Below are 225,386 nucleotides of genomic sequence, written 5' to 3' on the forward strand. Positions count from 1 at the left end.
CACGCAGAGATTGGCTTGAATGCGGCCATATCAATCTGAGCGGGTGACACGCCTACAGGATGGCCTTTTTTTGGCGCTTGTCCGGACGCAAACACTCAAGAAAACGCAATCAGGAGGCATAACATGAAACCGCAAATTCTGGCCCTTATCTCAACCTTCGCACTTGGCCTGCCGACATTGGCCGTCGGCCAAAGCGCCGCCGATACCAACGGCGACGGAGTACTGACGATCGATGAAGTTCAGGCCGTCGTGCCTGACGTTGATGCCGAAGGCTTTGCGCAGATGGACGCAAACGGCGACGGTGCGCTGGATCAGGATGAGATCACCATCGCTGAGCAAGCGGGCCTGCTGCCGCCGTCCAACGGCTGATCAAGCAGGAATACTGGCGGCCCGGAAGCTCCGGGCCGCTTATTTTTCAGTGCCTTACGCGGATAAGTAAATGTTGAACTTGCCGCGAATTTCCGCGTCCAGAAGCGGGGCGAATCTGGCCGGGGATGGCACGGCGAGGATTTCTTCCTTCCGCTTCACTGCCTTTTCGATCAGGTCCGGTTTGCCAAGCTCAACCCATTCCTTCGGAGATGATCGGTCACCAAAGGTAGGATAGACGTAATCTGCCTGCATACGGCCTAGCGTCGCATCGGTGCCAAGATAATGCCCAGGACCACCCATGCAGACTTCGGCCATCTGATCCAGTGCCAGCGTCTCGTCCGTGACCTCAATTCCGCGCACACAGCGCTGTGCCTGTCCGATCAGGTCATCGCTCAGGATCAGGCTCTCGTGGCAGAACCCCAGCAACGAGGCATGCATGCCTGCGGCTTCATACACCATGTTCAGGCCTGACAGCCCAGCCATGACGTTCGAACACATTTGTTCCCAACCGGCCTGCATGTCGGGCAATTTCGCGTCCGATGCACCAGCTGCGGCACCACCGGGCAGATCGTAGAACTGGTGCATTTGCGCGCAGCCAGCGGTTAACAGAGCCTGTTCACCCGAGCCGATGGACATTGCCCCAGTACGCAGGTCGAGACCAAAAGGCCAGGTGCCAAAAATCGCGGGAGCGCCGGGCTTTACGGCGTTTACATAAACCAAACCTGCCAGACATTCGGCGGTGGCTTGTGTAATCGCTCCGGCGACCGTTGAGGGCGCGGTGGCCCCGGCCATACCCGCAGACAGCAACAGAACCGGCATACCGGCCTTGATGCATTCTTCCATCACCTCGCAGCTTTCGGTGGCGAATTTCATCGGCGGTACGACGAAGCAGTTGGAGTTGGACATGAAGGGCCGCTCGCGCCACTTGTCTTCTCCGCCTGCGATCATGTGCAGCATTTCGATGGCGGGGGCGACGTGGCTGGGCTCTGTGAACGACGTACCGATATGTTTGAACGTGCCAGAAGTGGTAGCGTAGACCGTATTCAGGTCCATCTCGAGGTTGTCCGCAATGTCGCGGCACACCATGGGACGCTGAACAAAGTGAATGTTTTCAAGCTGTTCACAGATGCGAGTCGCGTCATGCAAGTCCTGCAGAGTCGAATCGCGGTATTCCTGCCCATGCACATCGACCATGCTGACCGCCGCGCCTGCGGTGCCATAATGGACGCGTGTCCCCGATAGCTCCAGATCCGACTTGCCATCCCGGCTGTGCAGAGTGATCGAGCGGTTGGCCTTGGCGATTGTGTCCTCGACCAATGCGCGCGGAAAGCGGATGCGGCCATCGTCGCCCAAGGTGCATCCCGCAGCCACGAGATAGTCGATCCCACTTTGTGGCGCATCAGCAAGGCCGATGGTTTCCAGAGCGGTCAGAGCGGCCTCGTGGATGCGTTCGATCTGTGCTTGGGTCAGAACCTTCAGGGTTCCGCCCTCCATACCAGGCCGAATCGGGCGAAGATGTTCCGGAAGAGCTGACGCACGGGCGGCACGACGCGCGGCGCGGCCACCGCTGCGGGATGAGTTTCGGGTTTGTTCGTTCATGTGTGTGTCCGGTCAAAAAAGTACGTTGTGGGTGAGTGTACCTAGACCAGTGCTGGCCGTCCTCGTGCCGCACGACCGCGATCCGCACCAATGGTGCGGCTGACCAGCCGAATCTTCCAAACTTCGTTATGCATCAACTTCCTCAGTCTGACGCGCCCATTGTTTCAATGCACTTCTGGACAATCTGTTCTGTTTGCGACTTTGGACTAATTTTATTGGGTCGTCAGTCAAAATGAACTGGGCGCAAATCCTCGTGACTAAATGTTTTTTTCCAATTGCGGTAAGAATCTGTTAATCTGCACGTAGTTATTTGGATTTGTACCTTAGGTTTAAGTAAATACTGGGGTTGGCTGATCAGCAGATCGCTGCCTCGGGGATGCGCCCAAACCGGCAACGGATGTTTGGAGGTCTGCATGAAGTCATTACTGGCCGCACTCGCCACAGCACTGATAACAGGTGCAGGGCAGGTTGTGGCAGAAGACTGGACAGGCGCGTACGCTGGTTTCAGCTTTGGTTATGCAGATGTTGATGGGTCCGGAGGGGCAGGCGGAAGCGGGGGCAGTTTTGGCCCGCTGATCGGATACGACTATGATTTTGGAAATTTCGTGCTTGGAGGTGAGTTGGAATATAACCGCCTGAATCTTGATCTGGGACAATCCGAAGGAAGCCTTGATAGTATGTCGCGATTGAAGTTGCGCGGCGGCTACGACTTTGGATCAGCCCTTGGCTATGTTGTCTTGGGAACCGCGCGGGCCAGTACGTCGGGTGACAGTGATACGGCAGCCGTTTACGGGATCGGTGTTGCCTATCCGCTTGGCGATCGGTTTGTAATCAGTGGCGAAGCGCTGCGGCAGAACTTCGATGATATACCGGAGTCTGGTCGAAGCCTCGACGCAAATGTGTTCAACTTGCGCACCACATTCCGCTTCTGAAACTCGGTGGTCGATTGTCATCCATCTGCCAATTGAGCGGCAAATTCGCATAGGGTCTGTAGCGATGTGACGAATTTCTCGTCATCGATTGTCATGGCCACGCGGATGTGACCTGCGGCGGCAGAACCAAAGCTCTCACCGGGCATCACAGCGATGGCATGCGTGTCCAGCAGCGCATTTGCGAACACATCGCCGCTAAGACCCGTAGCCCGGATATCCAGCATCAGATACATCGCGCCTTGCGCCGGTATTAAGGTGACGACCTGCTGCGCAGCCAGCACTTCAATCGCCAGAGCGCGGCGGCGGCGAAACGGCGCGGCGATCTTGTCTTCGAGAGGTTGTCCCACGCTCAGCGCATAGTTGGCCGCATCCTGTATAAAGCCGGGCACACCATAGGTTGTGTGTGTTGCCAAGTTGATCAGGTGGTCGATCACGCCCTCCGGAGCAACGATCCACCCACAACGCGAGCCAGTCATGGCATGAGATTTCGACATTGAACCCACGACCAGAGTGCGCTCAGCCATGCCGGGTAGGGCGCGAGGTGACAGGTGTTCACCCTCCCAAACCTGCGTATCGTAGACTTCATCGGAAATCAGCCATAGATCGCGGCGCTGACAAACCTCGGCGATGGCAGAAAGTGTTTCGGCGGAATAGACCACACCAGTTGGATTGTTTGGGGAGTTTATCAGCAGCGACACCGCCCCGCCTGCCGCGCCATCGATATCGGAAGCGCGAGGTTGGAACAAATCTTCGGCGCGTGTTTCTATGCGTTTGGCTTCCGCTCCAACGCCACGGATCGTGCCGGGGTAGGTGGCATAATACGGATCCAGGTAGAGCGCGATATCGCCCGGATCGCAAAGCGCGGTGTGCGCCGCAAACAACGCGGCCTGACCGCCGGGGGTTATGATGACATTGTTGCGAGTGGTCGCTACACCTGTTCGCATTTGGACACGGGCGGCCACAGTATCACGCAGCAGATCAGTGCCCGGAACCATCGCGTATCCTGTGTGCCCGCTGCGGGCCGAACTTTCCATGGCCGACAATATTGACTGATCGGTCCGAATGTCATGCTCGCCGATCGTCAACTCGGTAACGGCATGGCCTTCGGCAATCATCCGACGCGCGCGGATGAACACCTCCCAGCCGTCTGATCCACCCTCGGTCAGATGCGTAATGCGATGCGATAGTTTCAAGGGATTCTCCCGACCGGCTATGACGCCGAATGGGGCAAAGCGCAGCAATTTTGTCAATCAGCTTCGCAGCGGCAAACTCGCCTGTATCTTCTTGGTCAGCGATGCACGGACGATATCGTATGAGGTGATCAGGCGATGTTGCATCTCGTCGGCGTCGGTTTCCCACGGCAGGCGAACCCAGCTGCGGTGAAAATACGGGGCCTTGGTGCCAATCCCTGCGTCGATCAACATCTGCGCGGTCTCAATGTCGGGTGTCTTGACCGATACACCATCCCCGACCGAACCGACGCAGGCGAACATCTTGCCGCCAACTTTCCATGCGTCGTGGCCGCCACCCCAAGGGTCCGAAAGTTCGGCACCGGGCAGGTCTGCGCATACGGAATTGACGTTATCACGGGTCATGGTGGGCAGACTGCCTCTGTGGAGGTTGAAACTCAAGGCTTGGCTCAGCATCAATCCCGTGCTAGGCAAAGCGCATGAACCGGAAAACTTGCATCATTATCTGCTGCATTACCTGCTGATTTCTCAAGCGGGCCGGTTTCTTTCGTTTTCATCTCTGAGACAAGTTGCTAAGCCCGCGCCAACGCGTGACGTATATGCTGTTTCAGGAGCACGACCCGATGACGACGATCAAACTGCACAACACAAGGACACGGACGAAAGAGGATTTCGCGCCGATCGATCCCGATAATGTGCGGATGTATGTCTGTGGTCCGACGGTCTATGATCGGGCGCATCTGGGGAACGCACGGCCTGTGGTTGTGTTCGACGTGCTCTATCGTTTGTTGCGGCATGTATACGGTGCTGATCACGTGACCTATGTGCGCAATTTCACCGACGTGGATGACAAGATCAACGCCACCGCATTGTCGCGCAAGAAGGCTGGGGCTGACGGGTCTTTGGAACAGTTGGTGCAGGAACGTTCGGACGAAACCATCGGCTGGTATCTGCACGACATGGGCGCGCTGGGGGCGTTGGAACCCAACGCGATGCCGCGCGCCACAGAGTATATCGCGCAGATGATTGCGATGATCGAAGACCTGATGGCCAAGGGGCACGCTTATGCTGCCGAGGGTCACGTGTTGTTCGCGGTGGACAGCTGGAAGGAACACTATGGTGCGCTGTCGGGGCGGTCGGTTGATGACATGATCGCCGGGGCGCGGGTCGAGGTCGCGCCTTACAAGAAGAACCCGATGGATTTTGTGCTGTGGAAGCCGTCGACCGATGAGTTGCCCGGCTGGGACAGCCCATGGGGCCGGGGGCGTCCGGGGTGGCATATCGAATGCTCGGCCATGAGCTATGAATTGCTGGGCGAGAGCTTTGATATTCACGGTGGCGGCAACGATCTGATGTTCCCGCACCACGAGAACGAGATTGCTCAGAGCAAATGTGCCCACCCGCATGGCGAATTCGCGCGTGTGTGGATGCATAATGAGATGCTACAGGTCGAGGGCAAGAAAATGTCCAAATCGCTGGGCAATTTCTTCACCGTTCATGATCTGCTTGAGCAGGGTGTGCCGGGTGAAGTGATCCGGTTTGTGTTCTTGCAGACCCATTATCGCAAGCCGATGGACTGGACCGAGAAGAAGGCGCGCGAAGCCGAGGCAACGTTGCGCAAGTGGCGGGCGCTGACAGCGGGCATCGAGCCCGCCGCCACCGCGGCACCTGCGGTCATCGATGCGCTTGCAGATGATTTGAATACGGCAGGTGCCATCGCGGAACTGCATCGTTTGGCTGCAGATGGTGATGCTTCGGCTTTGCTGGCAAGTGCGCAGGTGGTTGGACTGTTGGGGGACGATATGGGCGCTTGGGCCGAGACCGCTTCGGCTAATCTGACGTCTCATGCAGAAAAGCTGGCCGCTGCGCGCGCGTTTGCGATGCAGAGCAAGGATTTCTCTGAGGTTGATCGCCTAAAGGCGGCATATATCGCCGCTGGGCTTGAGGTTCGGATGAGCAAGGATGGTGTGGAATTGGTGCCCGGCGCCGGATTCGACGCCGCCAAGCTGGAGGGGGTCGAATGACCAAGGAACGCCTTTACCTCTACGACACCACGTTGCGCGACGGGCAGCAAACTCAGGGTGTGCAGTTCTCGACAGCCGAGAAGGTGCAGATCGCGCAGGCGTTGGATTCGCTGGGGATTGATTACATCGAAGGGGGTTGGCCCGGAGCGAACCCGACCGACAGTGCGTTTTTTGAAAGCGCGCCTGAGACGTCGGCTTGTATGACGGCGTTTGGAATGACCAAACGCTCGGGCAGGTCGGCTGAGAATGATGACGTTCTGGCGGCTGTAATGAACGCGGGAACACCAGCTGTTTGTCTGGTTGGGAAATCGCACGATTACCACGTGACCCACGCACTTGGTATCACGCTGGAGGAAAACACCGAGAACGTTCGCGCCTCGGTCGCGCATATCGTGCCGCAGGGGCGGGAGGCTCTGTTTGATGCCGAGCATTTTTTTGATGGCTACAAGGACAACCCGGAATATGCGGTTGAAGTCTGCCGCGCTGCGCTCGATGCAGGGGCACGGTGGGTGGTTCTGTGTGACACCAATGGCGGAGCATTGCCGGCAGAGGTCGGGCGGATCGTATCCGAGGTGATTGCGGCCGGTCTGCCGGGGGATCGGCTGGGCATTCATACGCATAACGACACCGAGAACGCAGTGGCGTGCTCGCTGGCTGCAGTCGATGCGGGGGCGCGGCAGATTCAAGGTACGTTGAATGGGTTGGGAGAGCGCTGTGGCAATGCCAACCTGACCGCTTTGATCCCAACGCTGATGCTGAAAGAACCCTATGCCTCGTGCTATGAGATCGGAGTGATGCCCGAGGCGCTGGCGGGGCTGACGCGCATCAGCCGGATGCTGGATGATATTCTGAACCGAGTGCCCAGCAAGCAGAGCGCCTATGTGGGCGCGTCGGCTTTTGCGCATAAGGCCGGGCTGCATGCCAGCGCGATCCTCAAGGACCCGACAACCTATGAGCATATCGATCCGGCAAGTGTTGGAAATGCGCGCATCATTCCGATGTCAAACCAGGCTGGGCAATCGAACCTGCGTAAACGTCTGACCGATGCGGGATTGGCCGTAGAAGCGGGCGATCCGGCGTTGGGACGTATCCTTGAGCGGATAAAACTGCGCGAGGCCGAGGGGTATTCCTACGACACCGCGCAGGCTAGTTTTGAGTTGCTGGCGCGGGATGAGCTGGGGCAATTGCCCGAATTCTTTGAGGTCAAGCGCTATAAGGTGACCGTTGAGCGCCGGAAAAACAAATACAACAAGATGGTCAGCCTGTCCGAAGCGGTTGTTGTTGTGAAAGTGGATGGCGAGAAGAAGCTGTCGGTAAGTGAGTCGCTGGACGAAAGCGGTAGTGATCGCGGTCCGGTGAACGCGCTCGCCAAAGCTCTGGCCAAGGATTTGGGGCAGTATTCGCAGATACTGTCGGATATGCGGCTGGTCGACTTCAAGGTGCGCATCACTCAGGGCGGGACCGAGGCGGTCACGCGCGTGATCATTGACAGCGAAGACGGGCAAGGGCGGCGCTGGTCTACGGTTGGGGTGAGTGCGAACATAATTGATGCCTCGTTCGAAGCGCTGCTGGATGCGATTCAGTGGAAACTGGTGAGCGATTGCGCCCCGCAGTCAGCGGCCGCCGAATAAGGTGGAGTTCGACGACGACATCAAGGCTTGTGCTGCGCTGGTTCATCGGGCCGATCCCGATCGCTTTATGGCTGCCATGGCCGCGCCAGTTGAGGCACGGGCAGTTTTGTTCCCGATTTATGCGCTGAACGTCGAGGTGGCCCGTGCCCCGTGGGTGACGCAAGAGAGCATGATCGCCGAGATGCGGCTGCAATGGTGGCGCGATGCCTTGCAAGAGATTGCCGAAGGTCCATCTGTTCGTCGGCACGAGGTTGTCACACCTGTGTCGCGCGTGATTTCTCCGCATCTGGCAGCGCTGCTGGATGAATATGTGGCCGTAAGGCGTTGGGATATCTATCGTGATCCGTTCGAGGATGAGGCGCATTTTGACGCCTATATTGCCCATAGCGCTGGAACATTAATGGTGGTGTCGGCGCAGGCTTTGGGTTCGGCGGATGAAACTGTTCTGCGTGATTTCGGATATGCAGCGGGGATCGCGAATTGGCTGCGCGCAATTCCCGAGCTTGAGGCACGTGGGCGCATTCCTTTGCTGGACGGAACCCATGACGGGGTTCGGGCGCTGGCGCAGAAGGCTTTGGACCAATTGGCGCAAGCGCGGTCCACCCGCAACGAGATCTCGGCACAAGCACGGCCTGCGCTCTATGCGGGGTGGCAGACGGAATGGGTGTTGCGGACTGCATTGGCCAGACCGGACCGGGTGGCCGCAGGTGCGTTGGCTCAGGGTGAAATCCGACGTCGGTTTACCCTGATGAAAACGGCAGCGACCGGGCGCTGGTAACGTCAGACGGTTTGTGGGTCCGAAGGCCTCAGAACCAGCCACAGCAGCGCGCCACCTGCAAGGGTCAGCAGCGGGATCATGGCGAGGTTTACGGCCGTCCAACCCTCAACCGCTGAACCGCCCGAGCAGTTCATCAATCCGCCAGAGGCAAGCGAAGCAAAGGTCACGCCGCCAAACACCAGCAAGTCATTCAGGCCCTGCATTCGCCCGCGTTCGTGCACTTCATGCGAGTCTGCCAACATGCTGGTGGCGCCAATGAAGCCAAAGTTCCATCCGATGCCAAGCAGGATCAGGGCGACGAAAAAGTTACCTAGATCAACACCTTGCAGGGCGACAATGCCTGCGCCGCCAAGGATTGCCAAACCGAGAGCTACGATCTTTTCGACCCCAAACCGCGCGATCAGGTGGCCGGTGAAGAAGCTGGGAATGTACATCGCCAGTACGTGGCTGGTGACGATATCCGCGGCATCACCTTCGGTATATCCGCACCCGACGACGGCCAAAGGTGTAGACGTCATTACAAGGTTCATCAGCGCGTAGGAAACCATTGCGCAGATGATCGCTACTGCGATGCGTGGAGTTTTCAGCAACTCCAGCCGCGTGCGACCTTTGGGTTCATCTTCGGTCGGTTTCGGCGGAGTAGGGATGTCGAGAAAGAAGAACAGGGCTGAGCCGATTACGTTGATCGCGATCACCGCCAGATAAGTGCCCAAAAACGGGACCACATACGCCTGCGAGGTCAGCTTGACGATCTGAGGGCCGATGATCGCCGCCGCAAGCCCTCCGGCCATGACGTATGAAATCGCCTTGGGCCGAAATGCATCAGAGGCGGTGTCTGCTGCTGCAAAGCGATAAAAGCCATGTGCGCTCATGTATATGCCGGTCAGGAAGCTGCCGATCAGGAAGATCGGGAACGAGCCGAGATAAAGGCCGTAAGCCCCGATAACGCCCCCTGCGGCACCTGCGGTTGATCCCACAAGAAACCCGGCACGGCGTCCCCAGCGTTGCATGATGGCCGAAATCGGCGTGGCCGCCAGCATTGAACCCAGAACGATCAGTGAAATCGGCAGCGTCGCAAGGCAAGCGTTGCTGGCCAGCGATTGGCCTGCCAGCCCGCCGACGATGAACATCATGGGCATCTGTGCACCCAGGATTGCCTGTGCTGCCACCAAAACGGCAACGTTGCGTTTGGCCTGACTATCGTCAGGGGTGGCAGCGATCATTGTCATGGGCGAATGGTTATCTACGATTGAGACTTGGCACAAGCGGGTTGCATATGCGGCACATCCGCCTAACGTGCGGACAAGGATCACTTATCGGAGAGCGCATGTCCGTCGGACGCATCATCGAAACACCGGACTGCGTTACCGAAGGGGCCGAGTGGTTGGCTGAGGCCTGCCCCCGGATGGCTTATGCGATGGAGCAAACCGGACCCCTGCCACTCAGGCGCAAGCCTGACGGGTTCGCCCAATTGCTCAGCGCGATTGTCAGTCAGCAGGTTAGCGTGGCCTCGGCAAACGCAATCTGGAAGAGGCTGCAGGACGCAAAACTGACCGGTCCGCGCAAGATTATGTGGGCCACTGATGATGATCTGCGCGCTGTGGGTCTCAGCCGTCAGAAAATTCGCTATGCCCGCGCCTTGGCTGAGGCGCGGATCGATTACAAAGCGTTGCGTGATGCGCCAGATGACGAAGTGGTCGCAATTCTGACCGAGGTACCGGGAATCGGTGTCTGGACTGCCGAGATTTATGCGATGTTTTCGCTGGGTCGCGCCGATGTGATTGCACCGGGCGATCTGGCCTTACAGGAAGCTGCACGCATCCTCTATGAATTGCCAGAACGACCAAAAGACAAAGAGTTACGCCAGATGGCTGAAGCATGGTCGCCGTGGCGATCGGTTGCGGCGCGGGTGCTGTGGGCCTATTACCGGGTCGCAAAAGACAGAGAAGGGATCAGATGACACGGGTTTTGAACGCGCTCAGGAAAGAGCCGGTTTCAGGCGACACACGCTCGGTCGTGGTGTTTGTGCATGGTTATGGTGCAAACGGGGCCGATCTTTTGGGGCTGGCTGATCCGTTGGGCGAGCATCTCCCGGATACGTTGTTTGTAGCTCCGGACGCGCCTGAACAGATCATCGGTATGCCCAACGGTTTCCAGTGGTTCCCGATCCCGTGGATTGATGGCTCATCCGAGGAGGAAGCCCGACGGGGTATGGAAATGGCAGTTGAGGATTTCAACGCGTTCCTTGATGCGCTGATGGTGGATGAGGATGTCCTGCCAGAGCAGGTAGTGCTGTTCGGTTTCAGCCAGGGCACGATGATGAGCTTACATGTAGCCCCGCGCCGCGAGGACCCAGTGGCGGGGATCGTAGCGTTCTCGGGACGTTTGCTGGAACCTGATTTGCTGCCGGACGAAACCGTCAGTCGCATGCCAATCCTGCTGGTACATGGCGATGCTGATGACGTTGTACCGCCGCAATCGTTGCCAGAAGCAGCTGAGGCACTTCAGGCGGCCGGGTTCAAAGAGGTTTATGCCCATATAATGAAGGGCACCGGCCACGGGATTGCTCCGGATGGCTTGAGTGTTGCGCTGGCCTTCATGCGGGATAAGCTGAGCCTCTGACTTGCGGGGCGATCTAAGGAGAGCATGATGCTGATCGTGACAGGAGTGGTCGAAGTTTCAGATGCAGGGGTCGAGAAAGCCATTGCTGCCGCGCAGGAAATGGTTGCGGAAACTCTGAAAGAACCCGGATGCCTAATCTATGAATTCAGTCAAATCCTGGGTCAGGCGACCCGCTTTCGGGTCTATGAGGAATGGCAGGATCAGGCCGCGCTTGAGGCCCATTTCGCGACCCCTCATATGGCTGCTTTTCAGGCGGCACTTGGTGAGGTCGGCGTTGTCTCTAGCGAAATCTACCGTGTGATCGGGGGCGAGAAGCAGCCGCTTCGCTGATCGATCACTCCCAAAGCCTTCCTTCCGAGAATTCGACCGAGTTGCCTGCAGGGTCTCGTACATAGAGCGACCGGGCTCCGTTGGGCCAGTCGAACTCGGCATCGACAGGGATGTTCCAGTCCAACAGATGCTTGCGCATCACGGTGATTTCATCGCGGCTCAGGACAAGGCAAACATGGCTGGGGCCACGCGCCCCATGCGGTGGGACCGGCAGATCAGGGTTGCCTGGCGGTTTCTCGGTTTCGCTGGCATTGAACAGCAACAGGACGGACCCGCCGATTCGATAGAACACATGGCGGTCGGTGACGCGCTGGATTTTCTCTAGCCCCAATATCTGACCATAGAATTCCTCGGCCGCATCTAGATCGTCGACATACAGCGCTGCTTCCAGGATGGCAGACGGGGCAGGGATATCCGGTGTTACCTTCATGCCCTAAGCCTATCACATCACGCAGTTTTTGTCACCGGCGCGGGCGGCGGTCCCGCTTGCGCGACGGTGCTGCGTCAACAGCTGGCATCGGCAGGCTTTCCCACTGACCGGGGTCAAGGCCGTCCAAAGTCCAATCTCCAACACGGGCTCGGATCAGGCGCAGAGTTGGGTGCCCGACTGCGGCTGTCATCCGGCGAACCTGACGGTTGCGGCCCTCTTTAATCGTCAGTTCAACCCAACTGTCGGGCACCGTTTGGCGAACCCGGATCGGTGGGGTGCGTGGCCACAGCCATTCGGGTTCGTCAATCAGCAGCGCCTTGGCGAGGCGCGTCAAGCCATCCTTAAGTTCAACACCTTCCCGCAACGCCTTTAGTGCCGCTGTGTCGGGAATGCCTTCGACCTGAACCCAGTATGTCTTAGGCATCTTGTGCTTGGGGTCTGATATCTGCGCCTGCAATCGCCCATTGTCAGTCAGCAGCATCAAACCCTCGCTATCCCGGTCCAAGCGTCCCGCAGGATAGACACCGGGCAGGTCGATGAATTCCGACAGCGTGCTGCGGGGCGAGTCAGAATTTGCGCGGTCGGTGAACTGCGGCAACACATCGTATGGTTTGTTGAAACGGATGAACCAGGACATGCCCCGCCATAGCTTGCAGACCACATCTGCGCAACCTGTGGATAAGTGTCACTTATCTGTTACGCATTCGGCCTAACCAATACCCGAGATGTTGTGTGAACTCGGCACTTGTCAGAGATTTAACACGATATATAGTTAACTTAAGGCCGGGGCGGGTGTTCCCCGCTCTGATGTCACAAACGGGCAGTACAGAGCGAGGAGCGATTCTGTTATGGACGGAGACTTCAGGACCGAATTTGTCAGGGAAACCGGTGCGCTCAAGCATCATCCGGCATTGGTTTTGAACGCCGATTACAGACCTCTTTCCTACTACCCGTTGTCTTTATGGCCGTGGCAGGAGGCGATCAAAGCTGCCTGGCTGGACAGGGTGGATATTGTTGCGGAATATGACGAGGTTGTCCGCAGTCCCAGTACCGAGATCCGAATACCCTCGGTCGTTGTCCTGAAAGACTATGTAAAACCCAGAAAGCGCGTGGCCTTCACGCGCTTTAATTTATTTTTGCGGGACGAATTCAAATGCCAGTACTGCGGCAGCCGTGAAAACCTGACCTTTGATCATGTTGTACCGCGCGCTGCGGGCGGGGTCACAAGTTGGCAGAATGTCGTTGCAGCGTGCAGCCCGTGCAATCTGCGCAAGGGCTCAAAATCCCTGCGACAGGCCAGAATGTCACTGAATAAACCGCCGCGTCAGCCGGATGCTGAAGCTTTGCGCAATATCGGTCGGAAGTTCCCCCCGAACCATCTGCACGAAAGCTGGATCGACTTCCTCTACTGGGATGCCGAACTGGATCAGCTATAAACCCTAGCGCGCGCGCCAGGCTGCGATCCAGATCAGGACCAGACCCGTCGAAATCAATCCATTCCAGCCCGCCATGGAAATCCCGAACATCTCCCACGGGATGTCATCGCAACGCACAAGCGGGGCGGACATGATCTGATCCATTAACTCTTCTGCACTCAGGCCGCCGATATCACCAGATGTGCAGGTCGATGGGCCTTCCCACCAGCCTTGCTCGACCCCAGCATGGTAAAACCCTATTCCCGCCGTTGTGGCCGCCGCCAGAGCGCCTAGTAGGGGCAGGGGGCGGACGCCCGGGAAGGCAAAGGCTAGAGCACCAAGAATCACTGCGACACCATGGGGATACCGCTGCCAGATGCACATTTTGCACGGCGCTAGCCCACCGATGTACTGAAAGCCCCAAGCCCCAAGTAGCAACGCGGCCGAGCCGGATGCGGCAACCAGAACCAGAAGTCTTTTGCGCGTCATAAGTATTTCACCACAAGAAAGCCGCCAAACAGCAGGATTATGAATAGGGTAAACATCAAACCCAACCGTTTTTCGATGAAGTCACGGATGGGTTCCCCAAATTTCCACAGCAGCCCGGCCACAAGAAAGAAGCGCAAGGCGCGTGCCAGGATCGAGGTGGCTATGAACGTCCCAATCGGCATCCCGGTCCAGCCCGACATGATGGTAATGACCTTATATGGGAAAGGCGTCACGCCAGCCGCCAGCACGGCCCAGAAGCCGAAATCATTGAAGCGGGTATTGAATTCTTCCATTGCGTGGGCTTTGCCCATGGCTTCCAGAACAGGCTGCCCAAGGCTTTCGTAAAAGAATGCCCCAATTGCATAACCCAATATCCCACCCAGCACCGAGGCAACCAAGGCGACCGTCGCGATCAGCCAGGCCCGCGACGGACGCGCAAGGATCATGGGAATCATCAAAACATCGGGTGGGATCGGAAAAAACGAACTTTCGACAAAAGCCACAACAGCCAGCGCCCAGAGCGCATGAGGATGTTCGGCCAGACGAATGGTCCAGTCATAAAGGGATCGCAACATGAAGAATAAGTATCCTGGTAACCGCTGCGGCAAGCCAAACCATGCACCCGACTGACCGTCAACCTCCTTCGATGAAACATTCAGGGCAGTGGTTGTTTTTTGCCTCTGGACCTTCTCTCGGTAGGGCGCTAATCCAGTGTTCGTGGCCCAAGTGGCGGAATGGTAGACGCAGGGGATTCAAAATCCCCCGCCTTCACGGGCGTGAGAGTTCGAGTCTCTCCTTGGGCACCACAGCAACTCTGAATATATTGCTGAAGTTCGGCTTCAATACCCCGTCATCTCAAGATATCCGCGCCCTGTGTGGCTACCTGTAATGGTGATTGGGCCTTCCCAGTATTCGAACCGGGTTCCCATCCAGGCTTTCGGGGTTATGGCATCGACTTCAACATCGATCCCGCGATCCGGCAAGGATACCTGCCATTTGATCGGAACGTCACGATGCGCCACGCGGGCGGTTTCAAGGGGCATTAGCAGAACTGAGCCATCGGGCAGGGGGGTCGTTTGCCCATCGGCCTCAATCCACGTAGCGGCCGTGAAATCCCCTCGATCCCCGCGTAGACGGAAGGCCATCAGCTTGTCACCGTCGTCAAAGCTGAGCGAGAACCAGTCCCAGCCGCTTTGATCTTCGGCCAAGGGTTGCGAAGACCATTCGCGATCCAGCCAACCCTGGCCGGCGACTTCGACATCTTCGTTGGGCAGGTGGAGCGTGCCCTCGACCGAGTAGAAGGGTTGTGAATAGTAGTAGCTTGCCTGACCATCGGCGGATTTCACCGAATACCCCTCGGCCCCGTGAAACACCAATGGGCCTTGGGCCTTCAGAGTCAGATCATACCCAAAGACTGATCCGTTTGCTGTCAGGCTGAGGGTTTCCAAATCATCGCCGCGCATGTGCCATTCATCGATCCATGCCTCAAACGGATGGGCCGTTACGCCAGCCTGTCCGACACCGCCGCGAGAGAGTCGTTCGGCGAAATAGTGTGTTTCTGGCGTTGTGAGCGCGGCATGGCCCATCCAGATCTGCGGGCTTTGCCAGCCGTCAGCCTCGGACGGTTTCAGGGCCGATCGGAACAGGGTCCATTGTATGCCATAGTCGCGACCCTCTGCGTCTTTGAGGTTTGCCGTCAGATACCACCATTCAATCCGATAATCCGGATGGGCGCCGTGATCTTGCGGAAACTGAAAGCTGTAGTCCGGTTCAGGACGCGTAAAGCCATCCGCATTGCCGCCCAACCCGGCATAACCCTGCGCCCAACCGGTAATTGGAAGGAGGATGAACAGAATGAAGGCTTTAACGTTCATTGGCAAAAACCCTCAACAGCGCAGCAGGTGGCAGGCGGAGCAATCGTAATGCGGGTAGGGCTGCTGCGAGCACGGCGGCAACCAGAGTCAGCAGGAATAAGCTCAGCCAATCAGTTGGGAACAAATACATGGGCAAGCGCCATCCGAAGGCCTGCACGTTGATCACGGCCAGCAGCACCCATGCCAATACAAGGCCCAATGGAAGGGCAAAGCAAGCGGTCATCACCGCAAGCAGGACACTGCGCAGAAGCTCTAGCTTGGCCAGTTGCGCGCGCGTTAGACCCAGCGCCCAGACCGGTGCGACCTGAGGCAGGCGCTGGGTCCACAATGTCAGCAAACTGGTGAGTATCGCGAACCCCGCAACGCCTAGTGTCAGCACATTCAGCGCTGAGGTGACGACGAAAGTTTTTTCAAAAACAGCCATCGATTGCGCTTTCATAGCGGCCTGCTGCACAACTGCCGATGGAGGCAGGTCAAATTGGTCACGCAACGCCTGTGCCAGCTCCGAGGCCTGATCCGGTATGATGCGGATGCCGAAGCGGCGTGTATCCGTATCCGGGGCAATCTGATCTAGCATCGGCATAGCGACGATGGCCTGACCTGTCGGGTTCCCGTAATCGGAATAGACACCTGCAATCGGCAAGCTGTGCTCGGGTGTGATCGATATGGTATCTCCAGGCCATAGATCCGCGCGTCGTGCGAGTTGCTCGTTGATGAGTACGGCGCCGCGATACAGGACGTTGTCCCAGACGTCAGGACCCTTGGCGATCAGTGGCCAGTTGTTGCGATAGCTATCGTGATCAACAATCCCGTACAGAAACAACGGCCCGGTCTCGTGCGGCAATTCGGTGCTGCGAATGGGTAGGACAGCTGACGCCCTTGGGTCGAGCCAATCGATAAGGGCTGCGCCTTGTGCATTGTCGGCTGCGGTCACGTAAAGTTCGGAGGTCAACCGTTGATCGAGCCAGCCAGTAAAGGTGAGGCGGAAGCTTGAAACCATTGTGCCGACGCCGATATTCGCGGCGAGCGCCAGCAGCAAGGCCATCAGCGCAAGTGACAGACCGGGCAATTGCGCCCGCATGTCCGCGAGCACCCATTGACCAACAGGCGTGCGGGCCCGGCGCAGGCACAAGGTCAATATCCCTGACAGTGCGAGCGGCAGCAACAAGGCCGCTCCGGTCAGCATCCCGGCAAGCAAGGCAAATCCTGCGATAAGTCCGCCGATTGTGAAATATGCGATAAAGCCCACTGCTAGCAGGGCTAGGCCACATGCGCCTGTAATCTGGGCCGAGGCTTTACTGCCACGCCAAGCTTGTAAGCCCGGCCCTGCGAGGATGGGCATGCGCGAAAGTCGCCAAAGAGCGTGGCCACTGGCCGCCAACGTGCCGCCTGTTGCCATCGCAAGACCTGCGGCGACCCATTGGGGGCGTAATGACATCTGCCCGTCGATTGTTGCCCCGTAGAGGCCGCGCAACGTGGCGGCGACATCAGGCAACAAGGCTCCAGCCAGAAAATACCCCAGGATTAACCCGAACAGGCCACCGATCAGGGCCAAGAGAAGTAATTCACCCAGAACGAACCAGATCAGGCCCCGCATGGGAAGGCCCAAAGCCCTTAATGTACGGATAGTGCCACGCCTCTGCGCGAAGGCGAGGCCGACCGTTCCGTGAACGATGAACAGGCCGACGGCGAAAGACAGCAAGCCGAAAGCTGAGAGGTTCAGGTGAAAGCTGTCGGTAAGCTGCGCGGTATCCAACTGGGCCGAGGGGCTAATGCGTTGAAGTTCAGGCGCAAGTTCTGACAGAGACGGGACACCACGGGGCTGATTGGGCAAGATCACCAGACGGGAAATCTGACCGGGACGGTTCAGAAGACGCTCGGCCACTCCAATATCGGTGAGCACCAGATCAGGTGGCAGCGCGGTGCTGGAAAGCACCGGTGGGAATTTGTCGTTAGATTGAAACAGCGGGGCCAGGGCGGGTGACATCAGCAGCCGCCCCGGAGCTGTCAGCATATCAGCCGGGTCGGGGGCATCCGCGCCTTGCTCGATCTGGGTGATCGCGGGCAGGACAGGGTAGGCCACCAAATCCACCCCCATCAGACGTACGGAACGGCCCTTGATGCGCAGCGCGCCTTCTAAGACGGCCGCCACTTTCCAGCCTGCGCGCCTGAGCTCGGCGTAGCGGGAAAGAGGGATCGTGGAACCGGAGGCGCGCAATTCGTCGAATTGTCCGATGGCAAGCTGGGTGCTGGCGCGTTCATAGCTCGCGCGCGCTTCGGCATTGATGGCTTGCACGGCCGACCACAGACAAGTTGCCAGCGCGATACCCGTCAGAAGCGTCATCAATTGCAATGGGTGCATCCGCCAATGGGACACCAGCGCCAGGACCGCAGCGCGTGTCATGCGATATGCCCGCCCGTCAGGTGGGCACGTCGGTCGAGACGGCTGGCGATGTCATTCGAGTGGGTGACCAGCAGGAGCGCAGCGCCGGTATCGGCAACCAATGAAAGCATCAGGTCCAGCACCACCGCACTTGCTGTTTCGTCCAGATTGCCCGTCGGCTCATCCGCTAGCAGCAATCGTGGTCGGATCGCCATGGCGCGTCCGATGGCAACCCGCTGCTGCTGTCCGCCCGAAAGGTTCTCGGGGTAGCGGTCTTGCAGTTCTCTCAGGCCAAGGCGCTCGGTCAGGTGGACAACCCAATCCGGGTCGTTCCGACCCGCAAGTCGCGCATGGATCGAGAGGTTCTGGGCAACGGTCAGCGACGGGATCAGGTTGAACTGCTGAAAGACCAGAGACAGGGTGCCGCGACGCAATTCGGCGCGTTCCGCATCATTCAGGGCCGACATGGCGCGCCCGTCCAGAGTAATCTCTCCGCTATCAAACCCATCCAGCGCCGCCACCAGATGCAACAATGTGCTTTTGCCACTGCCACTTTCTCCGGTCAGCGCCAAGGTCTGTCCCTGTTCCAGCGTCAATGAAACATCAGTCAGGACAGGTCTCCCACCGGGATAGGATTTTCGAACGTGATTAATTGATAGCAACATGCAAACTCTCATCTGGTCCCGTCACAATGTGCAACGCGGCGCGCCAGTGTCCAGAGCCGAGATCGGTTCTATTCGCCGCAGCCTTACGCATCGCATGGGGTTGTCGGCAACGCGCGAAACCCCCATGCTTGCACAGTTTTCAGCGATCAGAACAAAGGCCGTTTACATGACATTGTCGCAACAAATCATTTGGGGCAGCTTCTATCTGGGTATTTGTTTTCTGATCGAAATCATGCTGCTGACATGGTGCGTTCTGGTCATCCGAAAACTGGTTGCGAAATGGGAGACGCGCAGCACTATCCTTGCAACCGCAGGCCCGATCAGCGTGGCGCTGGTGTTTATCGTGCTGACCCATACGGTTCAGGTCTGGATCTGGGCGATTGTCTGGGTGTGGGGTGATGTGCTGCCGGATTGGAATTCGGCCCTCTATTTCTCATTGGTGACGTTCACAACGCTGGGTTACGGCGACATCGTCTTGGGTGAAGGGCTGCGCATCTTCGGAGCGTTTGCATCGGTCACGGGCCTACTGGCCTTTGGGCTGTCAACCGCGTTCCTTGTGGCCCTCATGACGCGGGTGTTTGAAGAACGGTTCCTGAACTAGAGGATCGGTGCAAACAACCGTGCAAGCGGCGCACCAAAACGGATGTGGAACGGTTGCTGGGGCAAATTGCGGGTCAATTCGTAACTTGCTTCAAAATCGGTTTCCAGCATTGCGGCGACGGCCTCTGCTGCGCGACGGTCAAAGAACAGGGCCATCGCTTCAAAGTTCAGACGGAAAGATCGGTTGTCCAGATTGGTGGTGCCAACGGCGGCCAAGGTATCGTCTACAACAAACGCTTTTTGATGCATGAAGCCGTCGGTATAGCGAAACACACGGGCGCCACAGTCTCGGATTTCGTCGAAATAGGCAAAAGCGGCCAGCCAGGGCAGACGATGGTCGATGACATCCGGCACGAGTATTCGTACATCCACACCACGCAACGCCGCGTGCTGTAGCGCGGTCATGATGTCGATGTCGGGCACAAAATAGGGCGAGGCGATCCAAAGCCGTTCTTTCGCCTCAGAAATGGCCGCAAAGAACATCATTGCGCCGGTTTCTGTTTCGTCGCCCGGGCCCGTTGCCACCAGCAGCGCATTCATGTCCTGATCAGATTCAGTTCCAGCCCAATCGAGTTGGTCGATCAGGTCTTCGCTGCGCGCCCAGTGCCAATCCTCGGTAAAAATCAATTGCAGTTGCCGTACTACGTGGCCGGTCATTTTGATATGCGTGTCCCGCCAGCGACCGAACCGAGGGCTTTGCCCCAAGTATTCAACGCCGATGTTGTGACCACCGATAAAGCCGACATCGCCATCCACGATCACAGTTTTTCGGTGGTTGCGATAGTTCAGTTGAAACCGGAAATTGGGCCCGCGTTGTTCGCGGGGATCTGCAACATCCACACCGGCCTGGCGCAGCGTCTCAAAATAGCTGGACGGCAGGCCATAGCTACCCACCGCGTCGGTCATGAACCGAACATGTACGCCACGCTTGACCGCGGCGATTAGCCGGTCCCGCACCCTTCGCCCAAGATCATCATCCCGGACGATGTAGAACTGGATCAGAACGTAATTCTCGGCCTTATCAATGGCGTCGAGAATGGCATCAAACGTAGCTTCGCCGTCGATCAGCAGCTCGGCTCCATTCCCACGTGAGACGGGCAAATGGGCCAGCGCTTCAAACGCGCGAGGATTGACTCGCATCGTCTGAGGGTCGGGTTTCGAGAAATCGGCAAAGGTCTTGATCCCTTCGACGACGCGCTCACTTTCTTGCCGAGCGATCCGGTATCCTCTGAACCGATGGTGACCGAGGAATAGATACAGCGGCACGCCAAACATCGGGGCCGACAGTAGGAACACAACCCAGCCAACCGCTCCTTGTGGTGTGCGTGCAGTCTGCGCAGCGCGAACTGCAAAGACGACCGCTACGCAATAGAGTGAAAACAGAAAAAACGAGACGAGTAATGTCCACATCGGGGCGCAGCGATCCGGGTTGCTTAGTTTGCCCCAGTGTAGATGCGGGACCAGTCGTTGGCCATATCAACAATGACCCATCCCATATCCGGGCCTTTGTCCAACCCATCGACCAGCCGTCCAATCGGGCTTTCGCGGTCGTAGGCCCATTCACGATCCGCATCAGTGTGATGGATCAAAACGCCCAGCCGTGGCCCGTCGCCTGCGGTGGTCCATTCAAGCATGGCAAAATCCCCGTCCGAGTTTCCCCCGGCAAATATGGGGCGCTTGCCGATGGTGCGCTCGATATTGATAGGTTTGCCTTCTTTATCATCGATGAAGGCGATGCCGGGGGCCTTGTTGATTACAGGCGTACCGTCCACATTGTCGTACGTGGTCTCACCATAGGTGCCCAGAATCTGTTCGGGCGGGATGCCATAGGCCTGTTCGGCGAAGACACGCATGAAATGCAGGCCTCCGCCTGAAACGATATAAGTTTTGAAATCCTCATCCCGCAGGTAGCGCAACAGCTCGACCATCGGCTGATAGGTCATCTGGTCGTAGGGCAGATTGGTTTTGGGATGTCGTGCAGTACTAAGCCAATCGGCCACCGACGCTTGGAACATTTCAACGCTGCTGCCCGAATGCGATGCGTTGACCACTTCGATCAGAGCGTCGTGCCCGCCTTCCAGAATGGTTTTCAGATCACCCTCAGCAGCCGCTTTCAACGCTGGGGTCGATAAGATCGATGGGTCTTGTTTAGCAAGCTCTGCCAGTTGGTCCATGGCAAATATGAACTGAAAATAGACCGGTTGTTCAGCCCAGAGCGTGCCGTCATTGTCAAACACCGCAATCCGGTCGGCGGGAGTGACATAGAGTTCATTCGCCGGGTCGCTGACCGCGTCAACAAAGTCGATGATCTGCTGTTTTGATGCCGAGTCGGTCCAGCTGGGCAGGGGGTCTGCGAACGCCACAAGGGGGACGGTGGCTATAAACGCCGTGAGTTTGAGAAATCTCATGTAATAGCCTCTGATACTGGAAAAAGGGGCCGCGCTTTAAGGCGGCCCCTGTCTTGTTTTCTAGTTCGAAGTCGGTGTGGCCAATTTCTGCATCACCTGATCCAGGCTGAAGCTCGCCGCCTTCTGACGTGGTGGGAATTCTTGGAAAGTACTCAGGAAACTCGCCACATATTGCTGCGCCGGTACTAGGAAATACACCCGGTCGATCATCCAGTCGTAGTATGTGTTGGATGTCCGGTATCCACGCTCATAAGGGTCGCGGCGCAAATTCACGATGATCGGCACGCGCAGTTCCGTGAATGGTTCCATCCATGCGCGCAGGGTGGCCCATGCTTTTTGCTCCAAAAAGATTAGCTTCCAGTCGTCAAAACGCAAAGCGGACAGGTCGCCGTCATCCGTGAAATAAAAGATTTCACGGCGGGGGCTTTCAGTGGTCTCACCGGTCAGCAACGGCAAGATGTTGTAGCCATCCAGATGCACTTTGTAGTCGCGACCCATGGCAGGTGAGGAATAGCCGGCTTTCAGCTTTTCCTTGATTTCGGGGTCGCCAGCGACCGCCAGATAGGTGGGCAGCCAATCCATGTGATGCACGATTTCGTTCGAGATCGAACCCGCTTCGATCTTACCGGGCCAACGCACCATGGATGGTACGCGCCAGCCGCCTTCCCAGTTGGTGTTCTTTTCGCCCCAGAACGGTGTCGAAGCGGCATCCGGCCATGTGTTGTAATGCGGGCCGTTATCGGTGGAATAATGAACGATCGTGTTGTCGGCGATGCCGAGTTCGTCCAGCAGATCAAGCAGTTGGCCGACCTGAATGTCATGTTCGATCATGCCCGCCGTGTACTCATCGGCCGGACTACCTAGGATTTCGTTGGCTGTTTCGCGCATTTCTTCCCCGACATGGGTGCGGAAATGCATGCGTGTGCCATTCCACCATACATAGAATGGTGTGCCGTTCTGGTTGGCCTCACGAATGAACTCAACGGCAGCTTCCAGGGTTTCCTGATCCACCGTTTCCATGCGTTTGCGTGTCAGTGGACCGGTGTCTTCGATGGGGCCACCTGCGCTGGACTTGATCACACCGCGCGGACCATAGGCCTCGCGGAACGTGCGCCCGTCGGGCAGAACCGCGTCCCCGGGATAATCTTCATGCTCGGGTTCTTCTTCTGCATTGAGGTGATAGAGATTCCCAAAAAACTCATCAAATCCGTGATTTGTCGGTAGATGCTCATCCCTGTCGCCCAGGTGGTTCTTGCCAAACTGGCCGGTCACGTACCCATGATCCTTAAGCAACCCTGCAATCGTGGGGTCTTCGATCTGCATCCCTTCTTTAGCGCCAGGCAAGCCAACCTTGGACAGTCCAGTCCGGAACACCGATTGGCCCATGATGTAAGATGAGCGGCCAGCTGTACAGGATTGCTCGCCATAATAATCGGTGAAGATCATGCCTTCATCGGCGACCCTGTCGATATTGGGGGTCTGGTATCCCATAAGGCCCATTGTGTAGGCCGAAATGTTGGATTGGCCGATGTCATCGCCCCAAATGACCAGAATGTTGGGTTTTTGATCCTGCGCCCATGCGGGCAGTGCGATCAGAACGGCAATCGACGCTGCTGCGGTACGGCGCAGTCCGATACGCCAGCTTTCCAAGAACCGGGTTGTAGTTAACATGTTTTACTCCTGAACTTGTGGACAATTTGTCCCTGTGAACTATCTGAGACTTGTGTCCAGAATAGGATTAGTTGCAGTCGTTAAGCATTGGATATCCCGCGAAAATAGCCAGATTGCGGGATTCGTGTGTAAGTAATGTAGGCCAGTGAGCCTGATTGAAATTTATCATATGATGAAGTTTAAATATATAGATGGCATTAATTGAAACTGATCTAGACGCGCTGCAGGAAAGTTCCTGGTTCAAAACCAGATCTCCCGCCTTTCAGGATGCTCTGATGCGCAGCGCCGTGCGCCGAACTTACGGTGCTGACGAAGCTTTGTTTGTCCAGGGTGATCCCGCCAACGGGATCCACGCTGTATTGGATGGTAGTGTTAAGATCACCGTCCCCGCAGATGACGGTCAGGAATTTGTCATACACCAAGAGGGACGTGGCTTTTGGATCGGCGATCTCGCGTTGTTTGCGACTGCGCATCGGCTGATCAGCGTGGTAGCGACTCGTCCAACCGAGACGCTTTTCTTTCCGGCCCCGCGGTTAGAACGCTTGGTGCAGGATTCTCCTGACTTTGTTCGGGATTTCTACGCCTTAAGTCATGAAAACATGCAAAAAGCCCTACGTATCGTTGCCAATCTTGCGGTGACCGGCACCGAGAAACGGCTGGTTCTGAGGTTGCTGCATCTGGATGAGGTGACATCCGATGCAGAGGGTTGGATACCGGTTTCGCAGGAAGAGCTGGCGGCTATGATTGCAGTCTCTGCGCCAACGCTTCACCGAGCATTACACAGGCTTATCGAATTAGACTTGATCGAAGGCGGGTATGGTCGGCTGAGGTTGAAAGATCGACGCGCCCTCGTCGCTAGCTGTCAAAGTTGACGAACTTTCAAGCCGAATGTTCTGTTGACGAGTGATCATCCTCACCGAGCCTTCCATCCAAAGACATCAAGATCGCGACAGGACGCAGCGCGGGGATGTGGCTGAAGATGATCAGGATGCAGACGGTCAAAGGCACACTCAGGAACGCTCCGATCAGACCCCAGACCGTGGTCCAGAAGGTCAACGCCAAAATCACTAGGAAGGTCGACATGTTCAGCGATCGGCCTAGCATGGCCGGATCTAGAAAGTTGCCGATTAGAAACTGTAGTGTGCCGCACCCCAGAACGATCACGAGAAATGGCCCGATCGTCTCAAACTGAACCAGAGCGATCATTGCGGGAAAGATGACGGCGATGATCGAACCGATTGACGGGATGAAATTCAGGGCGAAAGTCAGCACGGCCCAGGTTTCAGCATATTCCAGACCCAGCGCTTTGAATACGGCGTAGCTAATGGTGGCGGTGATCAGACTGATAAAGGTCTTCACGCCGACATATCGCTGCAGGCTGTACGAAATCGCATCCAGAACCAAGGCCAGGTCAGCCCCCAGCCGTGGGTTGCCGGCGGCAAGCTGGATTTTCTTGCGAAAGGCCAACCGCTCGGCCATCAGAAAGGCGACATAGAGGCTGATTAGGAAGAACTGGTTAAGCAGTGATGTGGCGCTGCCCAGCAATATCCGAGCGACATAGGACATATCGATGCTGACTAGATTGTCTCGGATAAAACTTGTGACATCGTTGCCGACCAACCCGGTAATTCTATGAACAGCACCGTCAAACTGGCTTTCGTAGGTGTTGATCGAGCGTGCAAACTGCGTGGCCTGACTGCCCAGAATGTACATGATCATGAACAAACCGGCCAATACAACTGTTACTCCCGCGACATTCGCCAACCAGATTGGCACCCGCGTCACTGCAATGACCCGGTCGCTAAGGGCCAGGATCAGCACGTTGACCAGCAACGCCATGGTCAACGGCACCAGAAAGTTTGCCCCTGCATAGAGGCCAAGCACCATTAGCGTGGCCACGATCGCTACATCCCGCAATACGCTCAGTTGCGGACGCGCACGGGATGGGCTGTTTTCTGGGTCAGAGGTCATAAGATGGCCTTGGTCTTAGTGCTGCCTGGATGTGTTTTGATTGATCCTGCACAGCCTGGCGGGTTTATGCAATCCATACAGAAGGTTATACGCATGAAATCGGTGGCCTGATCCGATTGACGGTTCTGCCAAAGGAAAAGGCAGGCTAGGCTAGCGCAATGCCAACTGTTTTGATTCCCTCGTTCGGCCAATTCCTGCGTGCGCTTTGGCTTGCTGTGCGCCGATTTAATGACAAAAACGGCTTCGTCATGAGCAGCCACGTCGCCATGTCGTTGATGATGGCCCTGTTTCCATTCGTTCTGTTCACGGTTGCGCTGGCAGGGGCCTTGTCACAGGGCTATGTGACCGATGAACTGATCGAACTGATATTTGGCGCCTGGCCCAAAGACGTGGCCGATCCCATCGTTTCAGAACTGCGTGCTGTTCTGGCCGGTGCGGGCTCGGGCGTGATCACTTTGGGTGGCTTGTTGGCGATCTACTTTGCCTCGAACGGAGTCGCCGCTGTGCGAAAGGCGATGGCGCAGGCCTATCACGACACGGACAATTGGCCGTTCTGGAAGACCCGACTGCTGTGCTTTGTGCTGGTCATAATCGGCGGTGCTGCCATTCTGGCCATCGCGGCGGTCGAAGTCGTTCTGCCGGTCTATACCCGTTTGGTTTCGGAAAAGACGGCAGTGGATGTGGACAACTGGCTGTCGGTGGATCGTCTGCGATGGACCTTTACCGTGGCTGTCCCCGCAGGCACTGTTCTTTTGGCCCATCTGATCTTGCCCACTCGACGGCACAGCCTACTACAGATCTTGCCGGGCGTAATCCTGACATTGGCTTTGTGGGCTGCAGGTGGATGGGGCTTTTCAATCTACATCGCCAAGTTTGCGACCTATAGCGCGACGTATGCCGGGCTTGCAGGGGCAATGGCAGCGCTGATTTTCCTATACTTATGCTCGGCCATGCTGATCCTCGGGGCCGAATACAACGGCGCGCTGATCGATTTGCAAAACGAAGAGGGGCAATGATGTATCTCCGCGCAATCTTGGTGACCGCGATCCTTTGGGCGACCGCGCAGCAGTCGCAGGCGCAGGACTATGTTGGATCAGACGCGTGCTCGGATTGTCATAAGGAAGAAACCGAAGCCTGGGAAAGCTCATACCATGCGCTTGCCTGGACTGAGGTGGAGGACGGCCATGTTCAGGCTGATTTCGATGGAACACGATTCTCGCATGATGGAATGAGCGTGGCCTTTGCGGATCAAGATGGAGCTCTTACGGCGCAAGTCACCGAAAAAGACGGCGTTACAACGACCTATCCGGTTCATTCAGTGGTTGGTATCGCGCCGCTACAGCAATATCTTTTCGAAACCGAACCCGGCCGATTGCAGAGTTATGATGTGGTTTGGGACGTCGAAAAGGGCCATTGGTTCCACCTTTACCCGGATCAGGATCTGCCTCCGAATGATGGGCTGCACTGGACCGGTCCGTACAAAAATTGGAACGCCCGCTGTGCCGAGTGTCATGCGACCGGCTATGTGAAGAACTACGACTCTGAGGAAAGGCGCTATGACTCGACACAGGTCGAAATTGGTGTCGGGTGCGAGGCTTGCCACGGGCCGGGTTCTGCGCATTTGGAGTGGACGACCGGAAAAGTGTTGCAAGACGGTTTGAGCGAGTTCGGATTCCCTACGACATGGGGCAGGGGGCAGACAGAAGGGGAAATTCAGCAATGCGCCGGCTGTCATTCCCGGCGCGAGGCGTTGGAAGATGGTAATCCGCTTCCCGGCAAGCCGTATCACGACGCCTATAACCTGGCGTTGCTGCGACCGGGTTTGTATCACCCAGATGGCCAGATTTTGGACGAGGTCTATGTTTATGGCTCATTCCTGCAGTCGCGCATGTATGCAGAAGGGGTGGGTTGTATGAATTGCCACGATCCGCACCGGGCTGAGGTGAAAGCCGAGGGTAATGGGTTGTGTACCCAATGCCACTCCCCCGCTGGCAACCCGGATTTCCCGACCCTTCGGCTGGCCGAATATGACACGCCCGCGCATCACCAACATGCTGAAAATTCTGCGGGTGGCCAATGCAAGAACTGCCACATGATCGAGCGTGTCTATATGGGGGTAGATGGCAGGCGCGATCACAGCTTCCGCATTCCCCGCCCTGATCTGGGGCTCGGAACTGATGCCTGCACCGATTGCCATGCGGATGAAGATCAGTCTTGGGCGGCGCAGCAGATTGAACTCTGGTTCCCGGAATCATCCTATAGAGTGGCGCATTATGGCACGACATTTGCAGCAGCAGGCAGTGGTCAATTGGACGACCCTGAAACGCTGGTCGCGATCGCTCTGGATGAAGGGCAGGCAGGTATCGTTCGCGCAACCGCTCTGTATTTGTTGCAACCTTTTGCAACGCCTGATCTTGCCGAGCGTCTGGCACCGTTGCTGGCCGATCCGGACCCACTGATACGTGCCAATGGACCGTTACTGCAGCGTCAGGTTCCTGCCCAGTTGCGCGCTTCGCGGTTAGAGCCGTTGTTATCCGACCCCATGCGCAATGTACGCATCTCGGCTGCGAAAGAGTTTTTATCGATCCCAGCGCAGGCCATGACGCAAGACCAACGCGCAAGCGCGCAGCAGGGCATGGCGGATTGGCAACGTAGCATTTCCAATCGTTTGGACTTTCCTGAGACCCATTTGGTGCTGGGTGGTTGGGCGCTTACGCTCAGAAACGCGCCGGCTGCAGAACGTGCATTCCGCGAGGTTGTAACGCTCGACCCGCAGCGCGTTGAGGCTTGGCCGATGCTGGTTCAACTTGCCCACATCAATCGCGGTGTTCAGGCTGCGTTGGCGACATTGGACGAGGCCTTGTTAGTGCTTCCCGATGATCCGAACTTAATGCAACTTGCGCAGGAACTCGGGAGATAGCTGGCATGGAACTGGCAGAATTGCGCCATCTTCGCGGCGCATTCTACGGTTAGCCAACCGGTATCAGCACTCGGATTGCTACAGGTGATGTATGCCGGATCGCACCGCTACCTTCGCAAAGCCGCTGACGGCGGCTCGTAAAACAACGCTTGACCAGCGTATTGAAGAGCTGCGCGCGCGCAAGCCTGTCGATATCAATCATGGCGAAGCACTATTGCTGCAAGGCTTAGCTGCAGCGTCTCTGCGGAAACAGAGCATAGCGCCGGGAAAGATCGATCTGGATTAACGCCGCTTAACCCCGGAAGCCGGTGGCGACAACAAACTTCTCGGAACTATCAGAACGTGAGGCCGGAGGCTTCACATTGGCAACCTTGTTGAATTTCTGCTTGAGCAGTTTCTGAAGGTCCCCCTCAGCCCCGCCAGCAAGCACCTTGGCAACGAAAGTGCCGCCCTCTTCCAGCACGTCGAACGCGAAATAAGCCGCCGTTTCGCACAGGGCCATGATCCGCAGGTGGTCAGTCTGTTTGTGGCCCGAAGACGCAGCCGCCATATCAGACATGACCACGTCCGCTTTGCCACCCAGCCAGTCCTTGACCTTCTGATCGGCGTCATCTTCCATGAAATCAAGGACATGCGCGGTGGCACCGGCGACGGGCTCAACCTCTTGAAGGTCAACCCCCAGGACGGTGCCGATGCGCTTGCCGCTTTTCTCGCCGAGTGCGTTGACGCGTTTCACCGCGACTTGCAGCCAGCCACCGGGCGCACAACCCAGATCGACCACGCGCGCGCCGGGTACGAGAAACCGGAACTTGTCGTCCAACTCAAGTATCTTGAATGCCGCGCGTCCGCGATAGCCTTCGACCTGCGCGCGTTTGACATAGGGGTCGTTCAACTGCCGTTCTAACCAGCGGGTCGAGCTGAGCTTGCGCCCGCGCGCTGTCTTGACCTTCACCTTCAGGTCGCGTTGCCCGCGACCCGAGTTGCTTTTGCCAGTTGGTGTCTTCGCCATCAGAACGGTCCGTCTTCCAATACACCGTCCGCACTCATTTGCGCATAAAGCAAACCCTCGCGCAGCCCACGGTCCGCCACAGAAAGGCGATCGGTGGGCCAGCAGCGCAACAGCGCCTGCAAGATGGCCGAGCCGGACATGATCAGGGCCTGCCGATCTTCCCCGATCCGGGGATCACGGCGGCGCCCACGAGGGCCGAGTTCTAGATAGCCTCGTATCACCTTGTCAATCTGATCGCTGGTCATCCGCAATCCGTCCACCTTCGTCCGGTCATAGCGCTTGAGGCCAAGGTGTGAGGCGGCAACAGTGGTCACCGTTCCGCTGGTGCCCACAATCTGAAACCCTTCGCGGGCCTGTTCATCCTTGTAAGGCGCGAAATCGGCTAGATTTTCTTCGAAAAACCAGCTCATTAACGCAAAACGCGCGGCATCGTCTTCGACGTCGTTGAACTGATCACGCAATGTTGCCACGCCCAGCGGGACGCTGATCCAATCGACCACCTTGGCCGCAGGGAAAGGGCTTTCAGGCGTGTGGAACCCGTTATGCAATCTCATAATCGCGGCAGGCCGATCCCGACGAGGAACAGAGGAGATGTCGATCCAGACCAATTCGGTTGAGCCGCCGCCGATATCAACGACCAACAATTGCTCGGTCTTGGTCGACACCAGCGGAGCACAGGAAATCACGGCGAGACGTGCTTCTTCCTCGGGTTGGATGATGTCGAGCGTCAGGCCGGTTTCGCGTTTAACTTGCCGGATGAAATCGCGTGAATTCTTGGCGCGACGGCAGGCCTCGGTTGCGATCAAGCGCATGCGCTTGACCTTGTTACGCTTGAGTTTTTGCTGACAAATCCGCAGCGCCTGTACGGTACGTGCCATGGACGCCCGCGACAACCGCCCGGTGCGTTCCAGACCGGCACCCAACTGCACCGATTTGGAGAAGCTGTCCACCACATGAAATCCACTGCCCTTGGGCTGGGCGATCAACATGCGGCAGCTATTTGTCCCCAAATCCAGTGCCGCATATAACGCATCTGGATCGGGTCTTGCCGGCGCGGGGCTTTCGACCGCTTTCGGGAACGCGCCCGCACCTCTGGGACGCTTGGGCGCCATCTTAAACGCCCTCCGATTTTCGAGTTACCCCGACCATAGGTCGCGCAATTGGATCACGCAAGACGCTCATTAAAGTCATTAGGATTTTGATGTTCGGTTTTGGCCACCAAGGCATTAAAAGCTGCGGTATGCAGCCGTGGGCAAAAAGGTCGCTGCAAATACGCCGTATGTCGAAAATCGACCGACTTGGACCCACATTGAAGTTTAGAACCGGTCCATCTGGTTAGGAGGAATCACGGTAATGCCTGACGTCACCATCGTATATTGGCGCGATATTCCCGCCCAAGTCATCGTCGGCAAAGGCCGTCGTGGCGCTAAGCGGCAGTTGGAAGAGCGGTTTGAACAAGCCATCGACCGGGCCGCAATGAAGGTGAACGCCAAGGATAGTGATGCCTATCTGGCCGAGTGGCGCAAAGCCGAGCCTTTCGCAGTTGAGGGCGACCCGTCCGAAATTGCCGAAGCCGAGGCCGCGCGTTTGGAAACAGAGTACGATCAGGACCGTATCAAGACCCTGATCGCCAATGACGGTTGGGCATGAGCCCCAGATCTTTATGGGAGGCCGCTATGGCTTTGCTGAACTTCAAGAAACGTGATGCGGTCGAAAACGGCCCTGTGAACCCGACCGTCGAAGCCTTTTTGCAGGGCTACTCGATCGAGGTGATGCCGCGCACTGCGGAAAAGGTCGAAGATTTCCGCGCGCTGCTGCCAGAAGGCACCCGTGTCTACATCGCCCATATCGAGGGCACGCCAATCGAAGACATGGTCAAAACCGCCAAGCGCATCGCGGCCGAAGGTTACCCTGTCATGCCGCATTTCCCGGCACGGATCATCAAGGATGCCGCGACGCTGGAAAACTGGATTTCCATGTATCAGGGTGAAGCGGGTGTCGAGCAGGCGCTTCTGCTGGCCGGTGGGGTCGCCAAACCGCATGGTGATTTCGACAGCTCGATGCAGCTGCTGGAAACCGGACTGTTCGACAAGGCGGGGTTCAAGCGACTGCACGTAGCCGGTCACCCCGAAGGCAACAAGGATATCGATCCCGACGGCTCGACCAAGAATGTCGATGACGCGTTGCGCTGGAAGCAGAAATTCTCGGAAACCACCGATGCCGAAATGGCGCTGGCCACTCAGTTTGCGTTCGATGCCAAGCCGATCATCGCTTGGGCAGATAGCCTGAAAGAAGCGGGTATTGATCTGCCGATCCATATCGGTATCGCGGGCCCGGCGAAGCTGCAGACGCTGATCAAATTCGCTATCGCCTGCGGCGTTGGTCCATCGCTGAAAGTCCTGCAGAAGCGCGCCATGGACGTGTCCAAGCTGCTGTTGCCTTACGAGCCAACCGATGTGGTCACCGAACTGGCCAATCACAAGGCAGCCAACCCGAATTTCAATATCACCAAGGTACACTTCTTCCCGCTGGGCGGGATCAAGACCAACGCCAACTGGGCGATCAACAACGGCGGCGCTTCGGCAAAGCCGGTTAACTCCTAAGGAACGGACATGACCCGTACAGTCGTAGAATCAAAAACAAAAACTGCCGTTCTGGGCTTTGACGAACCGTTCTGCGTTATCGGTGAGCGGATCAACCCAACGGGCCGTAAGAAACTGGCTGCCGAATTGGAAGCAGGCGATTTCTCGACAGTCGAAAAGGATGCTCTGGCGCAGGTCGCTGCAGGCGCGACCGTTCTGGATATCAACGCAGGTGTCGTCTACAACTCGAACCCCAACCCGAACGAGACCGAGCCGCCGCTGATGACCAAGATCGTCGAGCTGGTGCAGGGGCTTGTTGATGTACCGCTTTGCATCGATTCCTCGGTTCCGGGCGCTTTGGAAGCCGGTCTTGAGGCGGCGGAAGGTCGTCCGCTGTTGAACTCGGTCACCGGTGAAGAAGAGCGTCTGGAACTGGTTCTGCCACTGGTCAAGAAATACAACGTACCCGTTGTGGCGATCTCGAACGATGACACCGGAATCTCGGAAGACCCTGATGTGCGTTTTGCCGTCGCCAAAACCATCGTTGAGCGTGCAGCCGATCACGGCATCCCGGCTCATGACATCGTGGTCGATCCGCTGGTCATGCCGATTGGTGCGATGGCAACAGCTGGCCAGCAGGTGTTTGCTCTGGTCCGTCGTCTGCGGGAAGAGCTGGGCGTGAACACCACATGCGGTGCGTCCAACATCTCGTTCGGCCTGCCGAACCGTCACGGTATCAACAACGCCTTCCTGCCGATGGCAATGGGTGCTGGAATGACTTCAGCGATCATGAACCCGGTGGCTCTGCCGGTGACGCAGAAGAAGATTGCCGAAAAGAAAGAGGCCGTCGCTGCCGCCGGTATCATTCTGCCCGAGGATATGGACGACGAAACCTTTGTACAGATGTTCGGTCTGGGTTCGACCCTTCCGCGTGCGGGCAAAGAGATGGAGGCCATCCGCGCCGCCAACCTGCTGACCAACAACGACGCACATGGCGGTGAGTGGATCAGGTTCAACAAACCACCCGCCGAGGCCGGAGCCGAAGGCGAGGGTGCACGCGGACGTCGTGGCGGTGGTCGTCGTCGCCGCGCTTAAGGTAAATAAAACAATGGATTGGGCCGGATTTTTTGATCCGGCCTTTTCGATTCGTCAGCGTTTGTTGACCCTTGAACCCCGGTAAAGAGCAGTGCTAATCAATGCCCAGCGGCGGGTATGATGTAATGGTAGCCTGTCAGCTTCCCAAGCTGAACGCGCGGGTTCGATTCCCGCTACCCGCTCCAGTCATTCTGCGCGTCGGGCCTGATAGAGGTTGATCATCGCCGGGATGAGGATCTCCGAACCAGACTGATACTGTCGGAACTCTTCTGCGACCGCTTGTTGAATAGCGTCAGTATCAGCCTCACTCCCTTCGAAATGAGCAACAACACGGCCCGCAGGACCAACACGTGTCACCAGCCTCGCCGTGCCTTCAACGCCGCCAAAACCCGTCAGGTTCACTGTGATCGCGTCGCCGGTTATTTCAGACAGCCCCGCTTGGGTCATCAGACCTTTGACATGGTCGATGTCGTGGAACGCCAGCGGCCCGGGCGCATAGCGGTCTACGCGGGGCGGTTGACCCATTCGCCGAACGGCGGCGACATGGGGTATCTTGAACCACGGGTTGACGTCCAATGGCCCCCAGGAAGCGAACGTCATTTGCCCACCGGGTTTCAGTGCCAAGGCGATGTTTCGGAATGCTGCGATCGAGTCGCTAAAAAACATGACACCAAACCGGGAGATTGCGGCATCCATTTGTCCGGGTTCAAACGCGTAGGTTTGCGCATCCGCGTGCTGAAAAGTGATAGTCTGTATCCCGTTGCTTTCAGCACGTTTGGCTGCGCGGTCCAGAAACGGCTGCGATATATCGGCCGCCAATACGTGTCCTTCGGCCCCAACCGCGCGCGCCGCTGCGATTGCACTGACGCCTGTGCCGCATCCGATATCCAGCACTTGCATACCCGCCGACAGGGCGGCCCGGTCCAGAACGAGATCAAGAACGGGCGCGAAGGCGTGGTCAAGCTGATCCTCAAAGGTCAGCCATTTGGTGCCTTGTTCCGAGTTTCCCCAGAATTCCGCCTGTTCCTCGTTCACTGATGTCATATTCGCCTCCTGTGGATGGGGCGACTATGACCGCCGGCGGCGTCGACGGCCAGATTTTTCATCATCCCCGCCGCCGGTATTGAAGGACGGAGCGGGCAGGGTGACGACCTGGGCCAATTCAGGGAACGGATCGGTTTTGTGCGGGATCGCATTGGCGGCGACGAAATGGTCTTGAAACTTGGGTTCGATTGCCGTTTCGACCTTGGTGATCTCGCGCACCACGCGTTCGATCTCGGCCCGCGATCCGATGTTACACAGCGCGATCCGGGCACCGGTTCCAGCGGCATTACCCGCGCTGGAGACCTTCTCCAGCGGTGCATCAGGGATCATACCCAGCACCATCGCGTGTTTGGTCGAAATATGCGCGCCGAAGGCACCGGCAAGTACCACGCGATCCACACGGTCAACCTCCATCTCATCCATTAGGAGACGCGCTCCGGCGTAGAGCGCGGATTTAGCCAACTGGATGGCACGGATATCACCCTGAGTTACTGTGATACGCGGACCGCCCTCGGCGCTGGCATCGTGGATCAGATAGGAGTTGGTGCGGCCTTCGGGAACGCAACGCGGTGTGCCCGTCTGCGCGGCCGAGCCGATCAGCCCGCTTTCGTCCAGAAGACCTGCAATGCGCATCTCGGCCACGGCCTCGATAATGCCTGAGCCGCAGATACCGGTGATGCCCGTGGTGGCAATGTCCTGATCAAAGCCTTCGTCATTCGACCATTTCTCGGACCCGATCACGCGGAAACGCGGTTCTTTGGTGACAGGATCGATTTCGATTCGTTCAATCGCACCGGGCGCGGCTCTCTGGCCCGAGCTGATCTGGGCACCCTCAAATGCGGGGCCGGTGGGTGACGAACAGGCCAGAACGCGGTGGGTGTTGCCCAGCAAGATTTCCGCATTGGTACCCACATCCACGATCAGTACCAGATCGTCGGACTTGCCGGGTTCCTCGGATAGGGCAACGGCAGCGCAGTCCGCACCCACATGGCCCGCAATACACGGCAGGATGTAGACCTGCGCGCGTGGATTCATCGTGGTCAGGTCCATCTCATGCGCAGGCAGGGACATGCTTTCGGACGTCGCGAGCGCAAATGGCGCCTGACCCAGTTCGACTGGGTCCAGACCCAGCAAAAGATGGTGCATGACCGGATTGCAGACGAACACCGTTTCGACGATCAAAGCGGCATCGATCCCGGCCTCATCAGCGATTGAAGTGGTCAGATCGTTGATCGCTTCGCGCACGGCCCGGGTCATTTCCTTGTCGCCACCGGGATTCATCATGGCGTAAGACACGCGGCTCATCAGGTCTTCGCCGAAACGAATTTGCGGGTTCATAAGGCCGGAAGAAGCCTTGACTTCACCTGTTTCCAGATCGGTCAGGTGCGCAGCGATGGTGGTCGAGCCGAGGTCGATAGCCAGACCGTAAAGCCCATGTTCGTGCAGGCCGGGCCAAATTTCGACGATACGGGCCACGTTGTCCTTGTGACCTTTGTAGACGGCGACCGTGACCTCCCATTTCCCTTTGCGCAGCACTGGCTGCAGCTTGGACATCAGCGACAGATCGGCGGTAATCGCATCGATCTTCCATTGTTCTCGCAAGGCGCGCTCTAACCGTTCCAGATCGCCTGTGGGCGAGTGCATGTCGGGTTCTTCCACCACCACGAAATACAGGCGTGTTGCAGGGTCCATGGTGATGGCGCGGGCGGCGGCGGCCTTGCGGACCACCTGACGGTGAACCTGGCTTTCCGGAGGCACGTCGATCACCACGTCACCCTGAACCGAGGCCTGACAGCCCAAACGGCGCCCGGGTTTCAAGCCTCGCTTGTCGTCATAACGCTGTTCAACCGCGTTCCATTCGCTCAGCGCGTCCTCCGAGACGGTCACGCCATGCTTGGGAAACTCGCCATAGCTGGGGGTGATCTGACATTTCGAACAAATACCGCGTCCACCGCAGACTGAATCAAGATCGACACCCAACTGGCGCGCTGCCGTCAGGATTGGCGTGCCAACGGGAAAGTGTCCGCGTTTGCCGGACGGGGTGAAAACGACAAGAGGATCGGTGGTCATGAATGGCCTGCCTTTGTATTCGCGCGTATGCCGGCGAACATATGGGTTTGAACGCAAAGGGAAAGGGCATTCAGCGGCACGTTTTGCATTGCTTGCGTCGTTTTCGGGCGTGGCAGAAGCCCGCAGGGGAAAACAACTTGGGTTCGGGGCTTTCCCTCTGGTGAAATCCATGCAATAGGGTCACCGTCAAACGGGCTTTTGCATGGGGTTATCAAATGCAGATTCGTGAGGCACTCACCTTCGACGACGTTCTTCTGGTTCCGGGCGCATCTTCTGTGCTGCCGGCAACCGCTGATACCACCACGCGCGTGACGCGTGAGATTACGATGAACATCCCGCTGCTAAGCTCGGCGATGGACACGGTGACCGAGGCGCGTATGGCTATCGCCATGGCGCAGGCTGGGGGCATCGGCGTGGTGCACAAAAACCTCACGGTCGAGGAACAGGCCCGCGAAGTGCGTCGGGTTAAGCGGTTCGAATCCGGTATCGTCTATAACCCGGTCACGCTGCGCGCGGATCAAACATTGGCAGATGCTCAGGCTTTGGTAGAGCGCTACAACTTCACCGGCTTCCCGGTCGTTGAAGAAAGCGGTCGTGTCGTCGGCATTGTCACCAACCGAGATATGCGCTTTGCGACCTCGGATGACACGCCGATCAAAGCGATGATGACCTCTGACAATCTGGCGATGCTGCAAGAGCCCGCCGATCTGGAAGAGGCCAAAAGCCTCATGCGTGCGCGTCGGATCGAAAAATTGCTGGTCGTCGATGGCGAGGGCAAGCTGACAGGCTTACTGACGCTGAAAGATACCGAGCAGGCCGTGCTGAACCCTACAGCCTGCAAGGACCGGTTGGGCCGTCTGCGTGTGGCTGCTGCAACCTCGGTCGGAGACGCTGGGTTCGAGCGGTCAGAGCAGTTGGTCGATTCCGGGGTCGATATCATTGTTGTGGATACCGCACATGGTCATTCGCAAGGGGTTCTGGACGCGGTGAAACGTGCCAAGACGCTGTCGAACGAGGTTCAGATCATCGCCGGTAACGTCGCCACTGCCGAAGCCACCAAAGCGCTGATCGATGAAGGTGCAGACGCGATCAAAGTGGGCATCGGGCCCGGCTCGATCTGTACCACACGGATGGTCGCGGGTGTTGGCGTCCCTCAGTTGACGGCCATCATGGATTGTGCCGCTGCGGCGGGGGAAGTTCCGGTCATTGCTGATGGTGGCATCAAATTCTCGGGCGATTTCGCCAAGGCGATTGCGGCAGGGGCATCTTGCGCCATGGTGGGTTCGATGATTGCGGGCACGGATGAAAGCCCGGGCGAGGTGATCCTCTATCAAGGCCGCTCGTTCAAATCGTATCGCGGCATGGGAAGTCTGGGTGCGATGGCGCGCGGCTCGGCGGATCGCTATTTCCAGAAGGACGCCGCGAACGACAAGCTGGTGCCCGAAGGGATCGAAGGCCAGGTGCCGTACAAAGGGTCCGCAAGCGCTGTTGTGCACCAACTGGTTGGAGGTTTGCGGGCGGCGATGGGCTATACCGGTTGTGCCACCGTCGATGAGATGCGCCAGAACTGCAACTTTGTCAAAATCACTGGCGCAGGTTTGAAGGAAAGCCATGTGCATGACGTTCAGATCACACGGGAAAGCCCCAATTATCGCGTGATGTAAGTTTGTGAGACCCTTCAGGGGGGCTCTCGAAATTGATCGTGTAGACGAACGGAAAACGCGATGACACCTGCTGCTCGGGTACAGGCCTCGATCGAGATCCTCGATGACATTCTTGCCGGTGCACCGGTCGAGAAGGCGTTGACCGGCTGGGCTCGACGCAATCGGTTCGCGGGATCTAAGGATCGCGCTGCGATCCGGGATCATGTGTTTGATGCATTGCGGTGCAAGCGATCCTTCTCGGCGCTCGGTGGGTCCGAGACGGGGCGCGGCCTGATGATCGGTGCCGCCCGATCCTTGGGCTCAGACCTAACGTCAGTATTTTCGGGCGCGCGATATGCACCTGCAGAGGTAACCGAGGCTGACCAACCCAGGTCATTTCAGAGCGACGCAGAACGTCTGGATATCCCCGAATGGTTGTGGCCCCAATTTCAGGCCGCGTTGAAGGACGAAGCTGAACTTGCCGCAGCCGCGCTACAATCGCGCGCTCCGATTCATCTGAGGGTCAACCTGCTGAAAACTGACCTGCCTACAGCCATTCAACGACTGGCTGCCGAGGAGATCACGGCGCATCCACATCGGGCCTGCGATACTGCATTGGAAGTTACCGAGGGCGCACGCAAGATATCTCAGAGCGGTCCGTATACAGATGGGCTGGTTGAGTTGCAGGATGCCGCAAGCCAGGCGGTTGTTGCCGCGCTTGATTTACAGCCAGGCATGCGTGTCCTGGACTATTGTGCGGGTGGCGGAGGCAAGTCCCTTGCTTTAGCGGCTACGGATATGGGTGTTCAGGTCTTTGCCCATGATGCCAATCCCAACCGTATGCGCGACTTGCCAGCGCGCGCGGCAAGGGCGGGCGCGGATGTTACGAACCTGACCACAGGCCAAATCACCGGTCAGGCCCCGTTCGATGTGGTTTTGACAGATGTGCCATGTTCCGGCAGCGGATCGTGGCGTCGCGCGCCGGCAGGGAAATGGGCACTAACGCCCGAGCGTTTGGAGGAACTAGCGCAGATTCAGGCCACCATTCTACGAGATGTTTCACCTCTCGTTGCGCCCAAAGGCGTGCTTGCCTATGCGACCTGCTCGATGCTGGCGATTGAAAACGACGACATTATTGATGGGTTCTTGGCCAGCAATCCCGAATGGCAGAGCGGATACCGCAAAACGTGGCTGGTTTCACACGGGACCGATGGATTTTTTACAGCACACTTGACGCGAATATAAACTTTAAAACACAACCTTAAGAAGTTTATGTCACTGATCATTAAGCAGCAATTAACCATTGCAGGCAGATATTGATCGAAAATTGTAATAATCCGGGCTGTTTATGTCTATTCAATCTGAATTTACCCCCTCTCGATCAAGTGGATGGGGCATTGATCGTGGGCGCTATGCCTCACTGGCATTGATCGCCATTTTATTGAGCGTACTTTCCTTCTTTGACGTCTTGCCGCCACGGTTAAGTGCCGGGGTCGCAGCCGTTGGCTTGTCCTTCCTGGTAGTAGTGGTCTTTGCCTTGGCGCGCGCTTGGATATTGAATCAGATCGAAGCGCAAACATACGCTGCGATGACGGGTTTTCTAGAGCAAGAAACCGATGCCTGTGTCATTTCGGATGCGACGGGCGAGGTGCTAGTTGCAAACGCTCAGGCCAATGCGCGTCTTATTCGGAACGCGGGTACGCGACTAGATGAGTCTCTGCGTACCGTATTTGCAAACCCGTCGGCGGTGCTGTTGCGTTTGCAGTCTCATGCCCTGAAACGGGGCTTTTGGGAAGAAGATGTTGTCACGCGCGGACAAACAATACCCGTGTCTGTTTCAAAGCTGGGTGAAAATCGGTTTTGCTGGCGTTTTAGAATAGATGCACCCCAGATCTGGCGCAGCGTGCAGCGGCCGGTTCTGACGGTCGGACGAAATGACGTGGTGCTGGATGCCAATGATGCGGCAATCGAACTTTTTGGTCAGATTCCCACATGCCTCAAGCCGATGGTTCAAGCTGGCGGTGCAGTTGATGGTAGCATCATACAGATTAAAACCGGGGAAACCGAAGCACCATTCACTGTCACAACGCTAAGGCACAGCGGTATTGTGCGTGAGTTGCTTTTAACGCCGCTGCAGCACGCCGAAGGACCGCAGCACACGACATCATTTGCAGATTTGCCAGTTGCGATCGTGTGCATGTCTCCCGATGGAGATGTTAGCGAAGCAAACCACCTCGCAGTTGAATTGGTCGGTGAGATCCAACCGGGGCGGACGAATATCGAAAGCATGATGCAGGGGCTCGGCTATCCGATCAGGGACTGGCTGGCGAGTGCTGCCGAACAAGGCGCAGCAACGCGGTCTGAATTCCTGCGTTTGGTGCGCAAGGACAAAGAGGTATTTGTGCAAGTTACGCTGTCACGGATTCTCAGGGATGGTCAGGTTTGTCTTATTGCGGTTCTGAACGATGCCACCGAACTGAAAACGATGGAGGCGCAGTTTGTCCAAGGCCAGAAGATGCAAGCCGTTGGGCAATTGGCTGGCGGGGTCGCACATGATTTCAATAACTTGCTGACGGCGATTTCGGGGCATTGTGATCTGTTGCTGTTGCGCCATGACCAAGATGACCCGAATTACGGCGATCTTGTACAGATCAATCAAAACGCCAACCGTGCTGCAGCGTTGGTCAGCCAGCTTCTGGCCTTTTCGCGCAAACAAACGCTCCGGCCCGAGGTGCTGGATCTGCGAGATACGATTTCAGACCTTATCCATTTGCTAAACCGTCTTGTGGGCGAGAAGGTCCGCCTGACGCTCAGTCATGATCCCGTGCTCAAATCCGTCTGCGCGGACAAGCGCCAGTTAGAGCAGGTCTTGATGAACCTGGTCGTCAATGCGCGTGATGCGATGCCTGAGGGTGGGGAGATTCGGATCGAGACCGAAGTGGTGACATTGGATCAATCGATCACGCGCGATCGGGCGACGGTACAGCCGGGAGAATATGTTACGGTCAAAGTCATCGATAGCGGCATCGGGATTCCTGCAGACAAACTGCAAAAAGTGTTTGAGCCATTTTATACGACCAAACGCACAGGCGAGGGGACGGGGCTGGGGCTATCGACTGTTTACGGGATCGTAAAACAGACTGGTGGTTTCATATTTGTCGACAGTGTGCAGGACCGGGGAACGGAATTCACCGTGCTCTTGCCTGTGAGTTCCCGGGTCCAAGAATCGGAGCCTGAGGTACCCGATACGTCAGAGGTGCAAAGTTCCCGATTGGGTGAAGGCGTGGTTTTGTTGGTCGAAGACGAAGCCCCGGTGCGCGCCTTCGCGACGCGGGCGCTTCGCTTGAAAGGCTACACTGTGCTTGAAGCTGAATCAGCCGAAGATGCGCTGCAATTGTTGGACGACCCCAATTTGCTGGTGGATGTTTTTGTTACCGATGTCGTCATGCCCGGAATGGACGGCCCGACCTGGGTGCGCGAGGCCATGAAAACACGGCCTGACGTGCGGGTGGTCTTCATGTCAGGCTATACTGAGGGGGCATTCGGCGAATCTGGTCCTCAGATCGAAAATTCCACCTTCCTGCCCAAGCCGTTTTCGTTGACCCAGCTGACCGAAGCGGTGTTTCAGCAAATGAATTGAAAACGCTATTCGGCAGCACGATACAATGCGTATTCTGCGGCGTTCAATGATTGGAACCGGAGTTCAGTTTGTTTTGAGAAGTCCATCGGGCAAGCGGGCGAGACGTTCTCACGCGGTAGATCGATTTTACATTCCAGCCGATTCTGAAGGAAATCCAGTATCTTTTGCTGGCTGTCATATTTGAAGATATGCGCAACACCTTTACCGTTACTGCGGGGTTGCAAAAAATCGGTTTGGCATCCCACATCTGCGTAGACCGGGCGGGGGGTTTGCATATAGGCGTCAAGGAATGCCTCGAAGCTTAAACCTTTTGTGGAATGCGGATGACCTGCCAATTCGGCGCGCGTTCGATATCGATACCAACTTCCCAACCAATCGACAGGTTCGCGCACAATGGCCATGACGTCCATTTCTGCATCAAACATCTTGCGAAACATGGTCTGGAAGAAACGATCATAGCGACGCATGTTCGCATGTTTCAGGTCTGTTGGTCCGGACACGACGATATCGGCCCTATCGCGTAAAGCTGATTGATACGCGGTGGAGCCGGTCTTTGGAACAGACAGAAGCGCAAGCCGCTTTTCATAGAAAACAAGCATTTATCTTTTCTCTTCAATGCCTTTCATGTCTCAGATTGTCGTAAACGACTCTTTAACACAATTGCTGAAGAGTAGTTTTCATAAGTTTTAGTTGAAATGTTCTCTTTTTGGTCCCATAAGGAACAAGAGGCGAACAAAGCAGCGATTGCCGCCCGATCAAGGGTGTGACAAAAGAGAAGGCGACAGGACAATGGCGGATCTTCTGACGATGAGCGACAAGAAAAACGCAGACAAGCAAAAGGCGCTCGACAGCGCATTGGCCCAGATCGAACGGCAGTTCGGCAAAGGCTCGATCATGAAGTTGGGCGAAGATTCCAAGCAGGATATCGATGCGAGTTCGACCGGATCGCTGGGCTTGGATATCGCTCTGGGGATCGGCGGCTTGCCGATGGGCCGGATCGTCGAGATTTATGGCCCGGAAAGCTCGGGTAAGACCACGCTGACTCTGCACTGCATCGCTGAACAGCAAAAACGCGGCGGAGTATGCGCGTTCGTCGACGCAGAACATGCACTGGACCCTCAATATGCGCGCAAGCTGGGTGTGGATCTGGATGAATTGCTGATCTCTCAGCCCGACACCGGCGAGCAGGCACTTGAGATCACCGACACCTTGGTGCGGTCGGGGGCCGTGAACATGGTCGTGGTCGACTCGGTTGCGGCGCTGACGCCGAAATCCGAGTTGGAAGGCGACATGGGTGACAGCAGCGTGGGTGTTCAGGCCCGGCTGATGAGCCAGGCGATGCGCAAGCTGACCGGCTCGATCAATCGCTCGAACTGCATGGTGATCTTCATAAACCAGATCAGGATGAAGATCGGTGTGATGTTTGGCAGCCCGGAAACCACTACCGGTGGTAATGCGTTGAAATTCTACAGCTCGGTCCGTCTGGATATTCGCCGTATCGGTGCGATCAAGGATCGGGACGAAGTTGTGGGCAACCAGACCCGCGTCAAGGTCGTCAAGAACAAGGTGGCACCGCCGTTCAAGCAGGTGGAATTCGACATCATGTATGGCGAAGGCATCAGCAAAATGGGTGAGCTTCTGGATCTGGGCGTCAAGGCCGGTGTGGTCGAAAAGTCGGGTTCGTGGTTTAGCTACGGTGATGAGCGGATCGGGCAGGGGCGTGAGAATGCCAAGCAATATCTGCGTGACAATTCCCGTGCGGCGCTCGAGATCGAAGACAAAATACGTGCCGCGCATGGGTTAGACTTTGAAATGCCACCCGAAACGGAAGAGGATGACATCCTCGAAGCTTAAAGCGTGCCTGAGGGGGAACCGAAGAAATCCCCCGGCACCCCGGTAGTGCTAAAATATCTGGAACAGGGTGGCCCCTCGGGGCCGCCTTGTTTCGTTTCGGATGGGCCAATGCTGTGGACACTCTCGGGGGGTGGGGCTAAACCTTTGCTGACCATAACGACTGCGCGCCGAGAGAGCCTTATGCCAACGCTGAACGACATTCGATCTACCTTCCTGAACTACTTTACCAAGCAGGGGCACGAAGTGGTTGCGTCCAGCCCGCTGGTTCCGCGCAATGATCCGACACTGATGTTCGTCAACTCGGGTATGGTTCAGTTCAAGAATCTGTTTACTGGCGTCGAAACCCGCGACTACAGCCGTGCTACCACTGCACAGAAATGCGTGCGTGCAGGCGGCAAACACAACGATCTGGACAATGTGGGCTATACCGCTCGCCACCATACGTTCTTTGAAATGCTGGGGAATTTCTCATTCGGGGATTACTTTAAGCATGAGGCGATACCGTTCGCTTGGGAACTGATCACCAAAGAATTTGGTATCGATAAGAACCGTCTGTTGGCCACTGTCTATCACACCGATGATGAGGCATTTGAAATCTGGAAAAAGGTTGGTGTCCCAGAAGACCGGATCATCCGCATCGCTACCAATGACAATTTCTGGCAAATGGGCCCTACAGGCCCCTGTGGCCCGTGCACCGAGATTTTCTATGACCACGGTGATCATATCTGGGGTGGGCCTCCGGGTTCGGCTGAGGAAGATGGTGATCGGTTCATCGAAATCTGGAACATCGTTTTCATGCAGAACGAACAGTTCGAAGACGGCTCGATGGTCGAACTCGACATGCAGTCGATCGACACCGGCATGGGATTGGAACGCATTGGTGCGTTGCTGCAAGGCAGCCACGACAATTATGACACCGATCTGTTCAAAACGCTGATCGAAGCCTCTGCGGATGCGACCGGTGTTGATCCTTATGGGGATCAAAACGTGCATCATCGCGTGATTGCGGACCACTTGCGTTCAACTTCGTTTCTGATCGCGGATGGTGTGATGCCGTCAAATGATGGGCGAGGGTATGTTCTGCGCCGTATCATGCGCCGCGCGATGCGCCATGCGCATCTGTTGGGGGCCAAAGATCCGGTGATGCATCGCCTGGTACCCACGCTGGTGCAATTGATGGGTGCACAATATTCAGAGCTTGGTCAGGCGCAGCCACTGATCGAAGAGACACTGCTGCTTGAGGAAACTCGGTTCAAGCAAACTTTGGATCGCGGTCTGAAGCTGTTGGATGAGGAAGTTTCGGGCTTACCTGAAGGCGATCCACTACCCGGAGACGCGGCGTTCAAACTGTATGATACCTATGGTTTCCCGCTCGATCTGACGCAGGATGCGCTGCGCGAGAAAGGTCGAACCGTCGACACCGATGGATTTGACGTGGCCATGGCCGAACAAAAAACCAAGGCTCGCGCGGCGTGGGCCGGGTCTGGCGAATCTGCCGATCAGGTGGTTTGGTTCGATGTGCTGGATGCGGCCGGTGCGACCGATTTCCTTGGCTACGATACTGAAAAGGCCGAAGGGCAGGTCGCTGCGTTGGTGGTCGATGGTGTATTGGTCGACAAGATCGAGAAGGGTGGTACCGGCTGGGTCGTAGTCAATCAGACACCGTTCTATGGCGAGGCCGGCGGCCAGGTCGGCGACACCGGTGAAATTCGCAGGCTGGATGAGCGCGACGATATCGCCCGCGTTGAAGACACCAGAAAGTTTGCTGATGGCAAAGTCTATGCTCACAAGGTCACGATTGATCATGGGGCGATCTCAAAAGGTGACGCAGTTGAGCTGGAAGTCGATCACGCGCGCCGCACGGCCATTCGTGCCAACCACTCCGCGACGCACCTTCTGCATGAAGCTCTGCGCGAGACATTGGGTGACCACGTGGCGCAGCGCGGGTCGCTCAACGCATCAGATCGTTTGCGGTTCGATTTCAGCCATTCCAAGGCTCTGACACTGGAAGAAGTGCAGAAAGTTGAGCGAGAGGTGAACGCATTCATCCGGCAAAACTCAACCGTGGAAACCAGGATTATGACACCTGATGACGCCCGTGAACTGGGTGCTCAAGCTCTGTTCGGTGAGAAATACGGGGATGAGGTGCGCGTGGTTTCGATGGGCAAAGCACCCACCGGCAAAGGCCAGGATGGCGAAACATGGTCGATTGAACTGTGTGGCGGTACCCATGTGCGCCAGACCGGTGATATCGGAACCTTCGTCGTGCTGGGCGACAGTGCCAGCAGCGCGGGCGTGCGGCGGATCGAGGCTTTGACCGGTGATGACGCATTTAAGTATCTGTCGAAACAGGATCATCGCCTTTCCTCAATTGCGCTTGAGTTGAAAGCGCAGCCTGATGACGTTGTGGCGCGTGTGAAGACTCTGTTGGACGAGCGTAAATCGCTGCAGAACGAAGTTGCGCAGTTGCGCCGCGATCTGGCGATGGCCGGAGGTGCGGGGCAGGGCAGTGGCGCTGAAGCGCGCGATGTGAACGGTGTGGCGTTCTTTGCGCAGTCGCTCACGGGTGTTTCCGGAAAGGATCTGCCTGCGTTGATTGATGAGCACAAAAGCCGTCTGGGTACGGGCGCAGTATTATTGATTGCTGATACCGGCGGCAAAGCGGCTGTCGCAGCGGGTGTCACTTCGGACCTGACAGACACGGTATCTGCGGTGGATCTGGTCCGCGCGGCGGTGACTGAACTTGGCGGCAAGGGCGGTGGTGGACGGCCTGACATGGCACAGGGTGGGGGCAAGGATGCCTCGAATGCAGAGGCTGCAATCAAGGCCGCTGAACAGGTTTTGGGAGGATAAGATGCCAGCACTTTGGATCGCACACGTCACTGTGACAGACGCCGATGCTTATGGAGAATACGCCGAGCTTGCAGGGCCGGCAATTGCGGCGCATGGGGGTGAATTCATCGCCCGCGCGGCACGTTACGTGCAGTTAGAGGGCAGAGAGCGACCACGCAATGTGGTCGCCCGCTTCCCAACCGTCGAGGCTGCGGTAGAGTGCTACAATTCTCCTGCATATCAGCAGGCATTGGATCATGCCCGTGGCGCCAGCGAACGAGAGCTGGTGGTCGTTGAAATTACCGACTGAGAATCAGGCTCAATCTACCTTCGCATGAAATTTGCAAATTCTGCCCGGCCCAGAGCCGTGCGACCTGCCATGCATTTTAGCGTGGGCGGCTCTTCACGATCGCTCTGAATTTATACACATTATTACAATGGGTTGTGCTTACTTCCGGTTGGCTTTGAACATATTTCTCTGTCCGATTGTGGCACTTCGCGCCACTTTCTTGCGCGGAAATGGTCACGAAAAGTGACGAATTTCCGCCGTTTTTTCCGCTCAATCTCGGATTTGATTGCGTGACAACCACGGTTTGCGGATATGGTCCGGTGTACAGATGGGTTCTGATCCACGCAGTTTGCAGGGACTAATAGGACTCGAGGGACAGGCATGAAATTCTTTGGTACGACCTTAGACGCCCACTTAAAGAGCGCTGCCAAGCTTGGCGGGCTGTTTGGTTTGGCTATCCTGATTAACGGTTCGCTGTTGTTTGGGACTGAAGCATCGGCGAAAGATGCCGCGTTTATCCCGAGTATCGCTGCCTCGCCACCACCTTCCGGTGCGCGTCAGCTTTGCGGTAAATATTCCTGGGCATGTGCGCAAAAAGGTATCGGTTCCTTATCCACCAGCCAAGAATTGAAACTTGTCAAAGAGATCAACCGCCGCGTTAATCGATCCACGCGAGAGGTCACGGATCAGTCGCAATACAAAACCAGTGAACTTTGGGCGCTTCCAACGTCGCGCGGTGGTGACTGCGAAGATTTTGCGCTTCTAAAGAAAAGAGATTTGATCCAGGCTGGTTTCGACCCTCGTAAACTACTGCTCGCGACAGTGTTGGATACGCGCAGAAACTCTCATGCTGTTTTGGTCTATCGGTCAAGCGACGGCGATCTGGTTCTGGATAATTTGACCAATCAGATCAAGCCTTGGAAGGCGACGCGCTATCTGTTCCTGAGGATGCAAGATCCTAAGCAGCCCGCCAGATGGCTGGGAGTTTATGGAAAAAGCTGAGTTCTTCGACCTCAACTAGAGTGGGCGGGTGCATCTGCACGCCGCCCATCCGCTATTCTCGTCAGTGGCGCTATGGTCGCGCACAACCCTGATCGAAGGAATTAATGACCGCGATCATCCTCTTTTTCGCGCTCAGCTCTGCGTTCTTGGGATTTGGCCCTGTCTTTGACCCGTTTGGCTTCGGCTATTGACAGTTTTCCCAAACGCTCTTGCGACTGCCGGGCACTTTCCCGGTACATCTTGGCGTTAGCGGCATGTTGTTGTGCGTAGGCACGTTGCTCATTAGCCCAAGCTTGGCTTTCTTTGGCCCACCCAGCAAACAGTCGCGCTTGTTCCCTTGCCTGCTTCGCACCCTTTATATCGCCAGCGTCACGTAGTTGCTTGGCTTTTTCAGAATAGTCTTTAGCCGTTTGCCGGTGCTGCTTGATTGTCTTTCTCTTATCTTTGACTCTTTCCCTGTATTCCCTTGCCTTTTCACGCTCTTCTTTCGCCTTTTTCCTGTTTTCCTTTGCCTTTTTTCTTTCTTCCTTGGCTTTTTCGTCGTCGCCGTTTGGCTTCTCAGGCGTATCGGGTGTGTCAGGCGTATCGGGTGTGTCAGGCGTATCAGGTGTGTCAGGTGAATCGGGTGTGACCGGGGTATCAGGCCTATCGCGCTCGGTTCTTTCGTCTGAGGCACCGTCACCCGTGCGCTGCGGGTTAATGCCGATGCTCGCCGTAGGCAAGTCAGTCAAAACAGCTGCAAATCTCGGGCAATCAAGAATTGTACGCTCCAGGATCGACTCGAAGTCGGCGCGCCGTTGGATGTAACGGAGCATGCCTGAAGTAACCACGTCGCAGGCACAAAGAGTGTTCGACGAAACAGACTGTTTGGCCGTGCTCACTGTGCAAGTACCAGCCGCCTGAGCGGAATTTCCGAAGATGAAGGGTAAGATTGCGGAAGCAAAAGCAATCGATAACAGTTTGGATTTGATGCGCATCGTACGCTCCTTAAGCACTCGTTAACTAAATTGCCGTATACTCAAACGGCGTCACACTTTGAACACAAAGTCCTCTTTCTATCGCCTATTTTCAAGCAAACTTTCTGTTGGATTTCTGTGATCCAGCTCACTCAAACACGATTAATCCATAAAAAACAAAAAGAAGACCTGCTGTTGCACCAGGTCTTCTTTTTCTGTGTTGTTTCTAGCCTGACGCAAAAATGTCACGAATGTGGCAATGTTTCCAAAACGTGAACAAGTTCACAGCATTGATCAGGCTGATTTTGACATCCGTTTACGCTCGTGCGGATCCAGGTAACGTTTGCGAAGCCGGATCGCATTAGGCGTCACCTCGACCAGTTCATCGTCGTCGATATAGGCGATTGCCTCTTCAAGTGAGAACTGAATATGAGGGGTCAGCCTTACTGCGTCGTCCGATCCACTGGCACGCACGTTAGTTAGCTTTTTACCTTTCAGCGGATTCACTTCCAGATCGTTGTCTCGCGAATGTTCACCGATCACCATGCCCTGGTAGACATCGGTTTGCGGTCCAACAAACATGCGGCCACGCTCTTCCAAATTCCACAGCGCATAGGCGACCGCCTGACCGTTTTCCATCGAGATCAGAACACCCGCACGTCGACCAGGAATCTGCCCTTTATGGGCTGCCCAGCCGTGGAAGACACGGTTCAAGACACCAGTTCCGCGTGTATCGGTCAGGAACTCTCCGTGATAGCCGATCAGGCCACGAGACGGCACGTGGGCGATGATCCGGGTCTTGCCCGCCCCTGCAGGGCGCATTTCAGCCAGTTCACCTTTGCGCGCACCAGTGATTTTCTCGATCACCGCGCCAGAATATTCATCATCCACATCGATCGTGACTTCTTCGATAGGTTCAAGGCGCTGGCCGTCCTCCTCGCGGAACAAAACCTGTGGGCGCGAGATGCTGAGCTCGAACCCTTCGCGACGCATGTTTTCGATCAGAACACCCATCTGCAATTCGCCGCGACCAGCAACCTCGAAGGCCTCGCCGCCGGGCGTGTCACTGATACGGATGGCTACGTTCGATTCGGCTTCTTTCATCAGGCGATCACGAATGACCCGAGACTGAACCTTTTTGCCGTCACGACCAGCCAGCGGGGAATCGTTTATGCCGAAGGTCACTGTGATGGTTGGTGGATCGATAGGCTGGGCAGGCAGGGCCTCTTCGACTTGCGGGGATACAAGGGAATCTGCCACGGTGGCTTTGCTCATACCCGCAATCGTGACAATGTCGCCTGCTTCAGCGACGTCAATGGGTTGTTGAGCTAATCCACGGAATGCAAGGATTTTCGACGCGCGGAAGCTTTCAATCTGGGTGCCATCTCGGCTGAGTGCCTTGAGGCTGTCACCCGCTTTCAGAGTTCCACTTTCCACACGACCGGTCAAAATACGACCGATGAATGGATCGCTGCCCAAAGTGGTGGCGAGCATCCTGAACGGTTCGTCCTTTTTCTCGATCTGCTTGGGGGCGGGGACGTGATCAACGATCAGATCGAACAGGGCGGTCAAGTCCTTGCGCGGACCGTCAAGCTCCATATCGGCCCAGCCGGACCGGCCCGAAGCATACATGGCCGGGAAGTCCAGCTGATCGTCATCGGCGCCCAAGTTGGCGAAAAGGTCGAAACATTCGTCCAGCGCGCGATCAGGCTCGGCATCGGGTTTGTCGACCTTGTTCAGCACGACAATCGGGCGCAGGCCCAAAGCCAGCGCCTTTGAGGTCACGAATTTGGTTTGCGGCATCGGGCCTTCGGCGGCATCGACCAGCAGTACAACGCCGTCGACCATGCTGAGAATACGTTCGACTTCCCCACCGAAATCAGCGTGGCCGGGGGTGTCGACGATGTTAACGCGGGTATCCTTCCACTCAACGCTGGTGGCTTTGGCCAGGATGGTAATGCCGCGTTCGCGTTCCAGGTCGTTGCTGTCCATGGCGCGTTCTGCCACGGCCTGGTTTTCCCGGAACGCGCCGGATTGTTTAAGCAGCTCATCCACCAGGGTCGTCTTGCCGTGGTCCACGTGAGCGATGATTGCGATATTGCGCAGGTCCATGAGAGGTCAGCCTTTGAACGGGAAGTTGCCGCGCGCATAACGCGGCGCGACAAAATATACCAGCCCTAACCGGCGGTCAGTGGCCCGCTGTGGCTGAAAACAGGTGGATGATCAGAATGCCACTCAAAATCATGCCCAAACCCAAGACTGCGGGCCAATCGAGTTTTTGGCCAAAAACCAGAAATCCAATCAGTGCGATCAGGGCAATACCGAGGCCCGACCAGATTGCATAGACAATGCCCACGGGCATGACCTTTAACGTGAGGGCCATAAGATAAAAGGCTGCCCCATAGCCAACCACGACAAGAGCCGACGGCCAAAATCGCGTAAACTGATGGCTAGCCTGCAACGCAGTCGTGCCGATGGTTTCCGCGATAACAGCCAACATTAGGATTAGGTAGGTCTTTGGCACGAGCGATGCCTCTCTGAATTATCGCGAAAGGTTGAGCATACTTGCGATTATTTGGGCAAGGGGATTCAGATGCAGATGATCAAAACCCTAACTTTACCAAAGGTCAGGTAAACCCGACTATTCGGGCTTTTGCATTCGTGCTAAACACTCGATTGTTTTTAGTGTGTTTTTAATGAGTTTGATAAGATGACGACTTTTGCAAAATCGGTCATTATCGCTTCGGTTTTGATTGTGGCGTTGGGGTGGCTTGCAGACGGGGGGTCCGTCGACATTGATGCAGCCCAGAATGTTGAGCGGTTCACAGGTTTTCCGGTTTAGGCGCCCACCGAGCGATATCCTCGAAAAGGAGCTTTCGGGCTCCTTTTCTTTTCTTCAGACGCTAAGCAATCTTTACTGCTTTTCGATCGCTTTCAGCTTGGATCGATGTTCAGACAGTCTTTTCACCACGAATTGACGCGCCTTGCGTTCCGCCAGCCTAACCCGGATTTCGGTCAAGAACGCTTCTTCCAGAGATTGCGAGGCTGCGCCGAGAACGTCTCCAACCTCCACAAAGAATCGATCCTCGCCTGTCTCGTCCATAACCTTCATCGTGTCCTCGGCCAATCTGGCGGCGAGGGTAGTGATGGTATCGGACATCAGCGCGTATTCTCTGTCAGGCGGCGTTTCACGTAATCCGTCACATCTGTCATCAGCGTGTCCATGTGGCGGTCTTGGAAGAAGTGATCGGCACCTTCCACCTCATTATGGGTGATGGTGATACCCTTTTGTTCATGCAGCTTTCCGACCAGAGACGCAGTGTCTGCAGGTGGCGCGACACGGTCCGCCAATCCGTTGATGATCAAGCCAGAAGACGGGCAGGGTGCCAGGAACGAAAAGTCGTACATGTTTGCGGGCGGCGATACACTGATGAAGCCAGTGATCTCGGGGCGGCGCATCAGAAGCTGCATTCCGATCCATGCACCGAACGAGAACCCAGCGACCCAGCAATGCTTGGAGTTGTTGTTCATCGACTGAAGGTAATCCAGCGCTGATGCTGCATCGCTCAGCTCACCTACACCCTGGTCATACTCGCCCTGGCTGCGACCAACGCCGCGAAAGTTAAAACGCAGAACCGTGAAGCCCATGTTGTAAAAGGCGTAATGCAGGTTATAGACCACCTTGTTGTTCATGGTCCCGCCAAATTGTGGATGCGGGTGAAGCACGATAGCGATCGGTGCGTCTTTTTCCTTTTGCGGGTGGTAGCGGCCTTCCAGGCGGCCTTCGGGTCCGGGAAAAATCACCTCGGGCATGTGTGCTTTGGTCCTGTTTTTTGACGCGTCGGCCCCGAGATTATCTTGACGGTAATCCTCAGGTACCTTAGAACGGTTCTAATTACATTGTGTCGCGTGAAAACGCTGTCAGTGGGAGATACGCACTGGCTCGGGCGACGTCAATGTTTTCGCGCAGTTCTTGCCTGAAGGAAACAAAATGAAGCTGTCGACCAAAGGCCGCTATGCGATGGTTGCGCTGGCGGATATCGCCCTTCAGTCCTCGGACAAACTTGTCACGTTGGGCGAGATTTCCGAACGTCAGGATATTTCACTGCCGTATTTGGAGCAGCTTTTCGTGAAACTGCGCCGAGCTGATCTGGTCAGTTCAGTACGCGGACCGGGTGGGGGCTATCGCCTGGCGCGACCAGCCTCGGAAATCCGTGTGGTCGAGATACTGGCCGCGGTTGATGAGACGGTGGATGCGATGCACAAAGGGGCAGGTGCCTCGGGCGCGTCTTCGGGCAGCCGGGCGCAGTCACTGACCAATCGGTTGTGGGAAAGCCTGAGCGCGAATGTTTACGTATTCCTGCATCAAACGCGGCTGTCGGATGTAATTCGGAATGATCTTGCACCGTGTCCCGCTGTTCCTAGCTTGTTCGCAGTCGTGGACGATTGATCTGATGACGTTTTTCTGTGTTCCGTCAAAACCCATCTTGGAAAAGATACATCTATGAAACGGGTTTATCTCGACCATAACGCAACCTCCGCTCTGAGGCCCGAGGCCCGCGATGCAATGATCGCGGCGATGGATTTGGTGGGCAATCCGTCCTCGGTCCATGCCGAAGGGCGCGCCGCAAAAGCGGTGGTCGAGAAAGCGCGGGCTCAAATCGCAACAGCGTTTGGGGCAGATGGTGCCGACATCGTGTTTACTTCTGGTGCGACGGAGGCAGCGGCTTTGGCCATGGCGGGGCGCGATCTTCAAGGTGCAGCGATTGAACATGACGCGGTAAGAGCTTGGATTAATGAGGTTCTGCCTGTCTCCCAAGGCGGTTACGTTGACGTGCCGGACGCTTCCCGATCCACGCTGCAACTGGCCAATTCGGAAACTGGAATTGTTCAAGCTTTGCCTGCCGGTCTTGCGGTCACCGACGCGACTCAGGCTTTTGGTAAGTTGCCGATAGCCTTCAACTGGCTGGGGGCTGAGATGGCGCTGATTTCAGCCCACAAACTTGGCGGGCCAAACGGGATCGGGGCGTTGGTGATGAAACGCGGCACCAATCTTGCTGCGCAAATCAAGGGCGGCGGGCAGGAGATGGGGCGTCGTTCGGGTACAGAAAATGTCACTGGAATTGCGGGGTTCGGAGCAGCAGCTGAAGCCGCGTCCCGTGATTTAGCAAATGGCGTTTGGGAAAACGTTGCAGAACTTAGAAATATTCTAGAAAACGCTCTTGAGGCTGGTACGAAAGCTACTATTTTTGTCGGGAAAGACCAAGGGCGACTCCCCAACACTCTGTGCTTCGCCACACCGGGCTGGAAGGGTGAGACCCAGGTCATGCAGATGGATTTGTCGGGATTTGCGATCAGCGCAGGCTCGGCCTGTTCCAGCGGCAAGGTTCGCGCAAGCGCCGTACTGACGGCCATGGGATTTGATGAGATGACGGCCTCCAGCGCAATCCGCGTATCGCTGGGGCCAGAAACGACGGAAGAAGATGTGCTGCGTTTCGCGGAAACGTGGCTTGAAAAAGAGAAAAAGCATCGCGCGCGGGCCGCGTGATCTGACGGAGGGTGAATTATGGCCGCTTTGGACCAGACCCAGGTGAAAGAGGGTGTCGATCAGGAAACCGTAGACGCGGTTCGCGAGGTCAGCACTTATAAATACGGCTGGGAAACTGATATCGAGATGGAGTATGCGCCAAAAGGCGTGAATCCCGATATCGTTCGTCTGATCTCGGACAAAAATGATGAACCTGAGTGGATGACCGAATGGCGTCTGGCCGCGTTCGAGCGCTGGACCCAGATGGAAGAGCCTAAATGGGCGATGGTGCACTACCCGCCGATCGACTTTCAGGACCAGTATTATTATGCCCGTCCGAAATCGATGGAAGATAAACCCAAATCTCTTGATGAGGTCGATCCCAAACTTCTGGCGACTTACGAAAAGCTGGGTATCCCTCTGAAAGAACAGATGATCCTGGCAGGTGTCGAGGGCGCTGAGAATGCACCGGCAGAAGGCCGTAAGGTTGCTGTTGATGCAGTATTTGACTCGGTTTCGGTCGGGACGACTTTTCAGGAAGAGTTGAAGAAAGCCGGCGTTATCTTCTGCTCGATTTCCGAGGCGATCAAAGAGCATCCGGAACTCGTCAAGAAATACCTGGGGACGGTCGTACCGGTCTCGGACAATTTCTATGCCACGCTCAACTCGGCTGTATTCTCGGATGGTTCATTCGTCTACGTCCCGCCGGGCGTACGCTGTCCGATGGAACTGAGCACATATTTCCGCATCAATGCTGAAAATACCGGCCAGTTTGAGCGCACGCTGATCATCGCCGACAAGGGCTCTTACGTCTCATATCTGGAAGGCTGCACCGCGCCCCAGCGCGACACCGCTCAGTTGCACGCGGCGGTTGTCGAGATCATCGTCGAAGAAGATGCCGAGGTGAAATACTCGACCGTTCAGAACTGGTTCCCCGGAGATGAGAATGGCAAGGGCGGTATCTACAACTTCGTGACCAAGCGCGCCGATTGTCGGGGTGATCGCTCCAAGGTGATGTGGACGCAGGTCGAAACCGGCTCAGCCGTAACCTGGAAATACCCGTCTTGCATCCTGCGTGGCGACGATAGCCAGGGTGAGTTCTACTCGATCGCGATCACGAACAACATGCAGCAGGCCGACACCGGCACCAAGATGGTTCATCTGGGCAAGAACACCAAGTCGCGGATCGTATCGAAAGGGATCAGTGCCGGTAAGGCGCAGAATACCTATCGTGGTCTGGTGTCGATGCATCCAAAGGCCAAGGACAGCCGCAACTATACGCAGTGCGACAGCTTGCTGATTGGCGACAAATGCGGGGCGCATACGGTTCCGTATATCGAGGTGAAGAACAACTCATCTCGGGTCGAGCACGAGGCGACTACCTCGAAGGTAGACGACGATCAGCTGTTCTATTGCCGTCAGCGTGGCATGGACGAGGAAGAAGCCGTGGCCTTGGTCGTCAACGGGTTCTGCAAGGACGTTCTGCAGGCGCTGCCGATGGAATTTGCGATGGAAGCGCAACAGCTTGTGGCAATCAGCCTTGAGGGATCAGTCGGCTGATGACACCAAAACCCCAACAGCGAATCCGAAAGGACGATGTCCTGACCGTGCTTGGCTATGCGTTGCCGGTGCTTGGCGGCCTGTTGGGGGTTGCTTACGTCAATACCAAGTACATGGACTTCATAAACCCGGTTTGGGCAGTGGGCGCAGGCGCGTTGCTTGGATGGATCATCGCCCGCGTGATCCGCAAGGTGCTGGGATAAGAACTTATCGGGGTCACAATGCGCCCCTTGCGAGATGCTAAAGGACAGAAAATGCTGGAAATCAATAACCTGCACGTCAAACTTGAGGAAGAAGACAAGCAAATTCTGAAAGGGGTCGACCTGACGGTCGAGCCTGGCAAGGTGCATGCGATCATGGGGCCCAATGGCTCGGGCAAATCAACGCTCAGCTACGTGTTGTCTGGTCGTGATGGCTATGAGGTGACCGAGGGCGGCGCGACGCTTGATGGCGAGGATCTGCTTGAGATGGAACCGGAAGAACGTGCAGCCGCAGGTGTGTTTCTGGCGTTCCAGTACCCGGTCGAGATTCCCGGTGTGGGCAACATGACCTTCCTGCGCACCGCCGTGAATGCGCAGCGCAAAGCACGTGGCGAGGAAGAGCTGTCGGCGACGGATTTTTTGAAAGAGGTTCGTGCCAAGGCCAAGGCGCTGAAAATCGACGCTGAAATGTTGAAACGTCCGGTCAATGTTGGCTTTTCGGGTGGTGAGAAAAAGCGCAACGAAATCCTGCAAATGGCGATGCTAGAGCCGAAGATGTGTATCCTGGACGAAACGGACTCGGGCCTTGACGTAGACGCGATGAAGCTGGTGGCCGAGGGTGTGAACGCCCTGCGCGATGAAGGGCGGGGTTTCCTTGTTATCACGCACTATCAGCGGCTTCTCGATCACATCAAACCTGACGTGGTTCACATCATGGCGGATGGTCGTATCGTGAAATCCGGTGGCCCCGAACTCGCGCTGGAAGTGGAAAACAACGGCTATGCCGACATCCTGGCCGAGGTGAACTGATGGCATTACCCCAAGCGAAACAAACGGCGACCGAGGAACGGCTGGCAGCGCTGACCATGCCGGATGCGGGATGCACACGCAAAGCGCGCGAAGCCGCAATTGCACGTGTACGCGCGATGGGTTTGCCCAGTCGTCGAGATGAATACTGGAAATATACCCGTCCAGACACTCTGGTCTCTGCGGAAGCTCCCAGTGCTGCTTTGTTCAAAACGGATGAACCGGCTCTGTTCCACGCGCTCGACCGACTGAAGATCGTTTTCATTGATGGCGTATTCAGCCCGGAAGAGTCTGATGATCTGTCTCTGGAGGGTGTAACGATCGATCGGCTGGAAGATATTTGTTGCAAAGATATCCATTGGGCCAAAGAGTTATACGGCGTTCTTGAAGCAAAAGGCCAAGATCCAGTGGCGCGTCCCTTGGCGGCGCTGAACACGGCCTATGCGTCAGATGGAGTTGCCATTCATGTATCCGGCAAGCCGAGCAAACCGATTAACCTGATTTATCGCCATGAATCTGAAACGTCGGATGCGATCCTGCATCACGTCGTTCGGGTTGAAAGCGGTGCCGAAGTCACGATCCTTGAAAACGGACCCGCAGCTTCGCGCTTCAACAAATGTATGGAGATCGATATCGCCGACAATGGCACACTGCATCATATCCGTGCGCAGGGCAGGGATCATCAACGCCGTGCGGCGACTCATATGTTCTCGCGGCTTGGCAAAGAATCCGTCTATAAATCCTTCACGCTGACCGTGAACGGAGTTTTAACGCGAAACGAGCAAGTCGTCGAACTGACGGGTGATGATGCGGTCGCGCACGTGGCGGGTGCGTGTGTTGGAGACGGTGATTTTCTCCATGATGACACGGTCTTTGTCACCCATGATGCGGTGAATTGCGAGAGCCGCCAAGTGTTCAAGAAGGTGCTTCGCAACGGTGCGACGGGTGTTTTTCAGGGCAAGATCTTGGTGAAGGAAGGTGCTCAGAAAACCGACGGTTACCAGATCAGCCAGTCGCTGCTTCTGGACGATGACAGTCAGTTCCTCGCAAAGCCCGAGCTCGAGATTTACGCCGATGACGTTGCGTGTTCGCATGGTTCGACCTCGGGCGCCATTGATGAAACGGCTTTGTTCTACCTGCGCTCGCGTGGAGTACCAACTGCGGAAGCAACCGACATGTTGACACTGGCCTTCCTGGCTGAAGCCGTCGATGAAATCGAGGACGAGGATCTGGCAGCTGATATCGTGTCCCGATTGCAAGATTGGCTGGCACGCCGACGCTGATGCCTGTCACAACTGATATCGTGGCCACGTATCGCGGACCGGGGCGTGTGGTGCGTCGGCTGCTTGATATGGGGCCGCGCGAAGATCGCGCATTGGCGTTTGTGATGGCGTTCTGTGTAATAGGCTTTATCGCACAATTGCCCGGCCTTGCACGGAGAGCTCATCTGGAAGGAATAGAGCTGAACATGCTGATGGGCGGGGCCCTGTTGGGCTCGGTCTTTATTCTGCCATTGTGCTTTTATCTTCTTGCTTGGCTTACCCATTTCATCGCGCGGATGATGGGGGGCGTTGGCACCAGCTATGGCGCGCGGCTAGCCTTGTTCTGGGCGCTTCTCGCGTCAGCGCCTTTGGTGTTGCTGAATGGGCTGGTGTCCGGTTTCATCGGCCCCGGGTCAGCGCAAACACTTGTGGGGCTGTTATGGGTTGCGGTTTTTCTCTGGTTCTGGTTGTCGGGCCTCAAGCAATCGCAAAAGGCTGCTAAATGAATTCCACCGCACTGCTCAACCTGGTCGTTCTGACCCTGTCCAATCCAGCCGAAGCCGCAAGACGATTGCTCGCGTTGCGGCTGGGTACGGATGTACTGTGGCTCGCCTTCTCTCTCGCGGTGATCCTGAACGCACTGGTCCAGTCTGCGTCCAGCTTCGTCCTGCCGCTTATCAGTCCGGATGTTCAGCAACTGGCTGAGCCACTATCGAGGACGCTTTTTGTTTCCGTTGCGGCAATCATGATCAGCGTCGTGACGTTCCTATTAGTGGGCCGCGTCCTGGGTGGAACGGGAACGTTCAATGACTTCATGACGCTGATTGTCTGGTTGCAAATCCTGCAAATTGCGGGGCAAGCAATCATTCTAGCGCTGGTTGCAGCGCTGCCGTTTCTATTCTTACCGGCCAGTCTGGCGATGCTGGGTCTTAGCCTTTACATCACCCTGCATTTTCTCAACGAGGCGCATCGATTTCAGTCGTTGGGAAAGTCGTTTGTGGTGATCCTGATCTCTGGTCTTGTGGCTGTCCCGTTTGTTCTTTGGCTGATCCCCGCCGGGTCTGTATAGGGAAGTCCTGTCTATGTATGACGTACAAAAAATCCGCGCTGACTTTCCGATCCTGTCACGTCAGGTCAACGGAAAGCCGCTGACTTATCTAGACAATGGGGCCTCCGCGCAGAAACCCCAGGTAGTGATCGACGCGATCACGCAGGCCTATGCGCACGAATATTCGAACGTGCATCGAGGGCTTCACTATCTGTCGAACCTTGCGACTGAGAAATACGAGGCCGTCCGTGGCACGGTTGCGCGGTTTCTGGGCGTATCAAACGAGAATGAGATTGTCCTGAATTCGGGTACGACCGAGGGAATCAATTTGGTCGCCTACGGTTGGGCAATGCCACGCCTGCAGGCGGGGGACGAGATTGTCCTCAGCGTGATGGAGCATCACGCCAACATCGTACCGTGGCACTTCCTGCGCGAACGGCAGGGCGTGGTGCTGAAATGGGTCGATGTCGATGCGACCGGTCATCTTGACCCTCAGGCGGTAATCGACGCCATTGGCCCCAAGACAAAGCTGGTTGCGGTGACCCAATGCTCGAACGTGCTGGGCACTGTGGTTGATGTCAAAGCAATCACGCAAGGCGCCCACGCCAAAGGCGTTCCGGTTCTGGTGGATGGCAGCCAGGGCGCGGTTCATATGCCCGTCAATGTCGATGACATCGGATGTGACTTCTATGCCATCACGGGTCATAAACTGTACGGCCCATCCGGTTCTGGCGCAATTTTTATCAAATCGGACCGCATGGCTGAAATGCGCCCCTTTATTGGTGGCGGTGACATGATCAAAGAGGTTTCAAAAGATCAGGTGATCTACAACGATCCGCCAATGAAGTTCGAGGCCGGAACCCCCGGCATCGTGCAGACCATCGGGTTGGGTGTGGCGCTTGACTATATGATGGACCTTGGCATGGAGAGCATCGCATCGCATGAGGCCGGCTTGCGCGACTATGCGATGCAACGGTTGAATGGATTGAACTGGCTGCAGGTTCAAGGCACCACAGCGAACAAAGCCGCGATATTCAGCTTTACTTTGGATGGGGCAGGGCATGCCCATGATGTTTCAACCATTCTGGACAAAAAGGGTGTCGCCGTGCGCGCAGGCCACCACTGCGCCGGGCCGCTGATGGATCATTTAGGGGTCACTGCTACCTGTCGTGCCAGCTTTGGGCTTTATAACACGACGGATGAGGTCGACACTCTGATCGATGCGTTGGAGCTTGCCCACGATCTGTTTGCCTGATCGTACTGCGGATTTGCAGTTGCACCCGGATTGGAACGAGGGTAGCTAACGGCCAAGGCACCTGTAGCTCAGCTGGATAGAGCGCTGCCCTCCGAAGGCAGAGGCCAGAGGTTCGAATCCTCTCAGGTGCGCCATTTCACCCTTGCTAGTCGTCATATTACGCAGAACTGACGGTGCACGAACCTGTTTTTCCAGGCAAAACAAAACCCCCGCCAGAACTATCTGATGGGGGTTGTGCAACAGCGAAAGATGAAATGCTCGATTAGCCGCGCCACGAGCGGATGACACCGCAATCCATGTGAACGAAATTTGAACGATAGTACTGTCCAACGCCACCGGCACGACAGGCCATCGCTGCCTTGCCCATTTGCGAGACCGAGCGTGATGACAGTCGCAGATCAGCAGCCTGACCCTTCATATGAAGCGAATTCTTCGCAACACCCCGCGAGCGGCGGCGCAGCATTGCGTTGGTTTGCGGCGAGCGGTAACCCGACAGCAGCATGTAGGGTTCGCTGACATCCAGAAGATTGTGGGTGGCAGCCATGATGTCGATGGTCCTCAGGTCCACGGACTTGACTTGATCGCTGCGCCAGTCGCGCATGAAGTGATTGACCTCTTTCACCGCGTCTTTGATGTATTTGCCATCAACCCAATAGACCATATCGATACGTTCACCGGTACGGCCGGAATACATGCGGATACGGCGAATATCACCTCCGCCGCGAAGGAAACCTGCTGCGTTGGAATATGTGGGGGCTGCAACAACTGCTGTTGCGGCGAATGCGCCCAATAGGGCACGCCGGGTCAGGCCCGAGGTACTGCTCTTGGTCATTTTTTGTTTCGTCCCGTACTGTTCCTGCCTGCACACGATGTTACGCGCGCCGTATTAATTTTTTCCCATCCCAGATGCGAGATTTATGGCACAGTAGGATTCAACAGCCAAGAAATCTTTGGTCGCAGTCAAATCAAGGGGGAAATTTCGGCAGTTTTTTGCGCAACTGATGCAAGTATGCTTGCTTTTGGCGCAGTTCGCGCGTCGGCGATGCAAACGCGCACCAGGGGTCAAAGAAGCGTTCTGGTGATGAATTTGTGAATAGACATCAGGCGCTCAGCAAAACATTATTTTCAGACGCCGCTTATAGGGCGTGACAAGTCATTGAAGAAACAGGGCCATCCTATGTCATTTGTTACCCGTGCTCGTTCAAGTGTTTTTATCGCCGCTTTCCTTGTGGCTTCGGCCTCAGTCGCGCAGGCGGGGACGGATGGCACAGCGTTTCAAATGGCCGTTGCGGAAAGTGTGTCCAACAGCCCGGCAATTGCTGAGTTTTATCGCACAAACGGGTTTGATCCGGTTTGGGTTGGCGATACGCCCGAACATGCTGCACGACGCAAAGCCCTTATCGAAGCGCTTTCGACGACCGATCTGCATGGATTGCCTGGGGCACGTTACGACGTCCAGACTTTGAAGACAAAGATGCAGGACGCGCGCAACACCCGTGATCTGGGCATGCTCGAGGCCGAGCTGACTCGGGTTTTTGTCAAATATGCCAGAGACTTGCATTCCGGTTCTGTAACGCCTTCGCAGATTGATCCCGGCCTAGTGCGGGCGGTGGAACGACGCAGCGCCGCAGAGCATCTTGAACTGCTCGTTTCCAGCCAGGGTGATACCTATTTCAGGGATATGATGCCTCAATCGCGCCAGTATCTTGCGCTGTTGAAACAGAAGAAGGCGCTGGAAGCGCTGATGACACAAGGTGGCTGGGGCGAGACCGTTCCTGTCTCCAAGCTTGAGCTTGGGGACACAGGGAGCAATGTCATCAGGCTGCGCAATCGACTTGTCGCGATGGGCTATTTGAAGCCTACTGCCAGCCCAAACTATGATGATGCGCTGTTTGCGGCGGTGCAATCCTTTCAGGCTGCTCATGGTCTTGAGGCGGATGGCGTAGCTGGCAAAGGCACTATTTCCGAGATCAATCGCCCAGTTTCAGACCGCTTGAAAGCTGTTTACGTTGCGCTTGAACGGGAGCGCTGGTTACCCAAAGACCGTGGTGAGCGGCATATTCTGGTGAATCTGGCCGATTTTTCTGCCAAGATCGTCGATGACGGGCAGGTCACGTTTGAGACTCGTGCCGTGATCGGCAAAAACACACATGATCGCCGCAGCCCAGAGTTCTCGGATGAGATGGAGCATATGGTGATCAACCCAAGTTGGTATGTGCCACGCTCGATCATCACGAAGGAATATCTGCCGCAATTACGGGCCAATCCAAATGCTGTCGGCCATATCCAGATCACCGACCGCCGTGGCCGTCAGGTGAATCGTGGAGCGGTTGACTTTACCCAGTTCACTGCGCGTAATTTCCCGTTTTCCATGCGTCAGCCCCCCAGCAAAAGCAACGCACTGGGGCTGGTGAAGTTCATGTTCCCTAATAAGTACAACATCTATCTGCATGATACGCCTCAGAAATCTCTGTTCGCACGCGAGGTTCGGGCATTCTCGCATGGATGCATCCGTTTGGCGCAACCGTTCGAGTTTGCCTATAAGCTGCTGGCCAAGCAGGAAGAGGATCCAAAGGCGTTTTTCCACCGCGTGCTGAACACGGGCAAAGAAACGAAGGTTGAACTGGATGAAAAAATTCCGGTGCATCTGATTTATCGCACGGCCTATATTGGCCCCAAAGGCGAGGTGCAGTATCGCCGCGACGTGTATGACCGGGATCGCAAAATCTGGGAAGCGCTGCAAAAGGCAGGGGTGGTCCTGCCGGACGTTCAAGGGTAATCACGAGGCAAATCCCGCCACGAGGACGCCCGACATGCAGTTTACTGTTCAACAAATCGCCGATTCCCTGGGGGTCGTCGCAGAAGGCCAGACTGGCCTGACCATCTTGCGGGCAGCCGAGCCAGGAGATGCCGGGCCAACCGATCTGGCCATGGCGATGTCGCCAAAATATGCTGAAGCCTTGGAGACCGGTGCAGCACGGGCCGCGGTTTTGTGGGATGGCGCGGACTGGAAAGCACTGGGGCTTGAGGCCGCCATTTTTGTGCAACGCCCCCGCATGGCGATGGCAGGGATCACCGCGATGCTGGATCGCGGGCAGGGGATTGCGCCGGGAATTCATCCATCGGCTGTCATTGATGAAACCGCCGAGATCGGGGTCGACGTATCGGTCGGCCCGCTTGCTGTTATCGGTGCGCGCGCGCGCGTCGGCGCGGGTTCGGTTATCGGCCCGCATTGCGTGATCGGGATGGATGCGTCGCTTGGTGAAAACGCGCTGCTGCGCGAAATGGTCAGCATCGGTGCGCGGGCTCAAATCGGTGATCGCTTTATCGCGCAGCCGGGTGCCCGTATCGGCGGGGACGGTTTCAGCTATGTCACGCCAGAAGTCTCGGGTGCCGAAAATGCGCGGAAAACTCTGGGTGATCAGGGGGATGCAAAGGCGCAAAGCTGGTTGCGCATCCATTCGCTGGGTGCGGTCGAGATTGGCGACGATGTCGAAGTCGGCTCGAACTGCACTGTCGACAACGGGACCATACGCAATACTGTAATCGGTAGTGGATCGAAACTGGATAATCTTGTCCACGTGGGACACAACACCCGAGTCGGGCAGGATTGTTTGTTATGTGGGCAAACCGGCGTTTCTGGTTCGGTCGAGATTGGTAATAACGTAGTACTGGGTGGTCAGACTGGTGTTGTCGACAATATTTTCATCGGGGATGGCGTCATTGCCGGTGGCGGCACCAAGATTCTGTCAAATGTTCCTGCTGGGCGCGTGATCATGGGCTACCCGGGCATTAAAATGGAAAGCCATACCGAGATATATAAAGCCCAACGTCGTCTGCCCCGATTGTCGCGCGACGTCGAGGCGTTGAAAAAGGCTGTTTTCAAACAGCCTTCAAGTGATTAAATCATCCCCAAGGCGAAAATCAGGGGATCGAGATGAGCATCAGCGACCGCGTCATAGCAATCATTGCCGAACAGGCCGTGCTTGAGCCTTCGGATGTGACGCCCGACAGTACGCTCGAAGAATTGGGCATCGATAGCCTGGGTCTTGTTGAGAGTATCTTTGCCATCGAGGAAGAGTTCGATATCACCGTGCCCTTCAACGCAAACGAGCCCACATCCGGCGATTTCGACATTTCGAATGTGACAGCGATCATTGCGGGTATCGAAAAACTCGTGTCTGAAAAGGTCTGACCGCCGGTATGAAACGCGTCGTCATTACGGGTGCTGGCACCATTAACGCGTTGGGCCATTCCGTCCCCGACACTCTGGAAGCCATGCGCGAGGGTCGTTGTGGTATCTCCGACCTTGAGTTTCGTGATGTGGATCGCCTGTCGATCAAGATCGGCGGTCAAGTCCGGGGTTTTGAGGCCGAGGGCCGTTTCAACCGCCAACAGATGACGCTGTATGATCGGTTCACGCAGTTCACGTTAACCGCCGCCAAAGAAGCGATCGATCAATCCGGTATCGTATTCTCGGGTGACACAGCCGCGCGGTCGGGGGTGGTGCTGGGAACGGCCGGTGGTGGCGTCTCCACCTGGGATGACAACTACCGCTCGGTTTACGAGGATGGTAAAAATCGCGTGCATCCTTTTGTCGTGCCCAAGCTGATGAACAACGCGGCGGCCAGCCACGTTTCGATGGAGCACAACCTCAAAGGCCCTAGCTTTACAGTATCAACAGCGTGTGCGTCTTCGAACCATGCGATGGCGCAAGCATTTCAGATGGTGCGCAGCGGGGCAGCGCCCGCAATGGTGACCGGTGGCTCGGAGTCGATGCTGTGCTTTGGGGGCGTCAAGGCATGGGAAGGGCTTCGCGTCATGTCAAAAGATGCCTGTCGGCCCTTTAGCGCAAACCGAAACGGGATGGTGCAAGGCGAAGGTGCGGGTGTTTTTGTGTTCGAAGAATACGAACACGCGCGCGCGCGCGGAGCAGATATCCTGTGCGAGGTCGTGGGCTTCGCCATGTCCTCGGACGCGGCCGACATAGTTATGCCGAGCAAACAGGGTGCAGCACGGGCCATGGCCGGGGCGCTATCGGATGCACGGCTGAATGCAAGCGATGTGGGTTACATAAATGCCCATGGGACCGGCACGGCTGCAAATGACAAAACCGAATGTGCAGCCGTTGCTGGTGTGTTTGGTCCGCACGCCGACGATCTGATGATTTCGTCAACAAAGTCCATGCACGGACACCTGATCGGCGGTACCGGCGCAGTTGAGCTTTTGGCCTGTATCATGGCCCTGCGCGACGGGGTGATCGCCCCGACCATTGGCTATGAAGAGCCCGACCCCGAATGCGCGCTGGATGTGGTGCCAAACGAGGCGCGTGAGGCGAAAGTTAATGTCGCCCTTAGCAATGCTTTCGCCTTTGGTGGGCTGAACGCCGTTCTTGCGTTGAAGCGTATATGAAGAAGCCGCCGTGTTATCATGGCGGCTTTCTTATTCGATGCTTTTGCGGGGCTTAGTTTATGGAAACGTTCAGTCCGTCAAAGCCTGCTGTGAAGCCAGACAAAGACATGTCCATATTCAGAACCTGATCTGGCAGGCGCGCAGGAACCAGCGACAGCACTGCCTTTTGGCCTGATTTCATCGCGTCGATATCACCCTGTGTCAAACCCAGTTGCGCCACGCAGCCAACTGGAATGCAGTGGTGATAATTGTAAAGCTTGCGCGGTGCCCCATCGATCGACATAGCCAATTGCGCCTGCAGCAGGGTTTCGAGCGGTACAACAACATTCGCCCAAGCAACAGCGGCACCGCCTTCGGGCAGTTTTCCGATCGAAACTTCGGCAATCGGATCACCCTGTTGGTTATTGAGGATCTGAACCATCGCGCAGGGATCGTCTTCGCCTTCGGTTTTGATGCAGGAAATATTCCATTCACCCGTTTGTTCTTTGACGTATTGCTCGCCAACACGGGGACCGGATTCACCCAGATCCAGATCGCTGCCAACTTCGGCTTCAGCACCGGCTTCAGGTTGCTGTGTGGTTTCCTGCGCAAATGCTGTTCCGCATAACAGTGCTGCGGCCGCCACATTAAAAGGGACAAGTTTCCTGATCATGAATGCCTCATCTAACTGATCCAGTTTTTTGTTTCCTCTATCACCGCAATTCAGTGGTGTCAGGGTAAATCCGAATTCCAGACCGGGAATTGATCGTTTTTTGCCGAAATGCGTGGGAAACACCGCGATCTGCAACGAAAAAGGGAGCCGGTGGAGCGGCTCCCTTCCTGAATATTTTCTCCCCGTCGGACTGGCCGACTTAGTTATGCGCAGACGTTACGAAAGGGGGACCCGTTGGTCAACTCCTAACCCTAAAAAACTATTCTTGCGTCTTTCGGTTTTTGTAGAATTTAAAAAAAGCCGTGCCCAAAGGCACGGCCAGTCGACAGGGAGGAAGTTTGCCCCCGCAGCCAAGCCACGAGAAGCAACATTTACTCTCGCAGCGAAAGGTTAACTTTGTATGCTTGCAGCAGATCGGTAGAATTCGGGACAGATTTTCAATGGACAACAAGATCTTCGTAGGCGGTGGTGGCGACGGCTATTCAGTGGCACAGGGGCTGTCGCTGAAATATGCGAACCGCCATGGCCTGATTGCTGGTGCGACCGGTACGGGCAAAACGGTTACGCTGCAAATTCTGGCTGAAGGCTTCTCACAGGCGGGGGTTCCAGTGTTTCTGGCCGATGTGAAAGGTGACTTGTCGGGGCTGGCGCTGCCTGGAAGCGAAACCCACAAATTACACCAGGCTTTTTTGGATCGGGCCGCGAAGATCGGGTTCGGCACATTCTCTTACGCCGCGTGTCCAGTCACGTTCTGGGATCTGTTTGGCGAGCAGGGGCATCCGGTCCGGACCACAGTAACCGAGATGGGCCCACTGCTGCTATCGCGATTGATGGAACTGAGTGAGGCGCAGGAAGGCATTCTGAACATCGCCTTTCGGGTCGCAGACGAAGAAGGCATGCCGCTGCTCGACCTGAAAGACCTGCAGGCATTGCTGGTCTGGATAGGCGAGAATCGCGCCCAACTATCGCTGCGCTATGGCAATGTCTCGACATCTTCGATCGGTGCTATTCAACGCCGCTTGCTGGTTCTGGAAAATCAGGGCGGTACCAATCTGTTTGGCGAGCCTGCGTTGGACCTGGCCGACCTGATGCGGACAGATGCGAACGGGCAGGGGATGGTGAACATTCTGGCCTCTGACAAGCTGATGGGCTCTCCGCGCCTATACGCGACTTTCCTGTTGTGGCTGCTTAGCGAATTGTTTGAAGAACTGCCCGAAGTGGGGGACCCTGAAAAACCGAAGCTGGTGTTCTTCTTTGACGAAGCGCACTTGCTGTTCGAGGACGCCCCCAAGGTGCTGGTGGACAAGGTCGAGCAGGTGGCGCGCCTGATCCGATCAAAGGGCGTTGGCGTTTATTTCATCTCGCAGAATCCGGCAGACATCCCGGAAGATATTTTGGGTCAGCTGGGCAACCGGGTCCAACATGCGCTGCGGGCCTTCACAGCGCGCGACCGCAAGAATCTGCGACTTGCTGCTGAGACCTATCGTGAAAACCCAGCTTTCGATACTGAGACCGCAATCCGAGAGGTGGGCGTGGGCGAGGCCGTGACGTCGATGCTGCAAAAGAAGGGTGTACCGGGCGTGGTCGAGCGCACTTTGATCCGGCCACCGGGCTCACAACTTGGTCCGATTACCAAAGCTGAGCGTCAGTCGGTGATCAAAGCTTCGCCGATGGATGCAAAATACGGCAAGCGTATCGACCGCAAATCGGCGTTTGAGATTCTGCAGGCGCGCGCGGATGCCGCTGCGAATGCGGCGGAACAGGCGGAATCCGACGAAGTTCTGGAACAGCAGACCCCGGCAGAACGCGAATACGCCTCGGCCCGAAGGTATTCGGGCAACCGCGTTGGGCGATCGTCATCTCGTCTTTCGCGCAAAAAGGATACCTTCGCCACGGCCATGAGCGAGGCCGTGATCAAAGAGCTGAAAGGAACAACTGGCCGCCGCATCGTCAGGGGCATACTGGGCGGCTTGTTCCGCAATCGCTAGAATCCGGAGTGCGGCGCGCGCCGAACCAGTCGCGCGCCCATATTGTTATCGATTAAGCCGGCGCAGGCCTTCCTGTCTGCAATAATTATCCGCCTCGGGCACCGACATTTTGGTGGCCGGAAAATCGATTGCGCGGTCCCAGGTGACGCGGTCCTGGCGGTAAAGCTGACAGGTCACAACACCTTTGGGCGTCTGGACCTTGACCGGGGTGGTCTCCAATTGTTCAGGTGAGGGAATACACGCTGATAGCGTTGCCATCAGCGGGATCCCGATTGCGAAAACTCTGAGTGGTTTAATCATTGCGACTACGGTGCTCTCATCTTGGTTAACTGTCAGATCGTTACAACTCCGCACCAAACAAACATGGTATGGGGCACAGCGCGATGTGGTGGATCACGATACACCGATTTAGAGCGTTCTGACTCGCCGCACAATAAAACGCACCGATTAACGGTGCGTTAGGGGAATTTCGCAGGAAATTTTGCTTATTTCTCGGGGATCAGCCCTCTTGGACTGAATCTGAGAACAATCAAAAGAATCAGCCCCATGGTGAACAGGCGCATATGTGCGGCGCTATCTATCAGATGCGTCTTAAGTGCGCTGCCGTCAGGCATGCCTGAGGTTATCAGGTTCATCAGCCACAGGCCCATGGGTTCAACCTGAACCCACAGGAACCAGATCAGGAACGCTCCCAGTACGGCTCCGAAATTGTTGCCCGACCCGCCGACGATCACCATGACCCAGACAAGGAAGGTAAAGCGAAGCGGGTTGTAAGTGCCCGGCGTCAGCTGCCCGTCCAAAGTGGTCATCATCGCACCGGCGATGCCGCAGATGGCTGAGCCCAGAACAAAGATCTGTAGATGGCGGCGGGTGACATCCTTGCCCATCGCCTCGGCGGCGACCTCGTTGTCGCGGATGGCGCGCATCATGCGGCCCCAAGGGCTTTTCAACGCCATCTGAGCCATCCACAGCAGCACCAGTAGCACGATCAGGAACAGCAAAGAGTAGCCCAGCTTGACGGAAAGCGTCGAGGCAGTAACCGGATCCAGCCCGAACCACTCGGCCCTTGCAAGGAAAGTTGGGTCTTGCTGCAATTCAACTTCGTAGCCAACCACCGGTGAGGGGCGTGGAATGCCGTAGACGTTCTTGACCCCACGTGCCAGCCAGTCCTCGTTTTTCATGACGGCGATGATGATCTCGGCGATACCAAGTGTGGCAATTGCCAAATAGTCCGAGCGCAGGCCCAGCGCCGTTTTTCCGATCAGCCATGCTGCGCCCGCCGCCAAAAGTCCCCCGGCAGGCCAAGCGAATAGGACAGGAAGGTTCAAACCGCCGATATTACCTGCGACAGCAGGATCAATCGCTTCGATCGCAGCTACGTTGGGATCAAAAATTGCGCGGTAAACAAAAAAACCTACGACCAGAATACCGATGATTGCAAAGGTTTGTGGGCGTCCCTTGGGCATTTTTTGGGCCACCATCACAGCTGCAACCACGGTTGCCGCGCCCATCAAAAGCGACAGGATGACGCCATATCCTCCACCAGACCAGGCGCCGGGGGTTGGGGGTGTCGAGACCAGCACAACCGCCAGCCCGCCCAGCGCTACAAAGCCCATGACACCAACGTTGAAGAGGCCAGCAAAGCCCCATTGCAGGTTGACGCCAATCGACATGATGGCCGAGATCAAGCCCATGTTCAGGATCAGGATTGCGGCGTTCCAGCTTTGGGTGAATCCGGTCAACAGGATGAGTGCGCCGACGACCACAAAAAGCAGCGTGTTTTTGACTGGCTCGCTCATATCACTTTTCCTTTGAACAAGCCGGTTGGCTTAAACAGAAGTACGATCAGCAAAATGGCAAAGCTGACAGCGAATTTGTAATCGGTGGACAGGAACTGCACCAAACCTGACGGCTCCAGATTTTCAGGTGCCAGATAGGTGAGCACTTTCTTCCACGCGTAGGTGATCGTCACCTCAGAAAACGCGATGATGAAACCGCCCGCGATAGCTCCCAGAGGGTTTCCGAGGCCACCCACGATAGCCGAGGCAAAGATCGGCAGCAAAAGCTGGAAATAGACAAATGGCTTGAAGCTTTTGTCGAGGCCGTAAAGCACGCCCGCAGTGGTCGCCAGCGCGGCAACGATGATCCATGTGATCATCACCACGCGCTCGGGGTTGATACCGGACAGCAACGCAAGATCCTCATTGTCAGAATAGGCCCGCATTGATTTGCCGGTGCGCGTTTTGTTCAGGAACCAGAACAACAGCGCCACTGCGACAACCGCGACGATCACCGTGATGCCCTGGGAGGTCTTGATTGCCAGCCCCTCACGCAGCCCAGTCATCGCCTTGAAATCTCGCGCCGAGACGATGAAACGCGCTCCGTCCGAGAACCTTTGGTCATCCGGACCGATGATGAAACGAACCAGCCCGTTCATGATGAACATCACACCCATCGAGACGATCACCAGAATGACCGGTTTGGCCTTCTGTTCCCGATAGAAGCGATAGACCAACCGGTCGGTGATCAGCACCAGAACGATACAGCCCAGAATGGCAAAGGGCAGGGCGAGCAGAGCCGTTGGCAACGGCCCGAAACTGACGCCAGCGGCTTGCAGGCCCCAAGTGACCAGCACCGCGATCATCGCGCCAAAGGCCATCGTATCGCCATGGGCAAAGTTAGAAAACCGCAGGATGCCGTAGATCAGCGTCACCCCCAAGGCGCCCAGCGCCAACTGGCTGCCATAGGCGATTGCGGGAACAAGAACGAAGTTGGAGAGCGCCACAAGGGCGTTGAGGAAGTCCATTAGTTCGTTACCTCATTTTCCAAGTTCGTAAGTCTTTTCGACCTGATTTCAGAGTGATCAAACACGAGAGTAGCTGTCACTGGCTTCATCCCCCCAAGAAACTCTTGCGAACTTCTGGATCGGCCAACAGCTCCTTGCCTGTCCCGGTATAGGCATTGCGACCCTGGACCAGTACATATCCCTTGTCCGCAATCTCCAGCGCCTGACGGGCATTCTGTTCGACCATCAGGATCGGTAACCCGGTGCGCGAGACCTCGATGATCCGGTCGAACAGCTCATCCATCACGATTGGTGAGACACCGGCGGTGGGTTCGTCCAGCATCAACACCTTGGGCTGGGTCATTAGCGCACGGCCCACGGCGACCTGTTGACGTTGACCACCTGACAGCTCTCCGGCGGCCTGATTGCGTTTGTCGCGGAGAATGGGGAAGAGGTCATAGACCTGCTCCATCGTATCCGAGAAATCGTCACGACGGATGAAGGCGCCCATCTCAAGGTTCTCTTCCACCGTCATCGACGTAAAAATGTTCGAGGTCTGCGGGACAAAGCCCATGCCGCGTACCACGCGGTCTTGCGGGCTGAGATTGGTGATATCTTCGCCATCCAGCCGCACAGACCCTTGGCGTACGTCCAGCATGCCAAACACAGCCTTCATTGCGGTGGATTTGCCCGCGCCGTTGGGGCCGACGATCACCGCGATCTCGCCCTTATCAACGGCGATGGTGCAGTCATGCAGGATGTCCGGCCCTTTGCCATAGCCACCGGTCATGGTGTCGCCAATCAGGAAAGGACCGCCCTCGACCCGTTGCGTTTCACCGCTTTTGCGATGCGCTGGTGTCATGGTGCCGACACCATGCGTATTGGTGATCGAGGCGTCCTTGTTGCCCTTGTCGTCCTGGTAGGGGTTGTCGCTCATGCGCCCGCCTCCAGCTTGTCTTTGTTCTTCAGGCCGGTGCCTAGGTAGGCTTCGATCACGTGTTCATTGGCCTTGATCTCGTCCAGAGTGCCTTCGGCCAGCACCTTTCCCTCGGCCATACAGATGACCGGGTCGCAAATCTTGCCGATGAAATCCATGTCGTGCTCGATAACGACGAAGGTATAGCCGCGTTCCTTGTTCAGGCGCAGGATCGTGTCGGCGATGGTCATCAGCAGGGTGCGGTTCACACCAGCGCCGACCTCGTCCAAAAACACGATCTTGGCATCGACCATCATGGTTCGGCCAAGTTCCAGCAGCTTCTTCTGACCGCCCGAGACCTGACCGGCCTTGTGATCGGCGAGATGTTCGATTGTCAGGAATTCCAGCACCTCATCGGCTTTCGCCCTAAGTGCACGTTCCTCATCCGCGATACGCTTACGCCCGAACCATGTGTTCCACAGCGATTCTCCGGATTGTGCGCCGGGCACCATCATCAGGTTTTCACGGCAGCTCATCGACGAAAACTCATGCGCGATCTGGAAGGTGCGCAGCAGGCCTTTATGAAACAGCTCATGCGGGGGCAGGCCAGTGATATCCTCACCGTCCATGTGTACCTTACCGCTAGTCGGTGGAAGTACGCCCGCGATCACGTTGAATAGCGTGGTTTTTCCGGCCCCGTTCGGTCCGATCAGACCGGTGATCGAGCCCTTTTGGATTTCCAGCGATGCCCCGTCCACCGCATGAAACCCGCCGAAATGCTTGTGCACGTCATCGACGACGATCATCTTTTCCCCTAGCCGCCGTTTTCGGCGTTTTTACCATCCCCGTTAACCGGAGTGCGGCCTTTTTTCATTGAAACAGCCCGGACACAAGGGCCGGGCTGCTTGTTTTTATGACTTTTAACCTTGGATCAACGGAAGTTGACGGTCTTGTTTTCGCCGTCGGTCACCTCGATCTCGCGATAGGAACCTGCGCTTTCACCAGGGCCGATCAGCTCAACGCCCGATGCGCCGACATAATCGATGTCCTGACCGGCAGCCAACAGCTCCAGACCTTTAGCCAGTTCTCCGGGGAAGATTTGCTCACCCGGAGCATTGGCGACATCCATGATTTTCGCGCCGTATTCAGCGGGGTTGGTCGAACCTGCGGCCTGCATCGCCAGCATGAACAGCGCGGCGGCGTCATAGCTTTCCGGCGAGTAGGGCGACGAACCGTCAAAGCCCGCAGCTTCAGCCATGGCAAAGTACTTCTCGGCACCTTCACCGCCCGAGCCAGCGATCTGACCGAACGAGCCGTTCAGGTCGGGACCAACGTTTGCCGGCAGCGAGTCACCGATCATGCCGCCCGGCAGACCGAACGTGTCAAACGCTCCGCTGTCCAGAGCCGACTGGATGATGCCCAAACCACCTTGGTCCAGATATCCTGCGACCACGAGAATATCGCCACCGGCCGAGGCCAGCGCGCCAACTTCGGCCGAATAGTCGGCCTTGCCGTCTTCGTGCGCGGCAACGATGGTGACTTCGCCACCCGAAGCTTCGAACGAGGATTGGATCGCGTCCGCCAGACCCTTGCCGTAGTCGTTGTTGGTGTATGTCAGAGCAATCGAGCTGATGCCACGGTCATTCAGGATGTCTGCCATTACCTGACCTTCACGCGCATCCGACGGCGCGGTGCGGAAGAACAGGCCGTTGTCTTCCATGGTCGACAGACCCGGAGACGTGGCCGACGGCGAGATCATGACCATGCCGTTCGGGATTGCGACGTTTTGCAGGATCGCGCCAGTGACGCCCGAGCAGTCGCCGCCGATGATACCGGCAACGCCATCGGCAATCATACGTTCGCCGTTCGAGGTGGCCAGACCATTGTCGATACAGCCGGTATCGGCGCGGGTTCCGGTCACGCTTGCGCCGTCCAGCAGTTTGCCGGATTCGGTGACCTCGGCCATCGCCATTTCAGCGCCCGAACCCATGGCCGGGGCCAGCGATTCAATCGGGCCTGTAAAGCCGAACAGCACGCCCAGCTTCACGTCCTCGGCCATAGCGGTACCCGCCAGCAGAGCGGTTGCTGCAGTAGCGGTAAGCAGCTTTTTCATTAGGTTACTCCCTATTTATCGTTTGAACGTCGTCGTTCTGGGCATGACCCTAGGCAAGCTGTCCGAAAAAGAAAAGTCCTAACAAAAAAGTGCTTTTGAAAGCAGCAATCCTATCTGTTTTGTTAGGTTAGGTCAGTTTGTTGCGGTGCACCACTAGGGATTGGGTCGATATGATCAGGACTTTTGCGATTCTCATTCTGTCGTGCTGGTCGATTGCAGGCTGGTCCGATGTCATCAACACAACCGGCGGGCCGGTTCAGGTTACTCAGGTGGTTAGAGGCCTTGATACACCTTGGGCGATTGGCATTCTTACGGATGGCAGCTTTGTTGTCACTGAGCGAGATGGCGAGCTTCTGTACGTTGCCGGAGGTGAGGCGAAGCGCATCAAGGGTCTGCCAAAAGTGGTCGCGAACGGGCAGGGCGGTTTGCTAGATGTCACCATCGCGCGTGACTTCAATCAGACCCGCGAGCTTTTTCTGACTTTCTCCAAATCGCAACGAGGCGGTGCAGGCACCGCTGTCGCTGTCGCTCGTTTATCGGAAAGCGGAGAACGTCTGACCAATCTGCGCGTGATATTCGAGGCCTCTCCCGGTGGCTCCGGCGGGCGCCACTTTGGTTCTCGCGTAGTTGAAGCGAATGATGGCACGTTGTTCGTCACTATCGGTGACCGAGGTGATCGCCCGGCTGCGCAGGATCGATCGAACCACATGGGTACGGTCATTCGGATCAACCGTGATGGTTCAGTTCCCGCTGATAACCCTTTTGTTGGCGATTCCAATGTAAGGCCCGAGATCTGGTCGTTTGGTCACAGAAACCCGCAGGGTGCCAATTTGGATCTGCAGGGCCGGCTTTGGGTTTCGGAACACGGGGCAAAAGGCGGGGATGAGGTTAATCTGATCAGACCCGGTGCCAATTATGGCTGGCCAGTGATTTCGTATGGCGTTCATTATTCGGGTCAGAAGATCGGTGAAGGCACGTCGAAGCAAGGAATGGAACAGCCCGAGCATTATTGGGATCCTTCCATCGCACCCTCTGGCTTGATGGTCTATTCCGGGAAACTTTGGCCGGAATGGAAGGGGAATCTATTCGTTGGCTCTTTGAAATTCGACTACATTGCACGTTTGGCGGGCGATCCACTGCGTGAGGTTGAGCAGATCGAAGGCCCCGAGACCGAACGTGTTCGCGACATCGTCGAAGCACCAGATGGGTCGATCTGGTTCATTTCCGTTGGGCAAGGCGCGGTTTACCGAATGACGCCCCTCTGACGGTATTAAACGGGGTTAGGGCGTTTGCTTCTATGCCATTCGGTCACGATGTATCTATTCCAGGCTTCAGGGTGATCGGGAGATTTGAATGTGTGATTTTGTAATCGAGCTTTGTGATACAATGCCGCCAAAGCGCGAACTGAATACGATCCTGGCACAATATTATGCGCTTATCGTGCAACGAATGCAGGATATGGGCTTTGAGATTGATCCAGCAGCCCCCGAAAGCGCATTGGCGGAGTTTTGGGCGCATACAGAGGATTACCTACCCCCGAATGGATGTCTTGTGGTGGCGCGAAACGATGCCGGAGATATCATTGGATGTGGGATGCTGAAACGATTTGATCACCAAACCGGTGAACTTAAGCGGGTTTTTGTGACCGAGGAGGCACGGGGGACCGGTGCCGGGCGTGCCTTGATCGAAGCCCGGGAACAGGCCGCGCGTGATATGGGTTTGAAACGCCTCATCGCCGATACGCTTACACCGAATGTCGAAATGCGCGACCTGTACCCCAAACTTGGTTTTGTTGAACTGGACTCACCAATCGAAACCACGACCTATCTGGATCAACCGATGTTACGGCCGCACCTGCACTACTTTGCGAAAGATTTGTAAGGTTTCCCTGCGGCTTTGGATTAAACAGACAACCGACCGCTCTGTGCACCGCGTTCGCGATAAGGCGTGGTGTTGTAATGCGCCCGGTAGCATTTGGAGAAATGCGACGGGCTGGCAAAGCCGCAAGCCAGCGCCACATTGATGACGCTCATATCGGTCTGCATCAGCAAGTTCCGCGCTTTATGCAGGCGCAGTTCCATGTAGTAGCGCTTGGGCGAGCGGCTGAGATAGCGGCGGAACAGACGTTCTAGCTGGCGTGTCGACATGCCTACGTCCTTGGCTAGAATAGAAGGCGAGATTGGCTCTTCTATGTTCTTTTCCATCATCAGGATAACCTGACTGAGCTTGGGGTGGCGCACGCCGATCCGTGTAGGTGTTGACAAACGTTGCGTGTCCTGATCCGTACGTATCGAAGAATAGATCATCTGATCAGCGACCGCGTTGGCCAGATCTTCTCCGTAATCTTCGGCAATCAGCTTGAGCATCAGGTCAATCGAGGATGTGCCGCCTGCAGTTGTCATTCGGTTGCCATCAACCAAAAACACCGACTTGGTCAGCTCTACTGTGTCGAATTCTTCGGCAAAACTGTCTGAGTTTTCCCAATGGATCGTTGCGCGCTTGCCTTCCAGCAAACCGGCTTTGGCCAGCGTATAGGCCGCGGTGCAAAGACCGCCGATTTTCAACCCTTTACGCGCTTCGCGCCGTACCCAGTTCAGAATGCGCTTGGTGGTTGCCGCTTGTACATCGACCCCCCCGCAGATCAGGACGACGTCGTCACGCTGCAATTCGGTCAGATCAGAATCAAGATTGAAAGAAGTTCCGGCTGAACAAGTCACTGTTTCACCGCCTTCGCCCGTCAAGGTCCAGGTATAAAGCTCTCGGTTGGCCATTCGATTGGCGATCCGCAGACTGTCCAAAGCCGAAGCGAATGACAAAAGGGAAAACTTGTCCAAAAGCACAAATACAAAGTTATGCGGCTTGCCTGTGCTATGATCCACAGTGACAACTTGGCGTTGCTCTTGCATGGCGAACTGTCCTTGATTCGGCGCGCACCGGGATTTCCACGGTGGCGGATATGCCAGTCACCATGCTCAAAGCTTGATTATGGCGTCAAGAGGCGCAAAAGGGATATGGCCTCTCATTCATGCTTTTTGTATAGAGGCCACCTGAAATACTTCAGCGGAGATAAAAGCTATGACTGAATGGCAAAAAACGAACTGGCGCAACAAGCCCCGGGTTCAGATGCCAGACTATACCGACGCGGCCGCGCTGGCCAAAGTCGAGGCGCAGCTTTCGCAGTATCCCCCGCTGGTTTTTGCGGGTGAAGCGCGACGGCTGAAGCAGCATCTGGGAGCCGCGGGTCGTGGCGAAGCGTTCCTGTTGCAAGGCGGGGATTGCGCTGAAAGCTTTGAGCAGTTCAGCGCGGATGCGATCCGTGACACGTTCAAGGTGATGCTGCAGATGGCAATGGTGCTAACCTACGGCGCCAAGGTTCCCGTGGTTAAAGTTGGCCGCATGGCGGGCCAGTTTGCAAAACCGCGCAGTGCGCCGACAGAGGTTGTGGACGGTGTGGAACTGCCCAGTTACCGCGGCGACATCATCAATGAGCTGGCCTTTACACCCGAGGCACGCATTCCGAATCCCGACAAGATGCTTCAGGCCTATACACAGGCGGCGGCAACGCTGAACCTGCTGCGGGCGTTCTCGACCGGTGGTTTTGCGGATATGAGCCACGTGCATTCGTGGACGCTGGGTTTTGCCGACGGGCAAGACGTTCAGAAATACTCTGAGATCGCCGACCGCATTCAGGATTCGATTGACTTCATGGGGGCTGCAGGCATCACCGCCGACACCACCCACGAATTCTCATCGGTGGAGTTTTACACCAGCCACGAGAGCCTGTTGCTTGAGTACGAAGAGGCGTTGACCCGTCTGGATTCGACCTCGGGCAATTGGTTGGCCGGTTCCGGGCACATGATCTGGATCGGCGATCGGACCCGTCAGCCCGACGGTGCGCATGTCGAGTTCTGCCGGGGTGTTCTGAACCCGATTGGTCTGAAATGTGGCCCGACAACCAGTGCCGAAGACCTCAAGGTTCTGATGTCCAAGTTGAATCCCGAAAACGAAGAGGGGCGTCTGACTCTGATCGCGCGCTTTGGTGCAGGTAAAGCGGGTGAGCATCTGCCGCGTCTGGTCAAAGCGGTAAAGGAAGAGGGCGCACAGGTTACTTGGGTCTGCGATCCGATGCATGGCAACACGATCAAATCCGCGACCGGCTACAAGACCCGGCCGTTTGATTCCGTGCTGCGCGAAGTACGCGATTTCTTTGGCGTACATCAGGCTGAAGGCACGATCCCCGGTGGTGTTCATTTCGAGATGACAGGGCTGGATGTCACCGAATGCACCGGAGGTGTGCGCGCGGTGACCGAAGAGGATCTTTCGGATCGCTATCACACAGCTTGCGACCCGCGCCTGAACGCCTCGCAGTCGCTGGAACTTGCATTCCTTGTCGCGGAAGAACTGACCAACCTACGTCGTGACCGCAGCAAGCGCGCTGCAAGCTGACTTCGAATACATCCTGAATTAGTAAGACGGCGGGCCTCATGCCCGCCGTTTTCATTTAGTCGTCACGTGATGATACCAACCTTAAGTGCGGTGCCCCTTTGAACGTGGTCTGGTCTTCAGCGAACCCCTCTGCTTGCTGTTGGACAGGCCTCGGAGGCTGTTGCAAATCAGAGATCGTGTTGACGCGGCGATCCGAGACGATGAAGCGACGCAGTGTCGACCCGATGGTTCCGTCGCTGACCATGACCCCAAGAATGCGGCTGACGTCGCCCAGATCGCTTTTAAGCGGCAGCAGGATCATGCGGGCCTGAAGGCTGGTTCGTCCCAGCTTGCCTTTCGAAAGCAAGCCCAGTTCGGCAACCGCGGGGCGGGTGAGGACTTGGTCCAGAATGGATTTGACATCATCGCGGGCGCTCGGTTCGAAAAAAGCCGTTAGAGGCATACCGCGAACTTCCATGCCCGCCAGATTGTTCAGGTGACTTCCCGCCAGCCGAAACCGGGCCAAACCCGGCGCGATGCGTTCCAGTATGAAAGTGTATTCGAGAATATTCTCCAGGCCGCGCGGATCGATCTGCGAGCGCATCGGAACGCTTTCACCTGTCAGCAAGGCGGTCCAATAGGCTTCGGCCTGACGGATGGGAGAAAGGCTTCGCCCGCTGTCAAATCGGTCCATTGCGATGATCTTTCCAAGTTCTGAGCCGGAACCAGTCCCGAAAAAGGTTTTCATTTCATGACCCTACCATCAATCACTCGCGATTTTCCTAAAATGCCATCTGATGGGCAAAGCTGCGATCCGCCAGCTTTTCTGACTGTCAGATTGACACGGGTTAATACAATTTTGGAGCAATTCTTTAACGAATGGTTAACCTCTTGGCATTGATTGGGGAATGAGCAAGGTCTTGCCCCTTGCTGGTCAATGGCATTAGGTGCGACCAGTGAATTTGACGGAAAGGGCAGGCATGATCAAATCCATGACCGGTTTCGCCTCGGGCAAGGGGGCGTTTGGTCCCCATAGCTGGACTTGGGAATTGCGCAGCGTCAATGGCAAGGGGCTGGATCTACGTCTGCGGCTTCCCGATTGGTTGACAGGGTTAGAGGCCGCGCTGAGAGGCGATCTGTCGAAGCAGGTCAACCGAGGGAACATCACGCTGTCCCTTCGGATGGGACGGGAAGAATCCGCCGCGGATGTCCGGTTGAACACCCCAGCGATGGAAGCTGCGCTGGATGCACTGGCCCAGACCGAAGCGCTTGCAGGCGCGCGGGGCGTATTGTTGGCTCCGTCCAAAGCCAGCGATCTTCTTGCCTTGAAAGGCATGTTGGAAGCCGGAGCTGACGCGGATGATCCAGCCCAGCTTGTCGAGCACCTGAAGTCTGAGTTCGGTGGCTTGCTTGCTTCATTCATTGAGATGCGCGGTTCCGAAGGTGAAGCTCTGTCAGGCATTCTTGCGGGACAACTCGACCAAGTCGCAAAGCTGACGGATCAGGCCGCTGATCTGGCCGAGCGTCGCCGCGAGGAAATGGCGCAAAACATGCGCGAAAACCTGACACGCGTTCTCGACAATACGCAAGGTGCGGACCCTGATCGCGTTGCACAAGAACTGGCCCTGATCGCGGTCAAGGCCGATATTACCGAAGAAATTGACCGGTTGAAGGCCCATGTCACTGCGGCGCGTTCCCTTTTGACGCAAGACGGCCCGGTTGGGCGTAAGCTGGATTTCCTGATGCAAGAATTCAATCGTGAGGCCAATACGCTCTGCTCGAAATCGCAGAATGCCGAACTGACGGCGGTTGGGTTGGAGCTGAAAGCGGTCATCGATCAGATGCGCGAGCAAGTGCAGAACGTGGAATAAGGACGGGAACATCACATGGCGGATCGCCGCGGTCTATTAATCATACTGTCCTCGCCTTCGGGCGCAGGTAAATCCACTCTGGCCCGCCGTTTGATGCAATGGGATGTCGGTTTGGAATTCTCGATCTCGGCCACCACCCGTGCTCCGCGCCCGGGTGAGGAGCATGGCCGGGAGTATTACTTCCTATCCGAGGACGAGTTCAAACAGCAGGTGGCGGATGGGCAGATGCTGGAACACGCGCATGTGTTCGGCAACTTCTACGGCTCTCCTGCTGGACCGGTCCGCGAGTCCATCACACAGGGGCGCGATGTGCTTTTTGATGTCGATTGGCAGGGAGAAGTGCAGATCCGCAATTCGGATCTGGGCAAGCATGCGTTGTCGATTTTCATCCTCCCGCCCTCGATCCGCGAGCTTCGGCGCAGGCTGGAAGGGCGTGGGCAGGACAGTGAGGATGTGATCGCCAAGCGCATGTTGAAAAGCTGGGATGAGATCAGCCATTGGGGCTACTACGACTATGTTCTGATCAACGATGATTTGGATACCACCGAGGAAAAGCTGAAGACCATCGTCAGCGCAGAACGCATGCGTCGCATCCAACAGCCCAGCCTGCAGAACCACATCCGCTCGTTGCAGACCGAGTTCGAGGGCTTGTCATGACCATCTATGCTTTGGGCGATGACTCGCCGCAAATTCACGAAGACACCTGGGTAGCCCCCGACGCCAACTTGATCGGCAAAGTAGTCCTGGAACAAGGCGCTTCGGTCTGGTTCGGGTGCACCATCCGGGCCGATCACGAAGAAATCCGTGTGGGCGCAGGCAGCAATGTGCAGGAAAACTGCGTGATGCACATCGATGCGGGCTATCCGCTGACCATTGGGAAGAACTGCACAATTGGTCACAAGGTCATGCTGCATGGTTGCACGATCGGAGACAATACGCTGATCGGTATGGGGGCTATCGTTCTAAACGGGGCGAAGATCGGAAAGAACTGTCTGATCGGGGCGGGGGCGCTGATCACCGAAGGCAAAGAGGTTCCCGATAATTCGTTGGTTATGGGCTCGCCGGGCAAAGTTGTGCGGCAGCTTGATGAGGCGGCGGCCCAGAAACTAACGCTGAGTGCGCTGCACTATCAGGACAACATGCGCAAGTTTCGCCAAACATTGCGTCCGGTCTAAACGCGCATGACGGATACCCTGCTTGCCGAATTGGTTTCAGCCATTCCGATGCCCGCCGTGCTGGTTGGTCGGACCGAGCGTATTGTCGCCGCAAATAGCGAGGCGCGGACGCTTTTGGGGCACGCAATCGAAGGCAGGCATTTTGCCACAATCCTGCGCCAGCCTCAGGTCATCGATGCCGTCGAACAATGCCTGCGCTCGAAGCAGCCCGGCAAAGCGCGGCATCTGTCCAATGATGGTGCTCAGGATACGACGTTTGAGGTGCAGTGCAGATTCGTCGGCGGGACCGAAGCGGTATTGGCGGTATTTCAGGATATCACGCATTTGGAACAGGCAGGTCAGATGCGGCGCGATTTTGTGGCCAATGTCAGCCATGAATTGCGCACGCCGCTAACGGCCTTGATGGGGTTTATCGAAACATTGCGAGGCCCCGCCCGCGACGACACCGCCGCCCGCGACCGCTTTCTTCAGATCATGGCGGATGAGGCCAATCGGATGAACCGGCTTGTGGGGGATTTGCTGTCGCTGAATCGAGTGGAAAGTGAAGAACGGGTCAGACCCAAAGAGCCATTGGAACTGACAGGTCTGATTCAATCGACCTTAAACACTCTGCGACCGCTGGCGGATGATGCCAGTGTTGTTGTTTCGTTGGATGCCCCAAACGAGTCGATCGAGATGGTCGGAGACAGCGATCAGCTTCGTCAGGTGATAACCAATCTCGTTGAAAACGCGATCAAATACGGGGGCAGCGGTGGCAAGGTCGGTGTGGTCGTAACCCTGTCTGAGCGGGATACGGCGATGCGCGGTCCTGCGGTACGGATCAAGATCATTGATCAAGGGCCCGGTATTGATGCCAAACACCTGCCCAGGTTGACCGAACGGTTCTATCGCGCAGACAGTCACCGCTCGCGCGAGTTGGGCGGAACCGGACTGGGGCTTGCAATCGTGAAGCATATCGTCAATCGCCATCGGGGCAGGTTGCGTGTGGAAAGTGAACCGGGGCAGGGAGCGACGTTTACGGTCATTCTACCACGCTGAGGGCGTGCCAAACGCGGGCTTTACTGGGGTGACGCTTCGTCAAGTTAAGAATTTCTGAGAAATTCGTGAGTTGTCATGAAACCGTTACATACCTGTCACAAAAGACTTACGCAGGCGTCATAGTGCTGCGCTCAGATCATCATGGGGATGATCAGTACCCATCCTTTTCAAGGAGACTGAAATGTCCTTTGTAAAACTGTCGGCTTCTGCGCTGGCTATCGCTGCCGTCTCGGCAACCACTGCTGCTGCGCGTGACAACGTTCAAGTTGCTGGCTCTTCCACCGTTTTGCCTTATGCGTCAATCGTTGCAGAACTATTCGGTGAAAATACCGACTTCCCCACACCGGTTGTTGAATCAGGCGGCTCGTCCGCCGGTCTGAAACGCTTCTGCGAAGGCGTCGGTGAAAACACGATCGACGTTGCAAACGCATCGCGTGCCATCCGTGAAAAAGAGATTAAAGCATGCGCCGAAAACGGTGTGACCGACATCATGGAAGTCCGCATCGGTTATGACGGCATCGTATTTGCAAGCCAGCAGTCGGGTCCTGCCTTCACGGCGTTTGAGCCTGCGGATATTTACAATGCCATCGGATCGAAAGTGATGAAAGATGGCGCGCTGGTCGACAACAGCTTCAACAGCTGGGCCGAGTTCAACGCTGACCTGCCGGATGTGGAAATCGCAATGTTCATCCCGGGCACCAAGCACGGCACCCGCGAAGTGTTCGAAGACAAAGTTCTGCTGGCAGGTTGTGAAGCGACGGGCGCGATGGAAGCCATGGTAGCGGGCGGCCTAAGCGAAGATGACGCCGAAGATGCATGCCTGGACGTGCGCACCGACGGCAAATCGGTCGATATCGACGGTGACTACACCGAAACTCTGGCCCGCATCGACACCAACACCAATGGTATCGGCGTGTTTGGTCTGGCGTTCTACGAGAACAACACCGACAAGCTGAAAGTGGCTACGATGGGTGGTATCGCACCGTCGACCGAGAGCATCGCGTCGGGTGAATACCCCGTCTCGCGTCCGCTGTTTTTCTACGTCAAGAAAGCGCATATCGGCGTGATCCCCGGTCTGAAAGAATACGCCCAGTTCTTCACTCATGAAGAAATTGCTGGTCCCTCGGGCCCGCTGGCCAACTACGGTCTGGTTGCCGATCCTGAACTGGCAAAAACGCAGGACGCGATTGCCAACGAAGTTACCTTGGGTTCGGGCAGCTAATCCCTCACCCCGATTGAATTGACTGGGGGCGGCGTTTTCTGTCGCCCCCAATTTTACCCTAATCCCGATCAAGACCTATGGGGGCGTCATGCCAATTCTTTGGCTCATTCTGATCGTGCTTGCGATCGCGGCAGTCGGATATGTTTTGGGGCGAATGCGCGCCTTGCAAAGTGCCGGAGGGGACAGCCGCAATCTGCATTCTCTTCCCTCGTTTTATGGCGCTAACGTCGCACTGAAAGTCATAGTTCCCGCCTTAGGTTTGTTGATCGTCTGGCTGCTGGTTCAGCCGCTCTACGTTAACTCTCAGATCTCGGATATGGTTCCCGAAACGGCTATCAAGGAAGGATCGTCGCGCAGTCTTGTTATGGCCGAGGTGCGTCGGACCGCAAATGGTCTGGACAGTGCCGTTGCGCAGGGACATCTCACCGAAACGCTCGCACAGGATGCGCGGGCGGATATTTCCGAGATGACCCAAAAGTTGAAGGACGCGGGTCAAGTCGTAACCTCGGACATCACGCAGACGGTTTTGCATGCAGCTCAAGCCTATCGGGCGATAAATTCAACCGGTTACGCGATCATGTCCGCCGCTGTGATACTGGTCGCCTTGGCCGGTGCTGCGTTCAGTTGGTTCCAGACGCATTCTGAATATCGTGCCCGCAATGTGGTTGAGCAGGGAATTCGTGTGTTGCTGCTGGCGGCTGCGTCGATTGCGATCCTGACAACGGTCGGCATCGTCCTTTCGCTGGTTTTCAATACGTGGGAGTTCTTCAAGCTTTACCCGGCATCAGAGTTCTTTTTCGGTACTACCTGGGCGCCCAGTTTCTCGGGCCGTGGCGGGGCATCAGATCTGGGTATCATCCCTTTGCTGTGGGGTACGTTCTATATCTCGTTGGTGGCGTTGTTGGTGGCCGTGCCAATCGGTCTTTTCGCTGCGATTTATCTCAGCGAGTACGCTTCTTCGCGCGTGCGCTCGATCGCTAAACCGATGCTTGAGGTGCTGGCCGGTATCCCGACCATCGTTTACGGCCTTTTTGCCCTGCTGACCGTTGGTCCGCTGTTGCTGAGCGTGTTCGGGGATGACGGATTGGGCTGGATGAAAGCCGGTACGGCCGTGATGACCGCCGGTCTGGTCATGGGCATCATGCTGATCCCATTCGTTTCATCGCTTTCCGATGACATCATCAACGCAGTGCCGCAAGCGATGCGGGATGGCTCTTACGGTTTGGGGGCCACGCAGTCAGAGACCATCCGGCAGGTCGTTTTGCCCGCAGCCTTGCCCGGGATCGTGGGAGCGATCCTGCTGGCGGCATCGCGCGCCATCGGTGAGACCATGATCGTGGTTTTGGGGGCAGGGGCCGCCGCGCGTCTGGACCTGAACCCGTTCGAGGCCATGACCACCGTCACCGCCAAGATCGTCAGCCAGCTGACAGGCGACGCCGATTTCGCCTCGCCCGAGGCCCTCGTCGCCTTCGCGCTTGGCATGACGCTGTTCATCCTCACGCTGGGGCTGAACGTTTTCGCCCTTTATATCGTGCGCAAGTATCGGGAGCAGTACGAATGACCGACGCCAGCATGCAAAACACCTCGACCTCGCTGACTGCATCCGATGCCCGGACCAAAAAACGCGCGGCTGCCGAAAAGCGTTTTCGCGCCTACGGGATCGTCGCTATCGCGACCGGACTGTTCTTTCTGATTGTGCTGTTTGCCTCAATCCTGTCGCAGGGCATCCCGGCCTTCCAGCGCACAGTTATCAGTTTAGAATTCACGCTGAGCGAAGCGCAGCGCGATGAAGCCGAAGGCACGATGTTCAAGACAAAGGCCTACTCCAATCTGTTCATTGCGGAACTGAATGGACAACTGGCCGAAAGTGGAATCACCGTGGATTTCGATCAGGATGCTATCGAGCGTCTGTTGGGCAAAATCGGGGGTACGATCCGAACCTTCTATGCCGATAATCCTAGCAAGCTGGGTGAGCCGATCATGTTCGATCTGGCGGCTTCAAGCCGTGTGGATGGCTACTTCAAGGGCCGGGTGTCTCGTGACACCCTGCAGGACAGCCGCTTCCTGCAACTCAGCGATCTGGATCTGGTGGACGCGTTGAAAGAGGCAGGGATCATCAAGCAGGCATTCAACTGGCCGTTCATCACTGGTGCGGACTCGGGCGTGGATAACCCCGGTGGCGCGGGTATTGGTGCCTCGGTCGTTGGCTCGTTCTTCATGATGCTGGTGGTGCTGTGCCTATCGCTGCCCATTGGGGTCGCCGCCTCGATCTATCTGGAAGAATTCGCGCCGCAGAACAAATTTACCGACCTGATCGAGGTGAATATCTCGAACCTGGCCGCCGTTCCGTCCATCGTCTTCGGTATCCTGGGGCTGGCAGTGTTCATTCAATTCATGCACCTGCCGCAATCGGCACCGTTGGTCGGTGGTCTAGTCCTGACCCTGATGACGTTGCCAACGATCATCATCTCAACCCGAGCCTCGTTAAAGGCGGTTCCCCCGTCTATCCGCGACGCGGCGTTGGGGGTAGGGGCCTCGAAGATGCAGGCCGTCTTCCACCACGTGCTGCCGTTGGCCGCGCCCGGTATCCTGACTGGTACCATCATTGGTCTGGCGCAGGCGCTGGGTGAAACTGCTCCGTTGCTGTTGATCGGCATGGTGGGCTTTGTCGCCCGAGGCTATCCCGATGGCTTTTTGGCGGGCTTCACCGAGCCGAACTCGGCCATGCCGGCACAGATCTACACCTGGGCCGCACGCGCCGATGTGGGTTTTTACGAGAAAGCCTGGGGTGGCATCATCATCCTTTTGATGTTCCTGCTGACCATGAATATCATCGCTATCATCCTGCGCCGCCGCTTTGAACGCCGCTGGTAGGAGGGGTTTAAAATGAACGATATGACACGAGTGGAGAGAACCGTGGACTCCAAAGACATCAAGATCAACGCCAAGCAGGTTCAGGTCTACTACGGTGAGACCCACGCCATCAAGGACGTGAGCGTCGATATCGAAGACAAGACTGTGACGGCTTTCATCGGACCCTCTGGCTGCGGTAAATCCACTTTCTTGCGCTGTCTGAACCGGATGAACGACACAATCGATATTTGCCGGGTGCAGGGTGATATCCTGCTGGACGGTGAAGACATTTACGACAAGCGCGTAGATCCGGTACAGTTGCGTGCCAAGGTCGGCATGGTTTTTCAAAAACCGAACCCGTTCCCCAAATCGATCTATGACAACGTGGCTTACGGTCCGCGTATCCACGGCCTTGCCAAGAATAAGGCAGAACTGGATGAAATCGTAGAGAAATCCCTGCGTCGTGGTGCGATCTGGGATGAGGTCAAGGACCGTCTGGATGCCCCCGGTACCGGCCTTTCTGGTGGTCAGCAACAGCGTCTTTGCATTGCGCGCGCCGTAGCCACCGAGCCTGAGGTGCTATTGATGGACGAACCCTGTTCGGCGCTCGACCCAATCGCAACCGCGCAGGTCGAGGAACTGATTGACGAACTGCGTTCACGCTATTCAGTGGTGATCGTAACCCATTCGATGCAACAGGCCGCGCGGGTCAGTCAGAAGACAGCGTTTTTCCATCTGGGGAACTTGGTTGAGTTCGGCGAAACCGGGCAGATCTTCACCAACCCCGAAGATCCCCGAACCGAAAGTTACATCACCGGCCGGATTGGCTGAGCACAGGATAACTGCAATGAGCGAACAACATATTGCATCCGCGTTCGACCGCGACCTTGAGGCCATCCAAGCACACATCATGAAGATGGGTGGACTGGTCGAAGCCGCCATTATGGGCGCGGCCCGGTCGCTGGAGACCCGCGACGAAGAACTGGCAAATGAAGTGCGTCAAGGCGACAAGGCCATCGACGCACTGGAAGAACTGATTGATGAAGAGACCGCGCGCCTGATTGCCTTGCGTGCACCGACGGCCAGCGATTTGCGGCTGGTGCTGTCCGTTCTGAAGGTTGCGACCAACCTTGAACGGATTGGAGATTACTCCAAGAACATCGCCAAGCGAACGACCGTTCTGGTGAATGCCGGCGAAATCAACGGCAGTGCCGCCGCTCTGCGCCGAATGGCGCGCGAGGTCGAGCGGATGCTGCGCGACGCGCTGGATGCCTATATCCAGCGTGATGCTGAGCTGGCGCAGGACGTGATCGAGCGGGATCTGGAAGTGGACCAGATGTATAACGGCCTGTTTCGCGAGTTCCTGACCTTCATGGCGGAGGATCCGCGCAACATCTCATCGTGTATGCACCTGCATTTCATCGCAAAAAATATCGAACGCATGGGCGATCACGTCACCGCCATTGCCGAGCAGGTCGTCTATCTCGTCACCGGCGAGAGACCCAGCGAAGCGCGCCCCAAAGCCGACAACACGTCGCAAACGATCTAGGAGATCTCAGTCATGTCCGCTGATCAACCGACGGTGCTGGTTGTTGAGGATGAGTTGGCCCAGAGAGAGGTGCTGGCCTATAATCTGGACGCCGAAGGGTTCCGGGTAATCCGTGCCGCTAATGGCGACGAAGCTTTGTTGCTGGTCGAAGAAGACCGCCCGGATATCATCGTTTTGGATTGGATGATGCCCAATCTCAGCGGTATCGAGGTCTGCCGCCGCCTGAAAACGCGGCCGGACACCCGATCAATTCCGATCATCATGCTGTCGGCGCGCTCGGAAGAGGTTGATAAAGTGCGCGGCCTTGAAACCGGTGCCGATGATTATGTGGTTAAGCCTTACTCGGTTGTCGAATTGATGGCACGTGTACGGACACAATTGCGCAGAGTCCGTCCAGCGACCGTGGGCATCCGGTTGGAGTTTGACGATATCATACTGGACTCTGAGACCCACAAGGTCAGCCGCGACAACAAGCTGTTAAAACTGGGCCCGACCGAGTTCCGGTTGCTGAGCACATTCATGGAAAAGCCCGGCCGGGTCTGGAGCCGAGAGCAGTTGCTTGACCGCGTCTGGGGCCGCGATATCTACGTCGACACGCGTACTGTTGATGTTCATATCGGTCGTCTGCGCAAAGCGTTGACCCAACATGGCGGCGAAGATCCGGTGCGAACGGTGCGCGGGGCAGGGTATGCGCTCGGCTAACGTGGCAGTGCTTCTTCGGTCTGGGCCTGAGAAGCAAGCCAGTGTCGAAACTCTCGCAATGATGCGTCATCCGATTTTTCGCGCGGCCAAACCAGATAATATGCCCCCATCGTCTCTATCGCGTCAGGGAAGGCTGCAACCAGCCTACCTGTCGCAAGGTCTAGTTCCACCAGATAGTTTGGCAACAGGGCAACACCCAGGCCGTGCAGCGCGGCTTGGTTGATGGTGTTGAACTGGTCGTGGACGGTGCCGGGCAGGGGATGCGGGTGCGTGACACCCATCTGTTGAAACCAGTCCTGCCAGGCGCGCGGTCTTGTCTGGATATGCAGCAGCGGCAGTTTTAGCAGATCGCGGGGTGACGTCGGAGTGCCTTTGGGTAAAAGCTCGGGCGCGCAGACGGGCAAAACCCGCTCGACACTTAATAACAAGCGATCAGTTCCGGGCCAATCAGGTTCCCCAAAATGTAAAGCCGCATCAAAAGGTTCCGAAGCAAAACTAAACGGTCGCAACCGCGTGGTCATGTTGATTGTGATATCCGGATGGCGGCGGGCGAAATCCGGCAGACGCGGTACCAGCCAGCGCATTCCGAATGTCGGCAGAATCGCCAGATTCAATGTCCCACCGACAGGGGAAATGTGCAGTTTCAGCGCCGCCTGCGCGATCTGAGACAAGGCTGGCCGAATTTCTTGTACATAGTCCTGTCCAGCCTTTGTCAGTGACAATCGCTTGCGATCACGGCTGACCAATTCTGCGTCCAAATGCGCTTCAAGCGTCTGCAGTTGCCGACTGACCGCGCTCTGCGTCAGTGCCATTTCATCCGCGACTGCCGAGGCTGATCCAAGGCGATCCAAAGCCTCAAGCGCGCGCAGCGCGGATATAGGCGGCAGGATAGGGCGCTTGGTGTCCATCTATGCGTTTTGATCATGAAACAATGCAAATGTCTCGCTGTTTTTTGAATATTTCTCAGATTATAGTTGCGCAAATCTATTCAAGTCGGAGAAGCAAAATGAACGCTCCAGATACAAAGCCTGTCCTGCGCGCAAAAGATGCGCCTGACCTTGGACGTTTCAACTGGGACGACCCGTTTCGCTTGTCGGACCAGTTGGAAGAGGATGAACGCCTGATTGCCGACAGCGCGCGCGCTTACGCCCAGGAGAAATTGCAGCCGCGTGTCACCAAGGCTTTTGCAAACGAAGAAACCGATCCCGAGATCTTTCGTGAAATGGGTGAAATGGGGCTGTTGGGCACGACAATCCCCGAAGAATATGGTGGGATCGGTGCGAGCTACGTATCTTATGGACTGGTGGCGCGGGAAGTTGAACGGGTGGATTCCGGCTATCGCTCGATGATGTCGGTGCAAAGCTCGTTGGTGATGTACCCGATTTTCGCCTATGGCAGCGAAGAACAGCGTCGCAAATATCTGCCGAAACTGGCAAGTGGCGAATGGATTGGGTGTTTTGGCCTGACAGAGCCGGATGCGGGTTCGGACCCGGCGGCGATGAAGACCCGCGCCGAAAAGATTGATGGCGGGTATCGTCTGACCGGCAGCAAGATGTGGATTTCAAACGCACCGATCGCAGATGTCTATGTGGTCTGGGCCAAGTCAGATGCGCATGACGGCAAGATTCGTGGGTTCGTGCTGGATAAAGGCACCAAGGGCCTGAGTGCACCGAAGATCGAGAACAAGCTGAGCCTGCGTACTTCGATCACAGGTGAAATTGTCATGGATGGCGTTGAGGTGGACGAGGGCGCTTTGCTTCCACATGTTCAGGGTCTCAAGGGACCGTTCGGCTGCCTGAACCGCGCACGCTATGGTATCAGCTGGGGTGCGATGGGGGCCGCGGAATGCTGCTGGCACGCAGCGCGTCAATACGGCTTGGATCGTAAACAGTTCAATCGACCACTTGCGCAGACCCAGTTGTTTCAACGCAAACTGGCAGAGATGCAGACCGAAATCTCTTTGGGACTGCAAGCAAGCTTGCGCGTCGGCCGTCTGATGGATCAGGCTGAAGCTGCGCCCGAGATGATCTCGATCATTAAACGTAACAATTGCGGCAAGGCATTGGACATTGCGCGGATGTCGCGTGACATGCACGGCGGCAACGGTATCTCACTTGAGTTCCAGGTGGTGCGTCACATGATCAATCTTGAGACAGTCAACACCTACGAGGGCACACACGACGTTCATGCATTGATCCTGGGGCGGGCGCAAACCGGACTACAGGCATTTTACTGAGGCTGTATCAGTTACTCGCATAATCGGTATTATGTAAAATAAGTAGCAAGCGAGCCACGACTATAGAACACACATTGGTCGTGGCATGCCAATATGTTACGCTGTGTCTGAGAAGTAAGACACGAGCTATGCAATGGTTCTGATTGGGAAGACCGTCGTCATCACTGGCGCTGCAAATGGCATAGGTAAAGGTCTTGCCAAGCGGTTCTCAGAAGAAGGTGCGCATGTAGTCTGCGCCGATATCGACCTTGCCGGCGCGCAGGCCGTGGCGGCGGAAATTGGCGGTGATGCACTCAGCTGTGATGTGTCCAAGGAAAGTGATATTCGAAATCTGATTGAGACTGTCGAGGATACGATCGCTCCGATTGATTTATTCTGTGCCAATGCGGGAATACTCACCCTAGGTGGATTTGAAGTGCCGGATGCTGAATGGGACCGCATCTGGCAGATCAACGTTATGTCCCATGTCTGGACCGCGCGGCACCTGATCCCAAGGATGGTTGCGCGTGGTGGTGGTTATTTGATGATCACTGCTTCAGCGGCTGGATTGCTCAATCAACCCGGCGCAGCCCCTTATGGCGTAACCAAACATGCGGCTGTGGGTTTTGCTGAATGGATCGCGATGACCTATGGCGATAAAGGTCTCAGGGTTTCGGTTCTGTGTCCGCAGGCCGTTCGGTCCGATATGATACGTGGACATGAGGATTCGGTCGCCGCGATTGACGGAATAATTGAACCTGATGAGGTCGCCCAAGCCTGTGTCGAGGCGCTGGCGGATGAACGTTTCTTGATTCTTCCGCATCCACAAGTGCTTGACTATATGCGTTTAAAAACAGAAGACTACGACCGATGGTTAGGTGGAATGATGAAGCTTAATCAAAGGTTTGCTGGCAGTTCTTAGCGCGGTTTCCGTCTTCTGAGCAGGCCTTCTTGCGCGACGGATGCAACTAATTCGCCATTCTGCGAGAAGATCGAACCCCGATTGAAGCTGCGCCCCTGCCCTGTCCACGGCGATTCCATCGAATACAGATGCCAGTTTTGAAACTGCACGGGCGCATGAAACCAGATTGCATGGTCCAGACTGGCCCCATCAATTTCACCAGTGAACCAGCTCAGCCCATGGGGCCGCATTCCGGAACTGAGCAAGCTCATATCCGAGGCATAGGCCAATAGAAGATGTTGTGTGACGGTGTCCGCGTGGTTCGCAGCGCCCATGCGAAACCAGACGTGATTCTTGTCATCTGCCTTTGCGGGTGCAAACAGGTCCAGCGGATCGATTTCGCGCACTTCGATCGGGCGCTCGCGCAGCAATTCAGCTTTCAGCTTTTCGGGAACGCGATCCAGGTATTTTTCGCGCAATTCGTCACGCGATGGATGGTGCTCGGGCGCTTGAACGTCCGGAATCGAATGCTGATGTTCCCATCCGTCATCCTGCTTGTGAAACGAGGCCGACATGTTCAAAATTTGCTTGCCATGCTGGATCGCAACCACGCGGCGGGTTGTAAAAGAACCTCCATCTCGCGCGCGATCCACTTGATATATAACCGGAATTGACGGATCTCCGGGCCTTATGAAATAGGCGTGCAAGGAATGGCATAAACGATCCTCGACCGTCCTGTACGCTGCCGCAAGCGCTTGCGCGATCACCTGCCCGCCAAAGATACGCGTTGGTGTCTCGCCACCAGAACCGGTTCCGCGAAACAAATCGACCTCAAGCGGTTCGATATTCAGCAGATCAAGCAATATGCGTTCGGCTTCGGTCATTCAGGGCTCTCCGGCGTCTTGGCCTTTTCCGGTATCACTCAAACACCGATCATTCAACGAGGGCCGCTTGAACAAGCGCCTTTAACTCGGCTCGGGATGGATAAGAGCTGGATGGCGAGAGCTGTGTAAAAAACACTGTTGAAAGCGCGTTGACCGGATCGATCCAGAAATAGGTGGAGGCCATCCCGCCCCAGCCATAGTCGCCAACCGAGCTTGGGGCTCGGGTGCGCGCCGGGTTCAGTACCACCGCGCCTCCGATGCCAAAGCCTGTGCCTTCCATGGGTTGCTCTGCAAAGCTTTGTGGACCCATGGATGCAATATCGTCCGGTAAATGGTTGCGAAACATGAATTCTACAGTCTTCGGCCCGAGCAATCGCGCGCCATTTGCGGTTCCTTTGTTTCGCAACATCTCGGCGAACTTGCTGTAATCGTCGATGGTACTGATCAATCCGCCACCGCCAGAAAAGGTCGTTGCCGCCTCAAACGGGGACTCTCCGGCCCGATCCACCAACCGCAATGTTTCGCCACCCGATTTTGCGGCATTCAGCGCCATGGCATCGCCTTCGAGCGGGGTGTAGAGCGAGGCAAATCGGTCCCCTGCCCCATCAGGCACTGAAAACGCGGTTTCACTCATCCCAAGTGGTCGAAAGATGTGTTCTGTCAGAAACACGTCCAGCGGTTTGTCTGATACAACTTCTATCACGCGGCCAATCACGTCGATCCCGACCGAGTACTCCCAGCGACTGCCTGGCTGAAAAGCCAGCGGCAACCCTGCCAGCACTTTAACCCGATCCGCTAGCGGGCCTTGTTTCGGGGAAAAGATCAGATCGAGCTCATCCATGGCCATTGGCAAAAGGCCGGGATTGAACGGGTAGCTCAGCCCGCTGGTGTGCGTCAGCAATTGATGCAAGCTGGGTGTTGGCGCGTCCTCGGTCTGGTTCAACTGCGTTGCGCCCGGGACCAAGGCTTGCATCGTTGCAAACTCTGGCAGGAAATCGGAAACCGGGGCATCTAGATGAAACAACCCTTGTTCCACCAACATCATCAAAGCAACGGACGTCACAGGCTTAGTCATCGAATAGATCCGAACCAGGCTATCGCGCTGGAACGCGAGGTCGGTTTCAATGCAGCGGCGGCCACATGCGTGAAAGAATGCCTCTTGCCCGTTCTGGTGGATCAGAAGGGCGCTGCCTGCGTATTTCTTCTGCTCAACATATCTGTGCATCCATTGGCGGATGTGGGTCTGCGCGGTCGGATCAAATCCCATGAGGCAACTCCATCTTGATCAGGCCGATCTTGCCTTCGTAAGACCCTAGGCAACAGCGAATTCTGCCGATTTTTGCTGGATTTGTTGAAGGGCGTCGAGAATACTGCCTACGTTTTTTGCAGCGCAGATAATCCATGTTGGGCGAAGACCGGCACATAGGCACCGAAAGCCTTAGCGCGTGCCGGGTCTGATGCGTTTCCATCCAAGGCCCGCTTGTACACACCTTGCAGAATGCCGGCCATCCGAAAGAAGTTGAAAGCAAGGTAGAAGCCAAAATTCTCAATCCCCGTTAGGCCGCGGCGCGCGCAATACTCGGCGATGAAGTCCTGATCTGACGGTAGCCCAAGGCTTAACCGATCTACGCCAGCCAATCCCCGACCCTCCTTGCCCGGAGGCAGCTGCCATTGCATGATGACGGCCGCCAGGTCGGCATATGGGTGACCGATGGTCGATAGCTCCCAATCCAGCACTCCGATGCAGGCGGTGCCATGCGTCTCGAACATCAGATTGTCGATTCGGTAATCCCCATGAACCAGTGTTCTTTGATTATCATCCTCGGGGATCTGGCGCTCAAGCCCGGCGATCAGCTGATCCATCTCGGCGATTTTTTCGGTCTCAGAGGCGCGATATTGTTTGGTCCAGCGAGCAATTTGCCGCTCGAAATAGTTGCCTGGAGGTCCGAAATCCGAAAGACCCACCGCATCGATATCGACCATGTGCAGTTCGGCCAGTACGCGGTTCATCTCTTTCAGCACACCCGTGCGCGTCGCATTGTTTTCGCCTTTCATGACAGGGTCGACAAATGTGCGCCCTTTCAGATGCTCCATCACGTAAAAGGCAGAGCCTATGACGCTGTCATCTTCACAAAGCAGATGTACTTGCGGGACGGGCACTTTGCTACCAGCCAGCGCCGCTTGTACGCGAAATTCCCTATCCACTGCATGTGCGGATTTCAGCAATATGCCCGGCGGCTTGCGTCTCAGAACATAGGATTTGGCCGGCGTACGCAGCAGATAGGTTGGGTTCGACTGACCCACGGTGAATTTTGTAGCTTCAAGAGGGCCATGATAACCAACAAGATGCGTATCTAGATAAGCGTCGACGGACTTGATATCCAAAGTGTTTTCAGTGTGTGTCATATATTCAGCCTGCGTATGAACCCACGGCTAAAGGGCATCGGCAAAGATATTGCCACCGGTCTGCACATTTATCCCGCCGGAGACAGGGATGACCGCGCCAGTGACATAGCTGCCTCCGCGACCGCATAGAAACAACATGCAACCAGCGATATCCTCGGCCTGGCCAACCCGGCCCAGTGGAACACCTTTGCCGACGCGCGCGCGCTTGGTTTCGTCTTCGGTGGCAAAGGCCGTCATGCGCGATACGAATGGTCCCGGGGCCAGCGCATTCACCGTGACTCTGTATGGTGCCAATTCTTTAGCCATGATTTTGGACAGGTGAATAACCGCCGCTTTGGACGCGGAATAGCTGTAGGCCCCGTCACCCATCGGAACTTCACCCATGACCGAACCTACATTGATGACCCGCGCAGGATCCTCGTCGGTTGCGGATTTCATCAGAAGTGGCAGCAATTTTTGGGTCAGATCAAATACGCCTGCGACATTAACCGACATGACTTTGTCCCAAGCGAAATGAGGGAACTGCCCCATCGGCGCGCCCCAAGACACACCTGCATTATTCATCAGTATATCAATCGCTTGAGTGCGGTTTTTGACTTCATCCACCAGCGCATCTACACCCGCCTCACTGCTGATGTCGCCAGCAAACCCTTCGGCCGAACCTGGCGCGTCCAGAGCGTTCAACTCTGTTGCAACCTCCTCGCATGCCTCGCCTTTGCGAGAAGCGATCAGCACATGCGCCCCGGCACGTACCAACGCCTCGGCCGCCATTAGGCCGATACCGGTGGCACCCCCAGTTACCAGTGCCGTCTTTCCACTGAGCGAAAACAAAGTCTCGGGCGTCATGTGCACTCCATTCAGGCGATCTGGGATTCTGGCGTGAGGTCTTCTTGACAATACCTGCTGACAATCCAACGATTTCAAAACAGGTGAAGCAAGAGGCAATTGAAAAACATGCAGGCATTACTCAGCGTCACACCAGGCGGCCCCGAGAGTTTGGAACTGACCACCCTGCCCGATCCAACCCCTGAGTCAGATGAAATTGTAATGCGTATCCGCGCCGCCGGGGTGAACTTCCCTGATACGCTGATGATCCGGGACCTCTATCAGATAAAACCACCCCGCCCCTTTGCACCAGGTGGTGAAATCGCCGGAGAAGTTGTCTCGGTCGGAGAAGGCGTCACAGACTTCGCGCCTGGTGATCGGGTTCTGGCGCTGACAGGGCACGGAGGGTTCGCTACGCACCTGAAGCTCAAACCAGCGACTGCCGTCAAGATACCCGACGTGATGCCGTTTGAAGATGCGGCTAGCTTTGTCTTCACCTTCGGCACTTCATACCACGCCCTCAAGGACCGTGCGCTACTTAAGCCCGGCGAAATAGTACTTGTTCTGGGGGCCGCCGGTGGCGTTGGGTCTGCGGCGATCGAGCTAGCCAAAGCGATGGGGGCACATGTGATCGCGGCGGTCTCGTCTGAAGACAAAGCATTGTTTTGCAGAGATATTGGTGCAGACCAGACGCTGATCTATCCACGCGATTTGGACCGCGAAGCGCAAAAGGCCCTGTCCGCCGAGATAAAGGCACTGGCCCGGGGCGAAGGTGTGGATGTGGTCTACGACGCGGTCGGCGGAGACTACGCTGAGCCCGCCTTGCGAAGTATGGCGTGGGGCGGGCGTTATCTGGTTGTTGGCTTCCCTGCCGGCATCCCCAGCATTCCGCTGAACCTGGCTTTGCTCAAGGGCTGTCAGATCGTCGGGGTGTTCTGGGGCGCGTCCGTACTTCGCGACCCGAAGGGGCACGCACAAAACCTGGCCGAGTTGTTCCGCCTATATGGATCGGGAAAGATTTCACCCCGTATCAGTGCACGATTTCCGCTAACCCAGGCGGCAGAGGCCTTTGGCATGCTCGAACGGCGCGAGGCTCTCGGTAAAGTTGTGGTCACGATGGAAGATAATTGAATAGAGGATGGGATTGAGCCGATCCAGCAACCTGCATGCGTCAATGAAGCTCTACCCATAAGAGCGAAGGTCGCTGGACGACCTTTAAATTCATGTTTATGAAAAAAGGAAGATGGGGACAGTTTGAATATGCACAATATCCTGGTTCTGAATGGTCCGAACCTGAATTTGCTTGGTACACGGCAACCCGAGGTCTACGGCGCAACGACGTTGCAGATGATCGAGGACCTGTGCGTTGCGCATGGTGAAACGCTGGGTCAAAACATAACCCATCTCCAATCCAATCACGAAGGCGCGCTGATTGATGCGATCCACGCGGCACGCGGCGTTCAGGATGGCATAGTACTGAATGCAGGCGCATTCACGCATACATCGATTGCGCTGATGGATGCGATATCTTCGGCCGAAGTACCCGTGGTCGAAGTTCATTTATCTAACATTCACGCGCGCGAGGTGTTTCGTCACAAATCGCATATCGCACCAGTCGCGATTGGACAGATCTGTGGTTTTGGCGCGCAAAGCTATGTTCTTGCACTGAACGCGATTGCCGCGCATCTGGCTGAGAGGGACACAGGATGACCCTCAAAGAGTATCTGAATTTTCTGAGCTACACGAAAACTCTGGAAGAGCTTTGGGATGCACATTGCCGCCAGATGGAAAAGTATGGCTTCGACCGGTTGTTGTATGGGTATACGCAATACCGAACGGCGACTTCGCTCGGCGATCCAGAAGATTTTGTAATCCTGACCAATCACTGCTCGGATTACTTGGAAGGGTTCCTTCAATCCGGTCTGTATTTTCATGCCCCGATGCTGAAATGGGCCCTGAACAACGAAGGCGCTGCAAGTTGGAGCATGATACAGGACATGATGTCCAGCGGGGTCATGTCGAACGAAGAGCTTCGGGTTTTTGAGTTCAATAAGTCGCGTGATATTACAGTAGGTTATACGGTCAGCTTCAACTCGGTATCGATGCGTTCCAAAGGGGCGATTTCGCTTGCGGCACGTAATCACAGCCAGGAGGAGATGGACGAGGTCTGGAACGAGCACGGCGACGATATCCTTCTGATGAACAATGTTGCCCATCTCAAAATCCTGACATTGCCATATCATGCCCCGAACCGCGCGCTGACCAAACGCCAGCGCGAAGCTTTGCAATGGGTCGGCGACGGAAAGACCACGCAGGACATCGCGCTATTGATGGGTTTGACTTCGGCAACGGTGGAAAAACACCTGAGACTCGCGCGTGAGGCGCTTTCGGTTGAGACCACGGCGCAGGCCGTTCTGAAGGCCGCGTTGCAAAATCAGATGTTTGTCATGGAAGCATGACCCTATTTTGATGCTAATTAGCATCAAATTGACCTAGGGTAAGGAATACATGACTTTCCGAATCTCCCGATAAAATTGCAAATTGATATTGTTCCGTGAGTGGTGGCTTTAGCCAGGGAACGTTTTGATCGGATCTTTGTAATACCAAAGCTCTCTGATCGCTCTGACACCGAGGCGTCTATTCGTCCACGTCTCTTTGTCGGGATTATTGAGGGGCCCTTCCATCCCCATCATGCAGGGCCCCTCAATTCACCACCTTACACAAGCATCGGCTTTCAGGCATTTGGCACGAAAAAACCCGGCTGCGCTATGCAACCGGGTTCGGTATTTGTTGCAGCCTCAAACCGAGGCTGCAATAGATCTTAGCCCTGGGCTGCCTTTGCAACCTCGGCTGCGAAGTCTTCTTTTTCGACCACGATGCCTTCGCCTACTTCCATGCGGACAAAGCCGGTGATGGTGGCACCCGCTTCTTTGGCGGCCGCTTCGACAGTCAGGTCAGGATTCACAACGAAGTCCTGGTTCAGCAGGGTCGCTTCGGCGACGAATTTCTTCATACGACCGACGATCATCTTTTCGATAACCTGCTCCGGCTTGCCGGATTCGCGGGCGATGTCCATCTGGACCTGCTTTTCTTTTTCGACAACTTCCGGGTCCATGTCCGCCTCGGACAGGGCTGCCGGGTTCACAGCTGCAATGTGCATTGCAACCTGCTTGCCGAAGGCTTCATCGCCGCCGGACAGGGCAACCAGAACACCAATTTTGCCCATGCCGGTTGTCGCTGCGTTGTGGACATAAGACACAACAGTGTCGCCCGACAGTTTGGACATGCGGCGCACCGACATGTTTTCACCAATGGTGGCGATCTTGTCGGTCAGCGTGTCTGCAACAGACTTTCCGCCCAGGTCAGCAGCCAGCAGTGCGTCAACGTCATCAACACCTTCGGCTGCGTAGGTGATCTTGCCGACCATCTCCTGGAATTCGCTGTTTTTCGCAACGAAGTCGGTTTCCGAGTTCACTTCGACAGCAACACCGTTGCCGCCGTTGACGTGAACAGCAACCAGACCTTCGGCTGCGGTACGGCCCGATTTCTTGGCCGCTTTGGCCAGGCCTTTGGTGCGCAGCCAGTCAACGGCCTCGTCCATGTTCCCGCCGGTTTCGGTCAGCGCTTTTTTTGCGTCCATCATGCCTGCGCCGGTCGAGTCGCGCAGTTCTTTTACCATTGCTGCTGTGATTGCCATCTTTTGGCTCTCCTCAATTCAAACGGAATTGGGGCAGGTCTACCCTGCCCCATATGTCATTTACGTGACGGGCAGCTTACGCTTCGGCTTTGACTTCCGGAGCGGCTTCTTCCGCGGGCGCTTCTTCAGCAACCACTTCTTCAACCGGCGCTTCTTCGAACGCACCCAGGTCAACACCTGCAGCACCCATCTGAGCGGTCATGCCGTCCAGAGCGGCACGTGCGGCCAGATCGCAGTACAGAGCGATTGCGCGCGCTGCGTCGTCGTTGCCGGGGATGATGTAGTCAACGCCGTCGGGCGAGCAGTTGGTGTCGACAACAGCCACAACCGGGATACCCAGCTTGTTGGCTTCAGCGATGGCCAGTGCTTCTTTCTTGACGTCGATGACGAACAGCAGATCAGGAACGCCGCCCATCTCGCGGATACCGCCCAGCGATGCCTGCAGTTTGCCCTGGTCACGTTCCATGCCCAGACGCTCTTTCTTGGTCAGGCCTTCTGCGCCCGATTCCATCGCTTCGTCGATCTGGTTCAGACGGTTGATCGACTGGGAAACGGTTTTCCAGTTGGTCAGCGTGCCACCCAGCCAGCGGTGGTTCATGTAGTACTGAGCCGACTTTTCAGCGGCATCTGCGATCGGCTGAGCAGCCTGGCGCTTGGTACCAACGAACAGAACGCGGCCACCTTTTGCGACAGTGTCACGAACAGCCTGCAGAGCCTGATCCAGCATCGGAACGGTCTGAGTCAGGTCCATGATGTGGATGCCATTGCGCGAGCCGTAGATGAACGGGCCCATGCGGGGATTCCAACGCTGTGTCTGGTGACCAAAGTGAACGCCAGCTTCCAGCAGCTGACGCATGGTGAACTCGGGAAGAGCCATGCTTTACTTTCCTTTTCCGGTTTACGCCTCGGCGGGGGTGAAAGAAGCGGATGCTCCAACCGGCGGGCCAGTTAAGGATGTCTCCCTCAAAAAGCCCAAACCCCGCCTGCGGGTTTGAATGGCGCGCGTATACGGCAGGTTTAGCATCAGCGCAAGGGCCAAATGCCCCTATTTTTCAAGCCGCGCCAGTGAATGCGCATGACGTACCGCGTCTTCGCAATGGGCTGCCAGAGCTTTGCGGTTTTCAAAGTCGCTAACCTTGGCTGGCGCGTGGTAGATCAATTCCACGGTGCCTTGTCGACGTGCCCCCAAAGTCTTAAGCAAATGCGGTCCGAAATCCATGTCGCCCCACCAGCCATAAAACCTATCGGGCTGACCTTGGGGAGCGTGAAAGATGACCGAAACCGGTTGAACATACATGAATTCCCGCAGCTCTTCAGTGAAGAACGCGGCAAAGAGTGTTGTTTTAAAGGGTAAAACTCGCTGTCCGTCGGTCGAGGTGCCTTCTGGAAAGAACAACAGCTTGTGCCCGGCTTTCAGACGTTCCTCGAAAATCCGGGTCTGCTCGCGGGCTTTCTTGCGATCACGTTCGATAAAGACCGTACCCGTCGCGCGTGCCAGCCAGCCGATGCCGGGCCATTTTGCAACTTCGGCTTTCGATACGAAATACACGCGCTTAAGGGCATTCAGCGCAAAGATATCCAGCCACGACGTATGGTTTGCAACCACAGCGCCGCGTTCTTGCATGAGCGCGCCAGAGGTGCGAAATCTGATCCCGAGAATTCGAAATGCATTGCGACAAACGAACTGAGAAATGAACGGTGTCACCGGCCGTTGAACGCCATAAAGCGGTCGTTCGATGAGACGTATGGCCAATAAGACGAACAGCCCCCCAAAAACCAGAAGGGCCAGCGGCAGACCGCGAAGTATCACCAGGACCCAACCTAAGAAACCAAGCTCAATTGGATCAGGAGCGTCTTCACTTTGCCACGATGGGTCGCTCACAGGGTTATGCTCCACCATAAATACGCCGCTGACGCTCATTCATGCGGGCTGTGTCAAGGATCAGACACACATCGGTTGTGTTGAAGGCATGATCGATAAATGCCCCCTCGCCCACGAATCCACCGAGGCGAAGGTAGGCCTTGATGAGAGACGGCACTTGAACCATCGCCGCGCGCCGATCCAGCGCGTCGGGTGCCAAAAGGTCCATTGATTGAAATACATCTGGCTGGGCCCGAACCCGCAAATCCAGCGGGGCAAGGTGGTTGTGATGCAGCATCGACAGCGGCTGCGCCAATTTGCTCACGTCGGTTCCGTGGAAACTCGCGACCCCGAACAAGACCTCAATATCACGCTCGGTGACGTATGCAGCTAGACCATTCCACAGATGATACATCGCCGTGCCACCACGATAATCCGGATGCACGCACGAGCGTCCAAGCTCCAACAGCTTGCGCCCGCTTTGTTTCAGGACGGTGAGATCGTATTCATCCTCGGAGTAGAATTGCCCCAGTTCGGCAGCTCGCTCACCAGGTAGCAGTCGATAGACGCCGATCACCTCTCCAGATGAATCGTCGATGGCGAGCATATGATCGAAGTATGGATCGAACCGATCCTTCTCGAGCCCCGCCTCATGGTCCACCATCTCGCCGCCACCGCCCAATTCCTGAACAAACACGTCATAGCGCAGACGTTGGGCCGCCCGCAGTTCAACCTCGGTATTGGCCAATTTGACAGTGAATGAGGGGCCTTCGTCGGGCATCAAGAAAATTCCATCGATCGCTGTTGCGCGCTGATAACGCGATTGCTCGGCCAAAGGCAACAAGCCCGCGTTTTGCCCGAGTTGTTAACCTTTCCTAAACCAGTTTCACGGATCAAAGACCGGCATCAGGGCTATGCGTGTCCCGTCGATCACCACTTTCCCCTGCTCGCGAAAGTTAACGGTGATCTTGCCTCCGATATTGGACTGCACTTGTCCAACGCCCCAATCGGGGAAATCGGGGTGGCGGACATACATGCCCGGTGCAAGAATGGCATTCAGATCTGTCATATCGGGCCTCCGGGTCCAAGGCAGATGCAGCAGGAGGTACGCATGGGCGCGTCAGACGTCAACCTGGCCGAATTGATCGGCTCTCGGATCTGTCATGATCTGATCAGCCCCATTGGGGCAATTACCAACGGGCTTGAGCTGTTGGAGATGGTTGGCGCAGTCCAGGGCCCTGAAATGGAGCTGATTTCGGGCAGCGTTGGCAGTGCAGGCGCCCGCATCCGGTTTTTCCGCGTTGCCTTTGGATCAGCAAGCGATCAGCCATTGGGTCGCACCGAAGTGGTCGAGCTTCTTAAAGATGTGGAAAAGGCCGGGCGTCTGCGGATCAGTTGGAACCTGACCGAACCTGTCCCGCGCAATCAGGTTAAACTCGCGTTTCTGGCTGTGATGTGCTGTGAAAATGCGATGCCCTTCGGCGGCGAAGTGGAAATCGAAACTCAGGGCGACGCATGGACGGTGACTGGCGTTGCTGACAAGCTGAACCTCAATACGGGACTATGGAAAGGGATTGGCTCGGGGCGATTTACCGAAAAACTAAGCCCGGCGCAGGTTCAATTTGCCCTGCTGCCGGACACAGCCTCGACGATGGGTCGCAGGATCACGGCAGAAACGACCGCAACCCAGGTGACACTGCGGTTTTAGTGCCGCGTGGTCCCGTTTCCGCGCACCAGATACTTAAAACTGGTCAACTGAGCGGCACCGACGGGACCGCGCGCGTGCATCTTGCCGGTGGCGATACCAATCTCAGCACCCATGCCAAACTCACCGCCATCCGCGAATTGCGTCGAGGCATTATGCATCAGGATAGCGCTGTCGAGCCGTTCGAAGAAGTGCTCGGCGGCCGCGGAATCCTCGGTCATGATACTATCGGTGTGGCTTGAGCCAAACTGCCGGATATGCGCAATCGCGGCGTCGATATCTGCTACGGGCCGTGCAGCGATGATACTATCTAGGTACTCTTTGCCCCAGTCATCATCCGACGCAGGAATGGTGTTTTCATTGGCCAAAATGCCTTCGGCATGCACTTCAACACCCGCAGCTTGAAGAGCAGCGATTAGATCACGGCCCAGTGTTTCTGCAACGTCTTGATGGATCAGCAAGCATTCTGCCGCGCCACAGATACCGGTGCGCCGGGTTTTGGCGTTCAACACAACATCCAGCGTCTTCTGTGGATCGGCGGCTTTATCAACATAAATATGAACGATGCCTTCGAGATGCGCAAAGACGGGCACGCGCGCCTCGCGTTGCACAAGACCCACCAATCCTTTGCCACCTCGGGGAACGATGACGTCGACATAATCAGTCATGGTCAAAAGCTCTTGCACCGCAGCCCGGTCGCGAGTCGGCACCAGTTGAATGGCGTCTTCGGGCAAGCTAGCAGCTGCTAGCCCCTCAACCAGACAGGCATGGATCGCGGTTGACGAATGAAAGCTCTCAGACCCGCCGCGCAAGATCACGGCGTTCCCGGATTTCAGGCACAATGCACCCGCATCCGCCGTCACGTTGGGGCGGCTTTCATAAATCACGCCGATTACACCCAAAGGCGTGCGCACACGCTGAATGTTGAGGCCCGAGGCCATGTCCCATTCGGCCAACACCTCACCCACAGGATCAGTCTGATCGGCAACGGTGCGCAGCCCGTCAACCATGCCCTGAACGCGTGCTTCATCCAGCATCAGGCGGTCCATCATCGCGGGGCTCAAACCCTTTTCTCGCCCGAACTCCAAATCCTTCTTGTTCGCTTCGATAATGCCGGCACGTTTGTGCCAAACGGCGTCTGCGGCTGCGATCAGCGCGGCGTGCTTGCGTTCGGCGGTGGCAAAGGCAAGCTCTTGCGAGGCTGCTTTGGCGCGCGCACCAAGGTCGGCCATCATTGCGGGAATGTTGTCGAAATCCTTCATCTCATGCGCCTTTCGGTCTCAGTTTATCAAATCACGCCCTTACAGCGCCAGATCGTCCCGGTGGATCAGGGCCGCGCGGCCTGGATAGCCTAGCGTCGCCTCGATTTCAGACGATTTACGTCCTTTGATCGCATCCGCCTCTTGCGCGGTATAGCGACTTAGCCCCTGTGCCAGCCTCCGCGCCTGCGCATCCAGAACAGCGACGGGATCGCCGCGACCGAAATCACCCGTGACCTCGACAATGCCAGCGGGCAACAGGCTTTTGCCATTGGAAAGCGCCCTTGCCGCGCCGTCATCGATCACGATCTCTCCGCGCGGTTTCATCGCCGAAATCCAGCGTTTCCGGGCTGCATGCGGATCGAGTGTGGCCGTGAACCAAGTGCAGCTCGCGCCATTTTCAAGCGTTTTCAGCGGGTTCAGGGGTGATCCTTCAGTTATCGCCATATCGCAGCCAGCTGCGGTTGCCATCTTGGCAGCCAACAGCTTGGTCTTCATGCCGCCCTTTGACAGCCCCGATCCTGCGTCACCTGCCATGGCCTCGATCTCGGGCGTGATCTGTTTGATTACGTCATACCGGGTGGCTGTCGCGTCCTCGTTGGGATTGCCCGAATAGAACCCGTCGACATCTGAAAGCAGGATCAACTGATCCGCGCCGATGGTCACGGCGATTTGCGCTGCCAGCCGGTCATTGTCGCCATACCGGATCTCATCCGTGGCGACTGTATCGTTTTCGTTGACAATCGGAACAACACCCAGGCTCAGCAGCGTTTCCAGCGTTGCACGGGAATTCAGATAACGCCGCCGATCTGCGCTGTCTTCCAACGTGACCAGCACCTGAGCGGTTTTGATCTCATGCGGCGTCAACGCTTCTTCATACGCACGGGCCAGCCGGATTTGTCCAACCGCCGCAGCGGCCTGTGACTGTTCCAGCGGCAGATTCTGCATCGGCAGGCCAAGTACACCTCGACCCAACGCGATTGACCCGGACGAGACCAGAACAACATCCGTCCCCTGCCCTTTCAGCCAAGCCACGTCCTGCGCCAGCGATTTCAGCCAATCCGACCTGAGCAATCCCGTATCCCGGTCGACCAACAAGGCCGATCCGATCTTGACCACCAGGCGGCGGGCATGGGTCAGGGTTGCCAAGGCGTGGCCTCCTCGGCGGGTTTCTGGCGCAGGCGGTTTTCATCGATCTGAGCCCGCAAGGACCGCAGCACCTCGGTCACGCCCAAATGCGCAACGCCTGACATGGTCATGACCGGGCCGCGAACGGCTTCTTCCAGTTCGGCCTTGATCAGTTCGCGTTCCTCATCGTCCAGAGCGTCGATCTTGTTCAATACGGTGATACGCGGTTTATCCGCCAGCTCTCCGCCATAGGCCTCAAGCTCGGTGATGATTGTGCGATAGTCTTCGACCACAGTTTCCGAGGTGCCGTCGACCAGATGCAACAGTACCGCGCAGCGTTCCACGTGGCCAAGAAACCGGTCACCGATTCCACGCCCCTCATGCGCGCCTTCGATCAGACCTGGAATGTCGGCAACGACGAACTCCACGTTATCGACACCGACAACGCCCAGATTGGGGTGCAGCGTAGTAAAGGGATAGTCGGCGATTTTGGGCCGTGCATTGGATGTGGCAGCCAAGAAAGTTGATTTCCCGGCGTTGGGCATGCCCAAAAGACCCACATCCGCAATCAGCTTCAGCCGCAGCCAGATGGTGCGGTCGATCCCCGCCTGCCCCGGATTGGCGCGGCGCGGGGCCTGATTGGTCGCGGATTTGAAATGCAGGTTGCCAAAGCCGCCGTTGCCGCCTTTTGCTAGCAAAAACCTCTGGCCAACCTCGGTCAGGTCACAAATCACGGTCTCTTCGTCTTCGTCCAGAATCTCGGTTCCGACGGGAACGCGCAGGATGATGTCGTCACCATCCTTACCCGTACGCTGCTGACCGCGACCGGGTTGGCCGTTCTTGGCGAAGAAATGCTGTTGATAGCGAAAGTCGATCAGGGTGTTCAGCCCGTCCACAACCTCGGCCCAAACAGACCCACCCTTACCGCCGTCCCCACCATCGGGTCCGCCGTATTCGATGTACTTTTCACGTCTAAAGCTGACGCAGCCGCCACCTCCGGCCCCGGACCGGATGTAGACCTTTGCAAGATCGAGAAATTTCATAGCTGTCCCCTACTGCAAAGGCCCCATCGGCCACAAGTCAGAGTTTCTTTGTATAGGTCCAGGTGGGCACATTCGCATCGCGCGCCACCGAATAGGTTTCCGCATCGCCAAGATACTGGAACCCGCAATGGGTCAGAACCCGTGCTGAGGCCGGGTTGTCCTGGAACACGCTCGCGAACATGGTCGCGTTTTCCAGCGGATTGGCGTTGACCAGCGTTTCAACGGCCAGCGATGCAATGCCGGTGTTCCAATACACCGGGGCGACCCAATAGCCGACCTCGGACTGGTTGCGATCCAGCCGGGTCAATGAAATCAGTCCGATCAACTCCGGGCCACCATCCTTTGTGGCATCCATTGCCCAGACATCCTCGTCCCGGTCTTCGGCCATCGCGCGCATCACAAACGCCTCAATCGAGCCAGGTGGCAATGGATGCGGGATCGATGTCGTCATGCGCGCCACACGCTCATCGCCTGCGTAATGCTCAATGAGACCCAAATCCGACCGACGCAGAGGGCGAAGGTCGAACCGCTCGGTTTCAATGACCGGCTGATTTATTATTGCCTCAATTTTCATGAGTGCGTTCCTCCTCCGAACAACACAAAAAGTACGGACGCAACTGTCAAACTGGCTAACGTCCACATCAGATATTTTTCCGCAGGCCGACCTTCAACCGCATGGGCGATCCGATCTCCAGCAAATGTCCAGATCGGGTGCAATACGATCTGGCAGATTAACAAACAGAGAGCGATCGTGAGGGTCGCCTCAAAACTGGGTGTTCCTGTTGCCACAAACCCGGTGAAACCTGAGATAATCATTGCCCAAGCCTTAGGGTTAAGCGGATGCACTATTAACCCCGCCAGAAAACCGGGCACTTGCTTATCCGATTGACCTCGGGAAAGCCGCAGATTGGCAATTTTCCACGCGAGCCAGCAAATATATGCAGCAGAAGCATATTTGAGTGCCTCGAACACCAACGGCGCCTGCTCGGCAACTTGCATCAGGCCAAAACCAACCGGCCAGATGATCAGCTGTTTGCCCAGAATGACCCCGCCCACAAAGGGTAGAGCCGACCGAAAGCCATAACGCGCACCTGTTCCCAGCAGGACCATATTGGCCGGTCCCGGCGTGCCGACCTGCGAAGCGGCAAAAATCAGGAAACTGGTGGTTGCGACTGTCATCGGTTCTGGTGATCACGACTGCGTTAAAACGAAAAAGGGACCGGCACTTTGTGCCGGTCCCCCATGAATTTTTCTTAAACCTTCTGGGTTTCGGCTTACTCTGCGGCCTCCGCCACTGGCAGGACCGAAATAAAGGTGCGGTTTTTAAGTCCCTTATGGAACTTCACGGCGCCATCGACAGTTGCAAAGATGGTATGGTCTTTGCCCATGCCTACGCCTTCGCCCGGCCAGAACTTGGTGCCGCGCTGACGTACGATGATGTTGCCTGCGATGGCGGCCTGGCCACCATACAGTTTCACGCCAAGGCGGCGACCCGCTGAGTCGCGACCGTTACGGGAGGAACCGCCAGCTTTCTTATGTGCCATTCTCTCTCTCCTTAGCCCTGAGCCAGCTCTTTGGCTTGCTCAACCCATTCGGGTTTCACTTTGATGGTGTCGATAGCAGCAATCTGCTCGTCCGACAAGGCGGCCAGAGCGGCAAAGCTTTCGATACCGGCTTCAACCAGCTTTTTGGCAGCGGCAGGGCCGACACCATTAAGAGCTGTCAGATCGTCAGCGGCAGCAGCTGCGGCGGGTGCCTCTGCTTTGGCTTCAGCTTTCTTGGCAGGCTTTTTCGCTACCGGAGCAGCTTCGCCAGCCGGTGCCGAACCGGTTGCAGCTTTGATGCCCGACTTGTCAGCGCCCGACGACAGGATGTCGGTGATTTTGACCAGAGTCAGTTTCTGACGGTGACCAACGGTACGCTTCGAGCTGTGCTTACGACGGCGCTTGACGAACTTGATGACCTTGTCACCTTTGATCTGTTCGATCACTTCGGCCTGTACGCCTGCCCCTTCAACGAAAGGTGCACCAACAACCGGTGCGTCGCCGCCCAGCATCAGAACATCGTTGAATTGAACTTTTTCACCTGCGTCGGCAGCCAGCTTTTCAACACGGAGCACATCGCCCGCCTGAACCTTGTACTGCTTGCCGCCAGTCTTGAGGACCGCAAACATGCGTCTTTCCTTTGTCTAACCGCGTTCTGTGGTCCCCGATTGGGTGTTACTGGCTTTCGCCACCTCGAACAGCGCGCCCTTTTCGGGCTGTGTGAATGACCTTTGGCACATGCCATCAGGTCAAAGAATAACGATACCCGGCGCGGAAAGCCGGCCGGGATGCGCGCTTATCGAAGCATTCATGAAGAAAGTCAACCAAAAATCTGCGGCTCAGAGATCCGACGCTTTCATGGCTTGCGCGACGGTTTGACCAAGCTGGTAAGAGATGCCGTTTAGCATTTCATCAAAACCCATGAACAAAGCGGAATTCAAGGCCCGACCCGCATCGGTGCGGGAAAAGGCGATGTTCTCTCGCATCTGAGACTCGTTCAACGGCTGATAGGCCAATAAAAGGAACGAGTACATCCATTCAGTTGTCTCTGCCCTGGTGTTCTCATGCTGAGATAGCAGTTCCTGCAACACGGATGCATCGTCGAACAGGGCACTTTGCCCAGAGGCAAGTCCTTGGTAAAAACTATAATCGGCGCTGATGGTGCCTTGCACATTTTTCTCGATCAGGTCGTTGACCTGCACATATTCATCTACAAGACGAAAAAACATGCCCTCGCGATCAGCCTGTTCGTAAGCGCTGCGTGCCATCTCTTCGATCGCGTCATCTGCAATGGCCCGGCGCGCCGAGTTTTCCAGAGAAACGATGCTTTGCCCCAGTTCGCTTTCAAAAAAGATCGAAGCTTGTTCTAGCTGCACATCGGACATCATCTCGCCAACCGACAGCGAAAGTTGATGGTGCATCGTGCTCGGATCGTACAAATCCTCAACTTGCGCCAAAAAATAGGCTCCTCCTGAGCTGCCCAGCATCGACTCGTTGATTGCATGCCCTTGCGCCACGCCTTCTTCACTAAGAATTTTCATAAAATCCAAAATATGCATCGCCTGCATCAGTCTTTCAGCACGCTCGCTTGCGGCCAGAGGCAGCGCCCAGATCGTCAAACAGAGTGCCGTAGCTAAAACTCGCATCAGATATCCTGCGCCGGGCGCAATTCGGCCATGCGGGCGGCTAATACTTCAAACCGCATCGCCATGATTTCATATTGGATCGCATTCAACAGCTCATAGACCTCCTGCATCAGAGGCTGTTCCAGAGCGTCAACATAAGCGTCGACATCCTCATCCGAGAAATCCTGGTAGGTGTAAGCCGCCCCTGCCAAAGCTGATAGTTGCAGAGATCGACGCAACTCACCTTCATTGCGTTGGATCATCGCGCGCAGTTCATCTCCGCTCAGTTGCATGTCGATAATGCCAGACGCGCTTGCCGCTAGCAAAAACCGCACCTGGATCTCTTGCAGCGCGCGCAGCGAGGTTCCGCTGGCGTCCACCGCACGGTTCATGCGCTTCAGGCTTTCAACACGAGATGAACCTTCTTTTATCAACTTCGAGACGATTTCCTGCCCGGCAAGCTGTTTGGCATCATCATCGTCATCCATATGAGCGGCGTTTTCAGCAACGACCAGTCTTTGCCCCAACTCCGAGGCGTAAAACGAGACCGCGTGGACCAGCGCCTCTTCGCTAAGCGTCTGTTCAAGGATCGAGACGGCCGTTTCGTGCATCAAAGCGGTATCAAACACCTCTTCGGTCAGACGCGCCCAATCCGATCCGAAGCCGTCAGGGTCGATACCCAGCATCTGCGGGGCCGAAGCAGAGGCCTGCGCTATGCTTTCCAAGGCAACGTCAAACCCTGTCGTTGTCAGAAACGCCTCAATCTGATCCTGACTGGCGGCCTGAGATGGCGAGGCCATGACACCAAGCGAGAAAATTGGAAGGATGAGGCTGATTGCGAACTGGCGTATAAAGTAAGTCATACATATCAGCCTAGGTGTTTTCTTACCTCTGGCAATGGAAAATCCCACTATCGTCAAAATCCGGAACTTTCTGCTTGCACCCCTGCCCGTTCACCACTAAATCCCCCCCTCACAGACCCCCGCGGAGAGGTGCCGGAGTGGTCGAACGGGGCGGTCTCGAAAACCGTTGTGGGTGCAAGCCCACCCAGGGTTCGAATCCCTGTCTCTCCGCCATAAATCAATTCATCCTTCAAGGCTGTTTCTTTGCTTGTGTTGCGATTCCTGCAATGGATGGCATGATGTTGCCACTGCCTGCAGTGTCAATCAGCGCAGTGTGGCTCAAACCCGCAATATGCTGCAAAATCACGTGTTTTCCCCTTTGCTTTAACGTACCTTAACCCCATCTGAGCGACACATCATTTGAAGGAGACATCCAATGTCGCGTCTTTTACTTATCGTAGCCATCGCCGTTATCGGCGGAGGCGCTTACTATTTCGCCACAAAACCTGAACCAACCCCTGCCGAGCAGTTGCAATCGGCGGCTGAAGATGCCTCAGAGGCGGTTGGTGAAGCAGCCTCGGCAATACAAGAGGGCGCTGCTGATGCCGTTGAGGCGGCGACTGAACAAGCATCCGAGGCTGCGTCCTCGATTGCTGATCAGGCCTCGGAAGCTGCATCTTCGGTATCGGAACAGGCCAGCGACGCTGCTACATCTTTGACCGAGCAGGCCAATGATGCAGCCTCAGCAGCTGGAGATCAGGTCGCAGCGCTTGCCGGTCAGGGACAGGAACTGTTCAACTCGTGGGTTCAGGACGGCATGCTGACCGCGCAGAATTTCGACTATGACGCAATCGTCACGTCAGTTCAGGAAAGCGCCTTGTCTCAGGACATCAAAACACAGGTTATGAAGATCCTCGACGAGATCAAAGCGTCGCCTGAGCTGGTTGTCGCGAAGATACAGGATCTGCGCAATCTGATGACGCAGCAGTGATCAATTCCAGAACCAGCCCCAAGAGGGCTGGTTCACCCGGTCGGGATGCGACTTAATTTGCGTCACTTTACGGCATTACCCAATTGACATAGCTCACCGTGTTTGATTGCTTTCTTGAGATTGCTTTGAAAAAATAAAACCTTTTGTCAGTGTGTTACATTGTGACGATGAAGGCCTCGTGCTGAACTCGCATCAAAGAAGGATCGAACGATGACCACCCTGCCCGACACCATGTTTGCCGTTGTTCAGACGCAGGACGGATATTCCGGCACAGCCACGGGACCGACGCTGGAGAATGCCTCGGACTGGTTAGCGGAGGCTGAACTGCCTGTACCTGTCCCAAAGGCGGGACAAGTGTTGATCAAAGTGCGCACTGCCTCGGTGAATCCTTCAGATATCCATTTTATCAAAGGAGAATATGGTCAGCCGCGGGTCAAAGGCGCCGCAGCAGGGTTCGAGGGGTGCGGAGATGTTGTTGCCACCGGTACCGGGGCTGACGCCCTGCTGGATCAGCGCGTGGCCTTTGTGGCAGCAGGCTCTGGTGCCTGGGCCGAGTATGTTGTGACGCAGGCCCAGATGTGTATCCCCTTGCGCCCCGAAATCTCGGATGAGGACGGGGCGGCGCAGATCGTAAACCCGCTAACCGCAATGGCGATGGTGGATATCGCACGGGCTGAGGGCGAGGCTTTTGTGGTCTCTGCCGCCACCAGCCAGCTTGGTAAGTTGATGTGCAGCCTTGGACGGGATCTTGGGTTGAAACCGATCGCTCTGGTGCGGCGCGCCGAAACGGTCGAGATGTTAAAAGGCCTGGGTGCGGCAGAGGTGGTCGTGACCAGCGATACGGATGCGCCGACGCGGTTTGCCACGATCAGTGCAGATCTGAAACCTCGTGTTTTTCTCGACGCGGTTGCCGACCAACTGTCAGAGCAGGTGTTCTGCGCGATGCCCAATGGCGCGCGGTGGGTTTGCTATGGGAAACTCAGTACGGAAATGCCGAAGTTGACTCAGATGGGCCAGTTGATCTTCATGAGCAAACGGATCGAGGGCTTCTGGCTGACCCGCTGGATGATGGACACACCCCCGGCTGATCAAATGCGAGTTGTCAGCGAAGTGCAGGCGCGATTTGCAGATGGGCGCTGGCGCACAGATGTTTCCGCACGGCTTTCGCTACGAGAAGTGCTGCCAAATCTGGCGGATGCTCTGAAAAAGAGTGACGGGAAGGTGATAATCACTCCATAGTAGAACAAAGCGCCGGACTTAACCGGCTTAGGGAGGGTGAGATTGGATAACGCACAGCTGCTGATTAGCGGGCTGGCGAATGGTTGTGTCTACGGCCTGATCGCCCTTGGCTTTGTACTGATTTACAAAGCCACCGAGGCAGTGAATTTTGCGCAGGGCGATTTCATGATGCTGGGTGCGTTTGTCACCATTGGCCTTACGAATACGGAATATATGGGGCTGCCCTTCTGGCTGGCGCTACCGATTTCACTGGGGATTATGGGCGCACTTGGGTATCTGATCGATCGGCTGATCATCCGCCGCGTCTTTGGCGAAAGTCAGACTGCCGTGGTGATCCTAACCATCGCCTTGGGCTTTGTGATCAGGTTTGCAGCTGGTCTGATCTGGGGGCACGAGCCGCAAACGCTGCAGAACCCATTGGCTGGTAGGGAAATCCGGTTCGGTGGTCTTGTGCTGGGGATGGAGGACGTGGCCGTGATTGTTGTCACCGTCCTACTGACCTGGGGTCTTTATGTGTTCTTCAGCAAGACCAAGCTGGGGCTTGCCATGCAAGGTGCGTCTCAAAACCAGTTGGCGGCATATTACATGGGGATCCCGGTCAAGCGGGTTCAGGGCTTAATCTGGGCATTGGCCGGAGTTGTCGCTGGGATTGCCGGAATTTTGTTCGCGGCCAAAGGCTCGGTCGATCCCACAACTGGGCTTCTGGGGATCAAGGCATTTGCAGCAGCTGTGATCGGCGGGTTTGGCAGCCTGCCCGGCGCATTGGCCGGCGGGCTAATCGTCGGCGTAATCGAGCCCTTTGCCAGCCGCTATATTGCAGCCGGGTACAGTCAGATCGCGCCTTATGCGCTGTTGCTGGCAGTTCTGATCTTTCGACCGCATGGGCTGTTCAGCCAGGTGCGGGTCAAGAAGGTCTGATCGCATGCGGATTGTTTTCAAAACAAACTATATGCAGGACATTCGCCCGTGGAAGGATGGCTATCAGCTTAGCCTCTATCTGATCCTGTTGGCGGTCGTAGCCGCTGCGCCGTGGTGGTTGGATGACTTTTATCTTGGTGAACTGACCAATGTTCTGATCTGGGCCATCGCGGGTTTGGGCTTGATGATCCTAACCGGCCATACCGGGCAGGCCAGCCTTGGCCATGCCGCCTTTCTGGCCGTTGGGTGCTATGCCAATGTCATCCTGATTGAGGCTGGGGTGCCCTTTCTGCTGGCGTTCCCGTTGGCGGGCCTGTTGACCGGCATCGTCGGAGCAACCGTCGCTATTCCTGCCCTGCGCCTGCATGGCATCTATCTTGCGATCTTCACCCTGGCTCTGTCTGTGCTCATGGACGACATCATCGTTCTGGCCGAACCCGTCACCGGTGGTGTCGCGGGTAAATATCTGGGTGGTGTCGAAATCTTCGGTTATCTGGTCGATCGTTGGGCCACCCCGGCCCCGTTCTTCTGGCTGGTGCTGGCGGTCGCCGTCGTCGTGACACTGGGCTATATCAACCTATTGCGCGCGCCCTTAGGCCGTAGCTTCATCGCCGTACGAGACTCTGAGGTCTCAGCGCAGGCGATGGGTGTGGATATCGCGCGCACCAAGACGATCTCTTTCGCCCTCTCCTGCGCGGTCACCGGACTGGCAGGCGCATTGATGGGTATGTTCTCTGGGGCGTTCAATAACGAGACCTTCAGTGTCGTAATTTCCATCCAATTGCTGATGATGATCGTTATCGGAGGTCTGGGTTCGATCCATGGCGCGTTTTTGGGCGCAATCGTGATCGGTTTCCTGCCGCAGTTTCTGTCGATTTCAAAGGAATACGCAGCAGCCCTGTTTGGCGGCAATACGGTCGCCATTCCGGGGCTCGAATTCGGCATCTTTGGCATGATCCTGATCGCCTTCATCCTGTTCGAACCGATGGGTTTGTATGGTCGATGGCTAAAAATCCGGACGTGGTTCGAACTGTTCCCCTTCTACCGCAAGGACATGTTCAAACGACAAAAGTCCTATCTCAAGACGGAGCGTCTGAGATGAGCTTGCTGGAGTTTGAAAACGTTACCCTGAAATTCGGCGGTCTGACTGCTGTGGATGATCTGTCCTTCAACGTGCAAGAAGGTGAGGTGTTCGCCATCGTCGGTCCCAACGGCGCCGGCAAATCAACGGTCTTCAACCTGATTTCGCGCTTCTATGATCCTTATGCAGGGGCGATCCACTTTGACGGGCATGATCTGCTGCGTATCAAGCCCTCGGGTGTCGCGGCCTATGGCGTCGCGCGGACATTCCAGAACATTGAACTGTTCGAACATGCGACCGTTTTGCAGAACCTTCTGGTCGGGCGCCACCGGCACCGCAAAACCAATCTGATCTCGGAAATTCTGTTCTCGCCCTCAGCTCGCAGGCAGGAGATCGAGAACCGAGAAAAGGTTGAAGAGATCATCGACTTCCTCGACCTCCAGGCCTTTCGTGACAAGATGATCTCGGGCCTCCCCTATGGCGTGCGTAAGGTGGTCGAAGTCGCCCGAGCGTTGGCCACCGATCCAAAACTCCTGCTGTTGGATGAACCCGCCTCGGGCCTATCGGTGGAAGAGACCACAGATATGCGTTGGTGGATCGATGACATCCGGCGTCAGATGGGCATTACCGTGCTTATGGTAGAGCACGATATGGGTCTGGTCTCGGGCGTGTCCGACCGGGTTCTTGCCATGGCCGACGGAGCGAAGCTTGCCCTTGGAACCCCAGCCGATGTTCAATCTCATCCTGCTGTGGTAGAGGCCTATTTGGGCAAAGCTTCATGAACCAACCGATCCTTAGCATTCGCAATGTTGAAAGCTTTTATGGCCCGATCATGGCCATTCGTGGCGTGTCATTGGACGTGCATCGAGGGCAGGTCGTTTCAATCCTGGGCGCAAATGGCGCGGGCAAGACAACGCTGATGAAAACAATCTCAGGCGTGATGGATCCCGAAAAAGGTTCAATCACATTTGACGGTCAGCAAATACAGGGATCGGAACCTCACAAGGTCGTGCAAAAAGGCATCGTCCATGTGCCCGAGGGACGCGAGGTCTTTCCACTTTTGACCGTCGACGAGAATCTGAATCTTGGGGCTTATACCCTTTCGGACAAGGGTCAGATCGATCATGACCGCGATCTGGTGTTTTCCTACTTTCCTGTGTTGAAAGACCGCCGCAATCAAGAGGCTGGCACTCTGTCCGGCGGGCAACAGCAGATGCTGGCGATTGGGCGCGGCCTGATGGCTAACCCGCGTATCATGCTGTTGGATGAGCCTTCGCTGGGCCTATCGCCGCTGCTGGTGCAAGAGATTTTTGGCATTCTCAAACGCCTGAATGACGAACAGAGCATGACAATGATGCTGGTCGAGCAGAACGCTAATGCAGCACTGGAACTCGCCCATCATGGCTATGTAATGGAGATCGGACGGATCGTTATGGATGGTGCGGCTGAAACCTTGCTGCAATCCGAGGACATTCAGAACTTCTATCTGGGCGTTCAGGAAGAAGGCGCGCGAGAAAACCGTCGCTGGAAACGCAAAAAGACGTGGAGGTGAGCTGGATGGACGCAAGCCCCCTGCCCCCTCAGACCAGTATCAACGGTGTGCAGTTCAACGCTACGCCCGGTCAGAGACCCCTGCGAGTCGATGGCTGTGTCACGATATGCGAGCTATTCCAGAAACGCTGTGCCGAACTGGGACAGCGTACGGCGCATCGCGAGAAGGACTTCGGCATCTGGAAATCCTACTCATGGGCCGACTACTGGCAACACGCCAAATGGATCGGGCTGGCCCTGCGCAAGCTGGGTCTGCAACGTGGCGAGGTTGTCTCGATCCTGTCCGAAGACCGCAAGGAATGGGCGTGGTTCGACATGGGCATCCAGTGTGTCGGAGGGATTGCTTCGGGCGTCTACACCACAGATTCGGCCAGCCAGTTAAAATACCTGATCAATGACAGTGGCAGCCGGTTTCTGATCGTTGAAGATGAAGAGCAGTTGGACAAGTTCCTCGAAGTCGAGGCGGATCTGTCCGATCTGCTCAAGGTCATTATCCTTGAGGATGAAGGCCTGCACGACCTGGATCATCCGCGTTGCATGATGATCGAGGACTTGTATGCTCTGGGGCAACAGGCTGAGGTCGATGAACCCGGCGCATTCGAAGCAGAAATCGCTGAAACCACGTCACAAGACACCGCCCTGCTCATATATACATCAGGTACCACCGGTAATCCCAAAGGCGCCATGCTAAGCCATGAGAACATCATGGCCGCGATAGAGGCAGGGGCGCATTCCCTGCCCTCCCAATCAACCGACGAACAGCTATGCTTTCTGCCGCTCTGTCATATCCTCGAACGCGACGTGTCGATCTACTACCCGCTTGCGATGAAGACTACTGTGAATTTCGCTGAAAGCCCCGAGACAGTGTTCTCCAACCTGCAAGAGGTCTCTCCCTCCACCTTCACTGCCGTCCCGCGCGTGTGGGAGAAGATCTACTCGCAGGTCATGTTCATGGCGAAGGAAGCAACGCCCACAGGGCGCTTCGCCTTTGCACAGGCGCTTAAGTCTGGAATGGCGCGCGCTGAATTTATCCTTGCGGGCAAACCTGTTCCAGTACCGATCGCTATGCAGTTCTGGCTTTGGGATCGGCTTGTTCTGCGTAACCTGCGCCGGATGCTGGGCTTAGATCGTCTCCGCCGAGGCGGCTCTGGTGCAGCGCCGATCTCTCCCGATTTGCTCAGGTGGTATTGGGCAATTGGCGTGCCCATTGTCGAGGGCTTCGGTATGACTGAAACCGCCGGCATAGCAGCGCTGAACACGCTTGAGGCCAACAAGATCGGCACCATTGGGAAACCCGTTCCTGGCAACGACCTGCGCATCTCGGAAGACGGAGAAATTCAGGTCAAAGGCCTCAACGTCTTTCAGGGCTACTGGCGCAACAATGCCAAAACAGCCGAAAGCTTCACCTGCGACGGCTGGCTGCGCACCGGGGATATGGGGCATATCGACGAGGAAGGTTTTGTCACCATCACAGGGCGCCTCAAGGACATCATCATCACTGCGGGCGGTAAGAACGTCACGCCCGCAGAGATCGAGAGCGGGTTGAAGTTCAGCCAGTATATCTCGGACGCGGTGATCATCGGGGATCGGCGCAAGTACCTGACGGCACTAATCATGATCGATCAGGAAAACGTTGAGAAATTCGCACAAGAGCGCAAGATCCCCTTCTCGAACTTTTCTTCCCTTTGTGCTGCGTCCGAAGTGACGGAGCTGATCGGCGAGGAAATCGCAGCGGTCAATAAGGACTTTGCGCGGGTCGAACAGATCAAGGATTTCCGGCTGATCGACGTGTTGCTCACTGCCGAAGATGAGGAGCTGACGGCGACGATGAAACTCAAACGTGGTCTGGTGGAAAAGAAACACGCACATCTCATTGAAGATATGTACAATTAGTTAAGGGGCGACCCAACAGGGAGGAGAAGTATGAAACACTTATTTAAGGGCCTTGCGGCAGCGACGGCATTGACTGCATCCGCCACGATCAGCTGGGCGCAAACACAAGGCGTGACAGATGACGAGATCGTCATTGGCTCAGTCAACGACCTCAGTGGCATCTTCGCTGCCGTGGGCGTTCCGGCCACCAAAGGCGCAAATGTGGTCTTTGATCGCGTCAACGCCGAGGGTGGCGTGCATGGCCGCAAGATCCGCTTTGTCGTCGAGGATAACGGCTATCAGATGCCACGCGCGATGCAGGGCTATAACAAGCTGCTGAACCGCGACAAGGTTTTCGCGATGTTGCAGTCGCTGGGTACGCCGATGAATGTTGCTGGGTTCAAGCTGCTGGACCCGAAAGGTATTCCTAATGTCGCCCCCTTGACCGCCGCGCGGCAAATGCTGCAAGAGCCGATGAAGAACAAGTTCACCTCATTCTCGACCTATTACGATCAAGCTCGGATCGGGGTGAAGTATCTGAACGGTGAGTTCGGATCGCAAACCGTTTGCACCATGTATCTGCCCACCGATTTCGGTGAGGAAATTCTGGAAGGCAGCAAAGCGGGAGCCGAAGAGGCTGGCATCACTTTCGGCGCTGAGACCACCCATAAACCGGACGAGACGGATTTCGTGGGGTCCTTGAGCAAGCTTAAAGAAGAAGGTTGTGACATCGTCACGATGGCGCTCGGCGTGCGTCAGGCAATCACTGTTGTTGGAACGGCCAAGAAAATGGGCCTGACCGACATGAAGTTCCTCGGCACCTCTGCCAGCTTCCTAACCGTGGTGGCGCAGGTGCCCGGTGGTGTGACCGACGGTTTCTATGCGGCGGCCTCGTGGCTGGATCTCTGGGCGCGCGCCGAAGAGCCAGCCCCGGCAGCATTTATTGCTGAATACAAAGAGGCTACGGGCGAAGACCCGGTCGGATTTTCAATGCTGGGCTATTCAGCGGCCGAGATGATGGTCAAAGCGCTTGAAGCTGCAGGTCCTGATCTGACGCATGATAGCTTTATCGCCGCGATGGAATCTCTGGATTACATGGATGAGTTGGTCGGCAACCAGATCACATATGGGCCCGATGACCATCAGGGTGCTGACTCTGTATTTGTCAGCGTCGTCGAAAATGGTGCGTGGAAACTGGTTTACGAAGAATAAACCGACCAAAGAAAAAGGGCTCGCAGTTGCGAGCCCTTGCCAATTCGGTATCCGTAGCGATTAACGCTTCGAGAACTGGAACGAACGACGCGCTTTACGCTTACCGTATTTCTTACGTTCCACAACGCGGCTGTCGCGGGTCAGGAAGCCAGCGGCTTTCAGAGCGCCACGCAGCGACGGATCGTACAGTTGCAGCGCTTTCGAGATACCGTGCTTGACCGCACCGGCCTGACCGGTCAGGCCACCGCCTTTGACGGTTGCAACAACGTCGAACTCACCTTCCACACCAGCAACCTGGAACGGCTGGCGCAGGATCAGCTGCAGAACGGGACGCGCAAAATACTTGTCCTGATCCTTGCCGTTTACGGTGACTTTGCCGGAACCCGGCTTGATCCAAACGCGGGCGACAGCGTCTTTACGCTTGCCGGTGGCGTAGGAACGACCCAGCTCGTCACGTACGGGTTCACGTACGATGACTTCTTCGGCCACGGTTTCAACGCCTGCGACGGCGCTCAGCTCTTCGAGAGTATTGATCTGATCAGCCATCGGTCATTAGCTCCGGGTGTTTTTCTTGTTCATGGACTTTACGTCCAGAACTTCGGGCGCTTGCGCCTCATGAGGATGCTCGGCACCAGCATAAACGCGCAGGTTGGTCATCTGCTGACGCGCCAGACGGTTGCCCGGCAGCATGCGCTTGACCGCTTGGGTCACAACGCGCTCGGGGTGTGCACCCTCAAGGATCTGCTGCTTGGTGCGCGACTTGATGCCGCCCGGGTGGCCAGTGTGCCAGTAGAAGTTCTCTTCGCGCTTCTTGCCGGTCATCTGGATTTTGTCAGCGTTGATCACGATGACATTGTCGCCCATGTCCATGTTGGGTGTGAACGACGCTTTGTGCTTGCCACGCAGGCGCATGGCGACGATCGAGGCAAGACGGCCCAGAACAACGCCCTCGGCGTCGATCAGGATCCATTTCTTGTCGATGTCTGCAGGTGTTGCAGAAAAGGTTTTCATGGCAGGATAGTCCTGTTTGATGTGAAAGACCGCCCCTTGGCGGAGCGGCCCGAATTCGATGGAGGGGGTTTAGACCTACTAGTTATGCAGGTCAATACAGGCAAAGTATAATATATCTATCAATAACAATAACTTATAAAATAGGTATTATTTTACCCCAAAATTTCTTCGGCATATCCAATTTTGCGTAGCTTAGTTAAGCTAGACTCAACCAAGATCATCCAATGTCGGAGGTGGCTATGCAAGAATTGGAACAGGTTATCGCTGCCTATGGTGCGGCATGGCAGTCGACCGATCCCGAAAGGCGACTGAGCCTTCTTGAGCAGTGTTTTGCACAAACTGGTCGTTACGTCGATCCAACTGCAGAAGTTTCCGGCAGAGATCAACTCAATGCCCATATCGGAGCGGTTCTGAGTGATACAAAGGGCCGAGTTGAGCTGACCAGTGAGCCGAATTCACACCATGATGTGGTCCACTTCACCTGGCATATGATTGCTTCCGATGGGTCCATTATGGTTACCGGGCATGATTTCATTCGTCTCGATGCCGATGGCAAGATTGCACATTTGGCGGGCTTTTTTGGCGACCCTGCCCCAGTGCAATAGCGGCTAGACGCTTATTTGTTCGGGTGGGTTATCGAGCAGCGCGCGCAGACGCAGCATGGCATCTTCGAACTTCTCGAGCGAGACATGCCCATTCACCGCTATACGAACGGCATTTGGCGCGCGACCATCCCGCAGTGCGAATTCATCGGCCGATCGCAGCTGAATACCTTCCCGCTCGGCCGCCCGGCTGAACGCAGCAGACCGCCAACCGGAAGGCAAATGAAGCCAGACGAAGGGAATCTCCGAATCCCAGTTTAGATCGAAGCCACCCAGGGCGTTTACCGCCACACGTACATATTCGCCCATCTTGGTACGGACGTTTTTTGCAAGTTGCCTCGCCTCTGGATGTCCCAACAGCAACCGCGTCAACTCAGCCAAAGGCTGGGCGAGCCCGAAATACCCGTATTCTGCAGAACGCCGCAGATCGACGCTCTGCTCTTTCGGTGCGATGGCGAAACCTACCCGTAATGCTGGTGTTAGAGTTTTCGAAATTGACGAAACATGCCAGCCCCGTTCGGGTGCCAAAGCACGATAGCTGGGCGCGCGGGCCTCGCCCATGCGATAGCAATCGTCTTCGATGATCTGTAATTCATGCTTTCGCGCAATCTCGACAACTTCTTTGCGCCGCTCCAAAGGTGAATGCCCGCCCGTTGGGTTCTGCACTTCGGGTGAGACGCAGATCGCCTGCGCCTTCGTTTGCCTGAGGATGTGGTCCAGCGCATCGGGGCTTATGCCCCATTTGTCCATTTTTACCCCGACAACCTCGGCGCGCATCAACTCACCTGCCCGTCTGAACCCGGCATAAGACAAGTCCTCAACCAACACGATGGGTTTTGGATCTTTCAGAACGGTCTGGAACACAACGCAAATGCCACTTTGCCCACCATGTGTCAGTACAATGTCATCTGCATTAATTGAGCCCAGAGGAAGATCTGACAACCAGTCGGCCACAACCTGGCGCACGGGTAGGTAGGCATCTCGGGTCGGATAGTTCATAAACATCCGCGGATCGCCTTTTGCAACCTTTTCAAGGCATTCGCGGATTAATGTCACCTGCCCCACATCCGGCAAGCGTGGGCTGAACAGGCTGACATTGGATTCATATTTGTCGTCCCTCAGATGTAGCTGCCGCGACCAGACATCATCCAGAATGGGCGATCTCGGCGGGGCTACAAATGTACCACGCCCGACCTCGGCTTGTAGCAAACCTTCATCGGTCAGGATCGTATAGGCGCGCGCGACAGTGCCTGGTGTAATCTTTAATCGATACGCTAACTCACGCACCGGAGGCAGTTTCTTTCCAACCTCCAGCGTTTTGTTTTCTATCGCTTTTCGGATCGTGTCAGCGACCAGAGTATATTTTGGACCTTTGGATTTCGGTAGCGCCTCTGGCCAAATTGTATCCATTACAATTCTTCCTTTGATTTCGACACAATGCTGAATGTATCAAAGCAGTGTACCGAACATTTTTACTTTGTGTCAATACAATTTGAAAGGATACCCAAGATGACACGCGCAATGCACAACCCCGCCCTCTTGCTGCTGAACGACAGCCCTCGGCTGCCGCTGATCGCCGCGCTGGCCGTGCGGTTTGCGGCGTCGGTCACACAATGGGAACAACGCCGCCGCAGCCGGGTAAACTTAGGTAAGCTGGATGACAGGCTGCTCCGCGATGTCGGGCTGACCCGCCATCGGGCAGATGCAGAAGTCAGCCGCTATTTCTGGATGAAATAGACTATCCCCAGTCCCATCTAAGGGACCTCTTCCTGGCCGGGGTTTATCCCCGGCCTTTTTTTACCCAAAGGCAGCAGCGGCTGAGCCTTCTGGAGGAAGCGAATAGGTCATGCTGGCCCGCGCGACGGGCTTGTCAGAGCCTTCCGAGTAAATCAGCACATCCCCAACAGCCAGCGTTCTACCTAATTTCAACAACTTACACTCAGCAAGCAGGTCTGCCCCGCCTTCGGGCTTGCGCAAGAAATCCAGAGAACTGTTGGTCGTGACAGCCAGAGATTGCCGACCTTTCCGTGCTAAAACCATTGCATATACACTGACATCGGCCAGCCCGAACATGGACGGACCAGATACTGTGCCTCCGGGGCGCAGGTGACGGTCTTCGACCCTCAGGCGCATGGTGATGTTGGCTTCTGTCAGATCCTCGACGACAAAGTCGTTATGAACCTGTGGAAACACCTGCGCCAGGTATTCCGTCAATTCTTGTTTATTCAGTGCTAATGACATGCTTCCCCTCGTCGCTCTGCCCGCCTAGAGTTGGCCTGAACGCCAGCGGGAGGGCAAGATGGCAATTCTGGAACGTCACGACACAGGTGCGATTGCACGGCTTCGAATGAACGCGCCTGAGCGGTTGAACGCCCTCAGCGATGAAATGCTGGCGGCCCTGCAGGCAGAGTTCGATGCGTTGCGCGAAGACAAGTCGATTCGTGTTGTTGTTCTTTCCGGTGCGGGGAAAGCGTTTTGCGCGGGGCACGATCTGAAACAGATGACCCAGGGGCGGCAGGCACCCGATGGTGGGCTTTCCTATTTTCAGGATCTGTTCGACCGATGTGCTAAGATGATGATGTCCATTCAGTCCCTGCCCCAACCCGTGATCGCCCAAGCGCACGGGATCGCCACTGCCGCAGGGTGTCAGCTTGTAGCAACCTGTGACCTGGCAATCGCAGCCGAGGGCACACGGTTCGGCGTAAATGGTGTCAATATCGGCTTGTTCTGCTCCACTCCGATGGTGGCTCTCAGCCGGAATATACCGCGGAAACAGGCGTTTGAAATGCTCACGACCGGTGATTTTATCACCGCCGAACGCGCGGCTGAGCTGGGTCTGATCAATCGAGCGGTTCCCGAGAACTTGTTGGAAGATGAAACCAATGCGTTGGCCGAGAAGTTGGCAGGCAAGCTCAGCAGTGCGGTGAAAATCGGTAAAACCGCTTTTTATCAACAGATTACAATGCGGACTGATCAGGCATACGATTATACCGCCGAGGTAATGGCACAGAATATGATGGACCGGAATACTGAGGAAGGAATTAGTGCCTTTATCGAAAAGCGCCCGCCTGATTGGCACCAGTAACGCAATTATTTAATACATTTTTGCCGACTGTTCGCATTTTTTCACTTTTCAAAAGGGCGACACTGTGGCAAAGCTGGGTCAAGGCCAAGGCCTGACCATACTTTTGGGTCGCCGTGGGCGGAAGGTCCCTCCAAGCTGGTTTCTCTCACCGGCGTTGACATTCCCGCAGCGGCGACCCCAAGAATCCCCCTCAGAACTAAAGCGATTACTGCGCATTGCGCATGGCCCTGCTCTGCCCTATTTGGCAGCACATGACAGAGACATTGCATATCGTGGGCGGCGGCATGGCCGGGTCCGAGGCCGCCTGGCAGGCAGCGGAAATGGGCGTGGATGTTGTGATCCACGAAATGCGTCCTAATGTGGGCACGTTTGCACACCAGACTGGCAATCTGGCCGAGATGGTGTGTTCGAACTCATTCCGATCGGATGATGATGAACAGAACGCAGTCGGCTTGCTGCATTGGGAAATGCGCGCGGCAAACGGGTTGATCATGACGACCGCAGATAGCCATCGCCTGCCTGCGGGTGGCGCGCTTGCGGTTGACCGTGATCCTTTTGCCGAAGCCGTAACTGCCAAGCTGAAGGCCCATCCACGGGTCTCGGTCTCAGCGGAAGAAGTAACCAGTCTACCCCAAGACGGAATGTGGATCTTTGCAACCGGGCCGTTGACCTCGCCCGCATTGGGGGAAGCCATTCGCGCAGAGACTGGTGCCGAGGCGCTGGCCTTTTTCGACGCGATCGCCCCCATCGTCTATGCAGACAGCATTGATATGAGCAAAGCCTGGATGCAGTCACGCTACGACAAGGGCGAGACTGAGGAAGAGCGCACCGCTTACCTCAACTGTCCGATGGATCGTGATCAGCACGAAGCCTTCATTGATGCGCTGCTGGCTGCAGATAAGACCGAATTCCACGAGGGAGAGACCGCTGGTTATTTCGACGGCTGTCTGCCGATCGAGGTTATGGCCGAGCGCGGTCGTGAAACTTTACGCCATGGCCCGATGAAACCTGTTGGCCTGACAAATCCGCATCAACCGGACGTAAAACCTTATGCCGTCGTCCAATTGCGACGCGACAATGCCTTGGGCACGTTGTTCAATATCGTCGGCTTTCAAACCAAGATGAAATACGGAGCGCAGACCGAGGTATTTCGTATGATACCGGGTCTGGAAAATGCCAGCTTTGCGCGATTGGGTGGCATTCACCGCAATACTTTCATCAACTCTCCGACTTTGCTGGACGCGCAGATGCGGCTCAAGTCTAGGCCAAATATTCGTTTTGCGGGGCAAATCACGGGGGTGGAAGGCTATGTGGAAAGCGCAGCGATGGGCCTTTTGGCAGGCCGTTTGGCCGCTGCCGAAATACTAGGCCGATCCCTTCCCGACGTACCGCAAGACAGTGCGATGGGCGCATTGATCCACCACATCACGGGCGGCGCCGAAGCCAAGACCTTCCAGCCGATGAACGTGAATTTCGGTCTGTTTCGCCCGGTCGACGGCCTGAAGGGGGGGCGCCGAGGCCGCAAGGACCGCTACAAGGCCTATACCGATCGCGCAAAAGAAGTCTGGAGCGATTGGGTAAAGCAGTGTTGACTGGACGTCGCCCCCAGCCTGCGCCTAACATGTAAGGTATGAGCGATAAGTTTCTGAAAGACACATACAATCTGAATTCTGCCCAGGAAACGCACGATCACTACCAGAAATGGGCGGCCTCATACGATGATGAGGTCGGTGAGCACGGATATGTCACCCCGGACCGTGTTGCGGCAGCATTGAAATCCTTTGTCTCAGATGCTGATGCGCTAGTGCTGGACTACGGATGCGGTACCGGGTTGTCGGGTTTAGCACTTCGCAAGGCGGGTTTTCGTGTCATCGATGGGATGGATCCAACACCAAAGATGCTGGAAGGTGCCGCTGCCAAGGGGGTTTATCGCAACTTGATAAACTTCGAAGTTACTGATCCCAACCCCATTGAAGCCGAGGCTTACTCAGCCATAACGTGCATTGGCGTCATCGGCGTTGGTGCCGCGCCGCCTGAAACCTTTGATCTACTTATGAACGCGCTGCCACGTGGCGGATATCTGGCGTTTTCCTTCAACGATCACACTTTGGCTGACCGCACTTACACCGGGCGGCTGAACGATTGGCTGGACATGGGGCACGCAAGGCTGTTATTCCGCGAATATGGTCCACACCTACCTGGTATGGACATGAAATCTGACGTTTATGTTGTTGAAAAAACGTGACATTCACAACGCGTTTTGCACCATCTCCAACAGGTCCGCTGCATCTGGGGCATGCCTATTCCGCGCTTCTTGCGTTTGATCAGGCACGGGCTGCGGGTGGATCATTTCTTTTGCGGATCGAAGATATTGATCAATCGCGATCCAGGTCCCATTGGGAAACCCAGATCTACGACGACCTGCACTGGCTTGGACTGCACTGGCCGCACCCGGTGATGCGCCAGTCGGACAGGCTGCCGCGATACAGAGAGGCATTGGAGATTCTCAAAAACACGGGCCTGGTCTACCCTTGCAGCTGCAATCGTGCTGATATCGAATCTGCGGCCGGTGCTCCGCAGGAAGGTGTACCCCAGTTCGGACCTGACGGGCGCATCTATCCAGGCACGTGCCGCGACCGCCCTTTGTCGGATGCTTCAGCTGGTGATGTTCTGCGCCTGAACATGCACAAGGCAATCAAGGCATCCGAACTTCGTGGATTTTGTGAAACTGGTGCGAAGTATTTGGGAACGCATGAGCTTGATGCGCACAATCTCATGGACGCGGTTGGCGATATCATTCTCGTTCGGCGCAATATGGGCAGTTCGTATCACCTGTCCGTCGTGGTTGATGATGCGGACCAGAACATCTCACATGTGATCCGGGGCGAGGATTTGTTCGATGCCACGCAGATACATGTCCTTTTACAAGGGCTGCTTGGGTTGCCGACACCTGTTTATCATCATCACCGTCTGATCCGTGACAACAACGGCAAACGCCTCGCGAAACGTGACGACGCACGCGCCATCTCGCTTTATCGCGAACAAGGAGCATCTCCTGCTGAAATCAGAGAGATGGTGGGCATTTGACCTGACCACCATCAGAGGCCCCACTATTCCATCGGCTTCATGAGCTCGACTTCGGTCCCATCGCGGACGGCCGTGTAGAAACAACTTCGCCGATTGGTGTGACAGGCTGGCCCCGTTTGGTTCACCACGACCAGCAGGCAATCCCTGTCGCAATCGACGCGAAAATCCACCAGGGCCTGCAAGTGGCCTGAGCTTTCGCCCTTGATCCAGAACGCCTGTCGTGACCGCGACCAATACGTAACCCGTCCGGTTTCCAACGTTTGCTCGATGGATTGGGCATTCATCCAGGCCATCATCAGAACCTCACCCGTCGCTTCGTCCTGTGCGATCGCGGGGATCAAACCCGCCTCGTTGAATTTCAGTGTCGACGGATCGAACAAGACTGCGTCAGCCATCGCAAAAACCTTTTGCATCCCAGAATCCCGCCATTATGTATGGGGAATGGACAACGAGGGAAAGCCATGAGCGGCGAAACCGATCTGATCAAGCTCTATTCCGGACGCATCTTGGCGCTAGCTGCGGATATTCCGCATCTGGATCGCTTGGATAATCCCGATGCGACGGTAAAGAAACGAGCCCCTTTGTGTGGATCGACCGTGACTGTAGACGTCAAGCTTGAAGATGGGCGGATCGTGGACTTTGGGCAAGACGTCAAGGCCTGTGCGTTGGGTCAGGCCTCGGCTTCGGTCGTAGGCAGCGCCGTGATCGGGGCGACGCGGTCGCAGGTCGAAACCGCACGTGATCAGCTTTCCGCAATGCTGAAGAAAGACGGCCCTGCCCCCGAGGCGCCCTTTGACGGGCTCGAAGTTCTGATGCCCGCGCGGGACTACAAGAACCGCCACGCGTCAATCATGCTGGCGCTTGACGCGACCGCCGAGGCGATGGAGCAGGCCGAACAAGCCAACTGCGCCTGATTGGCTTTTCCATACAAAGCCGTATAGGGTGCCCCCAATGATTGGGGGGGCTAACGTGAACAATTTGCTGGAACATTTTGTGACGCTCTGGGTCGTGATCGACCCGATCGGCACCATCCCAGTCTTTATCGCTGTCACTGCTGGGATCGCGACGGGTGCGCGTCGTAAAACCGCTTTACTGGCCGCGTTGGTCAGCGCAGGCATTCTGCTGTTCTTTCTGATCTTTGGGCAACTTGTGATCGAGGCTTTGGATATCGGCCTTAACTCGTTTCAGGTTGCAGGCGGAATTATTCTGTTTCTCTTCGCTCTGACCATGATCTTTGGCGAAAGCAAACAGGTGATCGAGCAGCGCCAGGCCGAAGAAGACCTGGACGACAAAATGCACAAGACCAATCCGGCCATTTTCCCTTTGGCCGTCCCTTCGCTTGCGTCACCGGGCGCGATGCTGGCGATAGTGGTTCTAACGGACAACAACCGATACAGCGTCGCCGATCAGAGCATCACTGCACTGGTTATGTTGGTCGTTATTGCCATAGCGTTTGTGCTGATGCTGTTGGCCGAGCCGATCATCCGGTTGATCGGGCATTCCGGCGCAGCGATCATCAGCCGCGTGATGGGGATGATCCTTGCATCCGTCGCCGTAAATTCAGTTCTATCCGCCACGATCGAAATCATCAAAACCGGACAGCTGTAAAAAGAACCGCCGCACCTTCCGGGCGGAAAGGGCGGCGGCAAGTCATGCGTTTCTCATGTAGGGTCCGGATCACCGCACGGGGCCGAGGCAGGCCCCTTCAAGGGAAATGGGACAGGCAGGTCACCCTTGACTATGACGGGGAGACAAGCGCGGTGTGATCGGCACGAGATCGCAGGCAGAAAGGCTTAGAACCCGGTTGGCAGGTGAAGGGCAACCACCAGCATCACAACCAGTGAAACCGCGCCCGCTGCATCCTGCAAAATCGTGGATTGTGAACGGGTAAAGGCAGTTTTGATCTGGCTCAGCATGGTCTCACCTCCGGTCAGGTTTAATCCTTTGTTGACCTTTTGTTCTCATATTTTAACGAGTCGGTAAAGAACTTTTTGAGAACATTTGTGAACTTAGTGGGATTTTCGGTCTAACCCACTGATATCAAACGGATCGCCTGATCCTGCTTCATAAGCCACAGAAGAACACGCGCAGCCTGCCCCCGATCCGAGGTCAATTTGGGGTCTGCGGACAGCAAAGCGCGCGCATCTGATTGCGCCACCGCCATCAGCCCAGCTTGCCTTTCAAGATCAGCTATCCGGAACTTTGGCAGGCCAGATTGTGCGGTTCCGATCAAGTCACCTGCACCGCGCATCTGCAGATCGGTCTCGGCAATGCGGAAGCCGTCTTCAGTTTCTCGGAGTACCTCCAGCCGTTTGCGACCACCCTCGCTAAGCGGTGGCTGATACATCAACAAACAGGTTGAGGCATCTTCACCACGTCCAACTCGGCCCCTAAGCTGATGCAACTGCGCCAGACCAAAAATCTCTGCCCGCTCAATCACCATGATCGTGGCGTTCGGCACGTTCACCCCAACCTCGATCACCGTAGTAGCGACAAGGACTTTGGTCTTACCACTCTGAAACGCCGCCATTGCCGCGTCTTTATCGGCGGGCGGCATTTGGCCGTGTACCAGACCCACCACATCGTCCCCCAAGATCGCGCGCAACCTTTTGAAACGCTCTTCAGCTGCAGTCAGGTCCGAGACCTCGGATTCATCGACTAATGGGCACACCCAATAGCATTGTTTGCCTGCATCAATCGCACCGCGCAGATGGGCCACAACTTCGTCCATGCGTTGCGTGCTGACGACTGCGGTCTTGATCGGTTTACGACCCGGCGGCTTTTCATCCAGCACCGAGACGTCCATATCGCCGTACTGCGCAAGCGCCAAACTGCGCGGGATGGGCGTAGCGGTCATCACCAGCACATCCGCGCGTTGGCCCTTTTCGGACAGCTCCATGCGTTGGCGGACGCCAAAACGGTGCTGCTCATCAACGATGGCCAGCCTTAGGGCTTTGAATTCAACATCGTCCTGAAACACCGCGTGGGTACCGACCAATATCTGAATATCTCCCTGCTTCAGCGCAGCCAGCTTCGCTCGACGCTCAGCCCCCTTGTCGCGCCCGGTCAGGATTTCCAGTACAACTCCGGCTTCTTCTGCCAATGGACGCAGCCCTTCAAGATGCTGCCGGGCAAGGATTTCGGTAGGGGCCATCATTACCCCCTGCCCGCCAGCTTCGACGGCTATAAGTAGCGAAACAAATGCTACCAGAGTCTTTCCTGCCCCCACATCGCCCTGAAGCAACCGGTTCATCCGCGTCTCAGCGGCCATATCTGCCGAGATTTCCTCGATCGCGCGTGTCTGCGCTCCGGTTGGTCGATATGGAAGGCTTGCCAGCACCTTGGATTGCAAAGCACCGGTGCCGAGACTGACGATCCCTCGCGCTTTACGCTCACGCTGTCGTGCCAGGGCCAGCGTCAATTGATGTGCGAGCAGCTCATCGTAAGCCAGACGTTCCCGCGCAGGCGCAAAAGGTGCTACGTCGTCCGCCCCTTGTGGGTGATGCGCCGCGTGAATAGCAGTTGTCCAATCTGGCCAATTCTGTTGTGCCACCTGAGCGGGGTCGGCCCATTCGGCCAATGCAGGTACTCGCGCCAACGCACTTTGAGCAGCTTTATAGGCAGTTTTTTGCGTCACACCCTGCGTCAGATGATAAACCGGTTCAAACTCGGGCAATTCGCCTGCGTTTTTAGGCGCGACCATATGATCGGGGTGTACCATCTGAGCCATGCCATCGAACAGCTCAAGCTTTCCCGATACCACCCGGCGTGCGCCCTCCGGCAACAGCTTCTTCAGATAGTCCCCTCGGGCATGAAAAAACACCAGTTGGAAATCCGCCTGACTGTCTTCAACATGAATGCGATATGCGCCCCCTTTGTTCCGCGGTGGTCGATGCGCGCCGATCGTCACCTCAACAGTCAAAGTCGTCGGAAGGTCGGCGCCCTTTATCGTATCGCGTCGCCGCCGGTCAATCACCGCATAAGGTAGCGAAAACAATACATCGCGCGGTGAATCGATCCCTAATTGGCCCAGAAGCTGCGCGGTCTTCGGCCCCACACCATCTAGTGTTTCAAGACCCGCAAACAGCGGAAAGAGCTGTTCAGGCCTGCCGCTCATAGATCGCCAATCAGTTGAAGCCAGCTATCTTCATCCAAGGTTTCGATGCCCAGATCAGCCGCTTTTTTCGCCTTGGACCCTGCGCCCGGGCCCGCCACGAGAAAATCAGTTTTCTGACTGACCGAGCCGGATACCTTGGCCCCCAGCGCTTCGGCGCGGGCCTTGGCCTCGGCGCGTGTCATCTTTTCAAGCGTTCCCGTAAACACGACGGTTTTTCCTGCGACCGGACTGTCCGACGCAGGAGCCTCTGGTGGAACAACCGTCAGATGTTTACGCAGATCATCAAATGCTTGGCGTTCCTCCGAATTGGCAAACGCATCAGATAGTGACAACCCGAGCGTGGCGCCGATTCCGTCGATACCAATCAGATCTGCCCAGGCGCTGGCGGCATCTGTCGAAACATCCATTCGCGCGAAAGCCGCGTCCCGAACTTCTTTAACTTTCGCACGCCTCGCTTCTGCAGTAGCCGCGATCCTCTCGGCGTCTTCCGCTTCATCGGCTGCACGCTGCGCAAGCGCGGCAGGCCGGGCCGTATCAATGGAGGCCGCCATTACATCCCATTCCCGATAAAACAACGCCAAATCTCGTGCACCAACTTCGCCCACATGACGAATCCCCAGAGCGAACAACAGACGGGCAAACGGTATGGTTCGCTTGTCATCGATCGCTGCAAACAGGTTGCTGGCCGATGTCTCGCCCCAGCCGTCGCGGTTCTTCAACCGGGCCAGGTTTTCGGTGTCGCGATCTTTCAATGTAAATATATCAGCGGGTGTGTTTATTGGCAGAAGAGGATCGCCATAAAACATCTCGATTTGTTTTGCGCCAAGCCCTTCGATATCGAACGCCTTGCGCGATACGAAATGTTTGAGTTTTTCAACCGCCTGCGCGGGACATATCAGCCCCCCTGTGCAGCGGCGGACCGCATCCCCCTCTTCCCGGATCGCGTCGCTGTCACATTCCGGGCATTTCGTCGGGAAAGCAAAGGGCCGCGCATCATCGGGTCGTTTCGACAGATCAACATCCGAGATTTTCGGGATCACATCCCCGGCCCGATAGACCTGAACCCAATCTCCAACGCGAATATCCTTGCCCTCACGAATGACTCCGCCTTTGGCGTCCCGCCCTGCAATATAATCTTCATTGTGTAGGGTCGCGTTCGAAACAACTACCCCGCCAACGGTTACCGGATGCAGCCGCGCTACCGGGCTAAGCGCGCCGGTACGGCCCACCTGAATGTCGATGGCTTCAAGCCGCGTCCAAGCCAGTTCGGCAGGAAACTTGTGCGCAATCGCCCAGCGGGGCGTGGTAGATCGGAAACCCAGCCGGGCCTGCAGACTCAGATCATCGACCTTGTATACGACCCCATCAATGTCATAGCCCAAGGTCGCGCGCTGAGCTTCAATCTGACGGTAATGTTCCAACATCTCATTAGTCGTTGAGCAACGCCTTGTCAGCGCATTTACCTGGAACCCCAAGGTTTTGAGGCGATCAATTGCGCCCATCTGAGTCTCAGCTAGCGGTGCAGACAGTTCACCCCAGGCGTAGGCAAAGAATTTCAGCGGGCGAGATCGTGTTATTTCGGAATCCAGTTGACGGAGGGAACCAGCCGCAGCGTTGCGCGGATTTGCAAAGGTCTTTCCACCTGTTTCGACCTGACGTGCGTTCAAAGCCTCGAAATCATGGTGAGACATGTATACCTCGCCGCGAACCTCAAGAACGTCTGGTGCACCCTCAATTCGGTGTGGAATATCGGAAAGCGTACGCGCATTTGCGGTAACGTTTTCACCGGTCTCACCATCACCACGTGTTGCAGCCTGCATCAGTTCACCCTGCTCATACCGTAGGGATAATGACAGGCCGTCGATTTTGGGCTCAGCTGTATAGGCGAGCGGTGCCTCAACTCCCAGTCCCAGATATTTGCGGATCGAGCGGTCAAAATCGGCAACATCCGTGTCATCAAACGCATTGCCCAGTGACATCATACGCACGGCGTGGGTCACTTTTGCAAACCCATCTGAAACGCGTGCGCCCACTTGTTCAGTAGGGCTGTCGGAGCGTTTCAGTTCGGGGAATCGTGCCTCGATCTCGGCATTGCGACGCTTGAGAGCATCATAGTCGGCATCCGAAATTTCTGGTGCATCTTCAGTGTGATAAAGCTGGTTTGCCCGCAGCAATTCCTTGGCGAGCCGGGCCAATTCTTCCCGTGCTTCATCTTCTGTCAGATCTGCGATTGCTGTGGTATCGCTCATGGCCCCGCCCTGTCACATCGTCTTGAAAACCAGTGATAGGACGAGGCCATGGTCAGGTCCAGTGTTGTGCTGACACGCGAGTGGATTTACCGCCCCGGACCATTGACGGTAGCAATCATATAAGATCAGGCACCTACGGCCATGCGGGTTTCACCCATGTTGTTTGCTTGCGGATCACGCAGGACGTATCCACGACCCCAGACCGTCTCGATATAATTCTCACCGCCGGTCGCATTGCTGAGTTTCTTGCGTAACTTGCAGATGAAGACGTCGATAATCTTGAGCTCGGGCTCATCCATGCCGCCGTAGAGATGGTTCAGGAACATTTCTTTGGTCAGTGTTGTCCCTTTCCGCAGGCTCAGAAGTTCCAGCATCTGATATTCCTTGCCTGTCAAGTGTACGGTTTTTCCGTTCACCTCTACGGTTTTGGCATCCAGATTTACGGCGACCTGCCCGGTGTGTATCACGGATTGAGAATGCCCCTTAGAGCGGCGGATAATCGCATGAATGCGCGCCACCAGCTCTTCGCGATGGAAAGGTTTGGTCAGATAATCGTCTGCTCCAAATCCAAATCCCTTGATCTTGCTTTCGGTGTCATCAGCGCCCGACAGGATCAGGATCGGTGTCTCTACCCGTGCTATGCGCAGTTGGCGCAACACTTCATGGCCGTTCATATCCGGCAGGTTCAAGTCCAACAGGATGAGGTCGTAATCATATAGCTTGGCCAGATCGATGCCTTCTTCGCCAAGGTCCGTCGCATACACGTTGAGATTGGCGTGTGTCAGCATCAGTTCGATGCTTTTGGACGTGGTTGGATCATCCTCGACAAGAAGTATGCGCATGTTCACTGCTCCAATTTAGGTCAAATTCTTCAACTGATTTGAGCCTGAATAAAAATGGTTAATCTGACGTTACCGTTGAATCATTTATTCACTTTCACCTTTAAGTTGTCGATATTTTTTTAAGGCCGTCACCTTCAACGCATCGATCCCGTGCTCAGCAACTGCTGAGACCCACGAGTTGAACTCTTCATCGCTGATGCCATAGCGCTTTTTGGCTTCGGACAACGAAATCAACCCATAAAGTACACCACGCACGACGATCACCTTGCGCGACGCCACCCAGCGCCGCGTATCCGCAGGAGGCAAATCGGCGCGTGTCAGCACGCTCCCGTCCGGTAGGGTGACCGACCTTGGACCTTCCACTTTGTGCAAATACATCTCTCATACCTTCTGCTGCTGCGACAAAGCTGCACCCAGCCTACTTAAAAGGGCGTGAAACCGCCCCTTGAGAGTGTCTAGAATTTTCTTATATTCTGCCGGTCTTTCTTAACCCGGACAGGAACCGCCTATGGCCCTCGATACCGAGACCCCGCTGAACTCTCTTGGCTTTGCCAAACCACCCTCGGAAACGCGGGTTGTCGTGGCCATGTCCGGCGGTGTGGACAGCTCCGTTGTGGCGGCCCATCTCGCTGATCAAGGCTATGATGTCGTAGGTGTTACTCTGCAGCTTTACGATCACGGTGCGGCGTTGGCCAAGAAAGGCGCGTGCTGTGCGGGCATCGACATCCACGATGCGCGTCGCGTGGCGGAAGAACGCGGGTTCCCTCACTACGTCTTGGACTATGAAAATATCTTCAAGGACGCTGTAATCGACGAATTCGCCGACAGCTATCTTGCCGGCGCGACTCCGGTGCCCTGCATCCGTTGCAATGAACGGGTGAAGTTCAAGGACTTGCTTGAGACCGCCAAGGACCTTGAGGCCGACTGCATGGCCACGGGCCATTATATTCAGCGCAAGATGGGCGCAAACGGGGCCGAATTGCATAGTGCTGAGGATGCAAATCGCGATCAGTCCTATTTCCTATTTTCGACCACACCGGAACAGTTGGATTTCCTGCGTTTCCCGCTAGGCCACCTGCCCTCCAAGGACGCCACGCGCGAAATGGCCGCGCAATACGGGCTGGCCGTTGCGGACAAGCCGGATAGTCAGGACATCTGTTTTGTGCCCAACGGAAGCTATGCCAGCGTGATCGAAAAACTGCGCCCCGGAGCCGCAGAACCCGGTGAGATCGTACACGCCGATGGCCGCGTTCTGGCGCAGCATAACGGGGTGATTCACTATACGATCGGTCAGCGTCGTGGGCTCGGTATCGGTGGTCTCAGCGAACCTTTGTATGTGGTCAAGCTGGATGTGGACAAGAAACAGGTTGTTGTCGGCCCCAAAGAGATGTTGGCCACAAGAACCGTTCCCGTGCGCGAGATCAATTGGCTGGGTGACGAACCGTTCACGTCAAAGAACGAATGGCATGTTTCGGTCAAAGTCCGCTCGACCCGCCCCCCGCGTGAGGCGATTATTCGCCCCCTTTCGGACACAACAGCCGAGGTTGAATTGCTGACGCCCGAGGAAGGTATCTCTCCGGGTCAGGCTTGTGTGTTCTACGAAACCGATGGCAGCCGTATCTTCGGCGGCGGCTGGATCTGGCGCGGTTACTAAATCGCGTCAGTCCACGAGTTGCTGAGGATATAGATCCCGGCACAAATCATTACGTAAGGCACCAGTTTCTCAAGCCGACGTGCGAAACCGCCAGTCATGATTGGGGATTGTGCACCCCAAAGCCCCAGCATGGTCAGCGTCAGCGCTGCTGCCACCGCGCCGGTGACACCCGCAATCCGATAGCTGGGGGCCGAGTCTGCCAATAGCGGCGCAAGCACAGCGAACGTGTCCATCGACAGGCTTATGAACAGCAGCATGGTGACGAATGTCGAAGCACCCGTGGATATTTGAGGGGCCTCCTCGGTCTCCGATCCCAGGAACTGGCGGACAACTCCGATCAGCCCTAGGCCAAGTGGTATCACGCCCAGATATCCAGCCCAATGTGGCACCACATCATCGACACCCAAGGCCAACAATAAGGCGGCCGCGATGATTAACATCTGCGCCAGCAGGAACCCCGCAACGGTCCGGCGCGGACCAGACACCATCATCAAAGCTACAAGAGCTGCAAGGTTGTCGAGATTGGTCAATACCTGCGCCATGAAGGCAGAAGCAGCAAAGATCACATGATCCAGCATCACGATTTCATTCTGTCCAAAACGGCCCTTGCCGCACGCCGACCCGGTGCTTCGCCACCGCGACCAAGACGCTCCATCGTCGTCGCCATGGCTTGATGTTGGGCGTCGGGGGTGGCGGCCACCTGTTCCAACGCCGAAGCGATCTTGTCCGGTTGGCATTCATCCAGCAGACATTCGGGTACTGCGTGTGTCTCCGAGACCAGATTGACCAGTGTGACGGTGTCCAGCTTAACCATTCGTTTTGCGATCAGCGTGGTCAGCCAGTTGAGGTTATAGGCGATCACCATCGGTGTTGCCTGCGCGGCCAGTTCCAATGAGACCGTGCCGGATGCAGCCAATGCAAGATCAGCTGCGGCAAACGCTGCCCGTTTCTGCGCTTGCGCGTCGTCCGAGGGCAATTCCCGCGGATCAACAACTATCGGATTCCCCGGCCAGTTCCGAACCTGTTCGGCGACCGCATCAACCATATGTGCAACTGCGGGCACGACCACGCGCATACCGGGACGGTCTTTCAGAAATTCTTGCAAAGCAGCGCCAAAGATCGGAGCCAGCCGCTCGACCTCACCCCGTCGGGAGCCGGGCAATGCCAGCACGATGGGCGCGTCGCCCAGATGGTGAGCCGCGCGGAATCGCTGGATATCCTGATCGGACGCAATGGGTTCGTTCACAACCGGATGGCCGACAAAGTCACACTCCATCCCTGCCCGCTCCATATAAGGCGGTTCAAAGGGTAACAGCGCAAGGACGTGATCGATTACTTTCGCCATCTTGTCTGCGCGCCCCGGTCTCCAGGCCCAGACGCTGGGGGCAACGTAGTGGACCGTGCGAATCTCGCTGGAGGCCTTTACCAGCTTAGCCACACGCAACGAGAAATCCGGGCTGTCGATAGTGATCAGTACATCAGGCTTCGTGTCTAGAACTGCCTGAGCAGTCTCAGCGATACGGCGTTTTAGGTGAAAGAACTTGGGCAGAACCTCGACCAACCCCATAATGCTGAGTTCGGACATGGGAAATCGGCTGGTCAGCCCCTGCGCCTGCATTAGCGGCCCGCCAACCCCATCAAACTGCACCTCTGGCAAAAGGGTACGCAGACCTTCCATCAACGCGGCCCCTAAACGGTCGCCCGAAGGTTCACCGGCGACCAGAAATACGCGCATCAGACCGTGCGCTCGCGGACATAAAGAAACAGACCAAGGCGATTGCATTCTTCAATCACGCGATCGCGTTGCAAAACGATGACGCCGCCCTTTTCAATGACAATGCCAGACAAGCCCGCAGCGACGGCTCCTGACACGGTGTCGGGTCCGATGGCAGGCATATCTGCGCGGCGATCCTGATCTGGTTTTGGACCCTTGTACAGAATGCCACCGCCCGCGTCGGGGCGCTGAGTCAAGGATTGCAGCATCCATGCGGTGCCATAGATGCCCTCGATCGCCAACGCTTGAGATTTCAGTACTACGCAAGCCTGACCGATATCCGCCGCCCCCATGTTGCGCAGGATTCCTGCCGCTCGATCTGCGTCGGCGTGATCCGCTTCAGAAGGCTGGGCTTCGGTCAATGAGCCAAGCGACGGCAGCAAATCCGGCGCGATCTCATGTGCCGCACGGACCGTCAAACCGGCATCCTCAAATATACCAATGACCGCGCGCAATGCGCCGTCGTCACCGGCCATGATGGCCTTTTGCAGGATCGGCACCAGCGGCATCGTTGCCGCATCAATGCGAGCTGGATTGACAGTCGGACGACGCACTGCCCCTGCCATGCAAATCTCGGTCACGCCGCGGGCTTTGAGATCGGCGATGAAGCTACCCAGTTGCTCCAATGGAAAAACCAAGTCGGTGGTCAGTGTATCGGGCTCAAACCCTTCCAGAGCGCAGATCAGCGGGCGGTTTGGCAGACAAGTGACCACCTCGTCTGGTAAAGCGCCAGTTCCTGCGATCAATGCCAGCATTGGCCTACTTCCTCGGGGTCAGGAACGAACGGTCTGTTTGCCCCGTCACAAATTCGACGATCTGGCGCACATATTCGTTGTCTGCATCCTCGCCCAGCCGGGTGGCGCGATCCATGAAGGTGCCGTCTCCTTCTGACAGTTCCTTGAAGGCCGCGCGCAATGCCGAGATATCCTCACGCGTTACACCACGCCGTTTCAAACCGACCAGATTCAAGCCATCCAGCTCGCCCCGAGGCGCCTGAACAAGCCCATATGGAATCACATCATTCGGGACCATCGTAAGCGCGCCAATGATGGCACCGCGACCAACGCGCACGAACTGATGCAAGCCCGAAATTCCACCAACGATGACGTCATCCTCGATAATACAGTGACCAGCCGCGCCAGCGTGATTCACCAGAATGACCCGGTTGCCGATTTGTACATCATGCGCCACGTGGACACCGGCCATCAGTAAGCAGTCATCGCCAATCCGGGTGATACCACCGCCGCCATCCGTGCCGGTGTTGATGGTCACATGCTCGCGAATGCGATTGCGTTCACCGATTTCAAGGCGTGTGTTCTCACCACCGAATTTCTTGTCTTGTGGGATTTCACCGACTACTGCGAAGCTAAAAATCACAGTGTCATCGCCAATTGACGTATCGCCGGTGACCACGACATGGGATTTCAGTTCAACCCGGTCGCCCAGACGAACCTGCGGCCCGACATGGCAGAATGGACCAACCGTACAACCCTGCCCGATCTGCGCTCCGTCTTCTATAATGGCGCTGGGATGAATACCGCTCATGTTGTTTTTTCCATGTCCCAGTCGACATAGGCCGAAAATTCAGCTTCGGCAGCAACCTCGCCCTCGACTGTCGCGCGGCCGCTGAACTTGAAGATCTTGCCACCTTTTTTACCGCGTACAGTTTCGACATGCATTTCGAGAACATCGCCAGGTACGACCTTGCGGCGGAATTTGCATTTGTCGATATTCATGAAATAGATCAGCAATTCGCTGTCGATTACATCCATGCCGACACCCAGCATAACCCCTGCAGTCTGCGCCATCGCCTCGACAATGGTCACACCGGGCATGATCGGAGTTCCGGGGAAATGGCCCTGAAAGTGCGGCTCGTTCATGGTGACATTCTTGATGCCCACCGCTGATTGATAGCCATCGATATCCACAACCTTGTCGACCAGCAAAAACGGATAGCGATGCGGCAATATACGCTGAATCAGCTGAATGTCGGCGCTCTTGGTTTCCGTGGTCATGGTGCGGATGTCCTGTTCTGGATGTCTCTTTCAAGCGTGGTTAGCAATACCCGTACCCAAGGGCAAGCCAGCCTATTCGTTGTTATTGTTTTCAAGTGTAGCGCCGTCGCCGATTGCGGCATCGATCCTTGCGATCGCAGCGTTGGTAATATCTGAGGTGTCCGTGCTTAGAACCACATTGGACCGCTCGATCACAATCGAGGCGCCAAATTCGCGCAGCAGTTCGATCAGCACCGGTTGCGCCATTTCAAAAAACTGACCGCGCGCCTCTTCGCCGCGCCGCGCTAATGCGTCCAGTTTGGCGCGCTGGCCGTCACGGTGTGATTGAACTTTCTCGTCAAAAGCTTCGGCAAGCGGGCGAAACTCGTCCGCCGAAAGATTTGACCTCTTTTCGGTCAAATCTTTTTCTTCCTTGCTCAACTGCGCCACAATCCGTTCGTTTTCTTCAGCCAAAAGGGTGCTTTCGGCTTCAATCTCGCGAAAGACGCGCTGCCCAAAGGCGGAATCTGCAAACAAACGCTCACTGGAGATTGTCAGAACGTCTGTTTGTGGCACGCCCAATTGCTGCGCACCCAGCGGCATTGCTACAGCTAGCAGTACCAAAACGCACAGGGCCCTTAGCGGGCCCTGCAGGATGTTCTTAACTTCGGTGATCATTCGCGATCAGAACCTGGCTTGAACGGTCAGGTCAAAGCTTTGTTCTTTATCGAAGTCCTCTTTCTTGAGGGCCTGCGAGAAGTTGAAGCGAAGCGGACCAAACGGTGTTTCCCACAGTACGGATACCCCTACAACATGCCGGATCGAACCGCTTTCACCAACAATATCAGCGCCAGCGGTGTTGACGTTGTTGAGATTGTAGAGGTTGCCAACATCGTAGAAGACGCCGCCACGCAGCCCCAGTTCTTCGGGCAGCCCCAGTGGGAAGTCCGATTCGAAACGAGCAACCCAGTAGTAGTTGCCGCCGATGGCATCGTCCTGCCCGTTCGAAAGGTCACGCGGCCCGATACCAGCAGGCTCAAACCCGCGGAATGTGCTAGGGCCTAGAACAAACCGGTCGAGCGTGCGGCTGAAATCGTCCCCGGTCCAGTTCAGCGCACCCAGTTCAAGCGTCGCGCGCAATACGACTTCTTCGTTGAGGACGCGTTTCTGGGCTATCGCCCGTGCCGTGGTTTTGAAGAATTCATTGTCCCCGCCAAGACCAGCAGCATCCACGCCGACTTCGAACAGGACGCCCGCTGTGGGGTTCAGGCCACCAATACGGCTATCGTATACGTAGGACACACCCAGAGAACTGCTGGTTCGTTTCCCCTGATCGATCTCTGATGAGATGACAGCGCCGTTCCGCTCATTGCTCTGCTGGGTCATTTCGCTGCGATCCCAACCATAGCGAAGACGCAACGCCGACAATTCACCAATCGCGTAGCTCAGCTGTGGGCGGAAGAACACTGTTTTTGTGTCGTAGCTGGCAAAGCTCGAATTGGTGCTGGCCAGACCAAGCCCAAGATCAAAGCGTAGCTTACGGCCCAGCAGATAAGGCTCGGTAAAGTTGATAACGTACTGCTCAGAATCCTGAGCTGTCGACAACGTGATACCCAAGTTTTGCCCGCGGCCGAGGAAGTTCGATTCATTCAATCCGATTGCGATCCCGAAACCGTCCGAGACCGAGTAGCTACCACCCAGGCTCAACGAACCGGTTGGTTGTTCTTCGACATCCACGTCCACGATAACCTGGCTTGGCGACGATCCCTCGCGGGTTTCCACATCAGCGACCGAGAAGAAACCCAAGGCGCGAATACGTTCGGCGCTCTGGCGGATTTCACGGGGATTGAAGGGGTCGCCTTCGACGGTATCGAATTGACGGCGGATCACACGGTCTAACGTGGTTGTGTTCCCCTCGATATCGATGCGTTCCACAAAGATACGCGGGCCACGGGTTAGCACGAACTGGACATCCAATGTCAGATCGCGGGGATTACGCGTTACCCGGGGCTCGACCCGCAGAAAATCAACGCCGTTTTTCAGCCCCAGACGCTCCATCCGCGCGATCGAGTTCTCAAGCACCGTCGGAGAGTAAATTACACCTGGTTTGACTTTCAGAGCCGCCTGATAAGGCGCCGGGTCCACACCCGGGATCTCACTGACGGTCGTAATCTGGCCGAACGAGAACCGCTGTCCTTCTGTGACGTTCATAACCAGAAAGAATGCATCTCGTTCGCGGGTGAATTCGACATTGGCACTATTGACGCGAAAATCGATATAACCGCGTGACAGGTAGAAATCACGGATCACCTGTTTGTCGAATTCGATTCTGTCGGCAATGAAGGTGTCGCCGCGAAGGAAGGTCCGCAGAATGTTCGCCTGCTTTGTTTCAAGCACGCGGCGCAGTCGACGGTCCGAAAACGCGCGGTTTCCTACAAAACTGACTCGCTCAACCTCGATTGTCGTTCCCTCGGCGACTTCGAACACCAGATCGACACGGTTATCGCTGCGACGAATGATGCGCGGGATAACCGTCGCGGATACGCGGCCCTGCGCCGAATATACTTCGGCAATCAGGTCAGCGTCCGCTTCGGCCTGTTGAGGCGTGAATACGCGGCGGGTTTGGGACGATATCGCTTCGAGCAGGAGATCATCTTTTACGCGGCGATTGCCCTCGATGCTAATCTGGTTGATGGTCGGGTATTCCTCGACCGCGATGACCAACGTACTGCCACGTGGTGTAAGTTCGACTGTTTCAAAAACACCACTGTCAAGCAAACGCTGGAAGGCATCATTCAATTGTCCTGCCGTAACAGTCTGCCCCGGTTCGATTCCGGTGCGGGCGATAATCGTCGAAGTCTCGATCCGTCGATTGCCCTCAACTTCGAAGCTGTTGATGGTGTAAGATTGCGCCTGTGCGGGCTGCGTCAGAACCAGTAAACCCGGTGTAGCAAAAAGGAAAAAGAACGTTAGTGCCTGCCACAAAATGTTGCTTTTCCGCCCCCGCGAGCCGCAGTATGTGCCCGTGCGCCTGCTGTCAGTCATTTTTATCACTACCCAGAATTTTCAGCCTTTAGCTGCTGAGTAGCCCGATTGTGGGGCCATGTCAAAAGACGAAAAAGCAAAAACGGCCCATAAGGCCGTTGCACGTAAGTCAGACATGTTCAGGAGAATCACAAACCGAGCAGATAACCACCAACAGCTAGGGCCAGTGCGGTCACGGCAAAGCTGAGCAGCATATCCCAGTTCAACTGGAACAGGACGCTGACACTCTGATAGGATTTTTGAAACGCCTTGGTCATTGAACTCAAGCCTACACTTATCGATGCACCCCAATAAGATAGGCTTGAATTGCGGCAATTTTGCGTCGGAACGGTGCCAAGATCGCCTTAATCAGCAGAACAGATCATTACTGACCGAGAAAAGCATCAATGACAGGATCAGTGTGACACCGACCCCCATCAGTACCCTCAGCGCTTTATCACTGGGTGGTCTACCAGACACAGCTTCATAAGCGTAGAATAGCAAATGCCCCCCATCCAAAGCTGGGATCGGGAACAGGTTCAGCAACCCGACCGCCGTTGACAATACGGCGATAAAGAAGATGAAGTTCTGAGCCCCCTGGCTGGCCATAGCACCCGAGGTTTCGGCAATACCGATCGGCCCGGAAATGTTGCAGGTGCTGATCGCTCCGGTGATCATGTGCCAAATTCCCGACAGTGAGCCTTCGATGATGCGCCCGGTTTGGACCACGCCACCTTCGATCGAATCCCAAATGCCCGCTGGAACGGTTTCGGGATCGATCATCATGCCGCCTACGATACCGATGCGCCAATGGGTGATGAAACCACCATCGGACGTCGGCTCGTCGGTGCGTCGGGGCGCAAGTGCAAATTCTAAATCCGCCCCGTCGCGCCATACATCCAGCAGCAATACGCGCCCGTTCGATCCTTCGACATGTTCCTTAAGCTGCTCGAACGCAAAGATCGGATCACCGTCTACCGCCGTGATTACGTCGCCTTGCTGCAACTGTATGTCCATCGCTGCACTGCGCGGCGTAACCTGTTGGATTAGCGGTGGAAAGAGCCAAGGTGCCGCGACATCAGTGGTCTCTCCATCTCGGATAACCGTATAGTCCAGCTCTGGTTCTACAGGCAGCGAATTGATGAAATCGGACCAGTTGCTTGCGTCATCGAAATCCGGTGTTGGAATGCCTGCGATGGCGATAATCTCATCGCCCTCCTGCAGACCCTGAATTGTACCAGGCAACGGCTGCAGTGCGCCAACAGTCAAAGGTTCACGGGAAACACCCTGCGACCAGAAAATCAGGCCAAACACCAATATCGACATCACGAAATTAAAGACCGGCCCTGCCGCAACAGTAGCCGCACGCGCCCAAAGCGGGGCACCGTGCATGGTGCGGCGCAGCTCTTCCGGGCTTTGTGCAGAGATCTCACTCATCGCGTCTACGTCTTTGCCGGACGCGGCATTGGCATCTCCCAGGAATTTGACATAACCGCCAAATGGCAGCAGCGCGACCTGCCAGCGAGTGCCGCGCTTGTCTACACGGCTCCATAGAACCGGGCCGAAACCGATCGAGAACACTTCGGCATGAATGCCAGACCACCGACCAACGATGTAGTGGCCGTATTCGTGCACCGCGACAATCACTGAAAGCGCAATAACAAAGGCTATTATCGTGTAGAGCAGATTGCCAAATTGCGGGATCAAAGAGAGTATGTCCAAAAGTTCTATCCTGCTCGTTCCAATACGGTTTCATCGACCCACTGACGTGCGAGATGGTCCGTTTGCTGTACATTATCAAGGGTCAATGGTGCATCAATCAGGCTGTCTGAAGCCTCAAAACGCTCCAACACGGCCGACACCGTGTCTGCCATATCCAAAAAACGTATCCGGTTTTCTATAAAGTGGTCCAATGCGCGCTCTTTGGCGGCGTTGAAGATCGCACCGGACAAGCCGCCACGCTGCATCACTTCGCGGGCAAGACGCAAAGCCGGGTAACGCGCTTCATCCGGTGCATGAAATCGCAACTGACCCAGTTGCGCGAGATCCAGACGCGCAACAGGTAAATCGCGCCGTTCGGGCCAATGCAGCGCGTACCCGATGGCATGGCGCATATCCGGAGCACCCAGATGCGCCATCAAGGCGCCGTCCTGAAATCCGACCAGTGCGTGAACGATGGATTCGGGGTGCACGAGGACTTCGATATTCGATGGATTAACGCCAAAATATTCTTTGGTTTCTATAACTTCCAATGCCTTGTTGAACATAGATGCGCTGTCGATCGTAATCCGCTGTCCCATGTTCCAGTTCGGATGACTCGATGCCTGTTCAACAGTCGCCTTTGCCAGATCGCCGAGCGGCCAATCCCGGAACGCTCCACCGCTTGCGGTGATAATGATCCGTTCAACGCTTGTCATATCCTCGCCCACAAGCGCCTGAAAAACTGCCGAATGTTCGCTATCCACGGGTAATAGCGTGGCGCCATGCGCCCGAGCCGTTTCCAGAACCAGCGGCCCGGCACAAACCAGCGTTTCCTTGTTGGCAAGCGCGAGTGTCGCCCCTTGTTTCAACGCTTCGATCCCCGGAGCCAGTCCTGCGGAACCGACAATTGCAGACATCACCCAATCCGCCGGTCGCGCCCCGGCCTCGATCAGAGCGGCCTGCCCCGCAGCCGCTCGCACTCTGCTGCCGGCCAATGCGTCACGCAGATCATCGAGTTTGTCATCAAACGCAGTCACCGCCACGTCTGCATCCAGGCGCACCGCATCGCGTGCAAGCTGCGCGACGTTGCGTCCACCGGTCAACGCGACCACGTCATAGGCATTCGGATTTCTTGCGATCAGATCAATCGTATTCTGGCCAATGGAACCAGTCGCACCAAATATGGATACCCTTCGCATCACATACCTCCGGGCGCGTAAAACAGCCCTACGAGCAACACAAAGACCGACGCGCCCATCATCCCATCAAACCGATCCAGAAACCCGCCATGACCGGGTATAAGGTTTGAGCTGTCCTTAACGCCAAAGCCACGTTTTGTCGCGCTTTCAACAATATCACCGATCTGGCTGGCCATAGAGGCAAGAACCGAGACAACGATAAAAGCAATGCCGAAACCGGCATAGTGCGCAAAAACTGTTCCGACCAGCGCGGCGGCAACCCAGCCTCCAACCGTACCGGACCATGTCTTCTTGGGGCTAACTCTGGGCCAAAACTTAGGTCCGCCAAGCGTTTTGCCCACAAAATACCCGGCGACATCCGTGGCCACGACCACAAGGATCAGCCAAACCATCCATCCAAATCCCAGGTTCTCTCGGATCGATATGAATCCCAGCCCCGACATCGCGATCCAAAGGGCAAACAGGACGTATATCCCGCGCGCACGGTTGATCTGTCCTGCTCCTACCAATGCCGGGGCCACCAAACATGGAAGCTTGTATAGCGGTGGTAGATGATAGCTTAGGACCACGGCGAACCCGGTCAGTATCGCCAGCTGAATCGCGACACCCTGACGTTCTGGGTCGATCATCCGGATCAGTTCCCATATCATCAGACCGCAGACGGTGCCGATAAATAACTCAAACCACAGGCCGCCTAGCCAAACTTCGACTGCCGCAATAGTCACAAGAACCGAAGCCGACAAAACCCGGGCAGTCAGATCAGACCATCGGCCATCACTCATGCCGGGACCGCTCCAAACCGCCGTTCTCGCGATCCATAGTTGCGGCACAGCCGTTCTAGTTCTGCAGCGGTGAAATCAGGCCACAGAGTATCGATGAATTCGTATTCGGAATAGGCAGACTGCCACAGCAGGAAATTCGAAATCCGCGCTTCACCACTGGTACGGATCACCAAATCGGGGTCTGGCAGAACGCGCGTGTCCAGATATTTGGGCAGAGTTTCCTCGTCCACGTCCTCGGGGCGCAGAATGCCATCGGCCACGTCACGTACCAAACGTCTGGTCGCGCGCGCCACCTCGTCACGACCGCCATAGTTCAAGGCAACGGTTAGATGAACCAGGTCGTTGTTCTGTGTTTCGCGTTCAAGCGTATCCATCAGCTCGGTCAACTTGGCATCCAGCCGAACTCTATCCCCAATGAAACGGACCCGAATGCCGTTATCTTTCAAGGTCTTGGTCTCTTTGACGATGTAACGGCGAAACAAGCTCATCAGGCCTGCAACTTCGACCTGAGTGCGTTTCCAGTTTTCAGTCGAAAACGCAAATACTGTCAGATACTTGATCCCTAAACCTGGGCAGGCCTCGACCACCTCACGGACGCGGCGCGCACCTGCATGATGGCCAAACAATCGAGGCCGCCCGCGCGACTGTGCCCAGCGACCGTTGCCGTCCATGATGATAGCAACGTGGCGCGGCCCTGCAATCGGAGAGGTATCGGGATCCTTTGGCATATCCGAGGCTCAGACCTGCATGATCTCGGCTTGTTTGGTCTCGAGCGCATCATCGACGGATTTGATCATGGTATCCGTCAGCTCCTGAACCTCGGTTTCCCAGAATTTCTGATCGTCCTCGGACATGCCGTCTGCCTTGGCCTTTTTGATCTGGTCCATGCCATCACGGCGCACATTCCTGATCGAAACCCGTGCGCTTTCTGCATATTGACCCGCGACCTTGCCGAGCTCGCGACGGCGTTCTTCGTTCAGTTCGGGAATCGGCAGCATGATGATGGTACCATTCAGTTGCGGGTTTATACCCAAACCGCTTTCCCGAATGGCCTTTTCAACCTTGCCGACGAGGCCCTTGTCCCAAACATTCACGGTTACCATGCGCGGTTCAGGGACGTTCACGGTACCGACCTGATTGATCGGAGTCATCGCGCCGTAAGCATCGACCATGACGGGCTCAAGCATTGAAGCCGATGCACGACCGGTCCGCAGCGAAGCGAATTCGGTTCTGAGGTTGGCCATGGCACCGTCCATGCGGCGTTTCAGATCATCGGTATCGAGTTCGAAATCATCAGACATGCTGCTCACTCCCCGTCTTCAGGTGATGTTCGGATGGGTCTTAAGCCATCACAAATGGGATGTATAGCAATCATGGTCACGAAATGTGGCAATGGCCAGAACTGTTTCCGGCATTTCGGCCTCATTCCCGACAATTGGGTCGGCCGGATGCATGCTCCGGCCGAACCGTTGTCTGTTTTGTCTATCAAGCGTTCACGTTGACCACGACGCGCCCTTTTACCTGACCTTGCAGGATGTCCGCTCCCAACTGGGGCAGATCAGAAAGGGTTGCTGAATGGACCATCGCCTCAAGCTTATCCATAGGCAGATCGGTTGCGATACGCGTCCAGGCACGGACCCGGTTGTCATATGGCTGCATCACGCTGTCGATGCCCAACAGATTTACACCGCGCAGCAGGAATGGGATCACGGTTGCGGGCAGCGCCGCACCACCGGCAAGGCCAACCGCAGCGACCGAGGCCCCATACTTCATCTGCCCCAGCACGCGGGCAAGCATCGCTCCGCCCACCGCATCAACACATCCGGACCAAGTTTCACTTTCCAGCGGACGCTTGGTGGTCTCGTTCAACTCGTCACGCGGGACAATTGTGGTTGCACCCAGTGATTTCAGGTATTCTTCGGTTTCAGGACGCCCGGTCACAGCTGCAACCTCATAGCCCAGATGGGCCAAAATGGCCGTCGCGACCGAGCCGACACCTCCTGCGGCACCTGTGACCAACACCGGGCCGTGACCCAGCTGCAAACCTTGATCCTCCAGCGCCATGACGGCCAGCATAGCGGTGAACCCGGCAGTGCCAACTGCCATCGCCTGCCGTGTATCCAACCCATCCGGCAACGGCACCAGCCAATCTGCCCGCGCGTTTGCTTTTTGTGAATAGCCGCCCCAATGCGCTTCACCTACGCGCCAGCCCGTCAGCACGACCTTGTCGCCAGGTTTGTAGCGTGCATCCGAGGACTGCTCGACCGTGCCCGCATAATCGATGCCCGGAATATGAGGATAGCTACGCACCAGACCACCGCCTTTGGGCGACATGCACAGACCGTCCTTGTAGTTCACCGTTGAATATTCAACGGCGATCGTCACTTCTCCATCCGGCAGCGTATCCAGAGAAATCTGCTTCACCGAAGCGCTTGCGAGGCCACTTTCTTCATCTTTTTCAACGACAAGTGCATTAAACATGAACTTACTCCTTCTATTGCCTCAATCGGCTGTGTTCCTGAAACAAGGGCTTAGCGCCAGAATTTTTCCTGCACCTCGGCCCATCGCATTCCATGTTCGGTCATCAATTCAATCCGCGTACCTGGCGCCCAATGGGACCGGTCGACCATTCCAATGGCTACATTCACTCCAAACTCGGGTGAATACGCAGCCGAAGCCACCTGCCCGACCTGCCGGCCCCCGGCCATCAGCGGCCAAGATTCGGTGCACGGTCCGATCTCACCTTCAATGACAAGCGGACGGATCTGCCGGGGCGGACCGTTTTTCGCCTGATCCGCCAAAGCGGCTTTGCCGATATAATCCAGCGGAGAATTGCAGAACCGTGCTAGCCCGCATTCATAGGGCGTATTCTCGCGCCGCATGTCCGACCCGAAACTCAACAGACCGCTTTCAACACGCTCAATCCCGTTCGGGCAACCTGCCCGCACGTTCAGATCGCGGCCATTGGAAAACAGCGTGTCCCATAGTGGCATGCCATAATCCGTCCCTTCGACGTATATCTCGAACCCGCCTTGTTTTGACCAGCCAGACCGGGCGACGACGAATGATGTATCTTCAAACGCCAACCGTTTATATCGAAAGAACTTTATATCCCTGACTTCATCACCAAAGACGCGCGTCATCAGCTCGTCCGCCTTGGGGCCTTGTACCGCCAAGGGCGACACATCCGGCTCAGAAATATCGACATCCAGCCCCAGCGCAATCACGATTCCCAGAGCAAACTGCCAAAGGTCACCATCGGCAACCGACAACCAATAGTGATCATCCGCCAGTTTGATCGCAACAGGATCATTCAGCATGCCGCCATTGTGATCTACTATCGGCACATAATAGCACTGGTTCGCCTGCATTTTGTCCATATCGCGCGGGCTGAGCATCTTCATCAGCCGCAACGCATCCGGACCTTTGATCTGTACCTGCCGCTCACACGAGACATCCCAGACCTGAACATGCTGTTTCAGATGCGCCGCATCAGCCTCGATGCTTTCAAAAACCGTCGCAAGCAGCATGTGATTATAAACGGTATACCCTTTGACGCCTTCGGCCTCGACGCCCGGAGTGAATGGGGTTTTGCGCACGCGCCGGTTCGGTGAGATGACTGCCATGTCAGAAATCCTCTGGCAGAAAGACAAGATCGCTGACAGGTGCCTGCGAACCAGCCTCGGTCAGCATTTGGTGCAATTGTCCGCGATGATGTGTCTGATGATTGAACATATGAATGACGCATTGCCAGTAAGGCTTTGTTACGTCGTTCTCTTTTGCAGCCGAGTACCACGTGAACGAACCGCTCAGGACATCATCCCCCAACGTATTGGCCCATCTGGCAATACGGGCGTCAATCGTATCGCGCAGCGGCAGCCAGTCGGCCATGCCAGGGCAGATCGAGACACTCTCAGGAATGCCGCCACCTGGCCCCGGTCCTTTGTCAAACCGGGAAATCCAGATCCAATCCCCCCAAAGCAGATGATTGGCAGTTCCCATGATCGACCCGAAAAAAGCGCCACGATCCCGTGTCAATTCTTCGTCTGAAAGAGCTTTGAGAAAGCTCTTTAACTGGTTGTTTTGCCAGTGGTTATATCGCGCCATTTCACGGGCATAGGCACCGGTTATCATTACTTAGGCCCGTGCCAGTCAATCGGGCAGATCTCGGCTGACTTGCCGCCGAAGTCCCATACGCGACCATAGTCGCGCACCTTGGATTTCGTGCCTTTTGCTACAATGATGTCCGGCCCCATCCAGTATTTCGAATTTGAAACCATCACCGGATGCTCTGGGTCTTTGCCAGCAAGCATTTCGATCTCACCCTGAATCTTGCGCCCTATCATGATCCGGCGTTTGGTGCCGTCCCTTTCGATCTGAACCGGTGCACGTTCAGCCCCTATGATCTCGCTGACCAACATAGTGAACAGCCCGGTTGTGCCACCTGCCTGACCGCTGAATATCTGCAACAGTCCATTATAAGCCTTGCCGCTGGCACGTTCATCCACATAAGCCGCGACTTTCCACTGGCCTTCGCCCATGCGTCCGGGGATATCAACCAACAGGCCCACATTCAGTCCGGACAAATCTTCGCCTTCGTAGTGGCCTTCGTCGATCGCGATACCCATCCACGCGTGGCAATGCCCCTCGGTCGGAGGGTGTGCACCCAGCGAAACCACGCATGGGCAGAATACGTCACATGAACAGTTCAGGATCAGTTCACCCTTAACCGCCCAATCGGTCGGGCTCATCTCACGCCGCTTGGGATTTGGCATCCGGCTGTCAATTCTTTGACTGACCGGCAGCTTGTCTGCATCCGGTTTTCTATTTTTAGCCATCGACTTATCCTCCGTAAACAATGTGATGAGCGAGCAGTGCAAAACCACCCGCAATCAAGACGAATCCCATAGGACGGGTCACGGCGTGCCCGATCTGGGGAAGTTTTTCCAATACCATGAACAGGGTCGCCAGCCCCATCCAGAGCAGGCTCATGACGCCGCCGACAAAGCCCAACGCCATGAAGCCCCAGCAGCAACCGACACAGAACGCACCCAGTCCGACGCCCATGCGTACACCGCCGCCGAATCCGGTTTTCCAGTGGCCCAGAAAATACGTCATCGGTGCATGGCAAACACCGTGGCAGACTTCTTTCGCCCGAGAAAACTGAAAGGCACCCACGGCGATCAACAGGCCGGCGGCCAGATATGGCGATTTAGCGATTCCCAACATATCGACCGCGCCGCCAAACAGCAGCGCCAATTGCAGGCCAGTGATCAGCGCAGCAAAGCCCACCCAAACTATGAAATATCCAGATAGAACGCCCAGCCACCCTGCCCGCGTACCGTTCGCGCTGCGGATCAGATCATCATAACTGCGCAACGTGGGCACCAAAGTCGGCAGCATCATGGCCGCCATCATGATCGCCCACATCCAGAAAAGTGGGCCGAACTCGGCCATGGGCATATACATTTCCATACGCGGATCCATGGCCGCCATCGCCTGACCCATCGGTCCGGGTCGACCGATCCAGTCCACGTCCATATCGCGGCTCATCGAGACCATCATCCACCACGACCAAAGGATCGTGATGTAGAAGCCCAACCAAAGCGCGCTGCGGAAAATTGAGCGACTCACTTGCTCCTCCCGACTCAACTCTCTTGCTTTTCAAATGTCAGACTTTTAAATGTCAGACAAATAAAAATTACGCATCGCCGAAAACAACCATGAAAATCGACCCTCAGAGTACTGCAGATCTGTCCGCTCAAATTGCTCAGGCAATCCGCGACGCAATTATCTCGGGTCGGCTGATCGTCGATGAGCGTCTGCCATCAGAATCTGAGTTGGCCGATCAGTTCAAAGTATCACGGCCTACGGTTCGCGAAGCACTGAAACGCCTGGCAGCGCAGTCCCTTATCCGAACGCAACGCGGGGCATCGGGTGGTGCGTTTGTGAACCGACTGAGTTTTGAGGATGCCTATTCCCAACAAGTCACAACCTCGACACTGCTGCTGTCGATGAACGCTGTCAGTTTCGACACCGCATGCGAAGCGCGTTATGCGCTCGAACGTGCATGCGCTGCTTTGTCGTCACAACGCCGCACCGCAGATCAACTCGCCACCATGCGGGCCGAGATATTTCGTCAGGCGCAACCAGGTCTCACAGATGAGGCTTTCTGCGCGTCCGACGTCGCCTTTCATCGCGCGCTTGTGGATGGCGCGGGCAACCCCGTTCTGTCCTACCAATTGGCCGGTGCGGTCGAGGCTATGCAACCTCTGATGAACATGATTACGTTCACGGCCCGATCCCGCGAAGAGATCATCGCCCTTCACAGTGACATCACAGACGCACTAGAAGCGCGTGATGCCGGCCCGGTCGATGCGGCATTGATCAAACTTGAGGCCTATACACGGCAACTGGCGCAGGACGTGGCCGAAAGACGACGCAAACCCGCCTGACCACAGGCAAAAAGGAACGAAGGACGGCGAGGTGCCCGAGCAGGCAGCATGACATCCGGCGTTAAGACCGGAACTTCCAACATGAATTTAAGATCAATGACTTACGGGAGGACGTTATGAACCAAAGACCGGACCCAACCTTTTACCCATCAGCCAAACTGGCGATGGAGGGCCCCACTGAAACGCTTGCATTCACGTTGATGCTAAGCCCTGATTTTTCCCAACCAGACGGTTTGGCCGTCGTGAACGTGGATCCGACTTCGGATGATTACGGAAAAATTGTTCATCAGGTGATCATGCCAGAAAAAGGCGATGAGTTTCACCATTTCGGGTGGAACGCTTGTTCCTCTGCGCTGTCACCGCTTAGTGGCCATGCGTTTCTGGAACGCCGCTACCTCATTGTTCCTGGCATACGATCCAGCCGGATCTACATTATCGACGTCAAGAACCCGCTTGAGGCCAAGATACACAAGATCATCGAACCCGAAGAAGTTTTTGCAAAAACTGGATATTCCCGCCCGCACACGATCCATTGCGGACCGGAGGGGATCTACGTGAGCACGCTTGGAGGCGGTGGCGAAGACGGCACGGACGGTCCTCCGGGCATTTTCATCATGGATTGCGAGAGCTTCGAGATCATCGGGCGCTACGAGATCGAGCGAGGTATCCAAGACAAACACTACGATTTCTGGTGGAACCTGCCACGTGACTATATGGTCAGTTCGGAATGGGGGCTGCCTCCGCAATTCGAAAACGGCATCGTGGCCGAGGATCTGCTTTCGAACAAATACGGGCACAGCATCCATTTCTGGAACCTACGCAGCCGGACCAATATTCAGACCATCGATCTGGGTGAAAATCACCAGATGGCCCTGGAAATCCGGCCCGCTCACGATCCGGTCAAACAATATGGGTTCTGTGGTGTGGTGGTTGACACGACCAACCTGCAGGGCGCGATCTTTACTTGGTGGCGTAATGATGATGGCACCTTCGAGGCCAAGAAGACCATCACGATCGATCCGCAGCCCGCTGATCCAGATGACTTGCCTGAATTGCTGAAAGGCTTCTCTGCCGTTCCGCCACTGGTCACGGATATCGATCTTAGCTTGGACGATAAATACCTTTATGTGGCCTGTTGGGGTACGGGTGAGATGCATCAATACGATGTCTCTGATCCGATGAACCCGACCCTTGCGGGCAAAGTCGAGATCGGGGGGATCGTCAAGAAAACAAAACATCCCAACGGGCAAGACTTTGGTTACGGGCCGCAGATGGTTGAAATCAGCCGCGATGGAAAGCGGGTATATTGGACCAATTCGCTTTATTCCACTTGGGATGATCAGTTCTATCCCGGTGAACGCGGGGCTGCGATGGTCAAGGCGGATGTTGGCGAAAACGGAGGCCTGACATTGGATCCGAAGTTCTGGGTCGACTTCCCCGACGGATATCGGGCCCACCAAATCCGGCTTGAGGGTGGAGACTGTTCTACCGATAGTTTCTGCTACCCATCGGTCTGAGTTGGAGACTCTGATGACATCAACGGCTGGTCTCTGGCTGGCCGTTGTGCTTAGCGGCGCTTATCATGGCCTGAATCCCGGAATGGGCTGGCCGCTTGCGGTATCTTCGGCGCTGATGGAACAACGGCCATCAGCTTTGTGGCGCGCATTGACCGCCCTGGCTGGTGGTCATTTCGTCGCCATGCTGGGGGTCCTACTGCCATTTGCAATGATGGCAGTTCTGGTTGAATATCAACGCGAAATTCGTATCGGTGCTGCGTTGATTGTGATCACAATGGGTGTTTACATCGCCATAACACGCCGGCATCCCCGGATGTTGTCGCGCGTACCGCCAAGCAAATTGGCACTTTGGTCGTTCCTCGTTGCGCTTGCACACGGCGCGGCGTTGATGTTGGTTCCGATTTATCTTGGATTGTGTGGATCAGACGAGCTGGAAACGGGGCAGATCGCAGTCTCTCAGATCATGGCGAGCAATGGCCTGCTCGTACTGACGGTCGCTGCACTTCACACAGCCGCCATGATCCTTGGCGGGGGCATTCTGGCCTTCGCCGTCTATCGCTGGCTGGGCCTTCAATTTCTGTCACGCAGTTGGTTCAATCTGGAACTTGTCTGGGCTCTCAGCCTGATCGCGGTCGGAGTTATAGGCTTGTGGTCAGCGATTTAGATGCTTTTCTTTACATAGCGCTGCGCTAGACTCTGCGGGCAGAGCAGAAAGGGAAAAAGTCCATGATCACAGCCCTTAACGTGATTGCCGCCTTGCTGACCATCGGCTTTGGTTTGTTCGGATTTCTGGCCCCGGCCTACACAGCCAACGCGCTGGACCTAGCCCCCACCAAAAGCACCATGGGACTTAGTGAGATGCGAGCCTCGGTTGGCGGGTTGTTCGTGGTGACAGGTGCCGTGGTTCTCTGGCTCAACACACCGATGGCATATGCCATGCTGGGCGTTGTTTATGCAGGGGCGGCGTTGGGCCGGTTTGTGTCTTTGGCGCTGGATAATCCCCCGTTCGTCAAGGCGCTGACTTTTGGTGGAATCGAGCTTGTTCTGGCCCTTTGGCTTATTCTCGCCAACATGAACAGAGCTGCTTAACTTATTGAATTTGATACAAGTCAACCTTAGCATTCCGGGTTTGCATCCGACCACGTCCTAACCTATATATGAGGGGTCCTTCGGGACTATGGACATAAACGCGCTCGTAATAAGCGGATCGGACCCGGGGGCGGTACCCGGCGGCTCCACCAACATCCTTCGTTTGAGGATCATGGGGCCGAAATAGGATCGACGAACGTCTAAAGGGGTTAGCTTTGTCTCGGCTGTCTGCCACCGTTACCGGCGAAACTAGTACAATTGCAAACGACAATCGTGCTCCGGTTGCAGTTGCTGCGTAAGCAGTAGCAAGACCGAAACCTAAGCCCTTGCGCCTAGCCGCGTAAGGCGGGGTTCGCAGGTACCTGGCAACAGAAACCTGCATTTTACCGATTATGTCTGCTCCATGCCCATAACTCACCTGGGATTCAGGGTTTATTCATTTCTCTGATCCATCTTCCTGAACAAGCGACAGGAGGGCTGAGATGACGAATTCTGACAGGCTTAGGGCGTGGTATTCAGAGGTCTGGGAACAAGGCAATACCGATGCAATCGATCAGTTTTTCGCCCCGGATACGATGGCCGAAGGGTTGATACCCGAAATGCAGGTTGGCGCGGACGACTTTCGCGATCTGGTCATGGCGTTTCGTCATGTTCTGGGCGAGATCACAGTCGAACTGCCGAAAATCATCGAAAATGGTGATTGGGTCTCGGGTATTCTGCATGTCCGCACCTTCCGGGCCGATAACGGTGCCCCGCTTGAAGTTACCGGACAAGTCATGGCGCGCTTCAAAGGGGACAAGATGGTCGAGGCCTATAATCAGTTTGATTTCATTACACTTTTTGAACAACTGGGGCAGTTCCCACAGGATACCCTTCCGGTTTGCATGACCGGGCAAAGGTTGGACTGGGCCTGATAAACCTGACCGCAAGCTTGACCCATCCCGCATTTGCGCGCTAGCAGAGGATCAAGGGGTAAGCTTGCGAACACCCCGTGAGGCGGCAGCCCAAGTTCGCATGTATCCAAAGCAACAAGGAAACATGCAATGGCTGCCCCCAATGCAATTACACCCCGTCAACTCTTGCGTCTGATCGGTACGCCGCAGTCGCCTGTGCTTGTCGACGTGCGTACAGACGCCGATTTCCACGACGACCCCAGACTTATCCCGGCTACGGTTCGCCATCCCTATGACAATATCGATGGCATCCAACAACTGATCGGAGACAGGCCTTGTGTCGTGATTTGTCAGAAGGGCAAGAAACTAAGTCAGGGCGTCGTTTCATGGCTGCAGGCTGACGGGATTCAGGCCGAGTTTCTGGAAGGTGGAACGTTCGCCTGGCGTGATACTCCGGGGGCGCAATTCGTGCCGGTCTCGGCCCTGCCCGCGCTTGTAAACGGCAGCACGCTTTGGGTCACCCGGCACCGCCCCAAAATCGACCGTATCGCCTGCCCGTGGTTGATCCGAAGGTTTGTCGATACACATGCGCGGTTTCTCTTTGTAGCACCGGATGAAATTCAGGGGGTTGCCGAGCACTTCGGCGCCACACCCTTTGATGTTGAAGGAACTGATTGGAGCCATCGCGGCGACAAATGCACCTTTGACATGATGCTGGAAGCGTTCAACCTGCGCTCTGAACCCCTGAACCGTATGGCCACAATCATACGTGCAGCCGATACAAACCGCCATGATCTGGCGCCAGAGGCCGCCGGATTGCTGGCTCTTTCGGTCGGGTTGTCGCGCCAGTACAGGGATGACCAGCAGCAATTAAAGGCTGGGTTGCACCTCTATGATGCACTTTATCGCTGGGCGCGCGATGGGTCTGGCGAGACACATGACTGGCCCGCAGGTCACGGCCAATGACCCCTTCATATCGTGAGTTGATCAGGGTGTTTGGGCGCATCGGGCTGCTGTCCTTCGGCGGCCCCGCCGCCCAAATCTCTCTGATGCATCAGGAACTGGTCGAAAAGCGCCCCTGGTTGGACGAACAGACCTATCTACGCGCGCTTTCGCTGTGCATGCTGTTGCCGGGTCCTGAAGCCATGCAACTTGCCACTTATGCTGGTTGGCGGCTGCGCGGCGTAGCCGGAGGGTTGATCGCAGGCAGCTTGTTTGTGCTGCCGGGGGCTCTGGTGATCGCGCTGCTGGTTTTGCTTTATGCGGCCTATGGTACATTGCCTTTGGTTCAAGCCGGATTCTTGGGCATCAAGGCCACGGTGATCATCATCGTCCTACAAGCATTACGGAACCTATCGAAGAAAGCACTTACAGACATTGAACACCGGGTAATTGCAAGCCTCGCCTTTTTGGGGATCTTTGTCTTCAACCTGCCCTTCCCGCTAATCATCCTGTGCGCTGCCGTTTGGGGATTTGTGACTTCGAAAGACGACAAGCCCGTTGCCGTTCAAGCCAGCCCAACACTTGCTAATCCTGTTCGCACAGCGGTTTTCTGGCTTATCCTTTGGCTGGGGCCGTTGTTTGTTCTGTCTTTGAGCGGCCAGGAACTGCTCAGCGATCTGGGCTGGTTCTTTGCCCGCCTTGCGGTTGTAACTTTTGGCGGTGCCTATGCGGTGCTGGCCTATATGACCCAGACCGTGGTCGAAACCTACCAATGGATCAGCACGGACCAGATGATCGACGCGCTAGGTCTGGCCGAAACCACGCCTGGGCCACTGATTCTGGTGACTCAGTTTGTGGCCATGCTTAGCGGTCAGATTGCCGGAGGCGCCTCGCTGGCGTTTGCGGCGGGCATTGTCGCTTTATGGGCGACGTTTGTACCGTGTTTTCTGTGGATTTTTCTTGCAGCCCCGCATCTGGACAGAATCGCCGAGCGTCCGCGTCTTGGGGCCGCGATGCACGGAATCACAGCTGCGGTCGTCGGAGTGATTCTCAACCTCTCCGTGTGGTTCGGGCTAAACGTCTTGTTCACCTCAATTCCGGGGTGGCATTGGGGACCAGTTTCTCTCTCCCTACCCGACCCTTCGTCGCTTGAATTCAGCGCACTTGTGCTGACCGTTCTGGCTGGCCTGTTGATTTTCCGTATGAAATCCGGTTTAGCAACCACACTTGGTATCATGGTTCTGGCCGGACTAGGCATGCAGATTTTGTAATCAATACAGCCCAGCACAGCCTTTCGTTTCCGTCCGAATGAACTATGCTGGGATTAACCACTTTCGAGGATCAACCATGTCGCAAGACATCGACTACGGGAATCTGATGCACACGGCCATGCGAGGCCTGATCAAAACCGTCCTGACCGACGTGTCCGAAACCGGCCTGCCCGGTTCGCATCATTTCTTTATCACTTTTGATACACGGCATGAGGGCGTTGAGTTGGCCGATTGGCTGCGTGAGCGCTATCCAGGCGAGATGACGATTGTCATGCAGCACTGGTTCGAAAACCTCGAAGTCGGTGACGATGGCTTCTCGATTACGCTGAATTTCGGGGATGCGCCGGAACCGCTTTACATCCCCTATCTGGCGATCAAAACCTTCGTGGATCCTTCGGTTGAGTTTGGCTTGCGCTTTGAAAGCCCGGAAGACGAGGACGAAGAGATCCATGTGACGGAAGAAGCCCCGATTGAGCTTGAGGCCGAAGAGACGGAACCTCAGCATGATGCGGATGTGGTCTCGCTGGACAGCTTCCGGAAATGACCCAGAAAACCCCGCTTGATGCGGGGTTTATTCTTTTTGAAGGAATGTCTCGACCGAGCGCGACTTAACCCCATCGCGAAACCGGGAAAATGACAGGTCGAGCCCGCCATCAGCTAGTGCCCGGTCAAATTGCTGAAGCTCATAGCCACCGTTTTCGGCTATGAACAACGAAAACACCGTCAGAGTATCTCCTTCGATCCGCCCCCAAACAAAGGGTTCCCCTTTCATCGGGTCAAGCGGCACCTCATGGCCAAACACATTTCGCTTCATGGCCGCAGAATAAACATCGGGCCGATCCGAGCTTTGAAAATCAACCGAGTATTTCTCATCCTTGATGCGACCGTCGGCTTTGTAAGTCGTGGTGGTCCAACTCACGTTGAAGCCCCCTTTAATTTCCTGAATCGAAACGCTCATATCCCGAGGGGTCGCCGTACCATCCGCATCAACAACGTCGGCCGAACCGGTATAGTCGCCCACGAACGGCTCAATTCCCGTCGCCTGAGCGTGTTGCACAAATACTGCCAGCCAAAAACTCGCGGCAAACAATAACGCAAGCGTATACAAAGGGCTTTTGAGAAGTGACACGCGCATGGTTGCCTCCGTCAGGGTTATTGTCCCATCTTAACTTTAGCCCGCCGACGTACAATGGCACTGTTTTCGCTAACAGAAATTATTTGTAGCTGTGCCGCGTCTATACCTTTGCGCGGCCCAAGTTTAAGGTGCGCTCAACTGGCCGATTGCGCCACAGCCTTGCTGCGGGTAAACGGCATACGACTGCATACCAGACCGGAGCGACCGATGTCTCAAACCCGCACTGAATCCGACAGCTTTGGCCCGCTTGAGGTGCCTGCCGATAAGTATTGGGGCGCGCAAACGCAGCGTTCGATCATGAACTTCCCCATCGGCTGGGAAAAGCAGCCCGTCGCCATCGTGCGCGCGTTGGGTGTGATCAAAAAGGCCTGTGCAATTGAAAACAAAGCCATCGGCAAGCTGGACGCCAAGATCGCCGACGCGATCATACAAGCGGCCGGTGAAGTGTTCGAAGGCAAGTTTGACGACAACTTTCCTCTGGTCGTATGGCAAACCGGCTCGGGCACGCAATCCAATATGAACTCGAACGAGGTCATTGCGAACCGCGCGATTGAGATTATGGGTGGCGAGATTGGCTCGAAAGATCCCGTTCACCCGAATGATCACTGCAATATGGGTCAATCCTCGAACGATACTTTCCCCACCGCGATGCACATCGCCACAGCGATGAGTGTGCGCGATGTGTTGATGCCCGGGCTTGAGAAGTTCGCCTCGGCGCTGGAAGCCAAGGCAAAAGAGTTTGCCGGTATCATCAAGATCGGCCGCACCCATACGCAGGATGCCACGCCGTTGACGTTGGAACAGGAATTCGGCGGGTATGCGCATCAAATTCGTCAGGGCATTGCGCGTGTAGAAGCTGCAATGCCCGGTATCTATGAACTGGCTCAAGGCGGTACTGCTGTGGGTACCGGTTTGAACACGCATGGCGGCTGGGATGAGGCTGTCGCCAAGAATATGGCCGATATCACCGGCCTGCCCTTTGTGACCGCGCCGAACAAATTCGAAGCTTTGGCCGCACATGATGCGATGGTCTTCCTGTCGGGCGCGTTGGCCACGATCGCCGGTTCCTGCTACAAGATTGCCAACGATATCCGTCTGTTGGGTTCGGGGCCCCGCTCAGGATTGGGTGAGCTTATCCTGCCCGAAAACGAGCCCGGTTCCTCCATCATGCCCGGAAAGGTGAACCCGACACAGGCCGAAGCGCTGACTCAGGTGGCCGCGCATGTGATGGGCAACGACGCAGCAATGAAGTTTGCAGGTTCGCAGGGCCATTTCCAGCTGAACGTCTACAACCCGATGATGTCCTATAACCTGCTGCAGTCGATCCAGCTGCTGGGCGATGCGACCGACAGCTTTACCGAGCGGATGCTGTTGGGCATCAAAGCCAACGAGCCACGCATCGACAAGCTGATGAAGGAATCCCTGATGCTGGTGACTGCTCTGGCACCGACAATCGGGTATGACAACGCCACGACCGTCGCCAAAACAGCGCACAAGAACGGCACAACACTTAAGGAAGAAGCGATTGCGTTGGGCTTTGTGGATGAGGCGACGTTTGATGCGGTTGTGCGGCCCGAGCATATGATTGGACCCAAGGACTGATGGGTAAACCGGTTAACCTGAACCGGTTTCGAAAAGAAAAAGCGCGGGCTGAAAAAAAGGCCCGCGCGGATGCAAACGCTGCGAAACACGGACAATCCAAAGCCGACAGGACCGTAGTAAAGCTGCAGCAAGACCGGCAGCGCCGGGACCTTGACGGTCACAAGGTCGACGAATGAGTGGACGTCCTGTCAAACGCTCCCTGACCTTGCAAGGTCATCGAACATCCGTTTCGCTTGAGGATGAGTTCTGGCAAGCCTTCCGTGATATCGCGCGGGAAAAAGATATCCCAATCAATGTCCTGGCGGCAAATATTGATGCAGAGCGCGACCCGGAAACCGGACTGGCTTCGGCCATTCGTGTCTTCATTCTGAATTGGTATCGTCAAACCGATTGAGTACTTGATTTCAAACAATCGCGTCGCTTATCTTCGCGGAGAACAAAAAGGGTACATTCATGAACGATTTGGCAACAGGCCCAGATGGAAAGCCTCGGTGTTCGTGGTGCAACGTCGCCCCCGAATTCTTTGACTATCATGATAACGAATGGGGATATCCGGTTTCCGATGACAGACGACTGTTTGAGAAACTGTGCCTCGAGAGCTTTCAGTCAGGCTTGAGTTGGCGCACCATTCTGTCAAAACGCGAGAATTTCAGGGCAGCGTTTAGAAACTTTGATTTCAACAAGATAGCCGAATTTTCTGATGCAGATATCAATCGACTTCTGGACGATAAAGGCATCGTGCGACACCGCGGCAAGATTGAAGCCGTGATCAACAACGCCCGCCGCGTGCAGGACCTAATCGCTGACGAGGGATCATTGGCCGCTTATGTCTGGAGGTACGAGCCTACGGCGCCACCCGCCCCGCAAAGCGCTTCCACATCGACAGAATCCATTGCGATGTCGAAAGATCTGAAGAAACGCGGTTGGAAATTCGTAGGCCCCACCACGATCTTTGCCTTTATGCAGGCCATGGGGTTGATCAATGATCACGCCAACGGATGTGTCATGCGCGAAAAAGCGGCGCAATTGCGCCGCGATTTCATCAAGCCCGAATAGATTACCCCGCGATCAGATCGAGGCGCGGTAGATATTGTCGATATTACCGCCGAGCGCTGCATTGAATTCTGCGTCAGATTGCTGTTTGGACAGCCCTTCGGTCAGTGCGCGCGAAAACGACGCGATCATCTTGCTGTTTTGGCCAAGCAGGTCGCAGGCCTGCTCGGTCGAGTATCCGCCGGACAGCGCCACAACACGCAGGACGCGCGGGTGATCCGCCACCTCATCATAAAGGTTGGCCTGGCTGGGTATGGTCAGCTTCAGCATCACTTCCTGACCCTCGACCAATTGATCCAGGTTCTTCAGAATTTCTTTTTTCAGAATGTCCTCAGCCTCGGCCTTGGTTTCCGAGTGGATGTTTACCTCAGGCTCGACAATTGGGACCATTCCCGCATCAGTGACCACGCGTGCGACCTGGAACTGCTGCGCGACAACGTCGGCAATGCCCTGAGCATTTGCTTCGTGGATAACTGAACGTTCCTTGGTGCCAAAAACCCCATCCGCCTTGGACAGCGTTTCAGCCAGCCCCGGAATTGGCTTCATCATCTGAACACCGTTGGCCTGATCCTCAAGTCCTTTGTCGATTTTCAGAAACGGCACGATGCCTTTTTCGGACCACAGATAATCCGCGACCTTCTTGCCGTCGATTTCTTCGCCCAAGGTCCGTTCGAACAGGATCGCGCCAATCACTTTATCCTTGGTGAAATCGTCAGCCAGAATGATCCGCGCGCGCATCTTCTGAATCTCGCCGAACATCTCTTCGTCTGATCCGTAATCCGATGCTTCAACACCATACAAAGCCAGCGCTTTGGGGGTTGAACCGCCGCTTTGGTCCAGTGCTGCGATAAATCCTGCGCCTTCGGACATCTGCGCGCGCTGTTCTGCTTTCGACATAACTCAATCCCGTTCAATATGATTCCGCGTTTTCAATCCGCATACAGCATGCCGAAGAGCGATGGTAGTTTGTTAGCGCTCAACCAAGCGCAACCAAATTCCGTCTTTCGATCTGACGGTCAAATGCGCGACCGGTACCGGCGTTTCGTCTGGTATTGTTTCGAATCGGTAACGACGCAAGAGCATCGATAAGATCAAAGGACCTTCTACCATCGCGAACCCTGCGCCCGTGCAGACCCGGGGGCCAGCCGAAAAGGGAATATAGGCCTCGCGCTGGCATTTCTTTCCGTTTTCCGTCGTCCATCGCGTGGGGTCGAAATCGTCCGGCCGGTCCCAAAGCCTTTCGTGCCGATGTAAGTGCCAGGGGCTTACAACGATCTGAGAACCCTGCAAAATATCCCGATCACGGAAGCGTTCAGGACATGTCGCCTCGCGCACCATCATTGGAACTGGTGGATACAGGCGCAAAGCTTCACGAAACACATCGCGGCTAAGTTTTAGTTGGGACATGGTTGAAAACTCGGGCATGTCCAGAGCTTTCGCTTCCTCAGCCAGCTTTTCCTGCCAGTCCGGATACATCGCCATCAGATAGAGCGTCCAAGCCAGTGCAGACGCGCTGGTTTCATGCCCCGCCAAAAAGAAGATGGCGACCTGATCGACCATTTCCTGCGCATCAAACCGGTCTCCGGTTTCCGGGTCTGTTGTCGTCATTATCTTGGTGGCCAGATCATCGGGGGCCGACCCGTTTTCGATTGCAATAGCGCGTGCATCCGTCAATCGGCTGATCAGATCCCGAATCTCGCTGGCGGTTTGGCGAGTTTTGCGAGAATGAAATCGGGGCATCCAGCTTGGAACCGGAACGAATGCGGCCAGGTTCAGCAAGGGCTGTTCGCGCTGATAGATTCTGAATTTATCGAAGACCTGCGCAGCAACCTCATGTTCGATGGGAACCGAAAACAGGGTGCGGAAAATCACATCCGCCGCGACATGGCTTGTGATTTCTTCACATTCCACCTTCTGCCCAACCCTGCCAGAAAGCCGATCCGCACAAGCCTGCGCCGCATTTAACATCGCGGGAAACGTATCTTTCAAACGTCCGCCTTCAAAGGCGGGATCAATGATCCTGCGCTGCCGTTTCCAGACTTCGCCATTGGTCAGGAACACGGACCGGCCCAATAAGGGGCGTAAGCCTTCGCTGATGCGATTTGATTTTGGAAACGCATCCGGGCGCTCTTTCAGAACTGCGCGGATCAGATTGGGTTGGTTGACCATATACGAGCGAAAGAACGGCGTTCGGAATTCAGCCATCCACGCTCGATATAGACGCTGGGGCTGAGCAGACAGCAAGTCTTGACGAAACAGACGCAGATACCGCCACAGCGAGACTTTATCCGGTCGTGCTTCGGGCTTTGGGGGCGTCATGCTTCCACCGCAATGTATTTCGAAACCGCCCGTTCAATGCGCGACCGAGATGGCGCGCGCCCTTCAAACCGCTGCTTCAATGTTTCAGGACCTGCGGTGATGCGGAAATAGTCATAAAGTCCAGGTTGATCGAACGCACAAAGATATTGAAAGTGCAGGCGAAAAAAGCGCCAACGCAATTGCTGCCATCGCGCGGGGGACAGTGTTTGGGTGAAGGCCGCAGAAAGAACCAGCGGCCCGCACTTTTTGGGGCCAGCGACGCCGCTGACCGCGACCGGATCGCACAACGCAAACGCGCAGCCATCCCCCGGTGCAGAGACATCGATCCAAGTCATATCCGCGCGTTCGGATAGATATTTAAGATCAGCGCGAAGCGTGTGTGCCTGCGGTAGAAACGAAACCATTGGCACCACCTGCCCCAAGGTCAGAAAGGATAAGACTGGCTTATCCTGTACACCGCCCCGTCGTCGTAAAACATCTGCCAACACTGACACACCAAGATGGGCGCCAGAGCTGTGACCTACGACCAGCACCTCATCGGTGTCTGTGTCCAGCGTCTCGGTGATCAGGTCAGAAAACTCCCGCAGCCTCGATTGCAGATCTTGCGAGTACGCGCCGTATAGCTTCGCCGAGTGGGCATAGTCATGCATGAGGTAATAAGCGAACAGTCGATTATCGATCTTTCGGAACCATTGCATCAGAGCATAGATTACCCCGGCAGCAGGTACCAAAGACCACCACCCAACGAGTGGTTTCAATACAGCGACTAAACCCCAAGCAATAAACAACGATGCCAAAAGCTGCAGCAGCAGCATTGCCACCGGGTATAGCGCCGCAATTACGGGCCCCTTGCGCAGCTGCATCAGCCGCCAAAGCGTACCGGTCGAGATATATATCCAGGCGGTTCTCGCCAGTTGCAGATAGGTTGCCGGTATCGATTGAGCCATGCTGTCACGCACGATATCCGACCAGACCAGAACCTGAACATCTGCATCAACAGGACTGCCGTCCTGCTGAGAAGTCACCTGCCAGCCGTAGGGACCTTCGCCCGTCCTAGCGCTAATATCGATCTGGTATCCCGATATCTCAGCCTGGGCGCCCCCCTCTTTGCGGTAGAGCTCTCGATATCGGCGCGGATGAATCGGGTCGTAGCCGGGAATGTAAAACACCCGGCGTTTGCGCACCTGCGGATTGGATTGCTGACTGCTCATTACCCGGCCCTCTGCGCCAAAGATTAGCGCAGCGTTGACGCCAAGGTAAGACCTGGCGTCTATCCATCCGCGTTTAATGCCAGAGGGTTAACCGAGGTTTGCCAATGCCGGGAATGTTTCCAGCAGCCACCAGCTGAATTCGGTGAACAAACCGGTGACAAGCATGATGCCAACAAAAAGCAGCAGCCCGCCCATCACCTTCTCGATTGTGCCCATATGCGGTTTGATGCGGTTCATAACCGCCATCGAGCGGTTCAGGAACATCGCAGCCAGCAAGAATGGAATGCCCAGGCCTGCCGCATATACGCCAAGCAATACGGTGCCACGCGTGACTGATGCTTCGGAGGCGGCCAGCGACAAGATTGCACCTAATTGTGGGCCGATACACGGCGTCCAACCGAAGGCGAAGGCCAGTCCCAGAATATATGCCCCGAACACAGATCCGCTGGAGTCACCCGTATCAACGCGTGCCTCACGATCCAACAAAGGAATACGGAACACGTTCAGAAAGTGCAGGCCAAAGACAATGACGACAGCGCCCGAGAGTTTGGCGAAAAGCACCTGATTCTGAAGAACAAACGCCCCAAAGACCGAGGCTGTAAAGCCTAGCAGCAGGAACACGGTCGACAGACCCAGAACAAAAAACAGTGCCGCCAGGGTCGCCTTGCGCCGCGCGCGCGCCTCATCCTGCATCTCGTTGATAGTCACACCGCTCATATACGCGAGGTACGGTGGCACAATCGGCAGCACGCAGGGAGACAGAAAACTTATCAACCCGCCCAGCATGGCGATAAACATGGCAGGCAGAAGGCCCGCGTCTATGATCTCAATTCCGAACATGACTCAGCACATATGGTATCGCGCGGGTTTCGTCACGAGGCCATTCGGTCACATCCTCGTGGTTGCGCGCTGGACAGTATCGCTCGTTAGAAATATCTCAGCCCCATGACCAATGAGATTGAAACACTGGATGCGTTGGGATTGTTGTGCCCCTTGCCTGTTTTGAAGGCTCGGAAGCGCCTGAAATCCTTGCCTGCGGGGGGTATGCTGCGCGTGCTGGCCGATGATCCTGCCGCGATTATCGACGTACCGCATTTCTGTACCGAATCTGGCCATACACTTGTCTCGCAAGACACAGTAGATGGTCATCAGATATATGTGATCCAAAAATCGGCCTGAGGATTCTTTGGAACGCACCCTAATGAAAAAGGCGGGCCAGTTGGCCCGCCTTTTTCTTACTGTCCCAATGACCACCACCCTCGGCGCTTTGGCTTGGCCGGCGCGGGTTCGGGTTCGTCTGCCACTGCCTCCAAGACCGGCTCTGGGGTGGCAGCCTCAATGACTTCGGGTTCTGCTGCCACGGTCGATTCTTCGGCTTCTTCGGCAACCAGTTCAGGCGCTTCAGCAGGTTCCTCTGGCACTTCTTCAGCGACTTCAGAAGCCGACGTTGCTTCGGCGATCTCAAGTTCTGATGGTGCATCAGCACTATCGGGCTCAGCGGCTGGTTCGATGCTTTCAGACTCATCGGCTGGCTCTTGCTGTTCAGCCTCGGCGGCCTCAGCATTGACCGGCTCTTTCTGCGGATCGGAGTTCGCATTATCCGCTTCGGTCTGCGTCTCACTTGCTTCGACTGTGGCCTCAGTATCCTTTTTGCGTCGGCGCGGTGCCCGGCGCTTTTTCGGTTTGGCCGCTTTCTCAGCATCTTCCTCAGCAACAGGCTCCGCCTCGGTCTGCTTGGCTTCGACGCTCTCAGCTTCGTTGCTCGAGTCGGTTACACTGTCTGCGTCAGACTCGTCCGCATTGCCATCCGGCGCGTCACCATTGCCCGAACTCTTCTTGCGCCGGCGCCGACGCCGTTTACGCTTGGGCTTGGTCTCTTCCTCGCTCTGAACCGCAGTTTCTTCTTCGGTTTCGTCCTCATCCGTGGCGTCGACCATATCCATCAGCGACGCATCAACCGATACCACCGGCGCAGTTGCTTCAGGAACAACGCGGCTCGCGGTCTTGAACTTCTCCATCGAGAAGTCGGGACTGACCAAATGAACGTCCCCTTCGATCCGAACCGACAAACCATACCGCGCTTCGATCTGCGCGATATGTTCGCGTTTCTGGTTCATCAGGAAGTTGGCGATGCTAACCGGGCAACGCACCAATACCTCACGCGAACGGCGGCGAGTGCCTTCCTCTTCAATCTGGCGAAGGATTGACAGTGCCATATTGTCGTCCGACCGGATCAGGCCGGTACCATGGCAAGACGGGCATGGCTGGGTCGTCGCCTCGAGCATTCCAGGACGCAGACGCTGACGGCTCATTTCGAGCAGTCCAAAGCCCGAAATCCGGCCCACCTGAATACGGGCACGATCCGTTTTCAGCTTGTCCTTCAGTCGCTTCTCAACGGCCGAGTTATTTTTGCGCTCGTCCATATCGATGAAATCGATCACGATCAGACCGGCCAGATCGCGCAGACGCAATTGGCGCGCCACTTCTTCGGCGGCCTCCAGATTGGTCTTCAACGCGGTTTCCTCGATCGAACCTTCTTTGGTCGCCCGACCCGAGTTCACATCGATCGCCACCAGCGCTTCGGTCACCCCGATCACGATATAGCCACCGGATTTCAGCTGAACCGTCGGGTTGAACATCCCGGCCAGATAGCTTTCCACCTGATATCGCGCGAATAGCGGCAGCGCGTCTTCGTATCGCTTCACGTTCTTGGCGTGCGACGGCATGATCATCTTCATGAAGTCTTTGGCGATGCGATACCCGCCCTCGCCTTCAACCAGAACCTCATCGATGTCGCGATTATACAAGTCGCGGATCGAGCGTTTGATTAGGTCGCCTTCTTCATAAATTTTCGCAGGCGCAATGGATTGCAACGTCAGCTCGCGGATCTGCTCCCACAGTCGTTGCAGGTATTCATAGTCGCGCTTGATCTCTGATTTGGTCCGCTTGGCACCCGCCGTGCGAACGATCAGACCCGCGCCCGTGGGCACGTCAATTTCAGCGGCAATGTCCTTCAGTTTCTTCCGGTCAGCGGCATTGGTGATCTTGCGGCTAATTCCGCCGCCCCGTGCGGTATTGGGCATCAGTACGCAGTACCGACCCGCCAAAGACAGATACGTGGTAAGTGCCGCACCCTTGTTGCCGCGCTCTTCCTTGACCACCTGCACCAGCAGGACCTGACGCACCTTGATAACTTCCTGAATCTTGTAGCGGCGCGGGCGTGGCTTGCGCGGAGGGCGGATATCCTCGCTATCGTCTTCGTCCGCCACCGACTCGATGGTATCGTCTTTCGAAGCCGCGTCAGCGCTTTTGCTTTCTGTCTCGCCATCTGCCTCGGGCTCATCGCCAGAAGCTTCCGCCTCTTCTGCGTCAGACTTGGCTTCGACCTCATCCGAAGGTTCTTCTTGGTCGGTATCAGTTGCTTCGACAGGCGCGTATTCCGCTACCTCAGTAGTCTCTTCTAGCGCTTCCGCCTGCTGATCTACATCTTCGGACTTGGCTTCTTCGGTCGGAGCTTCTTCAGCAACAGGCTCGGCGGCATCCTCTGGCTCTTCCACCGGCGTCTCGGCAACGATTTCCATCGGAGACGTCCCTTCGGGCACCTCCGTCTCTTCACCGTCATCCAGATCGATGGTTTCCATTCCGGTCGGCTCTGAGGAAACCTCCAGCGTCTCAACCGGATCGTCCGTCTTGACGTCAGCGGCCTTGGAACGCGAACGTGACCGGCGCTTCTTGGGCTTTGTTTCCTCGGCCTCATCCCGCGCCTTCATCGCCTCGGCATAGGCGCGCTCTTCCTCCATCAGCGCCTCGCGGTCAGCGACGGGGATCTGGTAGTAGTCGGGATGGATTTCGGAAAAGGCCAGAAACCCGTGCCGGTTCCCGCCGTAATCCACAAATGCCGCCTGTAGCGACGGCTCAACCCGTGTTACTTTTGCAAGATAGATGTTGCCAGCAAGCTGGCGTTTGTTTTCGGATTCAAAGTCAAATTCCTCAACCTTGTTTCCGTCGACCACCACAACGCGGGTTTCCTCCGCGTGGGTGGCATCGATAAGCATTTTCTTAGCCATGTGTCCTTGGTGCACCGCGCCAAACGCGTTGTCCTGACCCGTCCAGGCGGACAGGCGCTTTTGGGGAGGTGTCTTGTACGGGCGATATCGGACGGCGCGCGGCAGGGTCTGGCGCTTTGGCCCCCTGCCCGTATACTCAATCGTTGCGCGCGCGTCATCGCGGTTCTTCTCCGACAGGCGCGTCTATATGCGGCCCGCCCATTTATTCCATTCACCCGCATAGACGGGTTCAGGCGTTCATCTGCCCCATTGGGGCATAATCGGTCTGCCGCGCCGCGCGGGATCTATCCTCACCATCAGCTCAGCAGCGAAACTCAAAACACGGGGCTTGCAGGCACAAAATACCCGGCCCGTTCGATCACAATAAAAGCAGTCCTGTGGAAAAGACAATGGGCAAACTGCATCGCGACCCAAGAACGCGCCGAAGAGTCCCTTCATCTGTTCAGAAATATCCAGGGGTTGAATTGAACCGCAAGCTCAAGAGGGGGCTGGCCCCCTCCTCCGCTTTCACAGGTAATCCGAACGCTGCAACCCGTACTTCGCCATCTTTTCGTTCAGTGTCCGGCGTGGCAGGCAGAGTTCTTCCATCACCGAGGCGATCGATCCCTTGTGACGGCGCATCGTATTGTCGATCAGCATCCGCTCGAAGGCTTCAACATATTCCTTCAGCGGCTTGCCTTCAGTTGTCATCACTGGCTGCATCTCTTCGTGATCCGACATCAGCAGCGAAGCAATTGTCCCCGACCCGCGCCGCGACTGCAGCACCGCACGCTCAGCAATGTTGATCAACTGCCTCACATTCCCGGGCCACGGGGCCTGAAGCAGCTGAGCCGCTTCCTGCGCACTGACCTGAGGCGCGTCGCAGCCATATTCCTCTGCGAACTGTTCGCTCAGACGGGTGAACAGCGTCAGGATGTCCTCACCCCGCTGTCGCAGCGGAGGCATGGTGATGCGCAGCGCCGCCAACCGATAGAACAGATCGGGACGCAATACATCTTCTGAGGTTTTGCCCGCTTCCTGCAGGTTCGAAATCGCAACGATCCGCGTTTCAGCAGGGGTGCCCTGCTCATTCATAACGCTCAATAGACGGGCCTGCAGCGTATCACTCAGGGCTTCGACATCCTCAAGAACCAGCGTACCGCCGCGGGCCTCTTCGATGGCGGGCAACTGCGTGTCTTCGGGGAGCATCGGGCCAAACAGGCGTTTCGACAGCGCTTCTTCCTCAAGTGCTGCGCAAGAAACCAGGACGAATTTCTTACCCGCCCGGCTACCAACCGCGTGCAATGCATGCGCCACCAAAGTCTTTCCGGTTCCGGTTTCCCCATCGATCAGGACATGACCATCCGCCTGCCCCAGATCCAGAATATCTTCACGCAACCGCTCCATGACGGGGCTGGCACCGATCAGCTTGTTCATGATCTGCGTACCGCCAGACAGCTCACGCCGCAGGGCTCGGTTGTCAAGCGTCAGACGACGCGCATTGCTGGCGCGTTTGGCCAGTTCGGACATGCGATCGGGGTTAAACGGCTTTTCAAGGAAATCGAACGCCCCGACACGCATCGCCTCTACGGCCATTGGCACGTCACCATGTCCCGTGATCATGATCACCGGTAGCGTGCTATCGGCCCCCATCAGCTTTTTCAGCAGTTGAATGCCATCCATTCCCGGCATCTTGATGTCAGAGATCACGATCCCGGGATATTCTGGCCCCAAGACCTTGAGCGCATCCTCGGCACTTGAAAAGGTTTCGGTGTCGTACCCCGACAAAGCCAGCCACTGGCTGATCGACTGGCGCATGTCCTGTTCATCATCCACGATGGCGATTTTCATGGCCTGTGCCATAGTCACTTCCTCTATTCCGCGGCCTCAAGGCCGTCGCTTCCCAATATGGGCAATTGCATCTCAAACACCGCGCCACCCTGTTGGCCGTTGCGCGCGGTCAGCCGTCCGCCATGGTCGTTCACGATCCCGGACGAGATGGCAAGCCCCAGACCAACGCCGTCCCCCGGGCGTTTGGTCGTATAAAACGGCTCGAACAGGTTTTCGATATCCTCGATCCCGTGGCCATTGTCCCGCACGGTCAGTACCGCAGTTTCACCTGCAGCGAGAATGATCTCGACATCCGGCTCATCCACAGACTTGGTCGCATCCAGCGCATTGCGCAAGAGATTGACCATAACCTGTTCGATCCGCATCCGATCACCCATCACTATAACAGGTTCTTCGGGCAAAATCTGGGTTATCTTAACATGTCGCTGACGCAGCTGCGGCTCCATCATCGACAGGGACGAGGCCAGCGCTTCGCCAAGATTTACTGGCGAAAACGCATCTGCACCTTTGCGCGCATAGGATTTGAGCTGGCGCGTGATCGCCCCCATCCGCTCGATCAATCCGTCGATCCGCCCAAAGCTGGCCAACGCCTCTTCGGGCCGGTTTCGACGCAAAAGCAGACGCGCGCCTGCCAGATAAGTTTTCATCGCAGCCAGAGGTTGATTTAATTCGTGACTGACTGCCGCAGACATCTCTCCAAGTGCTGCCAGTTTTGAGCTCTGGGCAAGGGTTTGTTCGGCAACTTCCAGCGTCTTTTCAACACGTTCACGCTCAGCGATTTCCCGCTGCAGCCTTACGTTCAATGCGCGAAGCTCCGCCGACTCGCGCTGGAACAAGGTCATGCGCAACGTCGCCCTGCGGCTGAGCGCATAGAAGGTCAGCGCCAGAAGAATCGCAAAGGCCATGATCTCAAGCGCCAGAACGCTGTTCACCCGCTCGCGGATCGATGAATAGGTGGTGAACGAAGTCATTTGCCAGCCCCGGAACGGAATGCGGGTCTCCATCCGCATCACAGCCTCGCCCTGAAGATAGGCATCAGGGGGCAAAGCGCTCCAATCGGTTGTGGCCCGGATTGCGCGCTGAATCGCGTTCTGAGGGGGTTGGCGCAACATGGCACCACTTTCATCCAGACCTCGCCACTGAGGCTCGGTCGAGAGGATGATCGTACCAGTGCTGTCTGTGACCATCACCGCGTCAGAAATACCAGCCCAGGCGCGTTCAAATTTCTGCAAATCAACTTCGACTACGATCACGCCAAGAATCTCTGCATTCGCCTCGATTCGCCGCGAGTACACAAAGCTGTAACCGCCGGACTCACGTGGAATGACCGAGAATATAGTGGCATTCGATCGAATTGCATCGATGAAGTAAGGCGAGTTCCGGTGGCTTTCCTGCAACCGGTTCCGGTCGGTTGCAGCACGTGTCAGGCCATCCCCATCCAGCAAAACCAGCGAGGCCGCCCCGATTTCTTCAACGAAAGAGATCAGGCGCTGGCTCGACAGCGTGTAATCGCTGGATTGCAGGGCCGAAATCAGGGTGGGGTCACGGGCAAGCAACTGCGGCACGATGGCGTTTCGTCGCAACTCACTCAGCAGGTTGCCGGAATACAAGGCTAACCGCAGTTCGGCCCGGTTTCTGGTCGATTCGGTGAAGCGACTTGTTAGCAGACTGTTGGTGATCCACACTGTGGCGACGGTAGCAAGCAGCAACAAAAACACGGCAAGACGCAGCCGCCAGCCCATAGGCGCGCCGCGAAACCGGTTCAGAAACCCTTTGCTGTTTGCTTGATCTTCCGCGCTCATGTACTGACGCTACGCGTCCCGACTGATGACCTCAAGTCACGCGGGCGTCAGCACCCCGGCCAATGCGCGGAAGAGCGCCGTCCCGTCAGTGCCTCCGTGGCCTGAATCCGCCGCTCGTTCTGGGTGGGGCATCATGCCTAACACGCGCCGGTTGTGCGATAAAATCCCTGCAATATCGTCGCGCGAACCATTGGGATTTTCGGCATATGTGAAGGCAATGCGATCCTGATCCTTCAACTCGGCCAAGGTCTCATCGTCTGCGAAATAATTGCCATCGTGATGCGCAATCGGGATATCGATCACATCCCCGGCATTGTATCCTTCAGTAAAGGCGCTATCGCTGGTTTCGACCTTGAGTCCGATCGTTTTGCAGATGTATTTCAGACCGGCATTGCGCAACAGCGCGCCAGGTAGAATTCCGGTTTCGGTCAGAACCTGAAAACCGTTGCAGATGCCGACGGCATAGCCACCACGCTCGGTATGCGCGGCCAGCGCTTTGCAAATGGGCGATTGGGCCGCAATCGCGCCGCAGCGCAGATAGTCACCATAGGAAAACCCACCCGGAACACCGACAATATCTATGCCCTCGGGCAGCGCGGCATCTTTATGCCAGACCATATCGACGGAAAAACCGGCCTGCTCGAAGGCGACGGCAAGGTCCCGATCACAGTTGGAACCAGGAAAAACGATGACGGCTGCGCGCATGGCGGACCCTCCTAGGTCGGAAAACTCAGAGCAGTTCGATCTCGAAGCGTTCGATGACCGTGTTGGCCAACAGCTTTTCGCACATCTTGGTTACGTCCGCCTCGGTCGCGCCGTCTGCCAGTTCCAGATCGATCACCTTGCCCTGACGGACACCTTCGACCTGATCAAAGCCCATCGCACCCAATGCGTGACGCACAGCCTCGCCCTGCGGGTCCAGAACCCCGTTCTTGAGCATCACATGCACACGTGCTTTCATTTTCGAGAACTCCACTGATGGACCGCGCATCGATCCGTTTCGTTGGGCGCGGGATACCCCGCTTGGGCTTGTCGGACAACCCTGTCGATATGAGACAGGATCAGTTGATCAGCGTTGGTTTTGTGACATTGCTTTTGGGCAGAACGCCAAGACGGCGGGCGACCTCAGAATATGCATCAGTCAGACTACCCAGATCACGGCGGAACACATCCTTGTCCAGCTTCTGACCGGTTTCGATATCCCATAGACGGCAGCTGTCGGGGCTGATTTCGTCCGCAATGATCAGTCGTTGGAAATCGCCTTCGAACACGCGCCCGATCTCGATTTTGAAATCGACCAGACGAATACCAACCGCCAGCATCACGCCGCTCATGAAATCATTAACGCGCAGTGCAAGGCTCAGGATATCGTCCATATCCTGCTGGCTCGCCCAGCCGAATGCCGCAATGTGCTCTTCGGTCACCAGCGGATCACCCAGCGCATCGTCCTTGTAGCAGTATTCAACAATCGGGCGCGGCAGTTGAGTACCCTCGGCGATACCGAGGCGTTTGGACATCGATCCGGCGGCATAGTTGCGGACGATCACTTCCAGTGGAATGATCTCACAATTCCGCACAAGTTGCTCCCGCATGTTCAGACGGCGAATGAAGTGCGTCGGAACTCCGATCTGTGCCAGACCGGTCATGAAGAATTCACTCAACCGGTTGTTCAGAACGCCCTTTCCATCGATCACGTCTTTCTTCTCGGCGTTGAAAGCTGTGGCGTCATCCTTGAAGTACTGCACGATGGTGCCCGGCTCGGGACCTTCATACAGGATCTTGGCTTTACCTTCGTAAATCTTCTTGCGACGCGCCATGAGCGACCTTTCCAGTCTGGGGAAAGGGAATGAGTCCCTTCACGTTGGCGCCCTCATAGTGCAAGCCCCGCTTTCCCGCAAGTTCGCAACCCCGAGAGGCTTTGACGCAGCGCAAATACCTTGCGCACAGGGCGTCGTATAGTCATATCATCAGAAAAGAACATCTAACCCAAGAGGTCCCCAACCAATGACCACATTCGACGAACGTGAAGCCGCGTTTGAAAACAAATTCGCTCATGACGAAAAGATGCAGTTCATCGCCCGGATGCGCCGCAATCGATTTATGGCTGTATGGGCCTCGGCGCTGAAAGGCGAGACTGTGGAACAGGCGCGTAAATACGGGCAGGAACTGGTCCACACCGACCTGCAGAATGTCAGCGAAGACGATGTTGTCGAGGCGGTCAAAGGGTACCTCGGTGATCTCGCGGATGAGGCTAAAATCCGCGAGAAGATGGTCGAACTTCTGGTCGAAGCCAAAGAGCAGGTGATGGCGGAAGCCGAGTCCTGATGCCTGAGCTGGAAAACTCATGATCTTCATGAGTTTTATGAATTTGATTTGACGCCCCGGTCATGAGACACGGGGCGTCTCATATTTTGACGGGCTGTGGCCCCAATTTTGGAATACTCCAATGACAAACGCGCTCAGCAACCTTCTGGAAACCGTTGACGTCATTCTGGCGGATGGCGCAACCGGGACGAACCTGTTCAACATGGGCCTGCAATCAGGCGATGCGCCGGAATTGTGGAACGTCGATGCGCCTGACAAGATTCGTGCTCTGTATCAGGGCTCGGTCGATGCCGGCAGTGATCTGTTTTTGACAAACACATTTGGTGGAACAGCCGCGCGTTTGAAGTTACACGACGCCCAGAACCGCGTGGCCGAGCTGAATCGTATTGGCGCTGAACTGGGTCGCGAAGTCGCTGATAAGGCAGGTCGCCCGATCATCGTGGCCGGCTCTGTTGGCCCGACCGGCGAGATTATGGAACCTGTCGGCAGCCTTTCACACGCCGAAGCCGTCGAGATGTTTCATGAACAGGCTGCGGCGCTAAAGGCTGGAGGCGCAGATGTTCTGTGGCTTGAGACCATAAGCGCGCCGGAAGAATTCCGGGCTGCGGCAGAAGCGTTCGCTCTGGCAGATATGCCGTGGTGCGGCACCATGAGTTTTGACACGGCTGGCCGCACAATGATGGGTGTTACATCTTCTGATCTGGCAATGATCGTGGAAACTCTGCCCAATCCTCCGGTTGCGTTCGGGGCGAATTGCGGCACTGGTGCCTCGGACATACTGCGGACGGTGCTTGGGTTCGCTGCCCAAGGAAACGAACGTCCACTGATTTCCAAGGGCAACGCAGGGATCCCGAAATATGTGGACGGTCATATCCATTATGATGGAACACCTGAACTGATGGGCCAGTACGCCGCCATGGCGCGCGATGCAGGTGCAACGATCATTGGCGGTTGCTGTGGCACCATGCCTGCGCATTTGCGCAAAATGCGCGAGGCGTTAGACAACGGCCCGCGCGGCGAACGCCCGACCCTGGATCAGATCGTATCGGCACTTGGTCCGTTTACCTCAGCCTCAGATGGCACTGGGGACGAGGCCGTTCCCGAACGGCGCACTCGTCGCCGCCGCCGGGCCTGATTGAATGATCAGCGCCCTTCGAATTTCGCAGGGCGCTTTTCAAGAAAGGCTACGACGCCTTCGGCAAAGTCTCGGGTACGTCCGCATTCGCCCTGCAGGTGGGCTTCGGCTGCAAGTTGCTGAGGTAATGTTCTATCGTAAGTTCCCCGGATCGCTTGTTTGATCGCGCGAAACCCAGAGGTTGGGCCATTCGCCAAATACGCAGCTCTCTTGCGCCAATGAGCGTCGAACTCATCATCTGCAACCGCTTCCCAGATCAATCCCCATTCATCCGCCTGGCGCGCGCTGATCTTGTCTGCAAACAACGCTGCACCCATCGCTTTGGCAAACCCCATCTGACGCGGCATGAACCAGGTGCCGCCTGCATCGGGCAGCAGACCGATCCGAGCGAAAGCTTGCAGGAAATAGGCACTCTCGGTTGCTATCACCACATCGGCACAAAGTGCCAGGTTAGCCCCCGCCCCCGCTGCTGGTCCGTTAACTGCCGCTATAGTTGGCACGGGGCAATCATAGACAGCCTCAAGCATCGGTTCATATTCGTCCCGAAGCGCGCGTTCGAGGTCGATCTTTCCTGTGCTCGACGCGTCGCCAAGATCTTGCCCCGAACAAAAGGCAGGTCCAGCACCGGTCAGGACGATCGCGCGAGCGTGTTGCGCGGCATCTTTCATTGCGTAGGTGATCTCGGCCCGCATCTGCGTCGTCAACGCATTCATCTTATCCGGCCGGTTCAATGTCAAAACCGCCAAATTACCAGTAATGTCCAGAAGGACCGCTTCGTATTCCATGCAAAACCTCAGCTGAGCAGCGTTCTGCAAAACACTGACGCAAATGCGGAAAAAGGAAAAGAAGAACCGCGCGTCAGTCTTCCAGAATTCGGCGCAGACGCTCTTGTTCTTCCTCACTAAGGCCTTCTGAATGCGCTACTTCCTGATGCTGCGAACGCTTGCGCAAAAAGTTCCACCCCATGCCGGCCGCTATCAGCAGCATGACAGGAGCCGACAGCCATAACAACAGATTGGCGCCGGTCGCGGTGGGTTTCAGCAGCACATATTCGCCATAGCGATCAACGATGAAGTCCACAACCTCTTGATCAGTATCCCCCGCAACCAGACGTTCTCGCACCAAGATACGCAGATCACGCGCAAGTTCGGCATTGCTTTCGTCAATGCTTTCGTTCCGGCACACCAAGCAGCGCAGACCGGTACTGATATCCCGTGCTCGTGTCTCGAGCGCCGGGTCGTCAAGCACTTCATCCGGCTGAATAGCCATGATCGGGGATGCAATCAGCAGCAGGACAACAAGCAGGCGCTTCATTCGGCAGGAACCCCGCTTGCAGGCGTTTTCCGTGCACCGGCTGCAACACGGAAACGGCGATCCGACAGGCTGAGCACACCGCCCAGAGCCATGAGGATACATCCGCCCCAAATCCAGTTGGCCAGAGGTTTGATATAGGTTCGCATCACCCAGCCGCCATCAGCTTGTTGATCCCCGATCACAACATATAGATCGCGCAGAAAGCGGTAGTCGATTGCAGCCTCAGTTGTCGGCATCCGTGCCACAGGGTAGTCGCGCTTTTCCGGGTTAAGAGTCGCGATATAGCGCCCGTCCTTCTCAACAAGCACATCCGCCATGGTTGAAAAATAGTTCGGCCCCTGTACCTGACGCACATCTTGCAACGCCAACGTAAACTGCCCCACTTCAAAAGGCTGACCCGGTTGAGCGACACGAATATCCTCGACCTCCCAAGCGGTTAGGCCTGCGATGGCAAACATGGTGACACCCAAACCACTATGGGCCACCGCCTTACCCCAGTCTGCGCCGGGCAGTCGAAACAGGCGTCCAAAACTGCCTTTGCGGCCAGTGCGGCTCCAAAGATCGACGATGGCGCCGAAGGTGATCCACGCCCCCAGGAACAAGCCCACGGGTCCCAATGCGCTGCGTCCGGTCTGCATCACCCAGACCAGTATCGCGATCGTGACCGCCAGCACAAATACATAGCGCAAAGACCATGCCGCCCGGCTTAGCTTGCCCCGCTTCCAAGGCAGCATTGCGCCGACGGGAAGAACGATTCCGAGGGCGACCATGAATGGTGTAAATGCAGCATTGAAGAACGGCGCGCCCACCGAGAGTTTTCTATCGAACGCCATCTCGGCCACCATTGGCCACATTGTGCCAAAGAATACGACAAAACAGCTAACTGCCAACAAGATGTTGTTCAGAACCAAAGCACTTTCGCGGCTGACCATTCCGAAGACACCCTTCGCCTCCATCGCCTGCGCGCGTGCAGCAAACAGGGTCAACGCACCGCCGGTAAAGATGATCAGGATGAACAGGATAAATACGCCACGCTCAGGATCATTGGCAAAAGCATGGACCGAAGTCAGCAGCCCCGATCTCACGATAAAGGTCCCGATCAGAGAAAACCCAAACGCGATAATCGCAAGCAAGATCGTCCAGCTTTTCAACGCCTCGCGTTTTTCCACCACGATGGAGGAATGCAATAGAGCGGCCGCCAGTAGCCAAGGCATAAAGCTGGCGTTCTCAACAGGATCCCAGAACCAGAACCCGCCCCAGCCCAATTCGTAGTAGGCCCACCAGGATCCAAGCGCGATACCGATCGTCAGGAAGACCCAAGCCGCCAATGTCCAAGGCCGAACCCAACGCCCCCAAGCCGCGTCCACCCGGCCCTCGATCAATGCAGCAACGGCAAAACTGAACGCCATGCTGAGGCCGACATAGCCCAGATACAGGAATGGCGGATGGAAGGCCAAACCGGGGTCCTGCAGCAGCGGGTTCAGGTCCCGTCCATCGAACGGAGGAACAGGCAGTCGGTCAAACGGGTTCGATGTGAAGAGGATAAAGGCATAGAAAGCCACTCCGATCGCGGCCTGAACGGCCAGCACCCGCGCCTTTAAGGTCGGAGGCAAGCCAGCGCCGAATATGGCGGCCATCGCGCCGAATATCGCTACAATCAGGACCCATAACAGCATCGAACCTTCATGGTTTCCCCAGGTCCCGGTGATCTTGTAGAGCATCGGTTTTGCCGAATGGCTATTCTCGACCACGATCCGCAACGAGAAGTCAGACGTGGTAAACGCCCAGACCAGCGCACCAAAGGAAAAGGCGGCCAAGATGAACTGCGTGATGGCGGCCGGTTCAGCGAAAACCATCCACCCGTTCCAACGGTTGGCAGCCCCGATCAACGGCACCACAGTTTGGACGATGGCAACGAGGAAGGCTAAGATAAGTGCGAAATGGCCGAGTTCTGTAATCATGGCCTGCTTATACTGCGGCACCGGTGCAAGTGCCATTCACATTCGCCTCGGATCACCGCACATAATGTCGCGCCTCAGGTCTTTCGTAGCCGCTTCCAGTCCTCCAATGCAGGGTTCGAATCCGGCTGGTTGACTGCTTCGGCCAACGATGCGTCCGAGCCAGTATCGGCGACACCCGGACTGTCATCGCGCAACCCGCGGATCGTTTCAAGATTGGCGATCACCTCAGGCGCCCTCAGCATTGTCGCGCTGATTTCTCTTTGAAAATCCTGCGCTTTGATCTGATGCCGCGCGCCAAAGTAAAACGACACGATCACCCCTAACAGCCACCACAGTGGCTCTGGCACCAGCGCAATTCCCTGCATACGTGCTGCGAACCACAGCGGATCGATCATGGCGGCCAGAAACAAACCCAATGTTCCCAAAGCCAGCGCCGGTCGCGGAAGGCGATTCAGCCCATCCATGAATCGATCAAACCTGGTTTTGCTTGGAGCTTGGAATTCAGTGCCGAATTGCGCCATGGCCGCACCGCGCAGTTCGACAGAACGCTCGGCACCGCTTTCTACATTTTCGCGAAACACTTCCGCAGTTTCGCGAACCACATTGCGACCTCCGCCAAACAAGAGCGCCAACAAACCCGAGATCAAACCCATCCTGAAACCCTTTTCTGAAACGCGTCCTCGCTCAGATGATACTTGGGCGATAAAAACTCTTCGGCACGCTTGATCCATCCGCCTTTGCCGCCCCCGCGAGTTCTGGCATATTTGCGAAGAGTGATCCGCCGGTCTGCTAAACGGAAGTAATAGTTTCGTCTTGCGACCCCATAGGCATCACGAAACACCAGAGGCTTTGGACTAGCCGCCTCCCGGCTAGCCTGCGCAGTCTGAGGGCCGATGACCCCGTCAACCGTAATGTCATACTCCATCTGCCGCAGCAGGTTCTGCAGGATTTTCACCGCTTGAGCTCCTGCATTGACGTACATGTCGAACACGGATGCCTGTACGGCTTCCGGCAGCACCTGAAGGCGAGGTTTCTCAAAATAGTGTTCCAGAAAAATATCGACGGCCTGCGCCTTGCTAAGCATGCGCACGTCTTGTTGCGTCACCGAACCATCTCGGTCCAGATCGAGACCCAATCGGCGCATGGTATGGATCGTCACCCCGTATTTCGTGGCACCGCCGGGATCATCGGGGTCATCCACAAAACCACCTTCCCGCGCCACGATCCCTTTTGCAATCTGCCGCACTGTCCGCATTGCCGCCCCCTCTGCCAAACTTTGGTAAACGGTCGGACAATTTCGTTAACACCACTGCAAAACAAAGGGCGCTGCCTACCTCTCGTACGCAACGCCCCGCTTCTTCTGTTTAGAAATTTTAGCGCCGATGGCATTCAGCGATGCTGCATTCAGCTATCGCCTGATTCCTGATAAACGCCTTGCTCTTTTAATGCGTCCACAACCTCTTTGGGCATGTAGGTTTCATCGTGTTTCGCAAGGATTTCAGTGGCTTCAAAGACTCCGTTCACATAACTTCCGGTGCCCACCATACCCTGATTTTCCGAGAACAGATCAGGCAGAACACCGGTAAAAGCGACCTTTACGCTTTCACCGCCGTCGGTCACGACGAAATGCACAGTCTCACCCTGCCCGCGAATGATCGAACCTTCTTCGACCAATCCACCGATACGGAACACCTCGGTCGGTTTCGGCGGTTCTGCAATCACCTGACTGGGTGAGCGGAAAAAGTTGATGCCATCACGCATCGCATATCCGATCAGACCCGTCGCCAGTATCAGGGCCGCAACAGCCACTAGAATGACTTGTACACGACGACGTTTCTTAAGCGTTTTCATACCGTCCTCACGGGAACAAGGGGGCCATCATCAGACCCAGGGTTTCATCCTCACCTAACATCAGGTTGGCGTTCTGCAAGGCTTGCCCGCTGCTACCTTTTGTCAGGTTATCCAATGCTGCCACCACGATTGCACGGCGTTCGATCCGATCTCCAACGACACCGATATGGCAGAAGTTCGACCCCCGCACATGGTGGGTTGAGGGCGTCTCGCCAAATGGCAGCATCTCAATGAAGGGCTCGGCTTCATAGGCCGATTGAAGTGTCTCATACACGCTCTGCGGGTCGCCCTTTACATAGGTTGTGGCCAGAATACCCCGGTTGGCTGGGATCAGGTGCGGTGTGAACTGCACATGCACCGTCCGTCCAGCCAGTTCCGTGAATTCCTGATCAAACTCGCCCAAATGCCGGTGCGTCCCGCCAACGGCATATGCGTTCGCCCCTTCACTGAGTTCTGCGTGCAATAGATTCTCTTTCAGCGCCCGACCTGCGCCCGAGACCGCACATTTCAGGTCCAGAATGATGTCATCCAGATCAATCACACCCGCCGAAATCAGCGGACGCAGCACATACTGACCCGTCGCGGCATTGCATCCGGTCCCGGCAACCAGCCGAGCGCCGCGGATTTCGTCACGGTAGAACTCGGTCAGACCATAAACCGCCTCTTCCTGATGCCCAAGCGCGGCATGTGAATTACCATACCACTTCTCGTATTCGTCGCCATCGCGAAGCCGAAAATCTGCTGACAGGTCAACAATTTTCAAAGTGTTGGGCAGTTCGCGAATGACTTCCTGACTGGTCTTGTGCGGCAGAGCGCAGAAACACAGGTCGATTTGGCTAAAGTCGATCTCGGAAATCTTGCAAAGCACCGGCAAATCCATATGGCGCAGATGCGGAAATACCTGCGCCATTGTCTGTCCAGCCTTCCGCTCGGCGGCCAGAGCTTTGATTTCCATACTCGGATGCCCGGCGATCAGCCGCACGAGTTCCGCGCCGGTGTAGCCAGAAGCGCCAAGAATTGCGATTTTATGGGTCATGTCAGACCTCTTTCATTCATGTGTCACATGGGGTGACCGCCGCTGTGACGGTCAACGAATTACGGAATCGGAAAAGCGCCGTCCTTGACCTAGGTCAGGCGGCTTCAAAGGTGATTTGTCGTCGGAGGAACTGAGTCGCGCGATCCGTCACAACGCCCGGCTTACCCGTTGTCAGGAAGCCATCAGTGCCCTCACCCAGCATTTTCGGATGCCGTTGCAAGTAGTCTGCAAGGCTTTCCGCAACCAGATCACCCTGGCTATAGACTTTCACATCCGGTCCGAGCGCCTGCTGAAACGTCTCTGCCATCAGCGGGTAATGCGTACAGCCCAGAATGGCTGCTTGCGGTTCCGGCATCTTGCGCTTCAGAGCATCCACATGGCTGCGTACCAAGGCCTCGGCCAAGATCATGTCGCCCTCTTCGATGGCGTCCACCACCCCGCCGCAGGCTTGCGCCTCGACATCAACCCCGATCGCCCGAAACGCCAGCTCCCGCTGAAACGCACGGCTCGACACTGTCGCGGGCGTCGCAAACAGCGCAACATGCTGCACCTGAACCTCACGCGGTGGAGAGTTGTCGCCCCATTGCCGTTCAGTCAGCGCCTCAATCAAAGGCACAAATACGCCCAGTACACGCTTTCCTTCTGGCACGCCCGCTTCTTGCATCCGACGCAGGGCGGCGGCGCTTGCGGTATTGCAGGCCAGAATCACCAGATTGCAGCCGCGATCCCAAAGGTCCTGCACAGCGTTTCGTGTCAGGTTAAAGATATCCTCGGCATCGCGCACACCATAAGGCGCATGCGCGCTGTCCGCGAAATAAAGAAAATCAACGTCGGGCAGACGTTTCTGCGCGGCGTTCAGGACGGTCAAACCACCCAATCCGGAATCAAAGATACCTACTGCCATTTGCCCCTTCAGGCGCGATGCCGTTCCTCGAATTCATAGCCATAGTCATAAGACTTCAATGGCTCTGGAGACAGCTCATACGTGGCTTTGCGCAGGAAATCCATCATCTTGCGCGTATCCTTGCCCAGCGGGTCCAGAATGTCGCGCCCAATGGGGTCTCCTACAACCACGCGGACGGGGGTATCGACACGTTTCTTGAACTCTTTGATCAGCAACCCCATCCGCAGAGTGTTGTGCAGATGGCTGGCAATCTGGAAAAAACGCGAGGTGTGACCATCGAAGAAAACCGGCACAACGGTCGCATTGGATTTGGCAACCATCCGCGCTGTAAATCCGCGCCAGCCCGGATCCATCGGATGAGAGAATGGCTTGGCCGCAGTGCTGACTGTGCCACCCGGGAAGATCCCGATTGCACCACCATCGCTTAGGTAGTTCAGAGCGGTTTTGCGGGTCGCAAGATTCAGCTTCATCGCATCTTTTGTGGCATCAAACGAAATTGGCAGCACGATGCTGTTCAGGTCTTCAGCTTTGCGAAAAACATGATTGGCGAGAATGCGAAAGTCTGTCCGAGTCTGAGACAGGATGTGTCCCATCATTAGCCCGTCTAGAATGCCATAAGGATGGTTCGCAATCAGGATCAATGGCCCATCTTTTGGGATGTTCGACAACGCACCGCCAACCACGTCTAATGTCAGCCCATATCGATCCACCATTACGGACCAAAAATCACGCCCCTGTGCGACCTCCTGCTCATACCCGTCAGCTCGGCGGATAAGACGCAGACGACCGGTGGTGTTTTCCATCAACTTGATCACCATCCGCCCGCTCCGCGTTTCTGCGGAATGGGCGTAAGAGATGTCACGAGCGACGTGATGGCGCGAGGGCATTGGCTACTCCGGTTTGCTGCCGCTTAGATAAGGCCGGGTAGCCATTTTGCATAGGTTTGATGACAAGCTTGTAAAGCCTCACTCTGCCGCAGCTTTCATCTGAGGCCCGCCATCGCGAATAACAGCCAACAATTCCTCGCGACGTTTCGCAGCCTTGGCTTCATTCGCGACCAAAACCGGACCGAAACCGCGAATTTCCAATGGCAGAGCCGCAAGGGCCGCGATCGCATCACTGGTTTCGGGTTTCAGGCTGGGCAAAACCTCTTTCATGTCCTTTTCATACTGGCGGATCAGAGCACGCTCCATTTTGCGCTCTGTCGTGTAGCCAAAGATATCCAGCGGAGTGCCGCGCAAACCTTTCAGCTTGGCTAGAACCTTCAACGGACCAAGAAACCACTCTCCGAACGCTTTCTTGGCCGGGCGTCCATTGTCGCCCTTCGTTCCCAGGGTTGGCGGCGCAAGATGGAAGGTCATCTTAAAGTCACCATCAAACTCGGCCTCCGCCTTCTGGCGACTGTCGAGCAGCAATCGGGCGACTTCATATTCATCCTTATATGACAAAAGCTTATGGTAGCCTTTGGCAATAGCCTCACGAACGTGTTGATCTGCAACGCTGTCGACCAGCTTGCGATAACGTTTCGCCAACCGCTTGTTCTGATAGTCGATTAGGTGCGCAGCGCGGAAATCGATCACTTGATCGAGGGTCTTTGGTAACTCTGCTACGTTGGGGCGCAAAATATTGGCCACGTCGTCGGGGTGGGTCACCGCCCAGCGACCAACTTCAAAGGCGCGTTTGTTGCGCTCGACCGCCGCACCATTCAACTCAATAGCACCCATTATCGCTTGGTGACTGATCGGTAGCAGACCACGCTGCCAGGCTGCGCCAAAGACCATCATATTGGAATAGATCGAGTCGCCCATCACGGCTCGCGCCAGATCGGTGGCATCGAAAAGGGCCACCCCGTCTTTCAACCGCGCCTGCAGCGCAAGCTGCAATTGATCGCTGGGGATTGTGAATTCTGTATCGCGCGTGAAGTCACCGGTGATAATCTCATGACTGTTCACAACAGCGCCGGTCTGGCCGGTTTGCGTGAGGCCAAGCGTCTTGGCCCCGGCCGATACCACCAGATCACCACCGATCAGCGCATGCGCTTCGCCAGTGGCAACACGGATCGCGCTGATATCATCGGGCCGGTTGGCCAGACGGCAATGGATATGTACGGCGCCACCCTTCTGTGCGAGGCCGGCCATTTCCATCATACCGGCACCCTTGCCGTCGATTTGTGCGGCTTGCGCCAGAACCGCCCCGATGGTGACAACGCCTGTGCCACCAACGCCGGTGATCACGACATTATGGGTGCCGTTGATCTGTGGCAAAACGGGGTCCGGTAGGTCGGGCAAGTCGAGGTCGGTTGTCGCCTCTTTGCGGATTTTCGCCCCTTCAACGGTTACAAAAGACGGGCAGAACCCGTTCAAGCAGGAAAAATCCTTGTTGCAGCTTGACTGATCAATCGCACGCTTGCGGCCAAGTTCGGTCTCTTTCGGTACGATGGAAACGCAGTTCGACTGAACGCCGCAATCTCCGCAACCCTCACAGATATCGGTATTTATGAACACTCGCTTATCGGGGTCGGGGAACGTGCCGCGCTTGCGTCTCCTGCGCTTTTCAGCTGCGCAGGTCTGGACATAAACAATGACCGATACACCCTCGATTTCGCGGAATTTTTCCTGAACCTGCATCAGTTTTGAACGCTCGAACGTCTCAACACCCGAAGGCAACGCACCAAAATTCACATCTTCTTTTTCGTCGTAAACGACAGCGACGTTGCTGACACCCATCGCGCGGACCTCGGCGACGATGCGTTCGGCACTTAGCCCACCTTCGTTCTCCTGACCTCCAGTCATCGCAACGGCGTCGTTATAGAGGATCTTAAAGGTGATATTTGTGCCCGCAGCCAGTGCCGCCCGGATCGCCTGCACGCCGGAATGGTTATAGGTGCCATCGCCGAGGTTTTGGAAAACATGTTGTGTGGTCGAAAACGGAGCCTCGCCAATCCAGTTCGCCCCTTCGCCGCCCATCTGGGTGAAACCGGTGGTTTCGCGATCCATCCACTGCACCATGTAGTGACAGCCAATCCCGGCATAGGCTCGGCTGCCATCAGGCAGCTTGGTTGAACTGTTATGCGGACATCCTGAACAAAAGTATGGTAAACGCGCCGCGATTTCCTGCGCATTGTCAGCCCGGCGCGCTTCGGACAGCGCCTCCAGTCCGGCACGAACGCCATCTGTATCGCGCCCCTCTTCGATTAGGATCTCACCCAGCTTCTCGGCAATCATGATCGGGTCAAGCGCCCCTCGGGTCGGGAACAGTTCTTCGCGGTGCAGCGTCCCCGCGCCGCCTTTGTACCAGCCATAAACACGGCGCCCACGACGGTCGTCAAAGATCGCTTCTTTAACCTGAACTTCGATCAGCTTGCGCTTTTCCTCGACGATCACGATCAGATCCAGCCCCTCAGCCCAATCGTGGAAGCCCTTCATATCCAAAGGGAAAGTCTGACCGATCTTATAGGTGGTAATGCCTAGCCGTTCGGCCTCATCCGCGTTGATGTTCAGCAGCGACATGGCATGAGTCAGATCAAGCCAGTTCTTACCCGCCGCCACAAACCCAATCTTGGCGCCCGGTTTTCCCCAGACCCGCTTGTCCAACTTGTTGGCGTACGAAAAGACCTCTGCCGCAAAGCGCTTGTGGTCGATTACGCGCGCTTCCTGCAGATGCGGCGTATCACCCAGCCGAATATTCAGCCCACCCTCTGGCATATCTAATTGAGGGGTGACCAGCTGCATTCGGTCAGGGCGGCCATCTACGACGGAAGTCACTTCGATCGTGTCTTTCATCGTTTTCAGCCCGACCCAGACCCCGGCGAACCGGCTGAGCGCGAATCCGTAAATGCCATAGTCCAGAATTTCTTGCACACCTGCCGGGCTGACCACGGGCATATACATGTCCACCAGTGACCATTCCGACTGATGTAAAACGGTGGAGCTTTCACCCGTGTGATCATCGCCCATGGCCATCAATACACCGCCATGTTGCGCCGTGCCCGCCATATTGGCATGGCGCATCACATCACCGGATCGATCTACGCCCGGCCCCTTGCCATACCAGAGCCCAAAAACACCATCGAATTTTCCGTCGCCACGCAGCCCCGCCTGTTGGCTGCCCCATAATGCGGTTGCGGCCAGATCTTCGTTCAATCCGAATTGAAAGGTGACATCCTTTTCGGCAAGTTGCTTTTCTGCACGAGACATCTGAAGGTCTACAGCCCCAAGCGGAGACCCCCGATAGCCTGTGACCAGACCCGCTGTGTTCAATTCCGCCGCAGTGTCTCGTACTTTTTGCATCAGCATCAAACGCACCAGTGCCTGCGTTCCGTTCAAAAGAACCGGGCTTTTGGACAGGTCGAACCGGTCGTTGAGTGAAATTTTCGGCTGACTCATCTGACGTCTCCCCTCGTCGGATTAGTGTGCTTTATTCTCGTGCATATTAGGTCATAAATACTGACCTGTATAGTGATTTTACTCTATTCCGTAACGATTTCCGGGTTTCATTGTGGAATTTGTTACCTGTTTCATATAGGGCTGCGCGAGGATAACGAAAGTTGCGGCGATGGATTGGGATAAGCTCAGAATATTTCACGCGGTTGCAGACGCTGGCAGCCTCACACACGCGGGAGACAAGCTCAATTTATCTCAATCCGCAGTGAGCCGTCAGATCCGCGCGCTTGAAGAATCACTCGATGCAACCTTGTTCCACCGCCATGCACGCGGTCTGATTCTGACAGAACAAGGCGAATTGCTGTTCGATGCCACGACGGCCATGCTGAAACGTCTGGATGCCGCTGCAGCGCGTATCCGGGATAGTGAAGATGAGGTCTTTGGCGTACTGAGGGTGACCACCACCTTCGGGTTCGGCACGCTGTGGCTCGCACCGCGCCTACCGAAGCTCTATGAACAGTATCCTGACCTCAATATCGACCTCATGCTTGAAGAGCGGGTATTGGATCTGCCAATGCGTGAAGCCGATGTGGCCATCCGCATGAAAGAGCCCAGCCAGGCCGATCTCGTGCGCAAACGTCTGATGACAGTGCAGATGCTGCTCTATGCAACGCGCAGCTATTTGGATGCTCATGGTGGGGCGCCTGAAACGCTGGAAGACATTTCCAAGCACCGATTGATCTGCCAAACGCCCGCAGCCCCTCAGGTTGGGGCAAGCGCGTCGATGGTTCGTCACCTTATGACATACAATCCCGGCTCGTTGCTGACCGTGAACAACTATTTCGGCGTTCTTCAGGGCGTGCTGCATGATCTGGGTATCGGAGTACTTCCTGATTATGTGACTGAGGACTTCCCGGATCTGGTCCCCGTCATGTCAGACATCGAAAGTGCTGATGTACCGGTTTACCTCGCCTACCCCGAAGAATTGCGTCATTCCAAACGGATAGCGGCATTTCGGGACTTTGTGCAGGATGAGATAATCGCCCATCGCAAACAGCTAAGGCAATTGGGCAAGCTATAGCCATGCACTCAGAGCATAGCGGGCATGACGCCGGGGTCTGCTAATAGACCTTGATCGTTAATAAACTGATCCCTAAATGAGCACATGAAGGCGGTGATGCTGAAACGCTCATCATCTTCATACCTCCCTGTTGGACTACGGCCGAGCTTAGTGCTCGGCCTTTTTTTTGCGCGAGGCTGATGCAATTCAGTGGAAAGCACTGGGAAAATCCAACGCGTAGGCCTATGATCCCGAAAAAACACCTAAATTTCGTGTTCGAGGGCTAATTCATGTTCCACTCATTCCGCCTATTGTTGGCGATGATTTCAGTCTTGTTCCTGGCCGTGCCACTTCATGCACAAGACACAAGCACAACCGCTACAGTTGAAATTCCCGAAGATCTTACGCCAGAACAGGTTGATGATCTGGTTGCGCGCATGTCTGACGACCAGGTACGGGCAATCCTTCTGGAACGCCTTGACGCTGTTGCCGAAAAGCAAGCGGCGGAAAAGGAAGGTCAGGAAGACCCGCTGACCGAGCTCAATGAGATCTGGGCAGAAATGGTCGCATCCTGGACACATGTTCTGACCACAGTTCCCAATATCATCAGTGCGCAAATCACTGCATTTAGCAATTTCTCTGACAAATTGGGGGGCGCTGGTGTTCTGACGCTAATGGGGCTGGTGCTCTCGGTCCTGATAGTCGGCTTCATTGCTGAGAAGCTATTCATTTTCCTGACCCGCCGCTGGCATGAGGCAACCGAACCCTCGGGTGACGCTGATCTCAGAGGCGCTGTGAACTACCTGTTCCGCCGATTTTGCCGCGAAATTGCAGGGCTTATCGTATTCTACGTCGTCATTCGGGCGATTGGCCGAGGATTGCTGAGCCCCGAGCAGATCATCTATGCAGCCCCATTTGTATTCTACCTAATCTGGGTGCCGCGTCTGGGGGCAGCAGTCTCGCGCTTTGTTCTTGCGCCGCAAAAGCCACAATTCCGATTGGTAAACATTGACGACCACTGGGCAAAATACCTGCATCGCAACCTGATCGGTCTGCTGATCCTGATCGGCTTTACCTTGTTCGTACTAAGGTTCAACGCGCTCAACGGGGTAACCGGCGATCAGACGCGCATCGGTTTCTGGCTGAACGCTGCAATCCACGTCTATATTGGCATAATCGCCTGGACTGCGCGCGAAGGTTTGTCACAGATGATGCTGGGTACCGACCCGGACCACACCAAGTTCGACGAAGAAGTCGCGCGGTATTACCCGTATTTTGCAATCGGCGTTTCGGTCGTGATTTGGCTGCTGGTCGAATTCCTAGTGGCACAACGCAACCCGGCGCTGATCCGCGTGCTGTCCGGTGGAGCGCATTTCACAACCATGTTCTGGCTGTTGATTGCACCTGCACTTGATACATTAATACGTGGTTTGGTGCGCCACCTGCAGCCGCCAATGTCGGGCGAAGGGCCATTAGCAGAACGCGCCTATCGATCGGCCAAGCGCAGCTATATTCGCATCGGTCGGGTGATTGCTGGCCTCTTCGTCGTCTTCATGATTTCCCGTGTTTGGCAGCTAGATCTGCGCCATGTTGCGTCCGCAGGTATCGGTGCCGAAGTTGGCGGCGCAATCATCGAGTTCCTGCTGATCATCGCTGTCGGCTACATCCTGAACGAGATCGTCTCGCTATGGATCAACCGTCGTCTGGCCAAGGAACAGACAGCGGCCGAAGAGCTGGATGAAGAAGCCGGCGGAGAAGGTGGCGGCGCGGGTGGTTCGCGTCTGGCGACCGTTCTGCCCTTGTTGCGGATTACCGCACAAGTCACCATCTCGGTGATCTTCGGCCTACTCGCTCTGAGCGCTTTGGGCATTAACATCACGCCGCTGCTGGCTGGTGCTGGTGTTTTGGGTCTGGCCATCGGCTTTGGCGCACAGAAACTGGTGGCCGATATCGTTGGCGGCATCTTCTTCCTGATCGATGATGCCTTCCGCGTCGGCGAATATGTCGATGTCGGCGGGACCATGGGAACGGTCGAGAAAATTTCGATCCGCTCAATGCAGCTTCGCCACCATCGTGGTCCGGTGCACACTATACCTTATGGCGAGATTCAAAAGCTCACCAACTTCAGCCGTGACTGGGTGATCATGAAGTTGAAATTTACTGTGCCGTTCGACACCGACCCCAACAAGGTCAAGAAGATCTTCAAGAAGATCGGTGCCGAGATGATGCAGGACGAGGTTCACAAAGATGGCTTCCTGCAGCCCTTCAAATCTCAGGGTGTGTTCGACTTCGACGATGTCGGTATGATCATCCGAGGCAAGTTCATGGCCAAGCCCGGCAAGCAATTCACACTGCGTAAGGAAATCTTTAACCGTGTGAAGGCCGAATTCAACGCAAATGGTATCGATTTCGCCCGCCGCGAGGTGCGCGTCGCCATCCCGGGGTTGGATGAGGCTGAGAACATAACTGAAGAACAAAAAGCTGCCGCCGGCGCAGCCGCCGCAGATGCGGTCAACAAAGGGCAAAACCCCGCCTGACACTTAGGCTTCGACACGTTTCAGCCGCTGGCTGAACCAAATCAGCACGCCTCTGAAATCGGAACCGGTCTTATGGCCGGTTCCGTTTTTTATTGCCCGATGTCCCCTGTGCGGGTTTGGCCCTTTCCTCAAGCGGCCCATTGCCCTAAAAGGCCCGCAATCTCGGCCCACTTGGACACAGGACAGAAGATGCAAGAGCCCGCCATCACACCCGATCTGATTGCCGCACATGGGCTCAAGCCCGAGGAATACGACATGATCCTTGAGATCATCGGGCGTGAGCCGACCTTTACCGAGCTTGGCATCTTTTCAGCGATGTGGAACGAGCATTGTTCTTATAAGTCGTCCAAGAAATGGTTGCGCACCCTTCCGACCTCTGGCCCTCAGGTCATCTGCGGCCCAGGCGAGAATGCGGGTGTCGTCGATATCGGCGACGGTCAGGCAGTGGTGTTCAAGATGGAAAGCCACAACCACCCTTCGTATATCGAACCTTATCAGGGCGCGGCGACCGGCGTGGGCGGCATCCTGCGGGATGTTTTCACCATGGGCGCACGGCCCATCGCCTCGATGAACGCACTGTCCTTTGGCGAGCCGGGCCACCATAAGACGCGCCAATTGGTGAACGGAGTGGTCGAGGGGATTGGCGGCTACGGCAACTGCTTCGGTGTGCCTTGCGTGGGTGGCGAAGTTCGGTTCCACCCGGCCTATAACGGCAACTGCCTTGTGAACGCGTTTGCCGCTGGTCTGGCTGAGAGTGACAAGATTTTCTACTCGGCCGCTTCGGGCGTTGGGATGCCCGTCGTCTATCTGGGCGCAAAAACCGGTCGTGACGGTGTGGGCGGAGCAACCATGGCATCGGCCGAATTCGATGACACCATCGAAGAAAAACGCCCCACCGTTCAGGTCGGCGACCCCTTCACCGAAAAGCGCCTGATGGAAGCAACGCTGGAACTGATGCAGACCGGTGCCGTGATCTCGATCCAGGACATGGGCGCAGCGGGCTTGACCTGCTCGGCTGTAGAGATGGGCGACAAAGGTGGTCTGGGCGTGCGTTTGGACCTCGAGAATGTCCCGCAGCGCGAAGAGAACATGACAGCCTATGAAATGATGCTGTCGGAATCTCAGGAACGGATGCTGATGGTCCTCAAACCTGAGCTTGAGGCCGAGGCCCGCGCCGTGTTCGAAAAATGGGACCTCGATTTTGCCATCGTAGGCGAAACCATTGCCGAAGACCGTTTCCTGATCATGCACAATGGTGAGATCAAAGCCGATCTGGTCCTGTCTAAACTGTCCTCGACCGCGCCTGAATACGACCGCCCGTGGGAACCGACCCCTGAGTCCGCGCCACTGGAAGACGTACCACAGATCGATCCGATCGACGGTCTGCGCGCCCTGCTCTCTTCACCCAATTACGCAGGCAAACAATGGGTCTATGAGCAATATGACACCATGGTCATGGCGGATTCAACTCGCACGCCGGGTCTGGGCGCTGGCATGGTCCGCGTACATGGCACCGACAAGGTGCTGGCCTTCACCAGCGACGTAACCCCGCGCTATGTCCGTGCAAACCCGGTGGAAGGCGGCAAACAAGCGGTGGCCGAGGCCTATCGCAACCTGACCGCCGTGGGGGCCAAACCACTTGCCACCACAGACAACCTGAACTTCGGGAACCCCGAAAAGCCCGAGATCATGGGTCAGTTCGTCGGCGCGATCCAAGGTATCGGTGCCGCCGTTGGTGCGCTGGATATGCCCATCGTGTCGGGCAACGTCTCTCTTTATAACGAGACAGACGGTCAGGCGATCCTGCCAACCCCCACCATCGGCGCGGTTGGTCTTCTTGCTCATAGCGACGAGATCATCGGAAACGAGGTTCGGGATGGCCATGTTGCGCTGGTCATCGGCGAAACCAACGGCCATATGGGTCAGTCCGCCCTGCTGGCCGAGGTATTCAACCGCGAGGACGGAGACGCGCCGCATGTTGATCTGGCTGCAGAGGCGCGCAACGGGGAATTCATCCGTGCCAATCGCGAGATGATCAAAGCATGTACTGATCTTAGCGATGGCGGCCTTGCACTGGCAGCGTTTGAACTTGCTGAAGCTGCAGGCGTAGGCGTTTGCCTGGATGATGCATCGTCCGAGTTCCTATTCGGCGAAGACCAGGCCCGTTATCTTGTGGCGTGCAACTTCGATCAAGCCGAGGCGCTAATGATCGCTGCCGGTCAGGCTGGTGTCCCGCTGGTCTCGGTTGGCCGGTTTACCGGTGACAGCGTGAAGATCGGCAATTCCGAAGCTCCTTTGGCAGAACTGACCGAGAGCTTCCGCCAGAGCTTTGCCGCCGCGGTCGCCTGATAAATCGTCTCTTCCGAATTCCAGAATTCCCGCGTCTTCCATAGGCGCGGGATTCGCGTATCTGAAAGATGCTCGACATCTTGCACGCCCGCTCCCATCACTCTACATCTTGGGAAAGACCTACAGGAGTGAACCTACATGCCGATGAGCGCCCACGAGATCGAAACCCTGCTGCGCGAAAGCTTTCCCGATGCGGAAATTCAGGTTGGTGGCAGCGATGGCGTGCACATGTCCGCCATGGTCGTGGACGAGAGCTTTCGCGGCAAAAACCGCGTTCAGCAACAGCGTGCGGTTTACGCTGCGCTGAAAGGCAAGATGGATGGATCTGATGGGGAATTGCACGCGCTGGCGTTGACGACGAAGGTACCTGAATGACACAGCACTACTTTCAAAAAAGCGCCTAAGTGGCTTTGAAAACATGAGTGGCTGGCCCTTCTGGATATCTCTTCTTGGTGCATTGATAGTTGTCGCCGCCCTCATCGAAGCCTATGTCAAACGCAACAGAAAACGAAAACTGTCGGATATGCGCCCTGACCCCGATACGCTTAGCAAGGTTGGGGGAATTGAACGATACGGGCTTGATCCGGTGACGCTTGCACAAGCAGAACACCGGCGGCTTGAAGAAGAAGGATGGGCACCTGAACTGCCCGATAACCGAACGACCGCCGCGCAAGCGGATGAAAAGGAAAAGCAAGATGAGCGACGTTAAGACCCAGATCGACGAAACCGTCAAAGCCAACGATGTGGTGCTTTACATGAAAGGCACCAAAGAGATGCCGCAGTGCGGGTTCTCATCCCGGGTGGCCGGTGTTCTGAATTACATGGGTGTCGAATACACCGACGTGAACGTTCTGGCTGACGAAGCTGTGCGCCAGGGCATCAAGGACTACTCCGACTGGCCAACCGTGCCTCAGCTTTATGTCAAAGGCGAGTTTGTCGGCGGTTGCGACATTATCACTGAAATGACGCTGTCGGGCGAGCTAGACACACTGTTCGATGAAAACAGTGTGGGCTACAACAAAGACGCTGCGGACAAAATCCGCGAAGCAAACGCGTAAGCTATCGGCTGCTACAGTCCTTGAACAATACGAGTTCCGGGGCTGTGTCGCCTTCGGCCTGATGGCTGATCGTGGCATCCCACCCCTTGGAGCGCAGGGTATATGTCCCTGCCCCTCCGACGGATTCATACCGGATGCCCGAGCCGCTTGGAACCTGTTTCATGGGGATCAACTGATCATCGATCATCATCGCAGCCGCCCCATCGCCATTTGAGGCGTTAAAGTAGGACACCGGCACTTGCGTGTTGTTTTCACAGGTAAACGTCACGGACAGAATGTCGATATCGGCCTTTGCCATCGTGCCAGTCAGCGAGACGACGGCCGCGCAAAAGGCCATTCGGGCGATCGGCATTAGGCCGTCCTTTCTTCAATGACTGCCGCCAGGGCTTCGGCGCGCGCCGCCATTTCAGCCAGCGTATCCGTGACAGATGGCGGCACTACCGCGACCTCGATCCGTTCAGGTTCCGGCTGCGGTTGGCTGCGGAGCCGCTTCAATTCGGTCTCCAATTCAACCAGCTTGGCCTCGGCCAGTTTCATGCGATCTTCATGCGCGGCTGCCTTGTCTGCCAACATGAGTCCCGCCATCAGCAGCATCCGCGATTCCGGCATACGTCCGATCTGGTCCGACAAAACCTGAGCCTCATCATCCAGCAGTCTGGCTGCCGCTTGCAGAAACGGTTCTTCACCGTCCTGGCACGAGACATCAAAGCCGCGGCCACCGATATGAATGGTTACTTCGGGCATTATTCCACCTCTCCCTCGGCCAGATTGGCATGACTTAGCAATGGCTCAAGCCGAGCCAGGACCGCATGCGCTTCGGCTGCGTCCGACGCGCGCGCGGCACGTATGGCTTCTAATTCGGCTGTCGTGGCCCGGTTCAGCATGTCAGCATCCGTGACACCGTCCTCTGCGGCGGCGCGTAATTCATCGACAGCGCTTCGGAGCTGATCGTTTGCATTGCGAAGCCGTTGCAAATCATCATCCAACCGGGACATCGCGGCCCCATGGCTAGCCCGTTCCGCGCGCAGCATCTCAAGCTCGGCATTGAGTTCGGTTAACCGCTCGCTATCGACCAGTTCAGCCCGCAGACGCGCCAGTTCGACCTCCATCTCTTCCGCGCGATCCGCGATTGGGGTCAGTTGCTCGACCTGCGCGCGCAACGTATTGGCCTCTTCTGCAGCGCCCTGATGTGATCGCAGAGTCTCAATCTCTGCCTTCAAGCCCTCGACTTCGTCCGTGTTTTCAAGCGCAGCCTTGGCATCCGCCAACTCGGCCCGCGCAGCCTCAACCGTGGCGAGCTGAGAAGTCGCCTCGGCCAATTGCGCACGCAGCGCATCCACTTCCGAACTCGGTGCCGGTTGCGCACGCAGCGCGTCAATCTCTTGCGCGTGTCTCTCTTTGATCGTTTTCAGCCGTTCCTCAAGCTGGGCATTGGCCACCCGCTCTTCTTCAAGCGCCGTTCGCAGCGACGTGTCATCACCGGCTGCGGATCCAGCATCGTGCAAGGCCTCGACACCATTACCGATCCGCTCCATCGCGGTGATAATACGGCGTTGTAGTTCTTCGATCTGACTCATGCCTGTGTCACCTCTTTATCAAGGTTCGTTCTGATATTCGCCTACCCGAATCAAAAGCGGCGGCGCTCAGCCCTAGTCTAACGGAATGCGACAGAAAATACCCACTGTTTGGTTTCAACCACTTGCACACCGCTCTTGAAGCGCCAATTCGGTGTGCCACGCGGTTCTGCTTGCACTTTGACAATCGGATGGTATTCAGCGCCCATCTGCCCGTAAACCAAAGGAACTACGCCCGTGGACCTGACTGCGCTGCGCAATGCCAACCCCGAACACTGGGACAAGGCTGCGGCCATCCGCACCCTAACCCTCGACGCTGTCGCCGCCGCCAATTCCGGCCATTCCGGTATGCCGATGGGCATGGCCGATGTTGCGACCGTATTGTTCGAAAAGCACCTCAAATTCGACGCCACTGCCCCGAACTGGCCGGACCGCGATCGGTTCATCCTATCGGCGGGTCACGGTTCGATGCTGGTCTATTCGCTGCTGTATCTCACCGGTCATGGCGATGTTACGCTGGAAGAGATCAAGAACTTCCGTCAATTGGGCGCCAAAACTGCCGGGCACCCCGAAAACTTCCTGATCGATGGTGTCGAAACCACTACCGGACCTTTGGGTCAGGGCATTTCGAATGCCGTTGGCTTTGCGATGGCCGAGGAAATTCAGCGTTCGCATTATGGCAAGAAGATCGTTGATCACTATACCTACGTGATTGCGGGCGACGGCTGCCTGATGGAAGGCGTCAGCCAAGAGGCGATCACTTTGGCCGGTCGCCACGAGCTGAGCAAGCTGATCGTCTTCTGGGATAACAACAACATCACCATCGACGGCACAGTCGACATCGCCGACCGCACCGATCAGGTGCGCCGTTTTGCGGCCTCGGGCTGGCATGTGCTTGAGATTGACGGCCACGACCCCAAGGCCATCGATGCGGCCATCATGCAGGCGAAGAAGTCGAACAAGCCGACGATGATTGCTTGTGAAAGCCACATTGCACTGGGTCACGCGGCGCAGGACACTTCAAAAGGCCATGGCGCTCTGACCGATCAGGATCAGTTGAACGCCGCCAAAGAAGCATATGACTGGCCGCATGATGCGTTCGTCATCCCTGCTGAGGTCAAAGCCGCTTGGGAGGCCATTGGTGCACGTGGCAAAGCCGAGCGCGCAGCGTGGGAGGAGCGTTTTGCGCAAGTCTCCGAACGTAAACAAGCCGAATTCAACCGCGCCTATGCGTTTGAGGCGCCAAAGAAGCTGGCCGGCGCCATCCGGTCGTTCAAGAAACAGATGTCGGAAGACCAGCCAAAGCTGGCCACACGCGCCTCTTCAGAGAAGGTGTTGAATGTCGTTAACCCGATCATGCCCGAAACCATTGGCGGCTCGGCTGACCTGACTGGATCGAACAACACCAAATCGGCTGATATGGGCGTGTTCCTTCCGGAAAACCGCAAGGGTCGGTATATCCATTACGGCATTCGTGAACACGGTATGGCCGCTGCTATGAACGGTATGGCGCTGCATGGTGGTATTCGCCCGTATGGCGGTACGTTCATGGCCTTCACCGACTATGCGCGGCCCTCGATGCGTTTGGCTGCACTTATGAAGATCCCGACGGTCTTCGTGATGACCCACGACTCGATTGGTCTGGGCGAAGACGGTCCGACGCACCAGCCGGTGGAACATCTGGCGATCTCACGCGCGACGCCGAACACTTATGTGTTCCGCCCCGCGGATACGGTTGAGACCGCCGAAGCATGGGAACTGGCACTGACCTTCAAGGATAGCCCCTCAGTCCTGTCGCTGACCCGTCAAGGCGTGCCAACTGTTCGGACCCAGCACAAAGCCAAAAACCTGACCGCGCAAGGCGCTTATGTATTGGCTGACGCAGAAAACAAGCGTCAGGCGATTCTGATTGCCACAGGTTCCGAGGTTTCGCTGGCGATGGAAGCTAAAGCAATACTTGAGGCCGAAGGCGTCGGCACTCGGGTCGTTTCCATGCCCTGTATGGAGCTGTTTGCCGAGCAAGACGAAGCCTACCGCAAGCGCGTACTACCTGCGGGAGCCGTCCGCGTCGGTATCGAGGCTGCGGTTCGCGCCGGAGGCTGGGACCGTTGGCTTCTGGGCGAGCGTGGTCGCGAGGCCAAAGCCGGGTTCATCGGCATGTCCAGCTTTGGTGCGTCGGCACCCGCCGGAGAGCTCTACAAGCATTTTGGCATCACGACCGAGGCAACAGTCGCCAAGGTCAAAGAACTGCTGGGTTGAACCTACCCAAATTAGTCAGAAGGCCTCGGTTAAAACCGGGGCCTTTTTTGTTAGACGAAAATTATTACTGACTGCATACCATCGACAATTAGATCACCATCGGTGTTCCACATCCGCATGACCTGAGAGCTGTAGCCGTCATGTCCAGCTGTCAATTGATGTTCCATCAACCACCATCCATCGCGAGTATGAATTTCTTCGGACAGCACGTTGAAAATCCAGTTCATTGACGAGTTGTTTCCCGGCTTCTTCAATGTCGGGAATATGGCCGGTGGCAACAGGTCCGCAATTGCGATCAACCCTTCGATCCTATCGCGCATATCGGCATCATTATGGCGCGCCCAAACCTTCACATAGCCACGCTCTGCACTAGCAAATGGCCGCGCCCCGTCGATCAACCGAACGTCGAAGTTCTCAAGAAATGCGATGGGAAGTTTTGGCAAATCTGGCGGGAAATAGTGTTCTGTGATCTCTGGCTGTATCTCTGCCTTAGCCGGATGTTCGAACGCCACATGGCTGTCCTGTGCCTTGCCAAACGTAAATGTCCCAAGTGCGGCTGTATTCCCCTCAATCCTTGCTCGTGTATTGATCGTTGTGACATTCCGCCCATTGCGAAGCACCTCGGTTTCGATCAGCGGAGGTGATCCGATGGGCGCGGTAAAATTGATCAGGGCCGAGCGTAATGGAGGCAGAACATCGACCGCATTTCTCGCAGCAGCCAGCAGCAAGGCAGACGAAAAGCCGCCATATGTTGTGCGGCCTTGCATCCAGTTTGGCGGCACCGGAAACTGCAGCATCCCGTTCAACCGATCTGAACTGGCAAGGACTTGGGAAAGGCTGAGTTTAGTCATCGATCTCACACCGGATATGCTTCGATTGGAACTTACCCCGCTCTTACCGTTGTGCCAGATGAAACCTCACGTCACATGATCCTGATTTCAGTGTTTATTCGCAGATCCCGAAATCGCGCTGATCGCGGGGGACAGCAGCTTGGTTGCCACCGGTATCAGCGCCAGCCCATAGGCCAGACCGAATACACCATCCATCGTCGCCTTCGCGATCCACTTTACCGCGCCTGCCCATTGTTCAGACACAGCATGACTCGCAGCATTTGCCCAGTCGTAAATGTGATGGCCCAGCCAGCCAAAGCCCAGGACCTCCATACCGTGGATCATGATCGACCCGCCGACCCACAGCATCGCAGCAGTACCAACGATAGACAGAACTTTCATAACAACGGGCATCGCTTTGACGAGGCCCCTTCCCGTTCCGCGCCCTATCGGCGTCGGCGCGTTTTGCGCCAAATACAGGCCGACATCATCCATTTTCACGATCAGAGCGACCGAGCCATAAACGGCGACGGTGACCCCAACGCCCACCACGGCCAGCGTCGCGGCTTGCATCCACACATTCGGCGCTTCAATGGCCGCCAAAGCGATGGTCATGATTTCAGCAGAAAGAATAAAGTCAGTCTTGATCGCACCCTTCACCTTCTTTTCTTCCAGATGGCCAGGATCAGGATTTTTCATATCTTCGTCTATCGCATGGCTCCCATGTGGAAACAGGACGTGAAAAATCTTCTCGGCCCCCTCGAAACACAGATATGAACCACCGAGCATAAGCAGCGGTGTGATCAACCAAGGCGCAAAATTGGCGAGTAGCAATGCCACTGGCAACAACAGAATGATCTTGTTGAAAATCGATCCGCGCGCGATGCGCCAGATGATCGGCAGTTCCCGCGCCGGGGCAAATCCCTGAACGTATTTGGGCGTCACGGCCGCATCGTCAATGATCACACCCGCAGTCTTAGCCCCAGCCTTGCCGGCAGCGGCCACCACATCGTCCACCGAGGCCGCCGCAACCTTTGCAATGCCCGCCACGTCGTCCAACAGGGCCAACAGACCACTCATCGCGCTTCCTTTCCATTCATCTGTTCGATCGGACCCTACCTGATCCAACGGCTAGCGCAAGCGTTAGCGCAATCGGCGCAGGTTTGCGCTAACACCTTAAAAATATGCCATTTTTGCCCTTTTGAGATTCAATATTCGCGGCTATATGGCCTGCAACGCAAGCGCATTTTTGGAGACGTCGGATGACCATCAAGGTCGGTATCAATGGTTTTGGCCGCATCGGCCGCTGTACTCTGTCGCACATCGCCGCATCGGCGCGCAACGACATCGAAGTGATCAAGGTCAACGCCACCGGCCCGCTGGAAACCTCGGCGCATCTGTTGAAATACGACAGTATTCATGGACGTTTCCCACGCGACGTCTCGGTCGAAGGCAACACCATGGATCTGGGTCGCGGCCCGATGGAGATGTTCTCAACCTACGATATGAACGAGCTGGACTGGGAAGGCTGCGATGTCGTTCTGGAATGCACCGGTAAATTCAACGACGGCCTGAAGGCTAAAACCCATCTTGAGCGCGGCGCTGGTAAGGTTCTGCTATCGGCCCCTGGCAAGAATGTCGACAAGACCATCGTATTTGGTGTGAACCACAACAGCCTGACTGCAAACGACAACATGGTGTCGAACGGTTCTTGCACCACAAACTGCCTTGCTCCGCTTGCCAAGGTTCTGGACGAAGGTATCGGCATCGAGCATGGCATCATGACCACGATTCACGCCTATACCGGCGACCAACCGACGCTGGACCGTCGCCACAGCGATCTTTATCGCGCCCGCGCTGCCGCCATGTCGATGATCCCGACGTCCACTGGCGCCGCTGCAGCACTGGGAGAGGTTCTGCCGAACCTCAAAGGGCGCCTGGACGGCTCGGCCATCCGCGTGCCCACTCCAAACGTCTCGGCCGTTGATCTATCATTCCGCGCCTCGCGCGACGTCACTGTCGAAGAAGTTAACGCCATCGTCGAAGAGGCAGCGAAAGGCCCGATGCAGCGCGTTCTAGGGTATGAGCCTGCGCCGCTGGTTTCGACCGATTTTAACCATACCGAAGAAAGCTCGATCTTCGCGCCGGATCAAACCCGTGTGGTCGACAACCGTATGGTGCGCGTGCTGGCGTGGTATGACAACGAATGGGGATTCTCGGTGCGTATGGCGGATGTCGCCGTCGCGATGGGCCGCCTTAACTGACCCTTTGGACATAGCTTGTACCTTTATGCCCGCTCAGGTTATCTGAGCGGGCATTTTCGTTCAGGGCGCAGAAATGACAAATCAAATCGCCATCTGGCTTGGAATCCTAATTCTGGGCGGTCTGATGCTGGACGTGGCACTATTCGGCACCGAACACCTGCTATTCCTGGGCAAGAAGCTCTACGATTTCCTGGATTGGCTCGCCTTCTGGCGCTGACAGAGGTTTTTCTTGACTTTCGCGCCAATCTGGCTTTGTTAGCGCTAACCATCTATGGACCATGTTCTGACGGAGCGCATTATGACACTCAAGCTGGCAATCAATGGATTTGGACGGATCGGGCGCGGCGTTCTTCGGGCCGTCATGGAATCCGGACGTACTGATGTTGAAATCATCGCAATCAACGATCTGGCAAAGCCCGAAATGAACGCACATCTGTTCGAGTTCGACAGTGTGCATGGACGCTATTCCAAACCCGTAACTCTGACTGATGCAGGTCTGGATGTGGGTGCTGGGCCCATCCGGCTGACCAGCGAGCGTGATCCCGAAGCACTGGACTGGTCTGATGTGGATGTGGTTCTGGAATGCACCGGTGTTTTCCGGACCCGTGAAGCAGCTGAGCGGCACCTGAAAAACGGATCAAAGAGAGTATTGATCTCGGCCCCTGCCCGTGGCGACGGCGGCGTGAAGACAGTCGTGTTCGGCGTGAACGATCATGAGCTAACCGCCGACGATATCGTTGTTTCCAATGCCTCGTGCACCACCAACTGCCTATCGCCCGTGGCCGCAGCATTGGACGCAGGGCTTGGCATCAAACACGGCAACATGACAACCGTTCATGCCTATACGGCGAGCCAACCGGTTCACGACACTGCGGGCAAAGACCCCTACTTGTCGCGCGCAGCAGCACTGTCGATGATTCCCACGACAACCGGCGCGGCGTCTGCAGTGGGTCTGGTATTGCCGCAGCTTGCTGGTAAGTTGACCGGGCAAGCCATTCGTGTCCCCACGCCCAATGTCTCAGTCGTTGATCTGGTTGCTGAGGTTTCGCGACCGACGACCGAAGAAGAGGTCAATGCCCTCTTTGTAGAAGCCGCCGCCAAAATCCCCAGTGTGCTGGCGGCCGAGAATCGCCCCTTGATCTCGATCGATTTCAACCACGACTCGCATAGCTCGACGGTTTCACTGGCTGAAACCAAAGTAACTGACGGCACATTGGTTCGTGTGCTTGCATGGTACGACAACGAATGGGGCTTCTCGAACCGGATGCTGGACACAGCCGCCGCGATGGGCGCGCTATCCTAACCGCTCTTTCAAGGCGGAATTGACGCGGGGCGTGACGAATTTTGACACGTCCCCGTTCAATCTGGCGATTTCTTTGACCAGTTTCGACGCAATGGCTTGATGCCGTGCCTCTGCCATCAAGAACACGGTCTCAATCGAGTCGTCCAACGCGCGATTCATCCCAACCATCTGGAATTCATACTCGAAATCCGCAACCGCACGCAGTCCGCGCACGATGATCTGAGCGCCTACATCGCGGGCGCAATCGATCAGCAGGTTTTCAAACGGATGCGCGACAATCTCGGTGCCAGTCTGCTCGGTTAGATGGGCGCATTCGGCCTCGATCATCGCGACACGCTCTTCCAAAGAAAACAGCGGGCCCTTGTCCCGGTTGATAGCAACACCAATGACGAGCTTATCCACCAGCGCAGCCGCGCGGCGAATAATGTCTATATGACCCATGGTGATAGGGTCGAAAGTACCGGGATATAATCCAACCCGCATTGGGCTCTCCAGCGCAACAATATTTCTGCGCAAGCAAACATAACTTTGCCGCAGGTGCAAGAGGCTGAAACAGCCCCCGCGTTCAGTGCCCCATGATCATGCCTTCAAGCGCGTCTTTTTCCATAGCAAGTTCAGCCAGTTGCGCCTTCACCGCATCACCCAGCGTAACGATGCCGACCAGTTTGCCATCTTCCAATACAGGCATGTGGCGAAATCGTCCTTCGGTCATCTGGGACAGGATAGACTCAACAGTATCCTGCTGGCTGGCGGTCACAAGTTGCTTGGTCATATAGTTGCTAACGGGTTTATCTAGGCACCCACTGCCGCTGGCAGCCAACTCGCGAACAATGTCTCGTTCGGATAAAATACCCGCTGCCGTCTGCCCCCCATCCTCGGAAATGACCACAGTACCAATCCGCTTTTCCGCAAGAATCTCGGCAGCCTGAGAAACGGATGCCGTTGGCTCGACCGTCTCCACACCGCCGCTGGCCTTTGATTTGAGAATGGCCTGTACAAGCATAAGCGAAAACCTCCGGAATTACGTACTGTTTTCCAAAGCGTTGCCGGAATGTGTGAATGTGTCAAGGTGAAGCTTCGCGCTCAAGCCGCGCTACTTCGTCCCGTATTCCGCGCGTCAACGCCTCGGCAAAGCGGTTCAACCGCTCATTGCGCTGATCGCCCTGATGGCGGACCAGATAAAAGCCCCGGGTCAGACTGACCTGATCCGTCAGGATTTTCTGCAATCCACGATGGAACGGCAATGTGAAATCATGTGCCACGCAGACCCCTGTTCCCAGCGAAACTTGTCGCAGCTGAACGGAAACAGAGTTTGATGCAAGCGCGACACGTTCAACACCAATGTCGTTGAGATAGTCCAGCTCGCGGTCGAAGATCATGTCCGGAATATAGCCTATCATCCGATGCCCTTTTAGATCCTCGATGGATCGAATTTCGGCGTGACGACTCAGGTATTCCTTCGTTGCGACCATATGCAACCGATAGTCGGATATCTTCTGCACCAGCAGTTTCCCTGCGGTGGGCGCACTGACTGTTACCGCCATGTCGGCCTCTCGACGGGATAGGTTGATGATGCGCGGCAACGCCAGGATCTGAATGTCGAGATCAGGATTGGCATCGCTGATCTTGGCGCAGACCTGTGGCAACAGGTAATTGGCACTACCATCCGGGGCACCAATTCGGATCTGACCGCTTAGCGATTTGGCAGAGCCTGACATGACACCAGTCGCTGCGCGCATAGCTTCTTCCGCCTGCAGCCCATGCTCCATCAGGCGTTGTCCTGCAGTCGTCAACACATAGCCCTGCTGTGATTTCGTGAACAACACCGCGTCCAATGCCGCTTCGAGCCGCGCGATTCTACGCCCGACTGTCGCCGGGTCGATCTTGAGAACCCGCCCCGCACCCGAAAGGCTTTCATCGCGCGCGACCGCCAGGAAAACCCGCAAATCATCCCAATTCGGCGTCATGTTCTATCCTTTGCATTTTTGCAAAACTGATTTGAAATATTGCCTCTGTTCAGGTGATTTTCGCAAGTCTATTCTTCGCGCAACTTAATCCGGAGGAGTTTGCAATGCAGAACCTGACCCATTTCATCAACGGCGAAAATGTCGCTGGCACATCTGGCCGCTTTGACAATGTATTCAACCCAGCAACGGGTGAAGTGCAGTACCAATGCCCGATGGCCAGTGTCGCCGAGACCACCGCTGCGATCGAAGACGCTGCAGCAGCTCAGGTCGCTTGGGGCGCAACCAACCCGCAGAAGCGCGCGCGCGTTATGATGGCGATGGTTGGCTTGATGAACCGCGACATGGACAAGCTGGCCGAGGCTCTCAGCCGGGAACATGGCAAGACCATTCCCGATGCGAAGGGTGACTTGCAGCGTGGTCTGGAAGTGATCGAGTACTGCATCGGCGCGCCCCAGATGCTGAAAGGTGAGTTCACCGACAGCGCGGGCCCGGGCATCGATATGTATTCGATGCGTCAGCCACTGGGCGTGGTCGCTTCGATCATGCCATTCAACTTCCCTGCAATGATGCCGCTTTGGCACGTTGGCCCGGCACTGGCCTGCGGCAACGCAGTTGTTCTGAAACCGTCCGAGCGCGACCCCTCTGTTCCATTGATGCTGGCAGAGCTGTTTGTCGAAGCTGGTCTGCCCAAGGGCGTGTTCCAAGTCGTAAACGGTGACAAAGAGGCCGTGGATACCCTGCTGGACAGCGAAATCATTCAGGGCGTGTCGTTCGTGGGTTCAACCCCGATTGCGCAATACATCTATGCTCGTGCAACCGCCAACGGCAAACGGGCGCAGTGTTTCGGTGGTGCCAAGAACCACATGATCGTTATGCCCGACGCCGATCTGGATCAGGCTGCTGATGCGCTGGTCGGTGCAGGTTTCGGCGCGGCTGGCGAACGCTGCATGGCAATCTCGGTGGCCGTGCCTGTGGGCGAAGAAACCGCAGACGCACTGATCGAAAAGCTGATCCCTCGCGTGGAGAAGCTGAAAGTTGGCCCCTACACAGCGGGCGACGACGTAGACATGGGTCCGGTTGTTACTGCTGCCGCGAAAGAGCGTATCCTTGGCCTGATCAACTCGGGCGTTGAGCAGGGTGCGAAGCTGGTTGTCGACAACCGCGATTTCAGCTTGCAGGGTTATGAGGACGGCTTCTTTGTCGGCCCGCACTTGTTCGACAACGTCACTCCCGACATGGATATCTACAAGCAAGAGATCTTTGGACCGGTCCTGTCGACCGTCCGCGCGGGTTCCTACGAAGAGGCGCTGAAACTGGCGATGGATCATGAATACGGCAACGGCACTGCGATCTTCACCCGCGACGGTGATACGGCGCGTGACTTTGCCAGCCGTGTGAACATCGGCATGGTCGGCATCAACGTTCCGATCCCGGTTCCGCTGGCCTACCACACTTTTGGCGGCTGGAAGAAATCGATGTTCGGCGACCTGAACCAGCACGGTCCGGACAGCTTCAAGTTCTACACACGCACCAAAACAGTGACATCGCGCTGGCCGTCGGGCATCAAGGAAGGTGGCGAGTTCAACTTCAAAGCGATGGACTGATCAACAGCTTTCAAATCAGGAAACCCGGCCCTACATGGGTCGGGTTTTTTCGTGCATGCGCCTGTTGCTGCCTGATCGCCTACCTCACAAGAAATTCAGAGGTCGCCCTCTGGAAAAAGCAGGCATTCACTAATATTTTATCGGTAATTCAACTATCCGAGCAGCTCATAACTTCCTGGAGGCAACCTTGTCCCAATATCGTTTTACCCGTCGTCACGCCCTTTTGGGCGCTGCATCGCTGATTGCGGCCCCTGCCATCGTGCGTGCTCAAAGCACTGATGCTTTCCCACAGACCGAGGAAGCAATCAGCACGCAGCTTCCAGTACGTCGTAACGTTTCATCGTTCTCGCAGCAGAATTGGCAGGATCACTTTGACGAGTTGGGCGTCGGCGCATTGTTGGCCGATATCACCAGCCGGGCTGTTCATTACTGGGGGCCGGATGGAACCTACAAGCTGTACCCCAGTTCTGTCCCGATGAGCGAAGAGCTGACCAAGCGCGGCTATACCAAGGTCACACGCAAGGCGGAGAACCCAAGCTGGACACCAACCCCATCAATGCGCGAGCGCGATCCCTCGTTGCCAATTCGCATGGAGGGTGGTGAACCTGGAAACCCATTGGGAACTCGCGCTATGTATCTTGGCTGGCCTGCCTACCTGGTTCACGGCACCTATGATACCCGCAAGATTGGACGTCAGAGCTCGTCCGGCTGTATTGGTCTCTATAACCAGCACGTTGAAGAGCTGTATCCGCTGGTAAAGGTCGGTACTCAGGTACGATTGGTCTAAACGGCGAGTTTCTACACGAAACACAAAAAAGCCCCGTCCATCAGGAACGGGGCTTTTGTTTTCGTGAAGGTGGTAGATTTATTCGGGAATGATAACTTCGTCGACAACGTGAATGACGCCGTTGCTGGCTTCGATGTCGGCCTGCACAACTTTGGCACCATTAACTTTCACGCCATTTTTTGCGTTCACGCTTAGTCGGTCGCCTTGCACGGTCAAAACCTTCGCGCGCTTTCCTGCAATGTCGCCGGACATCACTTTGGCTGGCACGACATGGTAGGTCAGGATCGACACCAACTGGTCCTTGTTTTCTGGCAGAAGTAGGGTTTCAACAGTGCCTTCAGGCAGAGCTGCAAAAGCTTCATCCGTGGGTGCAAAGACGGTGAAGGGCCCATCGCCTTTCAGCGTATCAACCAGGCCCGCGGCCTGAACGGCAGCAACCAGGGTGTTGAAAGACCCGGCAGCAACTGCGGTATCTACGATGTCAGCGGCCTGTGCCTTGACGGGCAGTGTAAGTGCAAATGCGGCGGCAGCGCCCATGAATGTGCGGCGGAACATGGCTGTTAACTCCTCTCCAGCTTGTTATGGAAAGGGTTACGGGCCTGGGTTCGAACCGGATCACACAGAAATCAATTTTCTTTGAGCTGAACCCAGATGCTCTGCGCACGGCCCTCTTCTAGAAACGGCAGCGCTGCGACGGCGTCGGGGCGATCCTGCTGAAGGTAATATCCGGGCCAAAGCATTGAATAGAAACCGGATTGCAGCAAGGCGTGCAACATGTACTGCTCACCCCATCCTGGGCAGTCATAGAAGAACCGTTTGGGATATTCATAAGGCAGAAAAACATCGTGGACATGAATGACAACGCCGGGTTTCAGCGCCGGAATGATCCGACAGAATAGATGGGCGACATCGTTGCTCATCCGAACCACATGGCTTGAATCGATGAACAGAACATCCCCAGCCTCAAGCTGATCGAACAGCGCGGGATCTACTTCTTCCAGTCGCTTCTGCTCAAACTGATCGACGACATGGGCGATATCTGCGCGCGGGTACGGATCAATTGCCGTGATCGTCGTATCCAAACCACCATCTATGATCGCCTGCCGCGTCACGCGGGTAGAGTTCCCGCAGCCGACCTCGATCACGCGCTTGGGCTGAAAGCGGCGGATCATCAAGTAAAGCGCATCCGCATCCGGGCTATCGTAATATCCGTTGCCGGTGTAATAACCGGTTTGGTTTCGCGCCGGGTCCTTCAAAGCTGCAAGCGCATCGGCATGGCGCGTATACTCTTCGACAAGTTGCGCGATATCGAATCCGTCCATTCCCGGCGACAGGGCATAAGCGGGCCTGGTCAATCCCCCTGCCCGTTCGAACGCTTCCAGCCGCGCCCGTTCATCCTGTTCCGTAACCTTGTCGATCAGCTTGACGCCCAACTCATCTAGGGCTGCATTGATCTGCGGAAATTTTCTGGGTTTCACGAGGACGGCTCCACATTACGTTGCGCCCGCTCTTTACCTGTGCACGCAGGACTTCCGCAAGAACCGACAGGCCAAACCCTTGGCAAAACGCTAATTTCCGTATTCACTGATGTGAATTGACCAACGAGGGCCGCCATGCAGCAGGAATTCACGATCGGCATTGAAGAGGAATACCTGCTGGTCGATCAAGACAGTCTGCAGCTCGCCGAGGCGCCCGCAGCATTGATGGAAGCTTGTCAGGCAGATTTCGAAGGCCAGGTCAGCCCGGAATTTCTGCAGTGCCAGATCGAAGTCGGGACCCGCCCACATGCTACGATCAGATCGGCGCGCGAAGATCTAAAGCGCCTGCGTTCTTGTGTTTCAAAACGTGCAGCCGAGTATAATTTGGCTCCGATCGCGGTCTCTTGCCACCCGTTTGCGAACTGGAAAGACCAGCACCATACACGGAAAGAACGCTATGACGCCCTGCAGCATGCTTTGGGCGGCGTGGCGCGGCGGATGCTGATCTGCGGAATGCATGTGCATGTGGGCGTCGAAGATCAAGCCTTGCGCGCCGACCTGGTACCCCAGCTTTCTTACTTTCTGCCCCATCTGCTGGCGTTGTCGACCTCGTCTCCTTATTGGAACGGCGAAGATACCGGGCTTTCCTCCTATAGGCTCACCGTGTTCGACAATCTGCCCCGGACCGGTCTGCCCCCGGTGTTCAGCAGTTGGGGCGAATACGAACGCACCACCGGCGTGCTGGTCGAACTCGGCGTGATCGAGGACACCTCTAAAATCTGGTGGGACCTACGTCCATCTCACCGGTTCCCCACCCTAGAAACACGCATCATGGACGTACAGCCAAGGCTTGAACATACGCTTTCGCTTGCGGCGCTAGTGCAGGCGCTGACCCGGATGCTGTGCCGCCTGAAAGACCGCAATCTTCGTTGGCGGCAATATGATAAGTTTCTGATCGGCGAAAACCGTTGGCGCGCGCAGCGCTACGGTGTGGGCGAAGGTCTGATCGATTTCGGTGATCGCTCAATCAAGCCGATGGCTGAACTGATCGGAGAGCTGATGGGCATGTTGGCCGAAGACACCGAGGCATTGGGCACCATGACCGAACTCGCCCGACTTCGGCAGATCGCAGAAAATGGCACCTCCGCCACCCGCCAACGCCGTGTTTACGCTGAAGCTTTGGCGCGCGAGGATGATCCGGGCATGGCGGTGGTCAAGCACCTGATCGAGGAATTTCACGCCGACCTATAAAGTCAAACCGCCGCCAAAATCTCTTTAATCCGGTCCGCTACGGGTTCATACAAATCGCGATCCGTCCAGTATCCGTTATGCGAAAGCGGGTTCCACGACGTAAAGATTTTGCCCGCATTGATCGGCTTATCCTTCAAGGCCCCACTTTGAGCGAGCTGTTCATAGCTTGGCGCGCTTTTGCCCAATGGAAAACCCAAGACATCATGCTTGTCATAGTAGTTTCGCCACCAGGTCGAAAACTGCAACGCAGGCGGCAGCGCGCGGTTCGGGGCCATGATCGGAAAAATCTCATTCTCGGGATATGCGAACAGAAAAATCGGAATATTGCACCCAAACGTCACGAGGCCAGCAACGGTTTTCATGTTTTCAACATCTGTCGGGTGAACCGGTGAACCACCCTGGCGCAGATGTCTTTGCATGTCATAAATATAGTTCGACATTATGTGCCCACCCAGCGAATGCGCCAGGATCAGTACAGGCCCCTGTGGTCCGACCTGGTATTTGACGACCCCCATCACATTCTCGATTTTTTTGTGGATCGCCTCATAGATCTTATCGCCATCATCCGGAGTTGGTCGGTAAGAAGCCGCATCCGATAGATTGCACACTACAAACTCGCGCAGCTTGTCGTATCCAAGGCTGCGGTTGACCTTACGCAGATATGCCTTTTGCCGCCCTTGCAGGATCTGTGCCCAGACCACCTCGTGCCAGATCACATCATCCATATCCGCGCCGACCCGGTTCGCAACGCGTCGTTTCAGCCCTCTGGAAAACGTTGGGGTCGTGGATGGCGGCTGGTTCTGAGGATTGTACTGGCTGCCCATGCCGTGAATCACGATAACAGCAAGCTTGTGTGACGACATAAGAATACTCCGTAATGATCAAGAAAGCAGAATTCCCGCAGTATACCTCACCGTCCAGAAATCCCCTAAATCGCCGTGTTTGCCGTCATTGAAAAATTTCTGTAAGGATTGAAGAATAAAACGCTCGTTCAATTCTATAGCCATCAGGAAGCACACGTCATGGATTTCGCGCTGACCGAAGAACAAACGGCCATTTTCGACATGGCCTACGCCTTTGGCCAAGACCACATCGCCCCCTTCGCGCGTCAGTGGGAAGCAGACGGAACCATCCCCAAAGAGCTCTGGCCCAAAATCGGCGAACTAGGATTTGGTGGACTTTATGTCTCGGAAGAGGCTGGCGGTTCGGGTTTGACGCGATTGGATGCGACACTGGTGTTCGAAGCGCTATCGATGGCCTGCCCCTCGGTCGCGGCGTTCCTGTCGATTCACAACATGTGCGCCAAAATGCTGGACAGCTTTGGCAGTGACGATCTGAAGTACCGCATTATGCCAAGTATCCTCAGCCTCGAAACCGTCCTCAGCTACTGCCTGACGGAACCCGGATCGGGATCGGACGCTGCGGCGCTGAAAACGCGCGCTGAACGGACCAATGAAGGCTTCACGCTCAACGGCACAAAAGCGTTCATTTCCGGCGGCGGCTATTCGGATGCCTATGTCTGCATGGTGCGCACGGGTGAAGACGGCCCTAGGGGGATCTCTACCGTCTATGTCGAAGACGGCACGCCGGGCCTGAGTTTCGGTGGTCTGGAACAGAAAATGGGTTGGAAAAGCCAGCCAACCGCGCAAGTTCAGTTTGACGATTGCAAAATTCCATCCGGCAATCTGGTCGGAGCTGAAGGCGACGGTTTCAAATACGCGATGATGGGGCTGGACGGTGGCCGTCTGAACATCGCCTCCTGCTCGCTGGGGGCAGCTCAGAACGGTCTGGACATGACGTTGCAGTACATGTCCGAGCGCAAGGCCTTTGGACAATCGATCGATCAGTTTCAGGCGCTGCAGTTCCGACTGGCAGATATGGAGATTGAGCTACAGGCGGCGCGCACCTTCCTGCGTCAGGCAGCGTGGAAACTTGATCAAGGCGCACCGGACGCCACAAAATTCTGCGCGATGGCCAAGAAGTTCGTAACCGAAACCGGATCGAAAGTCGTGGATCAGTGTCTGCAATTGCACGGTGGATACGGCTATCTGGCTGATTATGGCATCGAGAAACTGGTGCGGGATCTGCGCGTGCACCAAATACTGGAAGGCACGAACGAGATCATGCGCGTGATCGTCGCGCGCCAGATGCTCTCCAATCGCTGAGGTCTTTGATGTCCGATATCGACATTCGCACCACAGGCCGTGCCGGGCGCATCACACTGACACGACCACACGCCCTGAACGCCCTTAGCTATGAGATGTGCATGGCCATCGATACCGCTCTGCGCAACTGGCGTGAGGATGATCAAGTCGATCTGATCATACTCGATGCCGAAGGCGACAAAGCCTTTTGCGCTGGCGGAGATATTGCCGAGCTTTATGCAACCGGCACCAAGGCGGACTATGCTTATGGCCAAACGTTTTGGCGCGACGAATACCGACTGAATGCCTTGATTTTTGAGTACTCAAAACCAGTGATCAGCTTCCTGCAAGGTTTCACCATGGGTGGCGGGGTTGGCATCGGGTGCCATGGCAGCCATCGAGTGGTTGGAGAAAGCTCAAAGATCGCGATGCCGGAATGCTCAATCGGGCTGGTTCCTGATGTGGGCGGATCGCTGATGTTGGCGCTGGCGCCGGGGCGATTGGGCGAGTATCTGGGCACCACCGGCCACCGCATGGGGCCCGGAGATGCGATCTATGCCGGGTTTGCCGACCATTTCATTCCCCAAGAGCATTGGGCGGAGCTGATAGACCAGTTGGAAGCCTCTGGACGGGCGGAACTGGTGGATGAGCATGCAGTGCCCGCACCGGATAGCCCCTTGGCTGAAATGCAGGGCGAGATCGACCGGCTATTCAGCGGAGAAAGCCTTGGCGATATACTGAACAGCTTGCGCAACGATGACACAGAATTTTCGACGAAAATTCTCGGCACACTGCAGCGAAACTCTCCTATCTCCATGGCTTGTGCTGTCGAGATGTTGCATCGGCTGCGCGGAACCGGCCTGACATTGCAAAAAGCGCTGGATCTGGAGTACCGGTTTACTTATCGCGCGATGGAGCATGGCGATTTTCTGGAAGGCATTCGCGCCCAGATCATCGACAAGGATCGCAACCCGAAATGGCAGTTTGCTGATTTGGATGTGCCTGCAGTCGCGGTGTCCAAGATGCTGCAACCGCTCGGTGCGGATGCACTAAGCTTTTCAGAGGAGTAAGGGATGAAAATCGCATTCATAGGGCTTGGCAACATGGGCGGCCCGATGGCGGCCAATCTGGCGCGCGCGGGCCATGACGTCATCGGCTTTGATCAAGTTGATGTCGCCATCGAAGGCGTGGCCATGGCGTCTTCCGGCGCTGCCGCTGCTGCGGAAGCCGACGTGGTTATCACCATGCTTCCCAACGGGCAAATTCTGCGCGCTGTGGCCGATGAAGTTGTCCCTGAAATGCAAGACGGCGCGGTTCTGATTGACTGCTCTACGGTCGATGTCGACAGCGCCCGCGCGGTGGCGCAGCAAGCTGCTCAGGCTGGTCTGCTATCAGTCGATGCACCTGTATCCGGCGGGATTGGTGGGGCCGCTGCAGGCACTTTGACCTTTATGGCCGGTGGATCTGACACAGCCTTTGCCAAGGCGGCTCCGTTATTTGAAATCATGGGGCAAAAAGCGGTTCACTGCGGTGAAGCTGGCGCGGGTCAGGCCGCCAAAATCTGCAACAACATGATCCTCGGCGTAACAATGATCGCAACCTGCGAGGCATTTGCGCTTGCTGATAAATTGGGATTGGACCGGCAAAAGATGTTCGATGTCGTCAGCACGTCCTCAGGGTACAGCTGGACAATGAACGCCTATTGCCCTGCCCCCGGCGTTGGACCCGAAAGCCCATCCGACAATAACTACACCCCTGGTTTCGCCGCCGAGCTGATGTTGAAAGACCTACGTCTCAGCCAACAGGCTGCCGAAAGTGCGGACGCAGATACGCCCATGGGACAGGTTGCGACAAAGCTCTATGAATTGTTTGTCGAACAAGAAGATGGCTTGGGTCGCGATTTCAGCGCCATGTTACCGCGATTTGAGAAGCGGTCCAGAGACTGAACAACCTAAGAACGCAGCGCTCTACGAAGTACCAGAGAAGAAAATTCGCAGCATTTTCTTCTCTCGCTCTGTTCCTATTCGGCAGCTACGGCTTGCCCATCCAGCATTGGCTTCAAATAACGCCCAGTGTGGCTACGCTCACATTCAGCGACGTATTCGGGCGTACCCTCAGCCACAATCTGACCTCCGCCATCGCCACCTTCCGGGCCAATGTCGATTATCCAGTCGGCGGTTTTTACGACATCGAGATTATGTTCGATGACAACAACAGTATTTCCTTGGTCGACCAGTTCGTGCAGGACTTCCAATAGCTTACGCACGTCCTCGAAATGCAGACCCGTTGTGGGTTCGTCCAGAATATACAGCGTTCGACCCGTTGATCGCTTGCTCAGTTCTTTAGAGAGCTTTACACGCTGCGCCTCACCACCGGAGAGCGTGGTCGCCTGTTGACCAACTTTGATGTAGCCGAGCCCAACGCGAGCCAAGGCATCCATCTTGTCGCGGATCGATGGCACCGCTTTAAAGAATTCCTGCGCATCTTCCACTGTCATATCAAGTACATCCGCGATGGACTTACCCTTGAACTTGATCTCAAGCGTCTCACGGTTGTATCGCGCGCCTTTGCAGGTTTCGCAGGTGACATAAACATCAGGCAGAAAGTGCATCTCGATCTTGATAACGCCATCACCCTGACACGCTTCGCACCGGCCGCCTTTGACGTTAAAGCTGAACCGCCCGGGCTTGTATCCACGCGCTTTGGCTTCTGGCAACCCGGCAAACCAGTCTCGGATCGGGGTGAAAGCCCCGGTGTAAGTCGCTGGATTTGAACGTGGAGTCCGGCCAATGGGTCGCTGATCTATGTCGATCACCTTGTCCAGATGCTCTAGCCCTTTGATCGTTTCACAGGGCGCCGGTGTCTGACGAGCGCCGTTCAACCGCATCGAGGCGGTTTTGAACAAAGTCTCAATCGTCAGCGTCGATTTTCCACCGCCAGACACACCGGTCACACAAACAAATTTTCCCAGCGGAAATTCGGCCGTCACGTTCTTGAGGTTGTTTCCCGTCGCCTTAACAACGGTCACTTTCTGCTTCTTACCCTTTCGCCGCTCAACCGGCACCGGGATCTCGCGTGTCCCCGAAAGATATTGGCCGGTGATCGAGGCCGCATCGCCGGCGATATGCTCGGGCGTACCGTGGCTGACCACCTGTCCGCCATGCACTCCTGCACCGGGACCGATATCAAACACATAATCCGCCTCGCGAATGGCCTCTTCGTCATGTTCAACGACGATGACCGTGTTGCCCTGATCACGCAAATTCTTAAGCGTTCCCAGCAGACGATCATTGTCGCGTTGGTGCAGACCAATCGATGGCTCGTCGAGCACATACAATACCCCGGTCAGGCCCGAGCCGATCTGGCTCGCCAGACGGATACGCTGACTTTCACCTCCGGACAGGGTGCCACTTGAACGAGACATCGTAAGATATTCTAATCCAACATTATTCAAAAAACCCAACCGCTCGCGAATTTCCTTGAGAATTGCGCGCGCGATCTCGTTCTTTTGTGCGCTCAGATGATTTGGGGCATCCTCAACCCAGGCCAGCGCCTCGCGGATCGACATTTCGACGACCTGCCCAACGTGCAAACCCGCAATTTTGACGGCCAGCGCCTCAGCACGTAGACGGTAGCCTTCGCACGTGCCGCAGGGTCGGTTGTTTTGATAGCGTTCGAATTCTTCGCGAATCCAGGCGCTGTCAGTCTCGCGATAGCGGCGCTCCATGTTGGGAATGACGCCTTCAAAGCTTCGGGTAACCTGATAAACGCGGCCACCTTCATCATAACGGAACTGGATCTCTTCATCACCAGACCCGCGCAGAAACACCTGCTGGACTTTCTTGGGCAAGTCCTTCCAGGGAGTGTTCTTGTCAAACTCGTAATGTCGCGCGATAGCTTCGATCGTTTGCAGAAAATAGGGTGATTTACCCTTCCGCCAGGGCGCAAGCGCCCCGTCATAGAGTTTCAATGTCTGGTCCGGCACGACCAGACGTTCATCAAAGAACAGTTCGACCCCAAGCCCGTCGCAATCGGGGCAAGCCCCAAAGGGCGCGTTGAATGAGAACAGGCGCGGCTCGATCTCGGGGATGGTGAACCCACTGACCGGGCAGGCAAAATTCTCACTGAATGTGATGCGTTCGGGGTCGCCCTCTTTCGGTGCGGTTTCGAGGATTGCGATCCCGTCCGCCAGATCCAGTGCGGTCCTTAGGCTGTCGGCCAGGCGTGTTTCCATGCCTTCTCGTACCACCAGACGATCGACAACGACGTCGATATCGTGGCGGAACTTCTTGTCCAGCGTCGGCGGCTCATCCAATTCATAGAACTCACCATCTACCTTGACGCGTTGAAAACCCTGCTTGCGCAGCTCAAGGAACTCTTTCCGATATTCACCCTTCCGATCACGAACGATGGGGGCCAGCAGATAGCCGCGCGTGCCCTCCTCCATCGTCATGATCCGGTCGACCATGTCCTGCACCTGCTGTGCCTCAATCGGCAATCCTGTGGCCGGGCTGTAAGGCGTACCAGCACGGGCAAAGAGCAAGCGAAGATAGTCGTAGATCTCGGTTACGGTGCCCACGGTCGAACGCGGGTTTTTTGAGGTCGTCTTCTGCTCGATCGAAATCGCGGGGCTTAGTCCGCTAATGTGATCCACATCGGGCTTCTCCATCATATCGAGGAACTGGCGCGCATAGGCCGACAGGCTTTCGACATAGCGGCGCTGCCCTTCGGCATAGATCGTATCAAATGCCAAAGAAGACTTTCCCGAGCCCGACAGGCCAGTGATCACCACCAGCTGATCCCGTGGGATGTCGACATCAATGCTCTTGAGGTTATGCTCGCGCGCACCGCGCACCTCGATATTCTTCAGCTCAGCCATTCAGGCCCCCAACAACCAACGTCACTCAGAGATAGGCGAGAGCGGCTGAGTCTCCAACCAAAAAATTAGAACAAAGTAAGAACAGGCGATTTTTCGACACTCGGCTTAAGCACCGGTTTTCTTAGCCAGAGCCCATGCGCAGATTGGAAAATCGGGATCGTTCTCCAAATTGTCTGTCTCAGGGTCATAAACAGGAGGCCATTCAAGTTCGAGATTGCGCAAAGCGGCGTGCCGATTGCCCCACTGTTCGGCCCGGATGAGATCCGGGTCGAACCCACACTCAGTGAGCAGGTTTTTCAATCCGCGCGCAGACCAACGCGAACAGTCATGCGGAGCGGCGTGAAACGGAATGAAGAACGGGACGGCCAGCCAGAAATACCCTCCGGGTCTTAGCATCTCTAGCACGTTCAGCGTGGCTTCAACCGGGCGATCCAAGTGCTCCCACACCTGATTGGCCAAAACCAGATCGACCTTTCGCACCTGCTGTTGTTTGTTCAGAACGGGTCCGGTGCAGATATCATGTTGCTTATGCCAAATCTGTTCATAGCTGCAAAATCCAAATTGCTTACCCCACGAACCAGAAATCTCAATGACATCAAGTGTTTCCGGCTTCAGGCCGCGGACCCACTGCCGGCTGCGCCGTGCCATGATGACTCGATTTAGACTGGTCACTGCTTGCCCCTGATGTTTTGCAGGCAATAAACCATAAGATCAGTAAGATGTCGGCACAAAAAAACGCCCACAAGGGCGTATGACTTTCTAAATCGAAGGAAATGGCGCGGTTGACGGGGCTCGAACCCGCGACCCCCGGCGTGACAGGCCGGTACTCTAACCAACTGAGCTACAACCGCGCATTTAGGGTCTATGTGCGATCCGTTTGCCCGGATCAAAGGCTGGCAGCGATGGCGCGGTTGACGGGGCTCGAACCCGCGACCCCCGGCGTGACAGGCCGGTACTCTAACCAACTGAGCTACAACCGCCCACTGCCCGTTCATCTCTGAACGTTGGGGTGTATTATGGCTACACCCCGGCATCGTCAAGCGGCGTTTTCAAGTTTTTTGCTCGAACCTGATTTTTTCCGATCTATCCGACTTGGCGGGCAATGTGTGAAAACCGGATTTCGTCTGACGCGCTGCAATTTGAACGCTTTGAACTTGCGGCGAAACACAAGCCGCTGTATCAAACGCCGCTATGGGTGATTAGCTCAGTGGTAGAGCGCTTCGTTCACATCGAAGATGTCAGGAGTTCAAATCTCTTATCACCCACCATATTATTCAAATGCTTATGCGACATAGTTGAAGCGTTTTGGAACCATTTAGTTCAACGCTGCGAGCACAATGCTGTCATCCTCCGACATACACGCCGGATTTAGGACGATAAAAAACCTTTTGGTCATGCAGACGCCCCAGAAGGTCGTGTGCCTTGCGCACAAAGTCTTCACGGGTTTCCCTTTCTTCTACCCTCTCGTCAACTGGGACATTCGATCTGGAAGCTATGGCATGACGCATGGCCTCTTCGATTATATCCATATCTTCGACCGAAAGCTCGAACATATCATTGTACAGAGGCATCCTGGGTTCTCCTACCTTGGCACAGACGACCAACGTGCCTCATGTTCCGAGTCGATTCCACTTCAAATACCTATTGCCGGCGATCGCGTTTCTAAGAACACGCCCAGCAGGATTTAGAAGATGAATCGGTCAGACCTCGTTTTCGCGATTTTTCTGCATGATATGTGGTGCTTGCCATGTTTCCCGTGGCCTGCTTATCCTGATGTCATAGCCACCAATAAGGCACCCCTCTTTGGGCGAGAAATAACATGGCGAAACTGAAGCGGGAAATTGGCCTGGTCGGCCTGACCTTCATTTCGGTTGGAGGAATCATTGGGTCAGGCTGGCTTTTCGGCCCCCTGCTCGCCGTGCAACACGCAGGCCCCGCCGCGGTTCTTTCTTGGATTATTGGCGCCGTTGCGATGTTCATACTGGCAATAACCTTCGCCGAGATTTCAGCGATGTTACCTATCCCAGGCGGAATCGCACGCGTCCCTCAGTTCTCACACGGCAACATCGTGTCGATGGCGATGGGATGGACGGCCTGGATTGGCTACAACACCACCGCTCCGATCGAAGTTGAAGCCATGCTTAAATACCTCGCACCCTACGCGTCATGGCTCCACGCCGCAGATACCGGCGAACTGACCGGCGCTGGTGTTTCGGTCGCCTTGCTGTTCATGTTGCTGTTCGTCGCTGTGAACGCACTAGGCGTGAAATTTTTTGCACAGGTAAATGCAACGCTGACCTGGGCCAAGATTGCCATTCCGATAGTTTTGTCCGTGTTGTTGATCGCGACCCGCTTTGACGTGCAGAATTTCTCCGCACCTGACGGTTTCGCCCCCTACGGCCTGAAAGGCATCATGGCCGCAGTATCAACCGGTGGAGTGATCTTTTCCTTTATAGGTTTCCGACATGTTGTTGATATGGCGGGAGAAGTTCGAAACCCAAAATTCGACATCCCGGCTGCTCTGGTTCTGTCCATTGTATTATGTGCCCTGATCTACCTTGGATTACAGGTGGCCTTTATCGGCGCGCTTGATCCCACAATGATCCGCGATGGCTGGGCGAGTCTCAGCTTCGGTGGGCAAGGTCCGTTGGATGGCGTCATCATGTCCGTCGGGATATTGTGGTTCCTCAGCTTGCTGAACGTCGGGTCGGTCATCGGCCCGTTTGGCAATGGGTTGGTTGCAACAGGATCGAACGCTCGTATCGCTTTGGCCCTGTCGCAAAACGGGTTCCTGCCGAAACGTTTGCAGATCTTGTCATCGTTCGGAGTACCGCTTTGGGCCTTAGCTCTCAACTTTCTGATTGGCACTCTGTTTTTACTGACGGTCCCGTTCGCAACCGTAATCGCCCTGAACGGGGCCGCCATTGTGCTTTCATTCGCGGTCGGCCCAATCGCCGTGGTGTGCTTACGTGATCTGATGCCTGACCGCCCGCGCTCAATCCGTATTCCCGCCGTCAAACTTGTTGGGCTCACGGCCTTCGCGATCTCAACCCTGATCGTCTACTGGAGCGGATGGGACACGGTCTGGAGGCTAGGAATTGCACTGCTCATCGGCATGGCGCTGCTGCTGATCCGCTTTCACAATCGGCTCGATGAAATGGACGCGACCGAGGCGCTTTGGCTGATGCCCTATTTCTGTGGTTTGGGGCTGATCTCCTACATGGGTCAGTTTGGAGAAGGCGCGCAAAAGCAGATCCCGTTTGGTTGGGACATTGTGCTGTGTGCGGCATTTTCGGCGGTGATTTTTGCGCTCGCCGTACGCTCGGCGCTGTCAGACAAAAAATTCCAGGCTTACATCGAAAACGAAGAGGTGCTGGACCCGGCCAAACCTGTCATTGGACTTTGAACAAAAAAGGCGGGGAATGACCCCGCCTTTCTAATTAATCTGTTTCAGGCTTAGTGGGCTGTTGCCGACGGTCCTGCCCCTTCGGCCGCCTTGGCGGCAGCGGCAGCGGCCTCTTCAGCGGCCTCATCCCACTCAATTGACTCGGGCTTACGTATCAACGCCTGCTCTAGTACCTCCGAGACGTGTTTGACCGCGATGATCTCCAGCCCTTCTTTCACATTGTCGGGGATATCCGCCAGATCCTTTTCATTCTCTTCGGGAATGAGGACGGTCTTGATCCCGCCACGCAGGGCAGCCAGCAGTTTTTCTTTCAGCCCGCCAATCGGCATCGCGTTGCCGCGCAGCGAAACCTCGCCTGTCATGGCGATGTCCTTGCGCACAGGAATACCGGTCAGGACCGAAACAATCGAGGTCACCATAGCCAAGCCCGCAGACGGACCATCCTTTGGCGTCGCACCATCGGGCACGTGCACGTGGATATCGATTTTGTCGAACTGCGGCGGTTTAACCCCGATCTGAGGCGAAATTGATCGGACGTAAGACGACGCCGCGTCGATCGATTCCTTCATCACATCGCCCAGCTTACCAGTGGTCTTCATCCGCCCTTTGCCGGGCAGTTTCAGAGCCTCGATATGCAGCAGATCACCACCGACCGAAGTCCAGGCCAAGCCAGTGACTACACCAACCTGATCGTCCTGTTCAGCCAAGCCATAACGGAACTTGGGCACTCCAAGAAAATCATCCAGATTGTCGGGCGTCACCTTTACGGTCTCCGCCTCTTTCTTGATGATCTTGGTCAACGATTTCCGCGCCACTTTGGCGATTTCGCGTTCGAGGTTCCGCACACCCGCCTCGCGGGTATACGTGCGGATGATCGATTGTAGCGCCTCATCGGTCAGCTCAAACTCCTTGGCTTTCAGACCATGGTTTTTGACCTGTTTGTCGATCAGGTGCTGCTTGGCGATCTCGCTCTTTTCCTCTTCGGTGTAACCGGCCAGCGGGATGATCTCCATCCGGTCTAGCAGAGGCCCAGGCATGTTGTAGCTGTTAGACGTGGTCAGGAACATCACGTTGGACAGGTCATATTCGACCTCAAGATAATGATCCATGAACGTGTTGTTCTGTTCCGGGTCCAACACCTCCAGCATCGCCGAGGCTGGATCGCCACGGAAATCCTGCCCCATCTTGTCGATTTCATCGAGCAGGATGAGAGGGTTTGTGGTTTTCGCCTTCTTCAGCGCCTGAATGATCTTGCCGGGCATCGACCCGATATAAGTCCGACGGTGGCCACGAATCTCGGATTCGTCGCGCACGCCACCCAGCGAGATGCGAATAAACTCTCGCCCCGTGGCTTTGGCAACCGACTTACCCAGCGAGGTCTTACCAACACCCGGAGGGCCAACAAGGCACAGGATCGGGCCTTTCAGCTTTTTCGAACGTTGCTGTACCGCCAGATATTCAACGATCCGCTCTTTGACCTTCTCAAGCCCATAGTGATCGGCGTCCAGAATGTCCTGCGCGCGACCCAGATCCTTTTTGACGCGGGATTTGGTGCCCCAAGGCAGCGCCAGGATCCAGTCGAGATAGTTGCGCACAACAGTGGCTTCGGCCGACATGGGCGACATGTTTTTGAGCTTTTTCAGCTCACCCTCGGCCTTCTCGCGCGCCTCTTTCGACAGCTTGGTCTCGTTGATCTTGGCTTCGAGTTCGGCAACTTCGTTGCTGCCGTCCTCGCCATCGCCAAGTTCCTTCTGAATGGCCTTCATCTGCTCATTCAGATAGTACTCGCGCTGCGTTTTCTCCATCTGGGATTTGACGCGGGTTTTGATCTTTTTCTCGACCTGCAGGACAGACATTTCGCCCTGCATCAGGCCATAGACCTTCTCAAGCCGCTCGCTCACCGAGAGCGTCTCAAGCAGTTCCTGTTTCTGTTCAACCTCGATGCCCAGATGACCTGACACAAGGTCGGCCAACTTTGCAGGCTCGGTGGTTTCACCGACGGCGGCCAGCGCCTCTTCGGGGATATTCTTGCGCACTTTTGCATAGCGCTCAAACTCGTCCGCGACGGTGCGCAACAGCGCTTCGGTCGTGGTGACATCGCCCGGAATCTCGGTCAGATACTCGGCGCGCGCTTCGAAAAACTGATCGTTTTCAAGGAATTCTGTGATCTGCACCCGCGCCTGCCCCTCGACAAGCACCTTCACGGTGCCATCGGGCAGTTTCAGCAGTTGCAGCACGTTGGCCAGAACGCCCGAGCGGTAGATACCGTCGATTTCAGGATCATCCTCACCAGGATCAATCTGGCTGGACAACAGAATTTGCTTGTCATCCTGCATCACCTCTTCCAGGGCGCGGACCGATTTGTCACGGCCCACGAACAGCGGCACGATCATATGTGGGAAGACCACGATATCGCGCAGCGGAAGGACGGGGTATGAGGAATTCAGAGGCTCTTGCATGCTCTATCCTTATCATTGGCAAGACGGCGCTGGTCCCTGATTCAGGCAACCTTTGGCCATCTCCTGTCTTGGACGATAAAGGTGGGGCACCTGTTCCCCCATTTCAACCTCATCGTCGTTTGTCGTGATGCAGCATGACCCGATGATTTGGGGACTTCAAGGCATCCGACAGACATATCCACCGATTTTAGCGAACCCAGCATTAAAACGGGCAACAAATCATCCAGTGTGGATCAGAACACCCTTTGCTTAGCTCGGGACAAAAAGAAGCCATGACCGACTTCGTTTCTACATTCCAAGCCCTTTTTCGAGGAATGGCAAACGAACCCGCCAAACTCTCCGGTTACGCCGTAGTCTGCACGGTCAAATCCATCCCGGTTATGGCTGACTGGTTGGCACAGCATGCGGACGGCGCCCGTATTGGTCATGAAAAAATCATGTCCCCAGTCCGACTGACAATCCGCCGGGCGCGGGAACGCAGGAGCACCACTCCGCTCAATTATAGTGCAAGACAGGTCCGAAACACTCGCCCCCTGCCCGACGACACACTGAATATTCTCGGACGGGGTTTCGAAGGTCCAGACATCCGCAAGAGATGTCGATGCGCAAAGAACGATTGCGATAGAAACAATAAAGCGAGGCATTGAATCCTCCTGAACAAAACAAATGAAAATGGTAAATAATGCGCGAACAGTATAGCAAAAAATACCGCGTTTGTCACCGCAATGGCCACAATCTACAGCGGTTCAATATCGCCTTGCTCCCGAAGCGCGTGGAATTGCGATTGCCACTCTGCGAATGTGCCCTGTGAAATCGCGTCCCGCATTCCCTGCATGATTTCCTGAAAGTAATGCAGATTGTGCCAAGTCAGCAGCATGCCCGAGATCATCTCATTCGAGCGGAACACGTGATGCAAGTAGGCCCGAGAATAACTTGAACACGCGGGGCATGTGCAGTTCTCATCCAGCGGGCGTGGGTCGTCAGCATGGCGGGCGTTCTTGATATTGACCACACCATAACGCGTGAACACCTGCCCGGTGCGACCCGACCGCGAAGGTAGAACGCAATCCATCATATCTATCCCGCGTGCAACGGCACCTACGATATCATCAGGCTTGCCTACGCCCATCAGATAACGCGGTTTATCCTGGGGCAAGAAGTCAGGCGCATAGTCAAGGCAGCTGAACATGGCCTCCTGCCCCTCACCCACGGCAAGGCCGCCGACGGCGTAGCCTTCAAAACCGACCTGCTTAAGTGCCTCGGCACTTTCTTCCCGAAGATCTTGTTCCAGCCCGCCCTGCATGATCCCAAACAGGGCATGTCCGGGGCGGTCTCCAAACGCTTCGCGCGACCGCGCGGCCCACCGCATCGAAAGGCGCATGGACTCGGCGATACGGTCGCGATCGGCGGGCAGCGCAGGGCATTCATCAAAGCACATGACGATGTCCGAGCCCAAAAGCCGCTGGATTTCCATCGACCGTTCCGG

At 56.1% G+C, this 225,386-nt stretch carries 226 protein-coding genes, 7 tRNA genes, 1 other RNA gene and 1 pseudogene (1 of these 235 only partly in view); 113 read left to right on the top strand and 122 right to left on the bottom strand.

What is annotated here, in order from left to right; genetic code table 11:
- Positions 1-123: 123 nt before the first annotated feature.
- Positions 124-369, top strand: a complete 246-nt coding sequence (locus ACR0DE_RS10870; RefSeq protein WP_170405941.1) for an EF-hand domain-containing protein — start codon at positions 124-126, stop codon at positions 367-369.
- 54 nt (positions 370-423) lie between these two features.
- Here ACR0DE_RS10870 and ACR0DE_RS10875 read toward each other — a convergent pair whose 3' ends face one another.
- Positions 424-1,968, bottom strand: a complete 1,545-nt coding sequence (locus ACR0DE_RS10875) for a trimethylamine methyltransferase family protein (RefSeq protein WP_480753139.1) — start codon at positions 1,966-1,968, stop codon at positions 424-426.
- Between the two features lie 413 nt (positions 1,969-2,381).
- Here ACR0DE_RS10875 and ACR0DE_RS10880 point away from each other — a divergent pair, with 413 nt between their 5' ends.
- Positions 2,382-2,900, top strand: a complete 519-nt coding sequence (locus ACR0DE_RS10880; RefSeq protein ID WP_170392989.1) for an outer membrane beta-barrel protein — start codon at positions 2,382-2,384, stop codon at positions 2,898-2,900.
- A 17-nt stretch (positions 2,901-2,917) separates the two neighbouring features.
- Here the strand turns inward: ACR0DE_RS10880 and ACR0DE_RS10885 are convergent, their stop codons facing one another.
- Both ACR0DE_RS10885 and ACR0DE_RS10890 read right to left on the bottom strand, forming a co-directional pair.
- Complete coding sequence (locus ACR0DE_RS10885; RefSeq protein WP_170405932.1) at positions 2,918-4,093, bottom strand: pyridoxal phosphate-dependent aminotransferase; 1,176 nt, start codon at positions 4,091-4,093, stop codon at positions 2,918-2,920.
- Between the two features lie 57 nt (positions 4,094-4,150).
- Positions 4,151-4,495, bottom strand: a complete 345-nt coding sequence (locus ACR0DE_RS10890; protein ID WP_480753142.1) for an MmcQ/YjbR family DNA-binding protein — start codon at positions 4,493-4,495, stop codon at positions 4,151-4,153.
- 218 nt (positions 4,496-4,713) lie between these two features.
- Here ACR0DE_RS10890 and cysS point away from each other — a divergent pair, with 218 nt between their 5' ends.
- Genes cysS through ACR0DE_RS10905 form a run of 3 tightly spaced genes read left to right on the top strand, consistent with a single transcriptional unit; the run spans position 4,714 to position 8,523 of the window.
- Positions 4,714-6,114: a cysteine--tRNA ligase gene (cysS, locus tag ACR0DE_RS10895; RefSeq protein WP_480753144.1), complete on the top strand. Its 1,401-nt coding sequence runs from the start codon at positions 4,714-4,716 to the stop codon at positions 6,112-6,114.
- Positions 6,111-7,745 (top strand): citramalate synthase, encoded by a 1,635-nt coding sequence (gene cimA, locus ACR0DE_RS10900; protein WP_480753148.1) that lies wholly within the window; start codon positions 6,111-6,113, stop codon positions 7,743-7,745. Before cysS ends, cimA begins: the two co-directional genes overlap by 4 nt.
- 1 nt (position 7,746) lies before the next feature.
- Positions 7,747-8,523 (top strand): squalene/phytoene synthase family protein, encoded by a 777-nt coding sequence (locus ACR0DE_RS10905; RefSeq protein WP_170562603.1) that lies wholly within the window; start codon positions 7,747-7,749, stop codon positions 8,521-8,523.
- A 2-nt stretch (positions 8,524-8,525) separates the two neighbouring features.
- Here the strand turns inward: ACR0DE_RS10905 and ACR0DE_RS10910 are convergent, their stop codons facing one another.
- The gene (locus tag ACR0DE_RS10910; RefSeq protein WP_223118012.1) at positions 8,526-9,752 is read right to left on the bottom strand and encodes an MFS transporter; all 1,227 of its coding nucleotides are present in this window, start codon (positions 9,750-9,752) and stop codon (positions 8,526-8,528) included.
- Between the two features lie 98 nt (positions 9,753-9,850).
- On the opposite strand from ACR0DE_RS10910, the gene ACR0DE_RS10915 reads away from it, so the two are divergent.
- The 3 genes from ACR0DE_RS10915 to ACR0DE_RS10925 are packed head-to-tail and all read left to right on the top strand — an operon-like array spanning position 9,851 to position 11,475.
- Positions 9,851-10,483: a DNA-3-methyladenine glycosylase family protein gene (locus ACR0DE_RS10915; RefSeq protein WP_170392996.1), complete on the top strand. Its 633-nt coding sequence runs from the start codon at positions 9,851-9,853 to the stop codon at positions 10,481-10,483.
- Positions 10,480-11,145, top strand: coding sequence for an alpha/beta fold hydrolase (locus tag ACR0DE_RS10920; protein ID WP_170392997.1), 666 nt, complete (start codon positions 10,480-10,482; stop codon positions 11,143-11,145). The genes ACR0DE_RS10915 and ACR0DE_RS10920 overlap by 4 nt, the downstream gene beginning before the upstream one ends.
- A gap of 27 nt (positions 11,146-11,172) precedes the next feature.
- Entirely contained in the window at positions 11,173-11,475 is a 303-nt protein-coding gene (locus ACR0DE_RS10925; RefSeq protein ID WP_480753154.1) for a putative quinol monooxygenase, read from the top strand.
- Between the two features lie 4 nt (positions 11,476-11,479).
- Here the strand turns inward: ACR0DE_RS10925 and ACR0DE_RS10930 are convergent, their stop codons facing one another.
- Both ACR0DE_RS10930 and ACR0DE_RS10935 read right to left on the bottom strand, forming a co-directional pair.
- Entirely contained in the window at positions 11,480-11,905 is a 426-nt protein-coding gene (locus ACR0DE_RS10930; RefSeq protein ID WP_480753157.1) for a VOC family protein, read from the bottom strand.
- A gap of 31 nt (positions 11,906-11,936) precedes the next feature.
- Positions 11,937-12,542 carry an rRNA large subunit pseudouridine synthase E gene (locus tag ACR0DE_RS10935; protein WP_480753159.1) on the bottom strand — a complete coding sequence of 202 codons (606 nt, stop codon included), beginning with the start codon at positions 12,540-12,542 and terminating at the stop codon, positions 11,937-11,939.
- Between the two features lie 211 nt (positions 12,543-12,753).
- Between ACR0DE_RS10935 and ACR0DE_RS10940 the strand changes: the two genes are divergently transcribed.
- Positions 12,754-13,341: an HNH endonuclease gene (locus tag ACR0DE_RS10940; protein WP_170405905.1), complete on the top strand. Its 588-nt coding sequence runs from the start codon at positions 12,754-12,756 to the stop codon at positions 13,339-13,341.
- 3 nt (positions 13,342-13,344) lie between these two features.
- Here the strand turns inward: ACR0DE_RS10940 and ACR0DE_RS10945 are convergent, their stop codons facing one another.
- Complete coding sequence (locus ACR0DE_RS10945; RefSeq protein WP_170421771.1) at positions 13,345-13,809, bottom strand: disulfide bond formation protein B; 465 nt, start codon at positions 13,807-13,809, stop codon at positions 13,345-13,347.
- Positions 13,806-14,384, bottom strand: a complete 579-nt coding sequence (locus ACR0DE_RS10950) for a YqaA family protein (protein ID WP_170393003.1) — start codon at positions 14,382-14,384, stop codon at positions 13,806-13,808. The genes ACR0DE_RS10945 and ACR0DE_RS10950 overlap by 4 nt, the downstream gene beginning before the upstream one ends.
- Positions 14,385-14,529: 145 nt before the next feature.
- Between ACR0DE_RS10950 and ACR0DE_RS10955 the strand changes: the two genes are divergently transcribed.
- Positions 14,530-14,615: transfer RNA gene (locus tag ACR0DE_RS10955), tRNA-Leu, on the top strand.
- A 33-nt stretch (positions 14,616-14,648) separates the two neighbouring features.
- Here ACR0DE_RS10955 and ACR0DE_RS10960 read toward each other — a convergent pair.
- The 3 genes from ACR0DE_RS10960 to ACR0DE_RS10970 are packed head-to-tail and all read right to left on the bottom strand — an operon-like array spanning position 14,649 to position 18,731.
- The gene (locus tag ACR0DE_RS10960) at positions 14,649-15,683 is read right to left on the bottom strand and encodes a lipocalin-like domain-containing protein (protein WP_480753162.1); all 1,035 of its coding nucleotides are present in this window, start codon (positions 15,681-15,683) and stop codon (positions 14,649-14,651) included.
- Positions 15,673-18,087, bottom strand: a complete 2,415-nt coding sequence (locus tag ACR0DE_RS10965; RefSeq protein WP_480753164.1) for an ABC transporter permease — start codon at positions 18,085-18,087, stop codon at positions 15,673-15,675. Before ACR0DE_RS10965 ends, ACR0DE_RS10960 begins: the two co-directional genes overlap by 11 nt.
- Complete coding sequence (locus ACR0DE_RS10970) at positions 18,084-18,731, bottom strand: ABC transporter ATP-binding protein (protein ID WP_480753166.1); 648 nt, start codon at positions 18,729-18,731, stop codon at positions 18,084-18,086. Before ACR0DE_RS10970 ends, ACR0DE_RS10965 begins: the two co-directional genes overlap by 4 nt.
- Between ACR0DE_RS10970 and ACR0DE_RS10975 the strand changes: the two genes are divergently transcribed.
- Complete coding sequence (locus ACR0DE_RS10975; RefSeq protein ID WP_370644421.1) at positions 18,730-19,332, top strand: potassium channel family protein; 603 nt, start codon at positions 18,730-18,732, stop codon at positions 19,330-19,332. The two genes, ACR0DE_RS10970 and ACR0DE_RS10975, sit on opposite strands and share 2 nt — an antisense overlap.
- Here ACR0DE_RS10975 and cls read toward each other — a convergent pair.
- From cls to ACR0DE_RS10990, 3 genes are read right to left on the bottom strand one after another with little or no spacing between them, the layout of a single operon-like run.
- Positions 19,329-20,741 carry a cardiolipin synthase gene (cls, locus tag ACR0DE_RS10980; RefSeq protein ID WP_480613499.1) on the bottom strand — a complete coding sequence of 471 codons (1,413 nt, stop codon included), beginning with the start codon at positions 20,739-20,741 and terminating at the stop codon, positions 19,329-19,331. The two genes, ACR0DE_RS10975 and cls, sit on opposite strands and share 4 nt — an antisense overlap.
- 23 nt (positions 20,742-20,764) lie before the next feature.
- The gene (locus tag ACR0DE_RS10985) at positions 20,765-21,739 is read right to left on the bottom strand and encodes an HAD family hydrolase (RefSeq protein ID WP_480753169.1); all 975 of its coding nucleotides are present in this window, start codon (positions 21,737-21,739) and stop codon (positions 20,765-20,767) included.
- Positions 21,740-21,799: 60 nt separating this feature from the next.
- Positions 21,800-23,410, bottom strand: a complete 1,611-nt coding sequence (locus tag ACR0DE_RS10990) for an arylsulfatase (RefSeq protein ID WP_480753171.1) — start codon at positions 23,408-23,410, stop codon at positions 21,800-21,802.
- A gap of 275 nt (positions 23,411-23,685) precedes the next feature.
- Here ACR0DE_RS10990 and ACR0DE_RS10995 point away from each other — a divergent pair, with 275 nt between their 5' ends.
- The gene (locus ACR0DE_RS10995) at positions 23,686-24,282 is read left to right on the top strand and encodes a Crp/Fnr family transcriptional regulator (protein WP_480613503.1); all 597 of its coding nucleotides are present in this window, start codon (positions 23,686-23,688) and stop codon (positions 24,280-24,282) included.
- 7 nt (positions 24,283-24,289) lie between these two features.
- On the opposite strand, the gene ACR0DE_RS11000 is transcribed toward ACR0DE_RS10995, so the two are convergent.
- Positions 24,290-25,381 carry an AI-2E family transporter gene (locus ACR0DE_RS11000; protein ID WP_170421749.1) on the bottom strand — a complete coding sequence of 364 codons (1,092 nt, stop codon included), beginning with the start codon at positions 25,379-25,381 and terminating at the stop codon, positions 24,290-24,292.
- Positions 25,382-25,539: 158 nt separating this feature from the next.
- On the opposite strand from ACR0DE_RS11000, the gene ACR0DE_RS11005 reads away from it, so the two are divergent.
- From ACR0DE_RS11005 to ACR0DE_RS11015, 3 genes are all read left to right on the top strand, one after another.
- A complete protein-coding gene (locus ACR0DE_RS11005; protein WP_170393012.1) occupies positions 25,540-26,397 on the top strand; it encodes a YihY/virulence factor BrkB family protein in 858 nt (285 codons plus the stop codon).
- On the top strand, positions 26,397-28,301 hold the full coding sequence (locus tag ACR0DE_RS11010) for a cytochrome c3 family protein (RefSeq protein WP_480753787.1): 1,905 nt from the start codon (positions 26,397-26,399) through the stop codon (positions 28,299-28,301). Before ACR0DE_RS11005 ends, ACR0DE_RS11010 begins: the two co-directional genes overlap by 1 nt.
- Positions 28,302-28,392: 91 nt before the next feature.
- Positions 28,393-28,587, top strand: a complete 195-nt coding sequence (locus ACR0DE_RS11015) for a hypothetical protein (RefSeq protein ID WP_480753174.1) — start codon at positions 28,393-28,395, stop codon at positions 28,585-28,587.
- 6 nt (positions 28,588-28,593) lie between these two features.
- Here the strand turns inward: ACR0DE_RS11015 and ACR0DE_RS11020 are convergent, their stop codons facing one another.
- Both ACR0DE_RS11020 and ACR0DE_RS11025 read right to left on the bottom strand, forming a co-directional pair.
- A complete protein-coding gene (locus tag ACR0DE_RS11020) occupies positions 28,594-29,310 on the bottom strand; it encodes an RlmE family RNA methyltransferase (protein WP_170393014.1) in 717 nt (238 codons plus the stop codon).
- Positions 29,310-30,422, bottom strand: a complete 1,113-nt coding sequence (locus ACR0DE_RS11025; protein WP_170393015.1) for a Ppx/GppA phosphatase family protein — start codon at positions 30,420-30,422, stop codon at positions 29,310-29,312. Before ACR0DE_RS11025 ends, ACR0DE_RS11020 begins: the two co-directional genes overlap by 1 nt.
- 241 nt (positions 30,423-30,663) lie before the next feature.
- Between ACR0DE_RS11025 and ACR0DE_RS11030 the strand changes: the two genes are divergently transcribed.
- The 4 genes from ACR0DE_RS11030 to ACR0DE_RS11045 all read left to right on the top strand — a co-directional run bounded on the left by ACR0DE_RS11030 (position 30,664) and on the right by ACR0DE_RS11045 (position 33,172).
- Entirely contained in the window at positions 30,664-30,960 is a 297-nt protein-coding gene (locus tag ACR0DE_RS11030; RefSeq protein WP_170393016.1) for a virulence factor, read from the top strand.
- A 26-nt stretch (positions 30,961-30,986) separates the two neighbouring features.
- Positions 30,987-31,913 carry a methylenetetrahydrofolate reductase gene (locus ACR0DE_RS11035; protein WP_480753176.1) on the top strand — a complete coding sequence of 309 codons (927 nt, stop codon included), beginning with the start codon at positions 30,987-30,989 and terminating at the stop codon, positions 31,911-31,913.
- 9 nt (positions 31,914-31,922) lie between these two features.
- Positions 31,923-32,987 carry a methyltetrahydrofolate cobalamin methyltransferase gene (locus tag ACR0DE_RS11040; RefSeq protein WP_170393018.1) on the top strand — a complete coding sequence of 355 codons (1,065 nt, stop codon included), beginning with the start codon at positions 31,923-31,925 and terminating at the stop codon, positions 32,985-32,987.
- 111 nt (positions 32,988-33,098) lie between these two features.
- Positions 33,099-33,172, top strand: a tRNA-Gly gene (locus ACR0DE_RS11045).
- Position 33,173: 1 nt separating this feature from the next.
- Here the strand turns inward: ACR0DE_RS11045 and ACR0DE_RS11050 are convergent.
- Both ACR0DE_RS11050 and ACR0DE_RS11055 read right to left on the bottom strand, forming a co-directional pair.
- Entirely contained in the window at positions 33,174-34,031 is an 858-nt protein-coding gene (locus tag ACR0DE_RS11050) for a class I SAM-dependent methyltransferase (protein ID WP_480601525.1), read from the bottom strand.
- A gap of 24 nt (positions 34,032-34,055) precedes the next feature.
- Positions 34,056-36,101, bottom strand: coding sequence for an ASKHA domain-containing protein (locus tag ACR0DE_RS11055; RefSeq protein ID WP_480753180.1), 2,046 nt, complete (start codon positions 36,099-36,101; stop codon positions 34,056-34,058).
- Between the two features lie 215 nt (positions 36,102-36,316).
- Between ACR0DE_RS11055 and guaB the strand changes: the two genes are divergently transcribed.
- The 3 genes from guaB to ACR0DE_RS11070 all read left to right on the top strand — a co-directional run bounded on the left by guaB (position 36,317) and on the right by ACR0DE_RS11070 (position 41,384).
- The gene (gene guaB, locus ACR0DE_RS11060) at positions 36,317-37,765 is read left to right on the top strand and encodes an IMP dehydrogenase (protein ID WP_480753182.1); all 1,449 of its coding nucleotides are present in this window, start codon (positions 36,317-36,319) and stop codon (positions 37,763-37,765) included.
- Between the two features lie 60 nt (positions 37,766-37,825).
- Complete coding sequence (locus ACR0DE_RS11065) at positions 37,826-38,989, top strand: RsmB/NOP family class I SAM-dependent RNA methyltransferase (protein WP_480753184.1); 1,164 nt, start codon at positions 37,826-37,828, stop codon at positions 38,987-38,989.
- 103 nt (positions 38,990-39,092) lie between these two features.
- Entirely contained in the window at positions 39,093-41,384 is a 2,292-nt protein-coding gene (locus ACR0DE_RS11070) for an ATP-binding protein (protein ID WP_480753185.1), read from the top strand.
- Positions 41,385-41,389: 5 nt separating this feature from the next.
- Here the strand turns inward: ACR0DE_RS11070 and ACR0DE_RS11075 are convergent, their stop codons facing one another.
- Complete coding sequence (locus ACR0DE_RS11075) at positions 41,390-41,983, bottom strand: sulfotransferase family 2 domain-containing protein (protein WP_170405857.1); 594 nt, start codon at positions 41,981-41,983, stop codon at positions 41,390-41,392.
- A gap of 190 nt (positions 41,984-42,173) precedes the next feature.
- Here ACR0DE_RS11075 and recA point away from each other — a divergent pair, with 190 nt between their 5' ends.
- From recA to ACR0DE_RS11095, 4 genes are all read left to right on the top strand, one after another.
- The gene (gene recA, locus ACR0DE_RS11080; protein ID WP_170595572.1) at positions 42,174-43,238 is read left to right on the top strand and encodes a recombinase RecA; all 1,065 of its coding nucleotides are present in this window, start codon (positions 42,174-42,176) and stop codon (positions 43,236-43,238) included.
- Positions 43,239-43,418: 180 nt separating this feature from the next.
- A complete protein-coding gene (gene alaS, locus ACR0DE_RS11085; RefSeq protein WP_480753789.1) occupies positions 43,419-46,091 on the top strand; it encodes an alanine--tRNA ligase in 2,673 nt (890 codons plus the stop codon).
- 1 nt (position 46,092) lies between these two features.
- Complete coding sequence (locus ACR0DE_RS11090; RefSeq protein WP_480753187.1) at positions 46,093-46,380, top strand: DUF1330 domain-containing protein; 288 nt, start codon at positions 46,093-46,095, stop codon at positions 46,378-46,380.
- A 360-nt stretch (positions 46,381-46,740) separates the two neighbouring features.
- Positions 46,741-47,361: a transglutaminase-like cysteine peptidase gene (locus tag ACR0DE_RS11095; RefSeq protein WP_170562671.1), complete on the top strand. Its 621-nt coding sequence runs from the start codon at positions 46,741-46,743 to the stop codon at positions 47,359-47,361.
- 101 nt (positions 47,362-47,462) lie between these two features.
- Here the strand turns inward: ACR0DE_RS11095 and ACR0DE_RS11100 are convergent, their stop codons facing one another.
- The 3 genes from ACR0DE_RS11100 to ACR0DE_RS11110 all read right to left on the bottom strand — a co-directional run bounded on the left by ACR0DE_RS11100 (position 47,463) and on the right by ACR0DE_RS11110 (position 50,841).
- A complete protein-coding gene (locus ACR0DE_RS11100) occupies positions 47,463-48,338 on the bottom strand; it encodes a hypothetical protein (protein WP_480585082.1) in 876 nt (291 codons plus the stop codon).
- 273 nt (positions 48,339-48,611) lie between these two features.
- Complete coding sequence (gene typA, locus ACR0DE_RS11105; RefSeq protein ID WP_480753191.1) at positions 48,612-50,429, bottom strand: translational GTPase TypA; 1,818 nt, start codon at positions 50,427-50,429, stop codon at positions 48,612-48,614.
- Positions 50,430-50,505: 76 nt separating this feature from the next.
- The gene (locus tag ACR0DE_RS11110; protein WP_480438560.1) at positions 50,506-50,841 is read right to left on the bottom strand and encodes a DMT family transporter; all 336 of its coding nucleotides are present in this window, start codon (positions 50,839-50,841) and stop codon (positions 50,506-50,508) included.
- A 186-nt stretch (positions 50,842-51,027) separates the two neighbouring features.
- Between ACR0DE_RS11110 and ACR0DE_RS11115 the strand changes: the two genes are divergently transcribed.
- Positions 51,028-51,159, top strand: coding sequence for a hypothetical protein (locus tag ACR0DE_RS11115; protein ID WP_255612097.1), 132 nt, complete (start codon positions 51,028-51,030; stop codon positions 51,157-51,159).
- Between the two features lie 72 nt (positions 51,160-51,231).
- On the opposite strand, the gene ACR0DE_RS11120 is transcribed toward ACR0DE_RS11115, so the two are convergent.
- Positions 51,232-51,477, bottom strand: a complete 246-nt coding sequence (locus ACR0DE_RS11120) for a hypothetical protein (protein WP_170393030.1) — start codon at positions 51,475-51,477, stop codon at positions 51,232-51,234.
- Positions 51,477-52,130 carry an alpha/beta hydrolase gene (locus ACR0DE_RS11125; RefSeq protein WP_008758207.1) on the bottom strand — a complete coding sequence of 218 codons (654 nt, stop codon included), beginning with the start codon at positions 52,128-52,130 and terminating at the stop codon, positions 51,477-51,479. The genes ACR0DE_RS11120 and ACR0DE_RS11125 overlap by 1 nt, the downstream gene beginning before the upstream one ends.
- A gap of 178 nt (positions 52,131-52,308) precedes the next feature.
- Between ACR0DE_RS11125 and iscR the strand changes: the two genes are divergently transcribed.
- The 10 genes from iscR (at position 52,309) to ACR0DE_RS11175 (ending at position 60,110) form a co-directional block, all read left to right on the top strand.
- Positions 52,309-52,767, top strand: coding sequence for a Fe-S cluster assembly transcriptional regulator IscR (gene iscR, locus ACR0DE_RS11130; protein WP_170393031.1), 459 nt, complete (start codon positions 52,309-52,311; stop codon positions 52,765-52,767).
- Positions 52,768-52,821: 54 nt separating this feature from the next.
- Complete coding sequence (locus ACR0DE_RS11135; RefSeq protein WP_480753194.1) at positions 52,822-53,865, top strand: cysteine desulfurase family protein; 1,044 nt, start codon at positions 52,822-52,824, stop codon at positions 53,863-53,865.
- 18 nt (positions 53,866-53,883) lie between these two features.
- Positions 53,884-55,404: a Fe-S cluster assembly protein SufB gene (sufB, locus tag ACR0DE_RS11140; protein WP_170393033.1), complete on the top strand. Its 1,521-nt coding sequence runs from the start codon at positions 53,884-53,886 to the stop codon at positions 55,402-55,404.
- Positions 55,404-55,607, top strand: a complete 204-nt coding sequence (locus ACR0DE_RS11145) for a hypothetical protein (RefSeq protein ID WP_170405842.1) — start codon at positions 55,404-55,406, stop codon at positions 55,605-55,607. Before sufB ends, ACR0DE_RS11145 begins: the two co-directional genes overlap by 1 nt.
- Before the next feature lie 51 nt (positions 55,608-55,658).
- Positions 55,659-56,414, top strand: a complete 756-nt coding sequence (sufC, locus tag ACR0DE_RS11150) for a Fe-S cluster assembly ATPase SufC (protein WP_170393035.1) — start codon at positions 55,659-55,661, stop codon at positions 56,412-56,414.
- Positions 56,414-57,694, top strand: coding sequence for a Fe-S cluster assembly protein SufD (sufD, locus tag ACR0DE_RS11155; RefSeq protein WP_170393036.1), 1,281 nt, complete (start codon positions 56,414-56,416; stop codon positions 57,692-57,694). Before sufC ends, sufD begins: the two co-directional genes overlap by 1 nt.
- Positions 57,694-58,179, top strand: a complete 486-nt coding sequence (locus ACR0DE_RS11160; protein ID WP_170393037.1) for a YIP1 family protein — start codon at positions 57,694-57,696, stop codon at positions 58,177-58,179. The genes sufD and ACR0DE_RS11160 overlap by 1 nt, the downstream gene beginning before the upstream one ends.
- On the top strand, positions 58,176-58,742 hold the full coding sequence (locus tag ACR0DE_RS11165; protein ID WP_170510265.1) for a Yip1 family protein: 567 nt from the start codon (positions 58,176-58,178) through the stop codon (positions 58,740-58,742). The genes ACR0DE_RS11160 and ACR0DE_RS11165 overlap by 4 nt, the downstream gene beginning before the upstream one ends.
- Before the next feature lie 13 nt (positions 58,743-58,755).
- A complete protein-coding gene (locus tag ACR0DE_RS11170; RefSeq protein ID WP_170510270.1) occupies positions 58,756-59,976 on the top strand; it encodes a cysteine desulfurase in 1,221 nt (406 codons plus the stop codon).
- 57 nt (positions 59,977-60,033) lie between these two features.
- Positions 60,034-60,110, top strand: a tRNA-Arg gene (locus ACR0DE_RS11175).
- A 128-nt stretch (positions 60,111-60,238) separates the two neighbouring features.
- Here the strand turns inward: ACR0DE_RS11175 and mepK are convergent.
- Positions 60,239-60,808: a peptidoglycan L,D-endopeptidase MepK gene (gene mepK / locus ACR0DE_RS11180; RefSeq protein WP_170393040.1), complete on the bottom strand. Its 570-nt coding sequence runs from the start codon at positions 60,806-60,808 to the stop codon at positions 60,239-60,241.
- Positions 60,809-61,153: 345 nt separating this feature from the next.
- Here mepK and ACR0DE_RS11185 point away from each other — a divergent pair, with 345 nt between their 5' ends.
- From ACR0DE_RS11185 to ACR0DE_RS11200, 4 genes are read left to right on the top strand one after another with little or no spacing between them, the layout of a single operon-like run.
- Complete coding sequence (locus ACR0DE_RS11185; protein ID WP_480753197.1) at positions 61,154-62,755, top strand: L,D-transpeptidase family protein; 1,602 nt, start codon at positions 61,154-61,156, stop codon at positions 62,753-62,755.
- A gap of 34 nt (positions 62,756-62,789) precedes the next feature.
- Positions 62,790-63,881: a UDP-3-O-(3-hydroxymyristoyl)glucosamine N-acyltransferase gene (lpxD, locus tag ACR0DE_RS11190; protein ID WP_170817779.1), complete on the top strand. Its 1,092-nt coding sequence runs from the start codon at positions 62,790-62,792 to the stop codon at positions 63,879-63,881.
- 32 nt (positions 63,882-63,913) lie between these two features.
- Positions 63,914-64,171: an acyl carrier protein gene (locus tag ACR0DE_RS11195; protein WP_170393043.1), complete on the top strand. Its 258-nt coding sequence runs from the start codon at positions 63,914-63,916 to the stop codon at positions 64,169-64,171.
- Positions 64,172-64,179: 8 nt separating this feature from the next.
- Positions 64,180-65,388, top strand: a complete 1,209-nt coding sequence (locus ACR0DE_RS11200) for a beta-ketoacyl-[acyl-carrier-protein] synthase family protein (RefSeq protein ID WP_480753200.1) — start codon at positions 64,180-64,182, stop codon at positions 65,386-65,388.
- Between the two features lie 52 nt (positions 65,389-65,440).
- Here ACR0DE_RS11200 and ACR0DE_RS11205 read toward each other — a convergent pair whose 3' ends face one another.
- On the bottom strand, positions 65,441-66,040 hold the full coding sequence (locus ACR0DE_RS11205) for an invasion associated locus B family protein (RefSeq protein ID WP_170393045.1): 600 nt from the start codon (positions 66,038-66,040) through the stop codon (positions 65,441-65,443).
- Positions 66,041-66,480: 440 nt separating this feature from the next.
- Here ACR0DE_RS11205 and ACR0DE_RS11210 point away from each other — a divergent pair, with 440 nt between their 5' ends.
- Positions 66,481-68,028, top strand: a complete 1,548-nt coding sequence (locus ACR0DE_RS11210; protein ID WP_170735015.1) for a helicase HerA-like domain-containing protein — start codon at positions 66,481-66,483, stop codon at positions 68,026-68,028.
- A gap of 45 nt (positions 68,029-68,073) precedes the next feature.
- Here the strand turns inward: ACR0DE_RS11210 and ACR0DE_RS11215 are convergent, their stop codons facing one another.
- The 6 genes from ACR0DE_RS11215 to ACR0DE_RS11240 all read right to left on the bottom strand — a co-directional run bounded on the left by ACR0DE_RS11215 (position 68,074) and on the right by ACR0DE_RS11240 (position 73,842).
- Positions 68,074-68,286 carry a hypothetical protein gene (locus ACR0DE_RS11215; protein ID WP_480438555.1) on the bottom strand — a complete coding sequence of 71 codons (213 nt, stop codon included), beginning with the start codon at positions 68,284-68,286 and terminating at the stop codon, positions 68,074-68,076.
- Between the two features lie 227 nt (positions 68,287-68,513).
- Positions 68,514-69,827, bottom strand: a complete 1,314-nt coding sequence (locus tag ACR0DE_RS11220) for a branched-chain amino acid ABC transporter permease (RefSeq protein ID WP_170509854.1) — start codon at positions 69,825-69,827, stop codon at positions 68,514-68,516.
- Complete coding sequence (locus tag ACR0DE_RS11225; protein ID WP_170393049.1) at positions 69,824-70,834, bottom strand: branched-chain amino acid ABC transporter permease; 1,011 nt, start codon at positions 70,832-70,834, stop codon at positions 69,824-69,826. The genes ACR0DE_RS11220 and ACR0DE_RS11225 overlap by 4 nt, the downstream gene beginning before the upstream one ends.
- Before the next feature lie 85 nt (positions 70,835-70,919).
- Positions 70,920-71,750: an ABC transporter ATP-binding protein gene (locus ACR0DE_RS11230; protein WP_170817778.1), complete on the bottom strand. Its 831-nt coding sequence runs from the start codon at positions 71,748-71,750 to the stop codon at positions 70,920-70,922.
- The gene (locus ACR0DE_RS11235) at positions 71,747-72,535 is read right to left on the bottom strand and encodes an ABC transporter ATP-binding protein (protein ID WP_170393051.1); all 789 of its coding nucleotides are present in this window, start codon (positions 72,533-72,535) and stop codon (positions 71,747-71,749) included. Before ACR0DE_RS11235 ends, ACR0DE_RS11230 begins: the two co-directional genes overlap by 4 nt.
- Before the next feature lie 125 nt (positions 72,536-72,660).
- Positions 72,661-73,842 (bottom strand): ABC transporter substrate-binding protein, encoded by a 1,182-nt coding sequence (locus ACR0DE_RS11240; protein WP_170393052.1) that lies wholly within the window; start codon positions 73,840-73,842, stop codon positions 72,661-72,663.
- Between the two features lie 170 nt (positions 73,843-74,012).
- Here ACR0DE_RS11240 and ACR0DE_RS11245 point away from each other — a divergent pair, with 170 nt between their 5' ends.
- Both ACR0DE_RS11245 and ACR0DE_RS11250 read left to right on the top strand, forming a co-directional pair.
- Positions 74,013-75,107, top strand: coding sequence for a PQQ-dependent sugar dehydrogenase (locus tag ACR0DE_RS11245; RefSeq protein ID WP_480753204.1), 1,095 nt, complete (start codon positions 74,013-74,015; stop codon positions 75,105-75,107).
- An 88-nt stretch (positions 75,108-75,195) separates the two neighbouring features.
- A complete protein-coding gene (locus tag ACR0DE_RS11250) occupies positions 75,196-75,723 on the top strand; it encodes a GNAT family N-acetyltransferase (RefSeq protein WP_480753207.1) in 528 nt (175 codons plus the stop codon).
- Between the two features lie 20 nt (positions 75,724-75,743).
- Here ACR0DE_RS11250 and ACR0DE_RS11255 read toward each other — a convergent pair whose 3' ends face one another.
- Positions 75,744-76,748 carry a GlxA family transcriptional regulator gene (locus ACR0DE_RS11255; RefSeq protein WP_170393055.1) on the bottom strand — a complete coding sequence of 335 codons (1,005 nt, stop codon included), beginning with the start codon at positions 76,746-76,748 and terminating at the stop codon, positions 75,744-75,746.
- Positions 76,749-76,917: 169 nt separating this feature from the next.
- Between ACR0DE_RS11255 and ACR0DE_RS11260 the strand changes: the two genes are divergently transcribed.
- The gene (locus ACR0DE_RS11260) at positions 76,918-78,288 is read left to right on the top strand and encodes a class II 3-deoxy-7-phosphoheptulonate synthase (protein ID WP_170393056.1); all 1,371 of its coding nucleotides are present in this window, start codon (positions 76,918-76,920) and stop codon (positions 78,286-78,288) included.
- Positions 78,289-78,343: 55 nt separating this feature from the next.
- Here ACR0DE_RS11260 and ACR0DE_RS11265 read toward each other — a convergent pair whose 3' ends face one another.
- Positions 78,344-79,015 (bottom strand): PAS domain-containing protein, encoded by a 672-nt coding sequence (locus tag ACR0DE_RS11265; RefSeq protein ID WP_170562714.1) that lies wholly within the window; start codon positions 79,013-79,015, stop codon positions 78,344-78,346.
- Positions 79,016-79,247: 232 nt separating this feature from the next.
- On the opposite strand from ACR0DE_RS11265, the gene ACR0DE_RS11270 reads away from it, so the two are divergent.
- The 10 genes from ACR0DE_RS11270 to phoB all read left to right on the top strand — a co-directional run bounded on the left by ACR0DE_RS11270 (position 79,248) and on the right by phoB (position 88,677).
- A complete protein-coding gene (locus ACR0DE_RS11270; protein WP_170393692.1) occupies positions 79,248-80,138 on the top strand; it encodes a YicC/YloC family endoribonuclease in 891 nt (296 codons plus the stop codon).
- A 15-nt stretch (positions 80,139-80,153) separates the two neighbouring features.
- A complete protein-coding gene (gene gmk, locus ACR0DE_RS11275) occupies positions 80,154-80,795 on the top strand; it encodes a guanylate kinase (RefSeq protein WP_170393058.1) in 642 nt (213 codons plus the stop codon).
- A complete protein-coding gene (locus tag ACR0DE_RS11280; protein ID WP_170405803.1) occupies positions 80,792-81,313 on the top strand; it encodes a gamma carbonic anhydrase family protein in 522 nt (173 codons plus the stop codon). Before gmk ends, ACR0DE_RS11280 begins: the two co-directional genes overlap by 4 nt.
- A gap of 6 nt (positions 81,314-81,319) precedes the next feature.
- Complete coding sequence (locus ACR0DE_RS11285; RefSeq protein WP_170646058.1) at positions 81,320-82,351, top strand: ATP-binding protein; 1,032 nt, start codon at positions 81,320-81,322, stop codon at positions 82,349-82,351.
- Between the two features lie 181 nt (positions 82,352-82,532).
- Positions 82,533-83,573: a substrate-binding domain-containing protein gene (locus tag ACR0DE_RS11290; protein WP_170393061.1), complete on the top strand. Its 1,041-nt coding sequence runs from the start codon at positions 82,533-82,535 to the stop codon at positions 83,571-83,573.
- 88 nt (positions 83,574-83,661) lie between these two features.
- A complete protein-coding gene (gene pstC / locus ACR0DE_RS11295) occupies positions 83,662-85,134 on the top strand; it encodes a phosphate ABC transporter permease subunit PstC (protein ID WP_480753210.1) in 1,473 nt (490 codons plus the stop codon).
- Positions 85,131-86,447, top strand: coding sequence for a phosphate ABC transporter permease PstA (gene pstA / locus ACR0DE_RS11300; RefSeq protein WP_170562724.1), 1,317 nt, complete (start codon positions 85,131-85,133; stop codon positions 86,445-86,447). The genes pstC and pstA overlap by 4 nt, the downstream gene beginning before the upstream one ends.
- 12 nt (positions 86,448-86,459) lie before the next feature.
- Positions 86,460-87,257: a phosphate ABC transporter ATP-binding protein PstB gene (gene pstB, locus ACR0DE_RS11305; RefSeq protein ID WP_170393064.1), complete on the top strand. Its 798-nt coding sequence runs from the start codon at positions 86,460-86,462 to the stop codon at positions 87,255-87,257.
- Positions 87,258-87,273: 16 nt separating this feature from the next.
- Positions 87,274-87,975: a phosphate signaling complex protein PhoU gene (gene phoU / locus ACR0DE_RS11310; protein WP_170393065.1), complete on the top strand. Its 702-nt coding sequence runs from the start codon at positions 87,274-87,276 to the stop codon at positions 87,973-87,975.
- 12 nt (positions 87,976-87,987) lie between these two features.
- Entirely contained in the window at positions 87,988-88,677 is a 690-nt protein-coding gene (gene phoB, locus ACR0DE_RS11315) for a phosphate regulon transcriptional regulator PhoB (RefSeq protein WP_170393066.1), read from the top strand.
- On the opposite strand, the gene ACR0DE_RS11320 is transcribed toward phoB, so the two are convergent.
- Entirely contained in the window at positions 88,674-89,585 is a 912-nt protein-coding gene (locus tag ACR0DE_RS11320) for a LysR family transcriptional regulator (protein ID WP_170636113.1), read from the bottom strand. The genes phoB and ACR0DE_RS11320 overlap by 4 nt on opposite strands.
- A gap of 98 nt (positions 89,586-89,683) precedes the next feature.
- On the opposite strand from ACR0DE_RS11320, the gene ACR0DE_RS11325 reads away from it, so the two are divergent.
- Together ACR0DE_RS11325 and ACR0DE_RS11330 are read left to right on the top strand one after the other, a co-directional pair.
- Positions 89,684-90,913, top strand: coding sequence for an acyl-CoA dehydrogenase (locus tag ACR0DE_RS11325; protein WP_170393068.1), 1,230 nt, complete (start codon positions 89,684-89,686; stop codon positions 90,911-90,913).
- A gap of 133 nt (positions 90,914-91,046) precedes the next feature.
- The gene (locus ACR0DE_RS11330; protein WP_480753212.1) at positions 91,047-91,814 is read left to right on the top strand and encodes an SDR family oxidoreductase; all 768 of its coding nucleotides are present in this window, start codon (positions 91,047-91,049) and stop codon (positions 91,812-91,814) included.
- Here the strand turns inward: ACR0DE_RS11330 and ACR0DE_RS11335 are convergent.
- The 4 genes from ACR0DE_RS11335 to ACR0DE_RS11350 form a co-directional block, all read right to left on the bottom strand.
- The gene (locus tag ACR0DE_RS11335; protein WP_170662568.1) at positions 91,811-92,677 is read right to left on the bottom strand and encodes an acyl-CoA thioesterase; all 867 of its coding nucleotides are present in this window, start codon (positions 92,675-92,677) and stop codon (positions 91,811-91,813) included. The genes ACR0DE_RS11330 and ACR0DE_RS11335 overlap by 4 nt on opposite strands.
- A gap of 49 nt (positions 92,678-92,726) precedes the next feature.
- Positions 92,727-93,944: a serine hydrolase domain-containing protein gene (locus ACR0DE_RS11340; protein WP_480753214.1), complete on the bottom strand. Its 1,218-nt coding sequence runs from the start codon at positions 93,942-93,944 to the stop codon at positions 92,727-92,729.
- Between the two features lie 107 nt (positions 93,945-94,051).
- Positions 94,052-95,083 carry a phosphotransferase family protein gene (locus ACR0DE_RS11345; protein ID WP_480753215.1) on the bottom strand — a complete coding sequence of 344 codons (1,032 nt, stop codon included), beginning with the start codon at positions 95,081-95,083 and terminating at the stop codon, positions 94,052-94,054.
- A 27-nt stretch (positions 95,084-95,110) separates the two neighbouring features.
- Positions 95,111-95,929, bottom strand: a complete 819-nt coding sequence (locus ACR0DE_RS11350) for an SDR family NAD(P)-dependent oxidoreductase (RefSeq protein ID WP_480753217.1) — start codon at positions 95,927-95,929, stop codon at positions 95,111-95,113.
- Between the two features lie 108 nt (positions 95,930-96,037).
- Between ACR0DE_RS11350 and ACR0DE_RS11355 the strand changes: the two genes are divergently transcribed.
- The 3 genes from ACR0DE_RS11355 (at position 96,038) to ACR0DE_RS11365 (ending at position 98,367) form a co-directional block, all read left to right on the top strand.
- Positions 96,038-97,039, top strand: a complete 1,002-nt coding sequence (locus tag ACR0DE_RS11355; RefSeq protein WP_480753220.1) for an NADPH:quinone oxidoreductase family protein — start codon at positions 96,038-96,040, stop codon at positions 97,037-97,039.
- 129 nt (positions 97,040-97,168) lie between these two features.
- Positions 97,169-97,618 (top strand): type II 3-dehydroquinate dehydratase, encoded by a 450-nt coding sequence (aroQ, locus tag ACR0DE_RS11360; protein ID WP_480561500.1) that lies wholly within the window; start codon positions 97,169-97,171, stop codon positions 97,616-97,618.
- Positions 97,615-98,367 carry an autoinducer binding domain-containing protein gene (locus ACR0DE_RS11365; protein ID WP_170393076.1) on the top strand — a complete coding sequence of 251 codons (753 nt, stop codon included), beginning with the start codon at positions 97,615-97,617 and terminating at the stop codon, positions 98,365-98,367. Before aroQ ends, ACR0DE_RS11365 begins: the two co-directional genes overlap by 4 nt.
- A gap of 362 nt (positions 98,368-98,729) precedes the next feature.
- Here the strand turns inward: ACR0DE_RS11365 and tsf are convergent, their stop codons facing one another.
- The 5 genes from tsf to ACR0DE_RS11390 form a co-directional block, all read right to left on the bottom strand.
- A complete protein-coding gene (gene tsf, locus ACR0DE_RS11370; RefSeq protein ID WP_170393077.1) occupies positions 98,730-99,605 on the bottom strand; it encodes a translation elongation factor Ts in 876 nt (291 codons plus the stop codon).
- Between the two features lie 76 nt (positions 99,606-99,681).
- On the bottom strand, positions 99,682-100,482 hold the full coding sequence (gene rpsB, locus ACR0DE_RS11375; RefSeq protein ID WP_170584463.1) for a 30S ribosomal protein S2: 801 nt from the start codon (positions 100,480-100,482) through the stop codon (positions 99,682-99,684).
- Between the two features lie 168 nt (positions 100,483-100,650).
- A complete protein-coding gene (olsA, locus tag ACR0DE_RS11380; RefSeq protein ID WP_480753791.1) occupies positions 100,651-101,505 on the bottom strand; it encodes a lyso-ornithine lipid O-acyltransferase in 855 nt (284 codons plus the stop codon).
- Positions 101,492-102,247 carry an L-ornithine N(alpha)-acyltransferase gene (gene olsB, locus ACR0DE_RS11385; RefSeq protein ID WP_223118053.1) on the bottom strand — a complete coding sequence of 252 codons (756 nt, stop codon included), beginning with the start codon at positions 102,245-102,247 and terminating at the stop codon, positions 101,492-101,494. The genes olsA and olsB overlap by 14 nt, the downstream gene beginning before the upstream one ends.
- A gap of 105 nt (positions 102,248-102,352) precedes the next feature.
- The gene (locus ACR0DE_RS11390; RefSeq protein WP_010440107.1) at positions 102,353-102,535 is read right to left on the bottom strand and encodes a DUF3553 domain-containing protein; all 183 of its coding nucleotides are present in this window, start codon (positions 102,533-102,535) and stop codon (positions 102,353-102,355) included.
- Between the two features lie 42 nt (positions 102,536-102,577).
- Here ACR0DE_RS11390 and ACR0DE_RS11395 point away from each other — a divergent pair, with 42 nt between their 5' ends.
- Positions 102,578-103,174, top strand: a complete 597-nt coding sequence (locus ACR0DE_RS11395; RefSeq protein ID WP_170735040.1) for a histidine phosphotransferase family protein — start codon at positions 102,578-102,580, stop codon at positions 103,172-103,174.
- On the opposite strand, the gene ACR0DE_RS11400 is transcribed toward ACR0DE_RS11395, so the two are convergent.
- The 9 genes from ACR0DE_RS11400 to ACR0DE_RS11440 all read right to left on the bottom strand — a co-directional run bounded on the left by ACR0DE_RS11400 (position 103,171) and on the right by ACR0DE_RS11440 (position 110,633).
- Positions 103,171-104,433: a glutamate-5-semialdehyde dehydrogenase gene (locus tag ACR0DE_RS11400; RefSeq protein WP_170662556.1), complete on the bottom strand. Its 1,263-nt coding sequence runs from the start codon at positions 104,431-104,433 to the stop codon at positions 103,171-103,173. The two genes, ACR0DE_RS11395 and ACR0DE_RS11400, sit on opposite strands and share 4 nt — an antisense overlap.
- 39 nt (positions 104,434-104,472) lie before the next feature.
- Positions 104,473-105,579: a glutamate 5-kinase gene (proB, locus tag ACR0DE_RS11405; protein ID WP_480561506.1), complete on the bottom strand. Its 1,107-nt coding sequence runs from the start codon at positions 105,577-105,579 to the stop codon at positions 104,473-104,475.
- On the bottom strand, positions 105,567-106,601 hold the full coding sequence (obgE, locus tag ACR0DE_RS11410; RefSeq protein ID WP_170393084.1) for a GTPase ObgE: 1,035 nt from the start codon (positions 106,599-106,601) through the stop codon (positions 105,567-105,569). Before obgE ends, proB begins: the two co-directional genes overlap by 13 nt.
- Positions 106,602-106,638: 37 nt before the next feature.
- Positions 106,639-107,175: a GNAT family N-acetyltransferase gene (locus ACR0DE_RS11415; protein ID WP_170393085.1), complete on the bottom strand. Its 537-nt coding sequence runs from the start codon at positions 107,173-107,175 to the stop codon at positions 106,639-106,641.
- On the bottom strand, positions 107,172-107,780 hold the full coding sequence (locus tag ACR0DE_RS11420; protein ID WP_480753226.1) for a LysE family translocator: 609 nt from the start codon (positions 107,778-107,780) through the stop codon (positions 107,172-107,174). The genes ACR0DE_RS11415 and ACR0DE_RS11420 overlap by 4 nt, the downstream gene beginning before the upstream one ends.
- Before the next feature lie 95 nt (positions 107,781-107,875).
- Entirely contained in the window at positions 107,876-108,145 is a 270-nt protein-coding gene (rpmA, locus tag ACR0DE_RS11425) for a 50S ribosomal protein L27 (protein WP_010440093.1), read from the bottom strand.
- Between the two features lie 11 nt (positions 108,146-108,156).
- Positions 108,157-108,774 carry a 50S ribosomal protein L21 gene (locus tag ACR0DE_RS11430; protein WP_170421606.1) on the bottom strand — a complete coding sequence of 206 codons (618 nt, stop codon included), beginning with the start codon at positions 108,772-108,774 and terminating at the stop codon, positions 108,157-108,159.
- Between the two features lie 210 nt (positions 108,775-108,984).
- Positions 108,985-109,791 (bottom strand): DUF2059 domain-containing protein, encoded by an 807-nt coding sequence (locus tag ACR0DE_RS11435; RefSeq protein WP_480753230.1) that lies wholly within the window; start codon positions 109,789-109,791, stop codon positions 108,985-108,987.
- Positions 109,791-110,633 (bottom strand): DUF2059 domain-containing protein, encoded by an 843-nt coding sequence (locus ACR0DE_RS11440; RefSeq protein ID WP_170421599.1) that lies wholly within the window; start codon positions 110,631-110,633, stop codon positions 109,791-109,793. The genes ACR0DE_RS11435 and ACR0DE_RS11440 overlap by 1 nt, the downstream gene beginning before the upstream one ends.
- Positions 110,634-110,756: 123 nt before the next feature.
- Here ACR0DE_RS11440 and ACR0DE_RS11445 point away from each other — a divergent pair.
- The 9 genes from ACR0DE_RS11445 (at position 110,757) to ACR0DE_RS11485 (ending at position 119,476) form a co-directional block, all read left to right on the top strand.
- Positions 110,757-110,846, top strand: a tRNA-Ser gene (locus tag ACR0DE_RS11445).
- 202 nt (positions 110,847-111,048) lie between these two features.
- On the top strand, positions 111,049-111,603 hold the full coding sequence (locus ACR0DE_RS11450) for a hypothetical protein (RefSeq protein WP_170393102.1): 555 nt from the start codon (positions 111,049-111,051) through the stop codon (positions 111,601-111,603).
- Between the two features lie 210 nt (positions 111,604-111,813).
- Positions 111,814-112,842 (top strand): zinc-binding dehydrogenase, encoded by a 1,029-nt coding sequence (locus ACR0DE_RS11455; protein WP_170393103.1) that lies wholly within the window; start codon positions 111,814-111,816, stop codon positions 112,840-112,842.
- A gap of 42 nt (positions 112,843-112,884) precedes the next feature.
- Positions 112,885-113,760, top strand: coding sequence for a branched-chain amino acid ABC transporter permease (locus tag ACR0DE_RS11460; RefSeq protein ID WP_480753235.1), 876 nt, complete (start codon positions 112,885-112,887; stop codon positions 113,758-113,760).
- Positions 113,761-113,764: 4 nt separating this feature from the next.
- Complete coding sequence (locus tag ACR0DE_RS11465; RefSeq protein WP_480753240.1) at positions 113,765-114,862, top strand: branched-chain amino acid ABC transporter permease; 1,098 nt, start codon at positions 113,765-113,767, stop codon at positions 114,860-114,862.
- Complete coding sequence (locus ACR0DE_RS11470; RefSeq protein WP_480753243.1) at positions 114,859-115,623, top strand: ABC transporter ATP-binding protein; 765 nt, start codon at positions 114,859-114,861, stop codon at positions 115,621-115,623. The genes ACR0DE_RS11465 and ACR0DE_RS11470 overlap by 4 nt, the downstream gene beginning before the upstream one ends.
- Positions 115,620-116,393 (top strand): ABC transporter ATP-binding protein, encoded by a 774-nt coding sequence (locus ACR0DE_RS11475; protein WP_170405694.1) that lies wholly within the window; start codon positions 115,620-115,622, stop codon positions 116,391-116,393. Before ACR0DE_RS11470 ends, ACR0DE_RS11475 begins: the two co-directional genes overlap by 4 nt.
- A gap of 5 nt (positions 116,394-116,398) precedes the next feature.
- Entirely contained in the window at positions 116,399-118,285 is a 1,887-nt protein-coding gene (locus tag ACR0DE_RS11480; protein ID WP_480753245.1) for an AMP-dependent synthetase/ligase, read from the top strand.
- Between the two features lie 30 nt (positions 118,286-118,315).
- Positions 118,316-119,476: an ABC transporter substrate-binding protein gene (locus ACR0DE_RS11485; protein WP_170393109.1), complete on the top strand. Its 1,161-nt coding sequence runs from the start codon at positions 118,316-118,318 to the stop codon at positions 119,474-119,476.
- A 60-nt stretch (positions 119,477-119,536) separates the two neighbouring features.
- Here ACR0DE_RS11485 and rpsI read toward each other — a convergent pair whose 3' ends face one another.
- Entirely contained in the window at positions 119,537-120,022 is a 486-nt protein-coding gene (gene rpsI / locus ACR0DE_RS11490; RefSeq protein WP_039535473.1) for a 30S ribosomal protein S9, read from the bottom strand.
- Between the two features lie 6 nt (positions 120,023-120,028).
- Positions 120,029-120,487: a 50S ribosomal protein L13 gene (gene rplM / locus ACR0DE_RS11495; protein ID WP_039536983.1), complete on the bottom strand. Its 459-nt coding sequence runs from the start codon at positions 120,485-120,487 to the stop codon at positions 120,029-120,031.
- Positions 120,488-120,726: 239 nt separating this feature from the next.
- On the opposite strand from rplM, the gene ACR0DE_RS11500 reads away from it, so the two are divergent.
- Positions 120,727-121,092 (top strand): nuclear transport factor 2 family protein, encoded by a 366-nt coding sequence (locus ACR0DE_RS11500; RefSeq protein ID WP_170421555.1) that lies wholly within the window; start codon positions 120,727-120,729, stop codon positions 121,090-121,092.
- A gap of 3 nt (positions 121,093-121,095) precedes the next feature.
- On the opposite strand, the gene ACR0DE_RS11505 is transcribed toward ACR0DE_RS11500, so the two are convergent.
- The gene (locus ACR0DE_RS11505) at positions 121,096-122,499 is read right to left on the bottom strand and encodes an aminotransferase-like domain-containing protein (protein ID WP_170421552.1); all 1,404 of its coding nucleotides are present in this window, start codon (positions 122,497-122,499) and stop codon (positions 121,096-121,098) included.
- A 99-nt stretch (positions 122,500-122,598) separates the two neighbouring features.
- Between ACR0DE_RS11505 and ACR0DE_RS11510 the strand changes: the two genes are divergently transcribed.
- Positions 122,599-122,826 carry a YjiS-like domain-containing protein gene (locus ACR0DE_RS11510; protein WP_170393113.1) on the top strand — a complete coding sequence of 76 codons (228 nt, stop codon included), beginning with the start codon at positions 122,599-122,601 and terminating at the stop codon, positions 122,824-122,826.
- Between the two features lie 60 nt (positions 122,827-122,886).
- Here the strand turns inward: ACR0DE_RS11510 and ACR0DE_RS11515 are convergent, their stop codons facing one another.
- Positions 122,887-123,330, bottom strand: a complete 444-nt coding sequence (locus ACR0DE_RS11515) for a PaaI family thioesterase (RefSeq protein ID WP_480753249.1) — start codon at positions 123,328-123,330, stop codon at positions 122,887-122,889.
- A 49-nt stretch (positions 123,331-123,379) separates the two neighbouring features.
- Here ACR0DE_RS11515 and ACR0DE_RS11520 point away from each other — a divergent pair.
- The 4 genes and pseudogenes from ACR0DE_RS11520 to gluQRS all read left to right on the top strand — a co-directional run.
- Positions 123,380-124,174 (top strand): annotated as a pseudogene (locus ACR0DE_RS11520) (enoyl-CoA hydratase); the annotation flags it as partial.
- A 251-nt stretch (positions 124,175-124,425) separates the two neighbouring features.
- Positions 124,426-125,766, top strand: coding sequence for a methylenetetrahydrofolate--tRNA-(uracil(54)-C(5))-methyltransferase (FADH(2)-oxidizing) TrmFO (gene trmFO, locus ACR0DE_RS11525; RefSeq protein ID WP_480753252.1), 1,341 nt, complete (start codon positions 124,426-124,428; stop codon positions 125,764-125,766).
- Between the two features lie 38 nt (positions 125,767-125,804).
- On the top strand, positions 125,805-126,419 hold the full coding sequence (locus tag ACR0DE_RS11530) for a class I SAM-dependent DNA methyltransferase (RefSeq protein WP_480753254.1): 615 nt from the start codon (positions 125,805-125,807) through the stop codon (positions 126,417-126,419).
- The gene (gene gluQRS, locus ACR0DE_RS11535; RefSeq protein ID WP_480753256.1) at positions 126,416-127,261 is read left to right on the top strand and encodes a tRNA glutamyl-Q(34) synthetase GluQRS; all 846 of its coding nucleotides are present in this window, start codon (positions 126,416-126,418) and stop codon (positions 127,259-127,261) included. The genes ACR0DE_RS11530 and gluQRS overlap by 4 nt, the downstream gene beginning before the upstream one ends.
- Positions 127,262-127,284: 23 nt before the next feature.
- Here gluQRS and hisI read toward each other — a convergent pair whose 3' ends face one another.
- The gene (gene hisI, locus ACR0DE_RS11540; RefSeq protein ID WP_480753258.1) at positions 127,285-127,674 is read right to left on the bottom strand and encodes a phosphoribosyl-AMP cyclohydrolase; all 390 of its coding nucleotides are present in this window, start codon (positions 127,672-127,674) and stop codon (positions 127,285-127,287) included.
- 48 nt (positions 127,675-127,722) lie between these two features.
- On the opposite strand from hisI, the gene ACR0DE_RS11545 reads away from it, so the two are divergent.
- Together ACR0DE_RS11545 and ACR0DE_RS11550 are read left to right on the top strand one after the other, a co-directional pair.
- A complete protein-coding gene (locus ACR0DE_RS11545) occupies positions 127,723-128,175 on the top strand; it encodes an iron-sulfur cluster assembly scaffold protein (protein ID WP_480753260.1) in 453 nt (150 codons plus the stop codon).
- A 55-nt stretch (positions 128,176-128,230) separates the two neighbouring features.
- Positions 128,231-128,869: a MarC family protein gene (locus tag ACR0DE_RS11550; RefSeq protein ID WP_170393121.1), complete on the top strand. Its 639-nt coding sequence runs from the start codon at positions 128,231-128,233 to the stop codon at positions 128,867-128,869.
- A gap of 185 nt (positions 128,870-129,054) precedes the next feature.
- On the opposite strand, the gene ACR0DE_RS11555 is transcribed toward ACR0DE_RS11550, so the two are convergent.
- From ACR0DE_RS11555 to sciP, 5 genes are all read right to left on the bottom strand, one after another.
- A complete protein-coding gene (locus ACR0DE_RS11555; RefSeq protein ID WP_255612104.1) occupies positions 129,055-129,177 on the bottom strand; it encodes a hypothetical protein in 123 nt (40 codons plus the stop codon).
- 110 nt (positions 129,178-129,287) lie between these two features.
- Positions 129,288-131,378, bottom strand: coding sequence for an ATP-dependent DNA helicase RecG (gene recG, locus ACR0DE_RS11560; RefSeq protein WP_480753262.1), 2,091 nt, complete (start codon positions 131,376-131,378; stop codon positions 129,288-129,290).
- On the bottom strand, positions 131,375-133,627 hold the full coding sequence (ligA, locus tag ACR0DE_RS11565; protein ID WP_480753264.1) for an NAD-dependent DNA ligase LigA: 2,253 nt from the start codon (positions 133,625-133,627) through the stop codon (positions 131,375-131,377). The genes recG and ligA overlap by 4 nt, the downstream gene beginning before the upstream one ends.
- Positions 133,628-133,752: 125 nt before the next feature.
- On the bottom strand, positions 133,753-134,469 hold the full coding sequence (gene ctrA, locus ACR0DE_RS11570; protein ID WP_170393124.1) for a response regulator transcription factor CtrA: 717 nt from the start codon (positions 134,467-134,469) through the stop codon (positions 133,753-133,755).
- An 84-nt stretch (positions 134,470-134,553) separates the two neighbouring features.
- The gene (sciP, locus tag ACR0DE_RS11575; RefSeq protein ID WP_170393125.1) at positions 134,554-134,847 is read right to left on the bottom strand and encodes a CtrA inhibitor SciP; all 294 of its coding nucleotides are present in this window, start codon (positions 134,845-134,847) and stop codon (positions 134,554-134,556) included.
- 130 nt (positions 134,848-134,977) lie between these two features.
- Here sciP and mnmA point away from each other — a divergent pair, with 130 nt between their 5' ends.
- Complete coding sequence (mnmA, locus tag ACR0DE_RS11580) at positions 134,978-136,123, top strand: tRNA 2-thiouridine(34) synthase MnmA (protein WP_480753266.1); 1,146 nt, start codon at positions 134,978-134,980, stop codon at positions 136,121-136,123.
- Here the strand turns inward: mnmA and ACR0DE_RS11585 are convergent.
- The 18 genes from ACR0DE_RS11585 to ACR0DE_RS11670 form a co-directional block, all read right to left on the bottom strand.
- The gene (locus ACR0DE_RS11585) at positions 136,120-136,701 is read right to left on the bottom strand and encodes a cadmium resistance transporter (RefSeq protein ID WP_480753269.1); all 582 of its coding nucleotides are present in this window, start codon (positions 136,699-136,701) and stop codon (positions 136,120-136,122) included. The genes mnmA and ACR0DE_RS11585 overlap by 4 nt on opposite strands.
- The gene (lpxB, locus tag ACR0DE_RS11590; protein WP_480753271.1) at positions 136,701-137,858 is read right to left on the bottom strand and encodes a lipid-A-disaccharide synthase; all 1,158 of its coding nucleotides are present in this window, start codon (positions 137,856-137,858) and stop codon (positions 136,701-136,703) included. The genes ACR0DE_RS11585 and lpxB overlap by 1 nt, the downstream gene beginning before the upstream one ends.
- Complete coding sequence (locus ACR0DE_RS11595; RefSeq protein WP_170646015.1) at positions 137,858-138,652, bottom strand: UDP-2,3-diacylglucosamine diphosphatase LpxI domain-containing protein; 795 nt, start codon at positions 138,650-138,652, stop codon at positions 137,858-137,860. Before ACR0DE_RS11595 ends, lpxB begins: the two co-directional genes overlap by 1 nt.
- A gap of 4 nt (positions 138,653-138,656) precedes the next feature.
- On the bottom strand, positions 138,657-139,442 hold the full coding sequence (gene lpxA, locus ACR0DE_RS11600; protein ID WP_170510423.1) for an acyl-ACP--UDP-N-acetylglucosamine O-acyltransferase: 786 nt from the start codon (positions 139,440-139,442) through the stop codon (positions 138,657-138,659).
- Positions 139,439-139,912 carry a 3-hydroxyacyl-ACP dehydratase FabZ gene (gene fabZ, locus ACR0DE_RS11605; RefSeq protein ID WP_170393131.1) on the bottom strand — a complete coding sequence of 158 codons (474 nt, stop codon included), beginning with the start codon at positions 139,910-139,912 and terminating at the stop codon, positions 139,439-139,441. Before fabZ ends, lpxA begins: the two co-directional genes overlap by 4 nt.
- Before the next feature lie 72 nt (positions 139,913-139,984).
- Entirely contained in the window at positions 139,985-140,569 is a 585-nt protein-coding gene (locus ACR0DE_RS11610) for an OmpH family outer membrane protein (protein WP_480753275.1), read from the bottom strand.
- A gap of 6 nt (positions 140,570-140,575) precedes the next feature.
- Positions 140,576-142,936, bottom strand: coding sequence for an outer membrane protein assembly factor BamA (gene bamA / locus ACR0DE_RS11615; RefSeq protein WP_170393133.1), 2,361 nt, complete (start codon positions 142,934-142,936; stop codon positions 140,576-140,578).
- Between the two features lie 128 nt (positions 142,937-143,064).
- Positions 143,065-143,193: a hypothetical protein gene (locus tag ACR0DE_RS11620; protein ID WP_255612105.1), complete on the bottom strand. Its 129-nt coding sequence runs from the start codon at positions 143,191-143,193 to the stop codon at positions 143,065-143,067.
- Positions 143,194-143,284: 91 nt separating this feature from the next.
- A complete protein-coding gene (gene rseP / locus ACR0DE_RS11625; RefSeq protein ID WP_480753277.1) occupies positions 143,285-144,637 on the bottom strand; it encodes an RIP metalloprotease RseP in 1,353 nt (450 codons plus the stop codon).
- Positions 144,638-144,642: 5 nt separating this feature from the next.
- A complete protein-coding gene (gene dxr / locus ACR0DE_RS11630) occupies positions 144,643-145,815 on the bottom strand; it encodes a 1-deoxy-D-xylulose-5-phosphate reductoisomerase (RefSeq protein WP_170405627.1) in 1,173 nt (390 codons plus the stop codon).
- Positions 145,815-146,597, bottom strand: a complete 783-nt coding sequence (locus tag ACR0DE_RS11635) for a phosphatidate cytidylyltransferase (protein WP_480753280.1) — start codon at positions 146,595-146,597, stop codon at positions 145,815-145,817. The genes dxr and ACR0DE_RS11635 overlap by 1 nt, the downstream gene beginning before the upstream one ends.
- Positions 146,594-147,325, bottom strand: coding sequence for an isoprenyl transferase (locus tag ACR0DE_RS11640; protein ID WP_480753282.1), 732 nt, complete (start codon positions 147,323-147,325; stop codon positions 146,594-146,596). Before ACR0DE_RS11640 ends, ACR0DE_RS11635 begins: the two co-directional genes overlap by 4 nt.
- Before the next feature lie 9 nt (positions 147,326-147,334).
- Positions 147,335-147,898, bottom strand: a complete 564-nt coding sequence (gene frr / locus ACR0DE_RS11645) for a ribosome recycling factor (protein WP_170393138.1) — start codon at positions 147,896-147,898, stop codon at positions 147,335-147,337.
- A gap of 184 nt (positions 147,899-148,082) precedes the next feature.
- The gene (gene acuI, locus ACR0DE_RS11650) at positions 148,083-149,078 is read right to left on the bottom strand and encodes an acryloyl-CoA reductase (protein WP_480753284.1); all 996 of its coding nucleotides are present in this window, start codon (positions 149,076-149,078) and stop codon (positions 148,083-148,085) included.
- A 50-nt stretch (positions 149,079-149,128) separates the two neighbouring features.
- A complete protein-coding gene (locus tag ACR0DE_RS11655) occupies positions 149,129-150,223 on the bottom strand; it encodes a dimethylsulfoniopropionate demethylase (protein WP_170595685.1) in 1,095 nt (364 codons plus the stop codon).
- A 1-nt stretch (position 150,224) separates the two neighbouring features.
- A complete protein-coding gene (locus tag ACR0DE_RS11660; protein WP_170595687.1) occupies positions 150,225-150,731 on the bottom strand; it encodes a DinB family protein in 507 nt (168 codons plus the stop codon).
- Positions 150,731-151,435: a DUF1326 domain-containing protein gene (locus ACR0DE_RS11665; protein ID WP_170393142.1), complete on the bottom strand. Its 705-nt coding sequence runs from the start codon at positions 151,433-151,435 to the stop codon at positions 150,731-150,733. Before ACR0DE_RS11665 ends, ACR0DE_RS11660 begins: the two co-directional genes overlap by 1 nt.
- Positions 151,436-151,439: 4 nt before the next feature.
- A complete protein-coding gene (locus ACR0DE_RS11670; RefSeq protein ID WP_480753286.1) occupies positions 151,440-152,231 on the bottom strand; it encodes a DUF2182 domain-containing protein in 792 nt (263 codons plus the stop codon).
- A gap of 89 nt (positions 152,232-152,320) precedes the next feature.
- Here ACR0DE_RS11670 and ACR0DE_RS11675 point away from each other — a divergent pair, with 89 nt between their 5' ends.
- The 9 genes from ACR0DE_RS11675 (at position 152,321) to ACR0DE_RS11715 (ending at position 159,308) form a co-directional block, all read left to right on the top strand.
- Positions 152,321-153,052, top strand: a complete 732-nt coding sequence (locus ACR0DE_RS11675) for a FadR/GntR family transcriptional regulator (protein ID WP_480753288.1) — start codon at positions 152,321-152,323, stop codon at positions 153,050-153,052.
- A 116-nt stretch (positions 153,053-153,168) separates the two neighbouring features.
- Positions 153,169-154,569, top strand: a complete 1,401-nt coding sequence (locus ACR0DE_RS11680) for a selenium-binding protein SBP56-related protein (protein ID WP_170393145.1) — start codon at positions 153,169-153,171, stop codon at positions 154,567-154,569.
- A gap of 13 nt (positions 154,570-154,582) precedes the next feature.
- Entirely contained in the window at positions 154,583-155,233 is a 651-nt protein-coding gene (locus ACR0DE_RS11685; RefSeq protein ID WP_170421484.1) for a hypothetical protein, read from the top strand.
- Positions 155,234-155,295: 62 nt separating this feature from the next.
- Positions 155,296-155,658 (top strand): DUF4345 family protein, encoded by a 363-nt coding sequence (locus ACR0DE_RS11690; protein WP_170393147.1) that lies wholly within the window; start codon positions 155,296-155,298, stop codon positions 155,656-155,658.
- Positions 155,659-155,694: 36 nt separating this feature from the next.
- Positions 155,695-156,041, top strand: a transfer-messenger RNA (tmRNA) gene (gene ssrA, locus ACR0DE_RS11695).
- Between the two features lie 99 nt (positions 156,042-156,140).
- Positions 156,141-156,572, top strand: coding sequence for an ester cyclase (locus ACR0DE_RS11700; protein WP_170393148.1), 432 nt, complete (start codon positions 156,141-156,143; stop codon positions 156,570-156,572).
- Between the two features lie 129 nt (positions 156,573-156,701).
- Positions 156,702-157,517 (top strand): chromate resistance protein ChrB domain-containing protein, encoded by an 816-nt coding sequence (locus ACR0DE_RS11705; RefSeq protein WP_480753291.1) that lies wholly within the window; start codon positions 156,702-156,704, stop codon positions 157,515-157,517.
- Positions 157,514-158,764: a chromate efflux transporter gene (gene chrA, locus ACR0DE_RS11710; protein ID WP_480753294.1), complete on the top strand. Its 1,251-nt coding sequence runs from the start codon at positions 157,514-157,516 to the stop codon at positions 158,762-158,764. Before ACR0DE_RS11705 ends, chrA begins: the two co-directional genes overlap by 4 nt.
- Positions 158,765-158,840: 76 nt before the next feature.
- On the top strand, positions 158,841-159,308 hold the full coding sequence (locus tag ACR0DE_RS11715) for a ClpXP protease specificity-enhancing factor SspB (RefSeq protein ID WP_170405597.1): 468 nt from the start codon (positions 158,841-158,843) through the stop codon (positions 159,306-159,308).
- A gap of 27 nt (positions 159,309-159,335) precedes the next feature.
- On the opposite strand, the gene ACR0DE_RS11720 is transcribed toward ACR0DE_RS11715, so the two are convergent.
- Complete coding sequence (locus tag ACR0DE_RS11720) at positions 159,336-159,899, bottom strand: hypothetical protein (RefSeq protein WP_480753298.1); 564 nt, start codon at positions 159,897-159,899, stop codon at positions 159,336-159,338.
- A gap of 207 nt (positions 159,900-160,106) precedes the next feature.
- Here ACR0DE_RS11720 and fumC point away from each other — a divergent pair, with 207 nt between their 5' ends.
- From fumC to ACR0DE_RS11740, 4 genes are read left to right on the top strand one after another with little or no spacing between them, the layout of a single operon-like run.
- Positions 160,107-161,501: a class II fumarate hydratase gene (gene fumC / locus ACR0DE_RS11725; RefSeq protein ID WP_170421467.1), complete on the top strand. Its 1,395-nt coding sequence runs from the start codon at positions 160,107-160,109 to the stop codon at positions 161,499-161,501.
- Entirely contained in the window at positions 161,501-161,677 is a 177-nt protein-coding gene (locus tag ACR0DE_RS11730; protein WP_170393154.1) for a DUF4169 family protein, read from the top strand. Before fumC ends, ACR0DE_RS11730 begins: the two co-directional genes overlap by 1 nt.
- Positions 161,674-161,895, top strand: coding sequence for a ribbon-helix-helix domain-containing protein (locus tag ACR0DE_RS11735; RefSeq protein ID WP_170393155.1), 222 nt, complete (start codon positions 161,674-161,676; stop codon positions 161,893-161,895). Before ACR0DE_RS11730 ends, ACR0DE_RS11735 begins: the two co-directional genes overlap by 4 nt.
- Before the next feature lie 59 nt (positions 161,896-161,954).
- Positions 161,955-162,557: a DNA-3-methyladenine glycosylase I gene (locus ACR0DE_RS11740; RefSeq protein ID WP_480753301.1), complete on the top strand. Its 603-nt coding sequence runs from the start codon at positions 161,955-161,957 to the stop codon at positions 162,555-162,557.
- 12 nt (positions 162,558-162,569) lie between these two features.
- Here ACR0DE_RS11740 and ACR0DE_RS11745 read toward each other — a convergent pair whose 3' ends face one another.
- From ACR0DE_RS11745 to ACR0DE_RS11760, 4 genes are all read right to left on the bottom strand, one after another.
- The gene (locus ACR0DE_RS11745) at positions 162,570-163,451 is read right to left on the bottom strand and encodes a fructose bisphosphate aldolase (RefSeq protein ID WP_480753303.1); all 882 of its coding nucleotides are present in this window, start codon (positions 163,449-163,451) and stop codon (positions 162,570-162,572) included.
- A 72-nt stretch (positions 163,452-163,523) separates the two neighbouring features.
- Entirely contained in the window at positions 163,524-164,873 is a 1,350-nt protein-coding gene (locus ACR0DE_RS11750; RefSeq protein ID WP_480753305.1) for a cytochrome P450, read from the bottom strand.
- On the bottom strand, positions 164,870-166,084 hold the full coding sequence (locus tag ACR0DE_RS11755) for a hypothetical protein (protein WP_480753307.1): 1,215 nt from the start codon (positions 166,082-166,084) through the stop codon (positions 164,870-164,872). The genes ACR0DE_RS11750 and ACR0DE_RS11755 overlap by 4 nt, the downstream gene beginning before the upstream one ends.
- Before the next feature lie 87 nt (positions 166,085-166,171).
- Positions 166,172-166,924 (bottom strand): cytochrome c biogenesis CcdA family protein, encoded by a 753-nt coding sequence (locus ACR0DE_RS11760; RefSeq protein ID WP_170393160.1) that lies wholly within the window; start codon positions 166,922-166,924, stop codon positions 166,172-166,174.
- A 105-nt stretch (positions 166,925-167,029) separates the two neighbouring features.
- Here ACR0DE_RS11760 and ACR0DE_RS11765 point away from each other — a divergent pair, with 105 nt between their 5' ends.
- A complete protein-coding gene (locus ACR0DE_RS11765) occupies positions 167,030-167,263 on the top strand; it encodes a sulfurtransferase TusA family protein (RefSeq protein ID WP_170393161.1) in 234 nt (77 codons plus the stop codon).
- A 56-nt stretch (positions 167,264-167,319) separates the two neighbouring features.
- Here ACR0DE_RS11765 and ACR0DE_RS11770 read toward each other — a convergent pair whose 3' ends face one another.
- The 6 genes from ACR0DE_RS11770 to purC all read right to left on the bottom strand — a co-directional run bounded on the left by ACR0DE_RS11770 (position 167,320) and on the right by purC (position 175,600).
- Positions 167,320-170,151 carry an Rne/Rng family ribonuclease gene (locus ACR0DE_RS11770; protein WP_480753309.1) on the bottom strand — a complete coding sequence of 944 codons (2,832 nt, stop codon included), beginning with the start codon at positions 170,149-170,151 and terminating at the stop codon, positions 167,320-167,322.
- A gap of 507 nt (positions 170,152-170,658) precedes the next feature.
- Entirely contained in the window at positions 170,659-171,993 is a 1,335-nt protein-coding gene (locus tag ACR0DE_RS11775) for a sigma-54-dependent transcriptional regulator (RefSeq protein WP_170393162.1), read from the bottom strand.
- A gap of 11 nt (positions 171,994-172,004) precedes the next feature.
- On the bottom strand, positions 172,005-173,783 hold the full coding sequence (locus ACR0DE_RS11780) for a sensor histidine kinase (protein ID WP_480438519.1): 1,779 nt from the start codon (positions 173,781-173,783) through the stop codon (positions 172,005-172,007).
- Between the two features lie 36 nt (positions 173,784-173,819).
- The gene (gene purQ, locus ACR0DE_RS11785) at positions 173,820-174,488 is read right to left on the bottom strand and encodes a phosphoribosylformylglycinamidine synthase subunit PurQ (protein ID WP_170393163.1); all 669 of its coding nucleotides are present in this window, start codon (positions 174,486-174,488) and stop codon (positions 173,820-173,822) included.
- Positions 174,489-174,513: 25 nt separating this feature from the next.
- A complete protein-coding gene (purS, locus tag ACR0DE_RS11790; RefSeq protein ID WP_010439914.1) occupies positions 174,514-174,744 on the bottom strand; it encodes a phosphoribosylformylglycinamidine synthase subunit PurS in 231 nt (76 codons plus the stop codon).
- A 100-nt stretch (positions 174,745-174,844) separates the two neighbouring features.
- Positions 174,845-175,600, bottom strand: a complete 756-nt coding sequence (gene purC, locus ACR0DE_RS11795) for a phosphoribosylaminoimidazolesuccinocarboxamide synthase (RefSeq protein ID WP_170393164.1) — start codon at positions 175,598-175,600, stop codon at positions 174,845-174,847.
- Positions 175,601-175,787: 187 nt separating this feature from the next.
- On the opposite strand from purC, the gene ACR0DE_RS11800 reads away from it, so the two are divergent.
- Complete coding sequence (locus ACR0DE_RS11800; RefSeq protein ID WP_170393165.1) at positions 175,788-176,108, top strand: DUF1476 domain-containing protein; 321 nt, start codon at positions 175,788-175,790, stop codon at positions 176,106-176,108.
- Positions 176,109-176,229: 121 nt separating this feature from the next.
- Positions 176,230-177,243 carry a betaine--homocysteine S-methyltransferase gene (bmt, locus tag ACR0DE_RS11805; RefSeq protein ID WP_170595713.1) on the top strand — a complete coding sequence of 338 codons (1,014 nt, stop codon included), beginning with the start codon at positions 176,230-176,232 and terminating at the stop codon, positions 177,241-177,243.
- A gap of 8 nt (positions 177,244-177,251) precedes the next feature.
- On the opposite strand, the gene ACR0DE_RS11810 is transcribed toward bmt, so the two are convergent.
- From ACR0DE_RS11810 to ACR0DE_RS11855, 10 genes are all read right to left on the bottom strand, one after another.
- The gene (locus ACR0DE_RS11810; RefSeq protein WP_480753313.1) at positions 177,252-178,028 is read right to left on the bottom strand and encodes an enoyl-CoA hydratase-related protein; all 777 of its coding nucleotides are present in this window, start codon (positions 178,026-178,028) and stop codon (positions 177,252-177,254) included.
- A 73-nt stretch (positions 178,029-178,101) separates the two neighbouring features.
- Complete coding sequence (locus tag ACR0DE_RS11815) at positions 178,102-178,557, bottom strand: cytochrome c-type biogenesis protein (protein WP_170421446.1); 456 nt, start codon at positions 178,555-178,557, stop codon at positions 178,102-178,104.
- Complete coding sequence (locus tag ACR0DE_RS11820; RefSeq protein ID WP_480753792.1) at positions 178,554-180,518, bottom strand: heme lyase CcmF/NrfE family subunit; 1,965 nt, start codon at positions 180,516-180,518, stop codon at positions 178,554-178,556. The genes ACR0DE_RS11815 and ACR0DE_RS11820 overlap by 4 nt, the downstream gene beginning before the upstream one ends.
- Positions 180,519-180,592: 74 nt before the next feature.
- Positions 180,593-181,171 (bottom strand): holin family protein, encoded by a 579-nt coding sequence (locus tag ACR0DE_RS11825; protein WP_170595715.1) that lies wholly within the window; start codon positions 181,169-181,171, stop codon positions 180,593-180,595.
- Complete coding sequence (locus ACR0DE_RS11830; protein ID WP_480753316.1) at positions 181,162-181,773, bottom strand: holin-associated N-acetylmuramidase; 612 nt, start codon at positions 181,771-181,773, stop codon at positions 181,162-181,164. Before ACR0DE_RS11830 ends, ACR0DE_RS11825 begins: the two co-directional genes overlap by 10 nt.
- Before the next feature lie 149 nt (positions 181,774-181,922).
- Positions 181,923-182,369: a cytochrome c maturation protein CcmE gene (gene ccmE / locus ACR0DE_RS11835; RefSeq protein ID WP_170405562.1), complete on the bottom strand. Its 447-nt coding sequence runs from the start codon at positions 182,367-182,369 to the stop codon at positions 181,923-181,925.
- 7 nt (positions 182,370-182,376) lie between these two features.
- Entirely contained in the window at positions 182,377-183,405 is a 1,029-nt protein-coding gene (gene argC, locus ACR0DE_RS11840; protein WP_480753318.1) for an N-acetyl-gamma-glutamyl-phosphate reductase, read from the bottom strand.
- A gap of 94 nt (positions 183,406-183,499) precedes the next feature.
- A complete protein-coding gene (gene murI, locus ACR0DE_RS11845; RefSeq protein ID WP_480753321.1) occupies positions 183,500-184,309 on the bottom strand; it encodes a glutamate racemase in 810 nt (269 codons plus the stop codon).
- A gap of 8 nt (positions 184,310-184,317) precedes the next feature.
- Positions 184,318-185,196 carry a lysophospholipid acyltransferase family protein gene (locus tag ACR0DE_RS11850; RefSeq protein ID WP_480704733.1) on the bottom strand — a complete coding sequence of 293 codons (879 nt, stop codon included), beginning with the start codon at positions 185,194-185,196 and terminating at the stop codon, positions 184,318-184,320.
- Between the two features lie 78 nt (positions 185,197-185,274).
- A complete protein-coding gene (locus ACR0DE_RS11855) occupies positions 185,275-188,694 on the bottom strand; it encodes an indolepyruvate ferredoxin oxidoreductase family protein (RefSeq protein WP_480753324.1) in 3,420 nt (1,139 codons plus the stop codon).
- 169 nt (positions 188,695-188,863) lie between these two features.
- Between ACR0DE_RS11855 and ACR0DE_RS11860 the strand changes: the two genes are divergently transcribed.
- The 6 genes from ACR0DE_RS11860 (at position 188,864) to grxD (ending at position 195,695) form a co-directional block, all read left to right on the top strand.
- The gene (locus ACR0DE_RS11860) at positions 188,864-189,772 is read left to right on the top strand and encodes a LysR family transcriptional regulator (RefSeq protein WP_170393176.1); all 909 of its coding nucleotides are present in this window, start codon (positions 188,864-188,866) and stop codon (positions 189,770-189,772) included.
- A gap of 269 nt (positions 189,773-190,041) precedes the next feature.
- Positions 190,042-192,288, top strand: a complete 2,247-nt coding sequence (locus ACR0DE_RS11865) for a mechanosensitive ion channel family protein (RefSeq protein WP_170393177.1) — start codon at positions 190,042-190,044, stop codon at positions 192,286-192,288.
- A 189-nt stretch (positions 192,289-192,477) separates the two neighbouring features.
- On the top strand, positions 192,478-194,637 hold the full coding sequence (purL, locus tag ACR0DE_RS11870; protein ID WP_480753326.1) for a phosphoribosylformylglycinamidine synthase subunit PurL: 2,160 nt from the start codon (positions 192,478-192,480) through the stop codon (positions 194,635-194,637).
- A 138-nt stretch (positions 194,638-194,775) separates the two neighbouring features.
- A complete protein-coding gene (locus ACR0DE_RS11875; protein ID WP_170562863.1) occupies positions 194,776-195,012 on the top strand; it encodes a BolA/IbaG family iron-sulfur metabolism protein in 237 nt (78 codons plus the stop codon).
- 43 nt (positions 195,013-195,055) lie between these two features.
- Complete coding sequence (locus ACR0DE_RS11880) at positions 195,056-195,346, top strand: hypothetical protein (protein ID WP_170393180.1); 291 nt, start codon at positions 195,056-195,058, stop codon at positions 195,344-195,346.
- On the top strand, positions 195,333-195,695 hold the full coding sequence (gene grxD, locus ACR0DE_RS11885) for a Grx4 family monothiol glutaredoxin (protein ID WP_170393181.1): 363 nt from the start codon (positions 195,333-195,335) through the stop codon (positions 195,693-195,695). The genes ACR0DE_RS11880 and grxD overlap by 14 nt, the downstream gene beginning before the upstream one ends.
- Position 195,696: 1 nt before the next feature.
- Here grxD and ACR0DE_RS11890 read toward each other — a convergent pair whose 3' ends face one another.
- From ACR0DE_RS11890 to ACR0DE_RS11900, 3 genes are read right to left on the bottom strand one after another with little or no spacing between them, the layout of a single operon-like run.
- Complete coding sequence (locus ACR0DE_RS11890) at positions 195,697-196,047, bottom strand: MliC family protein (RefSeq protein ID WP_170405544.1); 351 nt, start codon at positions 196,045-196,047, stop codon at positions 195,697-195,699.
- Positions 196,047-196,439 carry a cell division protein ZapA gene (locus ACR0DE_RS11895; RefSeq protein WP_170393183.1) on the bottom strand — a complete coding sequence of 131 codons (393 nt, stop codon included), beginning with the start codon at positions 196,437-196,439 and terminating at the stop codon, positions 196,047-196,049. Before ACR0DE_RS11895 ends, ACR0DE_RS11890 begins: the two co-directional genes overlap by 1 nt.
- The gene (locus ACR0DE_RS11900; RefSeq protein ID WP_480753331.1) at positions 196,439-197,272 is read right to left on the bottom strand and encodes a hypothetical protein; all 834 of its coding nucleotides are present in this window, start codon (positions 197,270-197,272) and stop codon (positions 196,439-196,441) included. The genes ACR0DE_RS11895 and ACR0DE_RS11900 overlap by 1 nt, the downstream gene beginning before the upstream one ends.
- Positions 197,273-197,506: 234 nt before the next feature.
- Here ACR0DE_RS11900 and tkt point away from each other — a divergent pair, with 234 nt between their 5' ends.
- Positions 197,507-199,528, top strand: coding sequence for a transketolase (gene tkt / locus ACR0DE_RS11905; protein WP_480753334.1), 2,022 nt, complete (start codon positions 197,507-197,509; stop codon positions 199,526-199,528).
- A 50-nt stretch (positions 199,529-199,578) separates the two neighbouring features.
- On the opposite strand, the gene ACR0DE_RS11910 is transcribed toward tkt, so the two are convergent.
- Positions 199,579-200,379 (bottom strand): thioesterase family protein, encoded by an 801-nt coding sequence (locus ACR0DE_RS11910; protein ID WP_480753336.1) that lies wholly within the window; start codon positions 200,377-200,379, stop codon positions 199,579-199,581.
- An 87-nt stretch (positions 200,380-200,466) separates the two neighbouring features.
- The gene (locus ACR0DE_RS11915) at positions 200,467-201,438 is read right to left on the bottom strand and encodes a DUF808 domain-containing protein (RefSeq protein WP_170393187.1); all 972 of its coding nucleotides are present in this window, start codon (positions 201,436-201,438) and stop codon (positions 200,467-200,469) included.
- Between the two features lie 182 nt (positions 201,439-201,620).
- On the opposite strand from ACR0DE_RS11915, the gene gap (ACR0DE_RS11920) reads away from it, so the two are divergent.
- The 3 genes from gap (ACR0DE_RS11920) (at position 201,621) to gap (ACR0DE_RS11930) (ending at position 203,925) form a co-directional block, all read left to right on the top strand.
- A complete protein-coding gene (gap, locus tag ACR0DE_RS11920; RefSeq protein WP_170393188.1) occupies positions 201,621-202,622 on the top strand; it encodes a type I glyceraldehyde-3-phosphate dehydrogenase in 1,002 nt (333 codons plus the stop codon).
- A 73-nt stretch (positions 202,623-202,695) separates the two neighbouring features.
- Entirely contained in the window at positions 202,696-202,839 is a 144-nt protein-coding gene (locus ACR0DE_RS11925; RefSeq protein WP_010439846.1) for a hypothetical protein, read from the top strand.
- A gap of 81 nt (positions 202,840-202,920) precedes the next feature.
- Entirely contained in the window at positions 202,921-203,925 is a 1,005-nt protein-coding gene (gap, locus tag ACR0DE_RS11930; protein ID WP_480753338.1) for a type I glyceraldehyde-3-phosphate dehydrogenase, read from the top strand.
- Here gap (ACR0DE_RS11930) and coaD read toward each other — a convergent pair.
- The 3 genes from coaD to ACR0DE_RS11945 form a co-directional block, all read right to left on the bottom strand.
- Positions 203,917-204,408 (bottom strand): pantetheine-phosphate adenylyltransferase, encoded by a 492-nt coding sequence (gene coaD, locus ACR0DE_RS11935; protein ID WP_170393190.1) that lies wholly within the window; start codon positions 204,406-204,408, stop codon positions 203,917-203,919. The two genes, gap (ACR0DE_RS11930) and coaD, sit on opposite strands and share 9 nt — an antisense overlap.
- Positions 204,409-204,490: 82 nt before the next feature.
- The gene (locus ACR0DE_RS11940) at positions 204,491-204,928 is read right to left on the bottom strand and encodes a CBS domain-containing protein (protein WP_170405529.1); all 438 of its coding nucleotides are present in this window, start codon (positions 204,926-204,928) and stop codon (positions 204,491-204,493) included.
- A gap of 61 nt (positions 204,929-204,989) precedes the next feature.
- Positions 204,990-205,892: a LysR family transcriptional regulator gene (locus ACR0DE_RS11945; protein ID WP_170405527.1), complete on the bottom strand. Its 903-nt coding sequence runs from the start codon at positions 205,890-205,892 to the stop codon at positions 204,990-204,992.
- A gap of 104 nt (positions 205,893-205,996) precedes the next feature.
- On the opposite strand from ACR0DE_RS11945, the gene ACR0DE_RS11950 reads away from it, so the two are divergent.
- Both ACR0DE_RS11950 and ACR0DE_RS11955 read left to right on the top strand, forming a co-directional pair.
- Positions 205,997-207,496, top strand: a complete 1,500-nt coding sequence (locus ACR0DE_RS11950; protein ID WP_170421406.1) for a CoA-acylating methylmalonate-semialdehyde dehydrogenase — start codon at positions 205,997-205,999, stop codon at positions 207,494-207,496.
- Between the two features lie 187 nt (positions 207,497-207,683).
- Positions 207,684-208,283, top strand: coding sequence for a L,D-transpeptidase (locus tag ACR0DE_RS11955; protein WP_480753340.1), 600 nt, complete (start codon positions 207,684-207,686; stop codon positions 208,281-208,283).
- A gap of 78 nt (positions 208,284-208,361) precedes the next feature.
- On the opposite strand, the gene ACR0DE_RS11960 is transcribed toward ACR0DE_RS11955, so the two are convergent.
- Positions 208,362-208,838 carry a fasciclin domain-containing protein gene (locus tag ACR0DE_RS11960; RefSeq protein WP_480753342.1) on the bottom strand — a complete coding sequence of 159 codons (477 nt, stop codon included), beginning with the start codon at positions 208,836-208,838 and terminating at the stop codon, positions 208,362-208,364.
- Between the two features lie 71 nt (positions 208,839-208,909).
- Positions 208,910-209,761 (bottom strand): class I SAM-dependent methyltransferase, encoded by an 852-nt coding sequence (locus tag ACR0DE_RS11965; RefSeq protein WP_170610464.1) that lies wholly within the window; start codon positions 209,759-209,761, stop codon positions 208,910-208,912.
- A gap of 135 nt (positions 209,762-209,896) precedes the next feature.
- Here ACR0DE_RS11965 and ACR0DE_RS11970 point away from each other — a divergent pair, with 135 nt between their 5' ends.
- Positions 209,897-211,012, top strand: a complete 1,116-nt coding sequence (locus ACR0DE_RS11970) for a carboxylate-amine ligase (protein WP_170662450.1) — start codon at positions 209,897-209,899, stop codon at positions 211,010-211,012.
- A gap of 2 nt (positions 211,013-211,014) precedes the next feature.
- On the opposite strand, the gene ACR0DE_RS11975 is transcribed toward ACR0DE_RS11970, so the two are convergent.
- Positions 211,015-211,875, bottom strand: a complete 861-nt coding sequence (locus ACR0DE_RS11975; RefSeq protein ID WP_480753345.1) for a hypothetical protein — start codon at positions 211,873-211,875, stop codon at positions 211,015-211,017.
- 159 nt (positions 211,876-212,034) lie between these two features.
- Between ACR0DE_RS11975 and ACR0DE_RS11980 the strand changes: the two genes are divergently transcribed.
- From ACR0DE_RS11980 to mmsB, 3 genes are read left to right on the top strand one after another with little or no spacing between them, the layout of a single operon-like run.
- Positions 212,035-213,177: an acyl-CoA dehydrogenase family protein gene (locus ACR0DE_RS11980; RefSeq protein ID WP_480753346.1), complete on the top strand. Its 1,143-nt coding sequence runs from the start codon at positions 212,035-212,037 to the stop codon at positions 213,175-213,177.
- An 8-nt stretch (positions 213,178-213,185) separates the two neighbouring features.
- Positions 213,186-214,226, top strand: coding sequence for an enoyl-CoA hydratase/isomerase family protein (locus ACR0DE_RS11985; RefSeq protein ID WP_480753348.1), 1,041 nt, complete (start codon positions 213,186-213,188; stop codon positions 214,224-214,226).
- Between the two features lie 3 nt (positions 214,227-214,229).
- The gene (gene mmsB / locus ACR0DE_RS11990) at positions 214,230-215,102 is read left to right on the top strand and encodes a 3-hydroxyisobutyrate dehydrogenase (protein WP_480753350.1); all 873 of its coding nucleotides are present in this window, start codon (positions 214,230-214,232) and stop codon (positions 215,100-215,102) included.
- A 74-nt stretch (positions 215,103-215,176) separates the two neighbouring features.
- On the opposite strand, the gene uvrA is transcribed toward mmsB, so the two are convergent.
- From uvrA to ACR0DE_RS12010, 4 genes are all read right to left on the bottom strand, one after another.
- A complete protein-coding gene (uvrA, locus tag ACR0DE_RS11995) occupies positions 215,177-218,035 on the bottom strand; it encodes an excinuclease ABC subunit UvrA (RefSeq protein ID WP_480753352.1) in 2,859 nt (952 codons plus the stop codon).
- A 105-nt stretch (positions 218,036-218,140) separates the two neighbouring features.
- Positions 218,141-218,707: a methyltransferase domain-containing protein gene (locus tag ACR0DE_RS12000; RefSeq protein WP_480753354.1), complete on the bottom strand. Its 567-nt coding sequence runs from the start codon at positions 218,705-218,707 to the stop codon at positions 218,141-218,143.
- Positions 218,708-218,809: 102 nt separating this feature from the next.
- Positions 218,810-218,886, bottom strand: a tRNA-Asp gene (locus ACR0DE_RS12005).
- 52 nt (positions 218,887-218,938) lie between these two features.
- Positions 218,939-219,015 (bottom strand) — tRNA-Asp (locus ACR0DE_RS12010).
- A 213-nt stretch (positions 219,016-219,228) separates the two neighbouring features.
- Between ACR0DE_RS12010 and ACR0DE_RS12015 the strand changes: the two genes are divergently transcribed.
- Positions 219,229-219,303 (top strand) — tRNA-Val (locus ACR0DE_RS12015).
- 75 nt (positions 219,304-219,378) lie between these two features.
- On the opposite strand, the gene ACR0DE_RS12020 is transcribed toward ACR0DE_RS12015, so the two are convergent.
- Positions 219,379-219,606: a hypothetical protein gene (locus tag ACR0DE_RS12020; RefSeq protein ID WP_170405503.1), complete on the bottom strand. Its 228-nt coding sequence runs from the start codon at positions 219,604-219,606 to the stop codon at positions 219,379-219,381.
- Positions 219,607-219,854: 248 nt separating this feature from the next.
- On the opposite strand from ACR0DE_RS12020, the gene ACR0DE_RS12025 reads away from it, so the two are divergent.
- Complete coding sequence (locus ACR0DE_RS12025) at positions 219,855-221,441, top strand: APC family permease (protein WP_170562901.1); 1,587 nt, start codon at positions 219,855-219,857, stop codon at positions 221,439-221,441.
- 50 nt (positions 221,442-221,491) lie between these two features.
- On the opposite strand, the gene lon is transcribed toward ACR0DE_RS12025, so the two are convergent.
- The 3 genes from lon to tgt form a co-directional block, all read right to left on the bottom strand.
- The gene (gene lon, locus ACR0DE_RS12030) at positions 221,492-223,900 is read right to left on the bottom strand and encodes an endopeptidase La (RefSeq protein WP_170595747.1); all 2,409 of its coding nucleotides are present in this window, start codon (positions 223,898-223,900) and stop codon (positions 221,492-221,494) included.
- Between the two features lie 233 nt (positions 223,901-224,133).
- Positions 224,134-224,544 (bottom strand): DUF6636 domain-containing protein, encoded by a 411-nt coding sequence (locus ACR0DE_RS12035; RefSeq protein ID WP_170405494.1) that lies wholly within the window; start codon positions 224,542-224,544, stop codon positions 224,134-224,136.
- Between the two features lie 92 nt (positions 224,545-224,636).
- Positions 224,637-225,386: the 3' portion of a tRNA guanosine(34) transglycosylase Tgt gene (tgt, locus tag ACR0DE_RS12040; protein WP_480753358.1), read on the bottom strand. It continues 381 nt past the right edge of the window; the window shows 750 of its 1,131 coding nt (coding positions 382-1,131); the start codon falls outside the window, past its right edge; it ends in the stop codon at positions 224,637-224,639.

The organism is Ruegeria sp. C10 (assembly GCF_056537805.1).

Coding starts and splice junctions, on each gene's coding strand:
- ACR0DE_RS10870 (WP_170405941.1), top strand. CDS start 124: ATGAAACCGCAAATTCTGGCCCTTATCTCAACCTTCGCACTTGGCCTG.
- ACR0DE_RS10875 (WP_480753139.1), bottom strand. CDS start 1,968: ATGAACGAACAAACCCGAAACTCATCCCGCAGCGGTGGCCGCGCCGCG.
- ACR0DE_RS10880 (WP_170392989.1), top strand. CDS start 2,382: ATGAAGTCATTACTGGCCGCACTCGCCACAGCACTGATAACAGGTGCA.
- ACR0DE_RS10890 (WP_480753142.1), bottom strand. CDS start 4,495: ATGACCCGTGATAACGTCAATTCCGTATGCGCAGACCTGCCCGGTGCC.
- cysS (WP_480753144.1), top strand. CDS start 4,714: ATGACGACGATCAAACTGCACAACACAAGGACACGGACGAAAGAGGAT.
- cimA (WP_480753148.1), top strand. CDS start 6,111: ATGACCAAGGAACGCCTTTACCTCTACGACACCACGTTGCGCGACGGG.
- ACR0DE_RS10910 (WP_223118012.1), bottom strand. CDS start 9,752: ATGACAATGATCGCTGCCACCCCTGACGATAGTCAGGCCAAACGCAAC.
- ACR0DE_RS10915 (WP_170392996.1), top strand. CDS start 9,851: ATGTCCGTCGGACGCATCATCGAAACACCGGACTGCGTTACCGAAGGG.
- ACR0DE_RS10920 (WP_170392997.1), top strand. CDS start 10,480: ATGACACGGGTTTTGAACGCGCTCAGGAAAGAGCCGGTTTCAGGCGAC.
- ACR0DE_RS10925 (WP_480753154.1), top strand. CDS start 11,173: ATGCTGATCGTGACAGGAGTGGTCGAAGTTTCAGATGCAGGGGTCGAG.
- ACR0DE_RS10930 (WP_480753157.1), bottom strand. CDS start 11,905: ATGAAGGTAACACCGGATATCCCTGCCCCGTCTGCCATCCTGGAAGCA.
- ACR0DE_RS10935 (WP_480753159.1), bottom strand. CDS start 12,542: ATGTCCTGGTTCATCCGTTTCAACAAACCATACGATGTGTTGCCGCAG.
- ACR0DE_RS10940 (WP_170405905.1), top strand. CDS start 12,754: ATGGACGGAGACTTCAGGACCGAATTTGTCAGGGAAACCGGTGCGCTC.
- ACR0DE_RS10945 (WP_170421771.1), bottom strand. CDS start 13,809: ATGACGCGCAAAAGACTTCTGGTTCTGGTTGCCGCATCCGGCTCGGCC.
- ACR0DE_RS10950 (WP_170393003.1), bottom strand. CDS start 14,384: ATGTTGCGATCCCTTTATGACTGGACCATTCGTCTGGCCGAACATCCT.
- ACR0DE_RS10960 (WP_480753162.1), bottom strand. CDS start 15,683: ATGAACGTTAAAGCCTTCATTCTGTTCATCCTCCTTCCAATTACCGGT.
- ACR0DE_RS10965 (WP_480753164.1), bottom strand. CDS start 18,087: ATGACACGCGCTGCGGTCCTGGCGCTGGTGTCCCATTGGCGGATGCAC.
- ACR0DE_RS10975 (WP_370644421.1), top strand. CDS start 18,730: ATGCAAACTCTCATCTGGTCCCGTCACAATGTGCAACGCGGCGCGCCA.
- ACR0DE_RS10970 (WP_480753166.1), bottom strand. CDS start 18,731: ATGTTGCTATCAATTAATCACGTTCGAAAATCCTATCCCGGTGGGAGA.
- cls (WP_480613499.1), bottom strand. CDS start 20,741: ATGTGGACATTACTCGTCTCGTTTTTTCTGTTTTCACTCTATTGCGTA.
- ACR0DE_RS10985 (WP_480753169.1), bottom strand. CDS start 21,739: ATGAGATTTCTCAAACTCACGGCGTTTATAGCCACCGTCCCCCTTGTG.
- ACR0DE_RS10990 (WP_480753171.1), bottom strand. CDS start 23,410: ATGTTAACTACAACCCGGTTCTTGGAAAGCTGGCGTATCGGACTGCGC.
- ACR0DE_RS10995 (WP_480613503.1), top strand. CDS start 23,686: ATGCGCAGCGCCGTGCGCCGAACTTACGGTGCTGACGAAGCTTTGTTT.
- ACR0DE_RS11000 (WP_170421749.1), bottom strand. CDS start 25,381: ATGACCTCTGACCCAGAAAACAGCCCATCCCGTGCGCGTCCGCAACTG.
- ACR0DE_RS11005 (WP_170393012.1), top strand. CDS start 25,540: ATGCCAACTGTTTTGATTCCCTCGTTCGGCCAATTCCTGCGTGCGCTT.
- ACR0DE_RS11010 (WP_480753787.1), top strand. CDS start 26,397: ATGTATCTCCGCGCAATCTTGGTGACCGCGATCCTTTGGGCGACCGCG.
- ACR0DE_RS11015 (WP_480753174.1), top strand. CDS start 28,393: ATGCCGGATCGCACCGCTACCTTCGCAAAGCCGCTGACGGCGGCTCGT.
- ACR0DE_RS11020 (WP_170393014.1), bottom strand. CDS start 29,310: ATGGCGAAGACACCAACTGGCAAAAGCAACTCGGGTCGCGGGCAACGC.
- ACR0DE_RS11025 (WP_170393015.1), bottom strand. CDS start 30,422: ATGGCGCCCAAGCGTCCCAGAGGTGCGGGCGCGTTCCCGAAAGCGGTC.
- ACR0DE_RS11030 (WP_170393016.1), top strand. CDS start 30,664: ATGCCTGACGTCACCATCGTATATTGGCGCGATATTCCCGCCCAAGTC.
- ACR0DE_RS11035 (WP_480753176.1), top strand. CDS start 30,987: ATGGCTTTGCTGAACTTCAAGAAACGTGATGCGGTCGAAAACGGCCCT.
- ACR0DE_RS11040 (WP_170393018.1), top strand. CDS start 31,923: ATGACCCGTACAGTCGTAGAATCAAAAACAAAAACTGCCGTTCTGGGC.
- ACR0DE_RS11050 (WP_480601525.1), bottom strand. CDS start 34,031: ATGACATCAGTGAACGAGGAACAGGCGGAATTCTGGGGAAACTCGGAA.
- ACR0DE_RS11055 (WP_480753180.1), bottom strand. CDS start 36,101: ATGACCACCGATCCTCTTGTCGTTTTCACCCCGTCCGGCAAACGCGGA.
- guaB (WP_480753182.1), top strand. CDS start 36,317: ATGCAGATTCGTGAGGCACTCACCTTCGACGACGTTCTTCTGGTTCCG.
- ACR0DE_RS11065 (WP_480753184.1), top strand. CDS start 37,826: ATGACACCTGCTGCTCGGGTACAGGCCTCGATCGAGATCCTCGATGAC.
- ACR0DE_RS11070 (WP_480753185.1), top strand. CDS start 39,093: ATGTCTATTCAATCTGAATTTACCCCCTCTCGATCAAGTGGATGGGGC.
- ACR0DE_RS11075 (WP_170405857.1), bottom strand. CDS start 41,983: ATGCTTGTTTTCTATGAAAAGCGGCTTGCGCTTCTGTCTGTTCCAAAG.
- recA (WP_170595572.1), top strand. CDS start 42,174: ATGGCGGATCTTCTGACGATGAGCGACAAGAAAAACGCAGACAAGCAA.
- alaS (WP_480753789.1), top strand. CDS start 43,419: ATGCCAACGCTGAACGACATTCGATCTACCTTCCTGAACTACTTTACC.
- ACR0DE_RS11090 (WP_480753187.1), top strand. CDS start 46,093: ATGCCAGCACTTTGGATCGCACACGTCACTGTGACAGACGCCGATGCT.
- ACR0DE_RS11095 (WP_170562671.1), top strand. CDS start 46,741: ATGAAATTCTTTGGTACGACCTTAGACGCCCACTTAAAGAGCGCTGCC.
- ACR0DE_RS11100 (WP_480585082.1), bottom strand. CDS start 48,338: ATGCGCATCAAATCCAAACTGTTATCGATTGCTTTTGCTTCCGCAATC.
- typA (WP_480753191.1), bottom strand. CDS start 50,429: ATGGACCTGCGCAATATCGCAATCATCGCTCACGTGGACCACGGCAAG.
- ACR0DE_RS11115 (WP_255612097.1), top strand. CDS start 51,028: ATGACGACTTTTGCAAAATCGGTCATTATCGCTTCGGTTTTGATTGTG.
- ACR0DE_RS11120 (WP_170393030.1), bottom strand. CDS start 51,477: ATGTCCGATACCATCACTACCCTCGCCGCCAGATTGGCCGAGGACACG.
- ACR0DE_RS11125 (WP_008758207.1), bottom strand. CDS start 52,130: ATGCCCGAGGTGATTTTTCCCGGACCCGAAGGCCGCCTGGAAGGCCGC.
- iscR (WP_170393031.1), top strand. CDS start 52,309: ATGAAGCTGTCGACCAAAGGCCGCTATGCGATGGTTGCGCTGGCGGAT.
- ACR0DE_RS11135 (WP_480753194.1), top strand. CDS start 52,822: ATGAAACGGGTTTATCTCGACCATAACGCAACCTCCGCTCTGAGGCCC.
- sufB (WP_170393033.1), top strand. CDS start 53,884: ATGGCCGCTTTGGACCAGACCCAGGTGAAAGAGGGTGTCGATCAGGAA.
- ACR0DE_RS11145 (WP_170405842.1), top strand. CDS start 55,404: ATGACACCAAAACCCCAACAGCGAATCCGAAAGGACGATGTCCTGACC.
- sufC (WP_170393035.1), top strand. CDS start 55,659: ATGCTGGAAATCAATAACCTGCACGTCAAACTTGAGGAAGAAGACAAG.
- sufD (WP_170393036.1), top strand. CDS start 56,414: ATGGCATTACCCCAAGCGAAACAAACGGCGACCGAGGAACGGCTGGCA.
- ACR0DE_RS11160 (WP_170393037.1), top strand. CDS start 57,694: ATGCCTGTCACAACTGATATCGTGGCCACGTATCGCGGACCGGGGCGT.
- ACR0DE_RS11165 (WP_170510265.1), top strand. CDS start 58,176: ATGAATTCCACCGCACTGCTCAACCTGGTCGTTCTGACCCTGTCCAAT.
- ACR0DE_RS11170 (WP_170510270.1), top strand. CDS start 58,756: ATGTATGACGTACAAAAAATCCGCGCTGACTTTCCGATCCTGTCACGT.
- mepK (WP_170393040.1), bottom strand. CDS start 60,808: ATGACCAAGAGCAGTACCTCGGGCCTGACCCGGCGTGCCCTATTGGGC.
- ACR0DE_RS11185 (WP_480753197.1), top strand. CDS start 61,154: ATGTCATTTGTTACCCGTGCTCGTTCAAGTGTTTTTATCGCCGCTTTC.
- lpxD (WP_170817779.1), top strand. CDS start 62,790: ATGCAGTTTACTGTTCAACAAATCGCCGATTCCCTGGGGGTCGTCGCA.
- ACR0DE_RS11195 (WP_170393043.1), top strand. CDS start 63,914: ATGAGCATCAGCGACCGCGTCATAGCAATCATTGCCGAACAGGCCGTG.
- ACR0DE_RS11200 (WP_480753200.1), top strand. CDS start 64,180: ATGAAACGCGTCGTCATTACGGGTGCTGGCACCATTAACGCGTTGGGC.
- ACR0DE_RS11205 (WP_170393045.1), bottom strand. CDS start 66,040: ATGATCAGGAAACTTGTCCCTTTTAATGTGGCGGCCGCAGCACTGTTA.
- ACR0DE_RS11210 (WP_170735015.1), top strand. CDS start 66,481: ATGGACAACAAGATCTTCGTAGGCGGTGGTGGCGACGGCTATTCAGTG.
- ACR0DE_RS11215 (WP_480438555.1), bottom strand. CDS start 68,286: ATGGCAACGCTATCAGCGTGTATTCCCTCACCTGAACAATTGGAGACC.
- ACR0DE_RS11220 (WP_170509854.1), bottom strand. CDS start 69,827: ATGAGCGAGCCAGTCAAAAACACGCTGCTTTTTGTGGTCGTCGGCGCA.
- ACR0DE_RS11225 (WP_170393049.1), bottom strand. CDS start 70,834: ATGGACTTCCTCAACGCCCTTGTGGCGCTCTCCAACTTCGTTCTTGTT.
- ACR0DE_RS11230 (WP_170817778.1), bottom strand. CDS start 71,750: ATGAGCGACAACCCCTACCAGGACGACAAGGGCAACAAGGACGCCTCG.
- ACR0DE_RS11235 (WP_170393051.1), bottom strand. CDS start 72,535: ATGATCGTCGTCGATGACGTGCACAAGCATTTCGGCGGGTTTCATGCG.
- ACR0DE_RS11240 (WP_170393052.1), bottom strand. CDS start 73,842: ATGAAAAAGCTGCTTACCGCTACTGCAGCAACCGCTCTGCTGGCGGGT.
- ACR0DE_RS11245 (WP_480753204.1), top strand. CDS start 74,013: ATGATCAGGACTTTTGCGATTCTCATTCTGTCGTGCTGGTCGATTGCA.
- ACR0DE_RS11250 (WP_480753207.1), top strand. CDS start 75,196: ATGTGTGATTTTGTAATCGAGCTTTGTGATACAATGCCGCCAAAGCGC.
- ACR0DE_RS11255 (WP_170393055.1), bottom strand. CDS start 76,748: ATGCAAGAGCAACGCCAAGTTGTCACTGTGGATCATAGCACAGGCAAG.
- ACR0DE_RS11260 (WP_170393056.1), top strand. CDS start 76,918: ATGACTGAATGGCAAAAAACGAACTGGCGCAACAAGCCCCGGGTTCAG.
- ACR0DE_RS11265 (WP_170562714.1), bottom strand. CDS start 79,015: ATGAAAACCTTTTTCGGGACTGGTTCCGGCTCAGAACTTGGAAAGATC.
- ACR0DE_RS11270 (WP_170393692.1), top strand. CDS start 79,248: ATGATCAAATCCATGACCGGTTTCGCCTCGGGCAAGGGGGCGTTTGGT.
- gmk (WP_170393058.1), top strand. CDS start 80,154: ATGGCGGATCGCCGCGGTCTATTAATCATACTGTCCTCGCCTTCGGGC.
- ACR0DE_RS11280 (WP_170405803.1), top strand. CDS start 80,792: ATGACCATCTATGCTTTGGGCGATGACTCGCCGCAAATTCACGAAGAC.
- ACR0DE_RS11285 (WP_170646058.1), top strand. CDS start 81,320: ATGACGGATACCCTGCTTGCCGAATTGGTTTCAGCCATTCCGATGCCC.
- ACR0DE_RS11290 (WP_170393061.1), top strand. CDS start 82,533: ATGTCCTTTGTAAAACTGTCGGCTTCTGCGCTGGCTATCGCTGCCGTC.
- pstC (WP_480753210.1), top strand. CDS start 83,662: ATGCCAATTCTTTGGCTCATTCTGATCGTGCTTGCGATCGCGGCAGTC.
- pstA (WP_170562724.1), top strand. CDS start 85,131: ATGACCGACGCCAGCATGCAAAACACCTCGACCTCGCTGACTGCATCC.
- pstB (WP_170393064.1), top strand. CDS start 86,460: ATGAACGATATGACACGAGTGGAGAGAACCGTGGACTCCAAAGACATC.
- phoU (WP_170393065.1), top strand. CDS start 87,274: ATGAGCGAACAACATATTGCATCCGCGTTCGACCGCGACCTTGAGGCC.
- phoB (WP_170393066.1), top strand. CDS start 87,988: ATGTCCGCTGATCAACCGACGGTGCTGGTTGTTGAGGATGAGTTGGCC.
- ACR0DE_RS11320 (WP_170636113.1), bottom strand. CDS start 89,585: ATGGACACCAAGCGCCCTATCCTGCCGCCTATATCCGCGCTGCGCGCG.
- ACR0DE_RS11325 (WP_170393068.1), top strand. CDS start 89,684: ATGAACGCTCCAGATACAAAGCCTGTCCTGCGCGCAAAAGATGCGCCT.
- ACR0DE_RS11330 (WP_480753212.1), top strand. CDS start 91,047: ATGGTTCTGATTGGGAAGACCGTCGTCATCACTGGCGCTGCAAATGGC.
- ACR0DE_RS11335 (WP_170662568.1), bottom strand. CDS start 92,677: ATGACCGAAGCCGAACGCATATTGCTTGATCTGCTGAATATCGAACCG.
- ACR0DE_RS11340 (WP_480753214.1), bottom strand. CDS start 93,944: ATGGGATTTGATCCGACCGCGCAGACCCACATCCGCCAATGGATGCAC.
- ACR0DE_RS11345 (WP_480753215.1), bottom strand. CDS start 95,083: ATGACACACACTGAAAACACTTTGGATATCAAGTCCGTCGACGCTTAT.
- ACR0DE_RS11350 (WP_480753217.1), bottom strand. CDS start 95,929: ATGACGCCCGAGACTTTGTTTTCGCTCAGTGGAAAGACGGCACTGGTA.
- ACR0DE_RS11355 (WP_480753220.1), top strand. CDS start 96,038: ATGCAGGCATTACTCAGCGTCACACCAGGCGGCCCCGAGAGTTTGGAA.
- aroQ (WP_480561500.1), top strand. CDS start 97,169: ATGCACAATATCCTGGTTCTGAATGGTCCGAACCTGAATTTGCTTGGT.
- ACR0DE_RS11365 (WP_170393076.1), top strand. CDS start 97,615: ATGACCCTCAAAGAGTATCTGAATTTTCTGAGCTACACGAAAACTCTG.
- tsf (WP_170393077.1), bottom strand. CDS start 99,605: ATGGCAATCACAGCAGCAATGGTAAAAGAACTGCGCGACTCGACCGGC.
- rpsB (WP_170584463.1), bottom strand. CDS start 100,482: ATGGCTCTTCCCGAGTTCACCATGCGTCAGCTGCTGGAAGCTGGCGTT.
- olsA (WP_480753791.1), bottom strand. CDS start 101,505: ATGGTGGAGCATAACCCTGTGAGCGACCCATCGTGGCAAAGTGAAGAC.
- olsB (WP_223118053.1), bottom strand. CDS start 102,247: ATGCCCGACGAAGGCCCCTCATTCACTGTCAAATTGGCCAATACCGAG.
- ACR0DE_RS11390 (WP_010440107.1), bottom strand. CDS start 102,535: ATGACAGATCTGAATGCCATTCTTGCACCGGGCATGTATGTCCGCCAC.
- ACR0DE_RS11395 (WP_170735040.1), top strand. CDS start 102,578: ATGGGCGCGTCAGACGTCAACCTGGCCGAATTGATCGGCTCTCGGATC.
- ACR0DE_RS11400 (WP_170662556.1), bottom strand. CDS start 104,433: ATGAAGGATTTCGACAACATTCCCGCAATGATGGCCGACCTTGGTGCG.
- obgE (WP_170393084.1), bottom strand. CDS start 106,601: ATGAAATTTCTCGATCTTGCAAAGGTCTACATCCGGTCCGGGGCCGGA.
- ACR0DE_RS11415 (WP_170393085.1), bottom strand. CDS start 107,175: ATGAAAATTGAGGCAATAATAAATCAGCCGGTCATTGAAACCGAGCGG.
- ACR0DE_RS11420 (WP_480753226.1), bottom strand. CDS start 107,780: ATGACAGTCGCAACCACCAGTTTCCTGATTTTTGCCGCTTCGCAGGTC.
- rpmA (WP_010440093.1), bottom strand. CDS start 108,145: ATGGCACATAAGAAAGCTGGCGGTTCCTCCCGTAACGGTCGCGACTCA.
- ACR0DE_RS11430 (WP_170421606.1), bottom strand. CDS start 108,774: ATGTTTGCGGTCCTCAAGACTGGCGGCAAGCAGTACAAGGTTCAGGCG.
- ACR0DE_RS11435 (WP_480753230.1), bottom strand. CDS start 109,791: ATGCGAGTTTTAGCTACGGCACTCTGTTTGACGATCTGGGCGCTGCCT.
- ACR0DE_RS11440 (WP_170421599.1), bottom strand. CDS start 110,633: ATGACTTACTTTATACGCCAGTTCGCAATCAGCCTCATCCTTCCAATT.
- ACR0DE_RS11450 (WP_170393102.1), top strand. CDS start 111,049: ATGTCGCGTCTTTTACTTATCGTAGCCATCGCCGTTATCGGCGGAGGC.
- ACR0DE_RS11455 (WP_170393103.1), top strand. CDS start 111,814: ATGACCACCCTGCCCGACACCATGTTTGCCGTTGTTCAGACGCAGGAC.
- ACR0DE_RS11465 (WP_480753240.1), top strand. CDS start 113,765: ATGCGGATTGTTTTCAAAACAAACTATATGCAGGACATTCGCCCGTGG.
- ACR0DE_RS11470 (WP_480753243.1), top strand. CDS start 114,859: ATGAGCTTGCTGGAGTTTGAAAACGTTACCCTGAAATTCGGCGGTCTG.
- ACR0DE_RS11475 (WP_170405694.1), top strand. CDS start 115,620: ATGAACCAACCGATCCTTAGCATTCGCAATGTTGAAAGCTTTTATGGC.
- ACR0DE_RS11480 (WP_480753245.1), top strand. CDS start 116,399: ATGGACGCAAGCCCCCTGCCCCCTCAGACCAGTATCAACGGTGTGCAG.
- ACR0DE_RS11485 (WP_170393109.1), top strand. CDS start 118,316: ATGAAACACTTATTTAAGGGCCTTGCGGCAGCGACGGCATTGACTGCA.
- rpsI (WP_039535473.1), bottom strand. CDS start 120,022: ATGGCTGATCAGATCAATACTCTCGAAGAGCTGAGCGCCGTCGCAGGC.
- rplM (WP_039536983.1), bottom strand. CDS start 120,487: ATGAAAACCTTTTCTGCAACACCTGCAGACATCGACAAGAAATGGATC.
- ACR0DE_RS11500 (WP_170421555.1), top strand. CDS start 120,727: ATGCAAGAATTGGAACAGGTTATCGCTGCCTATGGTGCGGCATGGCAG.
- ACR0DE_RS11505 (WP_170421552.1), bottom strand. CDS start 122,499: ATGGATACAATTTGGCCAGAGGCGCTACCGAAATCCAAAGGTCCAAAA.
- ACR0DE_RS11510 (WP_170393113.1), top strand. CDS start 122,599: ATGACACGCGCAATGCACAACCCCGCCCTCTTGCTGCTGAACGACAGC.
- ACR0DE_RS11515 (WP_480753249.1), bottom strand. CDS start 123,330: ATGTCATTAGCACTGAATAAACAAGAATTGACGGAATACCTGGCGCAG.
- trmFO (WP_480753252.1), top strand. CDS start 124,426: ATGACAGAGACATTGCATATCGTGGGCGGCGGCATGGCCGGGTCCGAG.
- ACR0DE_RS11530 (WP_480753254.1), top strand. CDS start 125,805: ATGAGCGATAAGTTTCTGAAAGACACATACAATCTGAATTCTGCCCAG.
- hisI (WP_480753258.1), bottom strand. CDS start 127,674: ATGCAAAAGGTTTTTGCGATGGCTGACGCAGTCTTGTTCGATCCGTCG.
- ACR0DE_RS11545 (WP_480753260.1), top strand. CDS start 127,723: ATGAGCGGCGAAACCGATCTGATCAAGCTCTATTCCGGACGCATCTTG.
- ACR0DE_RS11555 (WP_255612104.1), bottom strand. CDS start 129,177: ATGCTGAGCCAGATCAAAACTGCCTTTACCCGTTCACAATCCACGATT.
- recG (WP_480753262.1), bottom strand. CDS start 131,378: ATGAGCGGCAGGCCTGAACAGCTCTTTCCGCTGTTTGCGGGTCTTGAA.
- ligA (WP_480753264.1), bottom strand. CDS start 133,627: ATGAGCGATACCACAGCAATCGCAGATCTGACAGAAGATGAAGCACGG.
- ctrA (WP_170393124.1), bottom strand. CDS start 134,469: ATGCGCATACTTCTTGTCGAGGATGATCCAACCACGTCCAAAAGCATC.
- sciP (WP_170393125.1), bottom strand. CDS start 134,847: ATGTATTTGCACAAAGTGGAAGGTCCAAGGTCGGTCACCCTACCGGAC.
- mnmA (WP_480753266.1), top strand. CDS start 134,978: ATGGCCCTCGATACCGAGACCCCGCTGAACTCTCTTGGCTTTGCCAAA.
- ACR0DE_RS11585 (WP_480753269.1), bottom strand. CDS start 136,701: ATGCTGGATCATGTGATCTTTGCTGCTTCTGCCTTCATGGCGCAGGTA.
- lpxB (WP_480753271.1), bottom strand. CDS start 137,858: ATGCGCGTATTTCTGGTCGCCGGTGAACCTTCGGGCGACCGTTTAGGG.
- ACR0DE_RS11595 (WP_170646015.1), bottom strand. CDS start 138,652: ATGCTGGCATTGATCGCAGGAACTGGCGCTTTACCAGACGAGGTGGTC.
- lpxA (WP_170510423.1), bottom strand. CDS start 139,442: ATGAGCGGTATTCATCCCAGCGCCATTATAGAAGACGGAGCGCAGATC.
- fabZ (WP_170393131.1), bottom strand. CDS start 139,912: ATGACCACGGAAACCAAGAGCGCCGACATTCAGCTGATTCAGCGTATA.
- ACR0DE_RS11610 (WP_480753275.1), bottom strand. CDS start 140,569: ATGATCACCGAAGTTAAGAACATCCTGCAGGGCCCGCTAAGGGCCCTG.
- bamA (WP_170393133.1), bottom strand. CDS start 142,936: ATGACTGACAGCAGGCGCACGGGCACATACTGCGGCTCGCGGGGGCGG.
- ACR0DE_RS11620 (WP_255612105.1), bottom strand. CDS start 143,193: ATGACCAAGGCGTTTCAAAAATCCTATCAGAGTGTCAGCGTCCTGTTC.
- dxr (WP_170405627.1), bottom strand. CDS start 145,815: ATGCGAAGGGTATCCATATTTGGTGCGACTGGTTCCATTGGCCAGAAT.
- ACR0DE_RS11635 (WP_480753280.1), bottom strand. CDS start 146,597: ATGAGTGATGGCCGATGGTCTGATCTGACTGCCCGGGTTTTGTCGGCT.
- ACR0DE_RS11640 (WP_480753282.1), bottom strand. CDS start 147,325: ATGCCAAAGGATCCCGATACCTCTCCGATTGCAGGGCCGCGCCACGTT.
- frr (WP_170393138.1), bottom strand. CDS start 147,898: ATGTCTGATGATTTCGAACTCGATACCGATGATCTGAAACGCCGCATG.
- acuI (WP_480753284.1), bottom strand. CDS start 149,078: ATGTTTAATGCACTTGTCGTTGAAAAAGATGAAGAAAGTGGCCTCGCA.
- ACR0DE_RS11655 (WP_170595685.1), bottom strand. CDS start 150,223: ATGGCAGTCATCTCACCGAACCGGCGCGTGCGCAAAACCCCATTCACT.
- ACR0DE_RS11660 (WP_170595687.1), bottom strand. CDS start 150,731: ATGATAACCGGTGCCTATGCCCGTGAAATGGCGCGATATAACCACTGG.
- ACR0DE_RS11665 (WP_170393142.1), bottom strand. CDS start 151,435: ATGGCTAAAAATAGAAAACCGGATGCAGACAAGCTGCCGGTCAGTCAA.
- ACR0DE_RS11675 (WP_480753288.1), top strand. CDS start 152,321: ATGAAAATCGACCCTCAGAGTACTGCAGATCTGTCCGCTCAAATTGCT.
- ACR0DE_RS11680 (WP_170393145.1), top strand. CDS start 153,169: ATGAACCAAAGACCGGACCCAACCTTTTACCCATCAGCCAAACTGGCG.
- ACR0DE_RS11685 (WP_170421484.1), top strand. CDS start 154,583: ATGACATCAACGGCTGGTCTCTGGCTGGCCGTTGTGCTTAGCGGCGCT.
- ACR0DE_RS11690 (WP_170393147.1), top strand. CDS start 155,296: ATGATCACAGCCCTTAACGTGATTGCCGCCTTGCTGACCATCGGCTTT.
- ACR0DE_RS11700 (WP_170393148.1), top strand. CDS start 156,141: ATGACGAATTCTGACAGGCTTAGGGCGTGGTATTCAGAGGTCTGGGAA.
- ACR0DE_RS11705 (WP_480753291.1), top strand. CDS start 156,702: ATGGCTGCCCCCAATGCAATTACACCCCGTCAACTCTTGCGTCTGATC.
- chrA (WP_480753294.1), top strand. CDS start 157,514: ATGACCCCTTCATATCGTGAGTTGATCAGGGTGTTTGGGCGCATCGGG.
- ACR0DE_RS11715 (WP_170405597.1), top strand. CDS start 158,841: ATGTCGCAAGACATCGACTACGGGAATCTGATGCACACGGCCATGCGA.
- ACR0DE_RS11720 (WP_480753298.1), bottom strand. CDS start 159,899: ATGCGCGTGTCACTTCTCAAAAGCCCTTTGTATACGCTTGCGTTATTG.
- fumC (WP_170421467.1), top strand. CDS start 160,107: ATGTCTCAAACCCGCACTGAATCCGACAGCTTTGGCCCGCTTGAGGTG.
- ACR0DE_RS11730 (WP_170393154.1), top strand. CDS start 161,501: ATGGGTAAACCGGTTAACCTGAACCGGTTTCGAAAAGAAAAAGCGCGG.
- ACR0DE_RS11735 (WP_170393155.1), top strand. CDS start 161,674: ATGAGTGGACGTCCTGTCAAACGCTCCCTGACCTTGCAAGGTCATCGA.
- ACR0DE_RS11740 (WP_480753301.1), top strand. CDS start 161,955: ATGAACGATTTGGCAACAGGCCCAGATGGAAAGCCTCGGTGTTCGTGG.
- ACR0DE_RS11745 (WP_480753303.1), bottom strand. CDS start 163,451: ATGTCGAAAGCAGAACAGCGCGCGCAGATGTCCGAAGGCGCAGGATTT.
- ACR0DE_RS11750 (WP_480753305.1), bottom strand. CDS start 164,873: ATGACGCCCCCAAAGCCCGAAGCACGACCGGATAAAGTCTCGCTGTGG.
- ACR0DE_RS11755 (WP_480753307.1), bottom strand. CDS start 166,084: ATGAGCAGTCAGCAATCCAATCCGCAGGTGCGCAAACGCCGGGTGTTT.
- ACR0DE_RS11760 (WP_170393160.1), bottom strand. CDS start 166,924: ATGTTCGGAATTGAGATCATAGACGCGGGCCTTCTGCCTGCCATGTTT.
- ACR0DE_RS11765 (WP_170393161.1), top strand. CDS start 167,030: ATGACCAATGAGATTGAAACACTGGATGCGTTGGGATTGTTGTGCCCC.
- ACR0DE_RS11770 (WP_480753309.1), bottom strand. CDS start 170,151: ATGGCTAAGAAAATGCTTATCGATGCCACCCACGCGGAGGAAACCCGC.
- ACR0DE_RS11775 (WP_170393162.1), bottom strand. CDS start 171,993: ATGGCACAGGCCATGAAAATCGCCATCGTGGATGATGAACAGGACATG.
- ACR0DE_RS11780 (WP_480438519.1), bottom strand. CDS start 173,783: ATGAGCGCGGAAGATCAAGCAAACAGCAAAGGGTTTCTGAACCGGTTT.
- purQ (WP_170393163.1), bottom strand. CDS start 174,488: ATGCGCGCAGCCGTCATCGTTTTTCCTGGTTCCAACTGTGATCGGGAC.
- purS (WP_010439914.1), bottom strand. CDS start 174,744: ATGAAAGCACGTGTGCATGTGATGCTCAAGAACGGGGTTCTGGACCCG.
- purC (WP_170393164.1), bottom strand. CDS start 175,600: ATGGCGCGTCGCAAGAAGATTTACGAAGGTAAAGCCAAGATCCTGTAT.
- ACR0DE_RS11800 (WP_170393165.1), top strand. CDS start 175,788: ATGACCACATTCGACGAACGTGAAGCCGCGTTTGAAAACAAATTCGCT.
- bmt (WP_170595713.1), top strand. CDS start 176,230: ATGACAAACGCGCTCAGCAACCTTCTGGAAACCGTTGACGTCATTCTG.
- ACR0DE_RS11810 (WP_480753313.1), bottom strand. CDS start 178,028: ATGGAATACGAAGCGGTCCTTCTGGACATTACTGGTAATTTGGCGGTT.
- ACR0DE_RS11815 (WP_170421446.1), bottom strand. CDS start 178,557: ATGAAGCGCCTGCTTGTTGTCCTGCTGCTGATTGCATCCCCGATCATG.
- ACR0DE_RS11820 (WP_480753792.1), bottom strand. CDS start 180,518: ATGATTACAGAACTCGGCCATTTCGCACTTATCTTAGCCTTCCTCGTT.
- ACR0DE_RS11825 (WP_170595715.1), bottom strand. CDS start 181,171: ATGGGTTTGATCTCGGGTTTGTTGGCGCTCTTGTTTGGCGGAGGTCGC.
- ACR0DE_RS11830 (WP_480753316.1), bottom strand. CDS start 181,773: ATGCGGACAGTGCGGCAGATTGCAAAAGGGATCGTGGCGCGGGAAGGT.
- ccmE (WP_170405562.1), bottom strand. CDS start 182,369: ATGAAAACGCTTAAGAAACGTCGTCGTGTACAAGTCATTCTAGTGGCT.
- argC (WP_480753318.1), bottom strand. CDS start 183,405: ATGACCCATAAAATCGCAATTCTTGGCGCTTCTGGCTACACCGGCGCG.
- murI (WP_480753321.1), bottom strand. CDS start 184,309: ATGGCAGTAGGTATCTTTGATTCCGGATTGGGTGGTTTGACCGTCCTG.
- ACR0DE_RS11850 (WP_480704733.1), bottom strand. CDS start 185,196: ATGCCCTCGCGCCATCACGTCGCTCGTGACATCTCTTACGCCCATTCC.
- ACR0DE_RS11855 (WP_480753324.1), bottom strand. CDS start 188,694: ATGAGTCAGCCGAAAATTTCACTCAACGACCGGTTCGACCTGTCCAAA.
- ACR0DE_RS11860 (WP_170393176.1), top strand. CDS start 188,864: ATGGATTGGGATAAGCTCAGAATATTTCACGCGGTTGCAGACGCTGGC.
- ACR0DE_RS11865 (WP_170393177.1), top strand. CDS start 190,042: ATGTTCCACTCATTCCGCCTATTGTTGGCGATGATTTCAGTCTTGTTC.
- purL (WP_480753326.1), top strand. CDS start 192,478: ATGCAAGAGCCCGCCATCACACCCGATCTGATTGCCGCACATGGGCTC.
- ACR0DE_RS11875 (WP_170562863.1), top strand. CDS start 194,776: ATGCCGATGAGCGCCCACGAGATCGAAACCCTGCTGCGCGAAAGCTTT.
- ACR0DE_RS11880 (WP_170393180.1), top strand. CDS start 195,056: ATGAGTGGCTGGCCCTTCTGGATATCTCTTCTTGGTGCATTGATAGTT.
- grxD (WP_170393181.1), top strand. CDS start 195,333: ATGAGCGACGTTAAGACCCAGATCGACGAAACCGTCAAAGCCAACGAT.
- ACR0DE_RS11890 (WP_170405544.1), bottom strand. CDS start 196,047: ATGCCGATCGCCCGAATGGCCTTTTGCGCGGCCGTCGTCTCGCTGACT.
- ACR0DE_RS11895 (WP_170393183.1), bottom strand. CDS start 196,439: ATGCCCGAAGTAACCATTCATATCGGTGGCCGCGGCTTTGATGTCTCG.
- ACR0DE_RS11900 (WP_480753331.1), bottom strand. CDS start 197,272: ATGAGTCAGATCGAAGAACTACAACGCCGTATTATCACCGCGATGGAG.
- ACR0DE_RS11910 (WP_480753336.1), bottom strand. CDS start 200,379: ATGACTAAACTCAGCCTTTCCCAAGTCCTTGCCAGTTCAGATCGGTTG.
- ACR0DE_RS11915 (WP_170393187.1), bottom strand. CDS start 201,438: ATGAGTGGTCTGTTGGCCCTGTTGGACGACGTGGCGGGCATTGCAAAG.
- gap (WP_170393188.1), top strand. CDS start 201,621: ATGACCATCAAGGTCGGTATCAATGGTTTTGGCCGCATCGGCCGCTGT.
- ACR0DE_RS11925 (WP_010439846.1), top strand. CDS start 202,696: ATGACAAATCAAATCGCCATCTGGCTTGGAATCCTAATTCTGGGCGGT.
- gap (WP_480753338.1), top strand. CDS start 202,921: ATGACACTCAAGCTGGCAATCAATGGATTTGGACGGATCGGGCGCGGC.
- coaD (WP_170393190.1), bottom strand. CDS start 204,408: ATGCGGGTTGGATTATATCCCGGTACTTTCGACCCTATCACCATGGGT.
- ACR0DE_RS11940 (WP_170405529.1), bottom strand. CDS start 204,928: ATGCTTGTACAGGCCATTCTCAAATCAAAGGCCAGCGGCGGTGTGGAG.
- ACR0DE_RS11945 (WP_170405527.1), bottom strand. CDS start 205,892: ATGACGCCGAATTGGGATGATTTGCGGGTTTTCCTGGCGGTCGCGCGC.
- ACR0DE_RS11950 (WP_170421406.1), top strand. CDS start 205,997: ATGCAGAACCTGACCCATTTCATCAACGGCGAAAATGTCGCTGGCACA.
- ACR0DE_RS11960 (WP_480753342.1), bottom strand. CDS start 208,838: ATGTTCCGCCGCACATTCATGGGCGCTGCCGCCGCATTTGCACTTACA.
- ACR0DE_RS11970 (WP_170662450.1), top strand. CDS start 209,897: ATGCAGCAGGAATTCACGATCGGCATTGAAGAGGAATACCTGCTGGTC.
- ACR0DE_RS11975 (WP_480753345.1), bottom strand. CDS start 211,875: ATGTCGTCACACAAGCTTGCTGTTATCGTGATTCACGGCATGGGCAGC.
- ACR0DE_RS11980 (WP_480753346.1), top strand. CDS start 212,035: ATGGATTTCGCGCTGACCGAAGAACAAACGGCCATTTTCGACATGGCC.
- ACR0DE_RS11985 (WP_480753348.1), top strand. CDS start 213,186: ATGTCCGATATCGACATTCGCACCACAGGCCGTGCCGGGCGCATCACA.
- mmsB (WP_480753350.1), top strand. CDS start 214,230: ATGAAAATCGCATTCATAGGGCTTGGCAACATGGGCGGCCCGATGGCG.
- uvrA (WP_480753352.1), bottom strand. CDS start 218,035: ATGGCTGAGCTGAAGAATATCGAGGTGCGCGGTGCGCGCGAGCATAAC.
- ACR0DE_RS12020 (WP_170405503.1), bottom strand. CDS start 219,606: ATGCCTCTGTACAATGATATGTTCGAGCTTTCGGTCGAAGATATGGAT.
- ACR0DE_RS12025 (WP_170562901.1), top strand. CDS start 219,855: ATGGCGAAACTGAAGCGGGAAATTGGCCTGGTCGGCCTGACCTTCATT.
- lon (WP_170595747.1), bottom strand. CDS start 223,900: ATGCAAGAGCCTCTGAATTCCTCATACCCCGTCCTTCCGCTGCGCGAT.
- ACR0DE_RS12035 (WP_170405494.1), bottom strand. CDS start 224,544: ATGCCTCGCTTTATTGTTTCTATCGCAATCGTTCTTTGCGCATCGACA.